Raw genomic sequence first — 230,686 nt, 5'->3', positions numbered from 1 at the left:
TCGCCGGGCTGGTTACGGCGTATATCGGTCTGCAACTGCTGGCGGCAGGCCTGCATTACGCACAGTCATTGCTGTTTAACCAGGCGGCGGTTGGCGTAGTACAACAGTTACGCACCGACGTAATGGACGCGGCGTTACGCCAGCCGCTGAGCGCCTTTGATACGCAACCTGTCGGGCAGCTTATCTCCCGCGTGACCAATGACACCGAAGTTATTCGCGATTTGTACGTGACGGTGGTTGCAACGGTGCTGCGCAGCGCGGCCTTAATCGGCGCCATGCTGGTAGCGATGTTTAGCCTCGAGTGGCGTATGGCGCTGGTGGCGATGGCCATTTTCCCGGCTGTGCTGGTGGTGATGGTGATTTATCAACGCTACAGTACCCCGATTGTGCGCCGGGTTCGCGCTTATCTGGCGGATATTAACGATGGCTTTAACGAAGTTATCAACGGCATGAGCGTTATCCAACAGTTCCGTCAGCAGGCGCGATTTGGCGAGAGAATGGGCGAGGCCAGCCGTTCGCACTATATGGCGCGTATGCAGACTCTGCGCCTGGATGGCTTTTTGCTGCGTCCGCTGTTGAGCCTTTTCTCGGCGCTGATCCTCTGCGGTTTGCTGATGTTGTTCAGCTTTACCTCTGGCAGCGCCATCGAGGTTGGCGTGCTGTACGCGTTTATCAGCTATCTTGGCCGTTTGAACGAACCGCTGATTGAGTTGACTACCCAGCAATCCATGTTGCAACAGGCGGTTGTCGCCGGTGAGCGAGTGTTCGAGCTGATGGACGGACCACGTCAGCGCTATGGTGACGATGAGCGACCGCTGAAGAGCGGGGACATTGAGGTGGATAACGTTTCATTTGCCTATCGTGACGACAATCTGGTGCTGCAAAACATCAGCCTGTCCGTACCATCGCGCAGTTTTGTGGCTTTGGTCGGACACACTGGCAGCGGCAAAAGTACGCTCGCCAGCCTGCTGATGGGGTACTACCCTCTGACGCAGGGTGAAATCCGTCTTGATGGACGGCCGTTGTCTTCACTGAGCCACAGTGCATTGCGTCAGGGCATCGCGATGGTGCAGCAGGATCCGGTGGTGATGGCAGATACTTTCCTGGCAAACGTCACGCTGGGTCGTGATATCTCAGAAGAACGGGTGTGGCAGGCGCTGGAAACCGTACAGCTAGCGGAACTGGCGCGGGGTCTAAGTGAGGGGATTCATACCCGGCTGGGCGAGCAGGGCAATAATCTCTCTGTTGGGCAGAAACAGCTGCTGGCGCTGGCACGGGTATTGGTTGAAACGCCGCAGGTGCTGATCCTCGACGAAGCCACGGCCAGTATTGACTCCGGCACTGAACAGGCCATACAGCACGCGCTGGCGGCGATACGTGAACACACCACGCTGGTGGTGATTGCGCATAGGTTATCGACGATTGTCGATGCGGATACCATTCTGGTGCTGCATCGTGGGCAGGCGGTTGAGCGTGGTACGCACCAGCAATTACTCGCGGCACAAGGCCGTTACTGGCAGATGTACCAGCTGCAGCTGGCGGGTGAGGAGTTAGCCGCCAGCACGCAAGAGGATTCTGTGCTCGCCTGATAGCGTAGCTCTGATACGACAATCAACAATCTGGTGCAAAAATGTAACGCACTATGCACCGCCATAGTGCGTTTTTTCTTTTTCTCCCTCGACAGTACCCTGTAAGCCTGAACTATTCCGCATTTTTCATTCCTGGCACATCCCTTGCAACATTCAACAGGTGTATCTGCAGCCACTACTGAATTCTGACTGGAGGGGATCTATGAAGCTGGTTACCGTGGTAATCAAACCGTTCAAACTCGAAGACGTCCGTGAAGCATTGTCGTCTATTGGTATTCAGGGGCTAACCGTCACCGAAGTGAAGGGGTTTGGCCGACAGAAAGGTCATGCTGAGTTGTACCGTGGGGCAGAATATAGCGTCAACTTTCTGCCAAAGGTGAAGATTGATGTGGCGATTGCCGACGACCAACTGGATGGCGTGATTGATGTCATCAGTAAGGCGGCCTACACCGGAAAAATTGGCGACGGCAAAATCTTCGTCGCCGAGCTGCAACGTGTGATTCGTATTCGTACCGGCGAAGCCGACGAAGCCGCACTGTAATTTCTGGCACACAGTGATAGGAAACCAAAAAATGAAGATAGCGACGATGAAAACGGGTATTGCTTCACTGGCGCTGCTGCCGGGGCTGTCGATGGCGGCACCGGCTGTTGCGGATAAAGCGGATAATGCTTTTATGATGATCTGTACCGCACTGGTGCTGTTTATGACTATCCCAGGCATTGCGCTGTTCTACGGCGGTTTGATTCGCGGTAAGAACGTGTTGTCGATGCTGACCCAGGTTACAGTGACATTTGCTCTGGTTTGTATTTTATGGGTGGTTTATGGCTACTCACTGGCCTTTGGTGAAGGGAATAATTTCTTCGGCAACTTTAACTGGGTATTGCTGAAGAACATCGCGCTGACGGCGGTCACGGGGAGCTTCTACCAGTACATTCACGTTGCTTTTCAGGGCTCGTTCGCCTGCATCACCGTGGGACTTATCGTTGGGGCACTAGCTGAACGTATTCGCTTCTCTGCGGTGCTGATTTTTGTGGTGGTGTGGCTAACGCTATCCTATATCCCCATTGCCCATATGGTCTGGGGCGGCGGCTTGCTGGCTTCCCATGGCGCCTTGGATTTTGCAGGTGGAACGGTGGTGCACATCAACGCGGCGATTGCCGGCCTGGTGGGGGCGTATCTGATTGGCAAACGCGTCGGTTTTGGTAAAGAAGCCTTTAAACCGCACAATCTGCCGATGGTCTTCACCGGTACCGCTATCCTTTATATTGGTTGGTTTGGCTTTAACGCTGGTTCTGCGGGTATGGCGAATGAAATCGCTGCACTGGCCTTCGTCAATACCGTGGTTGCCACCGCGGCCGCCATCCTCGGATGGATCTTCGGCGAATGGGCGCTGCGTGGCAAACCGTCTCTGCTGGGCGCGTGTTCTGGCGCCATTGCCGGTCTGGTAGGCGTAACACCTGCATGTGGCTATATCGGTGTTGGCGGTGCGCTGATTATTGGTGTCGTTGCGGGGCTGGCAGGTCTGTGGGGCGTAACCATGCTGAAGCGTTTTCTGCGCGTGGATGACCCGTGTGACGTGTTTGGCGTTCACGGTGTGTGCGGCATTGTCGGCTGCATCATGACCGGAGTTTTCGCTGCAAGTTCTCTGGGAGGCGTGGGCTTTGCCGAGGGTGTGACCATGGGGCATCAGCTGCTGATACAACTGGAAAGCGTGGCGATCACCATCGTCTGGTCCGGTGTGGTGGCTTTCATTGGTTATAAGCTGGCGGACATGACGGTTGGTCTGCGCGTACCGGAAGAGCAGGAGCGCGAAGGTCTGGATGTGAACAGCCATGGTGAGAACGCTTATAACGCCTGAATCTCAAACTGCCGGATGGTGCTAAACGCTTATCCGGCCTACGATGATTTAGTCTGTAGGCCGGATAAGGCATCAATTGCGATTACGCATTACCCCTTCCTGGACGGTAGAAGCGACCAGCACGCCGTCCTGGGTATAAAACTCTCCGCGAACAAAGCCCCGGGCACCGGAGGCCGAAGTACTCTCGACGTTATACAGCAGCCACTCATTGATATTGAACGGACGGTGGAACCACATGGAATGGTCAATGGTGGCGATCTGAATCCCTTTCTCCAGGAAGCCAATCCCGTAGGGCTGCAGCGCAACAGGCAGGAAGTTCAGATCTGAGGCATACCCCAGCAGATACTGATGAACGCGCAGATCGTCTTGTAGTGTTCCGTTGGCTCGGATCCACACCTGACGCGCCGGAGGTGCGACGTGACCTTTTAAGGGATTATGAAACTCCACTGGTCGCACTTCCAACGGACGATCGTTAATAAATTTTTCTTTCAACAACGGCGGCAGCAAATGCGCCACTGAGCGGGCAATTTCCGTTTCTGATTTCAGCTCATCGGGACCCGGTGCCTTTGGCATGGTTTTCTGATGTTCAAATCCGTCTTCCGGTGCCTGAAACGAAGCAGTCATGTAAAAAATGGGTTTACCATTCTGGATCGCGGCAACGCGACGTGCGCTAAAGCTGTTACCATCACGCAGGACTTCCACATCATAGATGATCGGCTTTTGGCTATCGCCGGGGCGTAAAAAATAACTGTGAAAGGAGTGCACCAGGCGCTCTTCCGGTACGGTTTCTTTTGCGGCATATAGCGCCTGACCGACAACCTGTCCCCCAAAAACCTGACGTAACCCTAAGTCTTCACTTTGGCCCCGAAAGAGTCCTTCTTCAATTTTTTCCAGATTTAACAATGTCAGCAAATTTTTCAGTGCCAGACTCATACGTGCTCTCCAGGTGATATCGATGTCGCAGCGAGGTAGGCAGAGTATAACGCAATTTTAAAAGTGGTCCGATGGGTGCAATTGTCTGAATTACTGGCCGATTACAGGCAAAACCAGCTGTCATGTGCCACACTTAGTCACGTTATGTTTTTGTTAACCACTCTTCTGGCGAGGAAAGTTCTCGCTGGTGCATAGATGATAAGGAGAATTTAATGAAACTCGTGCACATGGTAAGTGGTTTAGCGGTTGCGGTCGCTTTAGCGGCCTGTGCTGATAAAAGCGCGGATATTCAGACACCTGCGCCAAGCCCTAATACGTCAATTGCTGACACACAGTCTAAAATTCAACAGCCGAATGTCTCCGGTACAGTATGGATCCGTCAGAAAGTGGCCTTGCCACCTGATGCGGTGCTGACCGTGACGCTGTCGGATGCGTCACTGGCTGATGCGCCGTCAAAAGTGCTGTCGCAAAAAGCGGTTCGTACTGAAGGTAAGCAAGCACCGTTCAGCTTCGTATTACCGTTTAACCCGGCAGATATTCAGCCTAACGCGCGTATCCTGCTGAGTGCGGCCATTACGGTTAATGACAAACTGGTCTTTATCACCGATACCGTTCAGCCGGTGATTAATCAGGGTGGTAAGAAAGCCGACCTGACGCTGGTGCCTGTGCAGCAAACGGCAGTACCGGTTCAGGCGAGTGGTGGCTCTGCAACCACGGTGCCGTCAACGTCACCAACCCAGATGAATCCGTCTTCTGCGGTTCCTGCTCCCACGCAGTACTAAGGTTTTCATAACCCTCTCCGCCTGGGGAGGGTTAGTACACCCAGCGATAGTGCTGTAAATCGATCTGTCCGCTTCCTGAAACCACGATCCCTTCTGCCAGTAACGCCTGACGTTGGCGTTGCAGGTCAGGCCCAGTCAGCGAAATAATACCATGGCGATTGACCACCCGATGCCAGGGCAGGCTACTCCCTTCGGGAAGACGTTTAAGCACGCCGCCTACCTGACGCGCAGCCCGAGGCGATCCCGCAAGCCTGGCCACATCGCCATAAGTGGTGACGAAACCTTCGGGAATTGACGCGACAATTTGCCAGACGCGTTGGGGGAAAGTGTCTTGTATATCCATCATTTATTCCTGCGCTAATCCTTCAGCATAATGCCGAATGGTGAAGGAGTGAAGCCGCATTGCGCAAGAAAACAGCATCCGGTGCTGGATGGGTTGCAATTACAGGGTGCAGCAGTGATAATGCGCCTGCGCGTTGGTTAACAACGCTCTCAATGGGGGCTCTGTTGGTTCTCCCGCAACACTACTCTGTTTACCAGGTCAGGTCCGGAAGGAAGCAGCCAAGGCAGATGACGTGTGTGCCGGGATGTAGCTGGCAGGGCCCCCACCCAATTCTGCCGTCCGGCAATTTTCCTTCTGCTTATCTACTTTTTTTGTCATCGTATTGTCATTTTAATGTCATCAAATGCTGTCAATGTGTTTCGGGGATGTTATTTGATGCTTTTGCCGCTGCCATCGCGTTGTAATGCCATGGGTCTTGCATCCGATGTGTTTTGGCTGACCACAAGGATTTTTTACGATGTCGACCGCTGTATTGAATGTCAAAATTGATGAGGCGCTAAAAGAAAAGCTTCGCTATTACGCTGAAGTACATAACGAGAATTTAAGTATCGCAACGGAAAAACTGCTGCTAATCGCATTTTCCGCCGTTGAAGAGGCAGGAGTCTCTGCTGAGGATATCGATAGCCAGCATACGGAAGAATCCGTAGTTGACGCTCTGACTCCTAAAGAAATCAAAGCATTGCGAAAGTTGCTGAAGAAGAAAAAATGAAACAACAACCGCTCTCAACCGCCTGTAATTACAGCGAAGCCTGTGAAATGCTGCGCTCCGGTTATGTGAAACATGTTCGTTTGAGCTGGAATGTCGGCAGCGATGAGTTCTTTCGTATTGCCTCCGACTGGTGTGATGCAGGGGCAAAAATTAAAAAAGATGGTGAGAATTTCGTCATTTCGCTGAAGGGATTTCCGGTTCCCCCTCAGCGGTAATATTGCCGGGACTTCCTCGTCCATTGCGGCATTCCTGGGCGAGTCCGTTGACTCGTCGCTTAGATTATTTTACGCATTTTCCCGCTGCTGGCCTGTAAACGCAGATTATCCCAAATGGGTTGCAATACTCTGAAGGCGGCGCGCGCAGTGTCACCCGGTAACGTGAAGGGCATACGCAAAAAGCGATCGAATGCGCCATCAAGGCCAAATCGCGTACCGGTACCCAACTGGATGCCAGCGCTTTCGACGCGCGTGGCAAAGAGCGTTGCCAGCGTATCGGGTAGTTCAACCCAGAAAGAGAGTCCTCCCTGTGGCTGGGTAAATTGCCACTCCGGGAAATGTGAGTTCATCAGGCTCGAGCACAAGTCTCGCTGCGATGTGAGCAGGCGTCTTCTGCCAGGAAGAAAGTCGGCGGCGTTATCCAGCAACCAGCTGGTGGCGAGTTGTTCCAGCACCGGAGAGCCCAAATCGAAGGTGTCGCGGGTTTGTACCAGCGCGGCAATGGTACGCGACGAGGCCCGAATCCAGCCCAAACGTAATCCGCCCCAAAAGCTTTTCCCTGCCGAACCCAGCAGAATTATCGGTGCATCGCGATTGAATGCAGCAAGTGGCGGTGGAGGCGGGGCGTCATACCACAGGTTCACCATGGTCTCATCGACCACCAGTGTAGTGCGCGTCCTTTCAGCAATATCCGCCACGACCTGACGAGTTGCGGCGTCCATACAGCGGCCGGTCGGGTTGTGAAAGTCCGGCATCAGATAGGCCATTCTCGGGGCGGTTTGCGCGAGAGTGGCAACCAGACCCGCCGTATCCCAACCGTGCTCAGGCAGCGACACGCCAACGGGGCGACATGACGCCCCTTGTATTGCTGCAATCGCCAGCGGATAAGTGGGATGATCGACCACTACGCGATCGCCGGGACCGGTGAGTAAACGCAGGATCAGCGCCAGTCCGCTGACCGCGCCGTTCACGACCATTATTTCATCGGGCTGTGTCGGGAGTCCGCGTTCGCAATAATGCCGGGCGATGGATTCACGCAAAACAGCCAGTCCCTGTGGCAGATACCCAGAGCTGAGCAAATGCTGCGGCATCGCAAACAGCGCTTGCTGGTAAGCCTGGTGAATTTCAGGGCCAGCACTCAGTGCCGCCGTGGACAAATCAAGCGCTGTGCCGGTGCTGGTTCGCGTTGGCACATGGCGAATGTGTTCCGGCAGGATCACCCGTGAGCCGCTCCCATGACGACTTTCCAGATATCCCTCTTCACGCAGTTGCGCCATGGCGCTGGCGACGGTGGTTCGACTTACTTCCAGAACGGCGGCGAGCTCGCGCTCACCGGGCAAGCGACTATCCAGCGCCAGTCGACCATCAAGGATCAGCAGACGTAATGCTTCCGCCAGTTGTCGCCAGATAGGCGTTCGTGAGGGGCTTTCCTGCCAGTGCCCGAGCAGGCGCTGCAAAGATTGACTTCCGTAACGGCGAGATGACATAACAGTCCACTTTTTGAAAACTGGACATTAATCATAGTGCCAATTGCGGTGAAGATGAAAGCCATCTGAGAGTAAGAGGGAAATAACATGCTGCGTCGTTTACTTCAGCTGTTTATCGGGCTGACGCTGTACGGTGTGTCGACGGCGATGTTTGTCCGTGCCGATCTAGGGGCCGATCCGTGGAACGTATTTCACCTGGGCGTGGCAAATTTAGTGTCGATGAATATCGGTGTCGTGATTATCGCCGTGGGCGTAATGGTGCTGCTGGCATGGATACCGCTACGCCAGCGCCCGGGTTTTGGCACGTTGAGCAACGTGATTATGATCGGGCTGGCGGCAGATGTCGCGCTGGTGGTGATACCGGGATTTGAATCCCTGATGGCGCGCAGCGGGCTGCTGGTGTCAGCGGTGATCCTGAATGCGTTAGCCACCAGTCTGTACATTGGCGCCGGTTTTGGCGCAGGCCCGCGTGACGGTCTGATGACTGGTATTCACGCGCGTACCGGCTGGCCAGTACGACGAATTCGCACCGCAATTGAAGTGTCTGTTTTGCTTATCGGCTGGCTGCTGGGGGGAACCGTTGGGGTTGGGACGGTGCTGTATGCGCTGGCTATCGGGCCGCTCATTCAGATTTGCCTGCCGTGGTTTCGCCATCAGCCGCAGTCGCGAATCCGTCCCAGGAATGCGCCTGGGGCACGATCGTCTGCTGGCGACTAAACTTAGTCTCGACTGACGCGGCCGGAATCGGCTTGCCGCGCAGTACACTTCGGAGGTTTTTCTCATGAAGTATGTTGATGGCTTTGTGGTTGCCGTACCCGCTGAAAACAAGGAGGCGTACATTGCGATGGCGGCAAAAGCAGCTCCGCTTTTCAAGGAGTTCGGCGCATTGCGCGTGGTGGAGTGTTGGGCAGATGATGTTCCCGACGGCAAACTGACCGATTTTCGCATGGCAGTGAAAGCCCTGGATCATGAAGAGGTGGTATTCAGTTGGATTGAATACCCTTCCAAAGAGGTCCGTGACGCGGCGAATCAGAAGATGATGTCCGATCCCCGGATGAAGGAATTCGGGGAATCTATGCCATTTGATGGCAAGCGGATGATCTACGGTGGATTTGCGCCCATCATGGAAGAGTGATGTGACTGGCTGTGCGGCGTGCCGCCAGCCATCTCAGTATCAACCGCTACGTTAAAGCCGTTTTTCCGCCCACAGAATAAATGCCGCCTTCGGCAGCGCTTTGCTATAAAGCCAGCCCTGACCATACTGTACGCCATGCTGGCGTAGCCAGGCTTCCTGCTTCTCGGTTTCAATACCTTCAGCCACCATCTCCAGCTTCAGTGTTTTCGCGATCTCGATGATATGCGGTGTGACGTTGTTGTACTCCAGCGCATCGACAAACGATTTGTCTATCTTCAGGATGTCCACATCCAGATCCTGCAAATAGCTCAGACTGGAATAGCCGGTGCCAAAGTCATCAATATAAATTGAATGACCAGCCTGACGGTATTTGGCAATAAAGGGCGCGCTGTTTTTCGGGTCGGCAAACTCGCGTTCGGTCAGCTCCAGCGCGATTTGCTCAGGCTTTAGTTGCCATTGATTCACCTTGCGGCTCAACAGCGCAGGAAGCGTTTCCGAGGTCAGATCGGCTGACTCAAGGTTAATGGAGATATGCTGGTCAGGATGTTGACGCAGCCATCTTCCAAGATCGTCAAATACGCTTTCAATAATCAAAAGAGTAAGCGGCTCAGAAAGCCCGGTTTCTTGTGCCATTGCGACGAAAATTTCCGGCGACAGATAGCTTCCGTCGGCTTGCTGCCAGCGAGCCAGCGCTTCTGCCCCGACCACTTTGCCCGTTTTAAGCGAGATAATCGGCTGGTAGTGAACCTTGATATCCCGATGCTGGATAGCGTCCTGCAATTGGTGATGGGGAGACTGTAAACGGCGTAAAATACGCAGAATAAAGGCGGCGGTGAGTAAACCGATAAGAATTCCTGCCGGCAGCCAGATCAGCGCCTGTCTATGCCAGCTTTTTTGCACAGGTAATGTGGATGCCCATGTTACAACCGTAATGCCCAACTCGGGGAAAGGGCGGGCGTTATAAATACTGCCATCTTTCTGAAAATGGGTAATCGAACGCTCTTGTTGCACATGGTGTAAAACGTCCGATGGCAGATCGGCGCTACTGGCTACCACCATGTTACGCGCGGTGCCAATGATGGCGACTTCAATCGGCCAGGATCCAAACGGGATGACGTCAATAAAAGAACCGGGATCGATCATCACGACGTAATGCTGGCTACCTAATGCCGCCATAAAACGTTTGATGCCCAAATCGTTTTGCGTGGTCAGCCACGCGCGATATCCATCTGGCGTGACTTTCATTGCCGGAGGAAACGCGACCGCCTGGCTTCTTTTTTCCAGGGATGAGCATTGTGGAACGTTATCTTTAAGGTACAGCACTTCCTGAATGTTACGGTAACTGTATGATAAACGACGCATTTCCAGCAAGTGTTCGTCGCTGCATGGCACGCCCTGAAAGGACTCGATACTGCGTAAGGCTTTTTTGGCCTGTTCGCCAACGCGTTCCGTACGTAATGCAGCGCGCATGGAGAACATATCGAGTTCATCGATAAATTTCGTTTCAACCTGACGATGCGCCAGCCACAGGCTTAAACCTACGGGGGCGAGGATGGAAAGAAACAGTACCCCTGTCACCAGGCTTATCAGATGTCGTGTTGTCACGGTTATATCCTTATTTACACAGCGTAGGGAAAGTATATCTGAAAGCCGAAAAAGCAATCCGATTGGCATCATATATTTACGGCCATTTATCGTCCCGTTAAAAAAACCACAACGTAAATCGGGTTGAGATTCGTACAAGAGTGGTGTATTTTTATTTGTATGTTATAACATAACAAATTGAGGTTGCCATGAAACCGGATATTCATCCTTTTTACCGTACCGTGGTGTTTCACGATACCAGCGCCAATGAATTCTTTAAGGTCGGTTCGACCATCAAAACGGAGCGTGAGATTGAGTTTGAGGGGAAAATGTACCCGTATGTGACTCTGGATATCTCTTCCAAATCGCATCCGTACTACACCGGGAAACAAAAAACCTTTGATAACGAAGGCAGTGCAGCACGTTTCCAGAAGCGTTTTGGTCATTTTATTGGCACTAAGCGAGGTTAAGATGCAGGTACTTAATTCACTTCGTAGTGCAAAACAGCGTCATCCCGACTGCCAGATAGTGAAACGCAAAGGGCGTTTGTACGTTATCTGCAAAACGAATCCGCGCTTTAAAGCGGTTCAAGGACGTAAAAAAAGACGTTAGTTTCTTTGCCAGCATTTCAGGGAATAAAGTGCGTTCCCTTTACAGGGACGCACTTTTTTTATCTGCGCTGAGACGCCCTTACTAACTGTTCTGGGACCGGGTTAGCGTAAACACATCGTAGAAAGAGAGCTCGCCCTTACGGGATATCATCTTTTGCAACTGCGTTTTATGTTCGCTATCGACGGAAGGTGAGTGCATGATGGTATCTATGAGTGAAGAGGGAACAAAGCGCGTGTTATACCATTCGCCGTTATAGCAAACTCTGAAATCCAGTACGTCGATATCTTCAAAGCGGTATCTTGGCGCAACGTCGAAAAAGAAAAACGCGTTGAGTATGACGAACAGAACCACCAGCAGCCATACTGAATCGACTAACGTTTCTGACTGTAGCATCACCGCCAGCGTGGCAAACCACGCAACATACATGCCGATAAACAGGCCAGGATATTTGCGAATAAAGCTGATGCTAAAGCGCGGTTTGTTGTCGCGTTTTTCGCGAATATTTAAGTCGTCGATGGTTTCGGTAAGCAGGCGCTGTATTTCTGTCATCTCTTGCCTTCGTGGTGTCTGCGATGTTCAGGTACGATCGCCCTATTTTAAAAGGGGATACCTTTTGATGAAAGTAACAGATTAACCACAATTTAGCATAACAGTTACATTTAAGATCACAGCGTTTTGATAATCCTGGCGGGATTGCCCCCGACCACGCTATTTGCTGGAACGCTTTTCGTAACCACCGCGCCTGAGGCCACAACCACATTATCACCCAACGTTACGCCAGGGTTTATCACCGCGCATCCACCTATCCATACGTTGTTGCCAATAGTCACAGGTTTGCCAAGCTCCATGCCACTGTTTCGCTCGGTGGCATCCAGCGGATGGGTCGCGGTATAGATATGGACTCCTGGAGCTAACATGCAGTTGTCGCCAATATGGATTGGGCAGACGTCGAGCATAACGCAGTCGAAGTTGGCGTAAAATTCTTTACCGAGATAGATGTTGTAGCCGTAATCACAGCGAAAAGAGGGTTCAATGTAAGCGCCTTTACTCTGGCCCAACAGTTCATGCAGAATAGCCTGTCGCTCACTTTTTTCATCAGGAGCGGTAAGATTGTAGCGCCAGGTCAACTGACGAGCGCGTAGCCGGTCGTGGCGTAACGTTTCATCTGCAGGGCTATAAAGTTCGCCAGCGATCATTTTTTGCTTTTCATTACTCATTACGAATTCCCTGTGTCTGGTAGTCATTTCAACACAGTAAAACGCAATGCACTCAAGGGGAACGTTCCCGTTTCTTCGCTGTGATCGTAGTCACGTGATTTGAATTAAATAATCATTGTAAATACGAAAATGGTCAGCCAGACAAATGTGCCGCGATACCTGACTTAACCTGTGAGTATTAGCGAATGAATTTCCAAACAGAAGTTGGAATCTTGTCGTAGAGCTTATTCATGGTCAATTCAGCAAGGCGATGATCTGCTGCTGAGTAAAATACAGCCAGTTCGTTGTCGGACAATTCATATTTATTTTTTTCAATAACGCGCTCAAGGGTGTCAATTGTCTGGCAACGTCGCAGGCGCATCAAATAATCAGTTTTAGTTAATGGTTTATCGGACATAACTCTTACCTATGATTGTAATAATTTTTAACAAGACAAACTAACAGGATTAGCCCTGGTGGCATTGACAAAACAGCGAAACAGTCGATTACCTGACTTCCGCCATTTCTGCAGATCCTGCATATTAATACCATAACTGCTGAACAACATAAAAGTGTCATCCAGATATTCATCTATCTGCGTAATCAGCTTATTGTCCTCATTGTACTTAATTTTATAATTAAGTGCGAAGGTTGCAATATGCTCTATCAGTTCATTGAGCTGCAAGCTGGTGGCAGAGGTAGGGTCATTAACCCAGCCATGGTTACTTTGTTCAAGGTTTGCAAGACAGTCATGATACAGGGTTTCACAGAGAAATTTAAGCTGTGCGATATCATGTCTTTTGGGTGAGTATTCATCCATAACGCATCCCCTTCTTAGTGGCTTAAACTAACCGAACACCTTTCGGGATGGATACAACAAACTACCTGGAACTTGCCCGCGACTCCTGATGATTTAACTATAATCTACTCTAAAAAAGATTTCATCGTCATATCACGAAAAATTACAATTATGCAAAATTATGATGCAGGGTCATTTTTACATTTTAACAGATCTCTGCCGCTATTCGAAATGGGACAACTTCTTTATTCTTCGGGCAATCATCGGGTTATCTTGATTAGGTTAACAAATGCAAGGCCACTGCCAACAATGTGAGCTGCTTACCAGGAATAATCTTAATATTTATTAAGGTTAATAAGTACTCTTAATCATTTTTTAAGAATAGCCTTTAAGGCTACAAGGATTATATCGATTATTTAACCTGGAGAAAATAAACGAAATCGCAATACGTGAATTTTATGATTTTTCAGAAAAAAGGCCGCTTGCGCGGCCTTATGTTTAGAAAGGTGTCAATGATGGTCTACTGAGTGGCTATGCTCAATATCTTCGCTTTTACGGCTAAAGCGGCGGCGTACCACCACAAAGAACACCGGCACAAAGAATATAGCCAACACGGTTGCCGTCACCATCCCGCCCATTACGCCAGTACCAACGGCGTTCTGCGCGCCGGAACCTGCGCCGGAGCTGATTACCAGTGGCATTACGCCCAGAATAAAGGCCAGCGAGGTCATCAGGATCGGACGTAAACGCATGCGGACTGCGTCCAGCGTCGCCTCTATCAGACCTTTGCCTTCTTTATCCATCAAGTCTTTGGCGAATTCGACGATAAGTATCGCGTTCTTCGCCGATAACCCAATGGTTGTGAGCAGGCCCACCTGGAAGTAAACGTCGTTGGTCAGGCCGCGGAATGTTGCTGCCAGCAATGCGCCGATTACCCCCAACGGTACCACCAGCATAACGGAGAACGGAATGGACCAGCTCTCGTACAATGCCGCCAGACACAGGAATACGACAATCAGTGAAATGGCATACAGGGCAGGGGCCTGGTTGCCGGACAGTCGTTCCTGGTAGGACATACCGGTCCAGTCATAGCCGATACCAGATGGCAGTTTGCTGGCCAGTTGCTCCATCATTGCCATGGCTTCACCGGTACTTTTACCCGGTGCGGCCTGGCCTAAGATTTCCATGGAAGGCAGACCGTTGTAGCGTTCCAGACGCGGTGAACCGTATTCCCAGCGTGAGGTCGAGAAGGCAGAGAACGGTACCATTTGTCCATCGCTGCCGCGGACATACCAGTTTCCAATGTCTTCCGGCAACATACGGTATTTCGCTTCAGACATGACGTAAACTTTCTTCACACGACCACGGTCAATGAAGTCATTCACGTAGCTTCCGCCCCATGCCGCACCCAGCGTTGTATTAATGTCGCTAATGGAAACACCCAGAGCCTGCGCTTTTTCCTGATCGATATCGATCTTGAACTGCGGCGTATCTTCCAGACCGTTAGGACGTACGCCGACTAGCAGGTCAGGATGCTTCGCGACTTCACCAAACAGCTGGTTACGTGCCTGCGTCAGTTTCTCATGGCCCAGGCCCGCCTGGTCAATCAACTGGAAGTCGAAACCGGTAGCAGTACCTAACTCCACAATTGCTGGCAGGTTGAAGGCAAAGACCATGGCATCTTTAATCTGCGAGAATGCGCCCATCGCACGTTGAGTAATGGCCTCAACTTTGTTCTCTTCGCCGGGACGTTCACTCCAGTCTTTCAACGAGACGAACGCGATACCGGTGTTCTGACCACGACCCGCAAAACCGAAACCGTTAACGGCAAACACCGATTCAACGTTCGCTTTTTCTTTGGTCAGATAGTAATCCGTCATCTCGTCCAACACCTTCTGGGTACGCTCTTGCGTTGCACCCGCTGGCAGCTGAGCCATTGACAGGAATACCCCCTGGTCTTCATCCGGCAGGAACGAACTTGGCAGACGAACGAACAGATAGGCCATGCCCACGACGATGATCAGATACAGCGCCAGATAACGACCGGTGCTGCGCAGAATACCGCCTACGCTGTCGGTGTAATGGTGCGTGCTCTTATCAAACATGCGGTTAAACCAGCCGAAGAAGCCTTTTTTACCTTCTCCGTGATCGCCTTTTGCAATCGGTTTGAGCATGGTCGCACACAGGGCAGGGGTCAGAATCAATGCCACCAGCACTGACAACGCCATTGCCGAAACAATGGTGATGGAGAACTGACGGTAGATTGCACCGGTAGACCCTCCGAAGAACGCCATCGGGATAAATACCGCTGACAGTACCATCGCGATACCCACCAGTGCGCCCTGAATCTGGCCCATTGATTTACGCGTTGCTTCCTTCGGCGGTAGACCTTCCTCAGCCATTACACGTTCAACGTTCTCGACCACAACGATGGCGTCATCCACCAACAGGCCGATGGCGAGCACCATACCGAACATCGTCAGTGTGTTTATCGAGAAGCCGAAAACCGCAAGGACGGCAAACGTACCCAATAACACTACTGGCACAGCGATAGTCGGAATCAACGTCGCGCGGAAGTTCTGCAGGAACAGATACATAACCAGGAATACGAGGATGATTGCTTCAACCAGCGTTTTCACTACTTCGTGAATAGAGATTTTTACGAATGGCGTAGTGTCATACGGGTATACGATCTTCAGACCTGACGGGAAGAACGGTTCCATCTTCTTCAGCTCTTCGCGGATAGCGTTAGCGGTGTCGAGGGCGTTCGCGCCTGTCGCCAGCTTGATACCCAGACCGGAAGCCGGTTTACCGTTGAACTTCGCAATGATGTCGTAGTTTTCGCCACCCAGTTCGACTTTCGCGACGTCGCGCAGACGCACCTGGGAACCATCCTGATTTACTTTCAGCAGAATTTTGCCGAACTCATCTGCGGAGGTCAGACGGGTTTGCGCAATGATCGACGCGTTAAGTTGCTGGCCTTTCACCGGCGGCGTACCGCCTAACTGACCGGCTGCAACCTGGGCATTCTGCGCTTTAATGGCGCTGATCACATCAACCGGGGTCAGTTGGAAGTTGTTCAGTTTGTTCGGATCCATCCAGATACGCATCGCGTACTGGGAACCGAACAGCTGCACATCACCCACACCTGAAGTACGGCTGATCGCGTCCTTCATGTTGGCGCCCACATAGTCGGAAATATCTTCCTGCGTCATGGTGCCGTTGGTGTTGATAACGCCGACAACCATCAGGAAGCTACTGGACGATTTCTCAACGCTCACGCCCTGTTGTTGTACTTCCTGCGGCAGCAGCGGCATCGCCAGTTGCAGTTTGTTCTGCACCTGAACCTGCGCAATGTCAGCATCAGTGCCTGACTGGAAAGTCAGGGTGATCTGAACCGTACCGGTTGAGTCACTGTTAGAGGACATGTACATCAGGTTATCGATACCGTTCATATTCTGTTCGATAACCTGCGTAACAGTATCCTGTACTGTTTTGGCATCAGCGCCAGGGTAGGTCGCGGAGATCGTCACTGCTGGCGGTGCAATAGTTGGATATTGCGCCACCGGCAATTTGAGGATCGCGAGCCCCCCTGCCAACATGATGATAATGGCGATCACCCACGCAAATATTGGGCGATCGATAAAGAAATTAGGCATGTCTTAACGGCTCCTGTTTAAGTTAAGACTTGGACTGCTCAGACTGGCTACCGCTTGCGCCTTGCTGGTTGTTATCTGCGGTTATTTCCTGCGCTTTTACCTGCGCGCCAGGACGTACTTTTTGCAGCCCAGTAACAATCACGCGGTCGCCCGGCTTAAGTCCATCAGTGACTAACCATTTGTCGCCAATCGCTTGTGCGGCGACAATTTGACGCGTTTCAACTTTGTTGTCAGCACCGATAACCAATGCACTGGCATCGCCACGCGGTGTGCGGGTAACGCCTTGCTGCGGAACCAGTAATGCAGTTGGGTTAATCCCTTCTTCCAGACGTGCGCGGACGAACATACCCGGCAGTAAGGTATGATCCGGGTTCGGGAAAATTGCGCGTAACGTAATCGACCCAGTGGTTTGATCTACCGTCACATCAGAAAATTCCAGCGTACCGGACTGCGGGTATTTAATGCCGTCATTGGTCACCAGCTCAACTTTCGCTTTACCGTTCTCTTGCTTCAGCGTGCCGTTGGCCAGCTCTTGTTTCAGGCGCAGGAAGTCATTACTTGACTGCGTCACGTCTACATAGATGGGATCCAACTGCTGAACGGTCGCCAGTGCGGTCGCCTGACCGTTTTGTACCAGAGCGCCTTCCGTAACGGATGATTTACCAATGCGACCGCTGATCGGCGACGTCACTTTGGTGTAAGCCAGATTGATGCGTGCAGTTTCTACCGCGGCTTTCGCGGCAACAACGGCGGCGTTTGCCTGCTGTGCGTCAGCCAGCGCGCTATCGTAGTCCTGTTGGCTGATGTACTTCGTACCTAACAGTTTCTGATAACGTTTCACCGTCAGTTGAGCGATATTTGCTGCGGCTTGTGCTTTGGCCAGATCACCTTTTGCACTTTCATAAGCGGCCTGGTAAGTAGCAGGATCAATCTGATAGAGAGATACACCCGCTTCGATGTCACCACCTTCCGTGAAATTACGTTTCAGGATAATCCCGCTAACCTGAGGACGAACTTCAGCAATACGAAACGCACTGGTGCGACCCGGAAGTTCGGTTGTGATCTGTAGAGGTTCAGTTTTGAGCGTAACAACTCCAACCTCTGGCATTTGCTGGCCCCCTTGTTGGGCCTGTTTGTCGTCACATCCTGTTAGCGCTAAGCTGCCTGAGAGCATCAGAACGACTGCCAGAGGCGTTAACCCTCTGTTTTTGTTCATATGTAAACCTCGAGTGTCCGATTTCAAATTGATCAATGGCTTAAAGCCCATAAACCCATTGCTGCGTTTATATTATCGTCGTGCTATGGTACATACATTCACAAATGTATGTAAATCTAACGCCTGTAAATTCACTGACCTATGGCACGAAAAACCAAACAACAAGCACAGGAAACACGACAACACATTCTCGATGTCGCTCTGCGTATGTTTTCGCAACAAGGGGTCTCATCCACCTCGCTGGCTGAGATCGCAAAAGCCGCTGGTGTGACGCGCGGTGCAATCTATTGGCATTTCAAAAACAAATCGGATTTATTCAGTGAAATCTGGGAGCTAGCAAAACCTAACATTGATGAGTTAGAGACTGAGTATCAGGCAAAATTCCCTGACGATCCACTATCAGTATTAAGAGAAATTTTAATTTACGTTCTTGAAACTACCGTGACAGAAGAACGCCGACGTTTATTGATGGAGATTATATTCCACAAATGCGAATTTGTCGGGGAAATAGCATCAGTTCAGTTAGTCGAACGTAGCCTGTGTCTGGAAAACTATGACCGCATAGAAAAAACGTTACGCCACTGTATGGATGTCAACATGTTGCCGGAAAACCTGAACACACGTCGTGTAGCGGTGTTAATGCGTAGCTATATTTCCGGGATCATGGAGAACTGGTTATTTGCTCCCGAATCATTTGATCTGAAGAATGAGGCTCGCCAGTACGTGGCGGTACTGCTGGAGATGTGTCTGCTTTGTCCAAGCTTGCGTCTGCAGGCAGGAGAGACAAGCTAGTTTGCCATTCTGCACCAGGAATTCTCCTGGTCATTTTGCCTTCTGCTATTCTGCCGTTCACAGCCGTGATATTCTTGTCACTTGACTATTTCCGGTCACTTTCCTGGTTCAGAAACATTCATTCTCATGACTATGTTGCAGCTCTATAAACGTTCACAGCATGTAATTGCTATTAGCATTCTTTTCTTCATTCTATTCTTATCCTGCCAGTCATCTGCATTTGCGCGGGCGCAACAGAGTGGTGAACTGCCGACGAAAGCTGATATTCAGAGCCAGTTAGACACGCTGAATAAACAAAAAGATCTCTCCGCGCAGGATAAGCTGGTCCAACAGGATCTCATCGATACCATTGCCACGCTGGATAAAATCGATCGCGTGAAAGATGAGACCGTACAGCTTCGCCAGAAAGTGGCCCAGGCGCCAGAGAAAATGCGCCAGGCGACGGATGCGCTAAATTCACTCAGCGATGTCGATAATGACGACGAAACGCGAAAAACGCTGAGCACGCTTTCCTTACGACAACTTGAGTCGCGCGTAGCGCAGGTCCTGGATGACCTGCAAAGCTCGCAAAACGATCTGGCCACGTATAACAGCCAACTGGTATCACTGCAGACCCAGCCAGAGCGCGTACAAAATGCGATGTACACCGCGTCGCAGCAGATGCAGCAAATCCGCAACCGACTTGATGGCACTAATGTAGGCGAAGGAGCTTTACGCCCCAGCCAGCAGGTGCTGTTACAGGCGCAGCAGGCGCTGCTGAATGCGCAGATCGACCAACAGCGTAAGAGCCTCGAAGGGAATACGATTTTGCAGGATACCTTGCAAAAACAACGTGATTACGTGACGGCGAACAGTAACCGCCTTGAGCATCAGCTCCAGCTCCTGCAGGAAGCGGTGAACAGCAAGCGACTGACGTTAACCGAAAAAACGGCGCAGGAAGCGGTCAATCCTGACGAGGCCGAGCGTATTCAGTCCAATCCGTTAGTGAAGCAGGAGCTTGATGTTAACCATCAGCTCAGCCAGCGTCTGATTGCCGCGACCGAAAATGGCAACAGCCTGATGCAGCAAAATATCAAAGTTAAAAACTGGCTTGACCGCGCGCTGCAATCCGAACGCAACATTAAAGAACAGATCGCCGTTCTGAAGGGCAGTCTGCTGCTGTCGCGTATTCTGTATCAGCAACAACAAACACTGCCGTCTGCGGATGAACTTGCCGATATGACCAACCGGATCGCCGACTTGCGTCTGGAGCAGTTTGAGGTCAACCAGCAGCGCGACGCGCTGTTCCAGAATGATGCGTTTGTCGCCAAACTGGAAGAAGGGCACCGCAACGAAGTGAACGGCGAAGTCCATGATGCCTTACTGCAGGTCGTGGATATGCGTCGTGAACTGTTGGATCAGCTAAATAAGCAGCTTGGCAATCAGCTGATGATGGCGATTAATCTGCAAATTAACCAGCAGCAGTTAATGAGTGTGTCGAAAAACCTGAGAGGGATCCTCACGCAGCAGATTTTCTGGGTTAACAGTAACCGTCCGATGGACTGGGACTGGATCAAAGCTTTCCCGCAAACGCTTAAAGACCAGTTTAAGTCGATGAAAATCACGGTTAACTGGGAGAAAGCATGGCCCGCGGTGTTTATTGCGTTCCTGGCGGGATTGCCGCTATTGCTCATTGCCGGGTTAATCCGCTGGCGTCTGAAATGGTTGAAAGAGTATCAGGCGAAATTAGCCGCTGCGGTGGGTAACCTGCGTAATGACAGTCAGCTCAATACACCAAAAGCGATTCTGATCGATCTCATCAGAGCCTTGCCGGCGTGCCTGATTATCCTCGCGGTAGGTCTGATTCTTTTGACTATGCAGTTGAATATCAGCGACCTGCTGTGGGCGTTCAGCAAGAAGATGACTGTCTTCTGGCTGGTGTTTGGTTTGTGCTGGAAGGTGCTGGAAAAGGATGGCGTAGCGATTCGTCATTTTGGCATGCCTGCGAAGCAGACCAGCCACTGGCGTCGTCAGATTGTGCGCATCAGCCTCGCACTGTTGCCGTTGAACTTCTGGTCGGTTATTGCTGAGTTGTCACCGCTTAATTTAATGGACGATGTGCTTGGGCAGGCGGTCATTTTCCTCAACCTGCTGCTGATCGCCTTCCTGGTATGGCCAATGTGCCGCGAAAGCTGGCGTGATAAGGAGTCGCATGGTCTGCGTCTGGTGACGATTACCGTGCTGTCTATTATCCCGATAGCATTAATGGTGCTGACGGCGACCGGCTATTTCTACACCACGCTGCGCCTGGCGGGACGCTGGATTGAAACGGTTTATCTGGTCATTCTCTGGAACCTGCTGTACCAGACCGTGCTGCGTGGGTTGAGCGTCGCGGCACGTCGTATCGCCTGGCGTCGCGCGCTGGCGCGTCGTCAGAACCTGGTGAAAGAAGGGGCGGAGGGTGCAGAGCCGCAGGAAGAGCCGACCATCGCGCTGGAGCAGGTTAACCAACAAACGCTGCGTATAACTATGCTGGTAATGGTTGCCCTGTTTGGTGTCTTGTTCTGGGCCATTTGGTCTGATTTGATCACCGTGTTCAGCTATCTCGACAGCATTACGCTCTGGCATTACAACGGCACCGAAGCGGGTGCGGCAGTGGTGAAAGACGTCACCATGGGCAGCCTGTTGTTTGCGATTATTGCATCAATGGTGGCGTGGGCGTTGATCCGCAACTTACCAGGGCTGCTGGAAGTGCTGGTGCTGTCGCGACTGAAAATGCGCCAGGGTGCTTCCTATGCGATCACTACGATCCTTAACTACGCGATCATCGCCATCGGCGCAATGACGGTCTTCGGATCGCTCGGTGTTTCGTGGGATAAGCTACAGTGGCTGGCCGCCGCCCTGTCGGTTGGTCTGGGTTTTGGCTTGCAGGAAATTTTCGGTAACTTTGTTTCCGGCCTGATTATCCTGTTTGAACGCCCGGTCCGCATCGGCGATACCGTTACCATCGGTACGTTCTCAGGAACGGTCAGCAAGATTCGAATTCGTGCCACCACCATTACCGACTTCGATCGCAAAGAGGTGATTATCCCGAACAAAGCGTTCGTGACGGAGCGCTTGATCAACTGGTCGCTCTCCGATACTACCACGCGCCTGGTGATTCGCATTGGCGTGGCCTATGGTTCGGATCTGGACAAAGTTAAGAAGGTGCTGCTGCAGGCGGCGATGGAGCACCCGAAAGTGATGCACGATCCGGAACCAGCGGTGTTCTTTACCGCCTTCGGCGCCAGCACGCTGGATCATGAGCTGCGTTTATACGTGCGCGAATTGCGTGATCGTAGCCATACGGTTGATGAGCTTAACCGTGCGGTCGATCGTTTGTGCCGTGAAAACGACATTGATATTGCCTTTAACCAGCTCGAAGTGCACCTGCACAACGCGAAGGGCGACACCGTGACCGAGGTTAAGCGTGACATCATTAAAGGTGATGACCCGACGCCTTCGGTAGGTTAATAGAAAAATCATCAGGCCTGCGAGCTTCGATTCATTCGTAGGCCTGATAAGTGCAATGCCATCAGGTTTTCAGTTACAGATCTTTTTTAGATAAAGAGAGCCGTTTCTTCTCGTAATCCTGCTTCACAATCTCCAGCGCTTTCAGCACAATTTCAGGCTCCATCTGATTCTCTTCAAGCAGGACAATCAGATCGACGGCCAGTTTGATCTCGTCCGGGGCGTTCTCTAATGACATAAATTCTCCGGGATTAACGGGTTAAACGCGCCAGCACGTTTTCTATTCTCGCCAGGGCATGGCGACAGCGTGCCAGTCGCGCCTCGAATGCTTCTACTTCACGATGCAGTTTTTGCTGTTCTTCAAAACCCGTTGCCTGAGCCAGACGTTTTTTGCGTTCATGCGTCATTTCCACCAGTCGGCGTTCAAACTCCTGGTGTTGAACTCGCTTGCGCTGCCAGCGCGCCAGGCCTGGAGATGCGCAGTCCCACTCGCGGAGTGACCAACTGGCGGTTTCACGCGAAATCGCCTCTAACTGTGAGGCAAGGTGTTCCGCCAGCCAGCTAATTTGTGGTAGTTGTTGCTGTTCAACTGCGCGCCGCAAGGCTGCGAGATTATCTTCAGCTTCAACCAGATAAGCTTGGAGCAACGTGCTGCGAGTGTGAAACAGATGCCTGTCAAAGCGGGCGCTCAGCGTGGCGTGATGCGCCAGCGGGGCACACTGCTGGCGCAGGCGGTTAAGCTGGTTTTCGAGCGTCTGTAGCAGCATGACGGTTTTCACGACAACACTCCGATGAAAATGAGAACTGTTATGCTAAAGTAGCGATTCTCTGTGTTAAGTACTGATATTATGCAACGCATTATTCTAATCATCATTGGCTGGATAGCGGTAGTGTTAGGCACGCTGGGCGTTGTATTGCCGTTGCTGCCCACGACGCCATTTATCCTGCTGGCCGCCTGGTGTTTTGCCCGCTCATCGCCGCGCTTTCACGACTGGCTGCTGTACCGTTCGTGGTTCGGCGGGTATCTGCGTCACTGGCAAAAACACCGCGCGATGCCGCCTGGAGCGAAGCCACGCGCAATTTTGTTAATCCTGGTGACGTTTGCTATTTCACTCTGGCTGGTCAATATGATGTGGGTGCGCGGCCTGCTGCTGGTTATTCTCGCCTGTTTACTGATTTTTATGTGGCGGATCCCGGTGATTGATGAAAAACAACAAAAGCAGTAAACCGCAATAATCGCTGTTGCAATTGTCTCTCGCAGCCAGTAAATTCGACCGTTTTCGAGCACAGGCGCAGATGGTCAAAGGTTAAGCAAGTGTAACCCTGACCCTTAATATAGACACAAAATCATTCAAGATACGTCGAAGATGAAGTCTATAGTGCGCCGTGAAGTAATACTGTATCAATCAGGCACAAACTTATGACCGCGACTGCACAGCAGCTTGAGTTTCTCAAAAATAGCATCAAAAGCATCCACGATTACCCAAAACCGGGCATTCTTTTCCGTGATGTCACCAGTTTACTGGAAGATCCGAAAGCCTACGCCCTCAGCATTGAATTGCTGGTTGAACGCTATAAAGATGCGGGTATCACTAAAGTGGTTGGCACCGAAGCGCGTGGCTTCCTGTTTGGCGCGCCGGTAGCGTTGGGTCTGGGCGTCGGCTTTGTTCCGGTACGTAAACCCCGTAAGCTTCCGCGTGAGGTGATAGCTGAGAGCTATGAGCTGGAATACGGCACCGATCAGCTGGAAATTCACGTTGATGCCATCAAACCGGGCGATAAAGTCCTGGTTGTAGACGACCTGCTGGCAACCGGCGGCACGATTGAAGCGACCGTGAAGTTGATCCGCCGTCTGGGTGGCGAAGTGACCGATGCTGCCTTTATCATTAACCTGTTTGATCTGGGCGGCGAACAGCGTCTGGAAAAGCAGGGGCTGACCTGTTACAGCCTGGTACCATTCCCGGGCCACTAAGTCGGGCTATCTTTTCCCGTCTGAAGTAATACCGAGACACACAACCTCGCCGTCGCTGCGAGGTTGTGTTAGCATTACCCTCCTGTGAATCCACCCTCCAGCCTTTCAGAGCCTGCCAATGAGTTATCAGGTCTTAGCCCGAAAATGGCGCCCACAAACCTTTGCTGACGTCGTCGGCCAGGAACATGTGCTGACGGCACTGGCGAACGGCTTGTCGTTAGGGCGTATTCATCATGCTTATTTGTTTTCCGGCACCCGTGGCGTCGGAAAAACCTCTATCGCCCGCTTGCTGGCGAAGGGATTAAACTGTGAAACCGGCATCACCGCGACGCCGTGCGGCGTGTGCGATAACTGCCGGGAAATTGAGCAGGGGCGTTTTGTCGATTTGATTGAAATCGATGCCGCCTCACGCACCAAAGTCGAAGACACTCGCGATCTGCTGGATAACGTCCAGTACGCGCCTGCGCGCGGGCGATTTAAGGTCTATTTGATCGACGAAGTGCACATGCTGTCGCGCCACAGCTTTAATGCCTTGCTGAAAACGCTCGAAGAGCCGCCCGCGCACGTCAAGTTCCTGCTGGCGACTACCGATCCGCAGAAGCTGCCGGTGACCATCCTGTCGCGCTGTCTGCAATTCCATCTTAAAGCGCTGGATGTCGAACAGATTCGCCATCAGCTTGAGCATATTCTCAAAGAAGAGCATATCGCCCATGAACCGCGTGCGCTGCAACTGCTGGCTCGCGCCGCGGACGGCAGCCTGCGCGATGCGCTAAGTTTGACCGATCAGGCGATCGCCAGCGGCGATGGTCAGGTCTCGACCGACGCGGTCAGCACCATGCTCGGCACGCTGGACGACGACCAGGCACTCTCGCTTGTTGAAGCGGTTGTGGCCGCCGACGGCGAACGCGTGATGACGTTAGTTAACGACGCTGCCGCGCGCGGTATTGAATGGGAAGCGTTGCTGGTAGAAATGTCGGCTTTACTGCATCGTATTGCCATGGTTCAGCTTTCACCTGCCGCGCTCGGCAGCGATATGGCCGCCATTGAACAGCGTATGCGTGAACTGGCGCGAATCGTCCCGCCAACCGATGTGCAGCTTTATTATCAGACCCTGTTAATCGGGCGCAAAGAGCTGCCGTATGCGCCGGACAGACGAATGGGCGTCGAAATGACGCTGCTGCGTGCGCTGGCTTTTCATCCGCGCATGCCGCTCCCGGAACCTGAAGTTCCGCGTCAGTCGTTTGCCCCGGTCGCACCCACTGCGGTGATAACCCCAACGCAGGTGCCGCAGCAGCCTGCGTCAGCGCAACAGCAACAGAATGTGCCGCTCTCCGATGCTACCAGCCAGGTGCTGGCTGCACGTAGCCAGCTGCAACGCGCCCAGGGAGCAACCAAACCAAAAAAGAGTGAACCGGCAGCCGCTTCCCGCGCGCGGCCGGTGAATAATGCTGCGCTGGAAAGACTGGCTTCGGTGTCGGAACGTGTTCAGGCGCGTCCGGCGGTCTCTGCGCTGGAAAAGGCTCCGGCGAAGAAAGAAGCGTATCGCTGGAAGGCGACCAATCCTGTTGCAGAAGTTAAAGACGTCGTTGCCACGCCGAAAGCACTGAAAAAAGCGCTTGAGCATGAAAAAACGCCGGAACTGGCGGCAAAGCTTGCGGCTGAAGCTATTGAACGCGATCCGTGGGCCGCCCAGGTAAGCCAGCTCTCGCTACCTAAACTTGTGGAGCAGGTGGCGCTTAATGCCTGGAAAGAAGAGGATGGCAACATGGTGCGCCTGCACCTGCGTTCCACGCAGCGGCACCTTAATTCCAGTGGCGCGCAGCAAAAACTGGCCGAAGCATTGAGTACCTTAACGGGGTCAACGGTTGAATTGACCATCGTTGAAGATGATAATCCTGCGGTGCGCACGCCGCTGGAGTGGCGTCAGGCCATCTATGAAGAGAAGCTCGCGCAGGCGCGTGAGTCGATTATTGCGGATAATAACATCCAGACGCTGCGTCGTTTTTTCGATGCGGACCTGGATGAAGAAAGTATTCGCCCCATTTGATCGTCAGCCAAATGGTTTGACGGTCGTCATCCCTTAACGTGATTGAGAGAGAAGCCTATGTTTGGTAAAGGCGGTCTGGGTAACCTGATGAAACAGGCCCAGCAGATGCAAGAAAAAATGCAGCAGATGCAGGAAGAAGTCGCCAAGCTGGAAGTGACCGGCGAATCTGGCGCGGGTCTGGTAAAAGTGACCATCAACGGCGCGCATAACTGCCGTCGCGTGGAGATCGATCCAAGCCTGCTGGAAGACGACAAAGAGATGCTGGAAGACCTGGTTGCTGCGGCATTCAACGACGCGGCGCGTCGTATTGAAGAGACGCAGAAAGAGAAGATGGCTTCTGTTTCCTCCGGAATGCAGCTGCCGCCTGGCTTTAAGATGCCGTTCTGATGCAAACCAGCCCGCTGTTAACTCAGCTTATGGAAGCACTGCGCTGTCTGCCGGGCGTTGGTCCGAAGTCTGCGCAGCGCATGGCGTTCACGCTGCTTCAGCGCGATCGCAGCGGCGGGATGCGTCTGGCGCAGGCGTTAACGAAGGCGATGTCGGAAATCGGCCACTGTGCCGATTGCCGCACTTTCACCGAGCAGGACGTCTGCAACATCTGCTCGAACCCGCGTCGCCAGGAAAACGGTCAGATTTGCGTGGTGGAGAGTCCGGCGGACATCTACGCCATTGAGCAAACCGGGCAATTTTCCGGACGTTACTTCGTGCTTATGGGACACCTGTCGCCGTTGGACGGTATCGGGCCGGATGACATCGGGCTGGATCGTCTTGAACAGCGACTGGCGTCTGAGCAAATCAACGAACTGATCCTTGCGACTAATCCCACGGTCGAAGGAGAAGCGACCGCCAACTATATTGCTGAGCTTTGCATGCAGTATGGCGTTGAAGCCAGCCGTATCGCCCATGGCGTTCCGGTCGGCGGCGAGCTGGAAATGGTCGATGGCACCACGCTATCGCACTCTCTGGCAGGACGGCACAAGATTAAATTCTGAACAAACGGAGGCCGCGACGGCGGCTTCCGCTTGAAATCCTTCCCGCTTGTCCCCATTTCACCCTCAACGTGTTTTTACCATTGAAAATGGCATTGTTGAGGTAGATCTACATGAAAGGACAAGAAACTCGTGGTTTTCAGTCAGAAGTAAAACAGCTTCTGCACCTGATGATCCATTCTCTGTATTCCAATAAAGAAATCTTCCTGCGTGAGCTTATCTCTAACGCCTCGGATGCGGCAGACAAGCTGCGTTTCCGCGCACTGTCTAACCCGGATCTGTATGAAGGTGACGGTGAGCTGCGTGTGCGTGTTTCCTTCGATAAAGATAAGCGTACGTTGACCATTGCCGATAACGGCGTGGGGATGAACCGTGATGACGTTATCGATCATCTGGGGACCATTGCGAAATCCGGCACCAAATCTTTCCTCGAATCCATGGGTTCCGATCAGGCGAAAGACAGCCAGTTGATCGGTCAGTTCGGGGTTGGCTTCTACTCAGCCTTCATCGTGGCGGACAAAGTCACCGTGCGTACCCGTGCTGCGGGTGATAAACCGGAAAACGGCGTGTTCTGGGAGTCTGCGGGCGAGGGTGAGTACACCGTTGCTGATATCACCAAAGACGATCGCGGCACCGAAATCACTCTGCATCTGCGCGAAGGCGAAGACGAGTTCCTCGATGACTGGCGCGTACGTTCCATCATTAGCAAATATTCCGACCATATCGCGCTGCCGGTAGAGATCGAAAAAACCGAAGAGAAAGACGGCGAGACCGTGGTTTCCTGGGAAAAGATCAACAAGGCGCAGGCGTTGTGGACGCGTAACAAGTCGGAAATCAAAGACGACGAATACAACGAATTCTATAAGCATATCGCCCACGATTTCACCGACCCGCTGACCTGGAGCCACAATCGTGTGGAAGGTAAGCAGGAGTACACCAGCCTGCTGTATATCCCATCGCAGGCGCCGTGGGATATGTGGAACCGCGATCACAAGCATGGTCTGAAACTGTACGTCCAGCGTGTATTCATCATGGACGATGCAGAGCAGTTCATGCCGAACTACCTGCGCTTTGTCCGTGGTCTGATAGATTCTAACGATCTTCCGCTGAACGTCTCCCGTGAGATCCTGCAGGACAGCACCGTCACCCGTAACCTGCGCAGCGCGCTGACCAAACGCGTACTGCAGATGCTGGAAAAACTGGCGAAAGACGACGCGGAAAAATACCAGACCTTCTGGAAACAGTTTGGTCTGGTTCTGAAAGAAGGCCCGGCGGAAGACCATGCTAATCAGGAAACTATCGCCAAACTGATGCGCTTCGCGTCTACGCATACTGACTCCTCCGCACAGACCGTGTCGCTGGAAGACTACGTTGCGCGGATGAAAGAAGGGCAGGAGAAAATCTACTACATCACCGCAGACAGCTATGCGGCGGCGAAGAGCAGCCCGCACCTGGAACTGCTGCGTAAGAAAGGCATCGAAGTGCTGCTGCTTTCTGACCGCATCGATGAGTGGATGATGAACTACCTGACCGAGTTCGATGGCAAACCATTCCAGTCCGTGGCCAAAGCCGACGAGTCCATCGACAAACTGGCGGATGAAGTTGACGAATCGGCAAAAGAAGCGGAAAAAGCGCTGACGCCGTTTGTTGAGCGCGTGAAAACCTTGCTGGGCGATCGCGTAAAAGAAGTGCGTCTGACTCACCGTCTGACCGACACACCGGCTATCGTCACCACCGATGCGGATGAAATGAGCACCCAGATGGCGAAACTGTTCGCCGCTGCGGGCCAGGCGGTACCGGAAGTGAAATATATCTTTGAACTGAACCCGGACCACGTGCTGGTAAAACGCACGGCGGATACTCAGGACGAAGCGCAGTTCAAAGAGTGGGTTGAACTGCTGCTGGATCAGGCGCTGTTTGCCGAGCGTGGCACGCTGGAAGATCCGAACCAGTTCATCCGCCGTATGAACCAGTTGCTGGTATCCTGATAGCGATAATGTGATGCCGGTTGGCGCTAGCGCCATCCGGCTTTTTTTCGCCTTCTGAACTCAATTTTCCATCATTAACCGTTTCAGCGCAGGCACCTTCCTTGAGCCAATTGCGTGATGGTGGTATCGTTTAGCGCTTTTTAAAAAATATCGACAACCTTTAAGGGGATTTTCGTAATGCGTATCATTCTGCTTGGCGCTCCGGGCGCGGGTAAAGGAACTCAGGCTCAGTTCATCATGGAGAAGTATGGTATTCCGCAAATCTCCACCGGTGATATGCTGCGTGCCGCCGTGAAATCTGGCTCCGAGCTGGGCAAACAAGCGAAAGACATCATGGACGCCGGTAAGCTGGTGACTGATGAGCTGGTGATCGCGCTGGTAAAAGAGCGTATTGCTCAGGAAGACTGCCGTAATGGTTTCCTGCTTGATGGCTTCCCGCGCACTATTCCGCAGGCAGATGCCATGAAGGAAGCGGGTATCAACGTGGACTACGTTCTGGAATTCGACGTTCCGGACGAGCTGATCGTTGACCGTATTGTAGGTCGTCGCGTACACGCTGCTTCTGGCCGCGTTTACCACATCAAATTCAACCCGCCTAAGGTTGAAGGTAAAGACGACGTGACCGGCGAAGAGCTGACCACCCGTAAAGACGATCAGGAAGAGACCGTACGTAAGCGCCTGGTGGAATACCATCAGATGACCGCACCGCTGATCGGCTACTACTCGAAAGAAGCACAGGCGGGTAACACTAAATACGCGAAAGTTGACGGCACTCAGGCCGTGGCTGACGTTCGCGCAGCGCTGGAAAAAATCCTCGGTTAATTTTTAACGCAGTTAATGCCGGATGGCGGTGGATACACCTTATCCGGCCTACGATTCTTTGTAGGCTTGATAAGCGTAGCGCCATCAGGCAAATTCTCGTCTTACCTTTCACAGCAATTAGTTCTTCTTTACCACTTTTCCGCTACAATTATCAACAATTTGAATCGATAAGAGGCGGTAATGCGTCAGACGAAAACCGGTATCCTGCTGGCAAACCTCGGCACTCCCGATGCCCCAACCCCCGAAGCCGTTAAGCGCTACCTTCGCCAGTTTTTAAGCGATCAACGCGTAGTCGATACGTCCCCTGCGCTGTGGTGGCCGTTGCTGCGTGGTGTGATCTTGCCGTTGCGAGCGCCGCGTGTGGCAAAGCTGTACCAGTCAATCTGGATGGAAGACGGTTCCCCGCTAATGGTCTACAGCAAGGCGCAACAGCAGGCGTTGGCACAACGTCTGCCTGATACGCCTGTCGCGCTGGGGATGAGCTACGGTTCGCCGTCGCTCGAAAGCGCGGTTGATGAACTGTTGGCAAGCGGAGTGGAACACATGGTGGTGTTACCGCTGTACCCGCAATATTCCTGTTCGACGGTTGCAGCAGTCTGGGATGAGCTGGCGCGCATCTTAGCGCGCAAACGCGCTATTCCTGGTGTCTCATTTATTCGAGATTACGCCGATGACAGCAGCTACATTGATGCGCTGGCCAAGAGTGCCCGGGATTCATTTGCTCAACATGGCGAACCTGATTTGCTGCTGCTCTCCTACCACGGCATTCCGCAGCGCTACGCCGATGAGGGCGATGACTACCCGCAGCGCTGTCGCGACACGACGCGTGAGCTGGTTTCGGCGCTTGGTCTGCCGCCGGAAAAAGTCATGATGACCTTCCAGTCTCGCTTTGGCCGCGAACCGTGGCTGACGCCGTATACCGATGAAACGTTAAAAATGCTGGCGGAGAAAGGGACCCGACATATCCAGGTTATGTGTCCGGGCTTCGCGGCTGATTGTCTCGAAACACTGGAAGAGATAGCGGTGCAAAACCGGGAGATTTTCCTTGAGGCTGGCGGTAAGCAATATGAATATATTCCGGCGTTGAATGCCACACCGGAACATATCGAAATGATGGTTAAACTGACCGCCGCCTACCTTTAAAGCTGCGACCTGAAATAACGCGCGCCGTCCTGCAGGGCATCGTCGGCGGTTTTCATCATCCGCGAATAGTGCAGGAAGGCGTGCAGCGTGCCGGGATACATTTTGTACTGGCAAGGCTGCTGATGCGCTTGTAACGTCTGGAATAATAAGCAGCTATCGTCGATCAGCGGATCGAACTCCGCACCGGCGATAAAACATGGCGGTACGTCGCGCGTCAGATCGTTATTAAACAGGCAATAGTACGGTGACTCGCGATCGTCAGCGCTGCGTAGGTACGCGTTTTCGTACATCTGCAGATCTTCGCGGGTTAAACCATCCCACGCGCCGCCCATCAGCCGTCGACTTAGTGAATCTTGCAGGCCGTAAAGGCCATACCACAACAGCACGCCAGCGACTTTGCCGCAGGCAATGTTTTTATCTCGCAGCCACAGAGTGCTGGCTAGCGCCAGCATCGCTCCGGCGGAATCGCCCGCAAAACCAATCGTATTTACATTGAGGGAATAGTCGCCAGCGTGTTGATGATAGTACTGGCAAACGGTGACTATCTCTTCAATGGCTTGCGGGTAGCGGGCTTCCGGCGCCAGCGAATAGTCAATGCCGATCACCGTGCACTGGGTGTAGTGCGCCAGTAAGCGCATAATACGGTCGTGGGTATCCAGATTACCGAGAATAAAACCGCCGCCGTGCAGGTAATACAGCGTCGCCTGGCTTTGGGGCTGCGGAGCGTAAATTCGTGTGGCAACGGGACCGCACGCGGTAGAAATCACGCATTCTCGGGTATCCATCTGCGGGGCATCGGCATTCCACAGTTGCCGCTCATGAATGTAGTGTTGGCGCTGAGCCACGAAGTCATCGGCAGCGGGCCATGGCGGCAAATCGTCGCGATGAAAATTCACCACGCTTTTCATTTCATCCGAAATTTTGTCGAGTACGGGGATTTTGTTTTCCGGTTTCATAAAACACTCCTTGTAAAGGTGAGTTATTGTAGAAATTAATCCTGGACAAACTGCGATCTCACCGTCCGATATTGAAACTCAGCGCCGCATCGCATGCGCAGCAGGGAATGTGCTACCATGCTTCGCTCAGTTAACCACCCTAAAATCGACCATGAAATTTCCCGGTAAACGTAAATCCAAACACTATTTTCCCGTCAGCGCGCGCGATCCGTTGCTGCAACAAATTCAACCAGAAAATGAAACCAGCGCTGCCTGGGTGGTGGGCATCGACCAGACGCTGGTGGATATTGAAGCCAAAGTGGATGATGGCTTTGTCAAACGTTATGGATTAAGCGCCGGGCACTCTCTGGTAATTGCCGATGATGTCGCTGAAGCGCTCTACCAGGAGCTGGTGCGCGAAAATTTGATCACCCATCAGTTTGCGGGCGGTACTATCGGTAACACCATGCACAACTACTCCGTGTTGGCGGATGACCGCTCGGTGCTACTGGGCGTGATGTGCAGCAATATCGAGATCGGCAGCTATGCGTACCGCTATTTGTGCAATACCTCCAGCCGTACCGATCTGAACTACCTGCAAGGCGTTAATGGACCGATTGGCCGCTGCTTTACGCTGATTGGCGAATCCGGAGAGCGTACCTTCGCCATCAGCCCCGGACATATGAACAAACTGCGAGCGGATAGCATCCCTGAATCCGTCATTGCTGGTGCGTCCGCGCTGGTGCTGACGTCCTATCTGGTGCGCTGCGAACCGGGCGAGCCGATGCCGGAAGCAACCATGAAGGCGATTGAATATGCCAAAAAACACAATGTGCCGGTGGTACTGACGCTGGGCACCAAATTCGTTATTGCCGATAATCCGCAGTGGTGGCAGGCATTTCTGAAAGAGCATGTCTCTATTCTGGCGATGAATGAAGAAGAGGCCGAAGCGCTGACCGGCGAGAACGATCCGCTACTGGCGTCCGACAAGGCGCTGGACTGGGTGGATCTGGTGCTGTGCACTGCGGGCCCGGCGGGTCTGTATATGGCGGGCTTTACGGAAGAAGAAGTCAAACGTAAAACCCAGCATCCGCTGCTGCCTGGGGCGATTGCCGAATTTAACCAATACGAATTTAGCCGCGCCATGCGTCATAAAGACTGTACGAATCCGTTACGTGTGTATTCACACATCGCGCCGTATATGGGCGGGCCAGAAAAGATCATGAACACCAACGGTGCTGGTGACGGCGCGCTGGCGGCATTGCTGCATGATATTACTGCCAACAGCTATCACCGTAGCAACGTGCCTAACTCCAGCAAGCACAAGTTTACCTGGCTGACCTATTCGTCATTAGCGCAGGTGTGTAAATATGCTAACCGCGTGAGTTACCAGGTGCTGAACCAGCATTCCCCGCGTCTGACGCGCGGCTTGCCGGAACGTGAGGACAGCCTGGAAGAGTCGTACTGGGATCGTTAAATCTTGCGTAGGCCGGATAAGCGATAACGCTATCCGGCACGTAACATTAACTGGCAGTAGCAACTTCACCAGCAGGCGGCGTTTCAATCAGCTCCAGCATGGTGCGGGCGATTTCACGCTCACCCATGACCACCTGATTGGCGCCCCGCTCGGTAATGTATTCCACTTCATCGTCATAATGCGCGCGGGCGATAATCTCAATCGACGGGCACTTTTCACGAGCTGAAGCGACAATTTCACCCGCTTCATAGCCATTCGGAATGGTCAGCAGCAGCCAGCGTGCGCAATCCAGGTGCGCCAGACCCATAATTTCCTCATTAGCAGCGTTGCCCAGCACCGCCCGGATCCCACGCTCGCGCAGTTCATCCACCCGGGTACGCGAGGTTTCGATAACCACCAACGGGATCCCTGCTGCCATCAGTTTCTCACCCAGCAGGCTGCCGACGCGGCCAAAGCCCACCAGCAAGGCGTGATTACAGATATCCACCGGAATTTGCTTCTCTTCTTCGATGGCTTCTTCCAGCGTCTGCTCTTCCAGCGTTTCGGTTTTGGCGAGATATTTTTCTAACACTGCGAACAGCACCGGGTTGAGCATAATGGACAGGATAGCCCCTGCCAGGACCAGATTCTGTCCGGCCTGTGGCAGCAGGTTTAACGCCATTCCCAGACCCGCCAGGATAAAGGCAAACTCACCAATCTGCGCCAGACTGGTGGCAATGGTGAGTGCTGTGCGTTGGGAGTGACCAAACAGGCGCACCAGGAAATAGGCGGCAACGGATTTACCAAAGACAATAATCGCCAGCGTGCCAAGTACCGCCAGCGGCTGCTGGATCAAGATTAACGGATCAAACAGCATCCCGACGGATACAAAGAACAATACGGCGAACGCATCGCGCAGCGGCAGAGTATCATGCGCTGCACGGTGACTCAGTTCCGATTCATTCAGCACCATACCGGCGAAGAACGCGCCCAGTGCAAAAGAGACATCGAACAATTCCACTGCGCCAAAGGCGATACCTAATGCCAGGGCAAGGACTGACAGAGTAAACAGTTCTCGTGAGCCGGTTGCGGCGCTACGCGCCATGATCCAGGGCACCAGGCGACGGCCAACCAGCATCATAATGGCGATAAACGCCACCACTTTACCGATGGTAATGCCCATATCGACGGCCAGCGATGCAAACCCAACATCTTCTTTTTCCAGCATTCCGGCGACGGCGGGTAGGAGCACCAGCGTCAGCACCATCATCAGGTCTTCAACAATCAGCCAGCCTATAGCGATTTGCCCGCGCTGGCTGTCAATAAGTTGTCGTTCCTCAAGAGCACGCAGTAGTACTACGGTACTGGCGGTCGAAAGACACAGTCCAAAGACGATACCCACCATCAGCGACCAGCCCATTACCGCTGAAAGCGCCATACCCAGTAGCGTTGCCACCGCTATCTGGGCAATCGCGCCGGGAATGGCGATTGACTTTACCGCCATCAAATCCTTCAGGGAAAAGTGCAGCCCGACGCCGAACATCAACAGGATCACGCCAAGCTCAGCCAGTTCAGGCGCGAGTTTGGTATCAGCAACAAAACCAGGTGTAAATGGACCGGCCAGAACGCCCGCTAACAGATATCCCACCAGAGGAGAAATACGTAGTTTATTGGCAATCATGCCTAATATAAAAGCGAGCACAAGGCCGCCGACAATGGTGGTGATAAGCGGGGTGGCGTGATGCATTCCGTCTCCTTTGGTTGCTGTGTTGATCCTGAAAACCCAAATTCCGAGTAATAGTTTATGACAAATTTGATGTTTATGTTGATGAATAATTATTGAATTTTGATGAAAACAGGATTTTAAAGGAAAAAAAGCACGGATCGGAAAACCAGGGGGGGATGTCTGAGGCAAACGCTGATGGTCACTGTAAGTGATGACGACCAAAGTCTAGCTTTGGTCGTCAAAAAATCAGGCTTTATGTCGGTTATCAGGTAAGAATATGGTCAGTATCCCCAAAAGTGGCAGGAAAGCACATATTTTGTAGACCAAATCGATACTGGTATGGTCGGCAATCAGCCCTAACACCGCGGCTCCCAAGCCACCCATGCCGAAGGCAAAACCGAAAAATAGCCCAGAAACCATGCCGATACGCCCAGGAAGCAGCTCCTGTGCATAGACCAGAATGGCAGAAAACGCTGATGCGAGGATAAAACCAATGATTACGGTTAAAATCCCGGTCCATTCCAGCGTTGCATAGGGTAAAACGAGGGTAAATGGCGCTACGCCGAGGATAGAGCCCCAAATAACATATTTTCTGCCAATTTTATCGCCCAATGGTCCACCAATTACCGTTCCGGCGGCGACGGCAAATAAGAAGGCAAACAGGTGAAACTGGGCATTTTGTACCGATAATCCGAATTTTTGCATCAGATAAAAGGTGTAATAGCTGCTAATGCTCGCCATATAGAAGTATTTGGAGAAAATCAGCACCAGCAGAATGCTTACCGCCAAAACCACTTTATTACGCGGCAACGGATTAACGATGGCGACCTTCGGCTTTCCTTTACTCATCCGATGCTGTGCTGCATACCAACGGCTGATTTGCGCCAGGACGACAATCGCTAATAACGCGGCCAGCACAAACCAGGCTACATTACCTTTACCGTATGGCGCAATGATGACAGCCGCCAGCAACGGTCCCAGAGAGCTACCGAAGTTACCGCCAACCTGGAAAATCGACTGGGCAAGGCCGTGGCGACCACCGGAGGCCATACGCGCCACACGGGACGATTCCGGGTGGAATACCGATGAACCGGTACCGACCAGCGCCGCGGCGAGCAACACCATATGGAAGCTGCCGGCCATGGCCAGCAAAACAAGCCCGCTCAGCGTGAAGCACATCCCAATGGGCAGCGACCACGGCATCGGGTATTTGTCCGTCCAGTAACCCACGACCGGTTGTAGCAGCGAGGAAGCAAGCTGGAAGGTCAGGGTAATCATCCCTATCTGCATAAACGTCAGCGAGAACTCTGACTGTAAAAGCGGATAAATTGCGAGGATCAGCGACTGGATCATATCGTTGAGCAGATGGGAGAGGCTGATTGCCCCTAAAATGCCAAATGAGGTGCGCGCTTTAGCAACCGACGCTGACGCGCCAGCCGCTGGCTGGGTTGGTTCACTTATTGCCATAGAAAGTCACTTCTGTTTGGTTGCGATTATGAGGGTAATCTAATTTGTTATTATTACCTGACTAACATACCTGCGGAAGGTGTTTGAAGGAAGTCTCATTTCTGAAAACATTTTCGACTATTATTTCATATCATTGTAATTTCAGTCGTTGATTTTGGCTCAGGGAGAGTACATGAAATTTTTAAAACGGGGCGTGGCGCTGGCGTTATTAGCCGCATTTGCGCTGGCAGGTCAGCCTGCACAGGCGTACGAAAAAGATAAAACTTATAAAATCACCATTCTGCATACTAACGATCATCACGGTCATTTCTGGCGTAGCGAATATGGGGAATATGGACTGGCGGCGCAAAAAACGCTGGTGGACGGTATTCGTAAAGAGGTGGCCGAAGAAGGGGGCAGCGTACTGCTGCTTTCCGGCGGCGATATTAACACCGGCGTACCAGAATCCGATCTGCAGGATGCGGAACCTGATTTTCGCGGCATGAACCTGATTGGCTACGACGCGATGGCGGTCGGAAACCACGAGTTTGATAATCCGCTTAGCGTATTGCGCCAGCAGGAAAAATGGTCGAAATTTCCGTTTCTCTCGGCCAATATTTATCAGAAAAGCACCGGCGAGCGTTTATTTAAGCCGTGGGCCATCTTTAAGCGCCAGGACTTAAAAATTGCCGTACTTGGTTTAACCACTGATGATACGGCGAAAATTGGCAACCCCGAGTTCTTTACCGATATCGAATTCCGTAAACCTGCCGATGAAGCCAAACTGGTTATCCAGGAACTGAATATGGGGGAAAAGCCAGACATCATTATTGCCACCACCCATATGGGACATTATGACAATGGCAATCATGGATCTAACGCCCCTGGTGATGTGGAGATGGCGCGCAGCCTGCCAGCAGGGTCGCTGGCAATGATTGTGGGTGGTCACTCACAGGACCCTGTGTGTATGGCTGCGGAAAATAAAAAACAGGTGGATTACGTCCCGGGGACGCCGTGTGCGCCAGACAAGCAGAACGGGATCTGGATTGTTCAGGCGCATGAGTGGGGGAAATACGTGGGACGGGCGGACTTTGAGTTCCGCAACGGCGAAATGAAAATGGTTAATTACCAGCTTATCCCCGTTAACCTGAAGAAAAAAGTGACCTGGGACAACGGTAAAAGTGAGCGGGTACTCTACACCCCGGAGATTGCTGAAAATCAGCAAATGCTTTCGCTGCTGACACCGTTCCAGAATAAAGGTAAAGCGCAGCTCGACGTGAAAATTGGCAGCGTCAATACGCGTCTCGAAGGCGATCGTAGCAAAGTCCGTTTCGTGCAAACCAATATGGGGCATTTGTTGCTGGCTGCGCAAATGGCGCGGACCAGCGCTGATTTTGGCGTGATGAGCGGCGGCGGTATCCGTGACTCCATTGAAGGCGGCGATATCACCTATAAGAGCGTGCTGAAGGTACAGCCGTTTGGCAACATCGTGGTGTATGCCGACATGAGCGGGAAAGAGGTGATTGACTATCTGACCGCGGTGGCGCAAATGAAGCCGGACTCCGGGGCCTATCCGCAGTTTGCCAACGTCAGCTTTGTAGCGAAAGACGGCAAACTTAACGATGTGAAAATCAAAGACGAACCTGTTGATCCAGCCAAAACCTATCGTATGGCAACGCTGAGCTTCAACGCCACCGGCGGTGATGGCTATCCGCGTATTGATAACAAACCAGGCTATGTGAATACCGGATTTATTGATGCGGAAGTGCTGAAAGAATACGTGCAGAAGAACTCACCGCTGGATGCCAGTGCGTATGAGCCGAAGGGTGAGGTGAGCTGGCAGTAACAGGTCGGAGTGCCGGATGGCGGTGCTGGCACCTTATCCGGCCTACAGGTCAGTGCGATGTGTAGGCCTTAAAGCTGCGCGCCATCAGGCATTCATTCTATAACCGCTTAGTCCCGGCGGGCGATGTCAGCGAATTTTGCATCCAGAATTTTCGCCAGATCGCTCGCTGCCAGTTCGATATCCAGCCCGCGTTTGCCGCCGGACACATAAATGGTGTCAAACGTTTGGGCTGGCGCGTCGATAAGCGTCGGCAATCTTTTTTTCTGTCCCAGCGGGCTGATACCACCTACCAGATAGCCGGTAGTGCGTTGCGCGACCATGGGATCGGCCATATCGACCTTTTTGGCGCCCAACGCTTTGGCGACCTTTTTGAGATCCAGTTGACCGGCTACCGGTGTGACGGCGACCGCCAGATGCTTCATGTCGCCGTTCACGGCAACCAGCAGCGTTTTGTAAACCTGGTCCGCATTCAGACCTAACTTGCGCACCACTTCGTCACCAAAATTCGTCTCGGACGGATCGTGATCGTAGGTGTGGATCTGGAAAGAAATTTTGTTTTTTTCGAGTAATTTAACGGCGGGTGTCATAGCAATTTTCCTGGCCCAGACAAAATACGACACAAGCATACGCCTGATGTCTGTCTAAAAAATAGTACCATCTTGCGCAATAGTATTGGCAGGATGATGACTTTGAGCGACAATCGAACTACACCGACGCTTTAAGCGCCGGGATCATAATAATGATGAAATTCCTCTTTGACGGGCCAATAGAGATATTGGCCATTTTTTTACCGTAACATCTCCGGCAAATTTCCTTCTCCGTATAAATGCAGCGCGCCAACGGCCACCACATAGTGACCGGCAGGCATCGCTCTGAGTCGATCGCACCAGGCCGCATTACGTTGATGCATCAAAACGTCATACAACGACTGACTAAATGTATTGGGTAGTGTGAGTTCGCTATTGTGCGGCGGCGTTTCAAGCCACCAGCTCATCATCTGTTGTAGCAGTCTGGCATTGGTATGCCAGTGTGTCAGGGTATCGTCCAACAGAGCCAGGCCGTTATCGGGCAACTGACATAACAGTGCGATTTGGCTGGATGCACCTTCCAGTTCGATTATCGGTTTATGCACCTTTTTAGCCGCATTCAGCAGTTGGTAATCAATCCCGTATTCAGCCCGCAGCCCCAGCTTCTGCGCCTGCGTTGCCTGTAATACCATAGCGATTTGCCATAACGGCTGCGTGGACAGCAGGGAAGGGGAAATGCCCAGTTCGTCGGTGACCTTATGCAGATTATCTAACTGCTCCGGGCTGATGCGTTCTTCCAGTGCGGCAAAGGTCGGAAGGTTGGCAAACGGCGCATCGTCGCCGGAAACATCAGCTTCGACAATCAACGCATCGGCATGCTTGAGCTTTTTGAGTAATTTGGCAGGCAGAGGCGCCATATCGCGGCTGCCCATATGAATACTGCCAATCAGATGAAAATGGCGGTTGCCGGGCAAAGAGATGTCGATGGCAGGCCAGGTATAGTGGTTGCCGCGCAGTGCAGACCAAAATGCTTTTACCCGGTATAACAAATCCATACGACCTCCCTAAGTGGACTTCCATGCTAGCGCGTGGTCCTGGAAGGTGCAATGCGTGAATTGCCGGATGGCACAGTTGATAGCGCCATCCGGCAAAGGCTTACTCTTTAGGTTTGAAGCGCAGCAGTCGGTTCGCGTTGCTCACCACTGTGATGGAAGAAAGCGCCATCGCCGCCCCGGCGACGACCGGGTTGAGCAGCGTGCCGGTGAACGGCCACAAGATCCCGGCGGCAACGGGGATACCGATGCTGTTATAGATAAACGCGCCAAGCAGGTTCTGCTTCATATTGCGCAGCGTTGCCCGGGAGATAGACAGCGCATCTGCAACGCCCATCAGGCTATGACGCATCAGCGTAATTGCGGCTGTTTCAATCGCCACATCGCTGCCGCCACCCATGGCGATCCCTACATCGGCCTGAGCCAGCGCTGGCGCATCGTTGATACCGTCACCGACCATGGCAACCTGACGCCCCTGGCTCTGCAGACGCTTAATCGCCTCGGCCTTACCGTCCGGCAGAACGCCCGCAATCACCTCATCAATACCCGCTTCTTTGGCAATGGCGTTGGCAGTCGTTGGGTTGTCGCCGGTGAGCATCACCAGACGATACCCAGCGCGGTGCAGGCGCTGGAGCGCTGCCACACTGTCGCTACGCAGTGGATCACGTACCGCTAACAGCGCCGCGGCTTTACCATCAATTGCCAACAGCACGGGGGTTGAACCCCGGGAAGCCTGAGCGGTGATTTCATCTTCCATTTCTGTGGTATCGACCTGCTGCTCATTGAGCAGCGCCTGGTTGCCCAGCAGTAGCGTATGACCTTCCGTTTCGCCACTGACGCCTAAACCACGCAGCGTACGGAAACCGTTGACCTGCGGCAGCGTGATATCACCCGCTTTGTCTAGAATCGCTCTGGCCAGCGGGTGGCTGGAACCCTGTTCAAGGGCCGCTGCCAGACGAATTGCCAGCGCTTCCTCGGTATTACCAAACGTTTTGATGGCGACAACCTGCGGTTTGCCTTCGGTCAGCGTCCCGGTCTTATCAAAGACGAGAGTATCGAGCGTGCTGGCGCGCTGCAGCGCATCGGCATCGCGTACCAGTACCCCAAACTCAGCGGCACGCCCCACGCCGGAAATAATCGACATCGGCGTTGCCAGACCCAGCGCACAAGGGCAGGCGATAATCAGAACGGTGGTGGCAATCACCAGCGTATAGACAATCTGCGGCGCTGGTCCAAAGAAATACCAGATAGCCGCACTGACCAGCGCAATGGCGACCACGACCGGAACGAACACCGAGGAGATACGGTCGGCCAATTTGCCAATTTCCGGTTTACTGCTTTGCGCCTGACGCACCATACGAATAATGCGCGACAGTGTGGTGTGGCTACCAACAGCGCTGGCGCGGAACAGTACGCTGCCGTCCTGGACGACCGTACCGGCGTGGACGCTATCGCCTTCACCTTTTTGCTGCGAAATCGGCTCACCGGTCAGCATAGCTTCATCCAGCCAGGCTTCGCCCTGTGTAATTTCTCCATCGACCGGCACGCGGTCGCCGGTAGTCAGACGCAGTAACATTCCGGCCTGAACGTCTGCCAGCGGTACGTTCTTTTCACCTTCGTCAGTAACGACGCGCGCGGTCGGCGGCGTCAAATCGAGCAGTTTTTCCAGCGCTTTGGACGAGCGTTGGCGAGCCCGCGCTTCCAGCATGTGTCCGAGGTTAATCAGACCAATAATCATGGCGCTGGCTTCATAATAGAGGTGTCGCGCTTCCATTGGGAACCATTGCGGCCAGAGGTTGACGCTCATGGAATAGAGCCATGCCACCCCTGTACCCAGCGCGACCAGGGTATCCATAGTCGCGGTGCCGTTCATCAGGCTTTTCCACGCATTGCGATAAAAGTGACCGCCCGCGAAAACCATCACGGCAAGCGTTGCCAGGCCAATCGTCAGCCACAGGCTGCGGTTGTCATCGCTCACCATCATGTTGTCGCCGATCATACCCCATACCATGACAGGGATACCCAGCAGCAGCGCAACAGCTGCCTGCCAGCGAAAACGCTTCATGGTTGCCACGGCGGTTTCTTGCTGACGTTCGCGGCGCTTGACGTCATCTTCAATCGCTTCTGCGCCGTAACCCGCTTTTTCAACTGCCTGGACTAAATCTGCGGCAGAGGCACTGCCCATTACCAGCGCAGTGCGTTCCGCCAGGTTTACCCGTGCCTGAGTGACGCCCGGTACACTTTGCAATGCATTTTGTACACGGGTCACACAACTGGCGCAGCTCATGCCGTTTAACAGCAACTGTTGGCTGTCATCATCAGCCGTAGCTGCCGGAAGCTCGGAAGGGACCGCTGCCAGTGCTTCCGACGGGATTGATGACTCCGTCAGCGGTTTAGCCTTTGGGTGGCTTAACTCCGCGCCGTAACCGGCTTGTTTGATGGTTTCAATCAGCGCTTCTGCGCTGGCGCTCCCGGTAACATGCGCCTCTGTCACGGTGACATCCGCTTGCTCAACGTCTGGACGTTGTTCCAGACTTTCTTTAACGCGTTTTACGCAGTGACCACAGGACAAACCGTCCAGGGTTAGATCGATTGTTTGAGACATAACAAATTTCCTCTATGAGTGGTCGGTTACTTATTGACCTTGGCAATCGTTTTGACTAACTGTTATAAAGGTTAAACCTTCCATCTGGGGGAAGGTCAAGGGAGAAAAGATGAATATATCCGATGTTGCTAAAAAAACCGGTTTAACCAGCAAAGCCATACGCTTTTATGAAGAAAAAGGCTTAGTGACGCCGCCGCTACGTAGCGAAAATGGCTATCGTACATACAACCAACAGCATCTGAATGAACTTACGCTGCTGCGCCAGGCACGCCAGGTGGGTTTTAATCTCGAAGAGTGTGGCGAACTGGTGAACCTGTTTAACGATCCGGCGCGTCATAGTGCAGATGTGAAAAAGCGTACCTTAGAAAAGGTAGCGGACATTGAGCGGCATATCAGCGAGTTGCAGGCCATGCGCTTGCATTTGCTGGCGCTGGCGGAGAGTTGCCCAGGCGATGACAGTGCCGAATGCCCGATTATTGATAACCTCTCCGGCTGCTGCCACCATAAAGCGAAGGCTTAACGGCGAGGGGGATTAAGCATAAACACCACCGTGCCGCGGTACCATGGGGATTTCTCAAGCTGTGCTTCAGCCAGCGGATCCCGGCTACCGTTTTGCACCAGCCCCAGCTTAAACGGAATGCGCAGACGGCTGAGTGCGGGCAGATACGCCTGATAATTCGTTACCGTATGACGGCCCTGATAGCTCTGGACCACCAGTTCATCGACCGCCAGCGCGTTCAGCGTGGCGACGTCGCCCGTTTTTGCCCAATCCAGAAGTCCAGTCACGCCAAGTGCAAACTCGGCTGGTAACTGTTGACGTAATTGCTGCAAAAAGCGGGCGTAATCGGCAAGCTGATGAGTCGCCGCGTCAAAATCAACCTGTAGGCCGACCACGTGATTCCCGGCCGTCTGCCAGCGTTGCATCAACCGTATGATACGCGCCGGGATCGCCTCCGGTACGTCGAGCGTGGTAAAGCGCACGGTCAGCCAGATCGAGGGAAAAGACAGGCGGCTGACCGGCAGCCCGAGACGCTGGAAAACCACGTTACTCGAACGAATCAGCACCTCACCCTGATGCAGATAGACCGTTTGCGCGTCTTTCAGCTCATCACTGGCCTTCACGCCGGACCACAGCCAGAAGGCCGGATGCTCTCGGGCGGCGACGATATCCGCCGCCTGCGGCTGGCCTGTCAGCAGCGCGGTTACCAGTAGTATTTGAGTTTTTGCGCCCACGGACTTCCCGGATACTGCGTTTTCAGTTGGGTGAACCAGCCTTTACGCTGCAGTTTATCCACTTCCTCACCGCCGCATTCGTTAGAGCCTGACGGCGCATAGCACATGATGGCGCGATACAGCGCGAAGCTCTTGTCTTCAACCTCTGCTTTCGGTGAAGTGATTACCTGCTGATAGTAGCTTTGCCTGTCGAACTGGCCGAACGGTTCTTTGCGCGATATTGCTGATTCAAGTACGTCGTTGCCGGCACTGTTTTTCCACAAATCAACGTGGGTTTGCGTGGTGCGGAAGAATTCGCCTAAGCAGTTCAGCGCGTGGGCATCATCCGCTTTTTTGCTCAATACCGTTACCGTTTCATTGAGGCTGCGACAGGTATAACCGGCTTGAGCGGCATCGCCATTCCAGTCGAAAATACTCAGATTAACGTCATCAAACGCGTCGCCAATAACCGGTGGAGTAATGGCGCTGGTCAGTTTTCTGTCATTCAACCAGTCGCCAAAGCGGTTTTCAGTAAGATCGCGTACCAGCAGCGTATGCAGGGCGATGGTACGCTCTTCATTGTTGGGTCCATGGACGGCCTGCTGGCGCAGCAGTTCCGGCGAGGCCTGTGTTTTCAGTATCTGCGAGCGAAAACGCAGGTTGGTCACTGCGCTTTCTGGGGCAAAAACCGCCGCCACATCGCCGCTATAAACCAGCGTGGCGGCGAGCTTAGCCTGTACATACTGCTGCTGTTCGTTGTCCTGGCTGAGTTTTAGCAACTGCAGCCAGAAATCACGCGCCGCGGGCCAGTTCTTCTGGCCCATCAGCGCTTCGCCATACAGCACTTGTTCGCTGAAGGCGAGGGTATCGTGAGCGGCAAGTTTCTGCGCTGGCGTAACTGCCTGAATAATCGCCGCGTAGTTCTCCGTCGCCAGCCACAGATTCAGTTGCAGATCGCGCCATAGCGGCAATTTTTGGCTCTGTTCAAACACCGGTTTGCTGGCATCGAGCTGCGCCTGGGTCAGTGTGGGTTTACTGTTGTTATCCAGACGCAGCGCGCGCAGCAGTTCGATATAGCTGACATGCGGCGCATCGGGGAAGGCTTCTACCACGGACTGTTCGTAGAACGCCATACCGTAGACATTATCGTATTCGATGACAATGTCACGCAGTTGCCGTGCGTCAGCCGACTGCTGGAGCGTTTGCTCATACAACCCGGCCAGCTGTGGCCACGCCTGTAAATACCAGTTGATGCGACGCAGCATACCGCGCGCGGATTCGGCATACAGGCCTTGCGGGAAGCGTTGCAAATAGACTTGTGCCTGCGTCTGAGCCTGAGTCGCATCCTCGCGGTTAATTTTTGCAATATCAAAATCGCCGTACTCGCCCACGCTGTTCTGGCTGCTCTTGTTCAAGGCCGCACGCATCAACATGTATTGCGCGGTCTCTACCAGCCACGGGCGCTCACTTTTGGCAAGCTGAGTGAAATCGCGTTCGGCGCTGGCATAATCACCGGCATAGAAACTGGCAGCTGCGGCCAGATAATTTTTATAGGACTGAGCCGGTGAATCAGCCGGGAGGGTGGCAAGTGAAGACTCAATTTGTTCGCGGGTTGCCCCGGATAGCAGCCCCGTACGCGCCTGGGCTAAGGCCTGACGCTGTTCCGCCGCTAACGTCGGGTCGGCCAGCAGTGCGGCAAAAAATGCGCTGACGCTCTCGGTGTTATTTGAAACATGACGGTTCTCAAGCTCAGCGTCGTTGACGTTTATTTCGTCTGCGCTAATGTTCAGTTCGGCCATCTGTCGGGAGAGTGGGCTGTCTGCGGCGGATGCCGGCGCAGCGGCTGGCTGCGGGGCTGCCTCATCCCATTGCGGGTGATAGGCAAAATAGAAATCCCGGGAGCGGGTGATATCCGCTGGCATTGATTGCACCGGCAGAGCAAATGATTTTTCCTGGCTCAGCAGCCGCAGCAGGTTGTCGCGGCTGTCGTTTTCAGGGTTAAAGGTTGGCGTGCCTTTCAACAGGCAGCTGTCGTCGCTCCATTTGCAGTCTTCCATATCGAAAGAGGCGAATGCCTGCGGGGCGGCGGTCAGTAATGTGCAAAGGGCAAAGGCAAGGGGTGTCTTCCTGACCATAGTCTTATTTCCTGTCTTTTTAGTGTGATACCGCTTTAATAATCAGGGTTATCCCTTCAACGGCAATAACTTCAACCTGCGTTCCGGCGCTCAAATCGTCGCGGGCGCTGACGGGCCATGAGCTATCGCCGACGCGCATATGTCCACGGCCATTGACCAGGCCAGTTTCCAGAATAAATCGACGACCAACCAACTGCTGCCCGCGCTGGTTCAGATGGCTGTCGGCGGGTTTCTGCTCCTGAACACGCCTTGCCAGCCACTTCCACCAGAGCCAGGCCGCCAGCAGGGTGAGGACGGCGAACATCGCTCCTTGCCAGGCCCAGTCAAGCGGAACGAGCCACACCACCAGGCCGGTAATCACCGCCGCCACGCCGCTCCACAGCAGATAGCCGTTACCGCCCAGCATCTCGGCAGCGAGTAGCAAACCGCCGAGGCTGAGCCAAAAGATGTGCGGGTGTACCAGAATCATCGCTATCATGATTTTTTCCGCTCGCTGGCGCTGTCCTTAACCAGTTCTGCGATCCCGGCAATGGAGCCCATCAGGCTGCTGGCATCCAGCGGCATCATTACCACTTTGCTGTTATTCGATGAACCGATATGCTGCAGCGCTTCGGTGTATTTCTGCGCCACGAAGTAGTTCACGGCCTGAATATCCCCGCCGGCAATGGCTTCAGAAACCATCTGCGTTGCGCGAGCCTCAGCTTCTGCCGAACGTTCACGCGCTTCAGCCTGTAAAAACGCAGACTGGCGTTCACCTTCCGCTTTAAGGATCTTCGACTGCTTCTCACCTTCGGCCTTGACGATTTCTGCCTGACGGATCCCTTCGGCTTCAAGAATGTAGGCGCGTTTGGTACGTTCGGCTTTCATCTGCGCGTTCATCGCGTCGATAAGTTCTGCAGGAGGACGCACGTCGCGGATCTCGATACGGGTGATTTTAATGCCCCAGGGATTCGTGGCTTCATCAACAATATGCAGCAGGCGCGTGTTGATGTTGTCGCGCTGGGAGAGCATTTCATCAAGCTCCATCGAGCCGAGAACGGTACGAATGTTGGTCATGGTCAGGTTGATGATCGCCAGTTCCAGATTACTGACTTCATAGGCGGCTTTCGGCGCGTCGATCACCTGAATAAAGCACACGGCATCAATCGCGACGTTGGCGTTATCTTTGGAGATGACTTCCTGAGAAGGGATATCAAGCACCTGTTCCATCATGTTGATCTTACGACCAATGCGATCCATGAACGGCACGACAAGGTTTAAACCTGGTTGCAGGGTTTTGGTGTAACGGCCAAAACGCTCTACCGTCCACTGATATCCCTGCGGGACGATTTTGACGCCAGCGCCGACGATGACCAGTGCGACAAAGATGAGAATAGGAATAAAAATGAGCATTGATGAAACCTCCTGTTGTGCTGTCCTTTACTGCCTCATTAATCAAATTATACCCGATTAATCAAGGGGGGCTCCCTTATAATAAATTACAGGCATAGACTGTCTGCACGAAAGATGTAAAAAAGGGATGGGTAATGGAAGAAAGCAGCATTCTGCTTCAGTTAAAAAATGTCGCATGGCAGGCAGGGGAGACGCAGGTTCTCAATAACATCAGTTTTGATCTCCGTGCCGGAGAATTTAAGCTGATTACCGGCCAGTCCGGCTGCGGGAAAAGTACGTTACTCAAGATTGTGGCGTCATTAATGAGTCCGACTGCCGGTGAAATCCTCTTTGAAGGCAAGGAGATAAGTACCCTCAAGCCGGAAGCGTATCGCCAGCAGGTCTCCTATTGTGCGCAAACGCCTGCCTTGTTTGGTGAGACCGTCTACGACAACCTCATTTTCCCCTGGCAAATCCGTAACAAACGTCCGGAGCCGGATGCGTTTCTGACCGTCCTGGCCCGTTTTGATCTCCCCGAGACGATCCTCAAAAAAAACATAAATGAGCTGTCCGGTGGCGAAAAGCAGCGCATCTCGCTAATTCGTAATTTGCAGTTTCTGCCCAAAATCCTGCTGCTTGATGAAATCACCAGCGCGCTGGATGAAGCCAATAAACGTAATGTGAACGAATTAGTTCACCATTATGTTCGCGATAAGAATATTGCGGTGCTGTGGGTGACGCACGACAAAGATGAAATTACGCATGCGGATAATGTCATAACCCTTCAACCGCATGCCGGAGAAATGCAGGAAGCACGCAATGAACGAGCATAATATTACCAATGAGTCCCTGGCATTAGCGATGATGCTGGTGGTGGTGGCGATCCTGATTAGCCACAAAGAAAAACTGGCGCTGGAAAAAGATATTCTCTGGAGCGTTTGCCGGGCGGTGGTTCAGCTTATTATCGTCGGCTATGTGCTGAAATATATTTTTGGCGTTAACCACAGTATTCTGACTTTACTGATGGTGCTGTTTATCTGCTTTAACGCGGCTTATAACGCGCAAAAGCGCAGTAAATATATTGATAAAGCTTTCCTCTCGTCGTTCATCGCCATCACGGTGGGGGCGGGATTAACGCTGGCGGTGCTGGTTTTGTCTGGCTCTATCGAGTTCGCGCCGATGCAGGTCATCCCGATCTCAGGCATGATTGCAGGCAATGCGATGGTGGCGGTGGGGTTGTGTTACAACAATCTGGGTCAGCGGTTTAGCAGCCAACAGCAGCAGATTCAGGAAAAACTCAGCCTCGGCGCGACGCCGAAAGTGGCCTCCGCGCCGCTGATTCGCGACAGCATTCGCGCCTCGCTGATCCCAACGATCGACTCTGCGAAAACGGTAGGGCTGGTGAGTTTACCGGGGATGATGTCCGGGTTGATCTTCGCGGGTATTGATCCGGTAAAAGCGATTAAATATCAGATTATGGTGACGTTTATGCTGCTTTCGACCGCCAGCCTGTCAACCATTATCGCCTGCTACCTGACCTATCGGAAATTCTATAATTCGCGTCACCAATTAGTCGTAACGCATTTGAAGAAGACGTGATGTGATGGCCGGATGACGGCTAACGCCATCCGGCAAATGCAGCAGATTAGTACAACAGCGCGTACAGCTGTCGGCGGTATTTTGAGGCCAGTGCATCGCCGGTTCCGAGTGCGGCAAGGATCTCCTGGAAGGTCTTACGCGCCAGGCCGTCGGCAGCAGTGAGATCTTTCTTCAGGTGGCTGAACAGCAGTTCCAGCGATTCTTCGTTGCGTCCGACCTGATGTAACTGAATGGCCAACTGTGTTGCCAGCGCCGCATCCTGCGGATTGCTGGCAACCTGCTGTTGCAGCTGTTGGATTTCCGGCGTATCGGCCGCCTGCTTCAGCAGTTCAATTTGCGCGACCAGTCCCTGATAGCGGGTGTCCTGATCCTGCAACGGAATGGTTTTCAGCACCGCTTCGGCTTCGTCAGAGCGGTTCAGGGCGATTTGCGTTTCCGCCAGCAGCAGGCCAATTTCGCTACTCTGGTTGGAGATCTGCCACGCTTCTTTCAGGAGCGGCAGCGCGTCGGCGTGATTACCTGCCTCAATGAACTCGATAGCCTGGCGCGCTTTCAGCTCTTCTTCGCTCGGCAACACTTTTTCCAGCAGCGCGCGGATAACCTCTTCCGGCTGCGGGCCCTGGAATCCGTCCACTGGCTGACCGTTCTGGAACAGATAAACCGTAGGGATGGCGCGCAGGCCAAACTGAGAAGCGATCATCTGCTCGGCGTCGCAGTCGAGCTTGGCAAGAATAAACTGGCCGTTGTACTGGGCGGCAAGGCTCTCCAGTATCGGCGTCAATTGCAGGCAGTGCTGACTGCGCTCAGACCAGAAATAGAACAGGACCGGCGTGGTCATCGACTGTTCAAGGGTCTGCTGCAGGTTCGATTCGTTAATGTTAACAATATTCTGTGTGGACATGGAGTTACTCTCTTTTGTCGATTTCTTGTTACATGGGGGCTGACGCGCGTGCTTCAACTCAACCCTGTAAAATTTTGTCCATTATGCGGCCTGGCAACAGGCGTTTAAGTAGCATCACTGCCCAGGTCACCAACGTAACCGGATAACGAAGCTTCGGTTTGTCGCTCTCAAACGCATGACGCACTTTGGCGACAACCGCTTCTGGTCCCAGCGTAAAACGTGCGGCAATACCAGGGTTTTCAACGGGAGCATCACGTTGAGTCTGATTGACATTTTCGGTAAAACGGGTGCGAATAGGGCCGGGCTCAATCAGGCTGACCTTGATCCCGCTGTGGCGCAGTTCCATGCGCAGCGCGTCGGACCAGGCTTCCAGTGCGTATTTGCTGGCGGCATAGGCTCCGCGTCCCGGTGTTGAGATCAATCCCATCACCGACGAGGTCATCACAATACGTCCTTCTCCGTGAGGGAGCATGGCGGGCAACAGGCGCATGGTCAGCTGATGTGCACCAAAGAAGTTGGCCGAAAACTGCTGCTCCATTTGCTCGCGGCTAATGGTCGGCAGTGGGCCATAGACGCCGTATCCGGCATTGTTAAAGATCCCATACAAACGATTATCGGTCAGGGCGATCACCTCATCGGCGGCGTGATCCACGCTTTCGGGTGAGTCCAGATCCAGCAATACGCCGGTGAATCCCATACTGTTCATACGCGCAACATCGTCAGGTTTGCGACAGCCTGCCAGAATTTGAAAACCCTGGCGCTTTAGTTCAAGCGCGCTTTCCAGACCGATTCCGCTGGAACATCCTGTTATTAAGACCGATTTTTGCATAACTTTACCTGTCAGGATCTCCGTTGAATTACGAGTCGTGATTAACTAGAGGAGTGAGATGTTGCGCCATCCAGTCGGCAATAAACGGCTGGGCGTCACGGTTAGGATGAATACCATCATCCTGCATCCACTGGGGTTTCAGATAAACCTCTTCCATAAAAAAGGGCAGCAGAGGGATATCAAACTCTTTGGCGAGCTTTGGATAAATCGCGCTAAAGGTTTCATTATAACGGCGACCGTAGTTTGCCGGCAGACGAATTTGCATTAATAGCGGTTCGGCATTTGCCGCTTTCACGTCCTGCAGGATTGTGCGCAGGGTTTGTTCGGTTTGCGCAGGCGCAAAGCCGCGCAGACCATCGTTGCCGCCAAGTTCGACCAGCACCCAGCGAGGCTGGTGCTGCTTGAGTAATGCAGGCAGACGGGCCAGACCCTGATGCGAGGTGTCGCCGCTAATGCTGGCATTCACCACCGGCGTTTTAGTTTTCCATTTATCATTAAGTAGCGCAGGCCACGCGGCGCTGGCGGACATACGGTATCCGGCGCTCAGGCTGTCACCCAGAATTAATAACGTGTCCGCAGCGGCGGCGCGGAAAGTTAACAGAACCAGGAACAGGAAAGGCCAATGCCAGCGGAAAACATTGTTGAAGTTCATCATCTTAAGAAATCCGTCGGTCAGGGTGATCAAGAGCTATCCATCCTTACCGGAGTTGAACTGGTTGTCAAACGCGCCGAGACCATTGCGTTGATTGGCGAGTCGGGATCGGGGAAATCCACGCTGCTGGCGATCCTCGCCGGGCTTGACGATGGCTCCAGCGGTGAAGTCAGCCTGGTTGGACAGGCGCTGCACGCCATGGACGAAGAAGCAAGGGCGCAACTGCGGGCGCGACACGTGGGCTTTGTCTTCCAGTCGTTCATGTTAATTCCAACCCTGAATGCACTGGAGAACGTTGAGCTGCCCGCGTTGTTGCGTGGCGAAAACAGTGGAAAAAGCCGCGACGGAGCAAAAGTGCTGCTGGAGCAACTGGGACTGGGTAAGCGCCTTGATCATCTTCCGGCCCAGCTTTCCGGCGGGGAGCAGCAGCGCGTGGCGCTGGCGCGGGCGTTTAATGGACGCCCTGACGTGCTGTTTGCCGATGAACCGACGGGCAATCTGGACAGGCAGACTGGAGACAAAATCGCCGACCTGCTGTTTTCTCTGAACCGGGAACATGGCACAACCCTGATTCTGGTGACCCATGACCCGCAGCTGGCGGCGCGTTGCGATCGGCGTTTACGCCTGGTGAACGGACAGTTGCAGGAGGAGGCATGATTGCACGCTGGTTCTGGCGCGAATGGCGCTCGCCTTCATTACTGATTGTCTGGCTGGCGTTAAGCCTAGCGGTGGCCTGTGTACTGGCGCTGGGCAATATCAGCGATCGCATGGAAAAAGGGCTGAGCCAGCAAAGCCGTGAGTTTATGGCGGGCGATCGGTCGCTGCAAAGTTCGCGCGCCGTACCGAAAGCGTGGATTGACGAGGCGCGACAGCGTGGTCTGAAAGTAGGTGAGCAACTGACCTTTGCCACCATGACCTTTGCCCGGGATACGCCGCAGCTGGCGAACGTCAAAGCGGTGGATGATGTGTATCCGATGTATGGCTTGTTGCAAACCAATCCGCCGGGGTTGAAACCGCAGCCAGGCTTGGTGCTGCTGGCCCCGCGTCTGATGGCGCTGCTCAACTTAAAAATCGGTGATTCCATCGACGTTGGCGATGCCACCCTGCGCATCGCCGGGGAAGTGGTGCAGGAACCAGATTCTGGTTTTAATCCTTTCCAGATAGCGCCGCGCCTGATGATGAACATGGCGGATGTCGAAAAAACGGCGGCGGTCCAGCCGGGAAGCCGTGTGACCTGGCGCTATAAATTTGGTGGGACGCCACAGCAACTGGAAGCTTATGAAAAATGGCTGCTTCCGCAGTTAAAGCCGGAACAGCGCTGGTATGGTCTGGAGCAGGATGAAGGGGCGCTGGGGAAATCACTGGAGCGTTCGCAACAGTTCCTGCTGCTGTCGGCACTGTTAACGCTACTGCTGGCGGTTGCTGCCGTTGCCGTGGCGATGAATCATTACTGCCGCAGCCGTTACGACTTGGTGGCGATATTAAAAACGCTCGGTGCAGGCAGAGCGCAGCTACGCAAGCTGATTATCGGCCAGTGGCTGATGGTGCTGGTGCTGTCCGGCGTGACCGGCGGGCTGTTCGGGCTGTTATTTGAGCGGGTGCTGGTGGTCTTACTTAAGCCGGTTCTGCCCGGTGAACTGCCGCCCGCCAGCCTGTGGCCGTGGCTGTGGGCATTCGGTACGATGACCGTCATTTCTCTGCTGGTGGGATTACGCCCTTATCGCCTGCTGCTGGCGACGCAGCCGCTGCGGGTACTGCGTCGCGACGTGGTGGCTAACGTCTGGCCGCTCAAGGTCTATTTGCCCGTAGCAACGATAGTTGTAGTTGCGCTGCTGGCCGGATTGATGGGCGGAAGTATGCTGTTGTGGGCAGTACTGGCCGGGGCGGTAGTGCTGGCGCTGCTGTGCGGCGTGCTGGGCTGGATGCTGCTTAACCTGCTGCGTGGTCTGACGCTGACATCGCTGCCACTGCGTTTGGCGGTCAGCCGGCTATTGCGCCAGCCATGGTCAACGCTCAGTCAACTATCGGCATTCTCGCTGTCCTTTATGCTGCTGGCGCTGTTACTGGTGCTGCGCGGCGATCTCCTCGATCGCTGGCAGCAGCAAATGCCGCCGGAAAGCCCAAACTATTTTCTGATCAACATTGCCACTGAGCAGGTGGCTCCGCTGAAGGCTTTCCTGGCTGAGCATCAGGTGATCCCGGAGTCGTTCTACCCGATAGTGCGGGCGCGTCTGACCGCTATCAATGAGCAGCCGACCGAAGGCAATCAGGATGAAGCGCTGAACCGCGAGCTTAATCTGACCTGGCAGGATACCCGACCGGATCATAACCCGATCGTTGCCGGGAGCTGGCCGCCAAAAGCGGGTGAAGTGTCGATGGAAGAGGGGTTGGCAAAACGCCTGAACGTCAGGCTTGGCGATCGGGTCACCTTTATGGGTGATACTCAGGATTTCAGCGCCACGGTCAGCAGTCTGCGCAAAGTGGACTGGGAAAGTCTGCGACCTAACTTTTTCTTTATCTTCCCCTCCGGCGCGCTGGACGGACAGCCGCAAAGTTGGTTAACCAGTTTTCGTTGGGAGAACGGCAACGGCATGCTGACGCAGCTTAACCGTGAGTTTCCGACCGTCAGCCTGCTGGATATTGGCGCTATCCTCAAACAGGTGAGCCAGGTACTGGAGCAGGTGAGCCGCGCGCTGGAGGTGATGGTGGTGCTGGTCACCGCCTGCGGTATGTTGCTCCTGTTGGCGCAGGTGCAGGTCGGGTTGCGTCAGCGTCATCAGGAACTGGTGGTCTGGCGTACGCTGGGCGCGGGTAAGAAGCTGCTGCGTACCACGCTGTGGTGCGAGTTCGCGATGCTCGGGATGGTTGCCGGACTGGTGGCGGCCATTGGGGCGGAAACTGCACTGGCGGTGTTGCAAACCCGCGTGTTTGATTTCCCGTGGGAGCCAGACTGGCGACTGTGGGTCGTGTTGCCGCTTTGTGGGGCATTGCTGCTCTCTCTCTGTGGCGGATGGTTAGGTTCACGTCTGTTAAAAGGCAAAGCGCTATTCCGTCAGTTCAGCAGTTAATTCATAATTGTGATGATTACGCACCGGTTTTTTTAAATCGGTGCGTTTTTTATTTATGTAGCACAAATTGATAACTCATTGATATTTAACAGCACAGAACAATAAAAACCCGACAACACGAGTGTATTAATAAACGTTAATATTTGTACGCTGAATAATTGGCAGGCTATCTATCAAGGTACAAATAATGACTATAAAAAAAACGGCGCTGGCGGTATCGATTGGCGCAGCAGTGGCATTAACGACCTTCGCCTCCCAGGCGGAAATCACGATCCTGAAACAAGATCCGCAGGCGGGCAACCCGCTGAGCCGTCTTAACTTCACCGTCGGTGGGAGTATTCGTCCGCAGTTCCAGAATATGGCCGGTGACGATGGTAAGAATGGCTACAAGCGTAATGGCTTCGACGGTGGAACGCGTTTCCGCTTCGCCGCTGACTACTATCTGTTTGATGACATCAGTTGGGTGAGCTACTACGAGCTGGGCGTTAACTTCCCGGCGATGTTCAACTGGGACAATCACTATGCTAACGGTGCCAATGATACCACGCGTCGTATGCTGTACACCGGTCTGAAGAGCGCGACCTGGGGGACACTGACCTTCGGTCAACAGAACAGCATTTACTATGATGTGGTGGGGGCAAAAACGGATATCTGGGACTACGACATGATCGGCCAGGCACCGGGTAACGGTATCAATGGCGACTATGATGGTTCTTATCGTACACGTAAATCACTGAAATATAAAAATACGGTAGGTGATGTCGATCTTTACGCGTCTTATCTGTTCAGCGATGACTACAACCCGAACAACGGGTTGCGCTACAAGCGTAAAGGTGGTGGCTCGCTGGGTGTGGATTACCACATCACTGATGACCTGACCTGGGGTACGGCGTGGAACTATACTCGCGCGGAAATGCGTGGTAACACCAGCAAAACCTACGATCAAAACATTGTCGGTACTGCGCTGAGTTGGAAACCGGACAACTGGACGTTCTCCATGGGCGGCGGCTGGTATCAGAACTTCATGACCACCAAAAAAGTCTCGGTTAACGACTATTTTGCCGGTGATGCCTGGGGTCTGGAATACTTCGCGGGTTACACCTTCCCGGTTGGTCAGTATGCGCTGAAATCCGTGCAGCCATACTTTATGGGCGATCGTATTGAATACGTGAATGGTCGTAACTACCTGCGCACCGACAACGGTGTGGGTATCAGCTTCCAGCTGGATTACGGTTTCCGTGTGGATTACGAACACGTCTTCACTTCCAGCACCGATAATCTGGGCGACATGAATCTGGTTCGTCTGCGTTACGACTTCTAAGTCAATTTCCCTGCCAAAACCGGGTAACCAAAAGGTTATCCGGTTTTTTACTCTCCTTTGTTAAAAAACCATAAGTGCCTTCCGCGTACATTCAACGACATATCTCGCAACATCATGAAATAATTTCAAGGACAGCAGGTTGTGATCTGTGTCATGTTAACAATCAGCCTGTTGACAGGCCAACAAGAACAACGCCGCAAGAACGGCGTGAGACATGACACCACAACGTTAAAATGGAGAGATTATGGGATTGCGTCAGAGTTTACGCGTCGCGACCGGAGCGCTGTTACTGGCCTGCGGATTACAATTTGCTCATGCGAACAGTGATCCACACACCATCGTATTTGGCGTCGCACCTGGGCCGTACGGCGATATGGTAAAACAAGCCATTGCCCCTACGTTGAAAGAGAAAGGCTATAAGGTTGTGGTGCGCGAATTCAGCGACTACGTGCAGCCGAACATGGCGCTCTCCAACGGCAGCATTGATGCCAATCTGTTCCAGCACTCGCTCTACTTTGACAAATTCACCGCCGATAAAGGCCTGAAGCTGAGCAAGCTGATTGTGGTCCCAACGGCCGGGATGGGCTTTTACTCGCATAAAATCAAAAGCCTGGATGAGTTGAAAAAAGGGGATGTGATCACGCTTTCCAACGATCCCACTAACCTGGCTCGCGGTCTGCGTTTCCTGCAGTCTATTGGCCTTATCACCATCAAAGATAACATCGACCCGACTAAAGCCTCCGAGCGCGATATCGCCAGCAATCCGAAAGGCCTGGTGTTTAAACCGCTGGAAGCCGCGCAGTTGCCGCGGACGCTGGACGGCGTGACCGGCGCGCTGGTCAACGGTAACTTTGCCGTGGCGGCAAAACTGGATCTCGCCAGCGCCATCAAGCAAGAGCACCTGGATGAAAATCTGAAAAATATCATCGCGGTACGCAGCGAAGATGCGGATAAACCGTTCGCGAAAGATATTGTGGAGGCGGTGAAATCCCCGGCGTATCGCGCCGTGATCGACGACCCGAAAAATATCTACAGCGCCTTCCAGAAACCGGAATGGATGTCGTCAGCCCAATAATCGCTGCGCACAAGGGTTAACAGGGGCAGCGACGACTGCCCTTTTCGCATTTCTGAGGTAGCTATGATTGAGATTGAGAAAGTTTGCGTGGATTTTAGCGCAGGCCGTGGAACATCAACCCGGGCGGTTGATGACGTCAGCTTGCACATTGGCGCAGGTGAAATATTCGGTATTGTCGGGACCAGTGGCGCGGGGAAAAGTACGCTGCTGCGCACCCTCAACGCCTTAACGCGCCCGAGCCAGGGAAGCGTAAAAGTGAATGGCGTGGAGATCTCTGCGCTCGAGGGGGGGCATTTACGCAAAGCGCGTCAGCGTATCGGTATGATTTTTCAACATTTTAACCTGATGCATACCCGCACCGTAGCGCAAAACGTTGCTTTCAGCCTGAAGGCTGCCGGATGGGAGCGCAGCAAAATCGCTCCACGCGTTGCGGAGATTCTGGCGTTGGTCGGGCTGGCGGATAAAGCAAACCGTTTTCCGGTTCAGCTCAGCGGCGGGCAAAAGCAGCGCGTGGGTATTGCCCGTGCGATTGCTAATCACCCGGATGTGCTGTTGTGTGATGAACCTACTTCCGCGCTGGATCTGGAAACGTCAGCAACAATTCTGACATTGCTCAAGCAGATCAACCAACAGTTGGGGATCACGATCGTGCTGATCACCCATGAGATGAACGTGATCAAATCGATTTGCGATCGCGTAGCGGTGATGTCCGGTGGCAAGGTGGTGGAGTCCGGTGAGGTGTTTGACGTTTTTGCTCACCCGCAGCACGCTTTCACTCAACAACTGGTGTCACATACCCTCAACCTGACGCTACCTGAACGTCTGCGCCAGCACCTGCCGGGTCAGCTGTTAAAAATTCTGTTCATCGGTGATTCGGCGGAACAGCCGGTTTTATCAGAAGTCGCGGTTAAATTTGGCGTGGCGGTGAACATTCTGCACGGCAAAATTGAATATATCGGCGAACGTGCGCTGGGGATTCTGGTGGTGCAACTGACCGCGCCGCATAACCCTTCTGCGGTTGAAGTTGCCGTGGAACATATTCGTCAACGTACTGCTCAAGTGGAGGTGATTCGTGGATGATTTATTGCCTGATTTGACGCTGGCGTTTAATGAAACCTTCCAGATGCTGAGCATCTCAACGGTGCTGGCTATTATTGGCGGTTTGCCGCTCGGTTTTCTTATTTTCGTCACCGATCGGCATTTATTCTGGCAGAACCGTTTTGTGTATCTGCTCAGTTCCGTGTTGGTGAATATTATCCGCTCGGTGCCGTTTGTGATCCTGCTGGTGCTGCTGCTACCGCTCACCCAGTTTTTGCTCGGGAATACCATCGGGCCGATTGCGGCATCGGTTCCGCTGTCGGTGGCGGCTATCGCCTTCTATGCCCGTCTGGTCGACAGCGCGCTGCGCGAAGTCGATAAAGGCATTATTGAGGCGGCGGAAGCTTTTGGTGCCAGCCCGATGCGCATCATTTGCACCGTTCTGTTACCTGAGGCGAGCGCGGGACTGCTGCGTGGGCTGACGATAACGTTGGTGAGCCTGATCGGTTACTCCGCAATGGCCGGGATCGTTGGCGGCGGCGGGGTAGGTGACCTGGCGATTCGCTTTGGTTATTACCGCTACGAAACCCAGGTCATGATCGTCACCGTGGTGGCGCTGATTATTCTGGTGCAGGTCGTGCAGGTGCTGGGCGACTGGCTGGCAAAATGCGCGGATAAGCGCGACCGGCATTAATGCGCCTGGAGCCAGTCATTTACGTCCTGCCATGAGCCGCGAAACACGATTTTCGCGGCTTTTTTCTCTAGCTGGTAGCGATACATTGGGTCGTAGTATTCGTTGAGTAACGGTACCAGCCATCCCATATGGGCGTCGGTACTGCCGTTGGCTTGTTGCTCTTGCAGGGCGACGTCGAGCAGGGCGTTCAGCTCGGCAAAGCGCTGTAAACCCAAACGGCGGCGGATAGCAAACAGGCCGTGATGCAAATATTCACAGTACTCCTGCCAGCCCTGACTATCGCCATAAGCGTGAGTGAAATCGTGGTGCATGCGCACAAAATATTCTTCACGTAGTCGCTCAAGGCGTAGCTCAAAAGGATCGTCGACCACCGCAATAGATGCCTGACTCATGCGCTCGCGCAGGCATTCGGGCAAATGATTGGCACCAATCATGCGGCCTTCATCTTCCAGCACCCAGCGATGCAGCGCCTGACGGCTGTCGGTTTTCAGCATCTCGACCGCCAGCAGGTTTTCAAAGCTTGCCTGGCTCAGCTGCGGTTCAACGGTGCGGCCAAAAGAAGATCCACGATGGTGCGCCAGACCTTCGAGGTCAATACCGTTCGGCTGTTGTTGCACTAGCTGCGTTTTACCGTTCCCGGTACAGCCGCCAATTAAGACGATCGGTTTTTGCACCAGTTCTTCAGTCAGTTGAATCACCGCCTGACGCAACGCTTTATAACCGCCTTGTATTAGCGGGTAATCAGTGCCGGACTCGTGTAGCCACTGCTGCACAATGTGCGACCGCTGACCGCCGCGCGCGCAGCATAAGTAGCCCGCAGGATTTTGACGACAGGCATCCAGCCAGGCCTTCATGCGTCGCTGGCGAGTCTCGCCACAGACCAGTTGATGGCCAAGCGCGAGGGCGGCCTCAGGCCCCTGACGTTTATAACAGGTACCCACGGCTGCACGTTCGTCATCGTTCATTAAGGGAAGGTTTATTGCACCCGGCATTGCGCCCTGCTGAAATTCGACGGGGGCGCGTACATCGATTAAAGGCGTACCGGCGAGCAGAATTGCGCGATAGTCCGTTCCATCGTTCATGTTTGTTCCTGAAAATACAAAACAGCAATGGAGAGGATTTTACGCGCCAGAGGAGGGGCCGGGGAAGGATAAAATCAACTCCCCGGCATTAATGGCTTATTTCAGCTTTGACTGCGCCCAGATAATGCCGCTGGCGTATTCGGGCGGCAGCAGGGGGATAAGCGCTTCCAGCGTCGCGCTAAGACGTGCTGTATCGCTGTCGCTCAGATTCAGATGACCCACCTTACGACCTTCACGCACTTCTTTGTCATACCAGTGCAGGTGTACCAGCGGCAGCTTCAGCCAGTCGTAGTTCAGGTCGCTACCAATCAGGTTTACCATCACCGAAGGATTGTTCACCACCGGCGTCGGTAACGGCAGATTGGTAATGGCGCGCAGGTGTAGCTCAAACTGGCTGATGCTGGCGCCGTTTTGCGTCCAGTGTCCGCTGTTGTGCACGCGCGGAGCCAGTTCGTTGATCAGCAGACCTTCCGGGGTGATGAAACACTCCATCGCCATCACACCGACATAGCCCAGTTCCTGCATGATGGCAGAGAGCATCGCTTCGGCCTGCGCCTGCTGTCTGGCGTTAGCCTGCGGGAAGACTACGCTGGTGCGCAGAATACCGTCCTGGTGCAGGTTATGGGTCAGCGGATAGAAGACGGTGCTGCCGTCGTGCGCACGAGCCCCCACCAGCGACACTTCACCAGAGAAGTTGATTCCCCGCTCGACGATGCACTCGCCGTAGCAGTCGTCTGGAAGTTGTTCGGTTTCATTGGCGCGTAAACGCCATTGCCCACGACCGTCGTAGCCACCGATGCGGCGCTTGACGATAGCCAGTTCACCCAGTTTGTCGAATACCGCAGGCCATTCGCTTTTATCCGCCAACAGTTGCCACGGCGCAGTCGCCAGGTCGAGCTTGTCGAAAAGCTGCTTTTGCGTCAGGCGGTCGGCAATAATCGGGAAAACGTCGCGGTTAACAAACGCTGGGTGGCGCGCCAGTTCGCGAGTGAGCGCCGTTTCCGGCCAGCGTTCAATCTCTGCGGTGATTACGCTTTGCTGAAAAGGTACTGCAGCAGGCTCAGCATCCAGCCCGACGGGCCAGACCGCAATACCCAGCGGCTCACCGGCCTGGCGCAGCATGCGCCCTAACTGACCGTTACCGAGTACGCAAACCTGCTTCATGCCGCACCTCGCGGGTCCGGGTTTTCCAGCACCTCATCGGTTTGCGCTTTGCGCCAGTCGTCCAGACGCTGGTGTAATGTTTTGTCGTGTGTAGCAAGAATCTGTGCTGCCAGCAGAGCCGCATTGGCCGCACCCGCTTTGCCGATCGCCAGCGTTCCAACGGGAATTCCGCGCGGCATTTGAACAATGGAGTAGAGGCTATCTACGCCGCTCAACGCCGCGCTTTGCACCGGAACGCCGAGAACAGGCACCAGCGTTTTCGCCGCAATCATACCTGGCAGATGTGCAGCGCCGCCGGCACCGGCAATTATCACCTGATAGCCGTTCTCTTCAGCATTTTCGGCGAAGCTGAATAGCTTGTCTGGGGTACGGTGGGCGGAGACGACTTCAACATGATGCGGAACGTTCAGGATTTCGAAGATTTCGGCGGCGAACTGCATGGTAGCCCAGTCGCTTTTGGACCCCATCACGATGGCGACACGCGCCGGATTATTGCGGGAAGACATGCGTCTGAAAACTCCTGTGGTGCACTACACTCGACTTTTGAGGCCACCGAGAATAGCATAATTCAATCTCAAGGAAAACGATTGCGCGCTTTACACTTCACTCTTCAAGCTGCCTCTTTGTTGGCTGCATCTGCTCACCCCAGTCACTTACTTTTGTAAGCTCCAGGGGACTCACAGATTTGCCGCCTCGATGCAACTCGAATAGTTTTGTGTAAAGAGGAACTGGGTGCCTGCAGAATTAAAACGGAAAAGCGATTAGCTCAACGTCGCTGGACGTGACTTTTACCATTGAGCCTTCGGTATGCCATGCGCCTAATACCACGCGGAAAGCGGGTTGTTCATTGGCCGTGAGTTCGTGGACAGCCGGACGGTGTGTATGACCGTGAATTAACCACTGGACCTGATGTTTTTCCATCTCGTTAATCACGGCCTGCGGATTCACATCCATGATTTCCAGCGATTTACTGCTGTTGGCGGCAAGACTTCCGGCGCGCATTTTTGCGGCAATGCGCTGGCGAACGAACAGGGGCAGGGCGAGAAACAGCTTCTGTAGCCAGGGTTGATGCACTTTGGCGCGAAACGCCTGATAGCCCGCGTCGTCGGTACACAAGGTGTCGCCATGCATGATCAGTACCTTGCGGCCATACAGGTCGAGCACTTTTTCTTCGGGCAGCAGAGTCATGCCGCTTTCACGGGCAAAACGCTTGCCGAGCAGAAAGTCACGGTTGCCGTGAATAAAAAAGCAGGGGACGCCGGTGTCAGCCAACGCTTTTATCGCCTCGGCCATTTCATGATGCAGCGGATTAGGATCGTCATCGCCAATCCAGGCTTCAAACAGATCGCCGAGAATGTATAGCGCATCGGCCTTGCGCGCATCGCCGGCTAAAAAACGCAGAAAACCGGCGGTGATCGCCGGTTCTTCTGTGCAGAGGTGAAGGTCTGCAATAAACAGTGTCGCCACGATTACTCGCTGACGGTCACGTTTTCAATGATGACGTCTTCTTTTGGCACATCCTGGTGCATGCCGCTGCGACCGGTGGAAACGCCTTTGATTTTATCAACCACGTCCATGCCTTCAACCACTTCAGCGAACACGCAGTAACCCCAACCCTGCATGCTTTCGCCGGAGAAGTTCAGGAAGTCGTTGTCTGCAACGTTGATAAAGAACTGTGCGGTTGCGGAGTGCGGAGCCTGAGTACGCGCCATTGCCAGCGTACCACGGGTATTTTTCAGACCGTTGTTCGCTTCGTTTTTGATCGCTTCTTTCGTGGCTTTTTGCTTCATGCCCGGCTCGAAACCGCCGCCCTGGATCATGAAACCGTTAATAACACGGTGGAAAATGGTGTTGTTATAAAAACCTTCGCGGCAGTAGTCCAGGAAGTTTTTAACTGTTTCAGGCGCTTTATCATCAAACGTTTTGATTACGATATCGCCGTGATTAGTGTGGAAAGTAACCATTTTTGCATCCTGTTCCGATAGATTGGTGCTTCGACCCCGTCAAGGGTCAGAGTTAGGGGTGTGTTATAGCATAACCGCAAGCTGCGATCACCTCGCAAAGTGTGCTGCTTCCGGTCTCAATTATGGGTATTATACAGACTTTACTATCCACACACGTCTACACGGAATCTTCGATGTTAAAAATCTTTAATACACTGACGCGCCAAAAAGAGGAATTCAAACCTATTCATGCCGGGGAAGTCGGCATGTACGTGTGTGGTATTACCGTTTACGATCTCTGTCATATTGGCCACGGACGTACCTTCGTTTCTTTCGACGTCGTTGCACGCTATCTGCGCTTCCTCGGCTATAAGCTGAAGTATGTGCGCAACATTACCGATATCGATGACAAAATCATCAAGCGCGCGAATGAAAACGGTGAAAGCTTTGTCGCGTTGGTTGATCGTATGATTGCGGAAATGCATAGCGATTTTGATGCGCTGAATATTCTGCGCCCGGATCTGGAACCGCGCGCGACGCATCATATTGCCGAGATTATTGAGATCACCGAACAGCTGATCGCCAAAGGTCACGCCTATGTTGCCGATAATGGCGACGTGATGTTCGACGTCCCGACTGATCCGAACTACGGTCAGTTGTCACGCCAGGATCTGGATCAACTGCAGGCGGGCGCTCGCGTTGACGTGGTTGACGTGAAGCGCAACCCGATGGACTTCGTGCTGTGGAAAATGTCTAAAGAGGGCGAGCCGAGCTGGCCGTCACCGTGGGGCGCGGGCCGTCCGGGCTGGCACATTGAATGTTCTGCGATGAACTGCAAACAGTTGGGCAATCATTTTGATATTCACGGCGGCGGTTCAGACCTGATGTTCCCGCACCATGAAAACGAAATTGCGCAGTCTACCTGTGCGCACGACGGTGAATACGTCAATTACTGGATGCACTCCGGAATGGTGATGGTTGACCGTGAGAAAATGTCCAAATCGCTGGGCAACTTCTTTACCGTGCGCGACGTGCTGAAATACTACGACGCCGAAACCATTCGCTACTTCCTGATGTCCGGCCATTATCGCAGCCAGTTGAACTACAGCGAAGAGAACCTGAAACAGGCACGCTCTGCGCTGGAGCGTCTGTATACTGCGCTGCGCGGCACTGACAAGTCCGTTGCTCCAGCCGGTGGCGAAGCCTTTGAAGCGCGCTTCATTGAAGCGATGGATGACGACTTCAACACGCCGGAAGCCTACTCCGTACTGTTTGATATGGCCCGTGAGGTTAACCGCCTGAAGGGTGAAGATATGGCGGCGGCTAATGGTATGGCTGCGCATCTGCGTAAGCTCTCCAGCGTGCTGGGCCTGCTGGAACAGGAGCCAGAAGCCTTCCTGCAAAGCGGTGCGCAGGCGGATGACGGTGAAGTTGCTGAAATTGAAGCGTTAATCCAACAGCGTCTGGATGCCCGTAAAGCGAAGGACTGGGCGGCAGCCGACGCCGCGCGTGATCGCCTCAACGAGATGGGCATCGTGCTGGAAGACGGTCCGCAGGGCACCACCTGGCGTCGTAAGTAACGCTCTATATTGCCGGATGGCGGCTTACGCCTTATCCGGCCTACGATGGAATGATCGGTAGGCCTGATAAGCGTAGCGCCATCAGGCACTATTAATGACGTTTGTACCACCACAGCACACCCATCATCATAACGCCCGGCAGCCAAACCCACATCAGCTCCGAAATTATTACCTGATGCCCATATGGTGTGGCGTAGCGTGATAGCGCGAACGGGGCGACTTTAATCACCTGCCACGGTGCGAAGAACCGTTCATCCGACCACGGCCACAGCCAGCCGACGCCTTTACCGCCGGTGGTGACAGAATCCAGCAGGTTATGCGACAACAGTGAAACCGTCAGGAATAACCAGCAGCGAATCAGTCCGGCTTTAAACCATCGTCGGCCAATGATTACGCACAGCAGCGGTACCACGAAGGCGAACAGCAGTGAGTGGGTAAATCCACGGTGGCCAAACACATTGCCATAGGCGACACCGAACTTAAATGACAACACATCGGCATCTGGCAGCATAGCCAGAACGACGCCAGTAAACAGTAAGCGCGGGGGGATGACTTTAAGCCCGAGACCTAACCCTAAGCAGAGTGGCACGGCTGCGTGGGTAACAATTGTTGGCATGATGATCGCTTCGTGTGGAAAAACGACATGCTAACAATTCGCTGTGAAGTGGTGATGAAGTTATTATCTGAAAATGAGAGAGGAAGTAGCCGGACAGGGGGTTAACCTCATCCGGCACCAGGGATCATGCCACGACGGTAATGCTTTGGCCTTCAAAGCTTACGGTCTGTCCGGCAACGATTTTGCAGCGCTTACGCGTTTCTACTACACCATCGACCTTCACCAACCCTTCGCCAATGGCGATTTTTGCCTGGGCGCCGCTTTCACTCCAGCCTTCCAGCTTCAGCAGATCGCAGAGTTCAACATGTGGGTGTTTCCCCAGTGAAAATGTGGCCATCTTAAACGTCCTTTACATCATGATATTCAACACACGCCTGGAGCGTGTTTTCGATAAGTGTGGCGACGGTCATTGGGCCTACGCCGCCTGGGACAGGCGTGATATATGACGCGCGTGCGGCAGCATCTTCAAAGACCACATCGCCAACAACCTTACCATTCTCCAGACGGTTGATGCCGACATCAATCACAATTGCGCCTTCTTTGATCCACTCACCGGGAATAAAGCCCGGTTTACCGACGGCAACAATTAGCAGATCGGCATGCTCAACGTGGCGACGCAGATCTTTGGTGAAGCGATGGGTAACGGTGGTGGTGCAGCCAGCCAGCAGCAGTTCCATGCTCATCGGGCGACCGACAATGTTTGAAGCGCCAATGACGACCGCATTCAGGCCGTAGGTGTCGATGTTGTAACGCTCAAGCAGGGTCACAATACCGCGCGGGGTACATGGACGCAGGCGCGGCGCACGCTGGCACAGACGACCGACGTTATACGGGTGGAAACCGTCAACGTCTTTATCCGGTGCAATACGCTCCAGCACTTTAACGTTGTCGATACCGGCAGGTAACGGCAGTTGTACCAGAATACCGTCGATGGTGGTATCTGCATTGAGCGTATCGATCAGCTCAAGAAGCTCCGCCTCGCTGGTGGTTTCGGGCAGGTCATAGGAGCGGGAGACGAACCCCACTTCGTCGCAGGCTTTGCGTTTACTCGCGACGTAAATTTGCGAAGCCGGGTTGCTACCTACCAGCACAACAGCCAGGCCCGGAGCGCGTAATCCAGCCGCTAAACGCGCCTGAACTTTTTGAGCAACCTCAGAGCGCACCTGCTGCGCAATCGTTTTACCGTCAATAATCTTTGCTGCCATCAGAGAGAGGATTCCGTCTGTTACGTTAAATCGAAGGGGATGCCACTATTTTGTCAGAAGCGGGACGTGCTGTCAGTTTTCGTTTGCGTTTTTATGTGCGCCAGGGCTGTCACGGGCTGGAAATGGTGTCAGTACAGAGACTAAAGTCTAACGAATAAATGATGAGCACGCTAATTAAAATTAACGTGAATGAAACATCTCATCACCCTGGGTTTTCTATGGGTAATGCTTCATAAACCAGACTGTTACGTACTATTAAGGCGGCATTTAGGTAATATTAACCAAGACTTTTCTTAGATCCAATTAAGAATTAGCCAGGGCTATTAAAAGGATTTGCAGGTATTTTTCATTAATTGAAATGTTTAATTTATCGCTGTGACGAATAGTCATATTCGCGAAGGATAATTAGTAAATCAAATACTCAGGAGAGTCAGGGTAAAAGGTTAGCTAATTCTCTTACGATATATATCTTTACAGGATGCAGAGATAATTAGCCTGACATTTAATGTCGATAATGAAAACGGATCCCGCAGGATGCTGGAGCCGGATGTGTGTAATTCAAGGGAAATCCATGAAACGTAAATTAATGACCTCTTCTGTTATTGCCAGCCTGATGTTAGTCGCAGGTGCTGCGGTTGCAGCCGATCCGGTAAGCGTGAGCGGCGGTACTGTGCATTTTGAAGGTGAACTGGTCAATGCAGCCTGTGCAGTCAGTACTCAGTCATCCGATCAGGTTGTCACTTTAGGCCAGTATCGTACTGCCAGTTTTGCCGCAGTGGGTGATACAACAGCACAAATTCCGTTCTCCATCGTGCTGAATGACTGCGATCCTGCCGTTGCTGCGACGGCAGCCGTGGCTTTCTCTGGTCAGGCGGATGCCACCAACTCGGCTCTGCTGGCTGTTTCTTCAGGGAATAACACCACCACCGCTGGCGGTGTAGGTATCGAGATTCTGGACAACGCCTCTACTGCGCTGAAACCTGATGGCGCGACCTTCTCTACCGCTCAGGCGCTGGTAGAAGGAACCAACACCCTGCGTTTCTCTGCACGTTATAAAGCGACTGCCGCAAGCGCTACGCCGGGTCAGGCAAATGCCGACGCAACGTTCATCATGAAGTACGAATAAGCCGTTTTGAGTTGCGCAAGGATGACGTTCGCCTCAATGGATGAGGCAATATCCGGGGATGATGAAGGATGCGGCAGATGATAGGGAAAGGCGTAGCGCTGGCAGGAATGCTGTGCGTAATGCCTGTGTTTGCACATACGGTGATACTGGAAAGTGGTCGCCTCCACTTACGTGGACAGCTCGTCAATGGTGCTTGTACGGTCGCCACTGACAGTCAGAATATGCGGGTGCAAATGGGGCAGTATCGTACGAATGCTTTCTCCGGGACGGGAAGCTTCGCCTCTACCAGTGTTCCGTTTTCACTGCGCTTAACGTCGTGCAGCGCCGATGTTTATGACCATGTTGGGATTGCCTTTGCAGGCGTGACGCCAGCCGAAGATCCCCAGGTTTTTCTTGCAAGCGGTGATGCGTCTGCGGCTTCGGGGATCGGTCTGGCATTATTTGATGAGCGTCAACGGCAAATTATTCCGAATGCGCTGCCGCTTCATTATGCGCCAATTATAACGCAAGAAATGACGTTTCATTTCACTGCTCGCTATCGGGCTGTATCGGAAAATATAACCCCGGGAACGCTTCGTTCAGACGTGTGGTTTACGTTGGTTTATCCCTGATTTATTTCCCAACGATAATCGCATCAAAGGTATTTGTAGCTTATGTCTAATTATCTGAAATCAGGTTTTATCCTTTTTCTGGCCTTATTTTCTGCTGCCAGTGTTCATGCTGCTGGCGGTATTGCATTAGGCGCCACTCGCGTTATTTATCCGGCTGATGCCAAACAAACGTCCCTGTCTATTGGCAATAGCGATACCAAAGAACGTTACCTGGTAAATTCATGGATTGAGAATAGCGCAGGTGTTAAAGAAAAATCGTTTGTGGTTACACCTCCACTGTTTGTTAGCGAACCCAAAAGCGAAAACACGCTGCGTATCATCTATGCAGGTGTTCCGCTACCCAAAGACCGTGAGTCGCTGTTCTGGATGAACGTAAAAGCCATTCCGTCAGTCAATAAAAACAGCCTTGAGGGCAAAAACGTTTTACAACTGGCGATCCTGTCACGTATCAAACTTTTCGTGCGTCCGAATAATTTGCCGCAAATCCCGGAAGATGCGCCGGGGATGTTGACGTTTGCCCGTTCCGGCAATCACCTGAAAATTAACAATCCGTCAGCGTATTACGTCACGTTGGTCAATCTCAACGTGGGGAAAACGAAGGTAGATAACGTGATGGTTGCACCGAAAAGCGATGCACAGGTTCTGTTACCAACGGGCGTGCAGGGCAACGTTACGTTCCAGACGGTCAATGATTATGGCGCTGTGACCCCGGCCAAAACGGTTAGTGTGCGTTGAGATAACGATGAATAAGACAACGTATTTTCCTGGCCTGTTTCCGGGGGTTACGCCACCGCTGGCGGGGGTGGCGTTGTCCACGCTGGCGGCGCTTTTTCCCTCTCTCAGCTACGGGGAAAGCTATTTTAATCCGGCCTTTTTATCTGCGGATACGGCAACCGTGGCGGATTTATCACGTTTTGAAAAAGGCAATCACCAGCCTGAAGGTGTCTATCGTGTGGATATCTGGCGCAATGATGAGTTTGTTGCCACTCAGGATATTCGTTTTGTCACCAGTGCGGCAAAAGCAGGCGAGAAGTCCGGCGGGCTGATGCCGTGCTTTGGGCTCGACTGGGTGAAGCGTCTTGGCGTCAATATCGCCGCGTTTCCGGCACTCAGTAAGGATCCTAACGATACCTGTATCAATCTACCTGAAGCGATTCCAGGCAGCGAGATTGCGTTTGATTTTTCTACCCTGCGACTAAACATCAGCCTGCCACAGGCCTCGATGTTAAACAGCGCGCGCGGCTATATTCCACCGGAAGAGTGGGATGAAGGCATTCCGGCCGCGCTGGTTAACTACAGTTTCACCGGCAGCCGTGGTAGTGATACGGACAGCTATTTTCTGAGTATGCTCAGTGGTCTGAACTATGGCCCCTGGCGGTTGAGAAACAACGGTGCCTGGAGCTATTCCAAGGGCGATGGGTACCGCTCACAAAGCTGGAAAAACATCGGCACATGGCTTCAGCGCGCGATTATCCCGCTGAAGGGGGAACTGGTGATGGGCGACAGCAACACCGGCAACGACGTTTTTGACAGCGTCGGTTTTCGCGGTGCGCGCCTTTACTCCTCTGACAGTATGTATCCCGACAGCTTACAGGGCTATGCGCCAACCGTTCGTGGCATTGCGCGTACCGCCGCGAAACTGACCATTCGCCAGAATGGCTATGTGATTTATCAAAGCTATGTTTCACCCGGCGCTTTCTCGATAACCGATCTTAACCCGACATCGTCCAGCGGCGATCTTGAGGTCACGGTGGATGAGAAGGACGGCAGCCAACAACGCTATACGGTGCCTTACTCCACGGTTCCTTTATTACAGCGGGAAGGGCGTTTCAAATATGACGTGGTCGCCGGGGATTTTCGCAGCGGCAATAGCCAACAGTCTTCTCCGTTCTTTTTCCAGGGAACATTAATTGCCGGGTTACCAGAAGGCTACACCGCGTATGGTGGGACGCAGTTGGCCTCACGCTACACCGCGTTAGTTTTAGGTACAGGCCGAAACCTGGGGGACTGGGGGGCGGTTTCAGTCGATCTAACCCATGCTCGCAGCCAACTGGCGGATGACAGTACGCATCAGGGGCAGTCATTGCGTTTTCTGTATGCGAAATCGCTGAACAATTTTGGCACCAACTTTCAGTTGTTGGGATATCGCTACTCTACGCGTGGTTTCTACACCCTCGACGATGTGGCGTATCGCAGTATGGAAGGTTATGAGTACGAATACGACAGCGAAGGCAATCGCCACGATGTGCCCGATGTGAAGAGTTACCACAACCTGAACTACAGCAAAAAAGGCCGTTTCCAGATCAACATTTCGCAAAATCTGGGGGATTACGGATCGCTGTATATCTCGGGTAGCCAGCAGACATACTGGAACACTTCAGACACCAATACCTGGTATCAACTGGGCTATGCCAGCGGCTGGCAGGGGATTAGCTATTCACTATCCTGGTCGTGGAATGAATCGGTTGGCATCTCCGACACCGACCGTATTGTCGCGTTCAATATGTCAATACCGTTCAGCCTGCTGAGCGGACGGCGCTACTCGCGAGATAGCGCTTTCGATCGCACCTACGCCACCTTTAATGCCAACCGTAATAGCAATGGACAAAATAGCTGGCAGAGCGGGATCGGCGGTACGTTGCTGGATGGACGCAACCTGAGCTACAGCGTGAATCAGGGGCACAGCAGCACCAATGGCTACAGTGGAAACGCCAGTGCCAACTGGCAGGCGGCCTATGGCACGCTGGGCGTGGGATACAACTACGATCGCGATCAGCATGACTACAACTGGCAGCTCTCCGGCGGCGTGGTTGGGCATGCGGACGGCATTACGCTCAGTCAGCCTCTGGGCGATACCAACGTGTTGATTAAAGCGCCTGGCGCACAGGGGGTGCGGATAGAAAACCAGACCGGCGTTCAAACCGACTGGCGTGGATACGCGGTGATGCCGTATGCCACCGTCTATCGCTATAACCGCGTCGCGTTGGACACCAATTCCATGAATAACAATACCGATGTGGAAAATAACGTCAGCAGCGTCGTGCCAACGCAAGGGGCACTGGTGCGAGCGGCGTTTGATACGCGAATCGGCGTGCGGGCGCTGATTACCGCCAGACATGCCGGTAAACTCGTGCCGTTTGGCTCTATTGTGCGGGAAAACACCAGCGGCGTGACCAGTATGGTGGGCGAAGACGGGCAAATTTATCTCAGTGGTCTGCCGCTCAAAGGCGAGTTGCTGATCCAGTGGGGAGAAGGCGCAAACGCTCGCTGCGTGGCGCGCTATGCCTTGCCTGAGGATAGCCTGAAACAGGCGGTGACGCTCACGAACGTGACGTGCGAATCTCCAACGGCACGACAGGAATAATACGATGAAAAGACAAACGGGTTTATTACTGGGAAGCGCTTTATTGTTGATTGCCCATTCGTCATGGGCGACGGTCTGCCAGAACTCGAATGGCACGCCAACGGATGTTTTTTACGATTTGTCGAATGTCTTTAACAGCAGCAACAACCAGCCGGGACAGGTGGTAACGTTACCGGAAAAATCGGGCTGGATTGGCGTGAATGCTACCTGCCCGGCCGGAACGACGGTGAATTACACTTACCGAAGCTATGTTACTGAACTTCCGGTGCAAAGTACCGAGGGCGGTTTTCAGTATCTGAAGCTCAATGACTACCTGCTGGGAGCCATGAGCATCACCGACAGCTATGCCGGACTATTTTATCCCCCGCGTAGCTATATCCGTATGGGGACTCACCCCAACGTACCTAAACAGCAGCCTTTTGGCGTAATGGATTCAAAGCTGGTGTTTAAACTCAAAGTGATCCGTCCGTTTATTAATATGGTTCCGATTCCGCGGCAGACGATGTTCAGTGTTTATGTCACGACCAGTACCGGGGATGCGCTAAGTACGCCGGTGTATACCATCAGCTACAGCGGCAAGGTGGAGGTTCCACAAAACTGTGAAGTGAATGCCGGGCAGATTGTCGAGTTTGATTTTGGTGATATTGGCGCATCGCTATTCAGCAAGGCGGGAGCGGGAAACCGGCCCGAAGGCATCAATCCGCAGACCAAAACGGTGGCGATAAAATGTACCAACGTCGCGGCACAGGCCTACTTAACCATGCGTGTAGAGGCTGAGAAAGCCACCGGACAAATGATGGTATCTGACAACCCGGATTTAGGTTTTATCGTCGCCGATAGCAGTGGTAACCCGCTGACGCCTAACAATTTGTCCAGCAATATCCCCTTTCAATTGGATGATAACGCCGCAGCCAGGGTCGGTATTCGGGCATGGCCGGTCAGCGTAACGGGGAATAAACCTACCGAAGGGCCTTTTACGGCTCGTGGCTATCTGCGAGTGGATTATGACTAATAAGCCAATGCCATCCACATGGGGGCTTCTGACGATGGTGTCCCTGCTGACATTTAGTTTGTTGTGCCATGCCTCCTCGTCGCTGGGTGAAATCAATATTGAACTGCGTGGTAATGTGGTGGACTTTACCTGCGCAGTGATTGCCAGCGACAGCAATAAGTCGGTGGAGTTAGGGACCTGGCCGACAAAGCAGCTTCAGACCAGCGGAGATACCACTCAACCGGTCGCGTTTACGCTGAAGCTTGAAGGTTGCCCGCCGGGATCCGCTTCGATAACGTTTTCCGGTACTCCGGCTCCGGGCACGACGCTGCTGGCGCTCGATGATGTGGTCATGGCGCAAAAGGTGGCGATTGAACTGCACGACAGCGACCGTACGCGACTGCCTCTTGAGCAGGCCAGCGAGTCAGTGAGTATTGATGAGAACGGCAATGCCACACTAACCTTTTTCGCTAACTACATCGCGTTAGCTGATGGGGTTCAGCCAGGTGTTGCCAGGGCTGATGCCACGTTTATGATTAACTATAACTAATCAATGCGCTGACAAGACGCTCCCGAACGACATCTCGCCGGGAGTGTTATTACATTAACTCATGCATTTTTGCATAATCGATCAGCTCAACGATGGTGTGCAACCCGAGCTTGGAGTAGATATTAGCCTTGTGAGCACTAATCGTTTTATTGCTGAGTAACAACTGTTCAGCAATTTCCTTATTGGACAGACCGTTTGCCAGATAACGCAAAACCGTAACCTCGCGGTTAGAGAGCGGCATGTCATTCAGCACACCTTTTTGTGCATTTATATTGTTAATGAAGTTAAGGGTATCCGACGGAAAAAAAGAATATCCCGATAAAATCATTTTTACCGCATTATAGATATCATTGAGATCCTTTCGTTTACTGACAAAACCATTTGCACCGGCCCGGATAGCACGCCCGGCATAAAAAGACTCAGATTTTGAAGATAGAAACAGTACCCGAGTTTTCTCCTGCAATGATTTTATTCTTTTGAGCAATGTAAACCCATCAGAGCCAGGTAGTTCAATATCCAGGATGACAAGATCGACGGGGTACGTGCGCAGATGTTCTATTGCCGTACGGCTGTCGTCGGTTTTCAATACTACCTGAATATTACTGTTTTTCTCGAGTAGTACTTCTATCGACATTCTGACAATAGGGTGTTCGTCCATAATGATAACGGATGCTGGTTTCATTTTTGTATGCCTCAAACTGTTTGCGTATCTTGCGAATTTGATAAAACATCAGGCGTTATAATATTGTCAAATAGCCAAGAATTGTTCTGAGGAGAATCGAATAAATATTATTTCATCCTTGTTTATTCTGTTATTCTTCTGCAGAACAATGAATTTGTGGAAAATCCATTTCACACCGGGAAACTAACAATTAATCAGGAAACTAAGAGGATTATACCTGCTCTGTTCTTTCGGAAAAGACTTACGACATCCCGGATGTTAATGTCAGTTAGGATATTCTGAAAGTTCCAGATGTGTTAATGGCTATTGGTATTATTGATCTGTGGTTCGAATTATGGCAGATTGAAAATTTTTTTTAAATGGTAAAAACAATACAATAGACTAATTGTTTAGGTTTTGTTAAGACTGAAATTATGCTTTTTTATATCGAAATGCACAGAATCAGTAAGGTTAACTGTGAAAGTGGTACCAGATATAATACCAGGAATAGTTGTAAATATTAAATATTTGTAAAAATTAGATCTTTATTCTTATTCGAGAATAAGTAATTTCCTAAAAAATCTTATGGCACATAGGGTTATGATGTTAAATTAAATGAAGAGAGGTAACGCTGAGGCGGTGTATCAGATGCAAAAAGCGCTGTCTGTTGGGCAATCCCAGGCGCGTAATCAACTGGTTCAGGCGATAGATGATACGGTGGTAGGGTTGTGCTTGTAATAATGCAATATTTTTTAAGGAGTTACCTTGTAAAAGTAAGGTAATCATCTCCCAATCGAGCTGATTAATGCACCTTGAGTGAAAATAATTTGGAACCGGAGATAATAAGGCTATACGTATCTCAGGGAGGTGTAAATTGCGTGACAAGATATAGAATGGACCGGACAGTGAAATAAAGGTAGTCAGATCGTCATCACGACTGGGAAGCATTATGAAGATCTGAATGTCACTACGCTGCTTAATTAGCTGGCGCAAACATTCAAGTATATCGAAATAAGGAGTTGTTAAGCTTTCTATGTCAATCACAAACTGGCTAATTACCGACTCCTGGATGCTGAGTAAGGCCGACTCAACGCTCTGGAAGATCGCCGTACGAGTACCTGAGAATAAATGTCGACTTAGTGCATAGGCCAGGTAGTAGTCTGTTGTGATTATCGCCTGAGATATAGTGTCGTCCGGTAAATTATGTTCGAGTTTTTGCGCCAGATACTCGAGCCGGTCAAATACTTGTGAGGTACAGTGGGGATATTGCCAGGTACAGTTAGGGTTTCGTATGCGGCGATAGCGATCCCGGCGTTTTGCGCTGTGCATCCTTTTTCATTCCATTTCTGTTGCGGCAGGTCTGGATAAATTGCTGACTATAAACATCCCTGACCCAAATTTTTTCCAGCGTAAGGGTTATGTCCTTGTGCCGTTGGGTTTCAGTACTTCAACAATCATCAGACTGGCAATTGCGTATCTCATCAGAATAATCTGCCGGAAATTTTCTGGTGTCTTACTCAATGCCCAAAAGATCGTTTTATCCAGTTCAACCTCTCTCTGATATTAGATAAAATATTACCGGGTGTGTCTTTCTGTTACTCCGGAAATAGTATTTCTGGTTTATTCTGGCAGTCTGAGGATAGGTACAGTAGGAGCCGATACTTAATTGAGGATGAGATATTTCTCAATAAAAATTAGGCAGAGATATCCCGTCTAATTTTGTAGAAAATTCAGATGGGCGCGGATGTATCTTAAGAATTGCTGATCGTTTTTCACATGCAGCTTTTTCATTATGTCGCGTCGAGTCGCTTTGGCCTGAAGATCGCTAATTGAGAGCAGGTGAGCCGTTTCGGCTAAGGTGTATCCGCTGGCGAGAAACATTAAGAACTGGCGTTCTGCGACAGAAAAGTTGCGGGTAGTGCAGTAATGGCAGATAGTCGCAGGTACGCTGTGGCGCAGCGCGCGTTTTTGCAGGATGAGGACCAGTTTTTTGGTTATCTCATCTACGTCATCTTCCCGATAGATTAGCGGCAACATGTACAGGCAGGGTCTGAACATCAGCTTATCTTTATCGTTTTTGCTACAGATAACCACCCTGTGTTGGCGCCTGGTGTGGACCGGAACCTGGTAGCAATCGGCGCTGAGCCAATCTTCATCCAGTGAGATAAACGCGATTTCAGCGCGATCGATATCCTCGACAGGCAAAAAGCAAATCTCCTGATGCCACTGATTCGCCAGGTGGGAGATGATGATTTTCAGTCCATGTTCGAAGTGACTGTTTTCTTCCTTGATGGCAATACTTAACATTAAAGAGTTCCTGAACCGCTGGAGAGGGATAAAGGAATGTTAAGCAAAATCATAAATATTCTAAATACATGTATCCCTAAATCTGACGTTTTGTGAGCTGAGTTGTTACCAGGTGATTTCCTGGATACCTTTGAACAAGCAGAAAAAATCAACATTCGTACACTTCGTCAGCAACCGAAATCAAAAGGCATTGACTCAGCAGGCGCTGACCGTATAATTCACGCGTTTCATCTGCATGAAGTAATCACTTCGCAATGCGCCCTTAGCTCAGTTGGATAGAGCAACGGCCTTCTAAGCCGTAGGTCGTAGGTTCGAATCCTACAGGGCGTGCCATTATATTTCAGTAACTTACCCATTTTCTGCAAGTTCCTTATTTTCCAGATGGGACATATTTGGGACATCATCACTGAAAATCGAGTCGATTTGCTTCGCGTGTTCGGTTATCCACCATTGAGTATTTCACACTGACAGGAACATCTACAGTCGGTGCGGCGCTCTACGTTGCCAACCCTGCGTACATGGTGCCAAAAGGTATAGCCGGTACGTTCTGCAAGTGCGTGTTCATGGACGCTTACGCCATCGTCAGCAACCCGGCAACTGGTGCCCCTTCGGTTTATATCATCGACTCCGGACGGGCCACTCCGATCGCCACGGCGAGCATAGAGAAGATTCTTCGCGAATATACTGCTGCTGAGCTATCGACAGCTGTAATGGAATCTCTGCGCTTCGATTCTCACGAATTGCTGATGATTCACCTTCCGCGCCACGTGCTGGTATATGACGGAACTGCGTCACAGAACGGGGCGCAGTGGTGCATCCTGAAAACGGGTCTGTATGACGACGTCTACCGCGCTATCGACTTCATGTACGAAGGGAACACGATCACCTGCGGAGACAAAATGGAATCAGTAAAGGGCGCTCTTCAGTTCGATATCTCCAGCCAGTACGAAAAGCAGCAGGAGCACCTGTTATTCACGCCGCTTTTCAAAGCTGATAACGCCCGGGTATTCGACTTCGAAGTTGAATCATCAACTGGCGTGGCGCAATACGCTGACCGGCTATTCCTTTCATCCACCACTGACGGCATCAACTATGGCCGAGAGCAGATGATTGAGCAGAACGCGCCATTCGTTTACGACAAACGAGTCATCTGGAAGCGTATCGGGCGCATCCGTAAAAACGTCGGCTTCAAAATCAGGGTTATCACCAAGTCACCTGTCACATTATCAGGCGCACAGATAAGGATTGAGTGATGGCTGATCCGAACCTTAATGATCCAGTCATTGTTCGCGCAGTAAGCCTGAATGCGTCATCGATTCCTGTCGGCTGGAGCCCGGCGTACACGCAATACATCTTGTCACAGGCTATCGACTTCACCAACGTAGCAGGTAAAGCAAACGAGGCTGGTCAAGGCGCGTATGAGGCGCAAGTTAAGAACGATGAGCAGGACGTAACTCTCGCTGATCACGAGGGAAGAATCACAGCGAACACCCAGGCTATTCAGTTACTCGATGTGCGACTGACGACAGCTGAAGGTAAGATTGATGTACTGCGGAATGATGTCGATTACCTTCTTGATAAGGTTATCGACATTGAAACAGAGCTTGCTGACCACGAAACGCGAATCACGGCCAATGAGGCAGAGTTAGCGGACCACGAAACGCGCATTGATGCTCTTGAATATGCCACGACTCGTAAGAAGTCAGAGGTTGTTTACACCGGCATATCGCAGGTTATCCCGACCACCGCCACCAACCTAATCACGATGCTCAAGGCTCTGACGCCATCATCAGGTACATTGCTGCCGTTCTTCAACACAACCACGGACAAGCTGACCGTCTACAACGAGAACAAGACGCTGAATTTCAAGTTGTCTATGATCGGCAGTTACCCGGGCGGCACGACAAACCGGTCAATGCAGCTTACTTTCTCAGGAGCGGTTCCCGATACGCTGGTAGCCAGTCGTAATGCTGCCACGGCAACGGACAACATTCTCTTAGCAACGTTCTTCAGTGTCGATCAGGGTGGTTTCCTTGCTACCAATGGCAGCACCATCACCATTCAGGCAAACGGTGCGGCATTCACTGCCACGACCATAAAAATTATCGCGGAGCAATGATGATTACATTCAAGCCAACGCGAGATGCCGATTTGGTTGAGGCTGTCGGCAATCATCCTGACATTATCGCCGGAAGCAACAACGGCGACGGTTATGACTACAAGCCCGACACGAAATATTTCGAAGTTCATGTACACGGAGAGTTCGGCGGCATCGTGTATTACCACGAAACGCAGCCGTTAACATTCGACTGCCACGCGATGTATCTGCCACACGCCAGAGGATTCAGCAAAGACATTGGTCTGGCGTTCTGGCGACACATCATCGCCACGACTAACTTTGCCTGCGTCATATCCTATGCAGCGCATAAATTCCGTCACGGACAGATTTACTGCGCGATGATCGGTATGACTCGTGTAGGAACCATCAAGAAGTATTTCAAAGGCGTAGACGACGTCACTTTCTATTCAGCAACCCGCGAAGAGCTAATCGACTTCCTCTCCCGTCATTCAAGATAGGTAACAACATGCTAATTTTTCAGATTGCGAGTAAACATCTCGAGAATCGCCTGTACCTGAAAGGTGGTAAGGGCGGCTCAAGCGGAGGACAGAAGGAAGCTGCGCAGGCAACTAAATATGCAGCTGACCTTCAGAACGAGCAGTTCAACCGTGTAATGGAGCAATTAGCACCATATGCTGCTGCCGGCTTGCCAGCTCTACAACAAATCCAGCAATTGTCCACACTGGAAGGTCAGGGCAATGCACTAAACCAGTATTACAACTCAGACCAATATAATCAGTTGGCTAATCAGGCTCGTTATCAGTCACTGAATGCAGCAGAAGCAACCGGTGGCCTTGGTTCTACAGCAACGTCAAACCAACTGGCATCCATCGCGCCAACGCTTGGACAGAACTGGCTTTCAGGGCAGATGCAGAACTACGGCAACCTGTTAAATGTCGGTCAGTCTGCGGCAGCTGGCCAGGCGTCAGCCGGTCAGAACTATGCCAACAACGCCGGGAATCTCGCGCAGCAGATGGCGGCTATCCGCTCTCAGGGCTCTGGACAATCAACGCTTGGTAGCGCCATTAGCGGCGGTACGAGCGGTGCACTTGCCGGTGCTGGTATTGCAAGCCTGTTAGGTACTTCAACGCCATGGGGTGCTGGTATCGGTGCTGGTATCGGATTGCTTGGCTCACTCTTCTAAGGAGTTATCGTGGCTACATTTCAACTCGCTGGTCTGCCATCAATGCAGGTAGCAAACCAAAACGCGCCAGGGCAGCCATCACTATCAAGCTACGACTTCAGTCAGCGTCCCAATGTAGGTGTTCAACTTGCTCAGGGTCTTGGTGCGGTAGGTCAGGCCATTGGTCAGGGTGAGGCGGCTAAGCGATTATCTGAATTTCAGCAGGCATTCGGTCAGGCTTATGCCGCAGGTGATCGCGATGCCTTGCGCCAACTCGCGGCCACGAATCCGGACCAGATTGAGACAATCCGCCAGGGCATGGGGTTTGTTGATGCTGACAAAAATCAGGCTATGGGCGATATGTCGGCGCGATTAAATATTGCAGCTGCTCAGGGGCCGGATGCGGTCATGAGAGAGATTGCAACTCATCAGAACACGCTTCAGCAAATCGGTGTTTCTCCTGAGCAGGCGTGGCAGACATACCAGCAAAGCCCTGAAGGTTTTACGCAGCTAACAGACCTGATCGGGATGCACGCTGTTGGACCTGAAAAGTATTTCGATATTCAGGATAAAGTTGCTGGTCGTGATATTGACCGAGGAAAGCTTGCTGAGGATATTCGAAGCAATCAGGCTGGAGAGGCGCTTCAGCAACGCGGGCAGGATATCACCGTCCGTGGGCAAAACATCAGCGCTCAGAACGCGGCGCTTTCCCGTGAGATTCAGCGGGCCGAATTACAGGATAAGGTTCTCGATCGTCAAATCGCCAGAGAGACTAACCAGATAAAACTGGATGAGCTTAAGCAGAAGCAAGCAGATGTACGCCAGAAGGCAGAAGTAGCAAAAGCAGACAGACAGGCGGCAGCACAGGGGGCTGTTGATACGTTCAGTACCGCGCTTGATTCTCTTGGTGAGATTGAAAAAAGTCCAGGATTGTCAAAGGCGGTAGGGGTCAGATCTGCCTTCCCAACAGTACCAGGTTCTGATGCTGCAAACTTCGAGGCCCGTCTTGATACCTTCAAGGCACAGACGTTCTTACCTATGGTGGCTAGCTTAAAAGGTATGGGGGCCTTGTCTGATGCTGAAGGTAAAAAACTATCTGACGCTGTTGGTGCCCTGAGTCCAAAGATGAGCGAAGACGCGTTTAGATCGTCAATAGGTAAAATTCGTACTCAGTTAGAAAGTAAGCTGGGGACTGTGAAGAAGCAGTTTGATTACCAGGAGCCGGTAGCACCGGCAGCGCAACAACCACAACAGCAAAATGGCTACCAGTCTCTATGGGGTGATTAATGGCTAAGGCATGGAAAGACGTTATTGCCTCTCAACAGTACCAGGCATTAGCACCAGAGCAGAAAGCGCAGGCGCAGGAGCAATACTTCAATGAAGTAGTAGCTCCGCAAGCCGGAAACGATGCAGAACAGGCTAAACAGGCTTTCTATGCTGCTTATCCACCTCCAACGGCTCAACAGCCAGTACAACAACCACAGGGTCCGGCGCAGCCACAGCAGCAAGGTGGCTTCATGTCCGATCTTGGGAATGCCGCAGCAGAGACTGGACGTGGATTGCTTCAGGCTGGCGTTAACCTGGCGAACATCCCGGCATCAATGGCTGATGCTGTCGCCAGCGCCGGGGCATGGGCTGGCCAGAAGCTTGGCATAGGTGATGGAACATATCAGCCAGCACCACGCGTCACGACTCAAGGACTTGAGCAGGACTTTGGATTGCAACAAGGTTCTCTTACTCCACAGACGACGGAAGGTAAAATATTCTCTGAAGCGTTGCCATATTTGACTCCTGTTGGTGCAGAGAGAATTGCAGCGCAAGCTCCATCTATAGCCGGTCGTGTTGCTCATGGTGCATCTCGTTTGCTGGCAGAAAACGCTGTTGGTTCATTGGCTGCAAATAGTGAACGTGATAACCCGGAAGCACTGGCAACAGACTTAGGAACAGGTGTCGTATTGGGTGGAGCGATTAACCAGCTAGGCCGTGCAGCCGGTGCTGCTTATCGTGGAATTAGAGGTACGATCGCACCAGAAGCACAGCAGGCTATTCAGTTCGCTAATGCTGCTGATGTTCCTCTGCATACCACTGACGTTTTGCAGCCGAATTCCCGCGTCGGTCGCATGGCGCAAACTACTGCTGAGAATATTCCATTCGCTGGCACAAGCACTATGCGGGCCAGCCAACAAGAAGCACGCAGCCAGTTGGTAGATGAGTTTGCATCACGGTTTGGTGAGTATGATCCGTCGATTGTGGTTGGTAGTCTGAAATCTAAAACATCAGGCATTAAACGCGCAGCTGGTAATCGACTGGAGCAAGTACAAAACGCAATGTCAGGCGTAAACATTCAGCCGTCAAAGGCAATTCAGCAGATTGATACTGAAATAGCCAGTTTGCAGAAACTTGGAAAGGTTGCGGATAACGATACGATTTCTAAGCTTCAGGCCTATCGCGATGAGCTTACCCGCAATGCTGGAGCAAGCGGCCCGATGGCAATGGATTTGCAGCAGTTAAGCGGATTGAGAAGCCAGTTTAGGCAGGATGTTAAAGGAGAGAGGACAGTCTTACCAAACCGATCTGATGCAGCCATTCAGCGTATTTACAATGCAATGACTGGTGATATCGACAGCGCTATCGGACAGAATCTTGGTAATGACACCCTGCGTCGTTATAAGCAAGCTAACGCCATATACGCTGACGAAGCTAACAAACTCCAGAATACTCGCCTCAAGAACGTGATCATGAAAGGAGACCTTACTCCTGAAGTGGTCAACAACATGCTTTTCAGCAAGAACAAATCAGAGGTTCAGAATCTGTACCGGTCAGTCGGTCAGGTGGGCCGCGCACAAATGCGTAACGGTATTATCGGAAAGGCTATGGAGAAATCAGGCGGTTCTCCTGACCAATTCCTGCGCCAGGTTAATCTGATGTCTAACCAGACGGGAATAGCATTCAAGGGCCGCGACGCTGCATATCTGAAGGGTCTGAAAAACTATCTTGAGTCAACCAAGCGAGCAGGGCAGGCCGGGGTAACAACGCCAACAGGTCAGCAGACAATCCCGTTCATCTTAGGAATTGGATCAGCAACAAACCCAGCTCTAGTTGGAGCCGGTGGTGGATACGGATTACTGGCGAGAATGTATGAGAGTGAACCGGCGCGAAATGCGATGCTTCGTCTGGCTAACACGCCACGTGGTTCTACGGCCTTCGAAAAGGCATTGGCTGATGTTGAGCGGGCTGTTAACTCTGTTGCTCAAGGCGCTAAATCAGACGCATTAAGCGAATAACAACTTACCTACGACAATTCCGCATAGTAACAACGCAAAGTTAAGAAAGTCACGTTCCATAAATCCCCCTGATTTTTAACTCATTATAAACCAAATATGACGCAACGCTGCGCAAGTTTTAGCTTGTGCGGCTTTGCTGCGCCCGGAGCACAGTAAATGCCAGATATCACAGCCAATATCGTTGTGTCCATGCCTTCTCAGTTGTTCACGATGCCAAGATCATTTAAGGCTATGGCTAATGGGAAAATATATATTTCTAAGATTGATACTCCACCCGGTGAAATGACAGATCCTGCTAATTCTGTGCAGGTATATATCGAAAACGAGGATGGAAGCCATGTTCCTGTTTCACAGCCGATCATAATAAATGCTGGAGGATTCCCGGTATACAACGGACAGATTGCAAAGTTCGTTACCGTGGAAGGCTACGCAATGTCAGTATTTGATTCAGGCAATGCACAGCAGTTTTACTTTCCAAACGTATTAAAGTACGACCCTGACCAGTTCGAGCAGAGATTCACCGCAGAACTACAGTCTGCAGACGGATCCACTATGGTTGGATACAATCTCAACCAGCCATCCTCACAACTCACCACGGTAGACAGAAAGCTCAGAAACTCTATCGATTTGGCTGCTGATTTTGTCCTTGACGGAGTGATTAGCGGACAACCGGATCTGACAGCAAACCTCCAGGCTGCAATTGTGGCAGCGCACACTTTAGGAATTCCAGAGGTAACAGTCGTTGGTGATTTCTATATCTCAGATACAGTGTTGCTATATCCAGGCGTTACGTTGAAAGGTGGTGGTTACGATAAGACATTAATAAGAGCCTCTAGTGGTTTCCCTGCATGGAAGACAATGATCAGGTCTAACAGACCATCTGGATGGGTTCCAGGATGCAATAATATCGGGATTGAGGATATTTATCTGGTAGGCCGAACTGCAAAAGACATAGATGCAATTGATATTGGTGATTCATCTTACTTCAAGTTAAAAAGAATAAGAATGGATTTATTCAATAATGATATTTCATTTAATAAATGGATAGATGATACAAGGACTGAATCTGGCGGTGTGATCACTTATCCAAACGCTTATGATCCAACGGCTGGCGGTCAGTGCTATTTCGGAATAATTGAACAATGTTACGGTGGAGGAAGTACCAGAGCAGTTAGATTTGGCGGCGTTGTTAATAGAAACACATTTATCAGTAACACGTGGTCATCAAATGAACTGGCGTATGATTTCAGTAATGTTCGCGGAGTATACGAAACAAACACATTTATGACATGCAATATTGAGGGATGCAAGTCAGTATTTGAATGGTTCTTTTCAATAAATTCCCCATATCATAACGTATGGATAAACACTAGCATTGATAACGGTAATCCAGAATTTACTTGTTTGGCAAAAGACCCAGGAAGGCAAACATTTGTAGGGCTATCATTATTCCCATACAATGACCCAACAAAAGTAAACTGGTCAACAATAAATCCAAACGGACATAGAAGCAATGTAATAGGTACAGATAATGGAGAAAATATACCAAACAATCAGTTGAAAACTCAGTTTAGAGAGGAAATTCATTCTTTAGCAGGAATATATAATAAGCAGTTTGTTAATTACAGTATATCAACAACAATTGTATCTGGTGGTACTTATACACAAACAATACCATTTGAAAATTTAAAACAAGGTGCCGCTGTAAGTTGGTCATTGCAAAAGCTATACCCGCAATTAGTTATACAGGTCGCAAGTTTCAATGCCGGAGCGGTTGAGTTGCAAATGGTGAACTTAACTAATACATCGGTAGTAGTAGATTCTTATATATATATATCAGCAATATTAAAAAGCTTTCAGTAATTAATTTTTGCTATTTTGTTTGTATTCTTTTATTTAAATCTTGAAATAATTGACTTTTCATCTATAATCTCACAAATTTTTAGTGAGCATTAGCGATGAGTAAATCAAACATATTTGTTCTTGATGGAGTGAGAGGGGTGGCTGCTATCGCAGTTGTCCTCTCTCACGCTTTTGTCATGTTCGCACCATGGATGCATTCAGGGGCAGCGCTTAAAAATGAGTTGGAAGCTGCTATTTTTAACTCACCATTTAAGTTTTTCTACAATGGCAGCTCTGCTGTCGCTATATTTTTTGTCCTTAGCGGCATTGTGCTCTCTATGAGTTGCTTAAAAAGAAATGTTGCATATGAGTATGTTAGAGATGCGGCACTTAAACGATACATACGCCTTGGCCTTCCGGTGTTCTTCTCGGTTATGGTTTGTTTTCTGTTTGCAGTATCTGGAGCGTTCAAAGCGAATGCAGATGTTGCAAGGCACGTTCCTCTGGCTGCTGAGTTCCTTTTTGATCCGACGCTAAAAGGGGCGTTGTGGGATGGTGCTTTTGGTGCAATGCTATTTGGTGTTACTCCATATAATTATGTTCTGTGGACGATAAGTGTAGAATTCTTCGGATCGTTGTTGGTTTACGCAACTCTTGCATTATTTGGAAGAGATAAGAATTTATTGCGTATAGCTTCATTTGCGGCTTTTATATTTCTTACCTTTCACCAAAATGATTTTGCTGTGTTTTATGGTCTATTTATGGCTGGTGTATTTATCTCAACTTTTGAAATAAACTACACATCAACATTAAAAACTAAATTGATATCTCTTACTCTGTTGGCTTTAGGTCTTTATCTGATGGGATATACATCAGCAAGCAAATCTTATCAATTTATTCTTTCACTATTTGTAAGTATGGAAAGTAGTGGAATTAAAGTTTCATGGATGCTTCCTCTTGGTGTTGGTGCAATTCTTGTCATAACAAGTATTTTTGTTGATTGCTCAGTCTTGAGATTTCTTGCAAAACAGCCTTTCAAGTTTTTCGGTAAAATGTCGTTTTCAGTTTACCTGCTTCACCCTATTTTCCTTGCGCTAATTGGCCCTTATATCTGGAATTATACTGGGCAAACATCGCAGGGTGCCTTGATTGCTTTTGTGTCAGTAACAGCAGCAACGCTTTTGGCAAGCACTATTTTTTATAAGTTTGTTGATAAAAAATCAATCGAGCTTTCAGCTAATTTCGCTTCATTCATTGACCGGGTAATATCACGTAAGAAGGGTGTTAAAGTCGATCTTGTAGAGGACGTCACTCGATAAAAATTGCTAGCCCGGCAGATTGCCATCAATTGTCGGGCCATCAATGGATGGAATGATGTTCCACGTCATCCGATTACGACACCTTATCATCCAACCAATCCGCCCACCACTGCATCATCTCCCTGCGCGTATCAAGGTAAGCTGCGTGGTTGTACACTGATCAGGTAATGCTGAGTTCGATGATAGCCAGGTGATATGAGACAAAAATGGGACGCAAAGGCTTTTATATACCTTTCGACCAATTTCTATCTTTTTCTAAGGTGGGACGTGTGAACGCAGTGTTGGCTGGGTATGTTATTGACTTAGAAGGTAGTTCTAGGAACTTCTAAGCCGTAGGTCGTAGGTTCGAATCCTACAGGGCGTACCATTTCAACCTCACTTCAGATGTTCTGCTGCAGCGAACCGCGACAGCTTTTCCTTTTCCAGCCAGCGTTCTAATTCATAAAGGCTTTGTTGTATCTCTTCTCTGAGTGAAAAATCGCCTGACGGCTGCTGCTCAAGCTCTGCACACATTCTACTGGCAGAGCGCATCCCCATGCTGGCGCAACTGCTTTTTAACTGATGTGCCAGACGTTTTATCTGCTCGTACTCTTGGGCTGCGCGCGTAGTGTCAATGTCATCCAATAAAGGAAGGGTATGTTGCTTAAAGAGCGCTAACCATTCCTGCACCTTTTGCCACCCCATTATCTGGATATCCCCGGCTAATTGCTGGGTATCTAATCGTTCGTTGCTATGGACTGATACCCTCGGGAGAGAGGCATTCCCGTGAAGATAAAGCATAATTAGCCGACTGAGTTCATCCCGGGGAACCGGTTTTTGAATGATGCCGAGAAACAGGGTGCTGGTTCTTTGACTTAGCGTTTCGTCAATGACATGTGCGCTAAAGCCGATCAGGTTTAGCGTCGGGTACTCGCGGGTTAACTGCTGCGCCAGCGTGATGCCGTCGATATCAGGAAGATCGAAATCAACCAGAGCGGCATTATACTGGGCGTCTTGCTGCAGTTGCGTTAGCGCGGCAGCGGCATTGTCGACAGCGGTGACTTGAGCGCCATTGAGAGTGAGCATTTCCGCGCTGATGCGTTGCGTGAGAGGATTATCCTCAATAAGCAGTAAGCGCAAACCCTGCAACGACAGAGAACGTGGAACGGATTTCGCTACCGGCATCGCACCAGGCCGAAGTGGCAGACGTAAACGAAAGCAGCTTCCGACTCCTGGTGTGCTGGTGACACTTAATTCACCTTGCATCGCCTGCGCGAGGCTGGCGCTGATAGTGAGCCCAAGCCCGGTTCCTCCACGTTTACCGCTTACCTGAACAAACGGCTGAAAAATATCGTGCTGGCGAGCAGGATCAATTCCGCATCCCGTATCTTCAACCTCAATATACCAGTCCTGTTCTTCACGCCGACTACGCAGGATGATGTGCCCTCGATCGGTAAAGCGTAGTGCGTTGTTTAATAAGTTAGTAATGATTTGCCGGATGCGGCGCGGATCGCCGCGCAGGGAATCGGGTATATCGTCGGCAAAATCCGCAACCAGTTTGACCGGGCGACCGGCAACGCGGCCGTGCATGAGCTGAAGCGTACTTTCCAGCAACGGTTTGGGCTCAAAGGGTTCATCGCCGATCGCCACATTTTTTCCGCCCGCTTCGATGGCGGAATAGTCGAGGATATCGTTGAGTATGGTCAGCAGCGACTCGCCAGAGTCGGTGATTGCGTGCAGATTCTCCTGGTGCTGCGCCAGTGCAGGATTCTCTGAGAGCAATTGCGCAGTCCCGAGGATCCCATACAGCGGGGTGCGTATTTCATGGCTCATCGCGGCAAGAAACGCCGATTTTGCCTGGTTGGCTTTCTCGGCTTCAGCACGCGCGTGTCGGTGTTCCGACACCATAGAACGCAGCTCGGCTGTACGAGCTTTAACCTGAGCGGCCAGATGTTCGCGATGGCTATTGAGGGCGTGCACGCTGCCACGAAATGCATCCATCAACCGCCCAATGGTATCCAGTTCGCGAACGCCTGCGGTTTCCGGAAATGGGGAATCAATATCGCCTTCAAGCAAACGCTGTAACGCCTGGGTTTGCTGCGCCAACGGGCGCGTGACTGAGCGATAAACCACGCGCCAAAGAATAATAATCAACAGGCACAATGATACTACGCCTAACAGCAGCAGCAGCGTTTGCCCGCGCTGGCTGGCCTGTTTGAGATGCGCCAGCCCGGTCTGATTGCGTTGGCCAATGGTTTCCACCAATTGACTGACTTCGCTGCTAAAGCGGATAAATTGCTCAATATTGTTCTGCGATAAAATCTGTAAGCGGGTGGTGATGTCATTATCCTGACGATACAGGGCCAGCAGCTCGACATAACGGCCAATTGTATTCACGGCATCGGCAACCTGAGTGCGTACCACCGGATCTTCAATGCGTATTTGTCGGCGGTGCAGCACTCTGACTGCAGCATTCAACTGAGTTTCCAGCGCCGCCAGGTTATTCTGCGCCTGGTTATTCCCCAGATTCATCACCATTTGCTGCACGCGAAGCGCGCTCAGCCGCAGTTCATTCATCTGGTTATAATATTCCAGATCGATATCGATAAGCCTGTCGAGAGCGTTTTCTGCCGCTTTACCCTGATGACTCTCAATTAAATCATAAATGCTTGCCTGCGTGGCACCTGCCGAGGTGGCGGCATTGCTGGCCTGACCGCGCGCCATTTCGGCAACGTCGGCGGTAGCCTCAACCAGTTTTTGGCTGAGCTGTTGCTGTTGATCGCGTAGTCTCAGACGTTCACCAACCATTTCTCCCTGATGGCTTAACGACTGGGCGATCTCTTTTTCCTGCTGTTCAATAGCTGAGGTGTCAAAACCCTGTTCGCGAAGGGTTTTTAATAATGCGGTTATTTTCAGGCTTTGGGCGGTTAACATGCGCCCCTGCGCCAGCCACATATTTTCATTATCTGCGGTGGTCAGATTCTGCGCGGAAAACAGTTCCCAGGCGCTGGCTTCGCTGAGCTGGCGCGCCATGTCCATAGTCGGGATCAGGGCCTGGGTATTGGCCTGCTCAACCTGACTGACAAAACGCAGGTTATACCAGCCTACCAGCGTACTCATGAGGGTCAGTGTCGCCATCAGCGCGAAGCCTATCCACAGTCGTTTGGTCAGAGATAAATTCACGGTCTGGTCGCCACAGATTAAAAAGGTTGAGTCCGAAAGAGGAATGCAACTAGGATAAAGCCTTATCAATGTTGAGGCTATCATGCGCGTATTGGTTTTCCTGCTGATCACACTTTTTCCCGGCTTAAGTCATGCGGCCGGGTCCGCACTGCTGCGCTGGCAGGACACCCGGCAGGCAGTCTCGGCGACGCAGACGGACCTTACTGCAAGCAAAGTCTGGAAACTGTGCGCGTTATATCCCAGCCTGAAGGATTCCTACTGGCTTTCCGTGAATTACGGCATGCTTGAGGCGGCAAAAAAATATGGAGTAAGCCTTAAGGTGTTCGAGGCGGGAGGGTATCGCCAGTTCGACACACAAAAAACACAAATCGCCCAGTGCCAGCAATGGGGCGCGGATGCCATTTTATTGGGCAGCAGCACAACGACTTTTCCGGATTTGCAGGCGCAGGTTGGTACGCTGCCGGTTATTGAGGTGGTTAATGCTCTCCACGACGCGGCGGTAAAAGCCCGGGTGGGGGTTCCATGGTTCCAGATGGGTTACCAGCCAGGCCGCTATCTGGTTAAGTGGAGCGCGGGCAAACCGTTAAAGGTCTTATTATTGCCTGGGCCTGATGATGCCGGAGGCAGTCGTGAGATGGTGGATGGATTCCGCCAGGCGATTGCTGGCAGTCAGGTGCAGATTGTGGATGTGGCGTTGGGAGACAATGATATTGAAGTTCAGCGCAACCTGTTGCAGGAGATGCTGGAGCGTCACCCGGATGTCGACGTGGTTGCGGGTACGGCTATTGCTGCGGAAGCGGCGATGGGGGAGAGGCGCAATCAGGGCGCGCCGTTAACCGTTGTCTCATTTTATCTTTCGCATCAGGTGTATCGCGGGCTTAAACGCGCAAGAATCATTATGGCCGCCAGCGATCAAATGGTCTGGCAAGGTGAACTGGCGATTCAACAGGCCATCAGGGTGTTACAAGGGCAGCCGGTGCCGGAAAATATCAGCCCACCGATCCTGATACTCACCCCGAAAAATGCCGACAGCCAGCATATTAAGCACTCGCTGTCACCCGGCGGATTCCGTCCTGTGTATCAGTACACGTCAGCTGCTAAAAAGTAGCCTTCCCCGTGCTGCGTTACCAGTAAATCAGCCCGCAGCTTGTGGCGTAAACGGCGGATCAGTACGTCCACGGTGCGTAAGTCAGGATTGTCTACCCGTCGTGCTGACAGCATGCGCAGTAAACGTTCGCGACTGAGAATTTCCCCTGGATTGGTAACAAAAGCGACCAGCATTTCATACTCGGCGCGGGTGAGTTTGATTGCCTCATCGCCCAGTTCCAGGGTATGGCGGGAAACGTTCAGACAATATCCGGCAAACTGATAGCAGTTGTCTTTGGTCTCCGGTTGCGCCTGGCGGGCAAGGTCGATACGCCAAAGCAAATTTTTCACCCGTACCACCAGTTCACGTAGCTCCAGCGGCTTAGTGACATAATCATCGGCCCCCATTTCCAGGCCAACGATACGGTCAATTTGGTCACAGCGACCCGTCACCAGAATGATCCCCACCGTCGAGCGTTCACGCAGAGCGCGGGTTAGCATTAAGCCATTTTCATCCGGGAGGTTGATATCTAACAGAATGAGATCGACGGCGTGCTGCGACATGATTTCACGTAGGCCAGCACCGCTGGCTGCGACCGAGACCTGATAACCTTCCTGTTCAAAATAGGCCTGTAACCGTGCCTGTGTAACGGGCTCATCCTCAACAATGACAATGTGATGCGACATCCTGTTTGCTGTCTCTTTCTGTTCATATCTGTTCACATTGTGCCGTAAGCCATTCATCATGACCAGTGTTGCCGTTCATATTTGCGAAATAAGATCCTCTGTAACTAAACCATAAAAATACAGGGGCTATTATGCGGAAACTATGGAGGGCGCTGCTCAGACCGAGCGCACGTTGGTCAGTGTTAGCGCTGGTGGTCATCGGGATTGTGGTCGGTATCGCGCTGATCGTCTTGCCGCACGTGGGTATTAAATTAACCAGTTCAACCGAATTTTGCGTGAGTTGCCACAGCATGCAGCCGGTTTACGAAGAATATAAACAGTCAGCGCATTTTCAGAATGCCTCCGGGGTGCGCGCAGAGTGTCATGATTGCCACATTCCATCAGATATCCCAGGCATGGTGAAACGTAAGCTGGAAGCGAGTAACGATATTTACCAGACCTTTGTTGCCCACTCTATTGATACTCCTGAAAAATTCGAGGCCAAGCGCGCCGAGCTGGCGGAGCGTGAATGGGCGCGAATGAAGGAGAACAACTCCGCAACTTGTCGTTCCTGTCATAACTATGACGCGATGGATCATGCGAAACAGCATCCTGAAGCCGCGCGCCAGATGAAGATTGCGGCTAAGGATAATCAATCTTGTATCGACTGCCATAAAGGTATTGCGCATCAGCTTCCCGATATGAGCAGCGGTTTCCGCAAGCAGTTTGACCAGTTACGCGCCAATGCAAACGACGACGGCGATACGCTCTACTCTCTGGACATCAAACCTATCTATGCCGCCAAGGGTGATAAAGAACCTGCAGGTTCACTGCTGCCCGCTTCGGAAGTGAAAGTGTTAAAGCGTGACGGCGACTGGCTGCAAATTGAAATTGTGGGCTGGACTGAGAGTGACGGACGTCAGCGCGTGCTGGCGCAATTGCCGGGCAAGCGCATTTTTGTGGCCTCTATTCGCGGCGACATCCAACAGCACGTGAAAACGCTGGAGCAAACCACCGTTGCAGAAACGAACACGCAATGGAGCAAGCTGCAGGCCACTGCCTGGATGCAGAAGGGCGATATGGTCAACGACATTAAGCCTATCTGGGCTTATGCCGATTCGCTCTATAACGGAACCTGTAATCAGTGCCACGGCGCGCCTGAGAAAGAGCATTTTGACGCCAACGGCTGGATTGGCACGTTGAACGGCATGATTGGCTTTACCAGTCTGGACAAACGTGAAGAACGTACCTTGCTGAAATACTTGCAGATGAATGCCTCTGACACCTCGGAAAAGCCGCATGGCGATAAAGGAGAAAGCAATGAAAAATAACGATCTCTTTCAGGCTTCTCGCCGACGTTTTCTGCTGCAGTTGGGCGGTTTGACTGTAGCCGGTATGTTAGGACCTTCTCTGCTCACACCGCGTAGCGCCAACGCCGCAGAGGTGCAGGGCGCTGGCGTAAAAGAGGGGATCCTGACCGGATCTCACTGGGGGGCAATCCGCGCCACCGTAGTTGATGGTCGGTTTATTGAGGCCAAACCGTTTGAACGCGATAAGTATCCGTCAAAAATGATCGCTGGACTGCCGGATCACGTGCATGGTAACGCGCGTATTCGCTATCCAATGGTCCGCGTTGATTGGTTGCGTAAACGTCATCAGAGCGATACCACGCAGCGTGGAGATAATCGCTTTGTGCGCGTTTCGTGGGATGAAGCGCTGGATTTCTTCTACCAGGAGCTGGAACGCATTCAGAAGACCTATGGCCCAAGCGCGCTGCTAACAGCCAGCGGCTGGCAATCTACCGGCATGTTCCACAATGCTTCCGGGATGCTGGCACGTGCCATTGCGCTGCATGGTAACAGCGTGAGCACTGGGGGCGACTATTCTACCGGTGCGGCTCAGGTCATTCTGCCGCGCGTGGTAGGGTCAATGGAGGTATATGAGCAGCAGACTTCCTGGCCGCTGGTGCTGCAAAACAGCAAAACGATTGTGCTGTGGGGCTCCGATCTGATTAAAAACCAGCAGGCGAACTGGTGGTGTCCGGATCATGATGTCTATGAATACTACGAGCAACTGAAGGATAAGGTAGCGCGTGGTGAGATTTCGGTCATCAGCGTTGACCCGGTCGTCACCTCAACGCATGACTATCTGGGCCGCGACAAGGTTAAGCACATTGCCGTGAACCCGCAGGCCGATGTGCCGCTACAGCTGGCGCTCGCACATACGCTCTATACCGAGAAGCTCTACGACCAACATTTCCTTGATACCTACTGTGTTGGGTTTGAGCAGTTTCTGCCTTATCTGCTGGGTGACAGTGACGGACAGCCTAAAGATGCCCAGTGGGCGGAAAAACTATGTGGTATCGATGCCGACACAATCCGTGAACTGGCGCGGCAGATGGCGAGCGGAAGAACGCAGATTATCGCCGGCTGGTGCGTCCAGCGTATGCAGCATGGGGAACAGTGGGCGTGGATGATCGTGGTGCTGGCCTCGATGCTCGGACAAATCGGTTTACCCGGCGGCGGCTTTGGCTTTGGCTGGCACTATAACGGTGCGGGAACGCCGGGGCGTAAAGGGATTATCCTGAGCGGTTTTTCTGGCTCCACCACCGTGCCTCCTGTGCATGACAGCACCGATTATAAGGGCTATAGCAGCACCATCCCGATCGCGCGTTTTATCGATGCGATTCTGGAGCCGGGCAAAAACATTAACTGGAACGGCAAAACCGTCAAGTTGCCGCCGTTGAAGATGTGCGTTTTTGCCGGGACCAACCCTTTCCATCGTCACCAGCAGATCAATCGTATTATTGAGGGCTGGCGTAAGCTGGAAACGGTTATCGCCATTGATAATCAATGGACCTCGACTTGTCGATTCGCTGACATCGTATTGCCCGCGACGACCCAGTTTGAGCGTAACGATCTCGACCAGTATGGCAACCACTCCAACCGTGGCATTATCGCCATGAAACAGCTGGTGCAGCCACAATTTGAAGCGCGTAATGATTTCGATATTTTCCGCGATCTCTGCCGCCGTTTTAATCGTGAAGAAGCGTTCACCGAAGGGCTGGATGAGATGGGCTGGTTGAAACGGATCTGGCAGGAAGGAAGCCAGCAGGGGAAAGGGCGTGGTGTTCATCTTCCGGCTTTTGATGTTTTCTGGAATCAGCAAGAGTACGTTGAATTCGAACATCCGCAGATGTTTGTACGTCATCAGGCCTTCCGCGAAGATCCCGACCTTGAGCCGCTCGGCACGCCGAGCGGTTTAATCGAGATTTTCTCCAAAACCATTGCCGATATGCAGTATGACGACTGCCAGGGGCATCCGATGTGGTTCGAGAAAATCGAACGCTCACACGGTGGACCCGGTTCGCAGCGTTGGCCGCTGCATTTGCAATCCGTGCACCCGGATTTCCGTCTGCACTCGCAGCTTTGTGAGTCTGAAGCGCTGCGTAAGCATTATGCGGTAAGTGGTAAAGAGCCGGTGTTTATCAACCCGCAGGATGCCAGCGTCAGAGGAATTCACAATGGCGATATTGTCCGTGTGTTTAACGCACGTGGACAAGTACTGGCCGGGGCGGTTGTCTCCGACCTCTACTCGCCGGGTGTGGCGCGTATTCATGAAGGTGCGTGGTACGATCCTGATAACGGCGGGGAAACCGGAGCGCTGTGTAAATACGGCAATCCGAACGTGTTAACGATCGATATCGGCACGTCTCAGCTGGCGCAGGCGACCAGCGCCCATACTACGCTGGTGGAAATTGAGAAATACACCGGCAAAGTGGATAACGTGACGGCGTTCAGCGGCCCGATCAAAATGGTGGCGCAGTGCGAATATGTTCCGGCAGAGAAGGTGACGTCATGACGAAACACTCTTCCCTGACAACAGAACAAATGGCCTGCGTGTACGCCTGGCTGGCGCAGCTGTTTTCCCGGGAGCGTGACGATGAAAGCCTGGCGCTTTTACAGTCCAGCGAAATGGCGGATTGGTTCGCGGTGTTAAAAGTTGAACCGTTGCTTGAGGCGCAGGTCCTTTTACTGGAGGAAAAAACTGCTGCGCTGAAGGCGCGTGAAGACGCCACTCTGGAACTGGCGGCTGATTTTTGCAGCCTGTTCCTGATGTCGGATAAACACGCGGCGTTACCCTATGCGTCGGCTCATCTTGAAGGCGGGCCGAACTACGGAGTCATTAAACAACTGTTATCCGATGCGGGCATGCAGGTAAGCGATGCGTTTAGCGAGTCAGCCGATCATGTGGCTATTTTTATTGAATTGCTGAGCCATTTGCACTTTTCTCTGGGGGAGTCGGAGCTAAACCCTCAGCGTGTTGATGCGTTACGCAGAGAGACGCTGACGGGGTTGTTACGCTGGTTACCGGACTTCACCGCCAAATGCTGTCGGTATGATGCCTTTGGTTTTTACGGCGCGCTAAGTCAGCTGTTGCTGGCTTTGGTCAGGCTGGATAATCAGAGCTGAGAGCAGCATATCCGGAGGTAATGAATTTGTTGCCTCCGTCGTATTGCTACGTTCACCTTATGTTTTTCACTTCTCTGAAACGATACTGCCTGTGAACGTGTTAAGGGTACTATCGCCGTACCCTTAACAATCCCGGCCTTACGGAAACACGTCGGCAATTTTCAGCCGGACCAGTCCACACCTGACCTCCTACGCTTTTATTTGAAAAATCGCTGAACAGCAAAACAAATTTAACTGGAAATCAGGGCGTTGAAGCGATGACCTCGTTACGGCTGTTCCACTCTCAGTTATTTCCAGGGTCATTCATCTTCGTGAACTGAATGGCATTAGCACATTCGCTCCCATTTTACTCATCTCACCGCACAACCAGCACCGGACATTTCGCATGGCGTACCACGGCTGCTGCCGTTGAACCCAGCAGATAAGTGCTAAAACCGGGTTTATGTGAGGCGATGATAATAAGCTCGGCGTCTACTGATTCCGCCAGTTTGAGGATCTGATCCTTTGGCGGGCCGTAAACGACATGAGTTTGACTCCTGCCTGCAGGAATATTGAACTGCTTAACAATCTCTTCAAGTTTTTCGCTGGCCTTGGCCTGCAGACCACTTCTATCCGGGAATTCAGTTGAATAGGCCAGCCCCAGCGAGGCATAAAACGGAACGGTAGGAATAACGGCTAAAAAGTGGACCTTCGCGGTTTTGGCATGCGCCTGGACCTGTGGAACAACATGGCGGGTTAAATCGGTTTCAGAGATATCAATGGGCACCAGAATTGAGCGATACATATTCACTACCTCCTGTTTGTTTACCTCTCCCCTAAGTGTAGCGAAAGTTGTTACTGTATAATAAGTGACCAGATCAAGGTTAGGTGCATAAATGTGTTTCAATGAAAGATATGTGCCGCAAATCCTGGCGCGATGTATGTCTGATCAAAACCGCAAGGGGATATTTTCTTTAACACTCACGATTGCTAAATAGTAAAGGGGGCGTTTTTTACTTCCCTTCATTATATATTTAATTATATAACGAGTATTGTTAAGGGGAGAATTTTATCGACGCTACACAGCCATCCATCTTTTATTCTGATTTTTTAATTATCAATAGATTAATAAACCTTAAGTGTAGATTAAAATTCTGATTTTAATCTAAATTTGGTATTTACATTTCGTTCTCATTAAATATGCGAGTCCCTTCAAACTTAACCGCATGCTAATTCTCATTTCTCTCTTCAGTTGATGAATATCAATAAGCAGCTGCTTTTGGATAATTATTGTCTACCTATAAAAGGGTATTCGTCTTGTGGGAATAAAAGATGAGAAAAATAAATAAAACAATCCTCTGGACGATGCTGCTGTGCGTTGTTCTGGGGGGCATTATTGTATTGGCTGGGCAATGGACATTACACAAAACTTCGAGCACGGAATTCTGTTTGTCTTGCCATACGATGCAGGCCCCCTATGAGGAATATACCGGCTCGGTTCACTTCCAGAATCAGAAAGGCATTCGCGCAGAGTGCGCGGACTGTCATATCCCGCAAGGGGGACTGGACTACCTGGTGGCTAAGCTGCGGGCCTCAAAAGATGTTTACCATCAGTTCATAACCAAAAAGATCGATACTCCGGAAAAATATGAAGAACACCGTCTGGAGATGGCGCAAACCGTCTGGGCCCAGCTTAAGGCAAGTGATTCTGCGACCTGCCGGAGCTGTCACAGCATGGACGCGATGGACCTTGCCGCACAGAGTGCGGATGCCCAGAAAATGCACAAAATGGGCATCACAGAAAAGCAAACCTGTATTGATTGCCACAAAGGGGTCGCTCACTTCCCACCCGAAGTCAAAATGGATGACAGCGCGCTCAAAGGGCTTGAAGCGCAGTCAGCCTCCACTCCAGCTTCGGCAACTGAGCTTTATGCCGTAAGCAATACCGCGCTGGGCGATCTGGGAACCGTTTACCCGGCAACACAAATGCAGGTTCTGAAAACAACGGACAATACGCGACTGGTTGAGATTCGTGGTAGCCAGATGCAGGGAAGTGAACAGGTCATTTACTACGCGGCAGGACAGCGTTTGATTCTTGCCAGCCTGAGTGAAAAAGGTCAGCAGTCGCTGAAGATTCTCTCCGACTGGAAAAAAGATGATTACGGTAATGCCTGGCGAGATGTCGTGCTGCAGGGCGAATGGAGCGGTTCGGCCCTCGCCAGCCGCGAGCCTATGTGGGATTACGCACGCAAACTCGACAATGTGTACTGCGCGGGCTGTCATGCGCCAATTCCGGCGAATCATTTCACGCTCAACGCCTGGCCTTCAGTGGCAAAAGGGATGGGTGCTCGTACCAATATCAGTGAAAACGAACTGGATATCCTGAGCCGTTACTTCCAGTACAACGCTAAAGACATGAATAAATAAGCGATAAATCAGGAGAAATCATGAAACTCACAAGACGTGACTTTATCAAGACGGCTGGCGCGGCAACCGGAACAATGGCGATTTCTTCGGTGATCCCAATGCCAGCCTGGGCCGAAGGTCAAAATGGCGGAGCGATCCTGACGGCAGCGCGTTGGGGCGCGGTATACGTAGAAGTAAAAGACGGCAAAGTGGTTTCCTCAAAAGGTGCATTGCCTAAGACGGTGCCGAACTCGCTACAGCAAACCGCACCGGATCAGGTCCATACCAATATCCGCGTAAAATATCCGATGGTGCGCAAAAGCTATCTGGAAAACCCGGGTAAAGCGGATGGTAAACGTGGAAACGATCCCTTCGTGCGGGTTAGCTGGGAGCAGGCGCTGAAGCTCATTCATGAGCAGCATAGCCGGATCCGTAGCAGCTATGGCCCGTCCTCAATATTTGCCGGTTCTTATGGCTGGCGCTCCAGCGGGGTTCTGCATAAAGCGCAAACCTTACTGCAACGCTATATGAGCATGGCGGGTGGCTACGCCGGTCATACCGGAGATTATTCAACCGGGGCCGCGCAGGTGATCATGCCTTACGTTGTGGGATCGGTTGAAGTTTATGAGCAGCAAACCACCTGGCCGATGGTGCTAGAGCACAGTCAGGTCGTGGTGCTGTGGGGGATGAACCCGCTAAACACCCTCAAGATTGCCTGGAGCAGCACGGATGAACAGGGGATTGAATACTTTAATCTGCTGAAGAAATCAGGCAAAAGTGTCATTGCCATCGACCCGATGCGTTCTGAAACCATCGAATTCTTTGGTGATAATGCCACCTGGATTGCGCCACATATGGGGACCGATGTGGCGATGATGCTGGGGATCGCCCATACACTGGTGAAGAAAAATCTCCACGACAAAGCCTTCCTGGAAAAATACACCACCGGATACCCGCAGTTTGAAGAGTATTTACTCGGCAAGAGCGACAAAATAGAGAAAACCGCCGAGTGGGCTTCCGGCGTGTGCGGCGTACCCGCTGAGCAACTGGAGAAGCTGGCGGAAATTTTCTCCAGCAATAAAACGATGCTCATGGCGGGTTGGGGGATTCAGCGCCAGCAATATGGTGAGCAAAAACATTGGATGCTGGTAACGCTGGCGGCGATGCTGGGGCAAATTGGCACCGAAGGCGGCGGCTTCGGGTTCTCGTATCACTATTCCAACGGCGGTAACCCAACACGCACCGGTGGGGTATTGCCAGCCATCTCCGCCAAAATTGAAGGCGGGTCATCAGCGGGCAACGACTGGGCGGTTTCCGATGCGGTGACCAGCCTGCCGGTAGCGCGAATTGTTGAAGCGCTGGAAAACCCTGGCGGCAAATATCAGCATAACGGTAAAGAGCAAACTTTCCCGGATATCAAAATGATCTGGTGGGCGGGCGGCGCTAACTTTACCCATCATCAAGATACCAACCGCTTAATCAAAGCCTGGCAGAAGCCTGAGCTGGTTGTCATCTCTGAGTGCTACTGGACCGCAGCAGCCAAACACGCCGATATTGTTCTGCCGATCACCACGTCGTTCGAGCGCAACGATCTGACCATGACCGGTGACTATAGTAACCAGCATCTGGTACCGATGAAGCAGGTCATCGCGCCGCAGTTTGAAGCACGTAGCGACTTTGACGTATTTGCCGATCTGTCTGAGATGCTCAAGCCGGGAGGAAAAGCGGTTTATACCGAGGGCAAAGACGAAATGGCGTGGCTGAAGCAGTTCTATGATGTCGCGCAAAAAGCCGCCCGTGCCCAGCGCGTCGCCATGCCTCAGTTCAATGCGTTCTGGGAGCAGAACAAACTGATTGAAATGCGTGAGAATGAAAAGAACAACAAATATGTGCGCTACGCAGAATTCCGCAGCGATCCGGTGATGAATGCACTCGGAACGCCGAGTGGTAAGATAGAAATCTACTCGAAAACGATTGAAGGCTATCAGTACAAAGACTGCCCGCCGCATGCGTCATGGATTGAACCGGATGAGTGGAAAGGAACGGCGGATAAGGATCAGCTGCAGCTACTGACGGCGCATCCGGCACATCGTCTGCACAGTCAGTTGAACTACGCGTCGTTGCGTAAAGAGTACGCGATTGCTGATCGGGAGCCGGTAACAATTCACCCGGATGATGCGAAAGCCAGGGGCATTGTTGAGGGCGATCTGGTACGCGTATGGAATGCGCGTGGCCAGGTGCTGGTTGGCGCCCACGTCAGTGATGGCATCAAACCGGGAATCATCTGTATCCATGAAGGCGCCTGGCCGGATATCGAAAACGGCATCTGCAAAAACGGCGGCGCGAACGTGCTGACGGCGGATATCCCGACGTCAAGGCTGGCGAATGGCTGTGCGGGGAATACCAGTCTGGTATACGCAGAAAAATTCACCGGTGAAGCACCAAAACTCACTGTTTTTGATGAACCCGCAATCGTCACTATGTAATGGTGGTTGATAAACGGGAACCGAAAGGTTCCCGTTTTTTATTGCTGCTTTGGCAATGTTTACTGTCGTTACTCTGCCAGCACAATGACATCTCCCGTTGCCGGGGCGTCAGATCCCGGTAGCCACAAGCGTCCCCACGAACCGGTGCAATGACAGCCGAGCAGCTTTTCCGGTTGCTGTTGCTTAATAAACTTTCGCGTCCGCCATAGTTTAGCGGGGGAGGCTGCGCGTAAATGGAATCCGCCGATGACGGCGTAAATTTTGTTAACGCCGGTGATGTTTTGGCAATGGCGTACGATATTCTCAATTCCCCGATGCCCGCAGCCGGTAATGATGACTAATCCGCGTTCAGATTTATAAATCAATACGCCTTCATCGCTGATGTAATCCGGTTGAGGCGTTTTCTCACTAATAACGCCATAGGCCTGCGGAGTGGGAACGCTAATTTCCCCGGACCATAAAAATCGATCGCTAATAGCCAATGGTTTGCGGGTGTATTCCATCACAAGTCGAGAGTAGTCGTTATCGCGGGAGAGTTTTTTTATTTTTCGCGGCGTTCCCGCAAGAGTTATTGAGGCGTAACGCTCACAGGCGATTTGAGGATGGCAAATAACACGACTGTTATCCGCAAGCCACGGCACGCCGCCACAATGATCGTAATGGCCGTGCGAAAGCACCACGGCGTCAAGCTGCGATAAATCAACCCCCATTTGCGCGGCGTTAAGTATGAAGCTGTCGTCCGGCCCGGTATCAAACAGTATGGTGGTGGTTTTATCCTGAACCAACAGACTGAGTCCAGGCTTTGCCCGTAATGATTTATCTGCGCCAGTCGCGCGCCAGTTTTCAAGCAATACCGTGAGGGTTAAAGCCACATCTGACTCCAGTATTAAAACGGCATACTTTAGCTCAGGGTTATTGTGAGCGCTGTGATCGCAGCGCTCTTTAGCGTTATCTGTTACTGCACACAGTTTGCCTGTGCGCGGTGTTTTTCCGCCTGCTGCTCATGGGCATAGGAATGACCATTATTCATCGACTGATGTACTACCATCGCTTTTTCATGTTCATTCATTTGTGAGAATGATTGTGCGTGGGGTGACGTTTCTGCTGCATTAACGCCAGCAGAGATAAAAAACGCGATAGCGAAAAAAGAGGATATCTTGTTCATCATATTTCTCCTGTATGGGTTTACGGAAGAAATTATAAAGAGCGAGGACAGTCAGTGACGTGACAGGATTATGACGGTTGTGTCAGAGAATAAGGATGACGCCGAAACGTCATCACCAGGAATTATACTGCGTGCTTGGGTAGCGTCAGAATAAAGCGGGTGGAGCGGGCATCGGAGGTGACCGCCACTTTTCCTTGATGGGCGATGACAATTGATTTCACAATCGCCAGCCCAATACCGCTGCCTTCACCTTTACGCTGGCGTGAAGGGTCTACCCGGTAAAATCGGTCAAAGAGTCGGGGGAGATGCTGAGGGGGGATTGGGGGGCCGGGATTTTCCACGACTATCTGGACCTGGTCATCCGCGTCTTTCACTCGCACGGTGACCGACTCGCCTTTTGGCGCGTAGCGCAGGGCGTTTGAAAGCAGATTACTCACCGCCCGGCGTAGCATTAACGGGTCGCCTGAAACCCAGCATGCGCGTCCTTCAAAACGTAAGCCGACCTCGCGCTCTTCTGCCCAGGCTTCGAAAAAGTCGAACACTTTCCCCACCTCATCAGCCAGATTCAGCGCTGTCTTCTCCGGGATTAGCTGATTATTGTCCGCCTGCGCCAGAAACAGCATGTCACTGACCATTTTCGACATACGACCAAATTCTTCGAGATTGGAATACAGCACGTCTTCCAGCTCTTTTTGGCTGCGGGTCTGGCTGAGCGCAATTTCCGTTTGTGTGACCAGATTGGTGATGGGGGTGCGGATCTCATGGGCAATATCCGCCGAGAAATTCGACTGACGTTTAAATACGTCCTCGATACGCTCGATCATGTGATTAAACGAACTGACCAGTTGTTCCAGTTCAATAGGCACAGCCTGCGGATCGAGACGCACATCGAGATCTTTCGAGGTGATATTTTGGATGCGGCGACTGACGTTACGGATCGGTTCATGACCTTTGTACACGGCGAACAGCACGATAAAAACAATCATCATGCTAATTAGCGATGCCGTCATAATCAGTTTGTTTTTCAGGTCGTTAATATAGTGCAAATGAAAGTCTATCGATAACGCCAGATACAGCGTATACGCCGCTTTTCCATCAGCAAGCTGTCCTACCGGCAGGCGAATCATTCGCCAGTTCGACGACGTTTTCTGTCCATGAAGATGTTGGGATGTTTGTAGCGTTGGGCCAGAGATAATAAAAACATCACTGACATGGGCATTTTTATCCGGCTTTGCGCTGGCGATAAATTGCCGGAGATCCGGGGCATTGGGCGAATGAAAAATAGCCTTCTGATTGCTATCTTCCAGCGAAATAATGACGTTCGAGTAACCTGCTACCACGTTTTTTAGCGTTTCCAGACGACGTGATTCTGGCTCATTGGGTTGGTTAATAATTCGCTCCAGCGTGGCGCTGATCTGTTGTAAATCATTAATGTCCTGTTCGGCGAAATGGACCTTAACAGAGTGGATCATTATCCATGCAAAGGCGAAAAATGAAGCGATGGTCGCCAGGCTGATAAAAAAGGTCAGTCGTGTTGCCAGCGAAAAAGGGCGTCGCCATCGTTTACCGCGCATCGGGAACCTCAAGCATATAGCCCACACCGCGCACGGTCTGAATCAGTTTTGGCTCAAAGTCGTTATCAATTTTGGCGCGCAGACGCTTCACGGCGACGTCGATGGCATTGGTATCACTGTCAAAATTCATGTCCCAGACCTGGGAGGCGATCAGCGAGCGGGGTAACACTTCCCCCTGATGGCGCAGAAAAAACTCAAGCAGGGTAAACTCTTTGCTGGTCAGGGTGATGCGTGTACCGCTACGGATGACTTTTCTGCTCACCAGATCAACTATTAAATCTGCGACCTGAAACTGGCTTTCGACGATCACCGCCGCGCCCCGGCGCAGCAGCGTTCTGACCCGCGCCAGCAGCTCAGCGAAGGCGAACGGTTTAACCAGGTAATCATCCGCGCCGAGCTCCAGACCTTTAACCCGATGTTCAATGGTGCCCAGCGCGGTGAGAAGAAGAATGGGCATCCCTTTGTTGGCGGAACGCAGCATCCGCACGATATCCCAGCCGTTTACGTCCGGCAGCATGATGTCGAGTATGAGCAGGTCGTAATCGCCGGTCATCGCAAGATGGTACCCGTTCAGGCCGTTATCCGCTAAATCCACGACAAAACCCGCCTCCGTCAGGCCTTTCGTCAGGTATTCACCGGTTTTTTTCTCATCTTCGACTATCAAAACCTTCATCGTATTCTCCTTCACGCACAGGGTGTGCGGACTTTCAATTCTAGGGATGCGGGATCGGATAGCAAACGGTTATTGGGAAAATGACAGTTTTGTCATTTTCCTGTCACCGCTTAAACAGAGTCGTTTCGTTAAAGTACAACACTATAAATTCCCACTTATTTCAGGGTCATCAGTCCGGTCAGGACGAGAAGAACTATGAGCAAATTTAAGCTTCTTACCCTCAGCGCGATATTCATTCTCGCCGGTTGTTCATTGGCTCCAGAATATCAGCGCCCGGCGTTGCCGGTACCGCAACAATTCTCCTTGAGCCAGAATGCCCTGATTTCTGCACCGATGGGATATCAGGACACGGGGTGGCGGACTTTCTTCGTTGACTCACAGGTAAAGGCGCTGATTGGCGAGGCGCTGGTCAACAACCGCGATCTACGTATGGCTGTGCTGAAAGTTCAGGAGGCGAGAGCGCAATATGGGGTCACGGACGCCGATCGCTACCCGCAAATAACGGCAGGTTCCAGCAGTACTTACAGCGGTAAATTAAAAGGCGATACCAGCACAAAGAAAGAATTCGAGGCCGGGCTGAATCTCAGTTTCGATCTGGACTTCTTTGGTCGGCTGAAGAATATGAGTGAAGCCGAGCGACAGAACTTCTTTGCCAGCGAAGAGGCGCGTCGGGCAGTACACATCTCATTAATCTCCAATGTATCGCAAAGTTATTTCAATCAGCGTCTGGCGTATGCGCAGCTTAAAATCGCCGAGGAAACGCTGCAAAACTATCAGCGTTCTTACGCTTTTGTGGAGAAACAACTGCTAACCGGCAGCACCAACGTATTGGCGCTGGAACAGGCGTGGGGCGTGATTGAAAGCACACGCAGCGAAATCGCGAAGCGTAAAGGCGAACTGGCGCAGGCGAACAACGCGCTGCAACTGTTGCTGGGCACATACGGGAAATTACCCAACGACCAGATGCGCAGCCACGGGGATATTAAACCCGTAACGCTGCCACCATCGCTCTCGTCACAAATACTGTTGCAGCGCCCGGATATTTTGGAAGCAGAGCACGGATTAATGGCGGCGAATGCCAATATCGGCGCTGCACGGGCAGCGTTTTTCCCGTCAATAACCTTGACCAGTTCTGTGTCCAGTAGCAGCAGCGATCTCTCCAGCCTATTTAATGCCGCCAGCGGCATGTGGAATTTTGTCCCCAAAATAGATATTCCCATTTTTAACGCCGGACGTAATCAGTCCAATCTCGACCTCGCTGAAATTCGCCAACAGCAATCGGTGGTGAATTATGAACAAAAAATACAGAACGCATTTAAAGAGGTGGCGGATGCGCTGGCGTTGCGCCAAAGCATTGCCGATCAAATTAGCGGCCAGCAGCGTTATCTGCAGTCATTGCAAATCACGCTGCAACGCGCCAGAGCGCTTTATCAACATGGTGCGGTTAGTTATATCGAAGTCCTGGACGCCGAACGTTCTTTATTCGCCACGCAGCAATCGCTGCTCGATCTTAATTACGCCCAGCAGGTTAATGAAATTAAGCTGTTTGCTGCCTTAGGCGGCGGTTGGGTGGAGTAATCCTTAATATTAATTTTTCAGGAGCATTAATAATGAATACTACTGCCAAAGCCGTGTTGTTTAGCCTTTTCTCTGCGGTCATGTTTAACGCTCAGGCCAATGAGCATCAACATGGAGAGATGATGAGTATGCAGCCAGCAGCTCAACAGGAACAGGTCATTAGCGCCACTGGGGTGGTTGAATCTGTTGATATGGAAAGTAAAAAAATCACGATTAAACATGACCCTATTCCGGCAGTGAACTGGCCGGCCATGACCATGCGTTTCACGCTGGTTGCTGACACTAAAGCTGACGATATTCAGTCCGGCGATAAGGTGGCGTTTACGTTTATTCAGCAGGGTAATCTCTCTGTGCTACGCGATATTCATATCAGTAAATAACGTTCCCGTAGGTCTCTTTTATTCTTGCCCGGATTCTTCGTAATGCGGGTGAGACTATCGCGCAATGGAAATCACTATGGCGTCTTTAACGATTAAAAATACCGCGCTTATTCTCGCCAGCATGATTGCCGGTGGGGTTATTTCTGTCGGTATTTATACTTATTATTCATCAGCAAAAATAACGTCTGAAACCGGGCAGACTTCGCAAAAAGAAGACAGAAAAGTGTTGTTCTGGTACGACCCCATGTATCCGAATACGCGCTTTGATAAGCCGGGTAAATCGCCGTTTATGGATATGGACTTGATCCCGAAATATGCCGATGAAGAGACCGCGAGCGTGTCAGCGACTGGTGTGCGCATCGACCCCACTCAGACCCAGAATTTAGGGCTAAAAACTGAACCAGTGCGTCGTGGGCCATTGCACTATGCGCAAACTTTCCCGGCTAACGTAAGCTACAACGAATACCAGTTCGTTATTGTTCAGGCTCGCTCTGCAGGTTTTATCGAGAAGGTATACCCGCTAACCGTGGGTGACAAAGTTAAGCAAGGTGCGCCGCTTATCGACCTGACGATCCCTGACTGGGTTGAGGCACAGAGCGAATATTTATTGCTGCGAGAGACCGGCGGCAGTGCGACGCAGGTGGAAGGGATTCTGGAGAGATTACGTCTGGCCGGTATGCCTGAGGCGGATATCCAGCGCTTAATATCGACACGTAAAATTCAGACTCGCTTTACCCTGAAAGCCCCCATTGATGGGGTGATCACCACATTCGATTTACGTACCGGAATGAACATTTCCAAAGACAATGTGGTTGCGAAAATTCAGGGGATGGATCCGGTTTGGGTCAGCGCGTCGGTTCCGGAATCCATCGCCTGGCTGATTAAAGACGCCTCGCAATTTACTATCACTGTGCCCGCCTGGCCGGATAAGCCTTTCACCATCAGCAAGTGGAGTATCTTACCCAGCGTTGATGCTACCACGCGTACGCTCCAGATCCGTTTACAGGTCGATAATCCTGACGAGGCGCTCAAACCGGGGATGAATGCTTACCTGCAACTGAAAACGCAAAGCGAACCGATGTTGCTAATTCCCTCTAAGGCATTGATAGATACTGGCACCGAGCAGCGGGTGATCACCGTCGATAACGACGGTCGATTTGTGCCGAAACAGGTTACAGTATTCCATGATTCTCAAGGACTTACTGCTATTCGATCAGGTCTGACTGAAGGTGAAAAAGTGGTCTCCAGCGGTCTGTTCCTGATTGATTCCGAGGCGAATATCTCCGGCGCACTGGACCGCATGCGTGCGCAGAACAGTGGTGCGCAAGACGCCGCCGCAATGCCAGCCCAGGCGACCCATTCACACTGAGGATATGATAAATGATTGAATGGATTATCCGCCGCTCGGTGGCAAACCGTTTTTTGGTGATGATGGGGGCGCTGTTTCTCAGTATTTGGGGAACCTGGACCATCATCAATACCCCGGTTGATGCGCTGCCCGATCTCTCTGATGTGCAGGTGATCGTCAAAACCAGCTATCCGGGACAGGCGCCGCAAATTGTCGAGAATCAGGTTACTTATCCGCTGACTACCACCATGCTGTCGGTACCGGGCGCGAAGACGGTGCGTGGGTTCTCGCAGTTTGGCGATTCCTACGTATATGTCATTTTCGAGGATGGCACCGATCCTTACTGGGCACGCTCGCGCGTCCTCGAGTACCTCAACCAGGTGCAGGGAAAATTACCGACAGGCGTTAGCGCGGAAATGGGACCGGATGCCACGGGTGTCGGCTGGATTTTTGAGTACGCGCTGGTGGATCGCAGCGGGAAACATGACCTGGCAGAATTACGTTCTTTGCAGGACTGGTTTTTAAAATATGAGTTAAAAACGATTCCTAACGTGGCTGAGGTGGCCTCGGTAGGCGGCGTGGTTAAACAGTACCAGGTCGTTATCGATCCCATGAAGTTGACGCAATATGGTATTAGCCTGGCGGAGGTGAAGTCTGCGCTGGACACGTCGAATCAGGAAGCGGGCGGCTCGTCTGTCGAGATGGCTGAGGCGGAATATATGGTCCGCGCGAGTGGATATCTACAAACGCTTGATGATTTCAATAATATCGTCCTGAAAACCGGGGCCGATGGTGTGCCTGTTTACCTGCGTGATGTGGCGCGTGTGCAGATTGGGCCGGAAATGCGCCGTGGGATTGCCGAACTGAACGGCGAAGGCGAAGTGGCGGGCGGGGTGGTTATTCTGCGGTCCGGTAAAAATGCGCGTGAGGTTATTTCCGCGGTTAAAGCCAAACTTGACACGTTGAAAAGCAGTCTGCCGGAAGGCGTAGAAATAGTTACAACATACGATCGCAGCCAGCTCATCGATCGCGCCATTGATAACCTGAGCTACAAGCTGCTGGAAGAGTTTATCGTTGTTGCGTTGGTGTGCGCGCTGTTCTTGTGGCATCTGCGTTCGGCATTAGTGGCGATTATTTCCCTGCCGTTGGGGCTGTGTATCGCGTTTATCGTGATGCATTTCCAGGGATTGAACGCCAATATCATGTCGCTGGGGGGCATTGCCATTGCCGTCGGGGCGATGGTTGATGCCGCCATCGTGATGATTGAAAACGCCCATAAGCGGTTGGAAGAATGGGGGCATCAGCATCCGGATGAAAAACTGGATAATGCAACGCGCTGGAAGGTGATTACCGACGCTTCAGTAGAGGTTGGTCCGGCACTGTTCATCAGCCTGTTGATTATTACCCTGTCATTTATCCCCATCTTCACGCTGGAGGGGCAGGAAGGGCGACTGTTCGGCCCGCTGGCGTTCACCAAAACGTATGCCATGGCAGGTGCGGCGTTTCTGGCCATCGTGGTTATTCCGATCCTGATGGGATTCTGGATCCGCGGAAAAATACCTGCAGAAAGCAGCAACCCGCTTAACCGTTTCCTGATCCGTATTTACCATCCGCTATTGCTGAAGGTATTGCACTGGCCCAAGACCACCATTCTGGTGGCGGTGCTTTCAATACTTACGGTTATCTACCCGCTGAATAAAGTCGGCGGTGAATTCCTGCCACAAATTAACGAAGGCGATCTGCTGTATATGCCTTCAACCCTCCCGGGGATCTCGGCAGCGCAGGCGGCGGATATGCTGCAAAAAACCGATAAGCTGATCATGACCGTGCCGGAAGTGGCGCGCGTGTTTGGTAAAACCGGTAAGGCTGAAACGGCAACGGACTCCGCACCGCTGGAAATGGTTGAAACGACGATCCAACTGAAGCCGCAGGAGCAGTGGCGTCCGGGTATGACGATGGACAAAATTATCGCCGAACTCGACAAAACCGTGCGCTTGCCGGGGCTGGCGAATCTGTGGGTTCCGCCTATTCGTAACCGTATCGACATGCTTTCTACCGGCATCAAAAGCCCCATTGGGATAAAGGTGTCAGGAAACGTTCTGGCTGATATCGACGCCACGGCAGAACAAATTGAAGAGGTGGCCAGAACCGTGCCGGGCGTCTCTTCTGCGCTTGCTGAGCGCCTGGTCGGGGGGCGCTATATCAATGTGGATATTAATCGGGAGAAAGCGGCTCGCTACGGCATGACCGTCGGCGCAGTGCAACTGTTTGTCACCTCGGCGGTCGGAGGTGCAATGGTCGGCGAAACGGTGGAAGGGATTGCACGTTATCCGATTAACCTTCGCTATGCGCAGAGCTATCGCGATAATCCGCAAGCGCTGCGTACTCTGCCGATCCTGACGCCCATGAAGCAGCAAATCACGCTGGCTGATGTTGCAGATGTGACGGTGGTTTCAGGTCCATCGATGTTGAAAACCGAAGATGCGCGACCCACCAGTTGGATTTACATCGACGCACGCGATCGTGACATGGTTTCGGTAGTGAACGATCTGAAAAAAGCGATCGCTGAAAACGTACAGTTAAAGCCGGGGACCAGCGTGGCGTTTTCCGGGCAGTTCGAGCTGCTTGAACGTGCCAGTCATAAGCTCAAACTGATGGTGCCGATGACGCTGATGATTATTTTTGTCCTGCTGTATCTGGCTTTCCGCCGCTTTGGCGAAGCGCTGTTGATTATCACCAGCGTGCCCTTTGCGCTGGTGGGGGGGATCTGGTTCCTCTACTGGATGGGGTTCCATATGTCGGTTGCGACCGGAACCGGATTTATCGCCCTGGCCGGCGTCGCTGCAGAGTTTGGCGTGGTGATGCTGATGTATTTGCGCCACGCCATTGAAGCCGAACCCGCGCTGGAGAATCCGCAAACCTTTACCGCAGATAAGCTGGATGAGGCGTTATATCAAGGTGCGGTGCTTCGTGTGCGTCCGAAAGCGATGACCGTGGCGGTAATTATTGCGGGTCTGCTGCCTATTTTGTGGGGGACGGGAGCTGGCTCAGAAGTCATGAGCCGCATAGCCGCGCCGATGATTGGCGGCATGATCACCGCACCATTGCTCTCACTGTTCATTATTCCGGCCGCTTATAAGCTGATGTGGCTGCACAGACATCGCGGCCAAAAGTAATGCCATGAAGTGCTCGCCTGCCTTAATACTTATCAGTTAATGAACCGGAGGTAATGAATCTGTTGCCTCCGTCGCATTGCTACGTTCACCTTATGTTTTTCACTTCTCTGAAACCATACTGCCAGTGAACGTGTTAAGGGTACTATCGCCGTACCCTTAACAATCCCGGCTCCCGGCGGGAAAATTGTTGCTACGCAATACCCTCCGCTTATTCCTCCAGGCTACCGGGCCGGGCGCGAGGTAGCGTCCCTGCAAAACGCGCCCTGAGCCAGCATCCATGCTGGCTCTCCCGGCCTTACGGAAACACGTCGGCAATTTTCAGCCGGACCAGCCCACACCTGACCACCTGTATTTTTATTTGAATATATCTGAACAGCAACGCAGATTTAACTGGAAGTCAGAGCGTTGCAGCGATGACCCCAACCCGACAGGCAGACGGCATAAGACGAATGACAAAATTGCCGGGAGCAATTTTGAACAGCGCTTGCGCTGGCCCCGTAAGAGGTGAGCCTCCCTTGCTCGTTCACGGGTATCAGTGCCTCAGAGAAATGACACACATAAGGTGAACGGAACCCTGAGCCGGAATCATATGTTCCCTGTAATGTTTAACTAACTGGCATTACTCGCCTGCCTCGGTTTTACTGCTGAAGCAGGCGTTGCGTTATGCCGCCAACGCTTTCACGCGTTTGCGGTACTCGCCCGGCGTGCAGCCAAATTCCCGTAAAAAGACTTTGTGAAACGACGATTCGCTGGCGTAACCCACCGACTCGGCAATCACGATCAACGGCTGTGTACCACGTGACAGCATCTGGGCGGCGAACTGCAGGCGTAGCGCGGTTAACACCGCCAGCGGCGTGGAATTTGATACTTCACGGAATAGCTGTGCGAAGCTGGCCCGCGACATGTGTGCACGTTTTGCCAGTTCTTCGACGGTCCAGGCAAAAGCTGGTGACTCCAGCATCATGAATACAACGGCTCCCAGCCTGGGGTGCAGCAGTAAATTCAGCACATTTTTCGCAGGGGTCGACTGGGCAAGCCACTCGCGAACAGTTAATGCGAACAGCGTCGCGCATTGCTGGCTGCAAACGATGCTGGAGCCAGGCAGGTTGTTGATGTATTCCTCCTGCAATAGCGCAATCATGGCCTTCAACCAATGGCTGACGGGGCTGTTCTCCTCAGGCGCCAGTAATAATACTTCCGGAAGCGCGGTTAAAAAATAGCGTGAAGATGTCTGTAATCGCAGGCTCCCACAGACAATATGCGTTTGCTCTTCCCCTGTCTGACACAGCCGATGTGCGGAGTTTTGCGGCAGAATGACTATTGTTCCAGGGCGTAACGTGGAAGATGTTCCGTCAGGCATATCCAGTTGAGCGAATCCCTGGGTTACCGTATGCCAGCGAATAACGGACAGTTCACCCGCTGCATGAGGTAGTTGCCAGTCCCTGCTCAGCAGGCAGTTTTGATCTATCGAGCCCTGCGGGTCGTTAAGCGTAAGTAATCGGCTAAGTGCATCCATAAAGACTCCTGGGCAGTTTTTGTTGGTGCTGATCAAGATGAAAAAAATATGCTATTCATAATTTTATTAATATCTTTATGTGATTATCTTATTTCCTCGCAGAGTTGAGTGGAAGCGAAAAAATGGTGTTTTAGACGATCTGACAGTAATTGGCGCGTTAAAGATACATTGTTCCTGCATCGCTAAACCTATAATTCAGTTCAACAAACGAACAGTGACATGGCGGAGAGACAGCATGAATCAGTATCAGGCGATCGTTATCGGATTTGGCAAAGCGGGTAAAACGCTGGCGGCTACCCTGGCGAAAACGGGCTGGCGAGTGGCGATTATTGAACAGTCAAACACCATGTATGGCGGAACATGTATCAATATCGGCTGTATTCCAACCAAAACCCTGGTACACGATGCTGAACTTCAGCATGACTTTGCCGCGGCGATGCAGCGCAAGGCCTCTGTTGTCAGCTTTCTGCGTGATAAAAACTTCCATAATCTTGCCGATCTGGAAAACGTGGATGTGATTGAAGGTCGTGCAGAATTCATTGATAACCATACAGTGCGGGTCATGCAGCCAACCGGCGAGCTTGAGCTAAGCGGCGAGAAGATCTTTATTAATACCGGTGCACAGGCAACGATGCCGAACGTGGCCGGGTTAACGACCACACCTGGCGTGTTTGACAGCACCGGGCTGTTAAATTTGACGCACCGTCCGGAACGTTTGGGGATTTTGGGCGGCGGGTATATTGGTGTCGAATTCGCTTCAATGTTTGCCAACTTCGGCAGCAAGGTCACCATTTATGAAGCTGCGCCACAGTTTTTAGCGCGCGAAGATCGGGATATTGCCGAAGCTATCGCTAACATTTTACGCGACAAAGGTGTTGAGATTATCCTCAATGCAAGGGTGCAGGCGGTTTCATCCCACGACGGCGAGGTGCAGGTGCAAATGCCGGAAGGGGCTCAGACTGTGGATGCGCTGCTGGTGGCATCTGGCCGCAAACCGGCGACTGAAAATCTACAGTTGCAAAACGCGGGTGTGGATGTCAACGAACACGGCGCTATTGTGGTGAATAAATATTTGCGTACTTCGGCAGACAATATCTGGGCCATGGGCGATGTGACGGGGGGATTACAATTTACTTATATCTCGCTGGATGACTTCCGTATTGTACGTGATAACTTGTTAGGCGAGGGGTTACGTCACACCGGCGATCGTCAAAATATACCGTATTCTGTCTTCATAACCCCGCCGCTTTCCCGCGTGGGGATGACCGAAGAGCAAGCTCGCGCCAGCGGCGCGGTGGTACAGGTAGTCACTCTGCCTGTCGCGGCTATCCCGCGAGCACGGGTGATGAATGACACGCGTGGCGTACTTAAAGCGGTGGTAGATAGCGAAACGAAACAGATATTAGGCGTATCCCTGCTGTGCGTGGATTCTCATGAGATGATTAATATTATTAAGACCGTTATGGATGCTGGTTTGCCTTTCACCACACTGCGCGATCAAATATTTACGCATCCGAGTATGAGTGAATCACTCAACGATCTCTTCTCTCTCGTAAAATAATAATAATGTAGCTGCATGATTGCTCCACCTGTGTGGAGCTTTTTTTATCATAAATAAAGTAATACGCATGAACAGTTTTTCTGGCGTTATGCAGTAAATAAGATAAACAGCGATGTTTTATTCTATTGAGACTGAAATCACTTGTTAATGGAAATAGAAATGAACATGCTTAAAACTTCATTATTGTTGACTGCTTTACTCACTGCGCCGGTAACATTTTCTGTTCTGGCACAACAGCCGGTTGAAGTCGCTCGCGTCAGCGTGTCGGCAATTGCCGCGGCACCTTCTGTCGTTGAGGATGCCATCGCAAAACTAGCCCAGGAAAAGGATGCCACTTCGTGGAAAATTACTTCAATGCGTATAGACAGCAGTACTCACGCTACGGCAATTTTGTATAAGTGAGGAGCATCTGCATGGAAAAGTATCTGCGTTTACTCGGCAAGGGCGATAGAATTGGATTAACGTTGATTCGTCTCAGCATTGCCCTTGTATTTATGTGGATTGGTCTGTTGAAGTTTGTACCTTACGAAGCAGACAGTATTACACCATTTGTCGCCAATAGTCCGGTAATGTCATTTTTCTACGAACATCCCACAGAATATAAGCAGCACTTAACCCACGAAGGTGAGTTTAAACCGCAGGAGCGTGAATGGCAGAAGGCGAATAACACGTATACGTTCTCCAATGGCCTGGGCGTAGTCGAAGTGCTTATCGCATTGCTGGTGCTGGCTAATCCTGTTAGTCGTTGGTTGGGATTACTGGGTGGCATACTGGCATTTGCCACGCCGATTGTTACGTTATCATTTTTAATTACTACACCAGAAGCATGGGTGATGCCGTTGGGAGATTTGCACCACGGTTTTCCTTACTTGTCCGGAGCCGGGCGTCTGGTGTTGAAAGACACATTAATGTTGGCGGGAGCGGTGATGATCATCGCAGATTCATCCCGATCAATTCTTAAGCAAAAGTATTGAATTTTTAGCGTTGTACCCTCTGTAAGATAGTAAGCCTCTATAGTTCGATTCGGTAATTACCGGGCCAGCAGGACGCTGGCCTTTTTTCTGCCCTAAGGGAAATTATTTTACATGCGAAATAAAATAATTCACTTTATCACAATAACCTGTGGAGGTTATATTGATGATTAATAATATGGTTTCGTAAGTATTTTATTTCTTCTTTCGATAGTGCGCCAGTTCGCAAACTGCATAGTTCCTTCATCAAAACTCACTCATTTCCCTCTATTTTTTTCTGTGCAATTCTTACTATTTGTTATCTCAAAATGACATCTCAAAATTGATTGTTATTCATTTTTGTTATAATTAATCAACACGTTCGCATGGTTTTAAGCATGGCTTCAGCTAAAATTAACGTTGATTAAATGTTTTTACGTATCAATAAATGGCTAAAGATAGCTAAAAACTTAATTTTTAACCAACTGTTCGACATGGAATCCACTATGGTAATTAAGCACCAAGGGTGGATGCTGATCTCGCGTTTTGTGAGTAACCAATAGCAAGACATGTCTTAAATATGGAAATAAGGGTTTTAGAATGAGCTTTGGATTAGCAAAGGACAACAAGTTTGAAATCATAGCTACCCTTCGTGAAGAGCTGCACAAGAAAACGAAACTGGAAGTGTTATGTGAAAACAGTAGCGTTATCACTCAGTTAGAGAAGGTTGATTTCGAGCGGTTTGTTATCTCCGGACACGAAGACATTGTACCTGAAAAGGTCCAATACTTTATCCTGCATAGTGAAAGCGGGATTGTAAAATTTAGTGCCAGATTCGAACAAACCCCATTAACAGGTGCGGAAGTGGGATTATCCTACCTCATCCCGGATTTGATTTTCTTTGCCCAGCAGAGACAAAACCAGCGTTTTTCCTTCATGAAGGGGTATGACTTTTTCTGTTTTGGTCGTTACAAGAACGGAGAAAACTACTCGCTGAAGATTAAAAACATCTCTCAGGGTGGTTGTGCGTTAATCGCTGAAGATGTTAACGCCCGTTTTCTTTACAAAGATGCGGTGATTAAAAGCGCTTCACTGGATTTTGACACGTTTGGCAGTTTGCAGTTGGATTTAAAAGTTATTGATGTCGTCGCGATCAACGAATTTGATGAAGATAATCAATTGTATTCCTGCCATCAGATTTCGTGTGGGTTCGATTTTAAAAACCGTCGTGAAGAGACTGAAGTCGAGAAGATTATTATTAAATTTTTAATGAGTAACAAGATTAAAAGCTTATAGGAGTGGTGAACAGGATGTTGATGTGTGGTAGTGATAATTTTGTGGGCAACGGTCTGTTCGCCTACCTGACAAGCAAACATGTACCGATACAAACATTCCAGTTTGAGGATATGTTGCATCAGTCATCATTATGCCAGCATCAAACTATGGTTTTTAATATCATTGATAATGAACAACCGTGCTCAGCTATTGTAGATTTTCTGAATAAAAACCGATTTAAGTTTTATAATAACGTCGTGGTAATTATTGCTGATAGTTTGGTGGCAAAATTATGTGTGGAGTTATTATATGTCGAGAAAACAATAGTTTTGACCGAGAAATCTTCACTGCGTGATTTCGGTCAATTGGCGTCGTTAACGGTCGGGAAATGGAATCCCCGACTATATCGTTCGCAGAAGAAACTAACTGAGAGAGAGCAGCAGATTCTGAATTTGTTGGTAAATGGTTATACCGCCAAAGAAATTTCTGAGTTGGTGAGCCTGAACTATAAAACTATTCAGGCTCATAAGATGCGGGTCGTCGCCAAGCTGGGGCTGACTAATACTTCTGATTTAAATAAATTAATAGTCAGATTTACTCATCGAACGTCTTTTTTACCGTAACCTGACTATTCTTATCTGATGTAACACACCTAATAGTAGATACAATTCGGGAGTGATGTTGACTGGTTTTAAATTTTCATGATTTGTCGAGGGGAAGGTGAATGTTTAATTCCAGTGAGGTGCTAACCGCGCTTGAAAAAGCATTGAATACCAGTCAGCTTTATATGGTTTATCAGCCCATTTTTAATTTGCGTACTCAGTGTATTAGCGGGTTTGAAGCGTTAATGCGTTGGAATAGCCCTCAGATGGGTATGATCTCTCCCGATGTTTTTATTACGTTACTGGAGGACAGCGGCAATATCCTTTCAATTGAAGATATGGTTAGCTGCACGCCATGGGATGTTGCAACCCGCTGGCCAGATTACCTGGTATTATCAATCAACATTTCCGCACTTGAATTCTGCGATCCTCTGTTACCTCAACGCGTCAGAAAAAATCTTATCACCTGTGGTTTGCCGGCCAACCGATGTCAGGTAGAGGTCACGGAAACGTCACCGCTGTGCGACAGTCTGGTCGCGGCTAAAAATATGAAAGAGCTGAAGGCGATAGGGGTCAAACTTGCTCTTGACGATTTTGGAACCGGGCACGCTAATCTTAATTACCTGTTGAAGTATCCTTTTGATACCTTAAAAATCGATAAAGAATTTGTCACCGGCATTGAACCCGACACCCGCTCAACAAAGATTGTGGAGGGTATCATTTCACTGGCGCACAATTTTGGGATTGAAGTTCTTGCCGAAGGGGTGGAAACCCAATCCGAACTGGACCGTTTGATGCAGATGGGTTGTGACAAAATCCAAGGATTTTTCATTTCTCCTCCGGTGTTAGCAGAAGAGATCCCGTTACTCTTAACGCACTATAATCGTTAATCCCTCCAGGTTTTAACCTCTTCAATCATCACTTCGTTGCTGCCAGTCCGTAGCCCTGAAAGGCAAAAAAAAGCCCCCTGCTTAACAGGGGGCTGGCGAGTTTATGTCAGCTTAGAACGATTTCTTGAAGCCGATAGATGCATTGACGGGTGCTTCGACCTGTGACTTACTGCCACCGTTGCTGAATTGCGTACCCAGTTCACCGTAGACCTGCAGATTTCTGTCGATAGACCATGACAGGCCGGCTGCAACTTCAGTGCTGGAGTATTGTTGTGAAGACTCAAGCGTGGTGGTAGCTACCGCATTGCTAAAGTGCGTTTTGTCTTTTGAACCCAGACCCTGCCAGACGTTGACTCTGCCGTATGGCTGGAATTTGCCATGAGTGGTGTCATAGTCAGCGACCAGACGCACGCCCAGACGCGCGGTAAAGGAATCCGCGGAATCCATTTTCACTTTCGTTTGGGTCACACCATCAAGCGTACCGTTATCAAAGTCGCTGTATTGATAGATCAACTGAGCCTGCGGTTCCAGACTCCATGCGCTGGCGCCTAAACGGAACGATTTACCCACCTCTGTCGATGCCGTCAACGTGTTGCCTTTGACGGTATACGAACCGTTATTACCGGTCGCCGCCAGGCGGGATTTATGGTTACCGTACTGCAGGACGTTATCAACATACATGCCGTCACCCGAGAACCAGGTAGCGTAACCGCCGACGTAAAACGCGTTGTCGTCGATATTGCCGCCTTTGCCGTCGCTGCCGGTTTTCGTGCCTTTCACGTTGCTGTCGATATCCAGGATGCTGGTATACATCCCGGCTTTCCAGCTTTCGTTCGCATACATATCGACGCCAACCTGAATACCCATGGTATGGGTGCTGGTTTGCGTCCTGGCCGCATCATCCAGTTTGGTTTTACCGGAGTAGCCAATCATTCTGGCCCAGGCGCGATTGTCTTCATCAAGTCCCGGTTTAACCTCGTCGCCCATACGCTGGTGCATGTTGCCTAACAGGCTGATGTCCCCCTGACGAACCACGCTGGCGAGACCAGAATACAGCATGGTTTCTGGACGGTATTCGCTTCTCAGATACCAGTTTTCGCCCTGACCCTGCGCATTCCCGGCATGCAGTTGGTACTCAAATGCGCCCGCAGCCATACACTCTGCGGCAAGATGAAAGGCGTCCCGCGAGGTTTGCGCTGTGGTGGTTGCACCGTTGAGTGCGGTGACGACTTCGATACCATCACCGATGGTCGGTGCGCCAAGACCGGAACCATCGACATCCAGCAGCGTACTGCCGCTGGCTTTACCGCCATCAATAATCAGACGGTCGGCAATACCTGCGCCGCTATCGTTCTGGATAGCCGCCATGTTGATGGTGCCTTTTTCGCCGGTATAATCCCCTTTGACGGTTAAGGTTGTGCCAGGTTGCTGACCGATGAGCGATACATCGCCGCCGTTGCTCAGTCCCGCTACCGTCTGGTTATAGCCCTGCGTGTTCAGCGTGCTGTCCGCGACAACGTAGTGGTGCGATGCCGCACTCAGAGTGTTGGTATTCCCCGCCTGCAGCACGCCGTTGGCAATCAGCGTTGCGCCGCTGTAGCTGTTTTCACCTTGCAGCTCCGTCACACCGCTACCGGTCTGATGCAGCTGGCCTTTGCCACTGATATTTCCGGTCAGTGCCAGGGTATCGCCACGATTAACGTTGAGTACGCCATTATCAACGATATCCCCCTGAATGCTGCCGATATCACCACCGTTACCCAGCTGTAAAACGCCTTGTTCGATGGTGGTGCCACCGGTGTAGGTGTTATCCAGCGTCAGGGTGAGGGAGCCTTTGCCCGTTTTGGTCAGTTGACCGTTACCTTCGACTTCCGTCAGTAGAGAAACGTCATGTCCGTTGGTGTCGAATGTCCCGCCGCCGGATTCCAGCGTTACCTGACGGGCGGTATCAAACGCTTCGCCATATTTCAGCGTACCACCGTTGAAGGTAATTCCCGTATCTGCCGCACCGAGGTTGGCATCGCCCGCCACCTGTAACGTACCTGAGGTGATGGTGGTGCCACCGCTGTAAGTATTGTCGCCGGTGAGAATCAGTGTACCGAGATCGCCTTTATTCAGGCCACCGGTACCGCGGATCACGCTGTCGATGGTGGCGGTGTAACTGGCGCCATCTACCGTGCCATCGCCGACGCGAATCAGCGTATTGGCGGTATCGGTAGTGATGGCCTCCCCGCCGACGCGATAACCATCGGTAGCGAACTGCGCGCCGCTGATGATGACATCGCCTTGGCTGTTATCGACGGTTACGTTACCCGCTTCGCCCTGGAAGACGGCGAATGCGGCATCGGTAAACGGTGCGTTCAATGCGCCTTCTGGCGTCGATTCATCCGTTGTCCAGTTGTCGTTACCCTGGCTGGATTGCCAGATACCGTCGCCGCCGTTGATGACGCCGTTGTTTTTCAGCTCGCCATTCTCACCGCCGGTACCGTCCCAGAAGCGCAGCGTCAGTCCGGCATGGTTGACCAGGTTAACCTGGTTTTTGACCGAAGTTTGTACGTACAAACTGTCCGCGGCTTCCGGCGCGTTAGCAATATCCATCACGTTGTTGGTTAATGTGCCGGTGTAGTTGATGACGCGATAAACGCCAACGTCAAAGCTTCCGCCCGGAGAGGTCTCAATGTTGAGTTTACCGTCGAGCGTCAGATCGCCATTCACGTCGATCAGGTCGTTGAACGCGCCGCCGGGGGTATAAGCCTGACCAAACTGGTAATCCAGTTGGGCGTTATCGCTCAGCGTCAGTGAACCGGTAGTCAGTTTGCCCACGCTGTTGATGGCGGCCCCGGCGGTAATATGACCATCGTCCAGCACATCAACCGCGCCGCCGATAATACCGTTACCGCCGAGCGTGGCCCCGGATTTCACCGTCACCTGACCGGTCGCTGCAGACTGATTACCGTTGACCAGCAGCACGCCTTCGTTAACGTCCGTGGTGCCGGTCCAGGTGTTGTCGCCCGTCAGCGTTAACGTGCCGTCGCCGATTTTCACCAGGCTGCCATCGTTGCCACTGATAATACCGCTAATGGTGTCGGCCAGATGCAGATTCCCCAGCGACAATTCTCTATTGCCCAGTTCGACATTACCCGCGCCGGACAACGAACCGATAGACGTTGCGCTGTTGACTGCGCTCACATCAACCATACCACCCGCCAGGTTTTTAACGACGGTATTCTCTGCCATTGCCTGGTCAGCAAAGGTCATCAGTCCGCTGTTAGTTACATCGGCATTGCCGCCGCTGGCGTTTTCTTCCAGTGCCAGCGTGCTGTCTTTCGCTACGCTAACCGTCGCGTTGCCCGCAGTGGCGTTATTGGTTAACAGCGCTTTCGCTGTGCCCGTCAGGTGCAGTTTGGCGCTGGCGGCAGTCACGGTATCGGCCAACGTTAACAGGCTGTCGGCGATGTTTATCGTCAGAGATTGCAGACTGGTCTCCGCGCCACTGACGTTGAGGGTTGCACCGTTGTTGACGCTCACGGTGCTGCTCTCATTACTGCCGAACGCGCCGGTTTTGCTGACGTTGACCGCCACATTGTTGGCATTGCCGGTGCCGGCAATTTCGGTGTCGCCTTTGTAGCTGTTCGCGCGCTCAAGCGACAGAGTACTGCCCGCATCGCTTGAACTGCTGGTGACTTTCAGTTTACCGTCGCCGGTAATCTCACCGGTTGGCGTGAAGTGGTGCGAATTAAGGTCAAACACCGCCGCGTTTTCATTCGCGCCAAGCGTAATGGTGCGATTGCTGGTCAGGTCCGCGCCCATCTGCAGCGTGGAGCCGTTATTGATAGCCAGGTCGGTACCGCTCTGGCCGAGGTTGCTGTCGGCAGAGATTTGTAACGTACCACCGTCAATGCGCGTGCCGCCGCGATACTCGTTATCACCGCTGAGGATCAGACGACCCAGGTCGGTTTTCACCAGCGTCAGCTTGTCATTGGTGCTGGCTTCGCGGATGACGGACTCAATGGTTGCGGTATAGTTTTGCCCTGCGCCACCGGCACCAACGCGTAGCAACAGTTCACCGGTCCCCGGCGTCTGGCCTGCGTGGGTCGCTGTTTCCGTTGTGGCATGCGCGTTAAGTGTGTCACCTCTCACGACATAGCCATCGGCATCAAACTGCGCCCCGGAGAAGTGAACTTCGCCCGCAGCGTTATCCACGGTGACGGTCCCGCCTTTGGTGGTGAAGATCGCAAAGGATTTCTGCGCCCACGGCGCGTTACCGTCGCCCGTTGCGGTGGTCCAGTTGTTATCACCCTGGCTGCCAATCGCCATCCATTTGCCGTCGCCGCCGTCAATTTTGCTGTCGCCTTCAATGCCGGACGCGCCGTGGTTCTGATTGATGGTTGCGCCGTCCCAGAAGTGTAGGGTAACGCCGTTGGCATTTACCAGGTTGACCTGTTTGTCGATAGAGGTCTGGACAAAAATGTTGCTCTTATCCTGACTGTCCGGCACAACGCCCAGATCCAGCGTCTGGTTATTCAATGTCCCGCCGTAGTTATAAATACGGTATACGCCTGGTCCGAAGCTACCGCCCTGTGAAGTAGTAACATCCAGAGTTCCGTCCAGTTGCAAATCGCCTGCGACGTTAATCAGATCGTTTAGCGCACCGCCCGGCATATAGGCCTGACCCAGTTCGAAAGCGGAGGTCGTTTTGCTGCCAAGCTGCAGATTACCGTTAATGGATAACGTACCCGCACCGCCGTCACCGGCGCTGAGGGTAGAGGCATCGTTCATCAGCACGTCGCCGCCGATCACCCCGTTACCCCCCAGCGTCGCCGTACCGCTTACTTTGGTCACACCCGTCGCGGCACTCTGATTCCCTTTCACCAGTAGCGTACCGCTGGTGACGGTCGTGTCGCCGGTATAGGTGTTATTGCCCGTCAGGCGAGTAATACCGTTACCAATCTGCTGTAACGCACCGATCCCGGAGATTACGCCGCCAAGCAGCACATCATTGGCCCGATTAATCGCCAGTACGCCATTGTCGATGATGTCAGACACGGCGTTGACTCCGCCTGTATTTCCGCCGTCACCCAACTGCAGCGTGCCGGTTTGAGCAATAGTGGTAGAGCCGGTATAGGTGTTGTTGGCGGTAAAGACGGTGGTGCCGTCCGCCGCGCGTTCAAACTTCCCATCACCGCTGATGACGCCGTTATAGATCTGTGCCGCCGTCGTGTCGCCCTGCGTGTCAAAGATGACTCGGCTGCCTGCACCCTGAGTCGTCACATTGTAGTCAGCGATGGTCGCGGCAGTGCTGGTGGACTCGCCGTGATCGCCGGTACGCAGCGTTGCGCCATTGGTAACCGCAATGGTTTTACTTGCCAGATTCAGGTTTTCAACGATGCGGACATCCGCGTTTGACCCGCTGAGGGTTAGCGAATCCCAGCCGGTGCCAATATTCGTGCCGGTAGTCAGGTTGTCGCTGACCAGCGTTCCAATCTTCGCATCTTTTGTATCGGTAAAGGTGAGGGCGTTGTCCGTACCCGCAGCGGTAATGATGTGGCGCGTTTTATCCAGCGTCACATTGCCGATGTTAGCTTTATTGTTGCCGCCAGTACCGGCGAAATTCACTTCGCCGGCATAGGTGCCGCTGCGCCAGTTGAAGGTGTCTGCACCTGCACCGGTATTGATTACGCCGCTGGTGACACCGCCGCTGATATCAATAGTGTCATTGCCTGTACCGGACTGAATGGCCACCGCCGTGTCGTTGATGGCCTCCAGAGTTCCGGTGTTGGTAATGGCTTTACTGCTGTCTCCGCTGGCGTCGATTACCGGGGAGGTGGTGCTTGCAGAGATAATCTTGCCACTGTTGGTCAATGCGCTGACGTTTTTTGCGATGATTGCCGAACCGCCTGCGCTGTCATGCACGTTAATATCGGCATTGGTGGTGATGTGCCCGTTAGTATTGGCGCGAATCCCGCTGCCTTCGCTGTTCAATACCTCAATGGTATAGCCTTTACCGATGGTCAGATTGCCCGTCACCGCGTCACCATTGCGCTGTTCAAAGGCGAAGCCGGTACCTTTACCACTAACGTTGAGAATATTGTTCAACCCATCTTTCATGTTCAGCGCAACGCTGGTACGGATCCCCGGACCATCGTTGGCGTTGATCGTGACGTTGTTGAGCGTGATGTCGGTATTGTTGGCATCGTTTTGAATGCCCGCGCCAGTCCCTTTCGCGCTAATCGTTACCCCTTTTGCAGCCAGCTTACCGGCCCCTGTATCGAGGCGAATACCATCAGCCGAACCATCGGTCGTGATGGCATCACCGGCATTACCGGTAATACTCAAACTGGCACCATTGGTCAGCAGAACGCCTGCGGTTCCGTCATCGACTTGAATCTGACCCAGTTTTTTAATTTGTGCGTTCGAACCAGAAGCTTGTACGCCGATGCCGTTACTCACATGTAAGGCAGCAGTCGCGTTATTGGTTAAACTCCCGCCTTGTTGCACGTTAACCCCAATGCTGTCGGTGCTGGCAAGATCGATACTCGCCTGAGTATCGAGGATCAGGCTGCCCTGGTTCCTTGCCACATAGGCAATGACCTTGTTGCCGGTAGCTTCTGAAGTGATTTTTGCGTTTGAAGTGAGAGTAGTCGCAACGGCGCTACCCTCTGCACTGCCATTCAACTGATGTGCCTGACCATCCACAACCCCGGCAACGGTCCTTTCACCGGTTAAATTGATGGTTGTTTTATCGCTGATGTTACCTGTGGCGCCGCCTTCTATCAGCAGTGCGGCGGAGTCGGTACCCTGCACGGTGAACGTGGCTTCGCCGGTATCAACTTTACTGTTTACGCCCGTTGCAAATACGCCAACGGACTGTTCGCCGTTTAAGGTCAGTTCAAGGTTAGAGCTGGCCTGACCGTCAGGCGTGGTGGTGTTACCGGCCAGCATTGCGCCATTGGCAATACGGAAAATGGTGGTGCGATCCTGTCCGTTGTCATTCATTACTGCCTGACCAATATTGGCAGTCGCGCCTTTACCATACAGGTAGTAGCCAATCTGATCGGTGCTGTTGAATGCCGGGCTACTCAGGTTGTCGACGTTAGCGACGGCGTTATCACGTACGTGTACACCGATGTTCCCGGCTTTGTTTAGCGTGATGTTGGAATAGACGTTGACCACCGCCTTCCCATCTTTGCCACCCTCAGCCCAGACGGCATAGTTACGGTTCCCGACACTACCTTCACCGTCCACGATGATAGAGCCAGCATCGCTGGTGGTGGCTTCGGCATTTTTGTGCGTTGCGCTTACGTGGATCCCGACGTTGTTGGTGCCATTGACGTTTATCTTGCCGTCATTGCGGATTTCCTGATTATTTTCAGCGCCACTATCACGCACGGTGATGCCGTAATTCTTAATGTTGCCTGCGCTGGAATCGCCATTGAGCACGATATTTCCGGTATTGAATACATTGCCGGCCGCGTTACCAATCAGAATACCTGCAGCATTACGTACGCCGGTTCCCAGCGTGATAAGGCCGTTGTTAATCACCTCTTTGGCGCTCTTGGTCATGATCCCGGCGCTCAGGCTGGAACCGCCAGCCATGGTGACATCTTTAGAGGGAGCGCTTGCGTTGCGACCAAGATAAATAGTGGCATCCGCGCTGTTGGTAAAGGTGGCATTGTCGGCGACTTCTACGCCATAGGCGGTACCTTTAGCATAGGATGCACCGTTTTTGCTCCCTTCCACGACGTTGATATCGCCGTTGTTGACCCCTTGCGCATTGTCAGACAGTTGCATACCAATGGCCAGCGTCAGCGAGCCTGCGGGGTCGTCCTTGCTCCAGGGATCGGCCGCAGAAGCGGTGCCGAAGTTATCGGTGGTTATCGCCTGGTTGATGGTACCTTCGTTGGTGACTTGACTGGTGCCTTGCCCTTGCATACCAAATGCGCCATAGCTGTTGACGTTTTGGTTACCGTCTTTATCAATAAACAGCCCGGAGTTGATGATCCCGCTGTTGGTTGCCGTCGCATCTTTAGCCAGCATACCAATCGCCAGGCTCTGCCCGGTCGAAGTACGCAATGCGTTCAGTTCGCCCAGGTTAGTGATAACCCCACCATCAATGGCTTTCATCACGCCATTAATACTGCCGTCAACGGCAATAATCGCGTCTTTATTCAGAGTGCCGGAGGTGCCCGCACCATTGGCGTAGATAGCATGCAGCTCACCACGACCGGCGGTGGCGTTGTTGGTATGCGACTCGCCGTCAGTCCAGACCTCGTAATCCCAACTGAGCACGTCAGCGGGTTTACTGGAATTGATCAGACTATCAATCAGCCCGGCGTACTTGGTTTGTGCGGCGGTGACGGTCGTCACCTCCTTTGCATCCAGCCACAGCTGGATTTGGCTGACTTTTTCGCCTTCAGGGTTTTCTGCCGCGTCGTCGCTATTGCCCAGCAGCCAGTCGTTGAAATCGGCCAGCTCCTGCGTGTTGGTAATGCTAAACGTGCGTTCACCGGTTTCGACTACCTGACCCTCCGCATCGTAGCCGTAGGTCATCAGCGTCACATCATCGCCAAACACGGATGTTTGCTTTGAACCGGAGAACATTTTTGGCGGCACAACCGGAGCTGCGTTAAATTTGATGTAGTTATCCGATTGCCAGTTTACCTGGCTACCCGCATCCTGAGCCTCCAGTAAGGAGGAGTCTTTGGCCAGTAACTCGATGGTATTGAGCTGGTCGCGAACATTGAGCGTGTCGTTGCCAATATTCAGGTTAGCAATGGATCTATTGGTCGCCAGCGCGATACCAAATTGCTTATAGATTTCTGACTTCTGCGCATCATAGGTGTTTAATACCGCATCGCCGATTTGCGCTTCGGTAAGAAAGCCACTTAACGCATTAGTATCAAAGACTTTGATGGTTGTTGTTTCGCCGGGAAACGCCGGGTCGTTGATAGCAAATTCTGTGCTCTGTGACGGCGTTGACGATTGGTTGTAAGTCAGGTATTCCGCCAGATCTTCAGCAGTGGTGATTGTTTTAACGCTTTGGTCAGGGCTGGTAGCCTGCAGCGTGATTTTGCCACTTTCCAGCAACTCCCGGATAGTGGTTGATTCAACAACGCCGCTTTGGCCTGGACTAAATGTTGGGATTGCGCCACTGATATTAAGTGCCTGACCGGTGGTGTTATCTTCATATAAGAAACCATAGTCGTGGACATCCTCATATATTCCAGCGGAAATACCTGTCTGGTAGTCGATAAAAATATTGTGCTCACCGATATCGACAATTGGAGTAGCCGAAGCCAGCATTGACGCACCGCTTAATGCGCCAGCTGCCAGTACGGCGACAGTTTTTCGCGAACTGCTTTTTTTCTTGCCTTTGGTTAATTCAGAAACGACTACCCAGATACCGAGCGCCGCGTTCCAAATAATGCTGTAAACTTTGTTCATATATAACCCTTGTCTACATTCCTGTTATGTATGTGTTAATACGTTGAGTTGTTGGCTATGGCTGGCACGCGGATGTGCTACCCGGTAATAAATTTTGGGAAATGGGTTTTCCTTCCGTGCGGTGCGGAATTAAAAATGAGCCGAAAGGAAAATTTTTAAAAAATAACCGTGATAATTGTCCTTAAGTAAGTCAGTTACGGCTGGCTATAGTGGGAAATTGTGTACTTGAGCCGGGTATTATTTTTGCCGAGTTTTCTGGCAATGTTGCTTTTGTATGCCCCGATGGTTTTCTCACTTTTCTGTGACGCACCGGCGATTTGCGCCAGCGACCATCCCCGGGCTAGCATCATCATTACGTTGAATTCGTTGGCTGTGATTTTTGTGTGTAGTTCTTTGATACTTTGTTGTTTTTTGTTTTGCGTGATACGTGTGACGGTCTGTAATAGCTGATCAAGGCTGGTGTCTTGATCGAGAAATTGCATGTTCTTGCCGCAAACGGTTTGAAAAATGGTAAAGGTAGCTTCATCTGCCAGAACAATAATTCTGGTAGCAGGACGTAAAGCCATATTGCGGATAATCCTGGCATATTTTAAAAAATCAGATTTGTCAGGATTAATAATGATGCAATCCGTTTCATAAGGAAGCATTTTGACGGCAGAAAGCGTCTGAGAGGAGTAATACGTGATATCAATATATAATGATAAACCACGTAGGATTTCTCGCATGCCTAGCCAGGGGTAAATTGAGTCACCCAAAAAAATAGCCTTAGACATAACGATCTCCTTGAAATTTTGGTGCAAGCAGTCGCCTCTTTTTTTAGACTAAAAAAAGAATTTTTGACGACGCATGAAATATTAATTAAAAATCGTATAACGTTCTTCGGCGTGAACGCATCCTTATTTATTTCAGACTCAACAGATATTCTCTGTATTTATTTGAAGCATTAACTATTCTTAAGGTAGATATTACACTTTGTTAAAATTTAAGATAAATCGTTTATTTCACCTCTGAGCACAACATTGATAGATTTCACTTATGGATCGGGATAATAATAAAAAGGAGGTTTGTATAAAGACAGGGGTATTCCTGGGATTAAAGAAAGGTATTTATATGCAATTGCTTAAGTTTCAAGAAGATACTCATTTTTCTTCATGGTATTAATTGAGTGTAGGAGGATTCTTAATCCTGACCAGGACAGAGAAAGCGGAAGGTTAGAAGAAGAGGTAAATATTGCCGAATTTGCACCTATTGGCTAATAATAGGATTATTACAGATTATATTTCTGCAATAAATCCAATTATTGGAATTTTATCCTTTTTTGATCTTTTTGTGCCTAATTTTGAAATCTGGCTTGCAGGTATCATTTTGTCTTCATGCGCTAGCGATAGCGCTTAGCCCGCCAACAGCTCCTGTTCAACCTGGTGCACCTGTTGTTCCAGCGTATTGCGGATTTCTGTAAGTGCCCGTTGTTGATCGGAGAAATAGGCCTCTTTATCCGTCACGGAGGTGGCAAGCCGCCAGGCGTTCTCAGCTTCCAGTTCGGTAATCTCTTTCAGCAACGCATTAATTTGTTCTCTGAGCTGCTGTATTTTGCTGCGTAAATGCTGCAGATCGTTCAATCGGTCACTCGCCATCATCGGTTCGAGGCCACTTTGCAATTGAGTCAGTAGCGCCCGAACGGCGGCAAGATCGGCATTTTGGCGCGCCTGGTTCAGTTGAACCATCATCTGATGCGCTTTCTCTTTTAGACAGTCCGCCACTACATCCGGATGGCAAAGACGGCTGGCCTGACGCCACAGGCGTTTTAACTCATTACGTTCATCAGCGGAAAGTCGTTGGTCACGGCTAAAACGGTGCAGTGCATCCTGCTGCTGCTCCTGATACTCATCATATTCATGGCTGGCCTCTTCCTGTGCCTGGCGGGTTGCGCTGTCGTCCTGGCGAGAAAAATCGTTTTCCAGTTCACGAATCTCTGCCAGCAGGGCAGTAATAAGCTCAGTTTGTTGCTGAATGCGTTGACGTGTTTCCACCGATTCACGCGAATCTGAATTCAGATTCATCCACTGCTGCTTGAGCCTGGCCAGTTGATCAACGGCCTGGGAAATATAGTGCTGGCAGGATTGGTAGTCTTTCTCCCGGCGTTTTCGCTCAGCTTCCTGTTTACGCTGGGCGCTGGCGGCGAGCTGTTTACGCAACTCGAGGATCCGGCTCATCAGCGGCCCAAGGCGAAGGTGATACAGATCGTTGAAATCATCGAGGATTTGAATGCGCGTGTTGCGTTTATCGATCAGGTCACGCAGCTGAGTTTCGAGCGCTTTGAGTTCCAGTTTACTGGCGGCAATAGCTGGATCTTGCCACGTAGAGACTGCCCGTTGAGATTGCAGCCAGGATGAGATTTCACGCAAGGCATCACTAAAGCGTCGTTCTTCGATCGCCTGCACAATAGTATCTGGTACGACGGATAAGGGCTCATTTTTCAGATGTTCTACCTGCTGGAAAATAATCTCCTCATCTTCCAGTTCAATAGCACTTTTGACGATTTCCAGTCGTTTAATGATCTTATTCATGACAGTCGTTGCCTGGCCTGACTCAAAAACGAGTGCCTGAAACACAGCTGGTTCACCCGTTTGAAAATGTTAGAAAAACAGTAAAGCGCATTCTGTGGCCTGTCATGCCTTTTCGTCCAGAATAATTCACCGTAATTATGAACAAACGCAATGCTACAGGCACGGCAGGTCCTTATTGCGCCTTGCGACAACCAGGTTGAAATGTTAAAAGGAGCCCCTTCAATAAAAACGACACAGGGGAAGGGCGTGAAAAACGCGTCAACTGCATCTGACACCAGCGTGTCTGATGCCGCGTCGACGAATGAGCCGACGCTTCAGCGAGGGTTGCAAAACCGCCATATTCAGTTAATTGCGCTGGGCGGTGCAATTGGTACCGGCCTGTTTTTGGGCATTGGCCCGGCTATTCAGATGGCGGGACCTGCGGTGTTACTGGGTTACGGCGTTGCCGGGATAATCGCTTTTTTGATTATGCGTCAACTGGGCGAAATGGTGGTGGAAGAACCCGTTTCTGGATCGTTTGCCCATTTTGCTTATAAATACTGGGGACCGTTCGCGGGATTTCTGTCCGGCTGGAACTACTGGGTGATGTTTGTGCTGGTCGGCATGGCGGAACTGACTGCGGCTGGGATCTACATGCAGTACTGGTTGCCCGATGTCCCAACCTGGATTTGGGCTGCGGCATTCTTTGTGATTATCAATGCCGTCAACCTGGTCAACGTGCGTCTCTATGGTGAAACGGAATTCTGGTTTGCGCTGATCAAAGTGCTGGCCATTATCGGCATGATTGGTTTTGGCGTATGGATGCTGTTTTCCGGCAACGGCGGGGAACATGCAAGCATCGATAACCTGTGGCGTTACAACGGCTTTTTTGCCACCGGCTGGAACGGATTAATTCTGTCACTGGCGGTGATTATGTTTTCCTTTGGCGGACTGGAGCTTATCGGAATTACCGCCGCGGAAGCGCAGGATCCGCAGAAAAGTATTCCGAAGGCGGTCAACCAGGTGGTGTACCGTATTCTGCTGTTTTACATTGGTTCTCTGGTGGTGCTGCTGGCGCTGTACCCATGGGTGGAAGTGAAGTCCAACAGCAGCCCGTTCGTGATGATTTTTCATAACCTTGACAGCAATGTGGTGGCTTCTGCGCTGAACTTTGTCATTCTGGTGGCTTCGCTGTCGGTGTATAACAGCGGCGTCTACTCCAACAGTCGTATGCTGTTTGGTCTCTCCGTTCAGGGGAACGCGCCGAAGTTCTTAACCCGTGTCAGCCGTCGCGGCGTACCGGTGAATTCGCTGATGCTCTCCGGTGCTATTACGTCGCTGGTGGTACTGATCAACTATGTGCTGCCGCAAAAGGCGTTTAGCCTGCTGATGGCGCTGGTGGTGGCGACGTTGCTGCTGAACTGGATTATGATCTGTCTGGCGCATCTGCGATTCCGGGCGGCGATGCGTCGCAAGGGACGTGATACGCAGTTCAAAGCGCTGCTGTACCCGGCGGGGAACTACCTGTGTATTGCTTTCCTCGGCATGATTCTGGTGCTGATGTGTACGATGGATGATATGCGTTTGTCAGCTATCCTGCTGCCGGTGTGGATCCTGTTCCTGTTCGTTACCTTCAAACTGCTGCGTCGTAAGTCTCGCTAAGTTTATACCGATCTCATCCTGGTGATGAGATCGGTCATTTATCTATTCTACGGATTAACGCTGAAACACGCCTGACAGCGCGCGAATATCATTTCCGGTAGGCGACTGATGAATGCGTAAACCAAACTCTTCGACCACCGCAAATATATGGTCGAAAATATCAGCCTGAATACTCTCATATTCCAGCCAGACCACCGTATTGGTAAAGGCATAAATTTCGATCGGTAAACCGTGATCGTCTGGCGCAAGCTGGCGTACCATTAACGTCATATCTTTGCGAATACGCGGGTGGTGACGCAAATACTCGTTCAGATAGGCGCGGAAAGTACCAATATTGGTCATCCGACGGTGATTCAATACCGATTCAGGCGCATCTAATTGCTGATTCCACGCGTCGATTTCCTGATGGCGCGTGGTCAAATACGGTTTCAGCAGGTGCGCTTTATGCAGCCTCTGACGTTCATCCTCATCAAGAAAATGAATGCTGGTGGCATCAATGCTAATGCTGCGTTTAATTCTCCGACCACCGGAAGCGGACATCCCACTCCAGTTTTTAAAGGAATCTGATACCAGTGACCAGGTAGGAATAGTGGTGATGGTATTATCCCAGTTACGCACTTTTACGGTAGTTAAGCCAATATCAATAACCGCGCCATCTGCACCGTATTTCGGCATTTCCAGCCAATCGCCAAGCTTAAGCATGTCGTTAGCGGAGAGCTGTATTCCGGCCACCAGACCGAGGATCGGGTCCTTAAACACCAGCATTAATACGGCTGCCATCGCACCCAGGCCGCTTATCAGTATTGCCGGCGATTGGCCAATCAGCAGGGAAATCATCAGGATCCCGACAAGAATCGCGGCAATCAGTTTGATACCCTGAAATATACCTTTCAAGGGTAATTGGGATGCGGCAGGGAGTTTTTGCGACAGGTTGAGAATAACGTCCAGCAGAGAAAACAGGGACAGCAGGGCGTACATCATGATCCACAGCTGTGCGCAGGTCACTAATATATCTGCCGCTTCACTGCCTTTTTGTAGCCAGAGTGTAGCCTGTATATTGACGATGATACCTTGCAGCGTAAACGCCAGGCGGTGGAATAATTTGTTCTGTGTGATAATTTGCAACCACAGACGGGAACTGGTACTGGCGCGTTTTTCAAATGCGCGTAATACCACCCAGTGCAAAATAACGTGAACAATAATGGCGGTGAGAAAAATAATGCCAAAAATCATCACCAGCGAGGTGGTGTGATTTATTTCAATGCCGAGTTCTTCTACCTGAGATATCAATTCCTGCATAACGTCTCCTTAATAAACAGCGGTCTATGATGACCGCTGTGCGGAGCTTATGCAAATGCGGGGATTAGACTTCCGTCAGCGTTGTTTCCAGCGGCAGACGGGATTTCGGCAGCGCGGCGTTGAAATCTTCTACGCTGTGATGACCCACCGGGACCACCACTACGCTGGTGAAACCTTTTTCTTTCAGACCAAATTCTGCATCCATCACCGCCGCATCAAAGCCTTCGATCGGCACTGCATCCAGACCCATTGCTGCAACGCCCAGCAGGAAGTTACCGACGTTCAGGTACACCTGTTTTGCCATCCAGTGATTGTCATCTTTCAGTTCTTTGCGATGCATATCAGCAAAGAAGGTACGACCTTTGTGGTTAGCGGCTTTAGCTTCAGGGGTGGCGAAGCGGCCATCGCTCTCTTCTTGATCCACCACGCGCTCCAACCACGCGTCGTCCATCGCCGTTTTGGCGCAGAACACCACTACGTGAGAAGCATCCAGCATTTTGCGTTCGTTGAACACAAAACCGCCGGCTGCGGATTTGGCCACTCGCGCTTTACCTTCGTCAGTGCTGGCAACGATAAAATGCCATGGCTGAGAGTTGGTGCTGGATGGGCTATATTGCAGCAGCGTTTTTAATTTTTCGGCTTGCTCAGTGGTCAGTTTTTTAGTCGGATCGAATGCCTTAGTGGAGTAACGTTTTAAGGCGACAGAAACAATATCCATAACTACTCCTGGTGGTTTTTTATACCCTGCGGGTACGTTTTGTTTCAGCAGGGTACAGGGTTAGCAGGAAAAAGATAAGACAGGAAAAAGCAAAAACACTTATTGGGGTTAACGATAAATCAGTCTGGACGCAGGCGTTTTTGATCCCGCTTCGCCAGGCCGTCTACGACACGGTGCCATGAGTCGTTTACCAGCTCTTCCAGCAATGACTCGGTAATGTCATCGCCGGGGTAGACGGAGATCCAGTGCTTTTTATTCATGTGATAGCCGGGTTCAATGCTGGGGTAAATCTGCTGGTTTAACAGAGATTTTTGCGGATCCGACTTCAGATTGACCAGTGGGCGTCCGCGTAGCTCTGAGACCAGCATAAAAATTTTCCCGCCAACTTTGAAGACGTCGTATTCCGGGCCGAATGGCCAGCAGTGCTCGGTAAAAGGCAGTTCGAGCGCAAGGCGCTTCGCACAGGTATGCAGTGTCTGGCCGTCCATTATTTTTCCTCGCGGGTTAGTGCGCGCCACATCGCTTCAAATCCCATCGATATGTATTCCTTGGCCCGGGCAGAGTCGCGGGCTGCGAACTCCATGGTGGTTTCCGCCAAAGAGAGAAAAAGGCCATCGCCGAAGGCGCGATATTCGTCAGACATAAACTCAGGTCGCACGGAGCGATGGCAAAGATCGCGCAGCTCCGGGAACATATCATCAGCCTGCTGTTCGGTTTCTTTGCTGATCTTTTCGCTGACGGCGAGCTGTCGAATAGTGCGATGCCCACAGGTATGGTTCAGACCCCAGTTAATGTAGCTGTTCCAGATATAGTGAGTCATGGTTTTGGCATCGGTCACTGAACGATCCAGATCGGCCATCATCGACTGACAGAGATCGTGCTTTAAAAAGAGGTAAAGCTCGTTGATCAAATCATCTTTGGTCGCGAAATAGCGAAACAACGTTCCCTCCGCAACACCTGCATTGCGGGCAATTACGGCGGTAGATGCCGCAATGCCTGATTGTGCAAATGCTGTGGTTGCAGCTTGCAGTAATGCTAATTTTTTGTCTTCACTCTTCGGACGAGCCACTACACTTTACCCTTAAGTTGTAAAAAGCATGATTGAATCACGGCCTTTGCAGCACCGCAACGGTGAATGTCAAAGATTGAAAATCATCTTGACGGCGAACTTTCGATTTCTATAATGAGTGCTTACTCACTCATAATCAAGAGTCGGTCACGCAAACCAGCGGAAAGGGGGCGTGTTTAAGGTCAGGATATGAAGCGTCTCACAGTTTGTGTGGTTGTTATTATGCTCATTGGCGCAGCTGCAAGTTTACCGTTTTTACTCAATGCCGGGTTTGGTCAGCCACCGAAAGGGGCACAGCTGAGTCAGGTTGAACAATCACCGCACTATCGTGATGGACAGTTTCATAACCAGGTGCCGACACCAAGCTATACCGGTAACAAAAGTATGCTGGCTGCCTGGTGGGAGTTTTTGGTCGCTAAGCGCGAAAATGCGCGGCCGGCACATCCATTGCCATTGGTGGCGACCGATCTCGCCGGGTTATCTCCAGAGCAGGACACGCTTGTCTGGCTGGGCCATTCTTCATGGTATTTACAGCTGGTGGGTCAACGTATCCTGATTGATCCCGTGTTTAGCAACTATGCCGCACCGCTTTCATTCCTGAACAAAGCCTTTGCCGGTGATTATCCGTGGTCCGCACAGACGATGCCGGAGATCGATCTGCTCATTATCTCGCACGATCACTATGACCACCTGGATCTCGCCACGATCAAGGCGTTAATGCCGAAAATTAAGCGGGTGATTACACCGCTTGGCGTAGGGTCGCATCTGCGTTATTGGGGGATGCGCGGCGAGATAATCGACGAGATGGACTGGAATCAATCCATCAGAGTAACGGATTCGCTGATCATTCATGCGTTGCCAGCCCGTCATTTTTCGGGGAGAGGCATTAAGCGCAACCAAACGCTATGGGCGAGTTTCATGTTTGAAACGCCGGAGCAGAACGTTTACTACAGTGGCGATTCCGGCTATGGACCACATTTTAAAGCCATCGGTGAGCAGTTTGGCTCGGTTGATTTGGCGATTATGGAGAACGGCCAGTATGACCATGACTGGAAGTTTATTCACATGATGCCGGAAGAGACGGCACAGGCTGCGGCCGATCTGCATGCGAAAGCCGTGTTGCCAGGGCATGCTGGTCGTTTCGTTCTGGCGAAACATTCCTGGGATGATCCCTACAAACGACTGGCGCTTGCCAGCCGCCGTCACGATTACCGACTGCTGACGCCAATGTTGGGTGAACCGGTAATACTGTCCGAACCGGACCAACCGTTTACGGCCTGGTGGCAACAGGCGACTCAATGAATACAGGGGAGAGCATGATGACGATTTCTGCTCAGGTGATTGATACGATTGTTGAATGGATTGATGATAATTTAAATCAGCCATTGCGCATTGATGATATTGCACGCCATGCGGGCTATTCCAAATGGCACCTGCAGCGTCTTTTTATGCAGTATAAAGGTGAAAGCCTCGGGCGTTACATCCGTGAGCGTAAGCTGTTGCTGGCGGCGCGCGATCTGCGTGATACCGATCAGAAAGTGTATGACATTTGTCTAAAGTACGGATTCGATTCGCAGCAGACCTTTACGCGTATTTTCACCCGGACGTTCAGCCAGCCGCCAGGCGCTTATCGCAAAGAAAACCATAGCCGGGCGCATTAACGACGCAGGGTTCTCGCGGGCCTAATCTGCCAGCGAGAACCAGCGCCGCCAGGTGAAGCGCAAAATAAAATACTCAATTACCCCCAGCAGTAAAAACCACAGGAAAAACAGCAAAGTATAAAACTGGTTGAGATCCATCAAATGAAAGGTGGCCACGAGCTTTTGCGCCAGCACCAGTCCAAGTGAGGGGGCGGGCAGGAGCAGACAGGATAAAAATGCCAGCAGCAGGATCCCGGCGGCGGTCATCAGTGATTCAAGCGGGTGTTTCATCGTATTGTTAAACTTGAGTTAAAAAGCTATTGTCCGGGATCTCCGTGGGCAACGCAAACCCCACGCTTACAGCCCGGCCCAAATCTCACAATGTTTTTTCACCAGACCACTCAGTGACCCGCCTTCGGCGACGAAATCACGCATATTTTGCGCCTCGTCATGACTATGCTTAACCTGCAGATGCAAGGCTTCAATCGCGCTGGCTGCCCCCACTTTATCCGCAGAGGCGGCGACATTGTCCAATAGCCGTAGCGTGTCATCTGACAGGCGGTGCCCATCGCCGGTATTGACGTCGGTTACGATTCCCGCCATACCAAAGCGGCAGGCTTGAAAACGATTAAATTTATACAGCAGGTAATCATGCAGCTGGTGTTTGAACGGCCGTTTGGTGAGTAACCAGTGGGCGGTAGCCTGAATAAGCCCCGCCATATTGACCGCGTGTGCCAGGGTCAGCGGCGTGTCCATGACCCGAACCTCTACTGTGCCAAAGTGTGGGCTGGGACGGATATCCCAGTGTAAATCCTTAATGCTATCAATCATGCTGGTGTAAGCCAGTCGACGAAATAACCCCTCGAATTCCTGCCAGCTATTCACCCATGGCATCGGGCCATTATCGGGAAATCCGGAGAAAATATTCAGTCGCGCGCAGGCAAACCGCGTGTCGGACGTTTGCATATAAGGTGAGGCGGCTGAGAGCGCAATAAAATGGGGAACAAATCGCGACAGGCCGTGCAGGAGATAAATGGCATCATCGCCGTTTGCGCAGCCGATATGCACATGCTGGCCAAATACCGTCGCCTGCTGAATGAGATAGCCAAAATTTTCCAGGTTGCGCCGATAGCGTTCGTCATCGCAGACTTCCTGACGTTGCCATTTTTGAAATGGATGCGTCCCCCCGCCACAAATCGCGAGATGGTGCTGTGCAGCAACCCGCGTAATTATCTGCTGCATGGTAGACAATTCAGCACTTGCCTGATCGATATTGCGACAAACCCCGGTCGCCATCTCCAGCATACTTTCCGTGATATCGTGCTTCACTTCTCCGGCGGTAAGCAGCGGCTTTACAGCGTCAATCAGCCGGGAAGAATCCTGGCTCAGGTCGTAGCCCGGGGGGTTGACCACCTGCATTTCCAGTTCAATGCCTAACGTAAAAGGGTCGGATACATGAAAATCGGGAAGTGGCATAGGGTTCTATTCCGCGTTGATCGATATCCTTAGAGTATAGAAGGGCGGCTGATTTTCTGTTCGTTGTCAGATATTCCCTGGCGATGCTTTGAAGGCAAAATGGCCGGTGTTATAACTATTTTTTACTTCGCAACTGGGGGGGAATCGTGCCGGAAATAAATATTTATGGGCAGACCGTCGGCGATGTTGTGCCGGACTGGAATGGCGCTGCCGTACTGCCACGGGAAACGCTTGTCGGTCAATATTGTCGACTGGTTCCTCTGGATGCCGACAGCCATGCCGCCGAGCTGTTTGATGCCTACGCGCAGGCACCGGACGATCGCGACTGGACCTGGCTCGCAAGCTCTCGCCCCACAAGCGTTGAGGCCGCAGCGTGCTGGGTACAGGGGAAATCCACTGATACCTCTTTGGTTCCCTATGCCGTCATTGAACAGCGTTCAGGACGTGCCGTCGGACTGGTGTGCTTTATGGCGATCGAACGGGAGCACGGTTCGGTCGAAATTGGTCATGTGACCTGGTCACCGCGCATGAAAAATACGGTACTTGGCACCGAAAGCATCTGGCTGCTGCTGCGCCAGGCGTTTGCGTTGGGTTATCGTCGCGTGGAGTGGAAATGCGACTCTCTGAACACCGCTTCTCGACGGGCGGCGGAACGCCTTGGGTTTATCTTCGAAGGACGTTTTCGCCAGAAGATTGTGCGCAAGGGGCGTAATCGCGACAGCGACTGGTTATCGATGATTGACAGCGAATGGCCCCAGTGTGACGCCGTGTTACAGCGCTGGCTGGCGCCGGAGAACTTTGATGAAAATGGGCGGCAACGAAAAACCCTGGCGGCGTGTAGCGGCGAATAAATTAATGCCCGCAGCTAACAATGGCTGCGGGCGTAATGCTGTTTACCAACAGATAAATCCACCATCTACAACCAGGTCTACACCGGTACAAAATGAAGCAGCATCGCTGGCCAGAAAGAGTGCCGGGCCTGCCATCTCTTCCACTTTTGCCATGCGTTGAATCGGGGTCTGGCTTTCAAACTCCCGCGTCTGATGAACCATTTCCGGTCGGGTGTTCATCGGCGTGGCGGTATATCCGGGGCTTATGGAATTCACGCGTATGCCTTTTCCAATCCACTCCATCGCCAGGCTTTTTGACAGATGAATTACCCCCGCTTTAGCGCTATTGTAATGGGCTTGCTCAAGGCCTCGGTTAACAATAATCCCTGACATGGATGCGATGTTAATAATCGAGCCACCGCCTGATTCCAGCATCAGTTCTGCTTCGGCTTTACAGGAGTTCCACACGCCAGTGAGGTTAATGTCGATAACGCGTTGCCACTGCTCGCTTTCCATTTCCAGCGCAGGGTTGGCGTTGGCAATGCCTGCGGCATTGACCGCAATATCCAGGCGACCAAAGCGTTCCTTCGCCAGGGCTACCGCGGCGCGAAGGTCGCTAAGCTTGCGGACATCACCCGTATAGAGCGCAGCCTGGGCGCCAATAGCGGTGATAGTATCAACAGTCGCATTTAGCCCGCCGTCTTCGCGCAAATCAAAACAGACCACGTGCGCGCCCGCGCTGGCGAGTGCGCAGGCGATAGTCTGACCGATGCCGCTACCTGCGCCAGTAACAAAAGCGACGCGCCCCTCAAGATTAAACAGTTGTTGAGCAAAATCTTTTGCAATCATAATGATGACTCTCTTAACAGATACCCTGATGGGTATTAAGACATAATCAGGCCACCATCGATGTTGATGGTTTGTCCAGTGAGATAACGCGCATCGTCAGAGGCGAGAAAAGCGACCAGTCCGGCGACATCTTCAGGTTTGCCCGCGCGTTTCATTGGGATGCCTTTAACCCATTCCGCCATCAGTTCACCTTTGCCATAGCGTTTTTCATCTGTACTGAGAATCTCGCCCCAGACACGATCGTTGTAATCCCACATTTCGCTTTCGATTATCCCCGGACAAAAGGCGTTAACGGTGATATTCCATGGCGCTAACTCATGCGCCAGACTTTGCGTAATACCAATTACGCCCATCTTGCTGGCGGCGTAGTGTGGGGTATAGATGAAACCCTGACGTCCCTGACCGGAAGAGGTATTAATCAGGCAGCCCTGGTTTTGCTTAACCATATATTTTGCTGCTTCCCGGCAGCAGAGCCATACGCCAGTGGTATTCACGGCGAGGACTTTTTCAAAATCGGCTTTCGGCATGCGGTCGAAATAGTCGATGGTGATGACACCCGCGTTTTGAATTGAGACATCAATGGTGCCGAAGCGCGCTGCGGCCTGCTCGTACAGAGATTGCACCTGCGCCTCATTGGTGACATTCACCTGCAAAGATAAAATATCTGCCTGATAGCGCTGACGAAGCTGTTCCGCTGTTTCGTGGACGCGCTCCGCATTCGATACCATCACCAGATTTGCGCCGTCGCGGGCAAAACGTTCGGCGATACCAGCGCCAATCCCCCGACAAGCACCAGTGATGACAATTGTCTTACCATGAAAATCACGTTGCATATTTTTATCCCCTGTATGGGCCGGGCAAAGGATGCCCGGCGGAATGTTGCTGCTTAACTGGATACGGTATTTCCTGAGGGTGCTGCCGCCAGCTTTTCTTCATGGCGACGCATCAGAATGACTTTGTTCTGCAGCTTTTGCTGGAACTGATCGACAACAACGGCGGTGACGATAACCACACCTTTAATGACCATCTGCCAGAAATCACTGACGCCCATCATCACCATGCCATCGGCAAGGAAGACAATTACGAAGGCACCGATAATGGAGCCGGAGACGCGTCCGCGTCCTCCAGCGAGCGCAGTTCCGCCCAGCACAGTTGCGCCAATGGCATCCATCTCAAACATGTTGCCGGTCATCGGATGTGCAGTTTGCAGTTGTGAAGCCACAATTAACCCAACAAAAGCAGCACACAGGCCGGAGAAGGCGTACACAAAGATCTTCGCTTTTACGATAGGGACACCCGCCAGACGTGCGGCGGATTCGTTCCCTCCAATCGCGTAGATGTAGCGGCCTAGAGGGGTTTTGGTGGTTACCCAGTAGCCCAGCAACAGGAAGGCAATCATCAGCCAGATAGGGAGATAAATCCCCAACAAAGTACCTGAACCCAGCGTGGCAAAACCGGTATTGCCCAGCGCGTCCATGCCGTTCAGATTTGGGTAGGTGCTGCCGTCGTTAAACAGAAGCGCAGATCCTCTGGCAACGTACATCATGCCGAGCGTACAGATAAACGGTGCAACGCCGAAACGGGTGATGACGGCACCGTTGACAAAACCAACGACAACGCCGAAGAGGGCAACACAGATTATGACCTCTGGTACGTTGAAGAAGATGATGTTGCCACCCCAGATGGGCAGACCGTTGGTAAGCAAGACGCCTGCAACCATGCCGCAAATACCCGCTACCGCCCCGACGGACAGATCGATACCGCCAGTCAGTATCACCAGCGTCATACCAATTGCCAGTAATCCCGTGATGGCGACGTGTTGAGTCATGATTAACAGATTTGAGGTGGTCAGGAAATTAGGTACCATCACACTAAAGAATGCGATAACCAGCAGCAGTGCAATAAACGTTCTGGCCTTCAGCAGGTACATATAAATCATATATTTCTGGTTCATGATGGATTCCAGCCTGATTAATCTTGAGGTGTCGAAGCCGCGATTAAGGTCTCGCGGGTGACCGCATGACGGGGGACATCAGCGGTGATTCGGCCATCAGCCATCACCAGAATACGGTCCGCCAGCGCCATCACTTCGTCCAGCTCTGATGAAGAGAACATCACCGCCAGCCCTTGCTGCGCCATTTTGCCAATAAGGTGATACACGTCGGTTTTCGCGCCCACATCAATGCCTCGGGTGGGCTCGTCAAGGAAAACCACCTGCGGTTGCGTCATTAATGCCTTACCCAGCACCACTTTTTGCTGATTACCGCCGCTTAATGAGGTGATAGGCAGTTCGGGATCGCTCACTTTGATAGCCAGTTGCTGGATCATTGCCTTCACACTGGTCTGCTCTTTGTGCGGATTCAGCCATTTCCAGGCTCGGCGAAAGCCTTGCAGGCTGAAGTCAGACAGCGTCATATTGGACTGAATCGACATCATCTGAACAACACCTTCGCCCTGTCTGTCTTCAGGCACCAGTGCCAACCCCTTTTTAAGGCGTGACTGAAAATGGGCTTTATCAATGCATTCGCCGTTAAGCTGCACACTCCCACTCTGGCAGGGCATAAGTCCCACCAGGCCTTTGAACAGTTCCGTCCGTCCTGCGCCCAGCAGACCATAGATTCCGATGACTTCGCCTTTACTGAGGCTAAACGTCACGTCATTAAGCTTATAGCCGCCGCTCGGATGAAGGGCTGTGAGACCCTGTACGGATAGAACCGTTTCACCTTTTGGTGCGGGTTGATAATCAAAATGTTTTTTCTTGTCTCCCACCATTTGTTCAATGATCCACGGAATACTGGCATCATTGACTGGGCGTTCACTGATAAAATGGCCGTCGCGGAAAATCGTGATGTAATCACCAATTTCCATCAACTCTTCCAGACGGTGGGATATATAGATGATGGTGACGCCGCGCCGTTTGAGTTGCTCAATGACGTTAAACAACACTTTCACCTCAGACTGGCTGAGGGCGGAGGTCGGTTCATCCATGATTAAAACACGGGTATCTTTGGAGAGCGCACGAGCAATTTCGACCAGTTGCTGATGACCGATCCCTAGTTCTTCCAGAGGTGTATACGGATCAACATCCAGCTCGAGTCTTTCCAGTAATGATTTTGCCAGTGCGTATTGGTATTTTTCGTTGATTTTCCCTTTCTGAAAGAACTCGTTAGCCATGAAAATATTATCCATGACATTCATGTTTGGGAATAAATTCAACTCCTGAAAAATAATGCTGATACCCAGTTTTTCGGCCTGATGAGTAGAATTTAATGTGACAGGTATGCCATCCATAATAATTTGCCCGGAAGAGGGGCTTTCGACACCAGCAAGCATTTTCATCATGGTGGACTTACCCGCACCATTTTCTCCGATCAGCACGTTTACTTTATTTCGATATACCCGATAGTTGACGCTATCTAATGCCACCACCCCAGGGTAAACACGCGATAAATCTTGTGTTTCGATAATAACTTCAGATTCGACGGAATGAGGAGTGACGATATCTTGCTGCTGCATGTTATTGTCCTCCTACGGATTCAATTTTCGCTGGTGTAATAACCGGGATGGATTCTGGAATCTCCCACTCAGAAAAAACACCATAAACGTGCACTGATTCTCCAGTTTTAAGTTGCGCAGATTGGACCATCTTTATTGCTTGTTCGTTAATTCCTCGACCATATTCACCAAATAATACCTGGTCATTGAAATCACTATAACTTGCGCCTTTAAAGGCATCGCGTAATTGTGTGCCGCGCAGCGTCGGACCAATCTGCACAATAATGTTGTTGCCGCTTTTATCGACGATGGTCATTTTTCCACTACGAGAGGCGGTATCAAGATTGCTAATTTTTCCCTCCACTTGTACGTAAAAGATACAGGGATTCTCTTCCTGAGAGCGATAGCCGAGATTTTTACAGGCGCTGTCAAAATCTTTTTCAGCATGCAAGGCCATTAATAAATCGGCCACCGGACGAGCCTGCCCGACAATTTGCGGGACAATCTTGTTTTGCCACGTTTGGGCTATATTACCCATGTGTGGATTCGGTGGCGACTTGAGGTCCGCAAGTTCCTGCTGCGAGACGATGCGACATCCTCCCACGGTCAGCACGACCAGCGCAAGCCAGGCTTTCTTAGACATAATGTTCTCCTCTGCGCCTCCTGAGAGGCGCAACAACCCGGGATCAGGACTTGATATTGAAATCCTGCACTTTATCTGCGTTTTCTTTAGTGATAAGAATTCCGCGGAACATGACGCGTTGTTTTTCTGGTTTTATGCCTTTTTGCAGGTAGTTATCCAGATCGGTAACTCCTTGCGCTGCGATAGCCTGTGCCTGGAGCATGACGGTCGCCTGTAGAGTGCCAGCTTTCACTGCATCACGTTCGTCGTTGCTACCGTCGATACCGACCACGACCACGTCACTGCGGTTCGCCGCTTTTAATGCAGCAATAGCCCCCAGTGCTACTGGACCGTTACCGCAGATAATACCTTTCACGTCCGGGTGGGCCTGTAGGATGCTGTCCATAATACGTTTACCGTCGATAAGCGTGCCTTTGGCATCCTGTCTGGCGACACTAACCATATCCGGGAACTGATCAATAACCTGGTGAAAGGATTTGGAGCGCGTAACACAATTATTATCAGCAAGGTTACATGTCAGTTCAGCATATTTACCTTTTTCACCCATTTTCTCGACGAAAATATTTGCAACTTCTGAACCAGCCTGGAAGTTATTATGGGTAATTTGCACCAGTGCAACATCATCAACGGGAATTTCACGGTTGATCAATATGACGGGAATTCCAGCTTTTTTCGCTTTTTCAATTGCCGCAACGCTGGCCGTTGAATCTGCATTATCCAGAACAATACCCTGGACTTTTTTGCCGATTGCCGTATCAATCAATTCATTCTGTTTTTTTACATCTTCACTGTGCGACAAAATTGTGGTTTTGTAGCCTAGTTCCTGGGCTTTTTCACTGGCACCTTTTGCTTCTGAGGCGTAATACGGATTATCCAGTGAATTCACCATAATCATGATTGTCCCTTTTTCCGCTGCATGAGCAGTAAAAGACAAAGCAGTCAGGGTTGCAGCAGTTAACAGCGTTAAACGTAATTTCATGACAATGTTCTCTCTGTGTTGTTATTGTCGGGTACGGTGAAACAACGTAAAGCCTGAGTTTTTTATGATCCGGTGCCCTCCTGTATATGTGGTAAATAACGTCGCGTGTTTTCCCTGGCGAGGCATCAGGCGGACGGGGCCGGTTTCCATAATGTTCTGTTTACCGCATGGCGCCATTCCTGCCATCTTTTTTGCAACCGATGATGGCGATCCATGTCGGGTTTAAATGTGCTATGTACGGTTAAAAAAGCTTTTAAATCAGTCAGTGAGCCAGGATAAAGCGCTTTACGCGCCAGTAATGCCGCGCCAATGGCGGACAGTTCTGGCACATCGCTACGCATAACCGGATAACCAAGCAGATCTGCCTGATATTGCATTAGCCAGTCGTTTTTGGTGGGGCCACCGTCAACCATTAATGCCGTTAACTTGAAATCATCGTGCTGCTGCATGGCAACTACAACATCGGCGATTTGATAGGTAATCGACTCAAGTGCGGCACGGATCAGATGAGCACGTTTAACTCCCCGACTGAGTCCGCAGATAACTCCACGGGCACTGTCATCCCACCACGGCGCCCCAAGCCCGGTCAGTGCTGGCACAAAATAAACGCCGAGGGTTGAATCAACAGAGGCGGGAAGGGTGTTGAGTTCGTTTGCCAGTTCGGCATCCGAAAGTTCGCTCAAACCCGTACTGTCCGCCATCCATGCCACCGCATCACCCGTGTGCGGGATATTGCCCTCCAGACCGTATATGATGCTATTGCCATCGTGCCAGGCGATGGTGGTAGCCAGAGCGTCAATATCGCATTGGGCTGATTTGACCGGCGCCATCACTGATGACCCGGTACCATAAGTTGCTTTAACGCATCCCATTTCGCCAAGAGCATGACCAAACAGAGCGGCATGTGAGTCACCCACCATCGACATCACAGGAATGCCGTCTGGAATGCCATCCAGTCCACGAGTATGACCAAATAATCCACTGGAGGGTTTTATTTCCGGTAAGGCGACACGCGGAATGTGGAAGAGTGCCAGCATGGCTTCATCCCACTCTCCAGAGTGCAGGTTTAGCAACTGTGTGCGGGCGGCGTTCGAATAGTCACAGCAGAAGGTTTCACCAGCGGTTAAATTCCATAGCAACCAACTGTCGATCGTTCCCAGGCAAATTTGTCCCTGCGCAGCCAGCTGTGGGCCATCGGTCACGGATTCCAGTAGCCAGCGCATTTTTGATGCGGAGAAAAGTGGTGCGATTGGCAGACCAGTGGTTGATTTTATTAGTTGTTCTTTATTTTCATGCCGCAGTTCCTCGCAGTAAGCCGCACTGCGCGTACATTGCCAGGTGATTGCGGAATTTAGCGGTCTGCCAGTCTGGCGATACCAGCCTATGGCGGTTTCACGCTGATTACTAATAGCCAGTGCTGCGACGTTTTCAGCACCAACATGATTCATAGCTTTGGCTATGACGCTAATAGACGCATCAATCAACGCCTCCCCAGATTGTTCAACCCAGCCATCCCGGGGGGTCTGAATCGCCAGTGGCTGAGAAAACTTTGCGACCACATTGCCCTGTGCATCAAGCGCGATTGCTTTGGCGTTAGTTGTGCCTTCATCCAGCGCAATGATGAACTCTTTCTTCGCTGCACACATAGATTATCTCCTGAGTCACATTGCGTCCCGGTTTAGAGGATAAAACCCTCTCATTGTCGCGTCATTACTGCATCAGGCCTGGCTGTGACATCGCTTTTTTAATTATTGAATATATATTCGGTATTGATTATTTATTTAATACCTTAGCTACAATCTTTCCGTTGGGCTACAGAAAAAATCATCAATTGTGCTGAGAATCACACTTACACAGACGGGACAATAACAGAAAAAAGAATAAATTAAGGCGAGGTGAAACCTTTCAGTCTATTGAAATATATAGATTTTAGTCACTGCCTTTGCTTTTTATCTTTCGTGCAAAGGCTACCAGCAAATTAAGGGTCAGGAGGTGACCAGCATACGGGCCGTAGGATAGTCGGTAATGAGCACGTCGATATAACCTCCGTTCAACGCCCCTTTAATTGCCGCGACTTTGTCTGTACCGCCAGCAAGCGCCACGACATTCGGGCATTTTTTTACCTTGTCCAGTGCCATGCCAATCACTGGATCTTCGTCATCTTGTAATACCGGCTGTCCCTCGTTGTCGTAGTAATGCAGGCAAATGTCCCCGACCGCGCCGCGATCGGCCAGTACCTGCAACATATCTTCGTGGTAGTAGTTACCTGATGTTTTCAGCAATTGGGATGGTTCGAGGATCCCGACGCCAACAATGGCGATGTCGACATTATCAAAGCGTGAAATCACATCGGCGACATCTTTGCTGGCAACGAGACGGTTTTTCTCTTCAACCGAACCTTCGATACTCTGAGAAGGAAGTAGCCAGGCTTCACAATTCAGATGTTGCGCCAGCGTCTGCGTCAGAATTGTGGCTTGTACGTTGCCGTTGGGACCTACGCCGCCCAACAATTGAATTACGCCGCCGGCTTTCAGATTCTGTGTATGGACTTCATCCACCATCGCTCGGATAGTCGAACTCCATGAGGAAACGCCCACCAGGTCTTTGGGGCGCAATCGGGTTTCCAGATAGTGGGCTGCGGCAGAACCAATGGCGCGTTTGATGGTGTGGTCGCTGGCATCCTCTTCGGTATCAACCACTATGGCCTGCTTAATGCCGTAACGTTCCTCGATCCCTTTTTCAAGATTCAGGAAGATATTTGAGGGCTGGACAACGCTGATTTTCACCACCCCTTCTTTCTGACAGCGGGTGATGGCGCGGGAGATAAACGACTGAGAAAGCGAGAGAAGTTGAGCAATATCGGACTGTTTGCGTCCTTCAAGATAGTAAAGGGTAGCGATTTTAACCAATAGCCGTTGTTCGTCCTGCTTAGCCATATATTTCCCCGAAAATCATTTACGTACCGCCATTATCTTAATGCGTTTTATCATACGCGAAAATTGAAGACAGGTAAGTGTGATAAAGCTCTAACTTTAACCAATCCTCAAAAACAGCTATGGACAAATACGAAAATTAGGTTGCATAATTGAATAAAGAATCATTTATGAATATATATTCATAGTGGTGACAGGTCAACTTATTATTACCAGCGTCAGTGTGGTCGCGGTAAGGAGGCAGAATGTACCTGAGTATGATACAAGGGCGTAAGCCTGATGATGTGACGTATGGGAAATTCTGGTTTTTTTAGTCCTATACGGAATAAATATTCCACATTGAAAATAAATTCAGAGGTGCTAAATGAATCCCTGGAACTATGATATCCAGACTCTTGAGCGCAAAGCGCGGGCGGTTCGCCGTCACATCGTCAGATTAAATGCTAACAGTCCCGCGGGTGGGCATACTGGTGCGGACCTGTCTCAGGTTGAACTGTTGACGGCACTCTATTTTCGGATACTCAATGTCGCTCCGGAGCGTATCGCTGATGAAGCTCGGGATATCTACATCCAATCTAAAGGTCACGCGGTGGGCTGTTACTACTGTGTTCTGGCGGAAGCGGGTTTTTTCCCCGTTGACTGGCTGGAAACCTATCAACATGCCAATTCCCATCTTCCCGGACATCCGGTTCGCCAGAAAACGCCTGGTATTGAACTGAATACAGGTGCTCTGGGCCACGGTTTACCTGTTGCGGTGGGACTGGCTCTGGCTGCGAAGAAAAATAACAGTTCACGCCGCATCTTTTTAATCACAGGTGATGGTGAACTGGCCGAAGGAAGTAACTGGGAAGCGGCACTGGCTGCTGCTCATTATGGCCTCGACAACCTGATCATTATTAATGACAAGAACAATCTTCAATTAGCCGGACCGACTCGCGAAATCATGAATACCGATCCGCTTGCCGCAAAATGGCAGGCATTTGGTATGACAGTGACTGAATGTCAGGGGAATGATATGGCGTCGGTTGTCGCCACTCTGGAAGGACTTAAGCAGGAAGGCAAACCTAACGTCATCATTGCCAATACCACGAAAGGCGCGGGTATATCGTTTATCCAGGGGCGCTCTGAATGGCACCATCGGGTGCCAAAAGGTGAAGAGATCGAACTGGCTCTGGAGGAGTTAAAAGATGAGTAATGCAGAACACCTCGCAAACGTCATGGTTCAGGCGTTCATTGATGCAGTTGAAAAGGGGGTTGACCTGGTTCCGGTCGTAGCGGACTCGACATCAACAGCGAAAATTGCTCCTTTTATAAAGCAGTTTCCTGGTCGGTTGGTCAACGTAGGTATTGCTGAACAAAGCATGGTTGGAACGGCGGCAGGACTTGCTCTTGGCGGTAAGGTAGCCGTCACCTGTAACGCTGCGCCATTTCTGATCTCTCGTGCCAATGAGCAAATTAAAGTCGATGTTTGCTACAACAATACCAATGTGAAGCTATTCGGTCTTAATGCCGGTGCCAGCTATGGCCCGTTGGCGAGCACTCACCATTCGATCGATGATATTGCCATTATGCGAGGCTTCGGCAATATCCAGATTTTCGCCCCATCTTCGCCACGAGAGTGCCGACAGATTATCGATTATGCGATTGGCTATCAGGGACCGGTATATATTCGTCTTGATGGAAAAGCACTGCCGGAACTTCATGACGAGAGTTACCGTTTTGTTCCGGGGGCGGTGTTGACACTGCGCGAGGGGGAACATGTGGCGCTGGTGGCAACTGGCTCGACAGTTCATGAAATTGTTGATGCCGCTGCGCTGTTGGCTGATGCAGGTATTCAGGCGAAAGTGGTCAGTGTACCTTCAATTCGACCATGTGATACCAAAGCTCTGTTATCAGTATTACAGGGCTGCAAAGCGGTGATTACCGTAGAAGAGCACAATATTAATGGTGGGTTGGGAAGCCTGGTGGCAGAAGTACTGGCTGAGGGCGGAGTCGGGGCAGTGTTAAAGCGTTTAGGTATTCCGGATGGAGAGTACGCAGCGGCAGCGGATCGTGGCTGGCTACGTCAGCATCATGGTTTTGACGCCGCAGCTATCGCTGCTCAGGCGCGAGACCTGCTGTGACGTTCACACTGTTGCCAGTGTGATTACATCATTGCCCGAGAACCGCCATTGCACGCGATACATTTGGCTGTGAGCACGTAGTATCATTTGGTTGTGTTGCAACTCAACGATTTGATACTGCGAAAATCCGGCGTTTGCCTGTTGTGATGCCAGGGTTACTTTAAAAGCACTTTCTTTGGCGGAAAATGCCAGTGTGAGAGCCTGTTCCACTGTCAGGCCGCTATTGGCCAACCACTCTTTTTCTGTATTGGTGACAATACTACTTAACAGTTCGTTCGCGGTTTGCAGCGTAAATATAGTTTCTATATCCAGCCCGACGGGATGCGTCGATACCGTCGCCAGGGCAATTGTTGCGCAATGACTGATGCTGCCAAACAGATTTTGCGGCCACAACGGTTGGCGTTGTGCGCCGATGCCGGGTACGGCTTTGTGGCCAAATTCACGCAGCGCGTGCACGGCGGCAATACGGCCTGCCAGGTGCTCGGCTTTACGCTTACGTCCACTGGACAGAAGTTGAGTGTGGTGGGGCAGCCAGAGCATGTCGTGCTCATGGAAGCTGTCGGGATCGAACTCGACAACGTGCAGCGTATGGTCTGCGAAGGTGAGTGGTGTGTGAGTTGTGCGCATGATAGTGATGAGTTCCCTCTCCCCGCAGTGAGGAGAGGGAGAAACGTTATCAGAAGTGCGTGTTAACGCTCATGAACCACGTGCGGCCCGGTTCGTTATAGGTGTGCGCGCCAGCGCCCGCCATATAGTTCCCGGTGACGATATCACCCGTGGTCTGGGCATTACCTTCACGCCACAAACGTTTATCAAAGACGTTATCCACGCCGCCGGTCAGGCTGACGTTTTTCGTCACGTCCCAGGTCGCACTCAGGCCGACGATACTGTACGGACTAACTTCGCTGGCCGAGCTGCCGGTCACCGGTTTACCCTGGTAATCGTATTTCTTAGGCTGCTGTTTGCCATACCAGGTGAAGGTTGACTGCAGCGACAAATCTTCGCGTGCCTGCCAGCTCAGGGTCGAATTCAACGTGTATTCAGGAATAATCGACAGGCGCTCGCCGGTCTCTTTATTCTTACTTTGCAGCATGTAGGTGATGTTGTTGGTCCAGGTAACGGTTTCGCTAACTGGCACGTTCAACGTACCTTCCAGACCCTCAACCACCGCTTTAGGAATGTTTTCCCACTGATAGATATCGGTGTAAGTCGTCTTTCCTTTATTGGTGATAGACGTTCTGTCGAAAGGTACCGTACCCGCTTCAATCTTGTTGCGATAATCATTGCGGAACCAGGTTACCCCGGCCAGCCAGCCGTCACGTTTGAACTCAAGACCAATCTCTTTATTGATACTGGTTTCGGCCTTCAGATCGTCATTGCCCATCATGTAGCAACCAATACCGGTCGCGGAGCCGGTGGCGTAGCAACCCTGCCCCTTGCTGTACAGAATGTAATTCGGGTTGAGCTGGTACAGACTTGGCGCTTTATAGGCGCGCGCAATGCCCATTTTCAGCGTAAAGTCATCTCCCAGACCTTGGGACAGGTTCAGAGACGGACTCCAGTTGTCGCCGACGATGCTGTGATGGTCGAAACGTAGACCCGGCGTCAGCATGGTGCTGTCGGTCAGTTCCATGTTGTTTTCAGCAAACAGAGAGAAAATCTCTGCGTCTGAGTACGGGCTACGGTTGGTGCTGCTCGAACCTGGAATATCACCGCCCATAAAGGTCTGTGAATTGGACAACATATCCTTCATGCGCTGCTGATTCCATTCGGTACCGAGCGTCAGGTTTTGGTTGACCAGCAGATCTAACGGAATGCTGACCTCACTGTGCAGCATGACGTCACTCAGGTCGGCGTCGAGATATTTTTGTGACGCATTCGGGTCGAAGATCCCCTCAGTACCGCCCGCCAGACCTTCCGGCGTACGGGAGTTACGCGTATGTTCGTACTGTACCCAGTTGCTGGTGGTGACGCCGTTATCCCAGCCACCATTCCAGGTCAGAGAGTAGTTCTGGCGGTAAAGACGGTTGGTCTCTTTCCCGTAGTTATCTTTCACCAGTTGGTTGGTGTTGGTGTTTTGGGTGTCACCCGCATAAAGATTGCCTTGACGGCTATAGCCAGCTTCCAGTTCCAGTGACTGGAGCGGGGCGAAATCCCAGCGAACCACGCCGTTAATATCTTTGTTGATCACCCCTTCACGACCGGCTGGTAGGGTATTTGAATATGTGCCGGTACGTTCTGACTGATGACCCTGGTTGATGTCCCATGCGTCGGCCTGGGTTTTATCGAGATTACCGTAAAGACGGAAGCTGAAATCTCCGCCCATTGGACCATTCAGGCTAAAGTTGGTACGTTTGGTCGAACCTTCGTCTTTGTGTTCCGGGGCATTGAAATAGGTATCCCAGGAGCCGTGCCATTCGTTGCTGCCTTTTTTGGTGATGATATTCACCACGCCGCCAGCCGCACCGTTGCCATAGCGTGCCGCGGCAGGACCGCGCAGCACTTCAATACGCTCGATCATTTCCGGCGGCACCCAGGCGGTATCGCCACGGGTATCACGCTCGCCGCGCCAGCCCTGACGCACGGAGTTGCGGCTGGTGACCGGTTTGCCGTCGATAAGAATCAGGGTGTTTTCCGGCCCCATACCGCGAATATCGATCTGGCGGTTGTTGCCGCGTTGGCCGCTGGTTGAGTTACCGGTCAGGTTAACGCCTGGCATGGTACGGATGATTTCCGACACGTCGCGAGCGGGAGGATTCTTACGGATTTCATCAGCGGTAATGGTTGAAACGCCCGGCGCCTGCAGGTTCTGCTGGGCGGCGGTAACCACAATAGTGTCTTCATGAGAGACTGCGGCGTTCTCGGTTTGATCTTCTGCCATTGCTGGCAGGGCTACCCCGTAAATCCCTAAATTGACCAATAAGGCCAGTGAATGAATCTTGTTGTTCATTGTTTGTCCTGCTGTTCTTTTAGCCACGAGTACCAATCTGCCGTAGTACGGCATTTGGCCTGATGTCGCCCGTATCCGCGTAAACCCTCCATTCCAGAAAAAGTACGCAGCGTCAGGTCGGTTTATAAGTGGTGAAAAACTGTGCGCGCTTCCCACAGCGCGACAATACGCTATTGCAAATGCAAATAGTTATCAATAATATTATCAATATATTTCACGCTAAATCATAAAATTTCACAATAAACATGGGGTTATGGCGGTGACGACGTTAATGATGGGAAGCGAGGCGTGGTGGCAGTCGAAAAAGGGCCCGGAGTGGGAGCGTGAAGACAACGGAAATTATCGGGTAACTTTTTGGTGGCGTGACCCGCAGGGAACGGAAAAAGAGTCCGCTATTCGTCGCGTATGGGTCTACGTCACCGGCGTCACCGATCACCATCAAAACGCGACCCCTCAGTCGATGCAACGCATTGATGGAACAAATGTTTGGTGCTGGCGTATTTCACTCAGCGCCAACTGGCGCGGCAGTTACTGCTTTATTCCAACAGCACGAAACGATATTTTTGCTGCGCTGGCAGCGGGCGAAGCGCCTGACCGAACCGTGCTGCGTGAAGGCTGGCGAAAATTGCTGCCGCAGGCCATTGCCGATCCGCTTAATCCACTGAGCTGGCAGGGCGGTCGTGGTCACGCGGTGTCTGCGCTGGAGATGCCGGAGGCTCCCGTACAACCTGGATGGGATCGACCTGAAAACCCCGGTTCTCCCGCAGTTTGCCTGCAATGGCGTAGCGGCAGGCTTGGCAATACGCGCCGCGTGTGGGTGTTTACCACCGGTGATGCCCAACCGGAAGCACGTCCGTTGGCTATCCTGCTGGACGGACAGTTTTGGGCGCAGAGTATGCCGGTCTGGCCTGCGCTAACTTCACTTACGCATTGCGGACACCTCCCTCCCGCCGTTTATCTCCTGATTGATGCCATCGATACGGCTCACCGCAGCCACGAACTGCCGTGTAATGCCGATTTTTGGTTGGCAGTACAGCAGGAGCTATTGCCGCTGGTGAAGGCGACGACCGCGTTCAGTGACGACCCGCAGCGTACCGTGGTCGCCGGGCAAAGTTTTGGCGGGTTGTCATCGCTGTATGCCGGACTGCACTGGCCGGAACGCTTTGGCTGCGTACTCAGTCAGTCTGGATCTTACTGGTGGCCGCATCGCGGTGGTCATCAGGACGGAGCGATCGTCGAGCAACTGAAGACCGGGACCATCAGCGCTCAGGGGCTGCGGATTGTCCTGGAAGCGGGGATACGAGAGCCCATTATTTTTCATGCAAATCAGGCGCTATATGCCCAGTTACCCTCTGCGCCACAGTCTATTTTCTGGCGTCAGGTTGATGGTGGACACGATGCGCTTTGCTGGCGCGGCGGTTTGATGCAAGGGCTAATGACGCTCTGGCAGCCGCTTACCGACACGATTTAACCGGACGATGTTCCACGACAGGAGTTGAGTATGGAATTCAGTAATCCCTTCGATAATCCGCAGGGTCAGTTTTACATTCTGCAAAATCCCCAACGCCAGTTTAGTCTTTGGCCGCAACAGTGCTCACTTCCTGCTGGCTGGAAGGTCGTGTGTGAACCCCAATCCCAGGAAGCCTGCCAGCAATGGCTGGATGCAAACTGGACCGCGCTGACGCCAGCGAACTATGTCGATGTGCAGGAGGCTCCATGACTCAACGTTTACCGTTAGTGGCGGCTCAGCCGGGGATCTGGATGGCGGAAAAACTCTCCACATTGCCCTCGGCGTGGAGCGTAGCGCACTACGTAGAATTAACCGGCGAACTGGACGCGCCGTTGCTGGCGAAAGCGGTTGTGGCTGGCCTGGAGCAGGCCGATACCTTGCGAATGCAGTTTAGCGAAGATAACGGCGAGGTCTGGCAATGGGTGGATCCTGCGCTCACTTTTGCGCAACCCGGAATCATCGATCTGCGCGAAAAATCCAACCCACATGAGGTGGCGCGGGCGTTGATGCAAGCTGACCTGCAGCAGGATCTGCGTGCTGACGGCGACAAGCCGCTGGTTTTTCATTTGCTTATACAGGTGGGAGACAAACGCTGGTATTGGTATCAACGTTATCATCATCTGCTGGTTGATGGCTTCAGTTTCCCGGCTATTACCCGACAGATAGCCGCAATTTACCGCGCATGGCTGCACGGCGAGTCAACGCCAGACTCACCGTTTACGCCGTTTACTGAGGTGGTGGAAGAGTATCAACAGTATCGTCAAAGCGATGCCTGGCAACGCGACGGCGCATTCTGGCGCGAGCAGCGAAAACAACTACCACCACCGGCTTCGCTGTCGAACAAACCGTTGCCGGGGCGATCGGCCAGCGCGGAGATTATTCGCCTGAAGTTAACCGCGCCTGAAGGCGTGTTCCGCCAGCTTGCGGCACGCATGCCTGATGTTCAGCGTGCGGATCTGGCTCTTGCGCTGGTGGCGTTGTGGCTGGGACGCTTATGCAGCCGAATGGATTATGCCGCCGGGTTTATCTTTATGCGGCGCATGGGCTCGGCGGCGTTGACGTCCACAGGACCGGTTTTAAACGTTCTGCCGTTTGGCGTGCAACTGGATGCGACAGAAAGCTTGCCTGCGCTTGCACAACGACTGGCCGGACAGTTGAAGAAAATGCGTCGGCATCAACGTTATGATGCCGAACAAATCGTTCGCGACAGCGGGCGTGCAGCCGGGGCCGAACCGCTGTTTGGCCCGGTGCTGAACGTGAAAATATTCGACTACCAGCTGAATATTCCCAGCGTACAGGCGCAAACCCATACGCTGGCGACAGGGCCGGTGAATGATCTTGAACTGGCATTGTTCCCGGATGAAAACGGCGGGCTGAGTATTGAAATCCTGGCCAATAAACAGCGCTACGATGCAGCGACGCTGGCGCAGCATGCCTCGCGTTTAATCGCGCTTATTGAGCAATTTGCCGACAATCCGTCGCTATGCTGTGGCGACGCTGAAATGTTGTTGCCGACAGAACATGAACGGCTGGCGAAGATTAACGACACGAGCGTGGAGATCCCGTCCACTACGCTGAGCGCGCTGGTGGCGCAACAAGCCGATAAAACACCGGATGCCCCGGCACTGGCCGATGCCCGCTATCAGTTTAGCTATCGCGAAATGCGCCAGCAGGTTGTGGCGCTGGCGAGCCTTCTGCGTGAACGCGGCGTACAGCCGGGTGACAGCGTTGCCGTGGCATTACCGCGTTCCGTGTTCCTGACGCTGGCGCTGCATGGCATTGTTGAGGCGGGAGCCGCCTGGCTGCCATTGGATACCGGATACCCGGACGATCGCCTGCGGATGATGCTCGAAGATGCGCAGCCAAAACTGTTGATCGCGACCGAGGAACAACTGGCGCGCTTTAGTGACATCCCTGGCCTGGAAAGCCTGTGCTACGACGCGCCGCTGCCAGCAGATGATGCAGCTCCGTTGGCGCTATCTCGACCCAATCATACGGCCTATATCATTTTTACTTCCGGTTCAACCGGCAGGCCAAAAGGGGTGATGGTTGGGCAAACCGCCATCGTTAACCGTTTGCTGTGGATGCAAAATCACTATCCGCTGACCGCAGATGATGTGGTGGCGCAAAAAACACCGTGCAGTTTTGACGTCTCGGTATGGGAGTTTTTCTGGCCGTTTATTGCCGGGGCAAAACTGGTCATGGCAGAACCTGAGGCGCACCGCGATCCACTGGCGATGCAGCAGTTTTTTGCCCAATACGGGGTGACGACCACGCACTTTGTTCCTTCTATGCTGGCTGCTTTTGTCGCTTCATTGACGGCGGAAGCTGCGCGGGAGAGTTGTGCCTCGCTGAAACAGGTATTTTGTAGCGGTGAAGCCTTGCCTGCAGACTTATGCCGCGAGTGGGAACAGTTGACTCATGTGCCGTTGCACAATTTATACGGGCCAACGGAAGCGGCGGTCGATGTGAGCTGGTATCCGGCTTGGGGGGAAGAACTTGCCGCCGTAACCGGCAACAGCGTGCCGATTGGCTATCCGGTATGGAATACTGGTTTACGTATTCTGGATGCCATGATGCGACCGGTGCCTTTCGGCGTGGCGGGCGATCTGTATCTGACGGGGATCCAACTGGCACAAGGCTATTTGGGCCGTCCGGATCTGACGGCGAGCCGTTTTATCGCCGATCCGTTTAACGCGGGCGAACGCATGTATCGTACCGGGGATGTGGCGCGCTGGTTGGAAAATGGCGCGGTGGAATACCTCGGGCGCAGCGATGACCAGCTTAAAATTCGCGGACAGCGCATTGAGCTCGGTGAGATTGACCGGGCGATGCAACAAATGCCTGACATCGAACATGCCGTTGCCCATGCCTGCGTATTCAACCAGGCCGCGGCGACAGGCGGGGATGCGCGCCAACTGGTGGGGTATCTGGTGTCTCAATCGGGTCTACCGCTGGAGACGTCTGCATTACGGGAACGTCTGCGCGAAAAACTGCCTGCGCACATGGTACCAGCGGTATTGTTACAACTGGCGGAGTTGCCGCTTAGCGCGAACGGCAAACTGGATCGTAAAGCGCTACCCATGCCGCAGTTGACGTCGCGTACTTCCGGGCGCGCGCCGCGAGCAGGGACGGAGACAACCATCGCGCAGTCTTTTGCGGCCTTGCTGAATTGCGAGGTGAATGATGTAGAGGCTGATTTCTTTGCGCTTGGCGGGCATTCACTGCTGGCGATGAAGCTGGCAGCGCAGTTGAGCCGCATTTTTGAGCGTCAGGTAACACCCGGGCAGATTATGGTGGCTTCTACCGTGGAACGACTGAGTGCATTGCTGGAGAGCAATGATGATGAACAGTCGCAGCGTCTGGGATTCGAGACGCTGCTGCCACTGCGTGAAAGTCACGGTCCAACGTTGTTCTGCTTCCATCCGGCGTCGGGTTTTGCCTGGCAGTTTAGCGTGCTGTCACGTTATCTCAGCCCGCAGTGGTCGATTATTGGTATTCAGTCTCCGCGACCGGATGGCCCGATGCAGATGGCGGAAAACCTCGATGCGGTATGCGAACATCATCTGGCAACGCTACTCAGTCAGCAGCCTCATGGCCCCTACTATTTATTAGGTTATTCACTGGGAGGGACGCTGGCGCAGGGAATTGCCGCGCGTTTACAGGCCAGAGGTGAGACGGTTGCCTTCCTGGGGCTGCTGGATACCTGGCCGCCGGAGACGCAAAACTGGCAGGAAAAAGAGGCCAATGGTTTAGACCCTGCCGTACTGGCGGAGATCGAGCGGGAGCGTGAAGCGTTTCTGGCAGCACAGCAGGGGAATGCGTCGGAGGTTTTATTTACCGCTATCGAAGGCAACTACGCTGATGCGGTTCGCCTGCTCACGACGGCACACAGCGTGCCGTTTGCGGGCCACGCCACGCTGTTCGTTGCTGAGCGTACCTTAGTGCCGGGCGTCAGCCCTGAACGTAGCTGGTCCCCGTGGATATCCAGTCTGGATGTTTACCACCACGACTGCGCGCATGTCGATATTATCTCCCCTGCCTCGTTTGAGGATATAGGGCCGATAATTAATTCTCGAATCAATAATTCGATGTAACAAAGCCATTCTTGCTATCGCGGCGATCAAATAGCTCCATAATGTAAATTATATGTTATGGAGATGATCTTTTTTGTGGGGCGGATGGCGATTAAAGGGGTGAATAAATTCCGAATATTATTATTGGTAGGGCTTCAGGCACAAAGAATGTTTCGGATAATTCTTACTAACTGGTAGACTTCTCTTTCGAAAATGTTCTTCTTTGGGCGCGGATCTCAGGTCACACAACATGTCATCATTAAATATTAAGCAAGACAACGTTTCGGAACTTACTGCTTATCCCCAGCCAACGGCTAATGCCAACGAAATTGATTTAGTGAATCTTATCGAAATTTTATGGCGCGCCAGGACGAAAATTATGGCGACCGTATTAGCCTTTGCTTGTGTGGGTATTCTGGTCTCTTTTTTGTTGCCACAAAAATGGACCAGTCAGGCCATCGTGACCCCTGCAGAACCGGTCCAGTGGCAGGAGCTTGAGAATACGTTGACCAAATTGCGCGTGTTGGATATGGATATAAACGTTAGCCGTGGTGATGTATTTAACCTGTTTATCAAAAAATTTCAGTCGCCCTCATTGTTAGGAGCGTATCTGCGTTCTTCACCCTACGTGATGGATCAACTGAAAGGCGCTGATATCGATGAAATGGACCTGCATCGGGCCATCGTCAGGCTCAGTGAGAAAATGAAAGCGGTTGACAGCAACGCGGGAAAAAAGAATGAAACCTCGTTGTATACCGCATGGACGCTGAGTTTTACCGCGCCACAGGCTGAAGAAGCCCAGTCGGTATTGAAAGGCTACATCCAGTACATTTCCGACATTGTGGAAAAAGAAACGCTGGAAGATATTCGCAATAAACTGTCGATCAAAACCAGCTTTGAAAAAGAAAGACTGGAGATGGATCGCGTCAGGCTCAAGAATCAGCTGGAAGCCAATATCCAGCGGTTGAACTACTCCCTGGAGATTGCGAATGCTGCCGGGATTAAAAAACCAGTCTACAGTAATGGTCAGGCAGTGAAAGATGACCCTGATTTTTCTATTTCACTTGGCGCCGACGGCATCGCGCGTAAATTAGAAATAGAAAAATCAGTAACAGATGTTGCTGAAATTAACGGTGAATTACGTAATCGCCAATATCACGTTGAGCAGCTGTTAGCGATGAATGTGAGCGACGTACAATTCGCGCCGTTTAAATATCAACTTTCACCTTCGCTGCCGGTGCATAAAGATGGTGCGGCTAAATCAATGATCGTTGTTCTGGCTGCTTTACTGGGCGGTATGGTGGCATGTGGTGGCGTTTTACTGAACTACGCCATGGCGTCGCGTAAGCAAAAAATGACGTTTGTTGACCAACAACTGGTGTGATGAATTGTCGTATGGCGGCGAACAGGCCGCCATACGACAAATCTTGCTATTTGTTGCGCCCGAGCGGTACCACTAACGGCGTTCCGGCAACCGGATCGTCGATTATCATACAGCGCAGCCCATAGATTTTTTCGATAAGCTCCGCCGTGACAATCTCCTTCGGCGCGCCCTCGGCAATAATATGTCCGTCACGGAGTGCAATCAGATGCGTCGCATAGCGACAGGCCTGATTGAGGTCGTGTAAAACGGCGGCCAGCGTATAGCCTTTCTCCCGGTTTAGTTCACTCAGTAGCTCCAGCAGATCGATCTGATGACTGATATCCAGCCAGGTGGTGGGTTCATCGAGCAACATAATGGATGTTTCCTGCGCCAGTACCATCGCAATCCATGCGCGCTGCCGTTGTCCGCCGGAAAGGGTATCCACACTTTGTGATGCCAGGTGGGTGATCCCCGTCGCCTGCATGGCGTTTGAGACCGCTATTTCATCTTCATTCCGCCAGCGGGTAAACAATGGCTGGTGCGGGTAGCGCCCACGGGCAACCAGCTCCTGCACCGTAATATCACCCGGCGTAGTGGCGTTTTGCGCAAGTAAACCAATTCTGCGGGCTACTTCTTTGCTGGGATAGTGCTGAATATGCTCACCGTCGAGCCAGACCTGACCGCGTGCAGGTGTCATCAAACGACTCAACGTGCGCAGTAGCGTTGATTTCCCGCAGCCGTTTGGCCCAATAATTGCGGTGAAGTGACCGTCGGGAATCGACACATTGAGGTTTTCCGCTACGGTAAACTTGCCATAACCCAGCGTTAACTGGTCGCCACGCAAACGGGCTACTGATTCGATCATTTTTTGCGGGACTCCTGAATTAACAAGACGATAAGATAAATACCGCCGAGGCTTACGGTGACAACGCCCACCGGAAGCTGATAAGGCATAAACAGCTGTTGAGCGCACAAATCCGCCAGCAGCAGCAGCAATGCGCCGCACAATGCCGACAGGGTTAATCCCCAGCGCGATGTGCCGCTAACCCGCCGCGCGATATGCGGGGCGACAAGAGCAATAAATGAGATGGGGCCTGCCAGCGCGGTGGCGGCGGCGGTCAGCACAACGGCGACCAGCATCATCATCAAACGTGAACGTTCTACGCTGACCCCAAGCGCGCAGGCACTGTCATCACCCATTTCCAGTAAACGCATCCGGCGCACCAGCAACGTGGCGCACACCAGCATAATGATGATCAACGGTGCAGCAGGCCAGGTCTTAGCCCAGGTCAGACCATTAAGCGATCCGGCGTTCCACAGCCCAGCCGTCAATGCGGTTTCTAATGAAGCCTTCAGCAGCAGCCAGGTGTTGAACGCGACCAGCATGGCACGTATGCCAATACCGATAATAATCAGTCGGAAGGTGTCAATACCGTTGCGCCAGGCAAGCGCCCAGACCACCAGAGAGGTCAGGATCCCACCCAGCATCGCCGCAAGAGCAATAGCGGTGAGATGTTGTCCAAACAGCACCATTGCCACCAGTACACCGCTCCAGGCACCGGTATTGAAACCCATCACATCCGGGCTGCCCAGCGGGTTACGCATTAACGACTGGAATATTGCGCCGCTCACGCCGAGCGCCGCGCCAATCAATAGCGCCATGAGCATGCGAGGCAAACGCCATTCGGTCACCACCAGCGTAATACTGCGTGGCGCATCGCCAAACAGAGCAGCAAAAATTTGCTGGGTTTCCAGCATCACGACGCCGCTACGCAGGCTCCATAAGCCAACGGCGAGACAGCCTACAATCAGCAACAGGCTGCTGATTATCAGACGGCGAGAGAGGTGCATCATGCGCCACCTCCGCGTGGTTTCCGTCGTACCAGAAAGATAAGCACCGGTGCGCCGATGAATGCGCTGACCACCGAAACACGCAGCTCGCCGGGGACAATCAGGCGACCGATGATATCGGCAATCAGTAGCAGAGACGGGGTAGCCAGCAGGGTAGCGGGCAGTGACCAACGGTGATCTGCCCCTACCAGCCAGCGCGCCATATGCGGCATCATCAGACCGATAAAGGCGATAGGGCCGACAATCGCGGTTGCACTACCACACAGTACGGTAATCGCCAGCAGGCCAATAAACTGCGTGCGAGCAACTTTGCTGCCCAGTGCGGTAGCGGTGTCGCTTCCGAGGCTCAGACTATTCAGGGCGCGGCTGAGGAACAACGCAACAGTAGCGGCAATCAGCACCGGCACAAGTACTACTTTAAGCGTTTGCAGGCTGCGGATATCCAGTGAACCGGCCTGCCAGAAACGTAGCTGATCGTAGACATCCGGGTTGAGCAGGGCGATGCCGGTGGATAATCCTTCCAGCACCGCGCCCAGCGCAACCCCTGCCAGCGTCAGACGTACCGGGCTTAACTGCCCACCGCCCTGACTACCGGTAAATGCCACGATCAGCGACGCGGCCAGCGCACCGGCAAAAGCCATCAGCAGTTGTTCTTGTGCAGAGGAGAAGCCGAACAGCGCGGCGCCCAGCACAATAGCGAAGCTGGCACCGGCGTTGACGCCCAGAATGCCGGGATCGGCGAGAGGGTTACGCGTGAGCGTTTGCATTAATGCGCCAGCCAGGCCCAGCGCACCACCTGCGAGCAGTCCTGCCAGTGTGCGCGGCAGGCGCGCGTCCAGCACGATGGTGCAATCAGCGCTTTGACAACTGCCGGTGAGCGCATCCAGCACCACGGAAGCAGGTAGCGATTTTGCGCCAATCACCAGGCTTAGTACCGTGATGAGAACAAGTAATAACAATAGTCCGGGCACGGCGAAGGCGCGTGTCGCGGAAACAGAGCATGGCATATCAACTTCCCTGATAATGATAGTAATTATCGTTATCGATCTTATTTGGATATGTTAGCATGTGCAGCCATCGAATGGATATTGAAAAAGTACCTGGTAAGGCTCTGTAATGAATCGACAATCATGGCTGCTCAATCTCAGCCTGTTAAAGACCCACCCTGCATTTCGTGCCGTCTTCCTCGCCCGTTTTATTTCCATTGTCTCTCTGGGGCTACTCGGTGTGGCGGTTCCGGTACAGATCCAGATGATGACGCAGTCGACCTGGCAGGTTGGTTTGTCGGTGACGTTGACTGGTAGCGCGATGTTTATTGGCCTGATGGTGGGCGGCGTGCTGGCCGATCGCTATGAACGTAAAAAAGTGATCCTGTTGGCGCGTGGAACCTGCGGAATCGGCTTTATTGGTCTGTGTCTGAATGCGCTACTGCCTGAACCGTCATTACTGGTGATTTATCTGCTTGGCTTGTGGGACGGTTTCTTTGCCTCACTGGGTGTAACCGCTTTGCTGGCAGCAACGCCGGCGCTGGTCGGGCGGGAGAATTTGATGCAGGCCGGGGCGATTACCATGCTGACGGTGCGTCTGGGGTCGGTCATTTCGCCAATGCTTGGCGGGGGGCTGCTCGCAACCGGTGGCGTGGCCTGGAACTACGGGCTGGCGGCGGCGGGGACCTTCATTACATTGCTGCCGTTGCTGAGCCTTCCCGCGTTGCCGCCTCCGCCGCAGCCGCGTGAGCATCCGCTGAAATCGCTGCTGGCAGCATTTCGTTTTCTGCTTGCCAGTCCGCTGATTGGCGGCATTGCGTTGCTCGGCGGTCTGTTGACCATGGCGAGCGCTGTACGCGTGTTGTATCCGGCGCTGGCGATTAACTGGCAAATGTCGAGCGCGCAAATTGGTCTGCTGTATGCGGCTATTCCCCTGGGGGCGGCGGTGGGCGCATTGACCAGCGGGCAACTGGCGCACAGCATTCGCCCGGGACTGATCATGTTGGCATCGACCGTGGCGTCGTTCCTGGCTATCGGGCTGTTTGGGTTGATGCCGGTGTGGGAGCTTGGGGTTGTTTGCCTGGCGCTGTTTGGCTGGCTGAGTGCGGTCAGCTCTTTGTTGCAGTACACCCTGTTACAGACGCAGACGCCGGAAGCGATGCTCGGGCGAATTAACGGTTTGTGGACCGCGCAGAATGTCACTGGTGATGCCATCGGAGCGGCGTTGTTAGGTGGTCTGGGCGCGATAATGACGCCAGTCGCTTCGGCAAGCGTCAGTGGATTTGGCCTTGCGATCGCAGGACTGCTGCTGTTGCTGCTGTTGAATGAGTTACGTCGTTTCCGTCAGACACCGCCTGAACTGGCGTGAGGCTTCAGGCCGGATGCGGCGTAAACCACATCCGGTACGAACCATTAAAACAGTGAGGAGAAGCGTTGCAGCAACAGCGTCGCGCTGTAGTAGTCCAGACGGAAAGTTTCCGTTCCCAGGGCGTAAACACGCTTGTTCTGCACGGCCGGCAGATGTGCCAGCAGCGGATTGGCATAAATGGCGTCGGCATCTTTGTTGTCGCCCGCGAACAGGAATAGCGCTTCGCCATTCAGTCCGGTCGCCAGATTCTCACCGCCGATTTGAATGATATCGTGGCGCTTGCCCTGACTCTGGCTGGTGTGCAGTCCGGCTGGCAGCTGCGCTAACGTGAAACCTAACTGCTCCATTAACTTGCCTTGCGCAGATTCCGGCGTCCACAGGTTGGCGCTGTGCGCGGCGGCGGTGTACACCAGTGCGTTAACCGGCTGTGGCGGTAGGGTAATACGTTGTTTAACCGTCTGCAGTTGCTTATCAAACTCGGCAATACGTGCTGCCGCCTGTTGCTCATGCCCGGTGATGCCTCCTAACTGCGTCAGCAGTGACTGCCAGCTTTTGTCGTCGTAATTAATGATAAGTGTGGGCGCAATGGTGGACAGTTGATCGTACAGTGCGAGGGCAGAATCCCCGCCGGTGGCGCTTATCAGAATCAGATCCGGCATTTGCGCCGCAACGGCTTCAGCGCTCGGTTCACCAATATACAGACGACTCAATTTGCGCTCTTTTGCGACTTCGCTCCACTGACGCAAAAAGCCCTGCGCATCGCCAATGCGATTGTTCGGCGTGGTGGCCCCGCTGGCGATGACCGGAGCATCAATCGCCAGTAGCGAGCCAGTGAGGGTGACGCTGGTGGAGACAATGCGCTGCGGCTTATGCTCCAGCGTATGCGTGCCGCGGCTGTCGGTAACCTGACGCGGCCACTCGGCGGCGTGACCTGAAGAAATTCCTGAAATAGACAAACCTGTCAGCAAGAGCATGGTGCGGCAAAAAGAGGGGAGACTCACGAATCAGCTTCCTGTTATTAGTATGAGTAATGCTTCTCATTTTCATTGTTAGTGAACAAGGATGCAAGCCAAAGTCGCACATTGTGCTACCTCAAGAGTTGACATACTGCCGCTTTACTTTTAGGTTAGCGACCGAAAATATAAATGATAATCATTATTAGAGCCTTTATCATTTTTGGAGGATGATATGGATACGTCACTGGCCGAGGAAAAAACGCAGACTATGCCGACGCTCGCTCCCGACAGTTTTTTCTTTATGTCGCCGTACCGTAGTTTTACGACGTCAGGATGCTTCGCCCGCTATGCGGAACCGGCAATTGATGGCGACGCGCCAGACAGCCCTTTCCAACAGAAAATGCGCGCCCTGTTTGCTGATGCCAAATCGCAGGGTATCGCTAACCCTATCATGGTCGGGGCGATCCCTTTTGACACCCGCCAGCCGTCATCGTTGTTTATTCCCCAGTCGTGGCAGACGTTTTCCCGCACGGCGAAGCAGCAGTCATCACGTTATTTTAATGCGCATCAGTCGCTGAACGTCGTGGAACGTAAATCGATCCCAGAACAGGACTTTTTTGAAGACATGGTCGCCCGGGCGGCTGCGCTGACGTCTACCCCGGAAGTTGACAAAGTGGTGTTATCCCGCCTGATCGATATCACTGTAGACGCCAATATAGACAGCGGCGCCCTGCTGGAGCGGCTGGTGGCGCAAAATCCGGCGAGCTACAACTTCCACGTGCCTCTTGAAGACGACGGCGTATTGATTGGCGCCAGTCCGGAACTGCTGTTACGCAAAGAAGACGATCGTTTCAGCTCATTACCTCTGGCCGGTTCCGCGCGCCGTCAGCCGGACGATGTGCTGGACAGGGAGGCGGGTAATCGCCTGCTGGCATCCGAGAAGGATCGCCATGAACACGAACTGGTGACGCAGGCGATGAAAAATGTATTGCGCGATCGTAGCCGTGAACTGCAACTCCCTTCCTCTCCGCAACTGGTTACCACGCCTACGCTGTGGCACCTCGGTACGCCGTTTGAAGGTAAAGCCAACGCGCAGGAAAACGCCCTGACGTTGGCGTGCCTGCTACACCCGACGCCTGCGCTGAGCGGCTTCCCGCATCAGGTCGCACGCAAACTTATCGCCGAACTGGAGCCGTTCGATCGTGAACTGTTCGGCGGCATTGTCGGCTGGTGTGATGCCGAAGGTAACGGTGAATGGGTCGTGACGATCCGCTGCGCGAGGCTGCTGCGCAATCAGGTTCGTTTCTTCGCCGGAGCAGGAATTGTGCCAGCCTCTTCCCCGGTTGCGGAATGGCGTGAAACGGGAGCCAAGCTTTCCACCATGTTGAATGTTTTTGGCCTGCATTAAGAGCCTGGTCCATCAGGCTATTTTATTTGCCAGTTTGACCCTGGGCAGTGCTCACAATCCTCACGTACCACAAGTACGCTCCGGTTGCTCCGCGCTGTCCGTGTCCAAACTGGCTGCAACAATATACGCCTTATTGACAGGCTCTAAGGAGTAATCATGAGTATTCCTTTCACCCGTTGGCCGGAAGAATTTGCCCGCCGCTATCGTGAAAAAGGTTACTGGCAGGATTTGCCGCTGACCGACATTTTGACTCGCCACGCCGATAGTGACCAGACGGCGGTGATTGATGGTGAACGCCATCTGAGCTATCGCCAGTTGAACCAGGCAGCAGATAATCTCGCCAGCAGCCTGCGCCGCCTGGGGATCAAACCCGGCGAAACCGCGCTGGTGCAACTGGGCAATGTGGCTGAACTGTATGTCACCTTTTTTGCCCTGCTCAAGCTGGGAGTGGCGCCTGTTTTTGGGCTGTACAGCCATCAACGCACCGAGCTCAACGCCTACGCGACACAAATTAAACCGGCGCTGCTGATCGCTGACCGCGCGCATACGCTGTTTACCGCAGATGACTTTCTGAACACATTTGTTGCCGAGCACAGCTCGGTGCGCGTGGTTCTGCTGCTCAATGACGAGGGTGAACACAACCTGCAAAACGCGATAAGCCAGTCGGCGACTGATTTTACCGCTACGCCATCGCCTGCAGATGAAGTGGCGTATTTCCAGCTTTCCGGTGGCACTACCGGGACGCCGAAGCTGATCCCGCGTACCCATAACGATTATTACTACAGCGTGCGCCGCAGCAACGAGATTTGCCATTTCACTGGAGAAACGCGCTATCTGTGCGCTATTCCGGCGGCGCATAACTACGCCATGAGTTCACCTGGCGCGCTGGGGGTGTTCCTTGCGGGTGGAACTGTAGTGCTGGCGGCCGATCCAAGCGCCACGCTGTGCTTCCCGTTGATTGAACAGCATCAGGTGAACGTTACGGCGCTGGTGCCGCCAGCCGTGAGCCTGTGGCTGCAGGCGATTGCGGAGTGGGGCAGTAATGCGCAATTGGCATCGCTGAAATTGTTACAGGTTGGCGGAGCGCGCTTGTCCGCGACGCTTGCCGCCCGCATTCCGGCGGAAATAGGCTGCCAGTTGCAGCAGGTCTTCGGTATGGCGGAAGGGCTGGTGAACTACACCCGCCTGGACGACAGTCCTGAGCGCATCATCAATACCCAGGGTCGCCCGATGTGTCCCGATGATGAGGTTTGGGTGGCAGACGCTGACGGTAATCCTTTGCCACAGGGCGAAACCGGACGCCTGATGACGCGTGGCCCGTACACCTTCCGTGGCTATTTCAACAGCCCTGAACACAATGCCAGCGCCTTTGATGCCAACGGGTTTTACTGCTCCGGCGATCTGATCGCTATCGATCGGGATGGCTACATCACCGTGCAGGGGCGCGAAAAAGATCAGATCAACCGTGGCGGGGAGAAGATCGCTGCCGAAGAAATCGAAAACTTGTTACTGCGCCATCCGGCGGTGATTCATGCGGCGCTGGTCAGTGTGGATGACGAGCTGATGGGCGAGAAAAGCTGCGCCTGCCTGGTAGTAAAAGAGCCGCTACGCGCGGTGCAGGTGCGTCGTTTTCTGCGCGAGCAGGGCGTGGCGGAATTCAAATTACCTGACCGTGTGGAATGCGTTGAGTTATTACCGCTGACGCCGGTTGGGAAAGTGGATAAAAAACAATTACGTCAGTGGCTGGCATCACGTTCACTGGCCTGAAGGAGAAAAAGAGATGGCAATTCCTAAACTGCAGGCTTATGCGCTACCCACAGCGCTTGATGTTCCGGTGAACAAAGTGGACTGGGCCTTTGAACCTGAACGAGCCGCGCTGCTGATCCATGACATGCAGGACTATTTTATCGGTTTTTGGGGCGATAACTGCCCGATGATGGAGCAGGTCGTCGCGAACATCGCCGCGCTGCGCCAGTACTGCAAAGCGCATAATATTCCGGTGTATTACACCGCCCAGCCGAAAGAGCAGAGTGATGAGGACCGTGCTTTGCTTAATGATATGTGGGGGCCGGGCCTGACGCGTTCGCCTGAGCAGCAAAAAATCGTTGAAGCGCTGGCACCGGATGCAGCAGATACTATCCTGGTGAAATGGCGTTACAGCGCATTTCATCGCTCTCCGTTAGAACAGATGCTTAAGGAAACCGGGCGTAATCAACTGATTATTACCGGCGTGTATGCGCATATTGGCTGTATGACCACTGCAACAGACGCCTTCATGCGTGATATCAAACCGTTTATGGTTGCCGATGCGTTGGCGGACTTTAGCCGTGACGAACATCTGATGTCGCTGAAATATGTGGCGGGACGTTCCGGGCGTGTGGTGATGACGCAGGAATTATTGCCGATGCCTGTCCCGGCCAGTAAAGAGGCGTTGCGCCGCGTTATTCTGCCGCTGCTGGATGAATCAGAAGAGCCGATGGATGATGAAAACCTGATCGACTATGGACTGGATTCGGTTCGCATGATGGCGCTGGCCGCCCGCTGGCGTAAAGTGCATGGCGACATTGATTTCGTCATGCTGGCGAAAAAACCGACCATTGACGCCTGGTGGACGCTGCTCTCCCGCGAGGTGAAGTAATGGCCGGATTTGACTTCACAGGGAAAACCGTCTGGGTAACCGGCGCGGGAAAAGGAATCGGCTACACCACGGCGCTGGCGTTTATTGACGCCGGGGCACAGGTTACGGGCTTTGACCGCGAGTTCGCGCTGGCAGAGTATCCCTTTGCCACCGAGGTGATGGACGTGGCGAACGCGCAGCAGGTGGCGCAGGTATGCGGGCGTTTGCTCGCGAATACCGAATGTCTCGACATACTGGTGAATGCCGCAGGGATCCTGCGTATGGGACCAACCGACGCGCTTAGCGTTGAGGACTGGCAGCAAACCTTCGCCGTCAACGTGGGCGGGGCGTTCAATCTGTTTCAGCAGACGATGGCGCAGTTTCGTCGCCAGCAGGGCGGGGCGATCGTCACCGTTGCATCGGATGCGGCGCACACGCCGCGTATCGGCATGAGTGCTTATGGGGCGTCAAAAGCCGCGCTGAAAAGCCTGGCGTTAACCGTCGGACTTGAACTGGCGGGTAGCGGTGTGCGCTGTAATGTGGTTTCGCCTGGCTCGACCGATACCGATATGCAGCGTACGTTGTGGGTCAGCGATGACGCGGAACAGCAGCGTATTCGTGGATTTGGCGAGCAGTATAAGCTCGGCATTCCGTTGGGGAAAATCGCCCAGCCGCAGGAGATCGCCCACACGATTTTATTTCTTGCCTCCGATTTAGCCAGCCACATTACGTTGCAGGATATCGTGGTAGACGGCGGCTCTACGCTGGGAGCATGACGATGATCTGGAAACGTCATTTAACGCTGGATGAACTCAATGCCACCAGTCAGAACACCATGGTGGCGCACCTGGGCATGGTCTATACCCGACTGAGTGATGATGTGCTGGAAGCCGAAATGCCGGTGGATGAGCGTACGCATCAGCCGTTTGGTTTGCTGCACGGCGGAGCGTCTGCGGCTCTGGCAGAAACGTTGGGTTCGATGGCAGGTTATCTGATGACTCGCGACGGGCAGTGTGTGGTGGGGACGGAACTCAACGCCACGCACCATCGGGCGGTTTCGCAGGGTAAAGTGCGCGGTGTCTGCCGACCTTTGCACCTCGGGCGTCAGAATCAGAGCTGGGAAATCGTCATCTTTGATGAGCAGGGACGACGCTGTTGCACCTGCCGTTTAGGTACTGCGGTGATGGGGTGAAGTGACCCTGAAAAGTAAAATGAAATTGCAGCGTTAACAGGTAAATGAAGTGATCTAGTTAACAATGCAATGTAAATACTCAGTGATACTTCGGGTTTGTATGGTTGTCAGGTTGTTAAATTCAGAAAAGATGTTATAGAAACAAAATGTAACATCTCTCTGGAGCGGACAACGGATAACAACTATGAACAAATCAGGGAAGTACCTCGTCTGGACAGTGCTCTCCGTAATGGGAGCATTTGCCCTCGGCTATATCGCATTAAACCGCGGTGAACAGATCAACGCGTTGTGGATAGTCGTGGCGTCGGTCTGTGTCTACCTTATCGCTTATCGTTTCTACGGCCTGTACATCGCTAAAAATGTACTGGCGCTGGACCCGACGCGTATGACGCCAGCCGTGCGTCATAACGATGGTCTGGACTATGTTCCCACCGATAAAAAAGTGCTGTTTGGTCACCATTTTGCGGCGATTGCCGGAGCGGGGCCATTAGTTGGACCTGTACTGGCGGCGCAAATGGGCTATCTGCCAGGTATGATCTGGTTGCTGGCCGGGGTGGTGCTGGCGGGTGCGGTGCAGGACTTCATGGTATTGTTTGTATCTACCCGTCGCGATGGTCGTTCCCTTGGCGAACTGGTTAAAGAAGAGATGGGCCCAACGGCAGGCGTTATTGCGCTGGTGGCCTGTTTTATGATCATGGTGATTATCCTTGCGGTACTGGCGATGATCGTCGTGAAAGCGCTGACCCACAGTCCGTGGGGAACCTATACCGTGGCGTTCACAATCCCGCTGGCGATTTTTATGGGGATTTACCTGCGTTATCTGCGCCCAGGTCGCATTGGTGAAGTGTCGGTCATCGGTCTGGTCTTCCTGGTATTCGCCATTATTTCCGGCGGCTGGGTGGCGGAAAGTCCTACCTGGGCTCCTTATTTTGACTTTACCGGCGTACAGCTGACATGGATGCTGGTGGGCTACGGTTTTGTCGCTGCCGTGCTGCCGGTATGGCTGCTGCTGGCACCGCGTGATTACCTTTCTACCTTCCTGAAAATTGGCACCATTGTTGGTCTGGCGGTAGGGATCCTGATCATGCGCCCGACACTGACCATGCCTGCGTTGACCAAGTTTGTTGACGGTACAGGCCCGGTCTGGAGTGGTAACTTGTTCCCGTTCCTGTTTATTACCATCGCCTGCGGTGCAGTCTCGGGTTTCCACGCGCTGATTGCCTCCGGCACCACGCCGAAGATGCTGGCGAATGAAGGTCAGGCCTGCTTTATCGGTTACGGCGGGATGCTGATGGAATCCTTTGTCGCCATTATGGCGCTGGTGGCGGCCTGCGTTATCGATCCAGGTGTTTACTTTGCGATGAACAGCCCGATGGCGGTACTGGCACCTGCCGGAACCACCGATGTGGTTGCGTCAGCGGCACAGGTCGTGAGCAGTTGGGGCTTTGTTATCACGCCTGATACGCTGCATCAGATTGCGAACGATGTCGGCGAACAATCCATTATCTCCCGCGCAGGCGGTGCGCCGACGCTGGCGGTGGGCATGGCGTATATTCTGCACGGTGCGCTGGGTGGCATGATGGATGTGGCGTTCTGGTATCACTTCGCCATTTTGTTTGAAGCCCTGTTTATTCTGACGGCAGTCGACGCCGGTACGCGCGCCGCGCGCTTTATGCTGCAGGATCTGCTGGGCGTGATGTCACCGGGTCTGAAACGTACCGATTCGCTGCCAGCGAACCTGTTGGCGACAGCGCTGTGCGTGCTGGCCTGGGGTTATTTCTTGCACCAGGGCGTGGTGGATCCGCTGGGCGGTATTAATACCCTGTGGCCACTGTTTGGTATCGCCAACCAGATGCTGGCCGGTATGGCGCTGATGCTTTGTGCAGTGGTACTGTTCAAGATGAAACGTCAACGCTACGCATGGGTGGCGCTGGTGCCAACCGCCTGGCTGCTGATTTGTACCCTGACTGCAGGCTGGCAGAAAGCGTTTAGCCCGGATGCGAAAATCGGCTTCCTGGCTATCGCCAACAAGTTCCAGGCTATGATCGACAGCGGAAACATTCCGGCACAGTACACCCAGTCACAGCTGACGCAGCTGGTGTTTAACAACCGTCTGGATGCGGGGCTTACCATTTTCTTCATGGTGGTCGTGGTGGTGCTGGGTCTGTTCTCTATCAAAACTGCACTGGCAGCGTTGAAAGAAGATAAACCTACGTCGAAAGAAACGCCGTACGAACCGATGCCTGAGAATGTCGAAGAGATCGTGGCGCAGGCGAAAGGCGCGCACTAATATTCTCTTAACCAATTAGCCCTCTCCTGAACGGGGAGGGCGTTTGTACGACAGGTAACCACTATGTTTGAAACGCTCTCTAAAGCCGGAAAGTATTTAGGCCAAACCGCCCGGTTAATGATCGGTGTACCGGATTACGACAACTATGTTGAACATATGCGAGTCACGCACCCGGATCAGACGCCGATGACCTACGAAGAATTTTTCCGCGAGCGCCAGGATGCGCGTTATGGGGGCAAAGGCGGCGCGCGCTGTTGTTAATGATCTTCATAATTCAAGCTGCAGGTATGTGGGCTTTGTTACTCGGCCCATCCCTGGGCTTCGCCCCTACAGGGCCGCTGCAAGCAGTGTGCAAATCTGCTCCCGGCAGATTTTTCGCTCACCCTGTAAACGATTCTACCTTTTCGAACGCCGTGCGCAGGGTATCCGGGGTTAACGTCACCGCTAGCGCGTGAATGGATTCTACCGGGCGCAGAGTGTGGGCAATCACCTTATCAATCTCGGCCTGATTCTTGATATCCACATCTAATTGAGCCAGCCGCGTTGGCAGGTTGAAGCGCTGATAAGCGGCTATCAATTGCGCCAGTGCATCATCTTGTTCCAGCAGGGCGCTCTGCACCAGTATGCCGTACGCCACTTTGGTGCCGTGTAAAAACTTCTCCGTTTGCGGAAGGACGGTCAGGCCATTGTGTACCGAATGTGCTGCCGCCACCCGGGTGTAACGTTCGCCCAGACCGCCAACCATGCCGCCTCCGGCAATAATGGCATCAACCACATCGCAAAATGTGCGGCTTAACTTGCCTTGTTGTTTATCGGCTAGCGCCTGCTCGCTGCTTTCCAGCAGGACATCGCGGATCGTCTGTGCGGCATGGATACCCAGGCGTACGGTCAACGGCAAAGTTTCCGGCTGAGGCGTGAGAACGACAGCTTCATACCACTTCGCCAGCGTATCGCCGATCCCCGCCAGTAAATACTCCTCTGGGGCGTTGAGTATGATTTCCGGCTCTACCAGTACGAGAAAATTAGCATCATCGAAAATGTCAAAATGTAGCGCCTGGCCTGCATCGTTGTACCAGACAGAGAGCGGTGTCCAGGCCGCGCAGGTGGCGGCAATGGTCGGGATCGCCACGAAAGGCAAACCGAGACGACGAGCCAGCGCTTTGGCGGTGTCGAGCAAGGTTCCGCCGCCCACGCCAATCACCACGCTGCGATCCTCTCCTGACAGTTTTTGCAGTTCAGTTACATCGGTTTCGCTGCAGTGTCCTGTGAACAACAGGCGCTTAGCTTCGGCAAGATGAAATGCATCTGGCAGATAAGGGCGGGCCGCATCAATGGCGCGCTCACCATAAACCCAGACAGCATGTGAGAGTTGATCGGCAGTGAAAAAATCGTTGAGTCTTGACAGGCTGCCGGTATGGGAAAAATAGTTGGCCGGGCCGGTGACGACGCGAATCTCGGTATTACTCATGTTGTGTTTGTCCTTTTGGCTGTCCTGTCCTGGCAGGTTATTTTTATATAGACGTCTGAACGTCTTGATTGCCAAATACTAGCATCGTGCTATAGTGGCTTCAACCACAACATCACACGCTGGGATAACAATAATGAGTAATAACCCGCTGATTCCGCAAAGCAAACTACCTAATCTGGGCACCACTATTTTCACGCAAATGAGCGCGCTGGCACAGCAGCATCAGGCCATTAACCTCTCGCAGGGATTTCCTGATTTTGACGGTCCACTTTTTTTGCAGGAACGTCTGGCGTATCACGTCGCGCATGGTGCAAACCAGTATGCGCCGATGACGGGTGTGCAGCCGCTGCGCGAAGCTATTGCGGATAAAACCACGCAGTTATACGGCTTTAGTCCTGACGCAAATAGTGAAGTGACCGTCACCGCAGGGGCAACGGAAGCATTGTACGCCGCAATTACGGCGCTGGTGCGTCAGGGTGATGAGGTGATTTGTTTTGACCCAAGTTACGATAGCTATGCCCCTGCGGTCGAATTATCCGGCGGGGTGGTGAAACGTATCGCGCTGCAACCGCCGTCTTTTCGCGTCGACTGGCGGGCGTTTAGCGCTTTACTCAGCGAACGTACCCGGCTGGTGATCCTTAACACACCGCATAACCCTTCTGCCACCGTGTGGCATCACGCCGATTTTGATGCGCTGTGGCAGGCGATTAAAGAACGCGAGATCTTTGTCATCAGTGATGAAGTTTATGAACATATCTGCTTCGCTGAACAGGGTCATGCCAGCGTGCTGGCGCATCCCCAGCTACGTGAACGCGCTGTTGCCGTTTCATCATTTGGTAAGACTTATCATATGACCGGCTGGAAAGTCGGCTACTGCGTCGCGCCTGCCGCCATTAGCGCAGAATTGCGCAAGGTTCACCAGTATCTGACGTTTTCTGTCAATACGCCGGCGCAGCTGGCGCTGGCGGATATGCTGCGCGAAGATCCAGCGCACTATCATGAGCTGCCAGCATTTTATCAGCAAAAACGCGACATATTGGTGAATGCCTTGCGTGATAGCCGCCTGGAAATACTCCCGTGTGAAGGCACGTATTTTCTGCTGATCGATTACAGCGCTGTTTCCACGCTTAACGACGTTGAGTTTTGCCAGTGGCTAACGACTGAGGTGGGCGTTGCGGCGATCCCGTTGTCGGTTTTTTGCGCCGATCCTTTTCCGCATAAGTTGATTCGCCTCTGTTTTGCCAAGCAAGAATCGACGCTACTAGCGGCAGCCGAACGTTTGGTTTCGCTATAGCTATTTCACCGTCCAGGCTTTAGAGAATCGACGGTCGGCAAACAACTCTTGCAGGCCGTTGATTTGTTTTAGACGTAAAACCTCATCGTCGTCCATACCTAGCTCTTTACTTATTTTCTCTTCACTCCACCCCAGCTGTGATAATTCACGAACGATTTCCGACATAGCGTGAATTTGATGCCGCCCGCGAGCACGGTTATGGCGAATGGTCGCTGCCATACGTTCGTGGCGTTCGCGTTGTAAACAGGTGACGGGCAGATAGCCATGCAGGCGTGATCTCAGCAATGGCTTGCTTTTACCTAACTCATGACGGTGAAATCCATCGACGATTTCATAGTCTTCCGCCGTTGACTGGACCACCACAATAGGTTGAGTGAATCCGTCGGCTTCGATGGATCTCAGCAGCAACTTTTTCTCCGGCGGGGCAACGTTATTGGGATTGTAATCGTTGGGCGAGATATGATCATTTTTAACCCATAACACACAATCGACAGGCTCATCGCGAAAGGGGCTGACGCTGTGTATCGCCATTCTGAATTGATTGATCGCTTCAATTCGCTCTTCTTCTGACAGGCCAGAAAGAAAACCAGTGAGTTCCTGAGTTAATCGTTGCTGCATAAAATCCCCCATTCCTGGCGTTTTGTTTTCATACGTTCGTTATAACGTTGGTAGTTTTTAGGTTTTGTTGGGCTGAAAGAAAGTGCCCGGCACCAGTAGTCATTATTCAGCAAGACTTTGCAGATACGCCGCCACGATGGAATATCCTTTGAACCAATATCTTTTTCCTGAATTTGCGGGATATTGTCCATGCCCTTTTTCTTATACCACTGTAAATAAACGGCGATTTTATTGCGGTAATGTTCTGCAGTCGTCTCTGGCATGCTGTTCAATAGCAGCATGGCATATTCCTGCCAGCTTAAATGCTCTGGTTTGAGTATTTTCCGGTGACCGTAAAAATGATTATCATGTCCAGCGTAAATTCCCCCGCTTTTGACGCCGCTAACACGGGCGCACATGGCTGCCCAGCGCTCGGGTTCAATGACATGATATAGCCATAATCCCTGGCGCTGTTCCGGGCCAAAGGGCTCACAAATGCGCATGTAGCGCGTTGGGACACCAGCCTGATACATCAGGTTGTATAGGGGATTGCTCGGCATTCTGGTTTTTGCAAACCAGGTCCATATATCGGCGGTTTTCCAGTCATAAAGCGGATAAATATACCAGGTGTGCCCGCCGGGGGCGCTGGTAGTCCAGGGTTTATCATCGGCAAAACGTTGCTTATGAGAATTGGCGATAGCGACGAAACGATTGTATGACTCATCGGCGCGGATGCCCACCATCATGGCGGCTGGTCGTTTCTCTGAAAACCAGTCAGCAAATTCACGAACAAATTGTTCAAATGTCATGCCGGGTTGATAGAAAGAGAAGAACTCAGGGTCGGTTATAGCATCCGCAGGTGGTTGACGAACCCACGGTGTATCAGGTTCCCAGCACTGCCATTCGGGTTGAAATTGTGAGAGTGAATTTTGGGTGGTGAGCGGTAAGGCCACCCAATAAAATCGTTCAATGACATCGGCATAACGTTCACGTAGAGCTACTACATAGTCGATAGTGCAGGAAAATTGTGCTTCCCAGTCGATAAACAGGACGTTAATTTTTTTTCCTAACTGACGAGCGAGCGTGGCTGTCAGGTGTAGCATTAGCCCTGAATCTTTTCCTCCAGAGAATGAGACGCACACGCGTGGCAGAGTTTCTAGTGTCCAGGTTATGCGTTCCTGAGCGGCCTCCAGAACATTTTGTACCAGAGGAATTTTATAAACAGACATATCAAGTCCATATCGGCATCTTATTATTTACAGACATAATAAATGCTTGTAATTGGATATGCCAGTTTATGTGTTATGCAATTTACGCTGTATTCTTTATTTGTATGGTTCGCCAGGGATTATTCTCTGGATGAATTAAATTTATTGATTGAATATATCACTTGCTGTTTTAAATAATATTCTGGCTGATTCTTGCTATGTATTCAGCGAAAGCATTATTGTTGAGTGAGGCTCTGTTGTACATTAAATAAAGTGTAATGGATGGTAATGTAAAATCAATATTGATCTCTTTTAAATCTAAAGAAGTACGATAGTATTCGTATATAGCCCGAGGAATAACGCCGATTATGTCCGTGCTGGCAATGATATTGGTGATTGAGATCGTCGAATCGCTGCTGAAACCAATGTTACGATTGATTAAAGCATTATCTATTTGTGACTGGAAGTTTTTAATACCTTCATTTTCAGTAAGAAAAAATGTAAACTTCTCTTGTATAATGTCATCAATCGTACTTGACTCATTGATTCTTGAGTGATTTTTTCTGCAAACCAGGACATGCTCGAGTGTTGTGAATGGCGTACAGATAATGGAGCGGTTATTGATTGACTCTGTCGTAATGACCAGGTCAGCCTTGCGGTATACCAATATGTTCTCCGCCGTTTCTGAGGAGATTAATATATCGTGATGCTCAATTTCGATATCTGACTCATCTCTGAGAGAATGAATTAACTCGTTGATAATCAGTCTGGTTGCAAATTGCGGGCTGTAAATAACAAATTTTTTGCTCAGACTGGAACTGTGCATTATGTTTATTGTTTGTTCCAGATTGTTGAGGTTTTTCTCAAGATGATGATGAAGATTAATGCCTGTCACCGTCGGGGTAATACCCTTACCGGAACGAATAAACAGTGGATCATTAAATTGCGTACGCAGTCGCTGCAACGACTGACTAACAGCAGAAGGTGTAATATACAGCGTTTCAGCAGCCTTACTGATGCTCAAATGTTGATAAATACACTCAAATATAACCAGTAGATTGAGATCGAATTTTTTAAGATCGTAGAGATTAGCCATATATGCCTTCCAATAATAGTTATGTTGAGAAAAATAAAGATTTTGAATATTTTAAATGGTAGTTATTCTGGTGGTTTATGTTTCTGTGCTTAATGAATCATTAACTTTAACTAAAATAGCACAATCTGCGTAATTTTCACGAGGGGAATTTGAATTGTGCTGAGTGATTGAAATGAGAACGATAACAATCACTCATTCTATTACCTTTATTTATTTCCCATGATAATGTTTAATTTATCCTTATCGGGCAACCCGACCTCCTGTTGTAACGTATTGTCCTTGCTCATGTAATAGATAGCCGGCGTTACGTTAGCCCCCAGGTCATCCATCAACTTTTGATTGATATTCAATACTTTCATCTGTTCTGGGGGGACGGCGGTCGGGATTTCCAACTTTATTTTCCCACCAGATGCCTCATAGTCATGCCAGGTTTTGGCCGGATCTTTTGCGGCCAGAATCGCAGCGGCGGTAGCCGGACTTTCGGGTTTAATTACGCCAACCAGCAATGTGCGCAACTGAACTTTTCCGGAATCCACCCACGGGCGCGCCTGCTGCCAGAATTGTTTACAATAAGGACAGAAAGGATCGGCAAACACGTAGACAATGACTGGTGCCTCTTTTTTCCCGTCCAGGATCCAGGATGCCTTTTCCATCCGTTGCCACATCTCGCGACCTGCAGGGGCATAAACCTCTTTTTCGATTAGCGCATTGCTGAGGTTTTCTCCTTTTTCGTTATACATGTAGCCCGAGATGGCATGTTTACCGTCAGGCGTGACGTAGATAGTAACGCCCATATCCTGGTATTTTCCCAGATAGCCTTTCATTCCTCCCGGCGCGTCGAAGGGTTTCAGGATAGTAATGCCCTGTTTCTCAATCGCTTTAACAGGAGCAGGCAGTTCTTCGGCATACACCACTGCAGGGAGCAGGCTTAAAAGTAAGGTGCGTTTAAACATTGATTTTCCTTATAAAATAAGAAGGACAGGGGACTCTGTTGTAAAACCTATCGCAGCCATAGGTAAGATCGACCGTCCATCGATTGCCCTTTCTTTAGTTGGGTGATGTAATCCCAATCGCTGTTACGACCTTTGTTAAGGTAATGTAGAGCGCAACACATAGCCAGTCCTGCTGGCACTGATGTTACCTGCGGGTAGCTCGGGTAATGGGGCTCCCTGCAAAGGGGGCCTTTTTTACTTTTATCGTTAAGTTCACAACATGTGTTTGAGTGGGTTGTTAGTTATCGCTTATTGATTTGATAAAGGAAACGCATTAGCCCTGCGAAGAGATTTTCGTTAACTTATCTCTCAACGAAAACACGGAGGAAGTACAGATGTCTTTGATTAATACTAAAATTAAACCTTTCAAAAACCAGGCGTTCAAAAACGGTGAGTTCATCGAAGTAACCGAGAAAGATACCGAAGGTCGCTGGAGCGTCTTCTTCTTCTACCCGGCTGACTTTACTTTCGTATGCCCGACCGAATTGGGTGACGTTGCAGACCATTATGAAGAACTGCAGAAACTGGGCGTAGATGTCTATTCCGTCTCTACTGACACCCACTTCACTCACAAGGCATGGCACAGCAGCTCTGACACTATCGCGAAAATCAAATACGCGATGATCGGCGACCCGACTGGCGCCCTGACCCGTAACTTCGACAACATGCGTGAAGATGAAGGTCTGGCTGATCGCGCAACTTTCGTTGTTGACCCGCAGGGTATCATCCAGGCAATCGAAGTTACCGCTGAAGGTATCGGCCGTGATGCATCTGACCTGCTGCGCAAAATTAAAGCTGCTCAGTACGTCGCTTCTCACCCAGGTGAAGTTTGCCCGGCGAAATGGAAAGAAGGTGAAGCGACCTTAGCGCCATCTTTAGATCTGGTCGGCAAGATCTAAGCCAGTTTTGCCTTGCGGTGATGCGCTTGCACAGGCCTATGAAACCGTAGGCCGGTAAACGAAGTGCCACCCGGCAATCAATGGGCGCAGACGCGCCCATTTCATTCCAGCACCATGATGCAAGTTGCATTAATGCAGTCCAGCGAAGTCGGCTTGCATGATGATGTTTTCAGAGAGGGAAGAAGAATGCTCGACACAAATATGAAAACCCAGCTCAGGGCTTACCTTGAGAAACTGACCAAACCTGTTGAGTTGATTGCTACGCTGGATGACAGCGCTAAATCGGCAGAAATCAAGGAACTGCTGACTGAAATTGCTGAATTGTCAGAAAAAGTCACCTTCAAAGAAGACAATACTCTGGCGGTACGTAAGCCATCGTTTCTGATTACTAACCCCGGTTCTCATCAGGGACCACGCTTTGCCGGTTCTCCTCTGGGTCATGAATTTACCTCTCTGGTGCTGGCGCTGCTGTGGACCGGCGGTCATCCGTCAAAAGAAGCGCAGGCGTTGCTGGAGCAAATCCGCGATCTCGACGGTGATTTTGAGTTTGAAACCTATTATTCGCTTTCCTGCCATAACTGTCCGGACGTAGTGCAAGCGCTGAACCTGATGTCTGTACTCAACCCCCGTATCAAGCATACGGCGATTGACGGCGGGACATTCCAGAACGAAATCACCGAGCGCAACGTGATGGGCGTTCCAGCGGTCTATATGAACGGCAAAGAGTTCGGTCAGGGTCGTATGACGCTGACTGAGATCGTGGCGAAAGTGGATACCGGTGCAGAAAAACGTGCAGCCGAAGAGCTGAACAAGCGCGATGCCTATGATGTGCTGATTGTCGGTTCTGGTCCTGCGGGCGCGGCAGCGGCGGTGTACTCTGCACGTAAAGGTATTCGCACCGGACTGATGGGCGAACGCTTTGGTGGTCAGGTTCTTGATACCGTTGATATTGAAAACTATATCTCGGTGCCCAAAACTGAAGGTCAGAAACTGGCCGGCGCGCTGAAAGCACACGTTGATGATTATGATGTTGATGTGATCGACAGCCAGAGCGCGAGCAAACTGGTCCCGGCGGCGCAGGAAGGCGGTCTGCATCAGATCGAAACGGCATCCGGTGCAGTGCTGAAAGCTCGCAGTATTATCATTGCTACTGGTGCGAAATGGCGCAACATGAACGTGCCGGGCGAAGATCAGTATCGCACCAAGGGCGTAACCTACTGCCCACACTGCGATGGCCCGCTGTTTAAAGGCAAGCGCGTCGCAGTGATTGGCGGCGGTAACTCTGGTGTTGAGGCCGCAATCGACCTCGCTGGTATTGTTGAACATGTCACGCTGCTGGAGTTTGCTCCAGAAATGAAGGCCGATCAGGTGCTGCAGAATAAACTTCGCAGTCTGAAAAACGTCGATATCATTCTCAACGCGCAAACGACAGAAGTGAAAGGCGATGGCAGCAAAGTCACTGGTCTGGCGTATCGTGATCGCGTAAGCGGCGATGTTCACAGCGTAGAACTGGCTGGTATTTTTGTACAGATTGGTCTGTTGCCAAATACCAACTGGCTGGAAGGTGCCGTTGAGCGTAATCGCATGGGTGAAATCATCATTGATGCCAAGTGCGAAACGAGCGTTAAGGGCGTTTTTGCTGCCGGTGATTGCACCACCGTACCGTATAAGCAGATTATCATTGCGACTGGCGAAGGTGCCAAGGCATCATTGAGTTCGTTTGATTATCTGATTCGCACGACAGTAGCATAAAAAAGTAAGACACACCTGCAATACCAAAACCGCCAGTTTTCCGCTGGCGGTTTTTTTATTTCCGCCGCTCACAAATTTTCAATTCCTGAAACAATAAAACGCATAAAACATTACTTAAGTTAGCCTGATCATTTTTTTAGTCAAAGAAAGCGTTAGCGTTTCATTTATTATATTAACCCACATTGTGTTCTTATTTATTTTATGAATAAATGGTTGGTTAATTCATGGGTGAAATATATAAAACCCTGACGAACTTTGAATCGACAGGGTTATTTTTGCGTGACTTTTTTATCTCTTATGACAGTAACGCGCTGAAAGAGGCTTATTCTGCCCTGGATAGAAATGCCGAGTCGCTAACAGAGCAGGAGTGGCTGGAAGTGGAGTACGACTTCAATGCACTGTTTGTCGGACCGCAGAAGCTAAAGGCCGCGCCGTTTGCCTCGGTTTATCTTGAAGAAGATGCCCTCGTAATGGGTAAATCAACCCGAAGCATTCGGGAATTCATGGCTAATATGGGCTTATCTATAAATGACAGGAATAATATTCCGGATGATCATATTTCCTGTGTATTGGAATTGGCGGTTTTATTATCAGCTAATGCCAGAGCATCATCTGAATACCAGGTGACCCTTACTCGATATGCATCTGAGTATGTCGCGGTGTGGGTGCCCAAGTATATAGAAAAAATAAATATAAATGCACAAACCGTCACGTTGAAAAACGTAGCGGGAAGATTGTCTTCTTGGCTTGATGAATTAAAAACGAGAGTATCAATATGAGTAATGAACCGGGAGTTCTGAACAGACGTTCATTTTTGAAAGGGTTGATTGCCCTTGGCACGGTCGCAGCCCTGCCAGGGGGATTGCTGACTTCACGCTGCGCATTGGCGCAACCGCCAATCCCGTTTAACCCCAAAACCTACAAAATTTATCGCAACGCTTGTCCGCGTAACTGCTATGACACCTGTAGCCTGAAAACCTGGGTGAAAGACGGTGTCATCACCTTTGTCGAAGGGGCGCCGGAGTCAACATTTACACACGGTACTCCTTGTGTAAAAGGCCTGACTTATCCCCGTCGCGTCTATAGTCCGGATCGTATTAAATATCCGATGGTTCAGGATGTTCGCGGTAGCGGGAACTGGCGTCGCATCTCATGGGAAGACGCAATGCAGCGTATTGCGACCAAGATGCTGGAGATCAAAAAGAAAGACGGCTCAATGCTGGGTCTGGCGCTGACTAAGTACTCCGGCAAATTCGGTGTGCTGAACTATGCCGTTGAAGGCATGATGTCTTCGCTGGGCTACACCACCCGTTTTGCCGGAACGCCGTGCTGGCCGGCCGGTATTGATGCGCAGAACTATGACATGGGCGACATGTGGTGTAACGACCCGGAAGATATGGTGAAAGCCAAATACATCATCATCTGGGGGGCTAACCCGGCCTGGTGTTCAATGCACACCATGAAATATGTCTATCAGGCGCGGGAAAAAGGCGCAAAAGTGGTCGTTATCGATCCGCTGTTAACCCAGACTGCCGCGAAAGCCGATCTCTACTTGCGTGTACGTCCAGGCTCAGATGGCGCTCTGGCGTTGGGAATGGCGCGCCATCTGGTGGATAAAGGTCTGGTGGATCAGGATTTCGTCAATAACTATTCCCACGGTTATCCGGAATTCGAAGCCTATCTGCGCAACAATGTGACCGTTGAGTGGGCCGCTGAAATCTGTGGTCTTTCCGCTGATGTTGTTCGTCAATTGGCGGAAGAATTTACCGCAGTTAATCCTGCCACCGTGTGGATTGGCTACGGTATGCAGCGCCATGTCAACGGCGGCGCAAACGTCCGTGCGATTGATGCCTTTGTGGCAATGACCGGCAATATTGGGGTTGAAGGCGGCGGGGCGCGTTATGGTCACCTGCATACCTGGGGCTTTAACTACAATGCCATGCTGCAGAAACCGCCGGTAGGTTCTGTTGGTATGCCCGGTGCTGCTGGGGCAACCAGCGAATTTGGCGCCGCGGGCGCAGTTGCGCAATATTCCGATCGTTCGCTTAATATCAACCAGACGGCACAAGGGTTGCTTGATGCCAACGATCCCCCTGTGCGCATGCTTTGGGTCGCTTGTAAGAACCCGTTTGCTCAGGATTTTGATCGTAGCAAGATGGAAAAAGCGTTCGAAAAACTGGAAATGGTGGTGTGCGCCGATCAGTTCTTTAACGAAACCGTTGGGCATGCCGATATCGTTTTGCCGGTGACTACCGCATTTGAAGAGTGGAACGTAGACGCCTCTTACTGGCACTACTGGCTCTCTATCAACCAGCCAGCCATTAAGCCGATGTATGAGGCGAAATGCGACCTGGAAATTGCCGTTTTACTTTCCCGCACGATCAACAAACTGGAGCCGGGTTCCTGTACGTTCCCGCAGGAGTTCGATCATAAACGTTGGTTGGATCAGGAATTCAATGACGGGATGGGCAAAATGTTTGGTATCTCTTCCTGGGACGATCTGCTGGACGGCCCGAAAAAAGCCATTCTACCAAGCTCTGCGGCCTGGTATGACCGCAAGTTCAAAACGCCCTCCGGCAAGTTTGAGTTCAAATCTGAGCTATGCGAGAAAAATGGTCATACTGCGCTGCCGGAGTACAAACCGGAAGCCAAAAGCACCTTGCCATTCCACCTGTTTACGCCGCATGTGCAGTTCGGTATCCATTCTCAGTTTATCAACCTTGACTGGATGCAGGTTTTCTATCCGGAGCCGTTTGTTTATATGCATCCGCTTTCTGCAGCGAAAAGAGGAATTACTGAAAACGACCTGGTGAAAGTGTTTAACACCGCCGGAGAAGTGGAACTGCGTGCGAAGGTCACCGCTAACGTACCGGAAGATTTCCTGGTGATGTATGAGGCGTGGTTCCCGAAACGCAAATACAACGTACAAAACGTGGTGGCTGATACCCCAGCCGATATGGGGTTGATGAAAACCGGCGCACCGGGTGCGGCGATCCACAGTCAGTTTGCGGACATCATTTTGGTAAGTAAAGGAGCAGCGGCATGAGACGCGCGTTTTTAGTCAATAGCGATAAGTGCATCGGCTGCCGTGGCTGTGCGATGGCGTGTAAGAGTTTTAACCAGTTGGAGCCTGAACGCTTCTGGCGCTATGTCTATCCATTGGATAAAGAAATTTATCCGCATGAAGAGCGAGCATTTTATTCGCTGGCCTGTAATCACTGCGAAAAACCAGCCTGTCTGGCGGCGTGTCCGGTAGAGGCGTATACCAAACGTGAAGATGGTGTAGTGGTGCATAACCCGGAGCGCTGTATCGGATGCAAAAACTGTATCCGCAACTGCCCATACGGTGCGCCGCGCTTTAATGAGGAGACGAAGAAAGCGGAAAAATGCAGCATGTGCTACGAGCGACTTGATGTTGGTATGCAGCCGGCGTGCGTGAATGCCTGTCCGGTCGGTGCGCTGACGCTTATCGACCTGGATGCCGACCCGATCCCCAATAATGCCGTACAGTATCCGCCGGGATTCCCGCGTATGCCGCAGCTGAATCCGGGCACGCGTTTTATCCTTGCGCGCCAACCGAAGCAGCCGGAGGGCAAGTAATGGAAAAGTATGAACTTCCGCTGGTTATTTTTACCGTATTGAGCCAGATGTCGGTTGGGATCACACTCATTCTGACGCTGCGTGCCTTGCAGGGAAAACTGGAGAGCAAGCGCCTGTATTGGCTGATAAGCGGGCTGGTTCTGGCTGCTGCGTCCGTGGCGGCAGTATTGCACCTTGCGCATCCGGATCGCGCCTACAACGCCCTGATTAACCTGCAGCACGCCTGGCTGAGCCGTGAAATTCTTGGCGCAACCTTATACGGCGCGGCGGTGGGCGTGACGTTTTTGGCGAAAGGGCACAAAGCCCCAGCTTTACTGGCATCCATTCTCGGGATCGCGCTGGTGGCGGTACAGGGGATGACTTATGCGGCCCCAGCTATGGCGGCGATCGCCAATGGTCTGACGATGCTGCTGTTCTTCATCACGGTGTGGGTGATGGGGTGTGCCGCGATTCCGTTGCTTAATCTCACGCCTGCCATTGCCGCATTACGCCAGGGGATTGTCGCTTGTCTGGCGGTCATGATTGCCGCGCCGATTATCTGGTTAAGCGGCGGTACTATCATGCAGATGACGGCGCATGCCTGGCTGACGTCGCCGCTTTATCTGGCAAGTTTGGTTTGTCTGGCGGTGGCCTTTGTACTCAGCCGCCAGGGAGAGCGTCGTGCAAAAGCGCTTTTTGTTCTGCTGTTTGTTGGTCTGTTCCTGAGTCGTCTGACGTTCTTTGGCGATACGGTCAGTACCATTGTGAATATCGGTCACTTGTATTGATTGTGAGCGAATAAAAACCCCTGTCAGGCGGTTAACCTGGCAGGGGTTTTCTATCTATCGCAAAGATAGTAAATCAGCGGCTGTTAGCGGACAACCAGCACCGGCAGTGTTGCGTGGCGAACAACGCTGGACGCGTTTGAGCCTAGCAGATGGGTGCTGATTGATGGATTGCGTGACCCAATGACAACGACATCCGCATTCAACTCTTCACCTAACTCGTTGACCACGTCACGTACGCTGCCAAAGCGGACGTGTTGTTTGATACGAGAAGGATCGATACTGAAATGACCGACCATCGTTTGCAGACGGGATTCCGCTTCGTGTTGCAGATGCTCTTCAAAACGACGAACGTCAGCGGCAAAGCGATGCAGACTTAAGCTCGCCGATCCTGGCAACACGTGCAGCAGATGGATAACGCCTTTTTCCTGTGCCAGAAATTCTGCATGGCGAATAGCCTTATCGCTCAGTTCCATCTCGAATACATCAACAGGCATTATGATTGTGTTGTACATAAACATTCTCCTTGTCATTACATGAACACATAACAGCATAGTATTAAAAATGATTCTGTCAGTCACGACACAGATTTATGTTTTGCGAACAGGAAGAAAAACAAGGAACTGGGGCTAACCGGAAAGAGGATGCGGATGCATCCCCTGTAAGATAAAGCGAGTCGCTTTGATAAGACAGAGTTAGCGCAGGTAATCGCCAGCAGCTTCAGGTTGGTACTCAAGCTCAATGACTTCGAGATGTGTTGATGTCCCGCCTGGCAGTTCCCAGTGAATGGTGTCGCCAACGCGCAGACCCAAAAGTGCAGCGCCAACCGGCGCCATTACCGAAAGCTGTGTGCTGCTGTCAGTCATATTAGCTGGATACACCAGGGTACGCACGCGGACTTCGCCATCACTCAGATTGCGGAATTTCACGCGGCTGTTCATGGTCACAACATCGTGCGGCATGGTTTCTGGAGAACACATTTGGGCACGATCCAGCTCGGCGTTCAGGGCGTCGGCAATCGGTAAACCAGCAAACGCAGGTTGCTCCAACAGGCGGTCAATGCGTTCCGCATCGAGGTCGTTAATGATGATAGTTGGTCTGGACATTTATTACTCCATGTCGTCGATACTGCGGGTGCGCAGGTAAATAATCCCAAAAGAAAACCCTCACCGTCAGGCGGCAAGGGTTTAGCTTTTATGATGATACTGAGACTTACCCCAGGTTTGAAGTGATTTAGTTCACATTCAGGCAAATCATCAATATTGTCGCGTATGGTGTGATTTTAGCCGAAAAACGTGATCGTTCTCCAATTTGCATTATGCTTTTTAAGCGCTCGCTGCGGGCGCGTCAAACAACCTCAGTGTTCCGCGACAGGAGATCTCATGAGCCAGTACGACAAACTAACCTTGAAAGACGGCAGCTATTTGCATTTTAAAGACTGGGGAAGTGGACAGCCCATTGTCTTTAGTCATGGTTGGCCGCTGACGGCGGATGCGTTTGAGGATCAGATGTTGTTCCTCGCGTCGAAAGGATTTCGTGTGATCGCCCATGACAGGCGTGGGCATGGGCGCTCGGCCCAACCCTGGGATGGTCACAATATGGATCAATATGCTGACGATCTGGCTGAACTTACCGCGTATCTCAATCTTAAAGATGCCGTCCATGTCGGACACTCTACGGGCGGTGGGGAAGTGGCGCGGTACATTGGTCGCCATGGAACGCAACGGGTAGCAAAAGCGGTATTAATCGGCGCGGTGACGCCCATTATGATCAAGACCGATTTTAATCCAAACGGCGTGCCGAAAGAGGTGTTTGAGGGTATCCGTGAAGGGGTGATAAACGATCGCGCTGCCTTTTTCTATGAACTGACCGCAGCATTCTATGGCTACAACCGACCGGGCGTAAATGAGTCGAAAGCCGTACGCGAAAGCTTTGTTGCACAGGGCTTACAAGGCTCCATCAAAGCGTTGTACGACTGTATCCATGCGTTTTCAGAAACTGACCTGCGTGAGGATCTCAAAAAGATGACTATCCCGACGCTGGTGATCCACGGTGATGACGATCAGATTGTCCCGTTTGAAACCTGCGGGAAGGTCGCGGCGGAAATATTACCGGACTCGCAACTGAAGGTGTATGTTGGTGGATCGCATGGCATTTGCACCACCCATAAACATCAGATCAACGGCGATCTGCTCAACTTTATTCAGTCTTAATCTTTGGGGACGTACTACGCTGTTCCGCCCGACGAGGGAGCAGCGTAGTGTTCGATCAGGCTGTTTAGTATCCCACTTTGTCGATAATAAACTGTTTACCACAGTTACCCGGATGCGGTTGCGGTAAGAATGACTGTGCGGATAACGTCTGGTTGATGGTGTCGGCTTTCAGAGATAACTGGATCTCCGTGAGATAAGCCGGATTACCGTGGCAGCTTAACTTCACGGCTTTAACGTTCTCTTTACCCCAGCTTTTGGCGACGGCGGCGTCAAATGCGCTACGGCTGACGGTTTTACCGTAGTTGTCTGCCAGGAACTTGCCAGCTTCGCTGTTTTTAACCTCATTATTCAGCCGTACCATCGTGCCGAAGTACGCGTCGGGGTCAAAACCGAAACAGGCGCCATGTTTGGCATACTCGTAACGCTCCAGACAGGATCTCCCACCGGCGCCGGGCATTACGGCGCTGAGCTTTGCCGCGCTTTCCAGAGAAAGTCCCGTTTCAGGTGCCGCGCATTTACGGCTGGCGCGCGCTTCAGGTAGGTTGGGAATTGGTCGCGTCGCGCAGCCAAAACGCATCCAGCGGCGGTTGTCGACTCCACGGGCGGCGATAGATTTTGGCAGGCTGGGCCATAAACCGTGAACGGTCAGGAAATCCGCTTTGTTCGCGCTCTCTTTTTGCAGGCGACATTCGTCAGGTTCCTGACGATTACGCTCATGCTGGCTCTGACAAAATCCGGTTTGCCAGGAGAGGGCCAGCACGTAGCTGTCAAAATCAGCGTACTGTTTTGCCTGAAGTTCATCGGCCTGAGCCGCAGAAACTGGCAGCAGAAGTGCTGCCAGCAACGAAGAATAACGCCATGTTGATCTCATGATGATGTCGAATACTTATATAAATTCTGAATATCATCTATTTAATCATAAAAAATGCCAGTCAGGTTCAGCTGACTGGCATCATTTTCATCAGGCGTGAACCGAAATGATTAGCTCCACATTGCCAGAATCGGCCAGCCGACCAGCAGAAGCATAGAGATGTAGATAACGCCGAAGATAGCACCCAGACGCCAGTAGTCTTTGGATTTCACATAACCACAGCCGTAGATGATTACGCCAGGGCCTGTTGCATACGGAGTCAGACAGCCCATGATACCGATGGACAGCACCAGCAAGATACACAGGTGTTCCATCGGAACGCCCGGGATACCTTTACCAACCGCCAGAATAACCGGCAGCATGGTGGCGGTGTGTGCAGAAAGACTGGCAAACAGGTAGTGAGCAAAGTAGAACACCAGCACCAGCACGATTACGGTCGCGTTAGGCGAGAAGCCTTCCAAGTGCGTACTCATGGTGTTGGCGAACCAGTCGATAAAGCCTGAACGGGTTAATCCATTCGCCATAACGACCAGTGTGGCAAGGTTGACCAGGGTGTTCCATGCGCTGTTATAGCGGGTAATGTCTTTCCACGGTACCACGTGCAGCGCCAGCATCAGGGAGACTGCCAGCAGGCCCACTGCGGTTGCGTCAATCAGCTTACCACCGAAAACCCACAGACCCAGGCTCAGTATAACCAGACCGATCAGAGTCAGCTCTTTACGGGTCAATTTACCCATGGTTTTCAGTTCATCACCAGCCCATGCGGCAACTTCAGCACTGTGCGTAACTTCTGGCTTGTACAGAACATAGGACAGCCACGGAGCAACGATCAGCAAAATAATACCAACCGGCAGGAAGCTGAGGAACCACTGCAACCAGCTGATTTGAATACCGGCAATTTTGTTGACGAATTCCAGACCCAGCACGTTAGGCGCAGCGCCGGTTACGAACATAGAGGAGCTCAGGCTGGTACTGATAACCATCATCCACATCAGATATCCGCCGATACGGCGCGCGGAAGGATCGTTTGGGAATGATTTAAACAGCGGCGGCAGGTTTTTGATAACCGGGAATACGGTCCCACCGGTACGCGCGGTGTTAGATGGTGTAAACGGCGCCAGCAAAATGTCGATAATAACAATCGCATAGCCCAGCGTCAGGGTACGTTTCCCCATGAATTTCACCATAAACAACGCGATACGGCGACCCAGACCGGTGACTTCATAGCCCAGCGCGAAAATAAACGCGCCAAACACCAGCCACACGGTCGTGCTGGAGAAGCCTGCCAGACCCCATTTCAGCGCTTGCTTACCCGCTTTAAACGCCGGGTCGGCCAGCTCTGAAGCATCAAACAGCAGATAGTTGCTGCCGATGACGCAGATCGTTACGGCGATAAAGCTAATCGCTGTTGCCGGGATTGGCTCAAGGATCATCCCGACAATCATTGCCACGAACACGGCAAAGTAGTGCCAGGCCTGCGGGGGCATTCCATCAGGGACGGGGATAAGAAACATGACGCCCATGACGATCAGTGGGGCCAGCAACTTCCATATTTTATCTTTTGCTAAAGACATGTGTGTGATTCTCCGGAAAGGATCTTTAATTGTGATAATGATGAACTTGTGAAATCTGAGCTAAGAACCAGGTGATGATCAGCAGATCGGCACAGCCTCCAGGGCTGAGATTGCGTTCAATGCACTGTTGGTCGAACTGGCGCAGGTATTCGAGATCGGCAGGGGTGCGAATTCCCCCTTGCTGCAATAGTGTGGCGGCCTGTTGTTGTAGCCAGCGCAGACCTTCAGCGCCACCGCGAGAGGCCACGTTGGTATCGCCATTGATGGACATCAGCAGCAGTAACGTATCGAGTAACGCCAGTTCAGGATCGCGCCCCTGTGCCAGCAGGGCACGGTAGTGCGGCAGAGCATGCTGGATGACTAACGGGTAACCCGCTTCGGCTTCACCTCGTGCGCCGGTTAATCCCAGTTGCTGATAAAGACGTTGGCCAGCCGTGAGTTGTTGATTATTCTGGCGCAGTTCGCGCTCGGTCAGGCCACGGCAAAATGCGGCTGCCGTAGAGCAAAGGATTTCAGGGGTGACGGTCAGGCCTAGCTGGAGCAGGCGGCCAATGGCGGCACACAGTAGTCCCAGTGAAAAGATGCTCCCTTTATGGGTGTTCACCCCGGCGGTGGCGCGAAACATGTCGGCTTCGCAGGCCATGCCCAGCGGCCGCAGCCCTTGCAGCACATCTTCAGGCGACAATTGCGCGCTAAACGCCCCGTATTCAATAAAACGCGGCAGCCAGGCCTGAATCGCCTCAGCGCTGCGATGGAAATCTTCCAGCGCCATATCTTTATGTGCGCCGTTGTTAAAACGATCCACCAGACCCGGTTTGGGCGACAGGTTGACTTCAGTCAACATGGCGCGCCACGCAAGCGTTGCGTAGGCATCCGGGAGATCCAGAGGAAGGACTGCGTTATGGGGTGATGTTGCGGGAATCGGCATCATGCAGCAGTGCCTCCATTTGAGTCAGTAAATCGGAAAGCGCGTGAGTTTTACCCCGCGCACAGTCGGCAGCACTTTGCCCGCACAGCAGACAGCGACGGGCAGGGAGTGCGAAATGACGCCGGGACAGAATTTCCCCTTCTGGGGTCAGGACATCGATGTCCCACAACCGTCCCAGCGGGTGAGAATGCTCAAGCTCAATGGTGGCGAGCTTGAGGTCATGGGCCGGAGCCTCAATAGACAAAAGACCTTCCGGACCGCTGGCCGAAACCAGCGCTGTTTGCTCCCTGATAATCCAGGCAGATTTTTCTGCCAGTGCGAGCAGGGCGGTTACGCCGTGATTAAAGATGCGACGGGTTAATGCGCTGTCTTTAATCGGACCCGGTGCAACCACAGTGAATGAGACCAGTGGCGCGTGGTGGCGCGTCAGCCAGGCATGTTGCCTTGCTTGTCTCTCATCGCGGCTGGCGAGCAGCTCGGGAATCGAAACCGCGTGTTGGGTGGCGAATTCAGGGAGCAGGTGCATGGCTTATTCCTTCACCTGATGCACAACGTCAATCACCGAGCCATCGCGATAACGCACAACGGCAATCACACGATCGGTGAATTCGATAGCGCGTGGTTGACCAGTAAGTTGCTGAGCTCGTTCGCGCAGCCATTCAATGGATACCACTTTCATACCAGCTTCTTTCAGACGTTCTGCCAGTTCAGGACGCGCAGGGTTGACGGCGATACCGTGGTCAGTGACCAGGATATCGACGCTGGAGCCCGGCGTTACGCAGGTCAGGACGTTATCAACCAGCGTCGGAATGCGTCCGCGAACCAGTGGAGCAACAATGATGGAGAGCGCAGCGGCAACTGCGGTATCGCAGTGACCACCGGATGCGCCGCGCAGTACGCCGTCAGAGCCGGTCAGGACGTTAACGTTGAAGCTGGTGTCAACTTCCAGCGCACTCAGTACCACGACGTCCAGACGATCGACAGATGCGCCTTTCGAGCCCCAGTTGGCATACTGGTTGGCACTGATTTCAATGTGGTTTGGGTTGCGGGCCAGCGACTCAGCCGCGTTACGGTCGAAGCTCTGCACGTCCAGCAGTTTGCGGATCAGACCTTTTTCGTGCAGATCCACGATGGTGGCGGTGATGCCGCCCAGCGCGAAGTCAGCACGGATATCGCGGCTGCGCATTTTGTCTTCCAGGAAACGCGTCACGGCCAAAGAGGCGCCGCCGGTTCCTGTCTGCAGTGAGAAGCCTTCATTGAAGTAGCCGGAGTTAACAATGACGTCTGCTGCGCTACGGGCGATTAACAGTTCACGTGGGTTGGTGGTCATGCGGGTCGCATCAGCACCGATTTTGTCTGCATCGCCAACCTGATCGATCTGGACGATCAGATCCACCTGATCCTGCGTAATGCTCGCCGGGTTATGTGGGTAGGTCAGTAGCTGTTCTGTCAGCAGGACAACCTGTTTTGCGTTTTCGGCATCAACGCGGGCATAGCCCAGTGAGCCGCAGCATGCTTTACCGGTATAACCGTTGGCGTTACCAAACTGATCGCAGGACGGTACGCCGAGGAAGGCGACATCAATGCTGAGTTCGCCGCTTTGTACCAGGTGTACACGGCCACCGTGGGAGTGGATCTGGACTGGTTCTGCCAGCAGGCCACGGGAGATCTCTTCCGCCAGCGGGCCACGCAACCCGGAGGTATAAATACGGCTGACTACACCCTGACGGATGTACTCAACCAGTGGAGCATGGCAATCGCTCAGAGAGCTGGAGGCCAGCGTCAGGTTTTTGAAACCCATCCTGGCGATGGCGTCCATCACCAGGTTAATCGTCAGATCGCCACCGCGGAAAGCGTGGTGGAAAGAGATGGTCATGCCATCCTGTAAACCCGAACGACGAATGGCGTCTTCCAGGTTAGCGCACAGCTTTTTGTCGCGCGGTTTTTGCGCCTGTAATTCTACTTTTGCGGTGCTCTGATAAGCGGAAAGCTCACTTTCTGCATGACGGCTCCAGGTCGCCACGCGATCCTGGCGTTGAGACTGTTCGATTTTCTGCGTCATTTTTTTGCCTTATTCTTCGCGAATGCCTGAAAGTTCTGCACGGGAGATAACCAGAAGGGCGCGCTCGATAACCGGGCTGTCGACCATTTTGCCGTTGAGGGAAACTACGCCACGACCCTCGCGAGCGGCGGCTTCAGCGGCCTCCACGACCAGGCGCGCATGAGCCAGCTCTTTGCGCGTTGGGGCGTACAGGTTGTGCAGGAGTTCGATCTGGCGCGGGTTGATCAGCGATTTACCGTCAAAACCCAACTGCTTGATGTGTGCAGCTTCGTGCAGGAAACCTGCTTCGTTGTTGGCATCGGAATACACGGTGTCGAACGCCTGAATACCGGCAGAGCGTGCCGCCTGCAAAATAGAACAGCGGGCAAACAGCAGTTCAGTACCCTCCGGCGAGCGCTCAGTACGCAGGTTACGCACATAATCTTCCGCACCCAGAGCAATGCCGATCAGACGCTCGGAAGCGTGGGCAATTTCTACCGCGCGGGTAATGCCTAACGGCGATTCGATAGCGGCTAACAGACCGGTGCTGCCGGGCTCACGGCCACAGGCTTTCTCGATACGCAGAATTTCGCTTTCGATGTCGATGACATCCTGCGCGGTATCAGTTTTCGGTAAACGCACGATGTCTGCACCACCGCGTACCACGGCTTCGAGATCGTTAATGCCCCATTCGGAGTCGAGGGCGTTTACACGCACGATAGTTTCAACGTCGTGATACAGCGGATGCTGCAGGGCGTGATACACCATACGGCGGGCAGTATCTTTCTCGCGCAGCGCGACGGAGTCTTCGAGGTCGAACATCAACGCATCTGCCGGGTAGATGAACGAGTTGCTGACCATGGCGGCATTGGCACCAGGTACGAACAGCATGCTGCGGCGGGTACGGGTTTTACGTTGTTGTAAAGATGCGGAAATCACTGGCAATCCTCCCATGGCAGTGCCGAAATACCACCAGCGCGGGCCAGTAGTGCTTCCAGTCGCGCACGTAAAATGCAGTCCAGTGCGCCTTTATCATCAACATTTAATTGCACGCCGCGTACGTTGTAGCGGGACAGAACGTCCAGAATGGTGGTCCGGATGGCATCACCGAACTGTTTTTCGACGCTACTGTTAACCTGCAGGTCAATATCCTGCGAATCGAGTGGGGCGATGCGAATCATCACATCACCGGACTCAAGTGTGCCTGCGACGGCTGCCTGGTTTATTTTCATTTTTCACCTGTTGCTAATGCGGGGGTATTTTGGCGGACTGCCGCACCCGATGAGGCTCGTTCAACCATGCTTTGCAAGTAGTGCAGCGTGGCGTCAGGGACCAGGGATGCGATAGCCGTGAGATCTTTTTTAACCAGCAGCTTGCGCACCCAGGAGGCGGAAATCGGCATCTCCTGGAAACACAGCCGCTCAATTTCCACCAGTTCAATTGGTGGGGCGGGAAGCGTTGGGGTCTCCAGCCAGTAACGCATATCGTTGTTGTACTGGGAGGTGACGGTGCAATACGGCTCGGTACCGACGAAGCGGTGCGTAACGCCGAGAGCCGGGGCCAGATATTGGCGGAAGATTTTCAGGTCAATTTCGGTGTAGCAGTGGTTAATAACGCTCTGCTCTTTGATGAAGTAGCACGGGAATGTGGCGCGGGAAATGATATATTCCGAACCGCGATGCACGGTTAAACGTGGAATGTCTTTTGTTCCTTTAAGCACCAGATCCAGTCGGTCTTCATACGGAAAACGCGAGGTATCCTCTTTGACCAAAAACAGATGCAGCCAGTCACATTGTGCGGCTGCCTGTTGGATCAGAAAACGGTGTCCGTTGGTGAAGGGGTTGGCGTTCATGACGATACAACCAATTTTTTTCCCTTCACGACGCAGTTTTGCCAGAGATTCAGCGTAACGCTTCAGACGCGTGGTGCTGTTTTCCATCAGCACCATAATGCCGGGAACGCTGGTCAGCGTAGAAAAGCCACACTGTTTAAACAGCGATTCGTACTCGGTTTTGGTATAGATGAAGAGGTGCGTACAGTGGCGCTCATAGGCGAGGTTGATTAACTCGGTCGCCAGTGTCAGCGCTAAGCCTTCGCCGCGTACGGATTCGCAGATGGCGACACACTTAATGATATTGCCAGCAATACCGCCACAGGCGATCAGGCGGTCATCACGGGTGACGGTGATAAATACTTCAACGGTGGTATCAACGCTCAAATCATTTTCTTTCAGAAATTGCGCGATAGCCGCCATCTTTTTATTTTCTGAGCGTTTAACTTGCGTGAATATATTATTACCGAACATAGTGAAAAGAGTCCTGATGCTATATTTTGTTACTGGGTTTCTGTTTTTGTTGCTCCGCTTAGCAACTTGATAACGTTTTGTTCGCAATTGAAGGGAATGGTTTTTTATTACCGAGTATTTCTTTTTTTCCCTGATGCATACATCGTAAGGGGTATTTTGGAGGTAATTTTTGATTTATTTCACAATAAGTTAGAAGGTTTTAATGTGTTTTATGGTTTTAAGTTTTTTAATTAATTTAACCCCCAAATAACCGGTGGTTTTTATTTGTTTAATTGATTTAAGGTGGGGAATCTGCAACGATCTTGCTTTATACCGTAACGTGTAAATAGAACATTTTAATTACAACTACAATGATAAATAAGTTTTGGTTAATGTCGGTGAGGGAAGGGGTGATGACAGAACAGAAAAATAAAACAAGGTTTCCTTTTTTTCGTCGCCTGGCATTTCCATTGCGTATCTTTCTGCTTATTTTGGTCGTTTCCGTTTTTATTATCGCCGCGCTAGCGCAATACTTTACCGCCAGCTTTGAGGATTATCTGGCAACGCATGTCCGAGATATGGCGATGAACCAGGCCAAAATCATCGCCTCTAACGACAGTATCATCACTGCGGTGAAACATCGCGATTACAAGCGTCTGGCGACCATTGCCGACAAACTGCAGAGCGGGACTGACTTTGACTATGTGGTTATCGGGGATACCCACTCTATCCGGCTTTATCATCCGAATCCGGAAAAAATTGGCTACCCGATGCAGTTCACCAAGCCTGGTGCGCTGGAAAAAGGGGAGAGTTATTTTATTACCGGCAAAGGGTCGATTGGGATGGCGATGCGCGCCAAAACCCCGATCTTTGACAACGATGGTAAAATCATTGGTGTGGTCTCCATTGGCTATCTAATCAGTAAAATCGACAGCTGGCGTTCGGACTTTTTACTCCCCATGGCAGGGGTGTTTATTCTGTTGTTGCTGGTACTGATGCTGCTCTCCTGGTTCTTTGCCGCCCATATTCGGCGGCAGATGTTGGGGATGGAGCCCAAACAAATCGCGCGGGTGGTGCGCCAACAGGAAGCGCTCTTCAGCTCGGTGTATGAAGGGTTGATTGCCGTGGATCCTGATGGATATATCACCGCAATAAACCGCAGCGCGAGGAAGATGCTGGGGTTGTCTTCACCTGGGCGAAAGTGGCTGGGAAAACCGGTTAGCGAGGTGGTTAAACCTGCAGACTTTTTTACCCAGCAGATTGCGGAAAAACGTCAGGACGCAATGGTGAACTTTAATGGCCTGAGCGTTATCGCCAACCGGGAGGCGATTCGCTCCGGCGATGAGCTGCTCGGCGCCATCATCAGTTTTCGTAGTAAAGATGAAATTGCTACCCTTAATGCGCAATTAACGCAAATCAAACAGTATGTAGAAAGCCTGAGAACGCTGCGCCATGAGCATCTGAACTGGATGTCGACCATTAATGGCCTGCTGCAAATGAAAGAATATGATCGGGTTCTGGCAATGGTGCAGGGGGAATCCCAGGCGCAGCAGCAGCTGATTGACAGCCTGCGCGGTGCGTTTGCCGATCGCCAGGTCGCTGGTCTCTTATTTGGCAAGGTGCAGCGCGCGCGGGAGCTGGGCCTTACTATGATCATCGTTCCTGGCAGCCAGTTGCATCAACTCCCCGAGGGGCTGGATAGCACAGAGTTTGCAGCAATTGTTGGCAATCTGCTTGATAATGCATTTGAAGCGAGTTTGCGCACCCAGCAAGGCAACAAGGTCGTCGAACTCTATTTGAGTGATGAAGGGGATGACGTCGTCATCGAAGTTGCCGATCAGGGATGCGGTGTGCCGGACGCGCTACGTGAAAAAATATTTGAGCAGGGTGTGAGCACCCGTACCGATGAACCCGGTGAACATGGCATCGGTTTGTATCTGATTGCAAGTTATGTGAGGCGCTGTGATGGGGTGATTACGCTCGAAGATAACTCCCCTTGCGGTACTTTATTTTCTTTATTTCTTCCGAAAGTGAAAAAAAATAATGACGGAACCATTAACGCTGTTGATCGTTGAGGATGAAACGCTACTGGCGGAAATGCATGCTGAATATATCCGCCATATACCCGGATTTAGCCAGATATGGCTGGCGGGTAATCTTGCACAGGCAAGGATGATGATTGAGCGTTTTAAACCCGGTCTGATACTGCTCGATAACTACTTGCCGGACGGCAAGGGAATTACGTTGTTGCATGAGCTGACTCAGGCGCGCTATCCGGGCGGCATCGTGTTTACCACGGCTGCCAGCGATATGGAAACGGTCTCCGAGGCTGTGCGCAGCGGCGCGTTTGATTACCTGGTCAAACCCATAGCCTACGAGCGCCTGGGGCAGACGCTGACGCGCTATCAACAGCGCAGACGCATGCTGGCCGGTAATGACAGCGCCAGTCAAAAACAGATTGACGAAATGTTTAATGCCTATGCCCGTGGCGAGCCGAAAGGTGATTTGCCGACCGGGATTGATGCGTTAACCCTGAATGCGGTGTTGAAGTTATTTGCCGATCCGACGGTACAGCACACAGCGGAAACGATCGCTCAGGCTCTCACCATCAGCCGTACCACCTCCAGGCGCTACCTCGAGTACTGTGCCAGCCGTCATTTGATTATTGCGGAAATTATTCACGGTAAAGTAGGCAGACCGCAGCGTATTTATCACGGCGGTTAATACACGTCATCCTTTAAGCTGCCACTTTGTTGGCGGCGTGAAGAAACCCCAGTCACATAGTTATCTATGCTCCTGGGGATGTCTTCACTTGCCGCCTCAATGCAGCTTAAATGATTTTGTGTATCACGGTCAGATAATGAAAGTTATCGTCAACCGCCAATCAGAGCAGACGTAGCGGGTACCATCACTTCAGTGGCGATAATCACCACCAGCAGTCCAACTAGAACCGGAACCGAGGTACGTTTAACTACTTCGAACGGAGATATTTTTGCCATACCTGCGACAGCGACAACCACGCCGGAGACCGGGGAGATGGTGCGTCCAAGATTTGATGCCTGCAACATCGGGATAGCAAGATATGCTGGGTTAATGCCAGAAGAGTGAGCCAGTTTAGGGATCATCTCAACGAAGGCATAGAACGGTGCGTTACCGGAACCTGTGGTCATTGCCGCCAGCATGGTCAGGATAACCAGCACCAGCATCAGAATAATACTCGCTGAGCCAAACGAGGTGGCGATAGAAATCAGGCTCTGAATAAAGCCGATAGTGCTCAAGCCCTGGGCAAATACACCCGCCGCGACGAGCAGCATCACTACGTTAGCAAAGGCGTCCGCCATGCCCCGGTAAGCGACTTCCAGACCTGAAAACACCTTCTGGGTGTTGAATCCGCGCACAAATTCCAGAACAGCAGCGATGAGCATGCACAGCACCAGAATTGTGATGATGTGCAGTTGTGGACCCCATTTACCATCAAAAATCAGCACGCCAACGATCGGTGTAAACGGCAGGATGGCATAAAACGACGGAGCGGTAGTGGTGATTTCTGCCACGTCTAACATTTCGTGAGAAATGTGCTCTTTTTTATCCAGGTAGCGCTGCCAGAAAAAGTGGGCAATCGCCATAGCAATGATGGCGGCAATGGAAATCGGCAAAGTGGTTTTAAACGCGAAATCGATGAGCGGCATTTCTGCGGCTTTTGCCGCTAGCACCACATCACCGGATGTCGGCGAAAGAATAATAGCAGCAGGAGAGGCACAAATAGCCGCTGCAGCGCCACGGCTGATTCCAACGTTAACCATGACCGGGAACAGCGTTGCCATCAGCAATACGCCCAGGCCGGTAGCTGACGAGACGGCCAGGGACATCAGACAGGCGACAAAATAGGCGGCAATCATAAGCAGATAAGGTGAATTGATGTACTGCAGCGGCTTAGAGGCAAGCTTAACTACCATATCGTTTGCACCAATATGCGTCATATAGGCAGCAAAACCACACAGCATCATAATCATCATGCCGAGATCGCCACCACGGCTCATCAGCAAAATTTTAATATATTCAACAATATCTGTTGCGGTATAGCCCGTCGTTGCCGCGCTGGACGGCAAAACTTTATGCCCCATCAGCGCACTGATAATCAGCAAAACCAGACCACCAACAAACAGTACGCCTGTGGCTGAATAACCTTTAATGATGTAGCGCGCCACACCCACAATAACCACAACCCCAATAAGGAGTTCAATAATTGTCAACATTGTTTCCCCTGTCGCATTGCTGCCCGGAAAGTAAAAAAACTAAAAAAAGTAAAAAGTGGTGACAGAATGTGCCTAATAAACTGATAACTCTTGCTGATTGAAATCAATAAAAATACGGATTAAAGCGATAGCTAAGTCGTTTTTTCAGCATCGCGGCAAAAAAAAGAATCTCACAATAAAAAACTGTGACGCGCAGCGCTAACGTGAGTGTTTTGTAGCTATATTGATTCCCATTTGTTAATTTATTGTGATTTTATTTAACTTTTTCCGGAGGAAAGAGCAATTTATTGGCAATAAAGAGAAAATAGTTCCTCTGAGATGGCTCAATATATAAAGGGATAATTATCTTAAAAATTATAGGCTGAGGATTATTCTGATTTTTTATTTGTGCGTTTTTGTTAAGCTAACATTAAGGTTGGGCTTGCTAAAATTAGTAATAAATCCCAGGATGGTAATTAAGTTGTGATTGTTGCTAAACGATATTTTCTCATTTTTTCATTTCTTTTTATTCAGTTAGCTTTCATTCCACAGGGAGCAGCTGATGATAAAGGCTGGTTTGCTACTTTTAAAGATAATGTCAGTGAAACCTGGCAGCAACCAGAACATTATGATCTGTATGTACCTGCTATTACCTGGCATGCGCGTTTTGCCTACGATAAAGAAAAAACGGATCGCTACAATGAACGTCCCTGGGGGGCTGGATTTGGTCAATCCCGTTGGGATGATAAAGGTAACTGGCACGGACTTTATATAATGGCCTTTAAGGATTCCTACAATAAATGGGAACCCATTGGCGGTTATGGCTGGGAAAAAACCTGGCGACCACTGGCTGATGAAAATTTTCATGCGGGCCTCGGTTTTACCGCCGGTTTCACTGCGCGCGATAACTGGAACTACATTCCGATCCCGGTGCTGTTACCGCTGGCATCAATTGGCTATGGTCCGGCAACGTTTCAGATGACCTACATTCCAGGAACGTATAACAACGGCAACGTCTACTTTGCCTGGATGCGTTTTCAGTTTTGATAGACTACCTGTATTGTCAGGTGGTTTATTAAAAAGCTTTTTAAAAACAGACATATAAGAGGTTTAACTGAAAAATAACGCGACATTTATCACTTTTTGATAAAGTTCGACTGGACAAAGTGCATCACAATTGTTGTACTGATACCCGACACAGCATTTGTGTCTATTTTTCATGTAAAGGTAATTTTGATGTCTAAGATTAAAGGTAACGTTAAGTGGTTTAATGAGTCCAAAGGATTCGGTTTCATTACTCCGGAAGATGGCAGCAAAGATGTGTTCGTACACTTCTCTGCAATCCAGACCAATGGTTTTAAAACTCTGGCTGAAGGTCAGCGTGTAGAGTTCGAAATCACTAACGGTGCCAAAGGCCCTTCTGCTGCAAACGTAATCGCTCTGTAAGCATACGACAGCAAGCATTCAAAACCCGCTTAATTGCGGGTTTTTTTCGCTCTAATGTGCGGGTGAGGCGGAAACCAGCCAGAATGCCAGGGCGGTCATCGCAAATGATCCCAACAGATTAACCAGTACATTCACCATAGCCCAACCTAAGCGTCCTTCCTGAAGTAAAAACACCACTTCGGCTGAAAAGGTGGAGAACGTTGTTAACCCACCGCAAAAGCCTGTGGTGATCAACACTTTCCACATAGGGTCAATGTTGGTCATGCGATTAAACCATGCCAGACCCATCCCAATGATAAACGCCCCAAGTAAGTTTGCCGCAAGCGTACCGAACGGAATAGCCTGATGCAGCGGGTTAAACCGCATACTCAACATCCATCTTGCTACGCTACCTGTACCACCGCCGATAAAAACCGCTAAAAGGAGTTGTAACACTACGTAATCCTGCTATTTGATTGTATAGAGAGTGAGTTTAACGCTGAATAATCATTGTTGGCGAGCTTAACAAAGATTTCTGGAGGGAATATGTTTGTTGCAGCAGGGCAATTTGCCGTAGGACCTTCATGGAAAAAGAATGCAGAAACCTGTGCCTTACTGATGTCTCAGGCGTCAGGTGAGGGGGCATCGCTGCTGGTATTACCGGAGGCTTTGCTGGCACGCGACGATTCTGACCCTGATCTGTCCGTGAAATCAGCCCAGTTGTTGGAAGGTGGGTTTATGACGCGTTTATTGCGTGAAAGCGCGCAAAATGAGATGACGACAATCCTGACCATTCATGTCCCCTCTGTTCCAGGGCGGGCATTTAACATGCTGGTGGCGCTACGTGCAGGCCGGGTCGTGGCCCATTACGCGAAATTACATCTCTACGATGCCTTTTCGATTCAGGAGTCACGTAATGTGGATGCTGGGGACACCATCGCGCCGCTGCTGGACGTTGGCGGATTAAAGGTAGGGTTAATGACCTGTTATGACCTGCGCTTCCCTGAGCTGGCCTTGGCGCACGCATTGCAGGGGGCAGAGATCCTCGTTTTGCCCGCGGCCTGGGTGCGAGGAGCGCTTAAAGAGCATCACTGGGCTACGCTTTTGGCGGCAAGAGCGTTAGATGCGACTTGCTACCTGATTGCGGCTGGAGAGTGTGGTAACAAGAATATTGGTCAAAGCCGGGTTATCGATCCCTTTGGTGTAACCATTGCCGCCGCGGCAGAAACGCCCGCACTCATTATCGCCGAGGTTTCTGCCGAGCGGGTGAGACAAGTCAGGGCACAACTTCCGGTGTTAAGTAACCGGCGTTTTGCGCCACCGCAATTATTATGACGTTTTTTTAAACAAGGCTTGATTCACCTTGTTACAGATTGCTATTGTGTGCGCGCGTCGAAAGGCCGTTAATATTCTCAGGTTAATATGGCGCTTTATGCAGCCTGGTTTAAGTCAAGAAGGTATCTATGGGTGAGATTAGTATTACCAAACTGCTGGTGGTTGCCGCACTGGTTGTTCTGCTGTTTGGTACCAAGAAGTTACGTACGCTGGGTGGAGACCTGGGGACGGCAATCAAGGGCTTCAAGAAAGCTATGAACGATGATAATGCTGATGCCAAGAAAGAGGCTGATGGTAGCGTTCAGGCTGAGAAGCTTTCTCATAAAGAGTAATGTCAGGAGCATGATGCTCATACTGCATACTCTGCATGAAAAAAAACCGGCAATTTGCCGGTTTTTTATTGGTGATATGTAAGTGAGTATTACACGATTACTTCACTTCCAGCCCTTTGGCCTGCATGTCAGCATGGTATGAAGAGCGAACGAATGGGCCGCAAGCTGCATGGGTAAAGCCCATGGCCATGGCCTCTGCTTTCATCTCATCAAACTCATCCGGGCTTACATAGCGTTGAACCGGCAGGTGGTGACGGCTTGGCTGTAAATATTGCCCCAGCGTCAGCATGGTCACGCCATGATTACGCAGGTCACGCATAACCTCAATGATTTCAGCATTGGTTTCACCCAGACCCACCATCAGACCTGATTTCGTCGGAATCTCAGGGTGTGCTTCTTTGAAACGTTCCAGAAGCTTCAGCGACCAGTTGTAATCTGCGCCAGGACGTACATTGCGATAAATACGCGGTACGTTTTCGAGGTTGTGGTTAAACACGTCCGGCGGTGTGGCTGTGAGGATATCCAACGCACGATCCATACGACCACGGAAGTCAGGCACCAGCGTTTCGATTTTAATTGACGGGCTCTTCTCACGAATAGCAGTGATGCAGTCAGCAAAGTGTTGAGCACCGCCGTCACGTAGATCGTCACGGTCAACGGAGGTAATGACCACATAGCGCAGCGCCATGTCAGCAATCGTCTGAGCCAGTTTTAACGGCTCGTTGGCATCAGGGGCAACCGGGCGGCCATGGGCAACGTCACAGAATGGGCAACGGCGGGTACAGATTGCGCCGAGGATCATAAAGGTTGCGGTTCCGTGATTGAAACATTCCGCCAGGTTAGGGCAGGACGCTTCTTCGCAGACAGAGTGCAGGCCATTTTTGCGCATTGCTGCTTTGATGCCCTGGATGCGGGTGGAGTCCGCTGGCAGTTTTATTTTCATCCATTCCGGTTTACGCAGCAGGGCTTCACGCTCTGTTGCCACATTTTTTACCGGGATAAGAGCCATCTTATCGGCATCGCGGTATTTAACACCGCGTTCCATCACAATGGGTTTACTCATAGCTTGCGTGTTCCAGTTGCGAATTACGAAGGAAAGCGTTTCAATTCAAGGGAATGTTGCATTTATCAACTATTTTTGAATTAGTGATACGCAGTATATCATTGAAACGGGCCAGAAAGCAGCCTGACAGGCTGGCAAAATGTAAAATAGTTGTTGTTTTGTGCCATTTGCCACAACATTTGCCGTGGCAAAGTATGACCGAATTTTAGTCTGCAACGTACTCGTGCGGTGGGTTACCCAACAGCGCTAAGATGTTGGCCAGCAGTCGGGGGCGAACGCTCTCGGTCGTGGCTGCGCTATCCCACTGCGATACTTTCGCCATCTCCATCCCGGCGTAACCACAAGGATTGATACGCAAGAAAGGCGACAAATCCATATCTACGTTGAGCGCTAAGCCGTGAAACGAACATCCTCTACGAATACGTAATCCCAAAGAGCAGATCTTCTTCTCCCCGACGTATACGCCAGGCGCATCGGCTCGCGGGTGGGCATCAATACCGATTTCCGCAAGCGTATTCACAACGGTTTGCTCCAGCAGCGTTACCAGTTCGCGAACGCCAAGTTTACGACGTTTCAGGTTCAACAGCACATACATGACCTGCTGGCCTGGCCCGTGGTAGGTCACCTGACCACCACGATCGCTCTGGATCACCGGAATATCTCCTGGCATCAATACGTGTTCTGCTTTACCTGCCTGGCCCTGGGTAAAGACAGGATAATGCTCTACCAGCCAGATTTCGTCATGGCTGTTTTCATCGCGGGTATCGGTGAATTCGTGCATGGCCAGAGAGACTGGCTCGTAGGATTGCAGACCGAGCTGGCGGACAAGAATTTTATCCTGATACAAAACGGCATCTCCGTAGATACTCACATAGAGTAGAGAATGTTAAAGAGGGGAAAGTATATCACAGGGGGGGAGGGGTTACCCGGGCGGGGATGCGCGGGTAACCGACAGGTTTTTACAGCACCATGCGTACGATATCGATATTACCTAACTCTTCGTACAGCGTTTCAACCTGCTCAATGTGCGTAGCGGTAATGGTGATTGAGACCGAGTGGTAATTGCCTTTGCTGCTCGGTTTTACCGTCGGAGAGTAATCACCTGGCGCATGGCGCTGTACCACTTCAACCACCTGATCAACCAGCTCAGGCAACGCCTGCCCCATTACTTTGTAAGTAAATGGAGTAGGGAATTCAAGCAGTTCGTTAAGTTTGGTTTTCATGTCAGCTCCGGCGTTACATCAATAAATAATAACTCCCACGGCGTGTGGGAGTTATCTGGATACCTAGTATATGGGGACGTAAATCACACTTTCAAGTGTTCGATTTTTAGCCAAACCAGTGATGGAACATTAATTTAATGTAATCAATGATTTTCCCAAAGAAGTTGCCTTCAGGGATTTCCTGCAGGACTACCAGCGGGCGCTGCTCAATGGTTTTACCATCCAACTGGAAGTTGATGGTGCCGACCACCTGGTTTTTCTGCAGCGGTGCGTGCAGTTCCGTAGTGTTCAGCACATAGCTTGCTTTCAGATCTTTCATGCGGCCGCGCGGAATCGTCAGGTACACGTCTTTATCGACGCCTAACGATGCACGATCGGTATTACCAAACCAGGCTGGTTCTGAAGCAAACTCTTTACCCACTTTCAGCGGATTCACTGTTTCGAAGAAACGGAAGCCCCAGGTCAGCAGTTTTTTACTTTCAGTTTCACGGCCTTTATAGGTGCGCCCCCCCATAACGGCGGAGATCAGACGCATCTGGCCTTCGGTTGCGGATGCAACGAGGTTATAGCCAGCTTTGTCGGTGTGACCGGTTTTGATACCGTCGACATTCAGGCTGTTATCCCACAGCAAGCCGTTGCGGTTTAACTGACGAATGCCGTTAAAGGTGAACTCTTTTTCTTTATAGATAGAGTATTCGTTAGGCACGTCACGAATCAGCGCCTGGCCAATCATTGCCATATCGCGAGCCGAGCTGTACTGACCGTCAGCATCGAGACCATGAACAGTCTGGAAGTGGGTATTTTTCAGGCCCAGCGCGTTCACATAGCTGTTCATCAGACCAACGAAAGCATCCTGGCTACCGGCCGCGAAGTCCGCCATCGCCACGCACGCATCGTTCCCTGATTGCAGGTTAATACCACGGATCAACTGAGAAACAGGAACCTGCATACCAGGTTTGAGGAACATCAGCGATGAACCTTTAAACACCGGGTTACCTGTAGCCCATGCGTCATTGCCGACGGTGACCAGATCAGTTTCTTTAAATTTCCCGGCTTTCATTGCCTGGCCGATGACGTAGCTGGTCATCATTTTGGTCAGACTGGCGGGGTCACGGCGAGTGTCCGCATTCTGTTCTGCGAGAACTTTACCTGAATTGTAATCAATCAGGATATACGACTCCGCATCGATCTGCGGAACACCCGGGATCATGGTTTTAATATTCAGGTCATCGGCATGGGCAGCAGAGAGAGAGGCTGCGCAGAGAGCCGCGGTGAGCGCCATACGCTGCACGAAACGAGCGGAAAAAGTGGTCTTCATGGTCAGAACTACGACGTCCGTGATGAAATTAAAAAAAGAGCCCTACTATAGCAAATACATAACTGGCAGGCATCTGACTTTCCGCGTGACTTTGTTAATGTCATTTACAGAAATTGACAATTCAGATGCCTGATTGAAGTTATTACACGCCAGTGATGAAGGACTGTAATTGCGCTTCGGATTGAAGACGCTGCTGCAATGTGGAGGCTTCAGTTTTGCTGGCGAAAGGCCCCATCTGGATACGCCAGACTGCACCGTTTTGCACCACTCGCCCTGGGACGCCAAACTGCTGACTTAAGCGTTTTTGGTACTGTTGCGCACGAGCTTGATCGCTCACCGCACCAACCTGAACCACGTAACGTCCGTTAGCCGTTGCTGCCGGAGCAGGAGCTGCGACGGTTGCTGGTGTTGTTGCCGGTGTGGTTGGTGTTACCGGTGTGGTGGTTGCCGGTTGCGGTGCAGGAGTAGGTTCGCTGCCTTCCAGCACGCCTGCCGCGAGCGTAGTCGGCGCACCGAGGAATCCACCGCTGTTTACTGGCGCGCCGGTTGGATCATCGCTTTTCAGCGTGGAATTGCTGATCGGACGAATATCGCCCTGCGGCTGACCAGCATCCGATGGAGAAGGCATGCTTCCCATACTGCCGCCGCCGCTTAAATCAGGACGCGAAGGCAGGGCATACGTTTGTTTCGCGACGGTGGTACAGGCCATACCCGGCCCGGACAATGAACCATCCTGGGCGACGATGATCGGGTCGATACGCACTTTGGTATTGTTGGAGGTGTTCAGACGATCGGCGGCGGCACGCGAAAGTGAAATTACACGATCGTTGCCATAAGGACCGCGATCGTTAATGCGTACGACGATCATTCTGCCGTTTGCCAGGTTGGTAATTCTGGCATAGCTTGGAACGGGCAGCGTCGGATGCGCAGCGGTCAGCTGCATCGGGTCGAACGTTTCACCAGAGGCCGTCAGGTTGCTTCCTGGCTCCGCATCATAAATAGCGGCAAGCCCGGCCTGGCTAAAGCGAGAGGGATCCTGGACTATTTTGTAACTCTTACCATCTCGTTGGTAATCCTGATTCGCCGTTGGGGTCAGGGGTTCAAAGCGCGGATCGGCCCCGCTGATTTCAACAATCGGACCATTACACACCGCAGGTTGCGGGGCGACAGCAACCTGTTGCTGACCATCATCATTCGAACACGCCGCGAGCATTCCTGCTGCGATGCAGATACCAAGCCACTGCTTACGCATTGCGTACCCCTTACACGCTTTTCGACAACATTTTTCTATGGGTGTGGATCGACATAACAATCCCGAACCCGGCCATCAGCACGATAAGTGCTGAGCCTCCGTAACTGACCAGTGGGAGTGGAACGCCAACCACGGGCAGAATACCGCTCACCATACCAATATTTACGAAGACATAAACGAATAATATCAACATTAAGCCACCCGCCATGACGCGGCCAAAGGTGGTTTGCGCGCGAGCAGCGATCCATAACCCGCGCATAATCAGCAAAATGTACAGCGTCAGCAGAATCAAAATGCCCACCAAACCCAGCTCTTCTGCTAACACCGCGAAGATAAAGTCGGTGTGACGCTCGGGTAAAAACTCAAGCTGCGACTGCGTGCCGTGCAGCCAGCCCTTGCCGCGCAGCCCGCCGGAGCCAATAGCAATTTTTGACTGAATGATGTGATAACCCGCGCCCAGCGGATCGGTTTCCGGGTCGAGCAACATCATGACGCGCTGACGCTGGTAATCATGCATCAGGAAGAACCACAGTATCGGGATAAACGCCGCAACCAGAACCACCGCAACACCGATTAAGCGCCAGCTCAAGCCGGAAAGGAACAGGACAAACAGACCGGAAAGGGCAACCAGAATAGAGGTGCCGAGGTCAGGTTGTGCAGCAACCAGCAGCGTCGGCATGAAAATCAATACCAGCGCGATGGCGGTATTCTTCAACGACGGTGGACAGACGTCACGGTTGATAAAGCGCGCGACCATCAGTGGGACGGCAATTTTAGCGATTTCTGAGGGCTGAAAACGCACAATACCCAAATCCAGCCAGCGCTGCGCGCCTTTGGAAATGGCGCCGAAGGCGTCTACCGCGACTAACAGAATAATGCAAAAGATATAGAGATAAGGCGCCCAGCCTTCATAAACCCGGGGCGGAATTTGCGCCATTACCACCATGATGACCAGACCCATTGCGATCTGGCCGACTTTGCGCTCCATCATGCCAATATCCTGGCCGCTGGCGCTCCAGATGACTAACGAACTGTAGACCAGCAGTGCCAGTAAGATAAGCAACATTGTGGGATCGATGTGAATTTTGTCCCAAAATGTTTTTTTGTTCGGATTATCCGTCACGATTATTGGTCCTCAGCTGCTGCAACCGCGGGGTTTTCTGCTGGCAGATTGGTGTTGTTGTCGCCCAACATAATGTGGTCAAGGATTTGGCGCATAATGGTGCCTACCGCCGGACCTGCTCCGCCGTTTTCAAGGATCATGGCGACAGCGACCTGGGGTTTATCATAGGGTGCGAAGGCCGTCATCAGCTTGTGGTCACGTAAACGCTCGGCGATCTTATGCGCGTTATAGGTTTCATTCGCTTTCAGGCCAAAGACTTGTGCGGTACCGGATTTCGCCGCAATTTTGTAAGGTGCGCCAGCAAAATACTTGTGTGCAGTCCCGTTCGGGCGGTTCGCTACGCCGTACATACCATCTTTCGCGATTTCCCAGTAACCAGAATGAATATCGCCAACGGGCGGTTCTTGTGGCTGTACCCACGGTACCTGTTTGCCGTTTTCTGCCGTGCTCATCAACAGATGTGGGACTTTTATCAAACCGTCGTTGATAAGGATCATCAGCGCTTTACTCATCTGGATTGGGGTTGCTGTCCAGTAACCCTGACCGATGCCGACCGGAATGGTATCACCCTGGTACCATGGCTTTTTAAACCGTTTTTGCTTCCACTCGCGGGTTGGCATATTACCGGAGCGTTCTTCAGCAAGATCGATGCCGGTATATTTGCCGTAGCCAAATTTACTCATCCACTCTGAAAGTCGGTCAATCCCCATATCATAGGCGATTTGATAGAAAAACGTATCCGCGGACTCTTCCAGAGAGCGGGTGATGTTCAGATGACCATGCCCCCATTTTTTCCAGTCTCGGTAACGTTTCTCAGAGCCAGGTAGCTGCCACCAGCCCGGATCGAACAGGCTGGTATTACGGGTGATAACGCCTGCACTTAACGCAGAAACCGCAACGTAAGGTTTAACCGTTGACGCTGGAGGGTAAACGCCCTGCGTGGCGCGGTTAACCAATGGGGTGTTCGGGTCATTGAGCAACGCGGAGTAATCTTTGCTGGAGATGCCATCCACAAACAGGTTCGGGTCATAGCTTGGCATGGACACTAGCGCCAGTACACCGCCGGTACGTGGGTCGGTAACCACCACGGCAGCGCGACTGCCTGCCAGCAACGTTTCAATGTACTGCTGAAGTTTCAAATCAAGGGTAAGATAGATATCATGCCCGGCCTGCGGCGCCACTTCTTTAAGCTGGCGAATGACGCGGCCACGGTTGTTCACTTCAACCTCTTCATAGCCGGTCTGACCGTGAAGCACGTCCTCGTAATAACGTTCAATACCCAGCTTGCCGATGTCGTGCGTCGCCGCGTAGTTGGCCAGCTTGCCGTCTTTGTCCAGGCGATCCACGTCTTTATCGTTGATCTTCGATACGTAGCCGATCACGTGAGTCAGTGCTGAGCCGTATGGGTAATAGCGGCGTTTATAGCCTTTAACTTCGACGCCCGGAAAACGATACTGATTAACGGCAAACCGTGCGACCTGAACTTCAGTCAGGTTGGTTTTTACCGGGATAGAGGTGAAGCGATGTGAACGGGCGCGCTCTTTTTTAAAGGCGGCAATGTCGTCGTCCGTTAGATCGACGACGCTACGTAGCGCGTCGAGCGTATCCTGAATGTTGTCGACCTTTTCCGGCATCATTTCTATTTGATAGATGGTGCGGTTAAGGGCGAGCGGAATTCCGTTGCGGTCATAAATGATGCCGCGGCTGGGGGCGATAGGCACCAGTTTGATGCGGTTCTCGTTCGAGCGAGTCTGGTAATCAGTAAAGCGAACGATTTGCAGATTATAAAGGTTGGCGATTAGCACGCCGGTGAGCAGCAAAATCCCCAAAAAAGCGACCAGCGCCCGGCGCACAAACAGCGCGGACTCAGCCGAATAGTCGCGAAAAGAATTCTGTAGTTTCATCCGCTGCTTAATCTACTCAAGAATCAATGATCACTCACGGTGATAAGGATGGTTGGTGGTAATGCTCCACGCCCTGTACAGACTCTCCGCGACCAGAACCCGAACAAGAGGGTGAGGGAGGGTTAACGCAGAGAGTGACCAGCTTTGTTCCGCTGCCGCTTTACAGGCCGGTGAGAGGCCTTCCGGCCCGCCAATCAGCAGGCTGACATCACGACCGTCCAGTTTCCAGCGCTCCAGTTCGGTCGCCAGTTGCGGCGTATCCCAGGGTTTTCCCGGGATATCAAGGGTGACGATGCGGTTTTTGCCTGCGGCGGCCAGCATCTGCTCACCCTCTTTGTCGAGAATGCGTTTAATGTCCGCGTTCTTGCCGCGTTTTCCTGCCGGGATTTCGAGCAGCTCAAAGGGCATATCTTTCGGAAACCGACGCAGATACTCGGTAAATCCGGTTTGCACCCAGTCAGGCATTTTCGTACCGACAGCGACAAGTTGCAGCTTCACGCATTAACTCCAGAGTTTTTCCAGTTCATACAGGCGACGACTCTCTTCCTGCATTACGTGGACAATCACATCGCCGAGGTCAACGACGATCCAGTCAGCGACATTCTCGCCTTCTACGCCGAGCGGCATCAGGCCAGCAGAGCGGGACTCCTGAACAACGTGGTCTGCAATAGACATAACGTGACGGCTGGAAGTACCGGTGCAGATAATCATGCAATCAGTAATGCTGGATTTGCCCTGAACGTCTAAGGCGATGATGTCTTGACCCTTCAGGTCATCAATTTTGTCGATTACAAAATCCTGGAGTGCTTTACCCTGCAAGTGTTCCCCCTGGGTGAAAAAGAGTTAAAAACGTCTGTTAGTATACCTGAACCAGAGGCGATATCGGGACAAATGTCTCCGAAAGCGCTTGTGAAGTGCGCTATCATCCCACCCCACGCCACAGAATGCATCGCCATTTTTGTAAAACAATTTTTGCAAAGCTCTGAAGGGCAGGGAAAGTCAGGTTGCGGAGAATAACAGCCTGTCATGGGGTGTCAATGGGAGAGAGGCCCTTCAACAGAAAAAACAGCGCTTTCACTCGCCTTCACGCCATACGGCCCGGCTATTGAGTACTTTCAGAACCGCAAAATCGTCACAAAAATCAATGGCGCTCCAGCAGCCTTGTTCGACGCGGAAATGCCACATTGCTGCGGCTGGCATGGAAAGCAGGCGGGCTATCAACACACTCAACACGCCCTGATGACTGACTACCAGCAGGTTTTGGTTCGCTTTATATTCAGTAAGTTGGGTAATAAAGCGTTCCACTCGCTGGGAAAACGCCTGAAAACCTTCGCCATTGGTGGGCGTCGCATGCTGCCAGTCGTTACACCACACGGCGTAATTTTCGGCATCTTCGTGCGCCAGATCGCGATGGTGGCGCATTTCCCAGTCGCCAAAAAACATCTCATTGAGCTCAGGCATATTATGCACGTGAATCTCGCGATCGCCTAAGATCAACTGCGTTGTATGGCGGGCGCGCTCCAGCTCGCTGCACAGAACGTTATCGACAGGGACATTGCGTAATAGTGTACTCAGCGTTTGCGCCTGAGCTATTCCCCTTTCTGTTAGCGGTGTGGGGGCGTGTCCGCTATATAAACCCGCGACATTGGCTTCTGTTTCGCCATGACGCACTAACCAGAGTCTCATGTTTCCCTCGTAAGGCTATTCGCGCAAAATATGATGTTTGCCCTGATTGCACAGAGATTTTTCACTAAAATACCCTTTTTTATGTGGAGCGGCACGATGTCTTTATTCAAGAGCGCGCATGGCGGTAATACCCGAGAAGCCGCCGAACTGTTGGGCATCTCGCCTGAGCAATTGCTGGATTTTAGCGCGAATATTAATCCACTGGGTATGCCAGCAGGTTTAAAACGCGCAATTATCGACAATATGGACTGCGCTGAGCGTTATCCGGATGTCGATTACGCGCAGCTGCACGCAGCGCTGGCGGAGCATCATCAGATTCCGGCCTCGTGGATCCTTGCGGGAAACGGTGAGACCGAGTCTATTTTTACCCTGGTAGATGGCCTGAAGCCACGTCATGCGATGATCGTGACCCCCGGGTTTGCGGAATATCGTCGGGCGCTGCAATGGGGAGACTGTACGATCCATGAATTTGCGCTGCGCGAAGACGATGGCTGGCAGCTTACCGATGCGATCCTCGATGCGTTAACCTCAGAGCTGGACTGCCTGTTTCTCTGCACGCCCAACAACCCCACCGGGTTACTACCGGATAACCGCCTGCTACGTGAGATTGCCGCACGTTGTAAATGGCTTGGGATCAATCTTATCCTGGATGAAGCGTTCATCGATTTTATAGCCGGGGAACCGGGGTTTATTCCGCTGCTGCATGAGAACCCGCATATTTGGGTGCTACGCTCTCTCACCAAGTTTTATGCGATACCGGGGCTGCGTCTGGGATATCTGGTCAACAGTAACGAGCAGGCCGTTGCACAAATGCGCAGCCGACAAATGCCATGGTCAATTAATGCGTTTGCTGCTCTGGCCGGCGAGATTATTTTACGCGACAGCGCTTATCAGCAGGCGACGTGGAAATGGCTGGAACAAGAGGGAGCGCGGTTTGAGCAACAGCTACAAAACCTGCCTGGCCTGACGGTGTATCCCGGCCAGGCAAATTATCGTTTATTACGCTGCGATCGCGCGGATATTGATTTGCAACGGACGTTGCTGGAACAGCATGTCTTGATTCGCAGTTGTGCCAATTACCCTGGGTTGGACGCGCGTTATTATCGGGTTGCTGTTCGCAGTCAGGAAGAAAATGACCGCCTGCTGGCGGCATTAAACAACACGCTTAGCGGTACAACCCCTGCTGATTGATATAGTCAAGCACTGCGCCTGGCATCAGGTCGTCGCACGGCTCGCCTTTTTCCAGACGCTCGCGAATGAGCGTGGCGGAGATGTTGAACCACGGCGTTTCGGCCAGGTAAATTTTCCCGCAAGGCAGGTTGTGCAGGTCATCCGGCGAATGAGTCAGATGATCCTCCAGCCATTGCTGGTGCTTTTCCTGCACCATTTCGAGCGGATAACCCGGACGTCGGCACACGATGAGATGGGTATTGCCCAGAATCGTGTGGTAGTCGTGCCAGGAAGGGAAGGTCAGCAGCGAATCCTGACCAATGATAAACGCTAACGGCACGTTCGGGCCTTGCTCTTCGCGCCACTCTTTTAGCGTTTGCGCGGTGTAGGAGGCGGTATCGCGTTTCAGTTCGCGTTCATCCAGGGAAAACAGCGGTTTATCAGCAATGGCCAGTTCAACCATGCGCTTACGTTGCTCACTGGATGCTTCAGGCTGTGCGCGATGTGGTGGGACGTTATTGGGCATGATGATGACCCGGGAAAGGCCAATCAGATTCGCCAGAATTTCAACCGGTTTAAGATGACCATAATGCACCGGATCAAAGGTGCCGCCGAACAGAGCCTGCAATGATTTCATATCAACCATCAATAAAAACATCGGCCAGTGATTTATGGCAGAGCAAAAGGGAAAGTCCCTCAAGTTCAGCCCACACTGACTGACCATAGTCTTGTTTAAGCGTAATTTCTGTACGCGTTAACAGCGTTACTGCCTGACGTAGCTGTGCCGGGTTCAGCCGGTTTAGTGCATCACCCATCATGCCCCGGCGATTTTGCCACACCCGGTGTTTATCAAACAACGTGCGCAAGGGGGTATTCGCCGACTGCCGTTTTAGGTTGACCAGCAACAGCAATTCACGCTGTATTGTACGCAGCAAAATAACCGGCTCACTGCCTTCCAGACGTAGCTGTTGCAGAATGTGCAGCGCACGTTTGCTTTTGCCCATCAGCAGCGCATCCACCCAGTGGAACGGGGTAAAGTGCGCGGCATCGTTAACGGCTTTCTCCACGCGAGGTAGCGTTAGTTTGCCGTCAGGCCAAAGCAATGCTAACCGTTCCAGCGCTTGCGCCAGTGCTAACAGGTTGCCTTCATAGCAATAGCACAATAGCTGATTGGCTGCGTCATCCAGTTGCAGGTTGTTAAGTTTTGCCCTCGCGGCGACCCAACGCGGGAGCTGCGCCTGCTCTGGCGTCTGACAGCTTACCTGAACCGCGTTATTCGCCAGTCCGGTACACCACGCGGCGTTCTCCTGCGCTTTGGTGAGTTTGTTGCCGCGAACAATCAGCAGCAGATCGTCATGTAACAGCGTGACGAGCGAAGCGAGTTGTTCGTTAATGGCAGCGTTAGGCCCATTTTCAGGCAGTTGCAGAAGTAGCGTTTGGCGGCTGGCAAACAGGCTCATCGCCTGGCAGAGCGAAAAAATCTCTCCCCAGTCGGTGCTGTTGTCCAGAGTGAAAGCGTGATGTTCTTCGAATCCTTGCGTTGCGGCAGCCTGACGGATGGCGTCCTGACTTTCCTGCAATAAAAGGGGATCGTTACCTAAGAGTAAATACGCCGCGCGCAGCCCTTCATTGAGCTGTGCGCGGAGTTGTTCAGGGTACAACTTGAGCATCAGTTACCCAGCGTGGTGGAAACACGCGCCGGAGATGACGCCGGCGTCGCGGCTTTATTTACCGCCGGTTCAGCATCAGCATTGGATGACTGAGTATCGGCCAGATGTACGCTTGGCAGCTTACGAATCAACTGTTCAGCCGCTTTGTCATACATCTCTTTGATGATCATGTCCTGCTCGTTATCTTTCGCCAGTGCAGCCTGCGGGTTGTCAAAGAACGAACGATAAACTTTGGCGCTGATTGGGTATATATCATGACCTGGAATCAGCACTGTAGCACTTACGGACAACACCATCTGGTATTCAGCCGTTTGACCGTTCTGGAATACCGACGCCGTATCCTGTGAAATGCTGACCGCGCCAAGACGTAAGGATGTTACGTCTTTACGCATTGTACCGTCTTCAAGCAGCGTCACACCGTTCAGACGCAGCTGGTTACGGACTGCACGGCTTAACGGGCCGTTCGGATCGCCAGAGTTCAGGATCATGGTTTTCATTGAGGGTGGAACCTGCGTAGTGCTACGCAGATGCCAACCACACCCGGCGGTGACCAGCACCGCCAGAGATAACAACAATGTTGTCAGAAATCGCACGCTTCCTCCCGCGCTTAGCCAACGACCAGATTGAGGAGTTTACCCGGTACATAAATCACTTTACGTACGGTAACGCCATCAAGATATTTTGCCACCAGAGGCTCCTGGCCCGCACGTTCACGAACCTGCTCTTCAGTGGCGTTTACCGGAACGGTGATTTTGCCACGTACTTTGCCGTTTACCTGAACCACAACCAGCGTTGAGTCTTCAACCATTGCGGCGTCGTCAGCTACCGGCCACGGCGCGTTGTCGATATCGCCTTCACCTTTCAGCGCTTGCCACAGGGTGAAGCAAACGTGTGGAGTGAACGGGTTGAGCATGCGTACAACGGCAAGCAACGCTTCCTGCATCAGAGCTCTGTCCTGCTCGTCTTCCTGCGGTGCTTTCGCCAGCTTGTTCATCAGCTCCATAATCGCCGCAATTGCGGTGTTAAAGGTCTGACGACGACCGATATCATCGGTAACTTTAGCAATGGTTTTGTGCACGTCGCGACGCAGCGCTTTTTGATCTTCTGTCAGTGCTGCAACGTTAAGCGCCGGTGCATCACCCTGTGAAGTGTGTTCGTAAACCAGTTTCCAGACACGCTTCAGGAAGCGGTTCGCCCCTTCAACGCCGGATTCCTGCCATTCCAGGGTCATGTCAGCCGGAGAGGCGAACATCATGAACAGACGTACGGTGTCGGCACCATAGCGTTCAACCATAACCTGCGGGTCGATACCGTTGTTTTTCGACTTGGACATTTTGCTCATGCCGGTATACACCAGTTCATGGCCTTCTGCGTCCTTAGCCTTAACGATACGACCTTTTTCGTCGCGTTCAACGATGGCATCAACCGGAGAAACCCAGTTGCGTTCGCCGTTTGCGCCCACGTAGTAGAACGCATCGGCCAGCACCATCCCCTGACACAGCAGTTGTTTAGCCGGTTCGTCAGAGTTGACCATGCCCGCATCGCGCATCAGTTTATGGAAGAAGCGGAAGTAGAGCAGGTGCATGATGGCGTGTTCAATACCGCCAATGTAGATATCAACCGGCAGCCAGTAGTTGGCGGCTTTGGAATCCAACATGCCTTCCTGATACTGCGGACAGGTGTAGCGCGCGTAGTACCATGATGACTCCATAAAGGTATCGAAGGTGTCGGTTTCACGTAGCGCAGGCATACCATTAACGGTGGTTTTTGCCCACTCCGGGTCGGCTTTGATCGGGCTGGTAATACCGTCCATGACCACGTCTTCCGGCAGAATAACCGGCAGTTGATCTTCTGGCGTCGGCAGCACGGTGCCATCTTCCAGCGTCACCATCGGGATTGGCGCACCCCAGTAACGCTGACGGGAAACCCCCCAGTCACGCAGGCGGTAGTTAACTTTACGTTTACCCACGCCTTTATCGACCAGTTTGTCAGCAATGGCGTTGAAGGCAGCGTCGAAGTCGAGACCGTCAAACTCACCGGAGTTAAACAGCACGCCTTTGTCGGTCAGCGCCTGTTCAGACAGATCCGGCTCTGCGCCTTCAGAAGTCAGAATTACCGGCTTGATGGTCAGGCTGTATTTGGTGGCAAATTCGTAGTCGCGCTGATCGTGACCCGGAACGGCCATGACGGCGCCTGTGCCGTATTCCATCAGGACGAAGTTTGCCGCCCAAACCGGGATTTCTTCGCCAGTCAGCGGATGAACGGCTTTAAAGCCAGTGTCGACGCCTTTTTTCTCCATGGTCGCCATTTCGGCTTCAGCAACCTTGGTATTACGGCATTCGTCAATGAAGGCAGCCAGTTCAGGGTTATTTGCAGCGGCTTTCTGCGCCAGCGGATGACCTGCGGCAACGGCCAGGTAGGTCGCACCCATAAAGGTGTCCGGGCGGGTAGTGTAAACGGTCAGCGTGTTGTCGTAACCGTTCACATCAAAGGTGATTTCCACGCCTTCAGAACGGCCAATCCAGTTGCGCTGCATCGTTTTCACGGTGTCAGGCCAGTGATCCAGGTTATCCAGGTCACGCAGCAGTTCGTCAGCGTAAGCGGTGATTTTGATAAACCACTGCGGGATCTCTTTACGCTCTACTTTGGTATCGCAACGCCAGCAGCAGCCGTCAATAACCTGTTCGTTCGCCAGTACGGTCTGATCGTTCGGGCACCAGTTGACCGCAGACGTTTTCTTGTACACCAGGCCTTTTTTGTACAGCTCGGTGAAGAATTTCTGTTCCCAGCGGTAGTATTCCGGGGTACAGGTTGCCAGCTCACGGCTCCAGTCATAACCAAAACCCAGCATTTTGAGCTGGTTTTTCATATAAGCGATGTTGTCGTACGTCCACGGTGCTGGGGCGGTGTTATTTTTAACCGCCGCGCCTTCCGCAGGCAGGCCGAAGGCATCCCAGCCAATGGGCTGTAGGACGTTTTTACCCAGCATACGCTGATAGCGGGCGATCACATCACCGATGGTGTAGTTACGTACGTGGCCCATGTGTAGTCGACCAGAAGGATAGGGAAGCATAGACAGGCAGTAATACTTCTCTTTGCTCTCGTCTTCGGTAACTTCAAATGTGCGCTTCTCATCCCAGTGAAGCTGTACTTTGGATTCTATCTCTTCCGGGCGGTATTGCTCTTGCATGGCAGCCAGTGGTCCTGTTTTCAATACAGCTACAAACGTAGCTCTAGATGTGGTGTTTCAGATCCGCATAGCATAGCCCAAACGCCCGCGTCAAAACAGCCTTTCGCGCATTCAGCGTTGAATTCCTGCAAGGATAATTCTTGCACAAATTTACACACTCTGTGGGCAGCCTTGCAAAGCGTTGTGTAAATAACGTCTATTATTATAGACAGTTAACGACCCAGGAGGCGAAGCGATGAACAAGGTTGCTCAATATTACCGTGAACTGGTGGCTTCACTGAGCGAACGTCTGCGCAACGGCGAACGCGATATTGATGCATTGGTGGAGCAGGCGCGGCAGAGAGTTATGCAGACCGGGGAGTTAACGCGAACCGAGGTGGAAGAACTCACCCGGGCCGTCAGACGCGACCTGGAAGAGTTTGCTCTGAGCTATGAAGAGAGCCTTGATGAGGAGACCGACAGCGTCTTTATGCGGGTTATCAAGGAGAGTATCTGGCAAGAGCTGGCCGATATCACCGACAAAACGCAGCTTGAATGGCGTGAGGTATTTCAGGATCTTAGCCATCATGGGGTTTATCACAGTGGCGAAGTAGTGGGACTGGGAAATCTGGTCTGCGAGAAGTGCCATTTCCATTTAGCGGTTTACACGCCGGATGTGCTGCCGCTGTGTCCGAAATGCGGTCACGATCAGTTCCAGCGGCGACCGTTTGAGCCGTGATAATTAGGCGTGCTAATCGTCAATTGCAGGCCTGATAACATGCGCCACCATCAGGCCTGCAGTTTTTATGCGTAGTACCTTAAACGCTCCGCTAGCAGATCGACAAACCCTTCGCGATCCACGTCCACCATCACGGTGGCGTTTGGCTTATTGCCACTCAGGAAGTAGTAATCCACCACGGTCATGCCCTGCGTGTATTTGCCCTGGGTTTCCACACCAACCCAACGCTCAACGGTAGTAAACAGCTCAGGTTTCAGCAGCCAGGCAATGGTGCAGGGGTCGTGCAGCGGCGCGCCAATGAATCCCCATTTTTCGTCTTTGTGGTATTCGAAGAAGAAGTCGAGTAGTTCAGCAACGATTGTTGAAACAGGATTGCCGATAGCGCGGAACCGCTCGGTATCTTCGCGATGAATTTGCGCTTTATGTGTCACATCCAGACCAGCCATCACCACCGGAATGCCTGACTGGAATACAATTTCAGCAGCTTCAGGATCCACAAAAATATTGAACTCGGCGGCGGGCGTCCAGTTTCCGAGACCCATTGCCCCACCCATTATCACGATACGGGCGATGTTGGCGTGCAGTTCTGGATGGCTATTCAGCAGCAATGCCACGTTTGTTTGCGGCCCGGTGGAGACGATGGTCACCGGTTCCGGGCTTTCACGCAGTGTTTTCGCCATCAGTTCCACAGCTGTGCATGGCTGCGGCGCAAAGGTTGGTTCCGGGAGCGCCGGGCCATCTAACCCACTCTCGCCGTGGACGTTATCGGCAATAATCAGATCGCGCATCAGCGGTTTCACAGCGCCACCGGCGACGGGAATATCACTACGATTGAGCAGCGTTAGCATGCGCAATACGTTACGCAGCGTTTTGTCGGGCGTCTGATTCCCGGCAGAAGAGGTTATGGCTTTAACGTCCAGCTCTGGTGAGGCGAGGGCGAGAACAATTGCGATAGCGTCGTCATGACCTGGATCGCAATCAAACAGGATAGGAAGTGCCATTGTTGCTCCTTGTAAGTGGGACTCTGTGACAAGGTTAACGCTGGGCTGTATCTGTTTCGAGAAGTTAAGAGGTAAATCGTGAGATGGCGCGCACATGGCGATGCGCGCCAGCAAGATTAGTGCAGGATTTTTGCGAGGAAGTCTTTGGCTCGGTCTGATTTCGGATTGGCGAAGAACTCTTCTTTCGGCGAGTCTTCAACAATCTTTCCTTCATCCATGAAGATCACCCGGTTCGCCACTTTACGCGCAAAGCCCATTTCGTGGGTGACTACCATCATGGTCATCCCTTCATTGGCCAGTTCAACCATGACGTCCAGCACTTCGTTGATCATTTCAGGATCAAGCGCTGATGTCGGTTCGTCAAACAGCATGGCGATAGGATCCATACACAGCGCCCTGGCAATGGCGACACGCTGTTGTTGGCCCCCGGAGAGCTGAGCCGGAAACTTATCGGCGTGCGCTGACAGACCAACGCGTTCCAGTAACTTTTGCGCTTTGTCACGAGCAGGCTTTTTATCGCGCTTAAGCACTTTTACCTGCGCCAGAGTCAGGTTCTCAATGATCGACAGATGCGGGAACAGTTCAAAGTGCTGGAACACCATGCCAACGCGTGAGCGCAGTTTGGCCAGATCGGTTTTTTTATCATTTACCACGGTGCCGTCAACGGTGATGACGCCCTTTTGTACCGGCTCCAGTCCGTTCACCGTTTTGATAAGCGTTGATTTACCTGAACCTGACGGGCCGCAGACCACCACTACTTCACCTTTTTTCACTTCCGTGGAGCAGTCGGTCAGCACCTGAAAGTGACCATACCATTTAGAAACATTTTTCAGGGTAATCATTAAACTGTCCTTTTCTTCAAATAGCTGACCAACAACGATGCGCTCAGACTGAATACAAAATAAACGGCGCCAGCAAACAGGATCATTTCAACCTGCGTGCCGTCACGCTCGCCAATGGTGGAGGCGGTACGGAAGAAGTCTGCCAGACTCAATACATACACCAGCGAGGTATCCTGGAACAGTACGATGCCCTGAGTAAGCAGTAGCGGTACCATTGCGCGGAATGCCTGTGGCAGAATGATCAGCTTCATCGACTGCCAGTGGGTCATTCCCAGCGCCAGCGCGGCACTCGACTGCCCACGAGAAATACTCTGGATACCGGCACGGATAATCTCGGAATAGTACGCGGCTTCAAACATCGAAAACGCGACCATCGCCGAGATCAGGCGAATATCGGTTTTTGGCGACAGGCCCAACACGTTTTGCAGGAAGCCGGGCACAATCAGGTAGAACCACAGCAGTACCATTACCAGCGGAATGGAGCGAAATACGTTGACGTAGCCTTTCGCAAACCAGGCAATTGGCGCGAAGCTGGACAGACGCATGACGGCAAGGATGGTCCCCCAGACGATACCAATGACGACCGCTGTAACGGTGATTTTCAACGTGATGATCAGCCCGTCCAGCAGATACGGCAGGGAAGGGACGATAGAACTCCAGTCAAATTCGTACATTATTTGCCTCCCAAATTGCCAGGCAGGCGGATTTTGCGTTCGACGAGATTCATTACCAGCATGATGACGGCGTTAATCAATACGTAGGCCAGCGTGATGGCGGTAAACGATTCCCACGCGTGAGCGGAGTAATCCAGCAGTTTTCCCGCCTGCGCAGCCATATCCACCAGACCGATAGTGGAGGCGATCGCGGAGTTCTTCACCAGATTCATCATCTCTGAGGTCATTGGCGGAACAATCACGCGGTAAGCGTTTGGCAGCAGGACATAGCGATAGGCTTGCGGCAGCGTTAGGCCCATCGCCAGCGCGGCGTTTTTCTGCCCGCGAGGCAGGGACTGAATCGCTGCACGAACTTGCTCACAGACGCGCGCGGCGGTAAACAGCCCAAGACAAAGCATGGATGAGAGGAAGAACTGAATGTTGGGATCCAGTTCTGACTTGAACCACATGCCAATGTTTTCCGGCAGCAGCTCAGGAATGACCAGATACCAGGTAAAGAACTGGACGATGAGTGGAACGTTACGAAACAACTCAACGTACAGCGTGCCGATCCCGGAAAGGAAACGGTTTGGTACGGTACGTAATATGCCGAATAAAGAGCCTATGAGGAAAGCGATAATCCAGGCGGTGATAGATAACGCGACTGTGACCTGGAAACCACTCCAGAGCCAGCCGAGATAGGTGGTGTTGCCGAACGGGGCCTGTTGTAAAAAAATACCCCAGTTCCAGTTTATAGACATAAATCTACTCCAGAAAAAAAAGGGTAGCAGCGCTACCCTCGAAGATTGTTATTCGGCGTTTTGCGGTTTTCAGGCCTGATGGGGAACGACCATCAGGCTTATAGTCTGTCCGTACCGAATAGCAATCGAGAGGGAGGGGAAGCCTCCCATTTATTTTAGTTAGTTAAGCGCTTTATCATTCGGTTCTTTGAACAGGGCTTTCATCTCGTCTGACAGTTCGAAATTCATGTTCAGGTTCTTGGGTGGAATTGGATTTTTAAACCACTTATCAAACCATTTCTCAGCTTCGCCTGAGGTCTGAGCCTTGGCGATAGTGTCGTCCATCAGCTTTTTGAACTGCGGATCATCTTTGCGCAGCATGCAGCCGTAGGCTTCCTGAGACTGCGGTTTGCCGACGATCTCCCAGTTGTCTGGTTTCTTCGCCTTTGCGCGTTCGCCAGCCAGCAGTGCATCATCCATCATAAAGGCAACGGCGCGACCGCTTTCCAGAGTACGGAAAGAGTCACCGTGGTCTTTCGCGCTGATGATGCGCATATCCATTTTTTGTTCTTCGTTCAGTTTGTGCAGCAGTACTTCTGAGGTCGTACCCGAAGTCACGACCACGGCCTTACCTTTCAGGTCCGCAAAATCTTTGACGTCGCCGCCTTTTTTCGCCAGCAGACGGGTACCGACAACGAAAATAGTGTCAGAGAAAGCCGCTTGTTTTTGGCGCTCAACGTTGTTAGTGGTGGAACCACATTCAAAGTCGAAAGTACCGTTTTGCAGCAGTGGGATACGGTTCTGTGATGTAATCGGGATCAGTTTCACCTGCAGATCGGGCTTGTTCAGCTTTTTCTTCACCGCTTCAACGATCGCGTTGGAGTAATCCTGTGAATAACCGACCACTTTTTGCTGGTTATCGTAGTAAGAAAACGGCACCGAGGATTCACGGTGACCAACCACGATCACACCGTTTTTGGCGATTTTGTCCAGCGTGCTGCCTGCCGCTGGTGCTGCGTCTTCTGCGTGCGCCAGACCGGCGGACATTCCCATGACCAGCATGGCAGTGGCGAGCTTACGTAATTGCATATCCAACTCCTTTATCGTCTGCGCCAGGGACGCATTGATACCCATTGTGATGTTGTTATTGTTTGCTACTAAAAAGTGCAGTCTTGTATGTGTTTGTTAACATTTAGTTTGGATGAATGTAAAGAATTTGATGTTTTATTGTTTATTTTTGCGAAGTGCGCCGCACCATTTGGGGGCAAAAATATCCTGTTGCACTTTCCAGGTGCTACCTATGCTCAACTTTGGTGCGACCAGGTTGCACATTCAGCCAAAACTACGTTTGCCTTGTAGAACAAAGCAATAGGCGTGCCAGAATGGGATGCGGGAATGTGTGTGGGCCGGATAAGCGAGGTGTTATCCGGCCAGGGGAAGAAGGGTTACTTACGACGTTGACGCAGGCTCATTACCACCGCACCAAAGCCAAACAGTGCGGTCAGCAGCCAGAGCGGCCAGTTACCGGTACGGGCATAAGGGGTCAGGCCCGTCGTTGGCGTCACGCTGGTGGTCAGAACCTGACGGGTAAACTGCGGGATCATCGCCTGAATCTCACCCTGAGGACCAATCACCGCCGTAATACCGTTATTGGTGCTACGCAGCAGAGGGCGCGCCAGCTCCAGGGAACGCATCCGCGCCATCTGGAAGTGCTGCCACGGTCCAATAGACTTACCAAACCAGGCATCGTTGGAGATAGTTAACAAGTAGTCCGTATCCGGGCGGAAGTTATCCCGAACCTGTTCGCCAAGAATGATTTCGTAGCAGATGGCTGCCGTCAGCTTAAAGCCGTGCGCATGCAGCTGCGGTTGTACATAAGACCCACGGCTAAACGAAGACATAGGCAGGTCAAAGAACGGCGCTAACGGACGCAGGATCGATTCCAGCGGGACAAACTCGCCAAACGGCACCAGATGGTTTTTGTTGTAGCGATTGTTGGAATCGTAGCTGTACGGACTGTCTTTACCCAGCGTGATGATAGTGTTGTAGGTATCGTAACGATTCTGCTTGTTCAGACGTGCATCTACGATCCCGGTAATTAGCGTGCTGTTTTTCGATTTCAGCAAGTCATCCATCATGCTCAGAAAGCGCTGCTGGTTAATTTCCAGATCCGGAATAGCAGATTCTGGCCAGATGATGAGCTGTGATTTGCCCATCTCGGGCTGGGTGGCGTCGAGATAAATCTTCAGGGTGTTGAGTAACTGACCTTCATCCCATTTGAGTGACTGCGGAATGTCACCCTGCACCATCGATACCTGAGTGGTTTTTTCCGGCTCAAGCGTGTACCACTGGATATAGCGCAACGGAAAGGGCAGGGCAAAGAGCACCAGCGCGGCAATCAGCGGCTTCCAGTTACGCGTCACCAGCGCCAGCGCCAGCAGGCCGCTGACCATCATCAGCAGGAAGTTAATCGCCTCAACGCCCATCACCGGCGCCAGCCCTTTTAACGGACCGTCGATCTGGCTGTAGCCGAATTGCAGCCATGGGAAGCCGGTCAATACCCAGCCGCGCAGGAATTCAGTGATTTGCCAGACTACCGGCGCGGCAATCGCCACGCGTAGCCAGGTGGTTTTCGGCCACAAGCGCGCCAAAACGCCGGCAAACAGACCGGTATAAAGGGAAAGGTATGCGGCAAGCAGAACCACGAGGAAAACATTAACCGGGCCCGGCATACCACCAAACTGCGCGATGCTGACGTAAACCCAGTTAATACCTGAGCCAAACAGCCCTAGTCCCCAGAAGTAGCCGATAGCGGCAGACTGGAGCGGGCGACGGTTGAAGGTAAGAGCCTGCAGGCCCATCAGCGAAACGATCGCGGCGGGCCAGATATCATACGGAGAGAAAGCCAGCGTCCCGCAGGCACCGAATAATAACGCCAGCAGCAGGCGAATGCGCTGGCGTTCGATTAATGGGGCAAATGCCATGTAGTCTTAGATCCAGTTTCGGGTTTATTCGTCCAGTTTGGGCTGGGGTGAGTCGTCCGGAATTCTGACATGAACCTGAATAATACGACGGCTGTCGGCCATTGCCACTTTAAACTGGTAACCATCAATGTCGATAGTTTCCCCACGTGCGGGCAGATGACCAAAGGCCTGCATAACCAGCCCGCCAATAGTATCGACTTCTTCGTCGCTAAAGTGGGTCCCAAAAGCGTCGTTGAAGTCTTCAATCGACGCCAAAGCGCGGATAGTCCAGGTGTGGCGACTGAGCTGACGGAAGTCAATATCGTCTTCTTCGTCGTACTCATCTTCAATTTCACCGACGATCAGTTCAAGGATGTCTTCAATGGTCACCAGACCTGAGACACCGCCAAATTCGTCGATGACGATAGCCATATGATAACGCTGGGAGCGAAACTCTTTCAGCATGCGGTCAACCCGCTTGCTTTCAGGTACGACAACCGCCTGGCGTAACACTTTCTCCATGCTGAAGGCTTCGGCATCGCTGCGCATAAACGGCAGCAGATCTTTGGCCATCAGAATCCCTTCAATGTGATCTTTATCTTCGCTGATCACCGGGAAACGCGAGTGGGCAGACTCGATAATGACATCGAGACATTCATCCAGGGTCTGGTTGCGTTTCAGGGTAATCATCTGAGAGCGGGGGATCATGATGTCGCGCACGCGTTGGTCCGCAATATCCATCACCCCTTCGAGCATATCGCGCGTATCTTCATCGATAAGGTCGTTTTGCCCGGAATCACGGATCAGCTCCAACAGTTCGTCGCGGTTTTTGGGTTCACCGTGGAAAAGTTGGCTCAGTAACAGGGAAAAAAATCCCTTTTTGCTGTTTAAGGTGTCACTACTGTGTGAATTGTCGTCGCTCATGGCGTCGTATGGGTTCTCATGTTAGTTAATAGGTCGCTCAATGCGCGTAAACTCAGCGCATGGCTTTATGGGAAGCCCGGGCTGATGCCCGACGGCTTATTCCTTCTCGGCAATGTACGGATCCTCATAGCCCAGAGCAAGCATAATCTCAGTTTCGAGGGATTCCATTTCCTCCGCTTCACCGTCTTCGATATGATCGTAGCCGAGTAAATGCAGGCTTCCGTGCACCACCATGTGCGCCCAGTGGGCTTCAAGCGGCTTACCTTGTTCCTGCGCTTCCTTCTCGACGACCTGACGGCAGATGATCAAATCACCCAGCAGCGGCATCTCAATGCCCGGCGGAGCTTCAAACGGGAAAGAGAGCACGTTGGTTGATTTATCTTTCCCGCGATAGGTCAGGTTTAGCTCATGGCTTTCCGCGTCATCGACCAGACGAATAGTTACTTCAGACTCTTCCTGAAACTGCGGGATCACCGCATCGAGCCACCCCTGAAACTGACTTTCTGTGGGTAAACCGGATTCGTCTTCACATGCCAGCTGTAAATCGAGAATAACCTGACTCATTTTTGTTCCTGCTCCTGAGCTTCGCGCTTGCGTTCTGCAGCCTGCTCGGCTTTGCGTTTCTGTTCTGCTTCTTCCCAGGCTTCATACGCCGTGACGATACGGGCCACCACCGGATGGCGAACCACGTCTTCGCTATGGAAGAAATTAAAACTAATCTCGTCGACCTCAGCCAGCACTTCAATGGCATGACGCAGACCGGATTTGGTGCTACGCGGCAGGTCAATTTGGGTGATATCGCCGGTGATAACCGCTTTGGAGTTAAAGCCGATACGGGTCAGGAACATTTTCATCTGTTCGATGGTGGTGTTCTGGCTCTCATCAAGAATGATGAACGCATCGTTGAGTGTACGTCCGCGCATATAGGCCAGCGGCGCAACTTCAATGACGTTACGCTCAATCAGCTTTTCAACCTTCTCAAAACCGAGCATTTCGAACAGCGCGTCATACAGCGGTCGTAAATAGGGATCGACTTTCTGGCTCAGGTCGCCAGGCAGGAAACCGAGTTTTTCACCTGCTTCCACTGCTGGACGGGTCAGCAGAATACGACGGATCTCCTGACGCTCAAGCGCATCGACCGCGGCAGCAACCGCAAGATACGTTTTACCCGTACCCGCAGGGCCAACGCCGAACGTGATGTCGTGGTCGAGGATATTCGCAATGTACTGCGCCTGGTTCGGCGTACGCGGTTTAATGACTCCGCGCTTGGTTTTGATATTCACCGCTTTGCCAAATTCCGGCACACTGTCTGCGCTTTGCTCAAGCACACGCGCTTCTTTGATTGCCAGATGAATTTGTTCAGGCTCAATGTCCTGCGTCTGACCGCGCATGGGGGCGGTATCGACGTACAGGCTGCGTAAAATATCTGCCGCTGCGGTGACGCAAATTGGGCGACCTGTCAGTTTAAAATGGTTATCACGGCGGTTAATTTCGATGCCGAGGCGACGCTCCAGCTGTTTGATGTTGTCATCAAATGGGCCGCAAAGGCTCAACAGGCGGGCATTGTCTGCGGGTTCAAGGGTGATTTCGCGAGTGTCTATGTTCAAACTGTTCCTCTTATGCATGTCTTGCCGGACGTTGAACATTTACCGGCACCTAAGGAAATTATTCACGCCATGGGGGAAAGGCGCAAGCATTGCAATAAATATGGGGGTGCCAGGGCAAATTACAAGGCTCGCCGGAGCAGCGAGCCAGGAAGTTTAGGCCCGATAGGCGTGGTGCCATCGGGCATTGTTTGCGTTTTTCAGCAGGATTAAGGCTGATAAATACCGACGCCCAGATCGTTTTCTTTGCGGGTACGCGCAATAACCGACTCAGGGGATTCTGCGATGCGCAGGCCCATTTCGTCTTCAGTACGTACCACTTTGCCGCGCAGGGAGTTCGTCCAGACATCGGTAATTTCAACATCCACAAACTTACCGACCATATCCGGAGTACCTTCAAAGTTCACCACGCGGTTATTTTCGGTACGCCCTGACAGTTCCATGATGCTCTTACGCGATGTGCCTTCAACCAGAATGCGCTGGGTCGTGCCGACCATACGACGGCTCCAGGCCATGGCTTGCTGGTTAATACGTTCCTGCAGAATGTATAAACGTTGTTTTTTCTCTTCTTCTGGTACGTCATCAACCATATCGGCGGCAGGTGTGCCTGGACGTGCAGAGAAGATAAAGCTGTAGCTCATATCAAAATTGACGTCAGCAATCAGCTTCATGGTCTGCTCGAAATCCTGCGTAGTTTCACCCGGGAAGCCAACGATGAAATCGGAGCTAATCTGGATATCCGGACGTGCTGCGCGCAGTTTGCGGATGATCGCTTTATATTCCAGTGCGGTATGGGTGCGCCCCATCAGATTCAGCACGCGATCTGAACCGCTCTGTACCGGCAGGTGCAGGAAGCTGACCAGTTCCGGCGTATCGCGATAAACTTCCACGATATCGTCGGTAAATTCGATCGGATGGCTGGTGGTGAAGCGGATACGGTCAATGCCGTCGATCGCCGCGACCAGACGTAGCAGATCGGCAAAAGATCCGATCGTGCCGTCGTAGTTCTCACCGCGCCAGGCGTTGACGTTTTGCCCCAGCAGGTTCACTTCACGCACGCCTTGCGCTGCCAGCTGGGCGATTTCAAACAGGATATCATCCGCCGGACGGCTGACTTCCTCACCGCGGGTGTAGGGCACCACGCAATAAGTACAATATTTATTACAACCTTCCATGATGGACACAAACGCGCTTGGACCTTCAGCACGCGGTTCCGGTAGGCGATCGAACTTTTCGATCTCCGGGAAACTGATATCAACCACTGGGCTACGAGTCGTGCTTCCACGCACTTTGTTGATCATTTCCGGCAGACGGTGCAGGGTTTGCGGCCCAAAAATAATATCGACATAGTGGGCGCGCTGGCGAATATGGTCGCCTTCCTGAGACGCAACACAACCACCGACACCGATAATGAGCTTGGGATTCTTCTCTTTTAACAGCTTCCAGCGACCTAACTGATGGAAGACTTTTTCCTGAGCCTTCTCACGGATAGAGCAGGTATTCAGCAGTAGCACATCTGCTTCTTCGGCCACGTCGGTCAGTTGATAGCCATGGGTGGCATCCAGCAGATCGGCCATCTTCGATGAATCGTATTCGTTCATCTGACAGCCCCAGGTTTTAATATGGAGTTTTTTGGTCATCGACTTGCTCTTGCGAAATTGTGGCTGAAATGCAGGGCGCATAGTGTACTGCTTTGGCGCGGTTGTGACCAGTATGACGGATGTCAGCCTCAAGGGGTAAAAAATCCTGTAAACTTAAGCAATACATGTAACAGGATAATTGACCATGACAAATCAACCAACGGAAATTGCCATTGTCGGCGGGGGGATGGTCGGCGGTGCGCTGGCGCTGGGACTGGCGCAGCATGGATTTACGGTAACGGTTATTGAACATGCCGCTCCTGCGCCATTTGTGACTGACGGACAGCCTGATGTCAGAATTTCGGCCATTAGCTCCGCGTCCGTGTCGTTGCTGAAAGGGCTGGGTATCTGGGATACGATTCAGGGGATGCGCAGTCATCCTTACCGTCGTCTGGAAACGTGGGAATGGGAAAATGCCCATGTAATGTTTGATGCCGCCGAACTTAAGTTACCTTTGCTCGGCTATATGGTCGAAAACACGGTTCTGCAACAGGCACTCTGGCAGGCGCTGGAAGTTCACCCCAAAGTTACGCTGCGTGTGCCTGCATCGCTTCTCTCTTTGCATCAACATCACGATCGGCATGAACTTGAGCTGGCAGACGGTGAAAAAATCAGCGCGAAGCTGGTCATCGGTGCGGATGGGGCCAATTCTCAGGTGCGTAAAATGGCCGGGATTGGCATTCATGCCTGGCAGTATGCGCAGTCCTGTATGTTGATAACCGTACAATGCGAGAATTCGCCGGGAGACAGTACCTGGCAGCAATTTACGCCTGACGGTCCGCGCGCGTTTTTACCGCTGTTCGATAACTGGGCCTCGCTGGTGTGGTACGACTCACCGGCGCGCATCCGCCAGTTGCAAGGCCTGAACATGCCCCAGCTGCAGACGGAGATCGCCAAACATTTCCCGTCTCGACTGGGCAACGTGACGCCTGTGGCGGCGGGAGCATTTCCGCTTACGCGTCGCCACGCACTGCAATATGTGCAGCCGGGCCTGGCGCTGGTGGGTGACGCTGCGCATACCATTCATCCGCTGGCAGGGCAGGGCGTTAATCTGGGATTCCGTGATGTGGATGCGCTGATTGACGTGCTGGTGAATGCGCGTAGCTACGGCGAGACCTGGGCCAGCCAACCGGTGCTGAAACGCTATCAGAATCGTCGTATGACTGACAATTTCATTATGCAAAGCGGCATGGATCTGTTTTACGCCGGTTTTAGCAACAACCTGCAGCCGCTGCGTATCATGCGTAATCTCGGGCTAATGGCTGCAGAGCGCGCAGGTGTGCTGAAGCGTCAGGCGCTGAAGTATGCGTTAGGATTATAATTCAGACAGGCCTATAGCAAACGTTGTAGGCCTGATAAGCGGAGTGCCATCAGACAATCAATCCAGGAATGCAGAAAAGCAAAAAGCTCGCCGAAGCGAGCTTTTTTTATATGGCTGGGGTACGAGGATTCGAACCTCGGAATGCTGGTATCAGAAACCAGAGCCTTACCGCTTGGCGATACCCCAACGGGCGCATCCACAAAATGGACGACTTGTTAAAATTGGCTGGGGTACGAGGATTCGAACCTCGGAATGCCGGAATCAGAATCCGGTGCCTTACCGCTTGGCGATACCCCAACAATTTTTTGACTTTATCGAGCGAGTCGACAGGCCTTTAATATGGTGGCTACGACGGGATTCGAACCTGTGACCCCATCATTATGAGTGATGTGCTCTAACCAGCTGAGCTACGTAGCCATATACTACTTAATCTTCGATGGCTGGGGTACCTGGATTCGAACCAGGGAATGCCGGTATCAAAAACCGGTGCCTTACCGCTTGGCGATACCCCAATGACCGTTGCGGTGAACCGCTATATCGAAGAAAAAATGGCTGGGGTACCTGGATTCGAACCAGGGAATGCCGGTATCAAAAACCGGTGCCTTACCGCTTGGCGATACCCCATCCGTGCAACGCTTACGGGTGAATGGTGCGGGAGGCGAGACTTGAACTCGCACACCTTGCGGCGCCAGAACCTAAATCTGGTGCGTCTACCAATTTCGCCACTCCCGCAAAAAAGATGGTGGCTACGACGGGATTCGAACCTGTGACCCCATCATTATGAGTGATGTGCTCTAACCAGCTGAGCTACGTAGCCAT

Annotated in this window: 203 protein-coding genes, 8 tRNA genes, 1 other RNA gene, 3 pseudogenes and 1 other annotated feature (1 of these 216 cut by a window edge); of the genes and pseudogenes, 99 read left to right on the top strand and 116 right to left on the bottom strand. The window is 51.9% G+C overall.

The features are described from left to right. The 3 genes from OGX99_RS07815 to amtB form a co-directional block, all read left to right on the top strand. On the top strand, positions 1–1,589 hold the 3' portion of the coding sequence (locus OGX99_RS07815; RefSeq protein WP_187252910.1) for a SmdB family multidrug efflux ABC transporter permease/ATP-binding protein. 190 nt of this gene lie to the left of the window's left edge; only the last 1,589 of its 1,779 coding nucleotides appear in the window; the start codon falls outside the window, past its left edge; its stop codon occupies positions 1,587–1,589. Between the two features lie 202 nt (positions 1,590–1,791). Next, complete coding sequence (gene glnK / locus OGX99_RS07810; RefSeq protein ID WP_003021657.1) at positions 1,792–2,130, top strand: P-II family nitrogen regulator; 339 nt, start codon at positions 1,792–1,794, stop codon at positions 2,128–2,130. Positions 2,131–2,161: 31 nt separating this feature from the next. Then, positions 2,162–3,448: an ammonium transporter AmtB gene (amtB, locus tag OGX99_RS07805; protein ID WP_151218637.1), complete on the top strand. Its 1,287-nt coding sequence runs from the start codon at positions 2,162–2,164 to the stop codon at positions 3,446–3,448. Between the two features lie 72 nt (positions 3,449–3,520). Here amtB and tesB read toward each other — a convergent pair whose 3' ends face one another. Beyond that, complete coding sequence (tesB, locus tag OGX99_RS07800) at positions 3,521–4,381, bottom strand: acyl-CoA thioesterase II (protein WP_151218638.1); 861 nt, start codon at positions 4,379–4,381, stop codon at positions 3,521–3,523. 212 nt (positions 4,382–4,593) lie between these two features. On the opposite strand from tesB, the gene OGX99_RS07795 reads away from it, so the two are divergent. Next, the gene (locus tag OGX99_RS07795) at positions 4,594–5,163 is read left to right on the top strand and encodes a YbaY family lipoprotein (protein WP_151218639.1); all 570 of its coding nucleotides are present in this window, start codon (positions 4,594–4,596) and stop codon (positions 5,161–5,163) included. 31 nt (positions 5,164–5,194) lie between these two features. Here OGX99_RS07795 and OGX99_RS07790 read toward each other — a convergent pair. Next, positions 5,195–5,584: pseudogene (locus OGX99_RS07790) on the bottom strand (MGMT family protein). A gap of 84 nt (positions 5,585–5,668) precedes the next feature. Here OGX99_RS07790 and ffs point away from each other — a divergent pair. The 3 genes from ffs to OGX99_RS07775 all read left to right on the top strand — a co-directional run bounded on the left by ffs (position 5,669) and on the right by OGX99_RS07775 (position 6,430). Further along, positions 5,669–5,765: signal recognition particle sRNA small type (ffs, locus tag OGX99_RS07785), an RNA gene on the top strand. A gap of 198 nt (positions 5,766–5,963) precedes the next feature. Then, a complete protein-coding gene (locus OGX99_RS07780; protein WP_286543125.1) occupies positions 5,964–6,215 on the top strand; it encodes a hypothetical protein in 252 nt (83 codons plus the stop codon). After that, positions 6,212–6,430: a hypothetical protein gene (locus OGX99_RS07775; protein ID WP_151218641.1), complete on the top strand. Its 219-nt coding sequence runs from the start codon at positions 6,212–6,214 to the stop codon at positions 6,428–6,430. The genes OGX99_RS07780 and OGX99_RS07775 overlap by 4 nt, the downstream gene beginning before the upstream one ends. Before the next feature lie 59 nt (positions 6,431–6,489). Here the strand turns inward: OGX99_RS07775 and yczR are convergent, their stop codons facing one another. Next, positions 6,490–7,917: a MocR-like transcription factor YczR gene (yczR, locus tag OGX99_RS07770; protein WP_151218642.1), complete on the bottom strand. Its 1,428-nt coding sequence runs from the start codon at positions 7,915–7,917 to the stop codon at positions 6,490–6,492. An 87-nt stretch (positions 7,918–8,004) separates the two neighbouring features. On the opposite strand from yczR, the gene yczE reads away from it, so the two are divergent. Then, positions 8,005–8,634: a membrane protein YczE gene (gene yczE, locus OGX99_RS07765; protein WP_151218643.1), complete on the top strand. Its 630-nt coding sequence runs from the start codon at positions 8,005–8,007 to the stop codon at positions 8,632–8,634. 64 nt (positions 8,635–8,698) lie between these two features. After that, positions 8,699–9,052, top strand: coding sequence for a DUF1428 domain-containing protein (locus OGX99_RS07760; RefSeq protein ID WP_151218644.1), 354 nt, complete (start codon positions 8,699–8,701; stop codon positions 9,050–9,052). 51 nt (positions 9,053–9,103) lie between these two features. Here OGX99_RS07760 and pdeB read toward each other — a convergent pair whose 3' ends face one another. After that, positions 9,104–10,657, bottom strand: a complete 1,554-nt coding sequence (gene pdeB / locus OGX99_RS07755; protein ID WP_187252907.1) for a cyclic di-3',5'-guanosine monophosphate phosphodiesterase PdeB — start codon at positions 10,655–10,657, stop codon at positions 9,104–9,106. 188 nt (positions 10,658–10,845) lie between these two features. On the opposite strand from pdeB, the gene OGX99_RS07750 reads away from it, so the two are divergent. Both OGX99_RS07750 and ykgO read left to right on the top strand, forming a co-directional pair. Beyond that, positions 10,846–11,106 carry a type B 50S ribosomal protein L31 gene (locus OGX99_RS07750; protein ID WP_016152070.1) on the top strand — a complete coding sequence of 87 codons (261 nt, stop codon included), beginning with the start codon at positions 10,846–10,848 and terminating at the stop codon, positions 11,104–11,106. Between the two features lies 1 nt (position 11,107). Continuing rightward, the gene (gene ykgO, locus OGX99_RS07745; protein ID WP_005125190.1) at positions 11,108–11,248 is read left to right on the top strand and encodes a type B 50S ribosomal protein L36; all 141 of its coding nucleotides are present in this window, start codon (positions 11,108–11,110) and stop codon (positions 11,246–11,248) included. Positions 11,249–11,329: 81 nt separating this feature from the next. Here the strand turns inward: ykgO and OGX99_RS07740 are convergent, their stop codons facing one another. The 6 genes from OGX99_RS07740 to acrA form a co-directional block, all read right to left on the bottom strand. Beyond that, positions 11,330–11,797, bottom strand: coding sequence for a YlaC family protein (locus OGX99_RS07740; protein ID WP_187252906.1), 468 nt, complete (start codon positions 11,795–11,797; stop codon positions 11,330–11,332). Between the two features lie 116 nt (positions 11,798–11,913). Further along, a complete protein-coding gene (maa, locus tag OGX99_RS07735; RefSeq protein ID WP_187252905.1) occupies positions 11,914–12,465 on the bottom strand; it encodes a maltose O-acetyltransferase in 552 nt (183 codons plus the stop codon). A gap of 178 nt (positions 12,466–12,643) precedes the next feature. Beyond that, positions 12,644–12,862 carry a hemolysin expression-modulating protein Hha gene (gene hha, locus OGX99_RS07730; RefSeq protein ID WP_002892050.1) on the bottom strand — a complete coding sequence of 73 codons (219 nt, stop codon included), beginning with the start codon at positions 12,860–12,862 and terminating at the stop codon, positions 12,644–12,646. A gap of 27 nt (positions 12,863–12,889) precedes the next feature. Then, positions 12,890–13,264, bottom strand: a complete 375-nt coding sequence (tomB, locus tag OGX99_RS07725) for an Hha toxicity modulator TomB (protein WP_151218646.1) — start codon at positions 13,262–13,264, stop codon at positions 12,890–12,892. Between the two features lie 488 nt (positions 13,265–13,752). Next, positions 13,753–16,902 carry an efflux RND transporter permease AcrB gene (acrB, locus tag OGX99_RS07720; RefSeq protein WP_187252904.1) on the bottom strand — a complete coding sequence of 1,050 codons (3,150 nt, stop codon included), beginning with the start codon at positions 16,900–16,902 and terminating at the stop codon, positions 13,753–13,755. 22 nt (positions 16,903–16,924) lie between these two features. Continuing rightward, on the bottom strand, positions 16,925–18,118 hold the full coding sequence (acrA, locus tag OGX99_RS07715; RefSeq protein WP_151218648.1) for a multidrug efflux RND transporter periplasmic adaptor subunit AcrA: 1,194 nt from the start codon (positions 18,116–18,118) through the stop codon (positions 16,925–16,927). Between the two features lie 141 nt (positions 18,119–18,259). Here acrA and acrR point away from each other — a divergent pair, with 141 nt between their 5' ends. After that, on the top strand, positions 18,260–18,910 hold the full coding sequence (gene acrR, locus OGX99_RS07710; RefSeq protein WP_003021744.1) for a multidrug efflux transporter transcriptional repressor AcrR: 651 nt from the start codon (positions 18,260–18,262) through the stop codon (positions 18,908–18,910). Between the two features lie 126 nt (positions 18,911–19,036). Next, positions 19,037–22,402: a mechanosensitive channel MscK gene (mscK, locus tag OGX99_RS07705; RefSeq protein WP_151218649.1), complete on the top strand. Its 3,366-nt coding sequence runs from the start codon at positions 19,037–19,039 to the stop codon at positions 22,400–22,402. A 73-nt stretch (positions 22,403–22,475) separates the two neighbouring features. Here the strand turns inward: mscK and rsmS are convergent, their stop codons facing one another. Both rsmS and priC read right to left on the bottom strand, forming a co-directional pair. After that, entirely contained in the window at positions 22,476–22,637 is a 162-nt protein-coding gene (rsmS, locus tag OGX99_RS07700; RefSeq protein ID WP_151218650.1) for a pleiotropic regulatory protein RsmS, read from the bottom strand. Between the two features lie 13 nt (positions 22,638–22,650). Then, positions 22,651–23,178, bottom strand: a complete 528-nt coding sequence (gene priC / locus OGX99_RS07695; RefSeq protein WP_187252903.1) for a primosomal replication protein N'' — start codon at positions 23,176–23,178, stop codon at positions 22,651–22,653. Positions 23,179–23,247: 69 nt separating this feature from the next. Between priC and OGX99_RS07690 the strand changes: the two genes are divergently transcribed. From OGX99_RS07690 to hemH, 8 genes are all read left to right on the top strand, one after another. Then, the gene (locus OGX99_RS07690; protein ID WP_003847534.1) at positions 23,248–23,625 is read left to right on the top strand and encodes a DUF454 family protein; all 378 of its coding nucleotides are present in this window, start codon (positions 23,248–23,250) and stop codon (positions 23,623–23,625) included. Positions 23,626–23,819: 194 nt separating this feature from the next. Then, positions 23,820–24,371: an adenine phosphoribosyltransferase gene (gene apt, locus OGX99_RS07685; protein WP_005125198.1), complete on the top strand. Its 552-nt coding sequence runs from the start codon at positions 23,820–23,822 to the stop codon at positions 24,369–24,371. A 118-nt stretch (positions 24,372–24,489) separates the two neighbouring features. Further along, on the top strand, positions 24,490–26,418 hold the full coding sequence (gene dnaX, locus OGX99_RS07680; protein ID WP_151218652.1) for a DNA polymerase III subunit gamma/tau: 1,929 nt from the start codon (positions 24,490–24,492) through the stop codon (positions 26,416–26,418). Continuing rightward, positions 25,751–25,815, top strand: a sequence feature (DnaX frameshifting element). Its footprint overlaps the gene before it by 65 nt. A 57-nt stretch (positions 26,419–26,475) precedes the next feature. Continuing rightward, entirely contained in the window at positions 26,476–26,805 is a 330-nt protein-coding gene (locus OGX99_RS07675; RefSeq protein ID WP_003021764.1) for a YbaB/EbfC family nucleoid-associated protein, read from the top strand. Beyond that, on the top strand, positions 26,805–27,410 hold the full coding sequence (recR, locus tag OGX99_RS07670) for a recombination mediator RecR (protein ID WP_003021767.1): 606 nt from the start codon (positions 26,805–26,807) through the stop codon (positions 27,408–27,410). Before OGX99_RS07675 ends, recR begins: the two co-directional genes overlap by 1 nt. Positions 27,411–27,520: 110 nt before the next feature. Further along, positions 27,521–29,395 carry a molecular chaperone HtpG gene (htpG, locus tag OGX99_RS07665; RefSeq protein WP_151224877.1) on the top strand — a complete coding sequence of 625 codons (1,875 nt, stop codon included), beginning with the start codon at positions 27,521–27,523 and terminating at the stop codon, positions 29,393–29,395. Between the two features lie 177 nt (positions 29,396–29,572). After that, on the top strand, positions 29,573–30,217 hold the full coding sequence (adk, locus tag OGX99_RS07660) for an adenylate kinase (protein WP_003021773.1): 645 nt from the start codon (positions 29,573–29,575) through the stop codon (positions 30,215–30,217). A 180-nt stretch (positions 30,218–30,397) separates the two neighbouring features. Next, complete coding sequence (gene hemH, locus OGX99_RS07655) at positions 30,398–31,360, top strand: ferrochelatase (protein ID WP_151218655.1); 963 nt, start codon at positions 30,398–30,400, stop codon at positions 31,358–31,360. Here the strand turns inward: hemH and aes are convergent. Then, complete coding sequence (aes, locus tag OGX99_RS07650; protein WP_187259382.1) at positions 31,357–32,316, bottom strand: acetyl esterase; 960 nt, start codon at positions 32,314–32,316, stop codon at positions 31,357–31,359. The genes hemH and aes overlap by 4 nt on opposite strands. Before the next feature lie 151 nt (positions 32,317–32,467). Between aes and gsk the strand changes: the two genes are divergently transcribed. Beyond that, positions 32,468–33,772 carry an inosine/guanosine kinase gene (gene gsk, locus OGX99_RS07645; RefSeq protein ID WP_151218776.1) on the top strand — a complete coding sequence of 435 codons (1,305 nt, stop codon included), beginning with the start codon at positions 32,468–32,470 and terminating at the stop codon, positions 33,770–33,772. Between the two features lie 46 nt (positions 33,773–33,818). Here gsk and ybaL read toward each other — a convergent pair whose 3' ends face one another. Next, positions 33,819–35,498, bottom strand: a complete 1,680-nt coding sequence (gene ybaL / locus OGX99_RS07640; protein WP_151218657.1) for a YbaL family putative K(+) efflux transporter — start codon at positions 35,496–35,498, stop codon at positions 33,819–33,821. Between the two features lie 225 nt (positions 35,499–35,723). Beyond that, entirely contained in the window at positions 35,724–36,944 is a 1,221-nt protein-coding gene (locus tag OGX99_RS07635) for an MFS transporter (protein WP_149691418.1), read from the bottom strand. Between the two features lie 172 nt (positions 36,945–37,116). On the opposite strand from OGX99_RS07635, the gene ushA reads away from it, so the two are divergent. Beyond that, positions 37,117–38,769, top strand: coding sequence for a bifunctional UDP-sugar hydrolase/5'-nucleotidase UshA (gene ushA, locus OGX99_RS07630; RefSeq protein WP_187252899.1), 1,653 nt, complete (start codon positions 37,117–37,119; stop codon positions 38,767–38,769). Between the two features lie 107 nt (positions 38,770–38,876). On the opposite strand, the gene ybaK is transcribed toward ushA, so the two are convergent. From ybaK to copA, 3 genes are all read right to left on the bottom strand, one after another. Then, positions 38,877–39,356, bottom strand: a complete 480-nt coding sequence (gene ybaK / locus OGX99_RS07625; protein WP_003021794.1) for a Cys-tRNA(Pro)/Cys-tRNA(Cys) deacylase YbaK — start codon at positions 39,354–39,356, stop codon at positions 38,877–38,879. Between the two features lie 200 nt (positions 39,357–39,556). Beyond that, on the bottom strand, positions 39,557–40,351 hold the full coding sequence (locus OGX99_RS07620) for a TraB/GumN family protein (RefSeq protein WP_210904731.1): 795 nt from the start codon (positions 40,349–40,351) through the stop codon (positions 39,557–39,559). 100 nt (positions 40,352–40,451) lie between these two features. Continuing rightward, positions 40,452–42,953 carry a copper-exporting P-type ATPase CopA gene (gene copA, locus OGX99_RS07615; RefSeq protein WP_286543119.1) on the bottom strand — a complete coding sequence of 834 codons (2,502 nt, stop codon included), beginning with the start codon at positions 42,951–42,953 and terminating at the stop codon, positions 40,452–40,454. A gap of 109 nt (positions 42,954–43,062) precedes the next feature. Here copA and cueR point away from each other — a divergent pair, with 109 nt between their 5' ends. Beyond that, complete coding sequence (cueR, locus tag OGX99_RS07610; protein ID WP_029139441.1) at positions 43,063–43,473, top strand: Cu(I)-responsive transcriptional regulator; 411 nt, start codon at positions 43,063–43,065, stop codon at positions 43,471–43,473. On the opposite strand, the gene OGX99_RS07605 is transcribed toward cueR, so the two are convergent. Genes OGX99_RS07605 through OGX99_RS07590 form a run of 4 tightly spaced genes read right to left on the bottom strand, consistent with a single transcriptional unit; the run spans position 43,470 to position 47,692 of the window. Continuing rightward, positions 43,470–44,186, bottom strand: a complete 717-nt coding sequence (locus OGX99_RS07605; RefSeq protein ID WP_286540127.1) for a DUF3142 domain-containing protein — start codon at positions 44,184–44,186, stop codon at positions 43,470–43,472. The genes cueR and OGX99_RS07605 overlap by 4 nt on opposite strands. After that, positions 44,156–46,300, bottom strand: coding sequence for a PA5441 family protein (locus tag OGX99_RS07600; protein ID WP_286540128.1), 2,145 nt, complete (start codon positions 46,298–46,300; stop codon positions 44,156–44,158). Before OGX99_RS07600 ends, OGX99_RS07605 begins: the two co-directional genes overlap by 31 nt. A gap of 19 nt (positions 46,301–46,319) precedes the next feature. Next, positions 46,320–46,778 (bottom strand): NfeD family protein, encoded by a 459-nt coding sequence (locus OGX99_RS07595; RefSeq protein WP_151218661.1) that lies wholly within the window; start codon positions 46,776–46,778, stop codon positions 46,320–46,322. After that, entirely contained in the window at positions 46,775–47,692 is a 918-nt protein-coding gene (locus OGX99_RS07590; RefSeq protein ID WP_286543117.1) for an SPFH domain-containing protein, read from the bottom strand. The genes OGX99_RS07595 and OGX99_RS07590 overlap by 4 nt, the downstream gene beginning before the upstream one ends. A gap of 134 nt (positions 47,693–47,826) precedes the next feature. Here OGX99_RS07590 and fetA point away from each other — a divergent pair, with 134 nt between their 5' ends. Together fetA and fetB are read left to right on the top strand one after the other, a co-directional pair. After that, entirely contained in the window at positions 47,827–48,504 is a 678-nt protein-coding gene (fetA, locus tag OGX99_RS07585) for an iron efflux ABC transporter ATP-binding subunit FetA (RefSeq protein ID WP_187252893.1), read from the top strand. Then, entirely contained in the window at positions 48,491–49,270 is a 780-nt protein-coding gene (fetB, locus tag OGX99_RS07580) for an iron efflux ABC transporter permease subunit FetB (RefSeq protein WP_151218662.1), read from the top strand. The genes fetA and fetB overlap by 14 nt, the downstream gene beginning before the upstream one ends. Positions 49,271–49,316: 46 nt before the next feature. Here the strand turns inward: fetB and OGX99_RS07575 are convergent, their stop codons facing one another. From OGX99_RS07575 to tesA, 3 genes are read right to left on the bottom strand one after another with little or no spacing between them, the layout of a single operon-like run. After that, entirely contained in the window at positions 49,317–50,171 is an 855-nt protein-coding gene (locus OGX99_RS07575) for a co-chaperone YbbN (protein ID WP_286540136.1), read from the bottom strand. 58 nt (positions 50,172–50,229) lie between these two features. Then, positions 50,230–51,000 carry an SDR family oxidoreductase gene (locus tag OGX99_RS07570; RefSeq protein WP_151218664.1) on the bottom strand — a complete coding sequence of 257 codons (771 nt, stop codon included), beginning with the start codon at positions 50,998–51,000 and terminating at the stop codon, positions 50,230–50,232. 28 nt (positions 51,001–51,028) lie between these two features. Beyond that, a complete protein-coding gene (tesA, locus tag OGX99_RS07565; RefSeq protein WP_502872309.1) occupies positions 51,029–51,652 on the bottom strand; it encodes a multifunctional acyl-CoA thioesterase I/protease I/lysophospholipase L1 in 624 nt (207 codons plus the stop codon). Here tesA and ybbA point away from each other — a divergent pair. From ybbA to OGX99_RS07535, 6 genes are all read left to right on the top strand, one after another. Then, positions 51,623–52,309 carry a putative ABC transporter ATP-binding protein YbbA gene (gene ybbA, locus OGX99_RS07560; RefSeq protein ID WP_151224880.1) on the top strand — a complete coding sequence of 229 codons (687 nt, stop codon included), beginning with the start codon at positions 51,623–51,625 and terminating at the stop codon, positions 52,307–52,309. The two genes, tesA and ybbA, sit on opposite strands and share 30 nt — an antisense overlap. Beyond that, on the top strand, positions 52,306–54,720 hold the full coding sequence (gene ybbP, locus OGX99_RS07555) for a putative ABC transporter permease subunit YbbP (protein ID WP_187259387.1): 2,415 nt from the start codon (positions 52,306–52,308) through the stop codon (positions 54,718–54,720). Before ybbA ends, ybbP begins: the two co-directional genes overlap by 4 nt. Before the next feature lie 187 nt (positions 54,721–54,907). Further along, a complete protein-coding gene (locus tag OGX99_RS07550; protein ID WP_187252888.1) occupies positions 54,908–56,041 on the top strand; it encodes a porin in 1,134 nt (377 codons plus the stop codon). Positions 56,042–56,285: 244 nt separating this feature from the next. Continuing rightward, positions 56,286–57,116, top strand: coding sequence for a MetQ/NlpA family ABC transporter substrate-binding protein (locus OGX99_RS07545; RefSeq protein WP_151224881.1), 831 nt, complete (start codon positions 56,286–56,288; stop codon positions 57,114–57,116). Positions 57,117–57,179: 63 nt separating this feature from the next. Beyond that, complete coding sequence (gene sfbB, locus OGX99_RS07540; RefSeq protein WP_151218668.1) at positions 57,180–58,196, top strand: virulence-associated ABC transporter ATP-binding protein SfbB; 1,017 nt, start codon at positions 57,180–57,182, stop codon at positions 58,194–58,196. Further along, on the top strand, positions 58,189–58,848 hold the full coding sequence (locus OGX99_RS07535) for a methionine ABC transporter permease (protein WP_286540148.1): 660 nt from the start codon (positions 58,189–58,191) through the stop codon (positions 58,846–58,848). Before sfbB ends, OGX99_RS07535 begins: the two co-directional genes overlap by 8 nt. On the opposite strand, the gene mnmH is transcribed toward OGX99_RS07535, so the two are convergent. The 5 genes from mnmH to ppiB form a co-directional block, all read right to left on the bottom strand. After that, complete coding sequence (mnmH, locus tag OGX99_RS07530; RefSeq protein WP_151218670.1) at positions 58,845–59,930, bottom strand: tRNA 2-selenouridine(34) synthase MnmH; 1,086 nt, start codon at positions 59,928–59,930, stop codon at positions 58,845–58,847. The two genes, OGX99_RS07535 and mnmH, sit on opposite strands and share 4 nt — an antisense overlap. 96 nt (positions 59,931–60,026) lie before the next feature. Further along, positions 60,027–61,094 (bottom strand): 5-(carboxyamino)imidazole ribonucleotide synthase, encoded by a 1,068-nt coding sequence (gene purK / locus OGX99_RS07525; RefSeq protein WP_151224882.1) that lies wholly within the window; start codon positions 61,092–61,094, stop codon positions 60,027–60,029. Next, positions 61,091–61,600, bottom strand: a complete 510-nt coding sequence (gene purE / locus OGX99_RS07520; RefSeq protein WP_151218672.1) for a 5-(carboxyamino)imidazole ribonucleotide mutase — start codon at positions 61,598–61,600, stop codon at positions 61,091–61,093. Before purE ends, purK begins: the two co-directional genes overlap by 4 nt. Before the next feature lie 238 nt (positions 61,601–61,838). Continuing rightward, positions 61,839–62,561 carry a UDP-2,3-diacylglucosamine diphosphatase gene (lpxH, locus tag OGX99_RS07515; RefSeq protein ID WP_187252870.1) on the bottom strand — a complete coding sequence of 241 codons (723 nt, stop codon included), beginning with the start codon at positions 62,559–62,561 and terminating at the stop codon, positions 61,839–61,841. 2 nt (positions 62,562–62,563) lie between these two features. Beyond that, on the bottom strand, positions 62,564–63,058 hold the full coding sequence (gene ppiB, locus OGX99_RS07510; RefSeq protein WP_003021875.1) for a peptidylprolyl isomerase B: 495 nt from the start codon (positions 63,056–63,058) through the stop codon (positions 62,564–62,566). Positions 63,059–63,231: 173 nt separating this feature from the next. Here ppiB and cysS point away from each other — a divergent pair, with 173 nt between their 5' ends. Then, positions 63,232–64,617: a cysteine--tRNA ligase gene (cysS, locus tag OGX99_RS07505; protein ID WP_151224884.1), complete on the top strand. Its 1,386-nt coding sequence runs from the start codon at positions 63,232–63,234 to the stop codon at positions 64,615–64,617. A gap of 91 nt (positions 64,618–64,708) precedes the next feature. Here cysS and OGX99_RS07500 read toward each other — a convergent pair whose 3' ends face one another. The 3 genes from OGX99_RS07500 to folD all read right to left on the bottom strand — a co-directional run bounded on the left by OGX99_RS07500 (position 64,709) and on the right by folD (position 66,438). Continuing rightward, the gene (locus tag OGX99_RS07500) at positions 64,709–65,233 is read right to left on the bottom strand and encodes a metal-dependent hydrolase (RefSeq protein WP_286543114.1); all 525 of its coding nucleotides are present in this window, start codon (positions 65,231–65,233) and stop codon (positions 64,709–64,711) included. Positions 65,234–65,357: 124 nt separating this feature from the next. Beyond that, positions 65,358–65,570 carry a ribosome-associated protein YbcJ gene (ybcJ, locus tag OGX99_RS07495; RefSeq protein WP_048212377.1) on the bottom strand — a complete coding sequence of 71 codons (213 nt, stop codon included), beginning with the start codon at positions 65,568–65,570 and terminating at the stop codon, positions 65,358–65,360. Position 65,571: 1 nt separating this feature from the next. Beyond that, a complete protein-coding gene (gene folD / locus OGX99_RS07490; RefSeq protein ID WP_003021887.1) occupies positions 65,572–66,438 on the bottom strand; it encodes a bifunctional methylenetetrahydrofolate dehydrogenase/methenyltetrahydrofolate cyclohydrolase FolD in 867 nt (288 codons plus the stop codon). A gap of 571 nt (positions 66,439–67,009) precedes the next feature. On the opposite strand from folD, the gene fimA reads away from it, so the two are divergent. The 6 genes from fimA (at position 67,010) to sfmF (ending at position 73,080) form a co-directional block, all read left to right on the top strand. Beyond that, on the top strand, positions 67,010–67,564 hold the full coding sequence (gene fimA / locus OGX99_RS07485) for a type 1 fimbrial major subunit FimA (RefSeq protein WP_151218675.1): 555 nt from the start codon (positions 67,010–67,012) through the stop codon (positions 67,562–67,564). Positions 67,565–67,641: 77 nt separating this feature from the next. Continuing rightward, a complete protein-coding gene (fimI, locus tag OGX99_RS07480; RefSeq protein WP_151218676.1) occupies positions 67,642–68,175 on the top strand; it encodes a type 1 fimbrial protein subunit FimI in 534 nt (177 codons plus the stop codon). 42 nt (positions 68,176–68,217) lie between these two features. Continuing rightward, on the top strand, positions 68,218–68,910 hold the full coding sequence (gene fimC / locus OGX99_RS07475; RefSeq protein WP_151218677.1) for a type 1 fimbria chaperone FimC: 693 nt from the start codon (positions 68,218–68,220) through the stop codon (positions 68,908–68,910). 7 nt (positions 68,911–68,917) lie between these two features. Beyond that, the gene (locus tag OGX99_RS07470) at positions 68,918–71,539 is read left to right on the top strand and encodes a fimbrial biogenesis usher protein (protein WP_286543111.1); all 2,622 of its coding nucleotides are present in this window, start codon (positions 68,918–68,920) and stop codon (positions 71,537–71,539) included. 4 nt (positions 71,540–71,543) lie between these two features. Beyond that, positions 71,544–72,551, top strand: coding sequence for a type 1 fimbria D-mannose specific adhesin FimH (gene fimH / locus OGX99_RS07465; RefSeq protein WP_151218679.1), 1,008 nt, complete (start codon positions 71,544–71,546; stop codon positions 72,549–72,551). 34 nt (positions 72,552–72,585) lie between these two features. Next, positions 72,586–73,080 (top strand): fimbria assembly protein, encoded by a 495-nt coding sequence (sfmF, locus tag OGX99_RS07460; RefSeq protein WP_151225080.1) that lies wholly within the window; start codon positions 72,586–72,588, stop codon positions 73,078–73,080. Between the two features lie 49 nt (positions 73,081–73,129). Here the strand turns inward: sfmF and fimZ are convergent, their stop codons facing one another. From fimZ to fimW, 3 genes are all read right to left on the bottom strand, one after another. After that, complete coding sequence (fimZ, locus tag OGX99_RS07455) at positions 73,130–73,762, bottom strand: fimbria biosynthesis transcriptional regulator FimZ (protein WP_003021902.1); 633 nt, start codon at positions 73,760–73,762, stop codon at positions 73,130–73,132. A 585-nt stretch (positions 73,763–74,347) separates the two neighbouring features. After that, entirely contained in the window at positions 74,348–75,070 is a 723-nt protein-coding gene (gene fimY, locus OGX99_RS07450; protein WP_151218680.1) for a fimbria biosynthesis regulator FimY, read from the bottom strand. Positions 75,071–75,454: 384 nt separating this feature from the next. Further along, positions 75,455–76,048 carry a fimbria biosynthesis transcriptional regulator FimW gene (fimW, locus tag OGX99_RS07445; RefSeq protein ID WP_278238020.1) on the bottom strand — a complete coding sequence of 198 codons (594 nt, stop codon included), beginning with the start codon at positions 76,046–76,048 and terminating at the stop codon, positions 75,455–75,457. Positions 76,049–76,304: 256 nt separating this feature from the next. On the opposite strand from fimW, the gene OGX99_RS07440 reads away from it, so the two are divergent. From OGX99_RS07440 to OGX99_RS07400, 9 genes and pseudogenes are all read left to right on the top strand, one after another. Continuing rightward, positions 76,305–76,381 (top strand) — tRNA-Arg (locus OGX99_RS07440). A gap of 110 nt (positions 76,382–76,491) precedes the next feature. Further along, positions 76,492–77,301: pseudogene (locus OGX99_RS07435) on the top strand (packaged DNA stabilization protein); the annotation flags it as partial. Beyond that, positions 77,301–78,167 carry a tail needle knob protein gene (locus OGX99_RS07430; RefSeq protein ID WP_286543109.1) on the top strand — a complete coding sequence of 289 codons (867 nt, stop codon included), beginning with the start codon at positions 77,301–77,303 and terminating at the stop codon, positions 78,165–78,167. The pseudogene OGX99_RS07435 and the gene OGX99_RS07430, both read left to right, overlap by 1 nt. Next, on the top strand, positions 78,167–78,625 hold the full coding sequence (locus OGX99_RS07425) for a DUF2824 family protein (protein WP_286543247.1): 459 nt from the start codon (positions 78,167–78,169) through the stop codon (positions 78,623–78,625). Before OGX99_RS07430 ends, OGX99_RS07425 begins: the two co-directional genes overlap by 1 nt. An 8-nt stretch (positions 78,626–78,633) precedes the next feature. Then, complete coding sequence (locus tag OGX99_RS07420) at positions 78,634–79,311, top strand: P22-gp17 family phage DNA ejection protein (protein WP_286543107.1); 678 nt, start codon at positions 78,634–78,636, stop codon at positions 79,309–79,311. A gap of 9 nt (positions 79,312–79,320) precedes the next feature. Next, positions 79,321–80,577 (top strand): phage DNA ejection protein, encoded by a 1,257-nt coding sequence (locus OGX99_RS07415; RefSeq protein WP_286543106.1) that lies wholly within the window; start codon positions 79,321–79,323, stop codon positions 80,575–80,577. Beyond that, positions 80,577–82,574, top strand: coding sequence for a P22-gp16 family phage DNA ejection protein (locus tag OGX99_RS07410; protein WP_286543103.1), 1,998 nt, complete (start codon positions 80,577–80,579; stop codon positions 82,572–82,574). Before OGX99_RS07415 ends, OGX99_RS07410 begins: the two co-directional genes overlap by 1 nt. A 156-nt stretch (positions 82,575–82,730) precedes the next feature. After that, positions 82,731–84,437 carry a phage tailspike protein gene (locus tag OGX99_RS07405; RefSeq protein WP_286543101.1) on the top strand — a complete coding sequence of 569 codons (1,707 nt, stop codon included), beginning with the start codon at positions 82,731–82,733 and terminating at the stop codon, positions 84,435–84,437. 95 nt (positions 84,438–84,532) lie between these two features. After that, positions 84,533–85,735 (top strand): acyltransferase family protein, encoded by a 1,203-nt coding sequence (locus tag OGX99_RS07400; RefSeq protein WP_286543099.1) that lies wholly within the window; start codon positions 84,533–84,535, stop codon positions 85,733–85,735. Between the two features lie 73 nt (positions 85,736–85,808). Here OGX99_RS07400 and OGX99_RS07395 read toward each other — a convergent pair. Together OGX99_RS07395 and torS are read right to left on the bottom strand one after the other, a co-directional pair. After that, a pseudogene (locus tag OGX99_RS07395) lies at positions 85,809–85,892 on the bottom strand (hypothetical protein); the annotation flags it as partial. A 218-nt stretch (positions 85,893–86,110) separates the two neighbouring features. Next, the gene (torS, locus tag OGX99_RS07390) at positions 86,111–88,897 is read right to left on the bottom strand and encodes a TMAO reductase system sensor histidine kinase/response regulator TorS (protein WP_286543097.1); all 2,787 of its coding nucleotides are present in this window, start codon (positions 88,895–88,897) and stop codon (positions 86,111–86,113) included. A gap of 82 nt (positions 88,898–88,979) precedes the next feature. Here torS and torT point away from each other — a divergent pair, with 82 nt between their 5' ends. Then, positions 88,980–90,005 (top strand): TMAO reductase system periplasmic protein TorT, encoded by a 1,026-nt coding sequence (torT, locus tag OGX99_RS07385; protein ID WP_286543095.1) that lies wholly within the window; start codon positions 88,980–88,982, stop codon positions 90,003–90,005. Here torT and torR read toward each other — a convergent pair. Next, entirely contained in the window at positions 89,978–90,670 is a 693-nt protein-coding gene (gene torR, locus OGX99_RS07380) for a two-component system response regulator TorR (RefSeq protein WP_151218684.1), read from the bottom strand. The two genes, torT and torR, sit on opposite strands and share 28 nt — an antisense overlap. Before the next feature lie 131 nt (positions 90,671–90,801). Between torR and torC the strand changes: the two genes are divergently transcribed. Genes torC through torD form a run of 3 tightly spaced genes read left to right on the top strand, consistent with a single transcriptional unit; the run spans position 90,802 to position 95,121 of the window. Continuing rightward, positions 90,802–91,980, top strand: a complete 1,179-nt coding sequence (torC, locus tag OGX99_RS07375) for a pentaheme c-type cytochrome TorC (RefSeq protein WP_151218685.1) — start codon at positions 90,802–90,804, stop codon at positions 91,978–91,980. Continuing rightward, positions 91,970–94,510, top strand: coding sequence for a trimethylamine-N-oxide reductase TorA (torA, locus tag OGX99_RS07370; protein WP_252837977.1), 2,541 nt, complete (start codon positions 91,970–91,972; stop codon positions 94,508–94,510). Before torC ends, torA begins: the two co-directional genes overlap by 11 nt. Further along, positions 94,507–95,121, top strand: a complete 615-nt coding sequence (gene torD, locus OGX99_RS07365) for a molecular chaperone TorD (RefSeq protein ID WP_286543093.1) — start codon at positions 94,507–94,509, stop codon at positions 95,119–95,121. The genes torA and torD overlap by 4 nt, the downstream gene beginning before the upstream one ends. Before the next feature lie 355 nt (positions 95,122–95,476). On the opposite strand, the gene uspF is transcribed toward torD, so the two are convergent. Further along, positions 95,477–95,905 carry a universal stress protein UspF gene (gene uspF, locus OGX99_RS07360; RefSeq protein WP_187252863.1) on the bottom strand — a complete coding sequence of 143 codons (429 nt, stop codon included), beginning with the start codon at positions 95,903–95,905 and terminating at the stop codon, positions 95,477–95,479. 527 nt (positions 95,906–96,432) lie between these two features. On the opposite strand from uspF, the gene OGX99_RS07355 reads away from it, so the two are divergent. Together OGX99_RS07355 and OGX99_RS07350 are read left to right on the top strand one after the other, a co-directional pair. Then, positions 96,433–97,527, top strand: coding sequence for a NapC/NirT family cytochrome c (locus OGX99_RS07355; protein WP_151218688.1), 1,095 nt, complete (start codon positions 96,433–96,435; stop codon positions 97,525–97,527). 20 nt (positions 97,528–97,547) lie between these two features. Then, positions 97,548–99,992, top strand: coding sequence for a trimethylamine-N-oxide reductase 2 (locus OGX99_RS07350; RefSeq protein WP_187252861.1), 2,445 nt, complete (start codon positions 97,548–97,550; stop codon positions 99,990–99,992). Between the two features lie 68 nt (positions 99,993–100,060). On the opposite strand, the gene OGX99_RS07345 is transcribed toward OGX99_RS07350, so the two are convergent. The 4 genes from OGX99_RS07345 to cusR all read right to left on the bottom strand — a co-directional run bounded on the left by OGX99_RS07345 (position 100,061) and on the right by cusR (position 103,404). Beyond that, positions 100,061–100,864 carry an MBL fold metallo-hydrolase gene (locus OGX99_RS07345; RefSeq protein ID WP_286543090.1) on the bottom strand — a complete coding sequence of 268 codons (804 nt, stop codon included), beginning with the start codon at positions 100,862–100,864 and terminating at the stop codon, positions 100,061–100,063. An 83-nt stretch (positions 100,865–100,947) separates the two neighbouring features. Then, entirely contained in the window at positions 100,948–101,157 is a 210-nt protein-coding gene (locus OGX99_RS07340; protein WP_187253028.1) for a PcoE/SilE family metal-binding protein, read from the bottom strand. Between the two features lie 122 nt (positions 101,158–101,279). Further along, the gene (locus OGX99_RS07335; protein WP_286543088.1) at positions 101,280–102,731 is read right to left on the bottom strand and encodes a Cu(+)/Ag(+) sensor histidine kinase; all 1,452 of its coding nucleotides are present in this window, start codon (positions 102,729–102,731) and stop codon (positions 101,280–101,282) included. Further along, positions 102,721–103,404 carry a copper response regulator transcription factor CusR gene (gene cusR / locus OGX99_RS07330; RefSeq protein WP_151218692.1) on the bottom strand — a complete coding sequence of 228 codons (684 nt, stop codon included), beginning with the start codon at positions 103,402–103,404 and terminating at the stop codon, positions 102,721–102,723. The genes OGX99_RS07335 and cusR overlap by 11 nt, the downstream gene beginning before the upstream one ends. A 195-nt stretch (positions 103,405–103,599) precedes the next feature. On the opposite strand from cusR, the gene OGX99_RS07325 reads away from it, so the two are divergent. The 4 genes from OGX99_RS07325 (at position 103,600) to OGX99_RS07310 (ending at position 109,886) form a co-directional block, all read left to right on the top strand. Further along, a complete protein-coding gene (locus tag OGX99_RS07325) occupies positions 103,600–104,982 on the top strand; it encodes an efflux transporter outer membrane subunit (RefSeq protein WP_252837978.1) in 1,383 nt (460 codons plus the stop codon). Positions 104,983–105,014: 32 nt separating this feature from the next. Further along, the gene (gene cusF / locus OGX99_RS07320) at positions 105,015–105,362 is read left to right on the top strand and encodes a cation efflux system protein CusF (RefSeq protein ID WP_151218694.1); all 348 of its coding nucleotides are present in this window, start codon (positions 105,015–105,017) and stop codon (positions 105,360–105,362) included. Positions 105,363–105,438: 76 nt separating this feature from the next. After that, positions 105,439–106,731: an efflux RND transporter periplasmic adaptor subunit gene (locus OGX99_RS07315; protein ID WP_286543086.1), complete on the top strand. Its 1,293-nt coding sequence runs from the start codon at positions 105,439–105,441 to the stop codon at positions 106,729–106,731. Positions 106,732–106,742: 11 nt separating this feature from the next. Then, positions 106,743–109,886 (top strand): CusA/CzcA family heavy metal efflux RND transporter, encoded by a 3,144-nt coding sequence (locus OGX99_RS07310; protein WP_286543085.1) that lies wholly within the window; start codon positions 106,743–106,745, stop codon positions 109,884–109,886. Positions 109,887–110,547: 661 nt separating this feature from the next. Here the strand turns inward: OGX99_RS07310 and rclR are convergent. Then, positions 110,548–111,402 carry a reactive chlorine-specific transcriptional regulator RclR gene (rclR, locus tag OGX99_RS07305; RefSeq protein ID WP_151218697.1) on the bottom strand — a complete coding sequence of 285 codons (855 nt, stop codon included), beginning with the start codon at positions 111,400–111,402 and terminating at the stop codon, positions 110,548–110,550. Positions 111,403–111,637: 235 nt separating this feature from the next. On the opposite strand from rclR, the gene rclA reads away from it, so the two are divergent. The 6 genes from rclA to OGX99_RS07275 all read left to right on the top strand — a co-directional run bounded on the left by rclA (position 111,638) and on the right by OGX99_RS07275 (position 116,680). Then, entirely contained in the window at positions 111,638–112,963 is a 1,326-nt protein-coding gene (gene rclA / locus OGX99_RS07300) for a reactive chlorine resistance oxidoreductase RclA (protein WP_286543083.1), read from the top strand. Between the two features lie 165 nt (positions 112,964–113,128). Beyond that, on the top strand, positions 113,129–113,365 hold the full coding sequence (gene rclB, locus OGX99_RS07295; RefSeq protein WP_353655336.1) for a reactive chlorine resistance periplasmic protein RclB: 237 nt from the start codon (positions 113,129–113,131) through the stop codon (positions 113,363–113,365). 11 nt (positions 113,366–113,376) lie between these two features. Continuing rightward, on the top strand, positions 113,377–113,937 hold the full coding sequence (gene rclC / locus OGX99_RS07290; RefSeq protein ID WP_151218700.1) for a reactive chlorine resistance membrane protein RclC: 561 nt from the start codon (positions 113,377–113,379) through the stop codon (positions 113,935–113,937). A gap of 576 nt (positions 113,938–114,513) precedes the next feature. Then, positions 114,514–115,209 (top strand): PilZ domain-containing protein, encoded by a 696-nt coding sequence (locus OGX99_RS07285; protein WP_151224896.1) that lies wholly within the window; start codon positions 114,514–114,516, stop codon positions 115,207–115,209. Positions 115,210–115,229: 20 nt separating this feature from the next. After that, on the top strand, positions 115,230–115,811 hold the full coding sequence (locus OGX99_RS07280) for a helix-turn-helix domain-containing protein (RefSeq protein WP_187252857.1): 582 nt from the start codon (positions 115,230–115,232) through the stop codon (positions 115,809–115,811). Positions 115,812–115,912: 101 nt separating this feature from the next. After that, positions 115,913–116,680, top strand: coding sequence for an EAL domain-containing protein (locus OGX99_RS07275; RefSeq protein WP_151218703.1), 768 nt, complete (start codon positions 115,913–115,915; stop codon positions 116,678–116,680). Between the two features lie 111 nt (positions 116,681–116,791). Here the strand turns inward: OGX99_RS07275 and OGX99_RS07270 are convergent, their stop codons facing one another. The 3 genes from OGX99_RS07270 to OGX99_RS07260 form a co-directional block, all read right to left on the bottom strand. Beyond that, on the bottom strand, positions 116,792–126,124 hold the full coding sequence (locus OGX99_RS07270) for an autotransporter outer membrane beta-barrel domain-containing protein (protein WP_286543078.1): 9,333 nt from the start codon (positions 126,122–126,124) through the stop codon (positions 116,792–116,794). A gap of 194 nt (positions 126,125–126,318) precedes the next feature. After that, positions 126,319–126,897: a LuxR C-terminal-related transcriptional regulator gene (locus OGX99_RS07265; RefSeq protein WP_210904797.1), complete on the bottom strand. Its 579-nt coding sequence runs from the start codon at positions 126,895–126,897 to the stop codon at positions 126,319–126,321. Positions 126,898–127,515: 618 nt separating this feature from the next. Then, the gene (locus OGX99_RS07260; protein WP_151218704.1) at positions 127,516–128,691 is read right to left on the bottom strand and encodes a coiled-coil domain-containing protein; all 1,176 of its coding nucleotides are present in this window, start codon (positions 128,689–128,691) and stop codon (positions 127,516–127,518) included. Positions 128,692–128,937: 246 nt separating this feature from the next. On the opposite strand from OGX99_RS07260, the gene pheP reads away from it, so the two are divergent. Then, complete coding sequence (gene pheP / locus OGX99_RS07255) at positions 128,938–130,332, top strand: phenylalanine transporter (RefSeq protein WP_151218705.1); 1,395 nt, start codon at positions 128,938–128,940, stop codon at positions 130,330–130,332. A gap of 54 nt (positions 130,333–130,386) precedes the next feature. On the opposite strand, the gene OGX99_RS07250 is transcribed toward pheP, so the two are convergent. From OGX99_RS07250 to OGX99_RS07235, 4 genes are all read right to left on the bottom strand, one after another. Next, positions 130,387–131,631 (bottom strand): mechanosensitive ion channel family protein, encoded by a 1,245-nt coding sequence (locus OGX99_RS07250; protein WP_286543074.1) that lies wholly within the window; start codon positions 131,629–131,631, stop codon positions 130,387–130,389. 64 nt (positions 131,632–131,695) lie between these two features. After that, positions 131,696–132,349, bottom strand: a complete 654-nt coding sequence (gene nfsB / locus OGX99_RS07245; protein WP_151224899.1) for an oxygen-insensitive NAD(P)H nitroreductase — start codon at positions 132,347–132,349, stop codon at positions 131,696–131,698. 119 nt (positions 132,350–132,468) lie between these two features. Beyond that, positions 132,469–132,837 carry an MmcQ/YjbR family DNA-binding protein gene (locus tag OGX99_RS07240; RefSeq protein WP_151218706.1) on the bottom strand — a complete coding sequence of 123 codons (369 nt, stop codon included), beginning with the start codon at positions 132,835–132,837 and terminating at the stop codon, positions 132,469–132,471. After that, positions 132,837–133,418 carry a TetR/AcrR family transcriptional regulator gene (locus OGX99_RS07235; RefSeq protein ID WP_278238638.1) on the bottom strand — a complete coding sequence of 194 codons (582 nt, stop codon included), beginning with the start codon at positions 133,416–133,418 and terminating at the stop codon, positions 132,837–132,839. The genes OGX99_RS07240 and OGX99_RS07235 overlap by 1 nt, the downstream gene beginning before the upstream one ends. Before the next feature lie 189 nt (positions 133,419–133,607). Here OGX99_RS07235 and OGX99_RS07230 point away from each other — a divergent pair, with 189 nt between their 5' ends. Continuing rightward, the gene (locus tag OGX99_RS07230; protein ID WP_286543070.1) at positions 133,608–134,720 is read left to right on the top strand and encodes an MBL fold metallo-hydrolase; all 1,113 of its coding nucleotides are present in this window, start codon (positions 133,608–133,610) and stop codon (positions 134,718–134,720) included. A 17-nt stretch (positions 134,721–134,737) separates the two neighbouring features. Beyond that, positions 134,738–135,079 (top strand): RamA family antibiotic efflux transcriptional regulator, encoded by a 342-nt coding sequence (locus tag OGX99_RS07225; protein ID WP_151218777.1) that lies wholly within the window; start codon positions 134,738–134,740, stop codon positions 135,077–135,079. Between the two features lie 21 nt (positions 135,080–135,100). Here OGX99_RS07225 and OGX99_RS07220 read toward each other — a convergent pair whose 3' ends face one another. Both OGX99_RS07220 and OGX99_RS07215 read right to left on the bottom strand, forming a co-directional pair. Beyond that, positions 135,101–135,349: a DUF1158 domain-containing protein gene (locus OGX99_RS07220; protein ID WP_286543068.1), complete on the bottom strand. Its 249-nt coding sequence runs from the start codon at positions 135,347–135,349 to the stop codon at positions 135,101–135,103. A gap of 66 nt (positions 135,350–135,415) precedes the next feature. After that, positions 135,416–136,534 carry a YbdK family carboxylate-amine ligase gene (locus tag OGX99_RS07215; protein ID WP_187252850.1) on the bottom strand — a complete coding sequence of 373 codons (1,119 nt, stop codon included), beginning with the start codon at positions 136,532–136,534 and terminating at the stop codon, positions 135,416–135,418. Between the two features lie 146 nt (positions 136,535–136,680). Here OGX99_RS07215 and OGX99_RS07210 point away from each other — a divergent pair, with 146 nt between their 5' ends. Beyond that, positions 136,681–137,385, top strand: a complete 705-nt coding sequence (locus OGX99_RS07210; protein ID WP_286543065.1) for a GNAT family N-acetyltransferase — start codon at positions 136,681–136,683, stop codon at positions 137,383–137,385. Positions 137,386–137,427: 42 nt separating this feature from the next. On the opposite strand, the gene OGX99_RS07205 is transcribed toward OGX99_RS07210, so the two are convergent. The 8 genes from OGX99_RS07205 to OGX99_RS07170 form a co-directional block, all read right to left on the bottom strand. Beyond that, on the bottom strand, positions 137,428–138,213 hold the full coding sequence (locus OGX99_RS07205) for an SDR family oxidoreductase (RefSeq protein WP_210904801.1): 786 nt from the start codon (positions 138,211–138,213) through the stop codon (positions 137,428–137,430). Between the two features lie 35 nt (positions 138,214–138,248). Further along, the gene (locus OGX99_RS07200) at positions 138,249–139,046 is read right to left on the bottom strand and encodes an SDR family oxidoreductase (RefSeq protein WP_286543060.1); all 798 of its coding nucleotides are present in this window, start codon (positions 139,044–139,046) and stop codon (positions 138,249–138,251) included. Positions 139,047–139,099: 53 nt separating this feature from the next. Next, positions 139,100–140,167, bottom strand: coding sequence for an ABC transporter permease (locus OGX99_RS07195; protein WP_286543058.1), 1,068 nt, complete (start codon positions 140,165–140,167; stop codon positions 139,100–139,102). Between the two features lie 17 nt (positions 140,168–140,184). Then, the gene (locus OGX99_RS07190; protein ID WP_286543056.1) at positions 140,185–141,729 is read right to left on the bottom strand and encodes a sugar ABC transporter ATP-binding protein; all 1,545 of its coding nucleotides are present in this window, start codon (positions 141,727–141,729) and stop codon (positions 140,185–140,187) included. A 1-nt stretch (position 141,730) separates the two neighbouring features. Then, entirely contained in the window at positions 141,731–142,351 is a 621-nt protein-coding gene (locus tag OGX99_RS07185) for a DUF2291 family protein (protein WP_151218714.1), read from the bottom strand. Between the two features lie 43 nt (positions 142,352–142,394). Further along, positions 142,395–143,330, bottom strand: coding sequence for a D-ribose ABC transporter substrate-binding protein (locus tag OGX99_RS07180; RefSeq protein WP_043015525.1), 936 nt, complete (start codon positions 143,328–143,330; stop codon positions 142,395–142,397). 125 nt (positions 143,331–143,455) lie between these two features. After that, the gene (locus OGX99_RS07175; RefSeq protein ID WP_151218715.1) at positions 143,456–144,976 is read right to left on the bottom strand and encodes an FGGY family carbohydrate kinase; all 1,521 of its coding nucleotides are present in this window, start codon (positions 144,974–144,976) and stop codon (positions 143,456–143,458) included. A gap of 339 nt (positions 144,977–145,315) precedes the next feature. Beyond that, entirely contained in the window at positions 145,316–146,266 is a 951-nt protein-coding gene (locus OGX99_RS07170; RefSeq protein WP_187252848.1) for a sugar-binding transcriptional regulator, read from the bottom strand. A gap of 361 nt (positions 146,267–146,627) precedes the next feature. Between OGX99_RS07170 and OGX99_RS07165 the strand changes: the two genes are divergently transcribed. Next, positions 146,628–147,458 (top strand): transketolase, encoded by an 831-nt coding sequence (locus OGX99_RS07165; protein WP_151224903.1) that lies wholly within the window; start codon positions 146,628–146,630, stop codon positions 147,456–147,458. Next, entirely contained in the window at positions 147,451–148,386 is a 936-nt protein-coding gene (locus OGX99_RS07160; protein WP_151224904.1) for a transketolase family protein, read from the top strand. Before OGX99_RS07165 ends, OGX99_RS07160 begins: the two co-directional genes overlap by 8 nt. Before the next feature lie 3 nt (positions 148,387–148,389). Here OGX99_RS07160 and entD read toward each other — a convergent pair whose 3' ends face one another. Further along, positions 148,390–149,013 (bottom strand): enterobactin synthase subunit EntD, encoded by a 624-nt coding sequence (gene entD, locus OGX99_RS07155; RefSeq protein WP_278238641.1) that lies wholly within the window; start codon positions 149,011–149,013, stop codon positions 148,390–148,392. 49 nt (positions 149,014–149,062) lie between these two features. Next, on the bottom strand, positions 149,063–151,336 hold the full coding sequence (locus tag OGX99_RS07150; protein WP_210904802.1) for a TonB-dependent siderophore receptor: 2,274 nt from the start codon (positions 151,334–151,336) through the stop codon (positions 149,063–149,065). A gap of 253 nt (positions 151,337–151,589) precedes the next feature. On the opposite strand from OGX99_RS07150, the gene fes reads away from it, so the two are divergent. The 4 genes from fes to wzz(fepE) all read left to right on the top strand — a co-directional run bounded on the left by fes (position 151,590) and on the right by wzz(fepE) (position 158,306). Next, positions 151,590–152,807: an enterochelin esterase gene (gene fes, locus OGX99_RS07145; RefSeq protein WP_286543052.1), complete on the top strand. Its 1,218-nt coding sequence runs from the start codon at positions 151,590–151,592 to the stop codon at positions 152,805–152,807. Between the two features lie 30 nt (positions 152,808–152,837). Next, positions 152,838–153,056, top strand: coding sequence for an MbtH family protein (locus tag OGX99_RS07140; protein WP_151218720.1), 219 nt, complete (start codon positions 152,838–152,840; stop codon positions 153,054–153,056). Continuing rightward, on the top strand, positions 153,053–156,943 hold the full coding sequence (gene entF, locus OGX99_RS07135) for an enterobactin non-ribosomal peptide synthetase EntF (protein ID WP_286543051.1): 3,891 nt from the start codon (positions 153,053–153,055) through the stop codon (positions 156,941–156,943). The genes OGX99_RS07140 and entF overlap by 4 nt, the downstream gene beginning before the upstream one ends. A 229-nt stretch (positions 156,944–157,172) precedes the next feature. Further along, positions 157,173–158,306 (top strand): LPS O-antigen length regulator Wzz(fepE), encoded by a 1,134-nt coding sequence (gene wzz(fepE), locus OGX99_RS07130; RefSeq protein WP_286543049.1) that lies wholly within the window; start codon positions 157,173–157,175, stop codon positions 158,304–158,306. A 46-nt stretch (positions 158,307–158,352) separates the two neighbouring features. Here the strand turns inward: wzz(fepE) and fepC are convergent, their stop codons facing one another. The 3 genes from fepC to fepD are packed head-to-tail and all read right to left on the bottom strand — an operon-like array spanning position 158,353 to position 161,143. Beyond that, positions 158,353–159,150, bottom strand: a complete 798-nt coding sequence (fepC, locus tag OGX99_RS07125; RefSeq protein ID WP_151218722.1) for an iron-enterobactin ABC transporter ATP-binding protein — start codon at positions 159,148–159,150, stop codon at positions 158,353–158,355. Next, positions 159,147–160,139: an iron-enterobactin ABC transporter permease gene (gene fepG, locus OGX99_RS07120; protein WP_286543047.1), complete on the bottom strand. Its 993-nt coding sequence runs from the start codon at positions 160,137–160,139 to the stop codon at positions 159,147–159,149. The genes fepC and fepG overlap by 4 nt, the downstream gene beginning before the upstream one ends. Further along, positions 160,136–161,143 (bottom strand): Fe(3+)-siderophore ABC transporter permease, encoded by a 1,008-nt coding sequence (gene fepD, locus OGX99_RS07115; RefSeq protein ID WP_286543045.1) that lies wholly within the window; start codon positions 161,141–161,143, stop codon positions 160,136–160,138. The genes fepG and fepD overlap by 4 nt, the downstream gene beginning before the upstream one ends. Positions 161,144–161,252: 109 nt before the next feature. On the opposite strand from fepD, the gene entS reads away from it, so the two are divergent. Continuing rightward, positions 161,253–162,491, top strand: coding sequence for an enterobactin transporter EntS (gene entS, locus OGX99_RS07110; protein WP_210904808.1), 1,239 nt, complete (start codon positions 161,253–161,255; stop codon positions 162,489–162,491). 44 nt (positions 162,492–162,535) lie between these two features. On the opposite strand, the gene fepB is transcribed toward entS, so the two are convergent. Further along, entirely contained in the window at positions 162,536–163,465 is a 930-nt protein-coding gene (fepB, locus tag OGX99_RS07105; RefSeq protein ID WP_151225084.1) for a Fe2+-enterobactin ABC transporter substrate-binding protein, read from the bottom strand. 214 nt (positions 163,466–163,679) lie between these two features. Here fepB and entC point away from each other — a divergent pair, with 214 nt between their 5' ends. The 7 genes from entC (at position 163,680) to OGX99_RS07070 (ending at position 171,215) form a co-directional block, all read left to right on the top strand. Then, a complete protein-coding gene (entC, locus tag OGX99_RS07100; RefSeq protein WP_187259413.1) occupies positions 163,680–164,855 on the top strand; it encodes an isochorismate synthase EntC in 1,176 nt (391 codons plus the stop codon). 156 nt (positions 164,856–165,011) lie between these two features. Further along, positions 165,012–166,622: a (2,3-dihydroxybenzoyl)adenylate synthase EntE gene (entE, locus tag OGX99_RS07095; RefSeq protein WP_286543043.1), complete on the top strand. Its 1,611-nt coding sequence runs from the start codon at positions 165,012–165,014 to the stop codon at positions 166,620–166,622. Between the two features lie 13 nt (positions 166,623–166,635). After that, entirely contained in the window at positions 166,636–167,493 is an 858-nt protein-coding gene (locus OGX99_RS07090; RefSeq protein WP_210904810.1) for an isochorismatase, read from the top strand. Continuing rightward, complete coding sequence (gene entA, locus OGX99_RS07085; protein WP_187259415.1) at positions 167,493–168,248, top strand: 2,3-dihydro-2,3-dihydroxybenzoate dehydrogenase EntA; 756 nt, start codon at positions 167,493–167,495, stop codon at positions 168,246–168,248. The genes OGX99_RS07090 and entA overlap by 1 nt, the downstream gene beginning before the upstream one ends. A gap of 2 nt (positions 168,249–168,250) precedes the next feature. Next, complete coding sequence (gene entH / locus OGX99_RS07080) at positions 168,251–168,664, top strand: proofreading thioesterase EntH (protein WP_151218730.1); 414 nt, start codon at positions 168,251–168,253, stop codon at positions 168,662–168,664. Between the two features lie 184 nt (positions 168,665–168,848). Beyond that, positions 168,849–170,954 carry a pyruvate/proton symporter CstA gene (gene cstA / locus OGX99_RS07075; RefSeq protein ID WP_187252835.1) on the top strand — a complete coding sequence of 702 codons (2,106 nt, stop codon included), beginning with the start codon at positions 168,849–168,851 and terminating at the stop codon, positions 170,952–170,954. Between the two features lie 63 nt (positions 170,955–171,017). Then, on the top strand, positions 171,018–171,215 hold the full coding sequence (locus tag OGX99_RS07070; RefSeq protein ID WP_151218731.1) for a YbdD/YjiX family protein: 198 nt from the start codon (positions 171,018–171,020) through the stop codon (positions 171,213–171,215). A gap of 118 nt (positions 171,216–171,333) precedes the next feature. Here OGX99_RS07070 and OGX99_RS07065 read toward each other — a convergent pair whose 3' ends face one another. Further along, positions 171,334–172,422, bottom strand: coding sequence for an oxidoreductase (locus OGX99_RS07065; protein ID WP_286543042.1), 1,089 nt, complete (start codon positions 172,420–172,422; stop codon positions 171,334–171,336). A gap of 133 nt (positions 172,423–172,555) precedes the next feature. On the opposite strand from OGX99_RS07065, the gene OGX99_RS07060 reads away from it, so the two are divergent. Beyond that, positions 172,556–173,716: a pyridoxal phosphate-dependent aminotransferase gene (locus tag OGX99_RS07060; protein ID WP_151218733.1), complete on the top strand. Its 1,161-nt coding sequence runs from the start codon at positions 172,556–172,558 to the stop codon at positions 173,714–173,716. Here OGX99_RS07060 and OGX99_RS07055 read toward each other — a convergent pair whose 3' ends face one another. From OGX99_RS07055 to dsbG, 4 genes are all read right to left on the bottom strand, one after another. Beyond that, on the bottom strand, positions 173,717–174,334 hold the full coding sequence (locus OGX99_RS07055) for an IbrB-like domain-containing protein (protein ID WP_151218734.1): 618 nt from the start codon (positions 174,332–174,334) through the stop codon (positions 173,717–173,719). After that, on the bottom strand, positions 174,319–175,542 hold the full coding sequence (locus OGX99_RS07050) for a phosphoadenosine phosphosulfate reductase (RefSeq protein ID WP_187252832.1): 1,224 nt from the start codon (positions 175,540–175,542) through the stop codon (positions 174,319–174,321). The genes OGX99_RS07055 and OGX99_RS07050 overlap by 16 nt, the downstream gene beginning before the upstream one ends. 169 nt (positions 175,543–175,711) lie before the next feature. Continuing rightward, on the bottom strand, positions 175,712–176,617 hold the full coding sequence (gene citR / locus OGX99_RS07045) for a DNA-binding transcriptional repressor CitR (protein WP_286538811.1): 906 nt from the start codon (positions 176,615–176,617) through the stop codon (positions 175,712–175,714). A gap of 206 nt (positions 176,618–176,823) precedes the next feature. Further along, positions 176,824–177,570 (bottom strand): thiol:disulfide interchange protein DsbG, encoded by a 747-nt coding sequence (gene dsbG, locus OGX99_RS07040; RefSeq protein WP_151218735.1) that lies wholly within the window; start codon positions 177,568–177,570, stop codon positions 176,824–176,826. Positions 177,571–177,944: 374 nt separating this feature from the next. Here dsbG and ahpC point away from each other — a divergent pair, with 374 nt between their 5' ends. The 6 genes from ahpC (at position 177,945) to OGX99_RS07010 (ending at position 184,627) form a co-directional block, all read left to right on the top strand. Then, on the top strand, positions 177,945–178,508 hold the full coding sequence (gene ahpC / locus OGX99_RS07035; protein ID WP_004859485.1) for an alkyl hydroperoxide reductase subunit C: 564 nt from the start codon (positions 177,945–177,947) through the stop codon (positions 178,506–178,508). A gap of 186 nt (positions 178,509–178,694) precedes the next feature. Beyond that, a complete protein-coding gene (ahpF, locus tag OGX99_RS07030; protein ID WP_151224914.1) occupies positions 178,695–180,260 on the top strand; it encodes an alkyl hydroperoxide reductase subunit F in 1,566 nt (521 codons plus the stop codon). 224 nt (positions 180,261–180,484) lie between these two features. After that, positions 180,485–181,039 carry a TorD/DmsD family molecular chaperone gene (locus OGX99_RS07025; RefSeq protein WP_151224915.1) on the top strand — a complete coding sequence of 185 codons (555 nt, stop codon included), beginning with the start codon at positions 180,485–180,487 and terminating at the stop codon, positions 181,037–181,039. Continuing rightward, the gene (locus OGX99_RS07020) at positions 181,036–183,306 is read left to right on the top strand and encodes a molybdopterin-dependent oxidoreductase (protein ID WP_151224916.1); all 2,271 of its coding nucleotides are present in this window, start codon (positions 181,036–181,038) and stop codon (positions 183,304–183,306) included. Before OGX99_RS07025 ends, OGX99_RS07020 begins: the two co-directional genes overlap by 4 nt. Then, positions 183,303–183,860, top strand: a complete 558-nt coding sequence (locus tag OGX99_RS07015) for a 4Fe-4S dicluster domain-containing protein (RefSeq protein ID WP_286543039.1) — start codon at positions 183,303–183,305, stop codon at positions 183,858–183,860. Before OGX99_RS07020 ends, OGX99_RS07015 begins: the two co-directional genes overlap by 4 nt. Further along, on the top strand, positions 183,860–184,627 hold the full coding sequence (locus OGX99_RS07010) for a dimethyl sulfoxide reductase anchor subunit family protein (protein ID WP_210904815.1): 768 nt from the start codon (positions 183,860–183,862) through the stop codon (positions 184,625–184,627). Before OGX99_RS07015 ends, OGX99_RS07010 begins: the two co-directional genes overlap by 1 nt. An 83-nt stretch (positions 184,628–184,710) precedes the next feature. Here OGX99_RS07010 and uspG read toward each other — a convergent pair whose 3' ends face one another. Then, a complete protein-coding gene (gene uspG / locus OGX99_RS07005; protein ID WP_151218738.1) occupies positions 184,711–185,139 on the bottom strand; it encodes a universal stress protein UspG in 429 nt (142 codons plus the stop codon). A gap of 180 nt (positions 185,140–185,319) precedes the next feature. After that, positions 185,320–185,730 carry a nucleoside diphosphate kinase regulator gene (rnk, locus tag OGX99_RS07000; RefSeq protein WP_005120853.1) on the bottom strand — a complete coding sequence of 137 codons (411 nt, stop codon included), beginning with the start codon at positions 185,728–185,730 and terminating at the stop codon, positions 185,320–185,322. A gap of 276 nt (positions 185,731–186,006) precedes the next feature. Here rnk and OGX99_RS06995 point away from each other — a divergent pair, with 276 nt between their 5' ends. Next, positions 186,007–186,837 (top strand): alpha/beta fold hydrolase, encoded by an 831-nt coding sequence (locus tag OGX99_RS06995; protein ID WP_151218739.1) that lies wholly within the window; start codon positions 186,007–186,009, stop codon positions 186,835–186,837. A gap of 64 nt (positions 186,838–186,901) precedes the next feature. Here OGX99_RS06995 and rna read toward each other — a convergent pair whose 3' ends face one another. The 8 genes from rna to citC all read right to left on the bottom strand — a co-directional run bounded on the left by rna (position 186,902) and on the right by citC (position 194,556). Beyond that, positions 186,902–187,708 carry a ribonuclease I gene (rna, locus tag OGX99_RS06990; protein WP_286538801.1) on the bottom strand — a complete coding sequence of 269 codons (807 nt, stop codon included), beginning with the start codon at positions 187,706–187,708 and terminating at the stop codon, positions 186,902–186,904. Positions 187,709–187,818: 110 nt separating this feature from the next. Continuing rightward, positions 187,819–189,282, bottom strand: coding sequence for a citrate/succinate antiporter CitT (gene citT, locus OGX99_RS06985; RefSeq protein WP_151218741.1), 1,464 nt, complete (start codon positions 189,280–189,282; stop codon positions 187,819–187,821). Between the two features lie 25 nt (positions 189,283–189,307). Further along, positions 189,308–190,213, bottom strand: coding sequence for a triphosphoribosyl-dephospho-CoA synthase CitG (gene citG, locus OGX99_RS06980; protein WP_151218742.1), 906 nt, complete (start codon positions 190,211–190,213; stop codon positions 189,308–189,310). Then, positions 190,182–190,736: a citrate lyase holo-[acyl-carrier protein] synthase gene (citX, locus tag OGX99_RS06975; RefSeq protein ID WP_151218743.1), complete on the bottom strand. Its 555-nt coding sequence runs from the start codon at positions 190,734–190,736 to the stop codon at positions 190,182–190,184. Before citX ends, citG begins: the two co-directional genes overlap by 32 nt. Positions 190,737–190,739: 3 nt before the next feature. Continuing rightward, a complete protein-coding gene (gene citF / locus OGX99_RS06970; RefSeq protein ID WP_286543037.1) occupies positions 190,740–192,272 on the bottom strand; it encodes a citrate lyase subunit alpha in 1,533 nt (510 codons plus the stop codon). 9 nt (positions 192,273–192,281) lie between these two features. Next, positions 192,282–193,190: an aldolase/citrate lyase family protein gene (locus tag OGX99_RS06965; RefSeq protein ID WP_151218744.1), complete on the bottom strand. Its 909-nt coding sequence runs from the start codon at positions 193,188–193,190 to the stop codon at positions 192,282–192,284. After that, complete coding sequence (citD, locus tag OGX99_RS06960) at positions 193,187–193,483, bottom strand: citrate lyase acyl carrier protein (protein WP_151218745.1); 297 nt, start codon at positions 193,481–193,483, stop codon at positions 193,187–193,189. Before citD ends, OGX99_RS06965 begins: the two co-directional genes overlap by 4 nt. Beyond that, positions 193,480–194,556 carry a [citrate (pro-3S)-lyase] ligase gene (gene citC, locus OGX99_RS06955; RefSeq protein ID WP_187252823.1) on the bottom strand — a complete coding sequence of 359 codons (1,077 nt, stop codon included), beginning with the start codon at positions 194,554–194,556 and terminating at the stop codon, positions 193,480–193,482. The genes citD and citC overlap by 4 nt, the downstream gene beginning before the upstream one ends. A gap of 392 nt (positions 194,557–194,948) precedes the next feature. Here citC and dpiB point away from each other — a divergent pair, with 392 nt between their 5' ends. Further along, positions 194,949–196,610 (top strand): sensor histidine kinase DpiB, encoded by a 1,662-nt coding sequence (dpiB, locus tag OGX99_RS06950; RefSeq protein ID WP_187252822.1) that lies wholly within the window; start codon positions 194,949–194,951, stop codon positions 196,608–196,610. Beyond that, positions 196,579–197,259: a two-component response regulator DpiA gene (dpiA, locus tag OGX99_RS06945; protein ID WP_151218747.1), complete on the top strand. Its 681-nt coding sequence runs from the start codon at positions 196,579–196,581 to the stop codon at positions 197,257–197,259. The genes dpiB and dpiA overlap by 32 nt, the downstream gene beginning before the upstream one ends. Before the next feature lie 149 nt (positions 197,260–197,408). Here dpiA and dcuC read toward each other — a convergent pair whose 3' ends face one another. Next, positions 197,409–198,791: an anaerobic C4-dicarboxylate transporter DcuC gene (dcuC, locus tag OGX99_RS06940; protein WP_151218748.1), complete on the bottom strand. Its 1,383-nt coding sequence runs from the start codon at positions 198,789–198,791 to the stop codon at positions 197,409–197,411. 462 nt (positions 198,792–199,253) lie between these two features. Here dcuC and pagP point away from each other — a divergent pair, with 462 nt between their 5' ends. Together pagP and cspE are read left to right on the top strand one after the other, a co-directional pair. Continuing rightward, a complete protein-coding gene (gene pagP, locus OGX99_RS06935; RefSeq protein ID WP_151218749.1) occupies positions 199,254–199,817 on the top strand; it encodes a lipid IV(A) palmitoyltransferase PagP in 564 nt (187 codons plus the stop codon). A 189-nt stretch (positions 199,818–200,006) separates the two neighbouring features. Then, entirely contained in the window at positions 200,007–200,216 is a 210-nt protein-coding gene (gene cspE, locus OGX99_RS06930) for a transcription antiterminator/RNA stability regulator CspE (RefSeq protein ID WP_000034825.1), read from the top strand. A gap of 51 nt (positions 200,217–200,267) precedes the next feature. Here cspE and crcB read toward each other — a convergent pair whose 3' ends face one another. After that, positions 200,268–200,651: a fluoride efflux transporter CrcB gene (gene crcB / locus OGX99_RS06925; RefSeq protein ID WP_151224920.1), complete on the bottom strand. Its 384-nt coding sequence runs from the start codon at positions 200,649–200,651 to the stop codon at positions 200,268–200,270. Between the two features lie 90 nt (positions 200,652–200,741). Between crcB and OGX99_RS06920 the strand changes: the two genes are divergently transcribed. Further along, positions 200,742–201,530 carry a deaminated glutathione amidase gene (locus tag OGX99_RS06920; protein WP_151218751.1) on the top strand — a complete coding sequence of 263 codons (789 nt, stop codon included), beginning with the start codon at positions 200,742–200,744 and terminating at the stop codon, positions 201,528–201,530. A 128-nt stretch (positions 201,531–201,658) separates the two neighbouring features. Beyond that, on the top strand, positions 201,659–201,862 hold the full coding sequence (gene tatE, locus OGX99_RS06915; RefSeq protein ID WP_016152230.1) for a twin-arginine translocase subunit TatE: 204 nt from the start codon (positions 201,659–201,661) through the stop codon (positions 201,860–201,862). 97 nt (positions 201,863–201,959) lie between these two features. On the opposite strand, the gene lipA is transcribed toward tatE, so the two are convergent. The 10 genes from lipA to OGX99_RS06865 form a co-directional block, all read right to left on the bottom strand. Beyond that, positions 201,960–202,925: a lipoyl synthase gene (lipA, locus tag OGX99_RS06910; RefSeq protein WP_151218752.1), complete on the bottom strand. Its 966-nt coding sequence runs from the start codon at positions 202,923–202,925 to the stop codon at positions 201,960–201,962. 205 nt (positions 202,926–203,130) lie between these two features. After that, positions 203,131–203,772 carry a lipoyl(octanoyl) transferase LipB gene (gene lipB, locus OGX99_RS06905; protein ID WP_187259428.1) on the bottom strand — a complete coding sequence of 214 codons (642 nt, stop codon included), beginning with the start codon at positions 203,770–203,772 and terminating at the stop codon, positions 203,131–203,133. Between the two features lie 112 nt (positions 203,773–203,884). Beyond that, positions 203,885–204,148: a DUF493 family protein YbeD gene (gene ybeD / locus OGX99_RS06900; RefSeq protein ID WP_003022706.1), complete on the bottom strand. Its 264-nt coding sequence runs from the start codon at positions 204,146–204,148 to the stop codon at positions 203,885–203,887. A gap of 106 nt (positions 204,149–204,254) precedes the next feature. After that, positions 204,255–205,466, bottom strand: coding sequence for a D-alanyl-D-alanine carboxypeptidase DacA (gene dacA / locus OGX99_RS06895; protein WP_003022711.1), 1,212 nt, complete (start codon positions 205,464–205,466; stop codon positions 204,255–204,257). 142 nt (positions 205,467–205,608) lie between these two features. Beyond that, positions 205,609–206,718: an endolytic peptidoglycan transglycosylase RlpA gene (gene rlpA / locus OGX99_RS06890; RefSeq protein ID WP_286543034.1), complete on the bottom strand. Its 1,110-nt coding sequence runs from the start codon at positions 206,716–206,718 to the stop codon at positions 205,609–205,611. 10 nt (positions 206,719–206,728) lie between these two features. Continuing rightward, positions 206,729–207,841 (bottom strand): peptidoglycan glycosyltransferase MrdB, encoded by a 1,113-nt coding sequence (mrdB, locus tag OGX99_RS06885; RefSeq protein WP_006685529.1) that lies wholly within the window; start codon positions 207,839–207,841, stop codon positions 206,729–206,731. A 2-nt stretch (positions 207,842–207,843) separates the two neighbouring features. Further along, positions 207,844–209,745 carry a peptidoglycan DD-transpeptidase MrdA gene (gene mrdA, locus OGX99_RS06880; RefSeq protein WP_187252818.1) on the bottom strand — a complete coding sequence of 634 codons (1,902 nt, stop codon included), beginning with the start codon at positions 209,743–209,745 and terminating at the stop codon, positions 207,844–207,846. A gap of 30 nt (positions 209,746–209,775) precedes the next feature. Next, positions 209,776–210,243 carry a 23S rRNA (pseudouridine(1915)-N(3))-methyltransferase RlmH gene (rlmH, locus tag OGX99_RS06875; RefSeq protein ID WP_286543032.1) on the bottom strand — a complete coding sequence of 156 codons (468 nt, stop codon included), beginning with the start codon at positions 210,241–210,243 and terminating at the stop codon, positions 209,776–209,778. A 3-nt stretch (positions 210,244–210,246) separates the two neighbouring features. Continuing rightward, the gene (rsfS, locus tag OGX99_RS06870) at positions 210,247–210,564 is read right to left on the bottom strand and encodes a ribosome silencing factor (protein ID WP_151224921.1); all 318 of its coding nucleotides are present in this window, start codon (positions 210,562–210,564) and stop codon (positions 210,247–210,249) included. A gap of 255 nt (positions 210,565–210,819) precedes the next feature. After that, positions 210,820–211,431, bottom strand: a complete 612-nt coding sequence (locus tag OGX99_RS06865) for an adenosylcobalamin/alpha-ribazole phosphatase (RefSeq protein ID WP_286543027.1) — start codon at positions 211,429–211,431, stop codon at positions 210,820–210,822. A 96-nt stretch (positions 211,432–211,527) separates the two neighbouring features. On the opposite strand from OGX99_RS06865, the gene cobD reads away from it, so the two are divergent. Then, on the top strand, positions 211,528–212,622 hold the full coding sequence (gene cobD / locus OGX99_RS06860; RefSeq protein WP_187252817.1) for a threonine-phosphate decarboxylase CobD: 1,095 nt from the start codon (positions 211,528–211,530) through the stop codon (positions 212,620–212,622). Here the strand turns inward: cobD and nadD are convergent. The 4 genes from nadD to leuS are packed head-to-tail and all read right to left on the bottom strand — an operon-like array spanning position 212,597 to position 217,461. Continuing rightward, positions 212,597–213,238, bottom strand: coding sequence for a nicotinate-nucleotide adenylyltransferase (nadD, locus tag OGX99_RS06855; RefSeq protein WP_151218757.1), 642 nt, complete (start codon positions 213,236–213,238; stop codon positions 212,597–212,599). The two genes, cobD and nadD, sit on opposite strands and share 26 nt — an antisense overlap. A 1-nt stretch (position 213,239) precedes the next feature. Beyond that, entirely contained in the window at positions 213,240–214,271 is a 1,032-nt protein-coding gene (holA, locus tag OGX99_RS06850; RefSeq protein WP_151218758.1) for a DNA polymerase III subunit delta, read from the bottom strand. Continuing rightward, positions 214,271–214,864, bottom strand: a complete 594-nt coding sequence (gene lptE / locus OGX99_RS06845) for an LPS assembly lipoprotein LptE (RefSeq protein WP_151218759.1) — start codon at positions 214,862–214,864, stop codon at positions 214,271–214,273. Before lptE ends, holA begins: the two co-directional genes overlap by 1 nt. Positions 214,865–214,878: 14 nt before the next feature. Continuing rightward, positions 214,879–217,461: a leucine--tRNA ligase gene (leuS, locus tag OGX99_RS06840; RefSeq protein ID WP_187252815.1), complete on the bottom strand. Its 2,583-nt coding sequence runs from the start codon at positions 217,459–217,461 to the stop codon at positions 214,879–214,881. 235 nt (positions 217,462–217,696) lie between these two features. On the opposite strand from leuS, the gene OGX99_RS06835 reads away from it, so the two are divergent. Then, a complete protein-coding gene (locus OGX99_RS06835; RefSeq protein ID WP_003022748.1) occupies positions 217,697–218,179 on the top strand; it encodes a zinc ribbon-containing protein in 483 nt (160 codons plus the stop codon). 65 nt (positions 218,180–218,244) lie between these two features. Here the strand turns inward: OGX99_RS06835 and rihA are convergent, their stop codons facing one another. The 10 genes from rihA to miaB form a co-directional block, all read right to left on the bottom strand. Next, positions 218,245–219,180 (bottom strand): pyrimidine-specific ribonucleoside hydrolase RihA, encoded by a 936-nt coding sequence (gene rihA, locus OGX99_RS06830; RefSeq protein WP_278238657.1) that lies wholly within the window; start codon positions 219,178–219,180, stop codon positions 218,245–218,247. 116 nt (positions 219,181–219,296) lie between these two features. Continuing rightward, on the bottom strand, positions 219,297–220,022 hold the full coding sequence (gene gltL, locus OGX99_RS06825) for a glutamate/aspartate ABC transporter ATP-binding protein GltL (protein ID WP_151218761.1): 726 nt from the start codon (positions 220,020–220,022) through the stop codon (positions 219,297–219,299). Beyond that, entirely contained in the window at positions 220,022–220,696 is a 675-nt protein-coding gene (gene gltK, locus OGX99_RS06820) for a glutamate/aspartate ABC transporter permease GltK (protein WP_003022757.1), read from the bottom strand. Before gltK ends, gltL begins: the two co-directional genes overlap by 1 nt. Continuing rightward, positions 220,696–221,436, bottom strand: coding sequence for a glutamate/aspartate ABC transporter permease GltJ (gene gltJ, locus OGX99_RS06815; RefSeq protein ID WP_187252813.1), 741 nt, complete (start codon positions 221,434–221,436; stop codon positions 220,696–220,698). Before gltJ ends, gltK begins: the two co-directional genes overlap by 1 nt. 159 nt (positions 221,437–221,595) lie before the next feature. Then, positions 221,596–222,504: a glutamate/aspartate ABC transporter substrate-binding protein GltI gene (gene gltI, locus OGX99_RS06810; RefSeq protein ID WP_016152242.1), complete on the bottom strand. Its 909-nt coding sequence runs from the start codon at positions 222,502–222,504 to the stop codon at positions 221,596–221,598. Positions 222,505–222,860: 356 nt separating this feature from the next. Further along, on the bottom strand, positions 222,861–224,399 hold the full coding sequence (gene lnt, locus OGX99_RS06805; protein ID WP_151218762.1) for an apolipoprotein N-acyltransferase: 1,539 nt from the start codon (positions 224,397–224,399) through the stop codon (positions 222,861–222,863). Between the two features lie 24 nt (positions 224,400–224,423). Next, positions 224,424–225,302, bottom strand: coding sequence for a CNNM family magnesium/cobalt transport protein CorC (corC, locus tag OGX99_RS06800; RefSeq protein ID WP_048212288.1), 879 nt, complete (start codon positions 225,300–225,302; stop codon positions 224,424–224,426). Positions 225,303–225,398: 96 nt separating this feature from the next. Further along, positions 225,399–225,866 (bottom strand): rRNA maturation RNase YbeY, encoded by a 468-nt coding sequence (gene ybeY / locus OGX99_RS06795; RefSeq protein ID WP_151218763.1) that lies wholly within the window; start codon positions 225,864–225,866, stop codon positions 225,399–225,401. Then, entirely contained in the window at positions 225,863–226,909 is a 1,047-nt protein-coding gene (locus tag OGX99_RS06790) for a PhoH family protein (protein ID WP_003022776.1), read from the bottom strand. Before OGX99_RS06790 ends, ybeY begins: the two co-directional genes overlap by 4 nt. A 206-nt stretch (positions 226,910–227,115) precedes the next feature. Further along, the gene (miaB, locus tag OGX99_RS06785; protein WP_003022779.1) at positions 227,116–228,546 is read right to left on the bottom strand and encodes a tRNA (N6-isopentenyl adenosine(37)-C2)-methylthiotransferase MiaB; all 1,431 of its coding nucleotides are present in this window, start codon (positions 228,544–228,546) and stop codon (positions 227,116–227,118) included. A 145-nt stretch (positions 228,547–228,691) separates the two neighbouring features. On the opposite strand from miaB, the gene ubiF reads away from it, so the two are divergent. Continuing rightward, positions 228,692–229,867 (top strand): 3-demethoxyubiquinol 3-hydroxylase, encoded by a 1,176-nt coding sequence (ubiF, locus tag OGX99_RS06780; RefSeq protein ID WP_210904820.1) that lies wholly within the window; start codon positions 228,692–228,694, stop codon positions 229,865–229,867. 111 nt (positions 229,868–229,978) lie between these two features. On the opposite strand, the gene OGX99_RS06775 is transcribed toward ubiF, so the two are convergent. The 7 genes from OGX99_RS06775 to OGX99_RS06745 all read right to left on the bottom strand — a co-directional run bounded on the left by OGX99_RS06775 (position 229,979) and on the right by OGX99_RS06745 (position 230,684). Next, positions 229,979–230,053 (bottom strand) — tRNA-Gln (locus OGX99_RS06775). A 36-nt stretch (positions 230,054–230,089) separates the two neighbouring features. After that, a tRNA-Gln gene (locus tag OGX99_RS06770) sits at positions 230,090–230,164 on the bottom strand. Between the two features lie 43 nt (positions 230,165–230,207). Next, positions 230,208–230,284, bottom strand: a tRNA-Met gene (locus OGX99_RS06765). Between the two features lie 20 nt (positions 230,285–230,304). After that, a tRNA-Gln gene (locus OGX99_RS06760) sits at positions 230,305–230,379 on the bottom strand. A 37-nt stretch (positions 230,380–230,416) separates the two neighbouring features. Further along, positions 230,417–230,491: transfer RNA gene (locus OGX99_RS06755), tRNA-Gln, on the bottom strand. Between the two features lie 23 nt (positions 230,492–230,514). Next, a tRNA-Leu gene (locus OGX99_RS06750) sits at positions 230,515–230,599 on the bottom strand. A gap of 8 nt (positions 230,600–230,607) precedes the next feature. Then, positions 230,608–230,684: transfer RNA gene (locus OGX99_RS06745), tRNA-Met, on the bottom strand. Between the last annotated feature and the right edge of the window lie 2 nt (positions 230,685–230,686).

This window comes from Citrobacter sp. Cu096 (assembly GCF_030332285.1).
Classification (GTDB): domain Bacteria; phylum Pseudomonadota; class Gammaproteobacteria; order Enterobacterales; family Enterobacteriaceae; genus Citrobacter; species Citrobacter meridianamericanus.
This window is presented reverse-complemented; position numbering and strand designations above follow the sequence as displayed.

Bases quoted from the DNA above. Each gene is read 5' to 3' on its own strand.
- glnK (WP_003021657.1), top strand. From the start codon at position 1,792: ATGAAGCTGGTTACCGTGGTAATCAAACCGTTCAAACTCGAAGACGTC.
- amtB (WP_151218637.1), top strand. From the start codon at position 2,162: ATGAAGATAGCGACGATGAAAACGGGTATTGCTTCACTGGCGCTGCTG.
- tesB (WP_151218638.1), bottom strand. From the start codon at position 4,381: ATGAGTCTGGCACTGAAAAATTTGCTGACATTGTTAAATCTGGAAAAA.
- OGX99_RS07795 (WP_151218639.1), top strand. From the start codon at position 4,594: ATGAAACTCGTGCACATGGTAAGTGGTTTAGCGGTTGCGGTCGCTTTA.
- OGX99_RS07780 (WP_286543125.1), top strand. From the start codon at position 5,964: ATGTCGACCGCTGTATTGAATGTCAAAATTGATGAGGCGCTAAAAGAA.
- OGX99_RS07775 (WP_151218641.1), top strand. From the start codon at position 6,212: ATGAAACAACAACCGCTCTCAACCGCCTGTAATTACAGCGAAGCCTGT.
- yczR (WP_151218642.1), bottom strand. From the start codon at position 7,917: ATGTCATCTCGCCGTTACGGAAGTCAATCTTTGCAGCGCCTGCTCGGG.
- yczE (WP_151218643.1), top strand. From the start codon at position 8,005: ATGCTGCGTCGTTTACTTCAGCTGTTTATCGGGCTGACGCTGTACGGT.
- OGX99_RS07760 (WP_151218644.1), top strand. From the start codon at position 8,699: ATGAAGTATGTTGATGGCTTTGTGGTTGCCGTACCCGCTGAAAACAAG.
- OGX99_RS07750 (WP_016152070.1), top strand. From the start codon at position 10,846: ATGAAACCGGATATTCATCCTTTTTACCGTACCGTGGTGTTTCACGAT.
- ykgO (WP_005125190.1), top strand. From the start codon at position 11,108: ATGCAGGTACTTAATTCACTTCGTAGTGCAAAACAGCGTCATCCCGAC.
- OGX99_RS07740 (WP_187252906.1), bottom strand. From the start codon at position 11,797: ATGACAGAAATACAGCGCCTGCTTACCGAAACCATCGACGACTTAAAT.
- maa (WP_187252905.1), bottom strand. From the start codon at position 12,465: ATGAGTAATGAAAAGCAAAAAATGATCGCTGGCGAACTTTATAGCCCT.
- hha (WP_002892050.1), bottom strand. From the start codon at position 12,862: ATGTCCGATAAACCATTAACTAAAACTGATTATTTGATGCGCCTGCGA.
- tomB (WP_151218646.1), bottom strand. From the start codon at position 13,264: ATGGATGAATACTCACCCAAAAGACATGATATCGCACAGCTTAAATTT.
- acrB (WP_187252904.1), bottom strand. From the start codon at position 16,902: ATGCCTAATTTCTTTATCGATCGCCCAATATTTGCGTGGGTGATCGCC.
- acrA (WP_151218648.1), bottom strand. From the start codon at position 18,118: ATGAACAAAAACAGAGGGTTAACGCCTCTGGCAGTCGTTCTGATGCTC.
- acrR (WP_003021744.1), top strand. From the start codon at position 18,260: ATGGCACGAAAAACCAAACAACAAGCACAGGAAACACGACAACACATT.
- mscK (WP_151218649.1), top strand. From the start codon at position 19,037: ATGACTATGTTGCAGCTCTATAAACGTTCACAGCATGTAATTGCTATT.
- rsmS (WP_151218650.1), bottom strand. From the start codon at position 22,637: ATGTCATTAGAGAACGCCCCGGACGAGATCAAACTGGCCGTCGATCTG.
- OGX99_RS07690 (WP_003847534.1), top strand. From the start codon at position 23,248: ATGCAACGCATTATTCTAATCATCATTGGCTGGATAGCGGTAGTGTTA.
- apt (WP_005125198.1), top strand. From the start codon at position 23,820: ATGACCGCGACTGCACAGCAGCTTGAGTTTCTCAAAAATAGCATCAAA.
- dnaX (WP_151218652.1), top strand. From the start codon at position 24,490: ATGAGTTATCAGGTCTTAGCCCGAAAATGGCGCCCACAAACCTTTGCT.
- OGX99_RS07675 (WP_003021764.1), top strand. From the start codon at position 26,476: ATGTTTGGTAAAGGCGGTCTGGGTAACCTGATGAAACAGGCCCAGCAG.
- recR (WP_003021767.1), top strand. From the start codon at position 26,805: ATGCAAACCAGCCCGCTGTTAACTCAGCTTATGGAAGCACTGCGCTGT.
- htpG (WP_151224877.1), top strand. From the start codon at position 27,521: ATGAAAGGACAAGAAACTCGTGGTTTTCAGTCAGAAGTAAAACAGCTT.
- adk (WP_003021773.1), top strand. From the start codon at position 29,573: ATGCGTATCATTCTGCTTGGCGCTCCGGGCGCGGGTAAAGGAACTCAG.
- hemH (WP_151218655.1), top strand. From the start codon at position 30,398: ATGCGTCAGACGAAAACCGGTATCCTGCTGGCAAACCTCGGCACTCCC.
- aes (WP_187259382.1), bottom strand. From the start codon at position 32,316: ATGAAACCGGAAAACAAAATCCCCGTACTCGACAAAATTTCGGATGAA.
- gsk (WP_151218776.1), top strand. From the start codon at position 32,468: ATGAAATTTCCCGGTAAACGTAAATCCAAACACTATTTTCCCGTCAGC.
- ybaL (WP_151218657.1), bottom strand. From the start codon at position 35,498: ATGCATCACGCCACCCCGCTTATCACCACCATTGTCGGCGGCCTTGTG.
- OGX99_RS07635 (WP_149691418.1), bottom strand. From the start codon at position 36,944: ATGGCAATAAGTGAACCAACCCAGCCAGCGGCTGGCGCGTCAGCGTCG.
- ushA (WP_187252899.1), top strand. From the start codon at position 37,117: ATGAAATTTTTAAAACGGGGCGTGGCGCTGGCGTTATTAGCCGCATTT.
- ybaK (WP_003021794.1), bottom strand. From the start codon at position 39,356: ATGACACCCGCCGTTAAATTACTCGAAAAAAACAAAATTTCTTTCCAG.
- OGX99_RS07620 (WP_210904731.1), bottom strand. From the start codon at position 40,351: ATGGATTTGTTATACCGGGTAAAAGCATTTTGGTCTGCACTGCGCGGC.
- copA (WP_286543119.1), bottom strand. From the start codon at position 42,953: ATGTCTCAAACAATCGATCTAACCCTGGACGGTTTGTCCTGTGGTCAC.
- cueR (WP_029139441.1), top strand. From the start codon at position 43,063: ATGAATATATCCGATGTTGCTAAAAAAACCGGTTTAACCAGCAAAGCC.
- OGX99_RS07600 (WP_286540128.1), bottom strand. From the start codon at position 46,300: ATGGTCAGGAAGACACCCCTTGCCTTTGCCCTTTGCACATTACTGACC.
- OGX99_RS07595 (WP_151218661.1), bottom strand. From the start codon at position 46,778: ATGATAGCGATGATTCTGGTACACCCGCACATCTTTTGGCTCAGCCTC.
- OGX99_RS07590 (WP_286543117.1), bottom strand. From the start codon at position 47,692: ATGCTCATTTTTATTCCTATTCTCATCTTTGTCGCACTGGTCATCGTC.
- fetA (WP_187252893.1), top strand. From the start codon at position 47,827: ATGGAAGAAAGCAGCATTCTGCTTCAGTTAAAAAATGTCGCATGGCAG.
- fetB (WP_151218662.1), top strand. From the start codon at position 48,491: ATGAACGAGCATAATATTACCAATGAGTCCCTGGCATTAGCGATGATG.
- OGX99_RS07575 (WP_286540136.1), bottom strand. From the start codon at position 50,171: ATGTCCACACAGAATATTGTTAACATTAACGAATCGAACCTGCAGCAG.
- OGX99_RS07570 (WP_151218664.1), bottom strand. From the start codon at position 51,000: ATGCAAAAATCGGTCTTAATAACAGGATGTTCCAGCGGAATCGGTCTG.
- ybbA (WP_151224880.1), top strand. From the start codon at position 51,623: ATGCCAGCGGAAAACATTGTTGAAGTTCATCATCTTAAGAAATCCGTC.
- tesA (WP_502872309.1), bottom strand. From the start codon at position 51,652: ATGAACTTCAACAATGTTTTCCGCTGGCATTGGCCTTTCCTGTTCCTG.
- ybbP (WP_187259387.1), top strand. From the start codon at position 52,306: ATGATTGCACGCTGGTTCTGGCGCGAATGGCGCTCGCCTTCATTACTG.
- OGX99_RS07550 (WP_187252888.1), top strand. From the start codon at position 54,908: ATGACTATAAAAAAAACGGCGCTGGCGGTATCGATTGGCGCAGCAGTG.
- OGX99_RS07545 (WP_151224881.1), top strand. From the start codon at position 56,286: ATGGGATTGCGTCAGAGTTTACGCGTCGCGACCGGAGCGCTGTTACTG.
- sfbB (WP_151218668.1), top strand. From the start codon at position 57,180: ATGATTGAGATTGAGAAAGTTTGCGTGGATTTTAGCGCAGGCCGTGGA.
- mnmH (WP_151218670.1), bottom strand. From the start codon at position 59,930: ATGAACGATGGAACGGACTATCGCGCAATTCTGCTCGCCGGTACGCCT.
- purK (WP_151224882.1), bottom strand. From the start codon at position 61,094: ATGAAGCAGGTTTGCGTACTCGGTAACGGTCAGTTAGGGCGCATGCTG.
- purE (WP_151218672.1), bottom strand. From the start codon at position 61,600: ATGTCTTCCCGCAATAATCCGGCGCGTGTCGCCATCGTGATGGGGTCC.
- ppiB (WP_003021875.1), bottom strand. From the start codon at position 63,058: ATGGTTACTTTCCACACTAATCACGGCGATATCGTAATCAAAACGTTT.
- cysS (WP_151224884.1), top strand. From the start codon at position 63,232: ATGTTAAAAATCTTTAATACACTGACGCGCCAAAAAGAGGAATTCAAA.
- OGX99_RS07500 (WP_286543114.1), bottom strand. From the start codon at position 65,233: ATGCCAACAATTGTTACCCACGCAGCCGTGCCACTCTGCTTAGGGTTA.
- ybcJ (WP_048212377.1), bottom strand. From the start codon at position 65,570: ATGGCCACATTTTCACTGGGGAAACACCCACATGTTGAACTCTGCGAT.
- folD (WP_003021887.1), bottom strand. From the start codon at position 66,438: ATGGCAGCAAAGATTATTGACGGTAAAACGATTGCGCAGCAGGTGCGC.
- fimA (WP_151218675.1), top strand. From the start codon at position 67,010: ATGAAACGTAAATTAATGACCTCTTCTGTTATTGCCAGCCTGATGTTA.
- fimI (WP_151218676.1), top strand. From the start codon at position 67,642: ATGATAGGGAAAGGCGTAGCGCTGGCAGGAATGCTGTGCGTAATGCCT.
- fimC (WP_151218677.1), top strand. From the start codon at position 68,218: ATGTCTAATTATCTGAAATCAGGTTTTATCCTTTTTCTGGCCTTATTT.
- OGX99_RS07470 (WP_286543111.1), top strand. From the start codon at position 68,918: ATGAATAAGACAACGTATTTTCCTGGCCTGTTTCCGGGGGTTACGCCA.
- fimH (WP_151218679.1), top strand. From the start codon at position 71,544: ATGAAAAGACAAACGGGTTTATTACTGGGAAGCGCTTTATTGTTGATT.
- sfmF (WP_151225080.1), top strand. From the start codon at position 72,586: ATGGTGTCCCTGCTGACATTTAGTTTGTTGTGCCATGCCTCCTCGTCG.
- fimZ (WP_003021902.1), bottom strand. From the start codon at position 73,762: ATGAAACCAGCATCCGTTATCATTATGGACGAACACCCTATTGTCAGA.
- fimY (WP_151218680.1), bottom strand. From the start codon at position 75,070: ATGCACAGCGCAAAACGCCGGGATCGCTATCGCCGCATACGAAACCCT.
- fimW (WP_278238020.1), bottom strand. From the start codon at position 76,048: ATGTTAAGTATTGCCATCAAGGAAGAAAACAGTCACTTCGAACATGGA.
- OGX99_RS07430 (WP_286543109.1), top strand. From the start codon at position 77,301: ATGGCTGATCCGAACCTTAATGATCCAGTCATTGTTCGCGCAGTAAGC.
- OGX99_RS07425 (WP_286543247.1), top strand. From the start codon at position 78,167: ATGATTACATTCAAGCCAACGCGAGATGCCGATTTGGTTGAGGCTGTC.
- OGX99_RS07420 (WP_286543107.1), top strand. From the start codon at position 78,634: ATGCTAATTTTTCAGATTGCGAGTAAACATCTCGAGAATCGCCTGTAC.
- OGX99_RS07410 (WP_286543103.1), top strand. From the start codon at position 80,577: ATGGCTAAGGCATGGAAAGACGTTATTGCCTCTCAACAGTACCAGGCA.
- OGX99_RS07405 (WP_286543101.1), top strand. From the start codon at position 82,731: ATGCCAGATATCACAGCCAATATCGTTGTGTCCATGCCTTCTCAGTTG.
- OGX99_RS07400 (WP_286543099.1), top strand. From the start codon at position 84,533: ATGAGTAAATCAAACATATTTGTTCTTGATGGAGTGAGAGGGGTGGCT.
- torT (WP_286543095.1), top strand. From the start codon at position 88,980: ATGCGCGTATTGGTTTTCCTGCTGATCACACTTTTTCCCGGCTTAAGT.
- torR (WP_151218684.1), bottom strand. From the start codon at position 90,670: ATGTCGCATCACATTGTCATTGTTGAGGATGAGCCCGTTACACAGGCA.
- torC (WP_151218685.1), top strand. From the start codon at position 90,802: ATGCGGAAACTATGGAGGGCGCTGCTCAGACCGAGCGCACGTTGGTCA.
- torA (WP_252837977.1), top strand. From the start codon at position 91,970: ATGAAAAATAACGATCTCTTTCAGGCTTCTCGCCGACGTTTTCTGCTG.
- torD (WP_286543093.1), top strand. From the start codon at position 94,507: ATGACGAAACACTCTTCCCTGACAACAGAACAAATGGCCTGCGTGTAC.
- uspF (WP_187252863.1), bottom strand. From the start codon at position 95,905: ATGTATCGCTCAATTCTGGTGCCCATTGATATCTCTGAAACCGATTTA.
- OGX99_RS07355 (WP_151218688.1), top strand. From the start codon at position 96,433: ATGAGAAAAATAAATAAAACAATCCTCTGGACGATGCTGCTGTGCGTT.
- OGX99_RS07350 (WP_187252861.1), top strand. From the start codon at position 97,548: ATGAAACTCACAAGACGTGACTTTATCAAGACGGCTGGCGCGGCAACC.
- OGX99_RS07340 (WP_187253028.1), bottom strand. From the start codon at position 101,157: ATGAACAAGATATCCTCTTTTTTCGCTATCGCGTTTTTTATCTCTGCT.
- OGX99_RS07335 (WP_286543088.1), bottom strand. From the start codon at position 102,731: ATGCGCGGTAAACGATGGCGACGCCCTTTTTCGCTGGCAACACGACTG.
- cusR (WP_151218692.1), bottom strand. From the start codon at position 103,404: ATGAAGGTTTTGATAGTCGAAGATGAGAAAAAAACCGGTGAATACCTG.
- OGX99_RS07325 (WP_252837978.1), top strand. From the start codon at position 103,600: ATGAGCAAATTTAAGCTTCTTACCCTCAGCGCGATATTCATTCTCGCC.
- cusF (WP_151218694.1), top strand. From the start codon at position 105,015: ATGAATACTACTGCCAAAGCCGTGTTGTTTAGCCTTTTCTCTGCGGTC.
- OGX99_RS07315 (WP_286543086.1), top strand. From the start codon at position 105,439: ATGGCGTCTTTAACGATTAAAAATACCGCGCTTATTCTCGCCAGCATG.
- OGX99_RS07310 (WP_286543085.1), top strand. From the start codon at position 106,743: ATGATTGAATGGATTATCCGCCGCTCGGTGGCAAACCGTTTTTTGGTG.
- rclR (WP_151218697.1), bottom strand. From the start codon at position 111,402: ATGGATGCACTTAGCCGATTACTTACGCTTAACGACCCGCAGGGCTCG.
- rclA (WP_286543083.1), top strand. From the start codon at position 111,638: ATGAATCAGTATCAGGCGATCGTTATCGGATTTGGCAAAGCGGGTAAA.
- rclB (WP_353655336.1), top strand. From the start codon at position 113,129: ATGCTTAAAACTTCATTATTGTTGACTGCTTTACTCACTGCGCCGGTA.
- rclC (WP_151218700.1), top strand. From the start codon at position 113,377: ATGGAAAAGTATCTGCGTTTACTCGGCAAGGGCGATAGAATTGGATTA.
- OGX99_RS07285 (WP_151224896.1), top strand. From the start codon at position 114,514: ATGAGCTTTGGATTAGCAAAGGACAACAAGTTTGAAATCATAGCTACC.
- OGX99_RS07280 (WP_187252857.1), top strand. From the start codon at position 115,230: ATGTGTGGTAGTGATAATTTTGTGGGCAACGGTCTGTTCGCCTACCTG.
- OGX99_RS07275 (WP_151218703.1), top strand. From the start codon at position 115,913: ATGTTTAATTCCAGTGAGGTGCTAACCGCGCTTGAAAAAGCATTGAAT.
- OGX99_RS07270 (WP_286543078.1), bottom strand. From the start codon at position 126,124: ATGAACAAAGTTTACAGCATTATTTGGAACGCGGCGCTCGGTATCTGG.
- OGX99_RS07265 (WP_210904797.1), bottom strand. From the start codon at position 126,897: ATGTCTAAGGCTATTTTTTTGGGTGACTCAATTTACCCCTGGCTAGGC.
- OGX99_RS07260 (WP_151218704.1), bottom strand. From the start codon at position 128,691: ATGAATAAGATCATTAAACGACTGGAAATCGTCAAAAGTGCTATTGAA.
- OGX99_RS07250 (WP_286543074.1), bottom strand. From the start codon at position 131,631: ATGCAGGAATTGATATCTCAGGTAGAAGAACTCGGCATTGAAATAAAT.
- nfsB (WP_151224899.1), bottom strand. From the start codon at position 132,349: ATGGATATTGTTTCTGTCGCCTTAAAACGTTACTCCACTAAGGCATTC.
- OGX99_RS07240 (WP_151218706.1), bottom strand. From the start codon at position 132,837: ATGGACGGCCAGACACTGCATACCTGTGCGAAGCGCCTTGCGCTCGAA.
- OGX99_RS07230 (WP_286543070.1), top strand. From the start codon at position 133,608: ATGAAGCGTCTCACAGTTTGTGTGGTTGTTATTATGCTCATTGGCGCA.
- OGX99_RS07225 (WP_151218777.1), top strand. From the start codon at position 134,738: ATGACGATTTCTGCTCAGGTGATTGATACGATTGTTGAATGGATTGAT.
- OGX99_RS07220 (WP_286543068.1), bottom strand. From the start codon at position 135,349: ATGAAACACCCGCTTGAATCACTGATGACCGCCGCCGGGATCCTGCTG.
- OGX99_RS07215 (WP_187252850.1), bottom strand. From the start codon at position 136,534: ATGCCACTTCCCGATTTTCATGTATCCGACCCTTTTACGTTAGGCATT.
- OGX99_RS07205 (WP_210904801.1), bottom strand. From the start codon at position 138,213: ATGATTGCAAAAGATTTTGCTCAACAACTGTTTAATCTTGAGGGGCGC.
- OGX99_RS07200 (WP_286543060.1), bottom strand. From the start codon at position 139,046: ATGCAACGTGATTTTCATGGTAAGACAATTGTCATCACTGGTGCTTGT.
- OGX99_RS07195 (WP_286543058.1), bottom strand. From the start codon at position 140,167: ATGAACCAGAAATATATGATTTATATGTACCTGCTGAAGGCCAGAACG.
- OGX99_RS07190 (WP_286543056.1), bottom strand. From the start codon at position 141,729: ATGCAGCAGCAAGATATCGTCACTCCTCATTCCGTCGAATCTGAAGTT.
- OGX99_RS07185 (WP_151218714.1), bottom strand. From the start codon at position 142,351: ATGTCTAAGAAAGCCTGGCTTGCGCTGGTCGTGCTGACCGTGGGAGGA.
- OGX99_RS07180 (WP_043015525.1), bottom strand. From the start codon at position 143,330: ATGAAATTACGTTTAACGCTGTTAACTGCTGCAACCCTGACTGCTTTG.
- OGX99_RS07175 (WP_151218715.1), bottom strand. From the start codon at position 144,976: ATGTGTGCAGCGAAGAAAGAGTTCATCATTGCGCTGGATGAAGGCACA.
- OGX99_RS07170 (WP_187252848.1), bottom strand. From the start codon at position 146,266: ATGGCTAAGCAGGACGAACAACGGCTATTGGTTAAAATCGCTACCCTT.
- OGX99_RS07165 (WP_151224903.1), top strand. From the start codon at position 146,628: ATGAATCCCTGGAACTATGATATCCAGACTCTTGAGCGCAAAGCGCGG.
- OGX99_RS07160 (WP_151224904.1), top strand. From the start codon at position 147,451: ATGAGTAATGCAGAACACCTCGCAAACGTCATGGTTCAGGCGTTCATT.
- entD (WP_278238641.1), bottom strand. From the start codon at position 149,013: ATGCGCACAACTCACACACCACTCACCTTCGCAGACCATACGCTGCAC.
- OGX99_RS07150 (WP_210904802.1), bottom strand. From the start codon at position 151,336: ATGAACAACAAGATTCATTCACTGGCCTTATTGGTCAATTTAGGGATT.
- fes (WP_286543052.1), top strand. From the start codon at position 151,590: ATGGCGGTGACGACGTTAATGATGGGAAGCGAGGCGTGGTGGCAGTCG.
- OGX99_RS07140 (WP_151218720.1), top strand. From the start codon at position 152,838: ATGGAATTCAGTAATCCCTTCGATAATCCGCAGGGTCAGTTTTACATT.
- entF (WP_286543051.1), top strand. From the start codon at position 153,053: ATGACTCAACGTTTACCGTTAGTGGCGGCTCAGCCGGGGATCTGGATG.
- fepC (WP_151218722.1), bottom strand. From the start codon at position 159,150: ATGATCGAATCAGTAGCCCGTTTGCGTGGCGACCAGTTAACGCTGGGT.
- fepG (WP_286543047.1), bottom strand. From the start codon at position 160,139: ATGATGCACCTCTCTCGCCGTCTGATAATCAGCAGCCTGTTGCTGATT.
- fepD (WP_286543045.1), bottom strand. From the start codon at position 161,143: ATGCCATGCTCTGTTTCCGCGACACGCGCCTTCGCCGTGCCCGGACTA.
- entS (WP_210904808.1), top strand. From the start codon at position 161,253: ATGAATCGACAATCATGGCTGCTCAATCTCAGCCTGTTAAAGACCCAC.
- fepB (WP_151225084.1), bottom strand. From the start codon at position 163,465: ATGCTCTTGCTGACAGGTTTGTCTATTTCAGGAATTTCTTCAGGTCAC.
- entC (WP_187259413.1), top strand. From the start codon at position 163,680: ATGGATACGTCACTGGCCGAGGAAAAAACGCAGACTATGCCGACGCTC.
- entE (WP_286543043.1), top strand. From the start codon at position 165,012: ATGAGTATTCCTTTCACCCGTTGGCCGGAAGAATTTGCCCGCCGCTAT.
- OGX99_RS07090 (WP_210904810.1), top strand. From the start codon at position 166,636: ATGGCAATTCCTAAACTGCAGGCTTATGCGCTACCCACAGCGCTTGAT.
- entA (WP_187259415.1), top strand. From the start codon at position 167,493: ATGGCCGGATTTGACTTCACAGGGAAAACCGTCTGGGTAACCGGCGCG.
- entH (WP_151218730.1), top strand. From the start codon at position 168,251: ATGATCTGGAAACGTCATTTAACGCTGGATGAACTCAATGCCACCAGT.
- cstA (WP_187252835.1), top strand. From the start codon at position 168,849: ATGAACAAATCAGGGAAGTACCTCGTCTGGACAGTGCTCTCCGTAATG.
- OGX99_RS07070 (WP_151218731.1), top strand. From the start codon at position 171,018: ATGTTTGAAACGCTCTCTAAAGCCGGAAAGTATTTAGGCCAAACCGCC.
- OGX99_RS07065 (WP_286543042.1), bottom strand. From the start codon at position 172,422: ATGAGTAATACCGAGATTCGCGTCGTCACCGGCCCGGCCAACTATTTT.
- OGX99_RS07060 (WP_151218733.1), top strand. From the start codon at position 172,556: ATGAGTAATAACCCGCTGATTCCGCAAAGCAAACTACCTAATCTGGGC.
- OGX99_RS07055 (WP_151218734.1), bottom strand. From the start codon at position 174,334: ATGCAGCAACGATTAACTCAGGAACTCACTGGTTTTCTTTCTGGCCTG.
- OGX99_RS07050 (WP_187252832.1), bottom strand. From the start codon at position 175,542: ATGTCTGTTTATAAAATTCCTCTGGTACAAAATGTTCTGGAGGCCGCT.
- citR (WP_286538811.1), bottom strand. From the start codon at position 176,617: ATGGCTAATCTCTACGATCTTAAAAAATTCGATCTCAATCTACTGGTT.
- dsbG (WP_151218735.1), bottom strand. From the start codon at position 177,570: ATGTTTAAACGCACCTTACTTTTAAGCCTGCTCCCTGCAGTGGTGTAT.
- ahpC (WP_004859485.1), top strand. From the start codon at position 177,945: ATGTCTTTGATTAATACTAAAATTAAACCTTTCAAAAACCAGGCGTTC.
- ahpF (WP_151224914.1), top strand. From the start codon at position 178,695: ATGCTCGACACAAATATGAAAACCCAGCTCAGGGCTTACCTTGAGAAA.
- OGX99_RS07025 (WP_151224915.1), top strand. From the start codon at position 180,485: ATGGGTGAAATATATAAAACCCTGACGAACTTTGAATCGACAGGGTTA.
- OGX99_RS07020 (WP_151224916.1), top strand. From the start codon at position 181,036: ATGAGTAATGAACCGGGAGTTCTGAACAGACGTTCATTTTTGAAAGGG.
- OGX99_RS07015 (WP_286543039.1), top strand. From the start codon at position 183,303: ATGAGACGCGCGTTTTTAGTCAATAGCGATAAGTGCATCGGCTGCCGT.
- OGX99_RS07010 (WP_210904815.1), top strand. From the start codon at position 183,860: ATGGAAAAGTATGAACTTCCGCTGGTTATTTTTACCGTATTGAGCCAG.
- uspG (WP_151218738.1), bottom strand. From the start codon at position 185,139: ATGTACAACACAATCATAATGCCTGTTGATGTATTCGAGATGGAACTG.
- rnk (WP_005120853.1), bottom strand. From the start codon at position 185,730: ATGTCCAGACCAACTATCATCATTAACGACCTCGATGCGGAACGCATT.
- OGX99_RS06995 (WP_151218739.1), top strand. From the start codon at position 186,007: ATGAGCCAGTACGACAAACTAACCTTGAAAGACGGCAGCTATTTGCAT.
- rna (WP_286538801.1), bottom strand. From the start codon at position 187,708: ATGAGATCAACATGGCGTTATTCTTCGTTGCTGGCAGCACTTCTGCTG.
- citT (WP_151218741.1), bottom strand. From the start codon at position 189,282: ATGTCTTTAGCAAAAGATAAAATATGGAAGTTGCTGGCCCCACTGATC.
- citG (WP_151218742.1), bottom strand. From the start codon at position 190,213: ATGATGCCGATTCCCGCAACATCACCCCATAACGCAGTCCTTCCTCTG.
- citX (WP_151218743.1), bottom strand. From the start codon at position 190,736: ATGCACCTGCTCCCTGAATTCGCCACCCAACACGCGGTTTCGATTCCC.
- citF (WP_286543037.1), bottom strand. From the start codon at position 192,272: ATGACGCAGAAAATCGAACAGTCTCAACGCCAGGATCGCGTGGCGACC.
- citD (WP_151218745.1), bottom strand. From the start codon at position 193,483: ATGAAAATAAACCAGGCAGCCGTCGCAGGCACACTTGAGTCCGGTGAT.
- citC (WP_187252823.1), bottom strand. From the start codon at position 194,556: ATGTTCGGTAATAATATATTCACGCAAGTTAAACGCTCAGAAAATAAA.
- dpiB (WP_187252822.1), top strand. From the start codon at position 194,949: ATGACAGAACAGAAAAATAAAACAAGGTTTCCTTTTTTTCGTCGCCTG.
- dpiA (WP_151218747.1), top strand. From the start codon at position 196,579: ATGACGGAACCATTAACGCTGTTGATCGTTGAGGATGAAACGCTACTG.
- dcuC (WP_151218748.1), bottom strand. From the start codon at position 198,791: ATGTTGACAATTATTGAACTCCTTATTGGGGTTGTGGTTATTGTGGGT.
- cspE (WP_000034825.1), top strand. From the start codon at position 200,007: ATGTCTAAGATTAAAGGTAACGTTAAGTGGTTTAATGAGTCCAAAGGA.
- OGX99_RS06920 (WP_151218751.1), top strand. From the start codon at position 200,742: ATGTTTGTTGCAGCAGGGCAATTTGCCGTAGGACCTTCATGGAAAAAG.
- tatE (WP_016152230.1), top strand. From the start codon at position 201,659: ATGGGTGAGATTAGTATTACCAAACTGCTGGTGGTTGCCGCACTGGTT.
- lipA (WP_151218752.1), bottom strand. From the start codon at position 202,925: ATGAGTAAACCCATTGTGATGGAACGCGGTGTTAAATACCGCGATGCC.
- ybeD (WP_003022706.1), bottom strand. From the start codon at position 204,148: ATGAAAACCAAACTTAACGAACTGCTTGAATTCCCTACTCCATTTACT.
- dacA (WP_003022711.1), bottom strand. From the start codon at position 205,466: ATGAAGACCACTTTTTCCGCTCGTTTCGTGCAGCGTATGGCGCTCACC.
- rlpA (WP_286543034.1), bottom strand. From the start codon at position 206,718: ATGCGTAAGCAGTGGCTTGGTATCTGCATCGCAGCAGGAATGCTCGCG.
- mrdA (WP_187252818.1), bottom strand. From the start codon at position 209,745: ATGAAACTACAGAATTCTTTTCGCGACTATTCGGCTGAGTCCGCGCTG.
- OGX99_RS06865 (WP_286543027.1), bottom strand. From the start codon at position 211,431: ATGAGACTCTGGTTAGTGCGTCATGGCGAAACAGAAGCCAATGTCGCG.
- cobD (WP_187252817.1), top strand. From the start codon at position 211,528: ATGTCTTTATTCAAGAGCGCGCATGGCGGTAATACCCGAGAAGCCGCC.
- nadD (WP_151218757.1), bottom strand. From the start codon at position 213,238: ATGAAATCATTGCAGGCTCTGTTCGGCGGCACCTTTGATCCGGTGCAT.
- holA (WP_151218758.1), bottom strand. From the start codon at position 214,271: ATGCTCAAGTTGTACCCTGAACAACTCCGCGCACAGCTCAATGAAGGG.
- leuS (WP_187252815.1), bottom strand. From the start codon at position 217,461: ATGCAAGAGCAATACCGCCCGGAAGAGATAGAATCCAAAGTACAGCTT.
- OGX99_RS06835 (WP_003022748.1), top strand. From the start codon at position 217,697: ATGAACAAGGTTGCTCAATATTACCGTGAACTGGTGGCTTCACTGAGC.
- rihA (WP_278238657.1), bottom strand. From the start codon at position 219,180: ATGGCACTTCCTATCCTGTTTGATTGCGATCCAGGTCATGACGACGCT.
- gltL (WP_151218761.1), bottom strand. From the start codon at position 220,022: ATGATTACCCTGAAAAATGTTTCTAAATGGTATGGTCACTTTCAGGTG.
- gltK (WP_003022757.1), bottom strand. From the start codon at position 220,696: ATGTACGAATTTGACTGGAGTTCTATCGTCCCTTCCCTGCCGTATCTG.
- gltJ (WP_187252813.1), bottom strand. From the start codon at position 221,436: ATGTCTATAAACTGGAACTGGGGTATTTTTTTACAACAGGCCCCGTTC.
- gltI (WP_016152242.1), bottom strand. From the start codon at position 222,504: ATGCAATTACGTAAGCTCGCCACTGCCATGCTGGTCATGGGAATGTCC.
- lnt (WP_151218762.1), bottom strand. From the start codon at position 224,399: ATGGCATTTGCCCCATTAATCGAACGCCAGCGCATTCGCCTGCTGCTG.
- corC (WP_048212288.1), bottom strand. From the start codon at position 225,302: ATGAGCGACGACAATTCACACAGTAGTGACACCTTAAACAGCAAAAAG.
- ybeY (WP_151218763.1), bottom strand. From the start codon at position 225,866: ATGAGTCAGGTTATTCTCGATTTACAGCTGGCATGTGAAGACGAATCC.
- miaB (WP_003022779.1), bottom strand. From the start codon at position 228,546: ATGACCAAAAAACTCCATATTAAAACCTGGGGCTGTCAGATGAACGAA.
- ubiF (WP_210904820.1), top strand. From the start codon at position 228,692: ATGACAAATCAACCAACGGAAATTGCCATTGTCGGCGGGGGGATGGTC.